The sequence below is a fragment of the Alcaligenes sp. PF14 genome (genome assembly GCF_037150615.1).
GTDB classification, from domain to species: domain Bacteria; phylum Pseudomonadota; class Gammaproteobacteria; order Burkholderiales; family Burkholderiaceae_B; genus Alcaligenes; species Alcaligenes phenolicus.
On record NZ_JBAGRS010000002.1, the window covers coordinates 461,374 to 656,837 of the forward strand.

At 55.7% G+C, this 195,464-nt stretch carries 190 protein-coding genes, 2 tRNA genes, 2 pseudogenes and 3 riboswitches (1 of these 197 running past the window's edge); of the genes and pseudogenes, 120 read left to right on the forward strand and 74 right to left on the reverse strand.

What is annotated here, in order from left to right; translation table 11 throughout:
• On the forward strand, positions 1 to 1,651 hold the 3' portion of the coding sequence (locus tag WFM49_RS06100; RefSeq protein ID WP_336972301.1) for an acyl-CoA dehydrogenase family protein. 62 nt of this gene lie to the left of the window's left edge; only the last 1,651 of its 1,713 coding nucleotides appear in the window; its start codon lies beyond the left edge, outside the window; its stop codon occupies positions 1,649 to 1,651.
• Between the two features lie 108 nt (positions 1,652 to 1,759).
• Here WFM49_RS06100 and WFM49_RS06105 read toward each other — a convergent pair whose 3' ends face one another.
• Positions 1,760 to 2,125, reverse strand: a complete 366-nt coding sequence (locus tag WFM49_RS06105) for a VOC family protein (protein ID WP_009454661.1) — start codon at positions 2,123 to 2,125, stop codon at positions 1,760 to 1,762.
• A gap of 71 nt (positions 2,126 to 2,196) precedes the next feature.
• Here WFM49_RS06105 and WFM49_RS06110 point away from each other — a divergent pair, with 71 nt between their 5' ends.
• From WFM49_RS06110 to hisI, 8 genes are all read left to right on the forward strand, one after another.
• Complete coding sequence (locus tag WFM49_RS06110; RefSeq protein WP_031232155.1) at positions 2,197 to 2,898, forward strand: helix-turn-helix transcriptional regulator; 702 nt, start codon at positions 2,197 to 2,199, stop codon at positions 2,896 to 2,898.
• 213 nt (positions 2,899 to 3,111) lie between these two features.
• Positions 3,112 to 4,329, forward strand: coding sequence for a zinc metallochaperone GTPase ZigA (zigA, locus tag WFM49_RS06115; protein ID WP_268378353.1), 1,218 nt, complete (start codon positions 3,112 to 3,114; stop codon positions 4,327 to 4,329).
• Between the two features lie 63 nt (positions 4,330 to 4,392).
• The gene (folE2, locus tag WFM49_RS06120) at positions 4,393 to 5,334 is read left to right on the forward strand and encodes a GTP cyclohydrolase FolE2 (protein WP_336972308.1); all 942 of its coding nucleotides are present in this window, start codon (positions 4,393 to 4,395) and stop codon (positions 5,332 to 5,334) included.
• Positions 5,331 to 5,591 carry a membrane protein insertion efficiency factor YidD gene (gene yidD, locus WFM49_RS06125; RefSeq protein WP_321292933.1) on the forward strand — a complete coding sequence of 87 codons (261 nt, stop codon included), beginning with the start codon at positions 5,331 to 5,333 and terminating at the stop codon, positions 5,589 to 5,591. The genes folE2 and yidD overlap by 4 nt, the downstream gene beginning before the upstream one ends.
• Positions 5,488 to 6,045, forward strand: coding sequence for a SufE family protein (locus WFM49_RS06130; protein ID WP_336972312.1), 558 nt, complete (start codon positions 5,488 to 5,490; stop codon positions 6,043 to 6,045). Before yidD ends, WFM49_RS06130 begins: the two co-directional genes overlap by 104 nt.
• On the forward strand, positions 6,042 to 7,436 hold the full coding sequence (locus WFM49_RS06135; RefSeq protein WP_336972314.1) for a dihydroorotase: 1,395 nt from the start codon (positions 6,042 to 6,044) through the stop codon (positions 7,434 to 7,436). The genes WFM49_RS06130 and WFM49_RS06135 overlap by 4 nt, the downstream gene beginning before the upstream one ends.
• A 25-nt stretch (positions 7,437 to 7,461) precedes the next feature.
• Entirely contained in the window at positions 7,462 to 7,920 is a 459-nt protein-coding gene (fur, locus tag WFM49_RS06140; protein WP_115635190.1) for a ferric iron uptake transcriptional regulator, read from the forward strand.
• Positions 7,921 to 7,948: 28 nt separating this feature from the next.
• A complete protein-coding gene (hisI, locus tag WFM49_RS06145) occupies positions 7,949 to 8,425 on the forward strand; it encodes a phosphoribosyl-AMP cyclohydrolase (RefSeq protein ID WP_250757090.1) in 477 nt (158 codons plus the stop codon).
• A 279-nt stretch (positions 8,426 to 8,704) separates the two neighbouring features.
• Here hisI and WFM49_RS06150 read toward each other — a convergent pair whose 3' ends face one another.
• The 8 genes from WFM49_RS06150 to WFM49_RS06185 form a co-directional block, all read right to left on the reverse strand.
• Complete coding sequence (locus WFM49_RS06150; protein WP_021446689.1) at positions 8,705 to 10,225, reverse strand: tripartite tricarboxylate transporter permease; 1,521 nt, start codon at positions 10,223 to 10,225, stop codon at positions 8,705 to 8,707.
• A 3-nt stretch (positions 10,226 to 10,228) separates the two neighbouring features.
• Positions 10,229 to 10,678, reverse strand: a complete 450-nt coding sequence (locus tag WFM49_RS06155; RefSeq protein WP_336972317.1) for a tripartite tricarboxylate transporter TctB family protein — start codon at positions 10,676 to 10,678, stop codon at positions 10,229 to 10,231.
• 147 nt (positions 10,679 to 10,825) lie between these two features.
• The gene (locus WFM49_RS06160; RefSeq protein WP_336972319.1) at positions 10,826 to 12,184 is read right to left on the reverse strand and encodes a sensor histidine kinase; all 1,359 of its coding nucleotides are present in this window, start codon (positions 12,182 to 12,184) and stop codon (positions 10,826 to 10,828) included.
• Positions 12,177 to 12,896, reverse strand: a complete 720-nt coding sequence (locus tag WFM49_RS06165) for a response regulator transcription factor (protein ID WP_035268013.1) — start codon at positions 12,894 to 12,896, stop codon at positions 12,177 to 12,179. Before WFM49_RS06165 ends, WFM49_RS06160 begins: the two co-directional genes overlap by 8 nt.
• 314 nt (positions 12,897 to 13,210) lie before the next feature.
• Positions 13,211 to 14,047, reverse strand: coding sequence for a bifunctional hydroxymethylpyrimidine kinase/phosphomethylpyrimidine kinase (thiD, locus tag WFM49_RS06170; protein WP_336972322.1), 837 nt, complete (start codon positions 14,045 to 14,047; stop codon positions 13,211 to 13,213).
• Complete coding sequence (locus WFM49_RS06175) at positions 14,044 to 14,517, reverse strand: NUDIX hydrolase (protein WP_009454635.1); 474 nt, start codon at positions 14,515 to 14,517, stop codon at positions 14,044 to 14,046. Before WFM49_RS06175 ends, thiD begins: the two co-directional genes overlap by 4 nt.
• A gap of 44 nt (positions 14,518 to 14,561) precedes the next feature.
• Positions 14,562 to 14,680: riboswitch (TPP riboswitch) on the reverse strand.
• Positions 14,681 to 14,725: 45 nt separating this feature from the next.
• Positions 14,726 to 15,115, reverse strand: a complete 390-nt coding sequence (locus tag WFM49_RS06180) for a tautomerase family protein (protein WP_009454633.1) — start codon at positions 15,113 to 15,115, stop codon at positions 14,726 to 14,728.
• 6 nt (positions 15,116 to 15,121) lie between these two features.
• On the reverse strand, positions 15,122 to 15,499 hold the full coding sequence (locus WFM49_RS06185; RefSeq protein ID WP_250757094.1) for a hypothetical protein: 378 nt from the start codon (positions 15,497 to 15,499) through the stop codon (positions 15,122 to 15,124).
• A gap of 592 nt (positions 15,500 to 16,091) precedes the next feature.
• Between WFM49_RS06185 and WFM49_RS06190 the strand changes: the two genes are divergently transcribed.
• Together WFM49_RS06190 and WFM49_RS06195 are read left to right on the forward strand one after the other, a co-directional pair.
• Positions 16,092 to 16,637 carry a cytochrome b gene (locus WFM49_RS06190; RefSeq protein ID WP_336972324.1) on the forward strand — a complete coding sequence of 182 codons (546 nt, stop codon included), beginning with the start codon at positions 16,092 to 16,094 and terminating at the stop codon, positions 16,635 to 16,637.
• 3 nt (positions 16,638 to 16,640) lie between these two features.
• Positions 16,641 to 17,573 carry an NAD(P)H-dependent flavin oxidoreductase gene (locus tag WFM49_RS06195; protein WP_009454630.1) on the forward strand — a complete coding sequence of 311 codons (933 nt, stop codon included), beginning with the start codon at positions 16,641 to 16,643 and terminating at the stop codon, positions 17,571 to 17,573.
• A 57-nt stretch (positions 17,574 to 17,630) separates the two neighbouring features.
• On the opposite strand, the gene WFM49_RS06200 is transcribed toward WFM49_RS06195, so the two are convergent.
• Positions 17,631 to 18,539, reverse strand: coding sequence for a LysR family transcriptional regulator (locus WFM49_RS06200; RefSeq protein ID WP_336972327.1), 909 nt, complete (start codon positions 18,537 to 18,539; stop codon positions 17,631 to 17,633).
• Positions 18,540 to 18,636: 97 nt separating this feature from the next.
• On the reverse strand, positions 18,637 to 19,425 hold the full coding sequence (locus WFM49_RS06205) for an AraC family transcriptional regulator (RefSeq protein ID WP_035267993.1): 789 nt from the start codon (positions 19,423 to 19,425) through the stop codon (positions 18,637 to 18,639).
• Between the two features lie 93 nt (positions 19,426 to 19,518).
• Between WFM49_RS06205 and WFM49_RS06210 the strand changes: the two genes are divergently transcribed.
• Together WFM49_RS06210 and WFM49_RS06215 are read left to right on the forward strand one after the other, a co-directional pair.
• On the forward strand, positions 19,519 to 19,773 hold the full coding sequence (locus WFM49_RS06210; protein ID WP_009454626.1) for a hypothetical protein: 255 nt from the start codon (positions 19,519 to 19,521) through the stop codon (positions 19,771 to 19,773).
• A 156-nt stretch (positions 19,774 to 19,929) separates the two neighbouring features.
• On the forward strand, positions 19,930 to 20,316 hold the full coding sequence (locus tag WFM49_RS06215) for a hypothetical protein (protein ID WP_336972331.1): 387 nt from the start codon (positions 19,930 to 19,932) through the stop codon (positions 20,314 to 20,316).
• A gap of 88 nt (positions 20,317 to 20,404) precedes the next feature.
• Here the strand turns inward: WFM49_RS06215 and WFM49_RS06220 are convergent, their stop codons facing one another.
• From WFM49_RS06220 to WFM49_RS06265, 10 genes are all read right to left on the reverse strand, one after another.
• On the reverse strand, positions 20,405 to 22,027 hold the full coding sequence (locus WFM49_RS06220; RefSeq protein WP_336972333.1) for a copper resistance CopC/CopD family protein: 1,623 nt from the start codon (positions 22,025 to 22,027) through the stop codon (positions 20,405 to 20,407).
• A gap of 47 nt (positions 22,028 to 22,074) precedes the next feature.
• Positions 22,075 to 22,611: a YcnI family copper-binding membrane protein gene (locus tag WFM49_RS06225; protein WP_336972335.1), complete on the reverse strand. Its 537-nt coding sequence runs from the start codon at positions 22,609 to 22,611 to the stop codon at positions 22,075 to 22,077.
• 51 nt (positions 22,612 to 22,662) lie between these two features.
• On the reverse strand, positions 22,663 to 23,088 hold the full coding sequence (locus tag WFM49_RS06230) for a DUF2946 family protein (RefSeq protein ID WP_336972337.1): 426 nt from the start codon (positions 23,086 to 23,088) through the stop codon (positions 22,663 to 22,665).
• Positions 23,089 to 23,261: 173 nt separating this feature from the next.
• A complete protein-coding gene (locus WFM49_RS06235; RefSeq protein WP_137430946.1) occupies positions 23,262 to 23,669 on the reverse strand; it encodes an NUDIX hydrolase in 408 nt (135 codons plus the stop codon).
• A gap of 110 nt (positions 23,670 to 23,779) precedes the next feature.
• A complete protein-coding gene (locus WFM49_RS06240) occupies positions 23,780 to 24,400 on the reverse strand; it encodes a glutathione S-transferase family protein (protein ID WP_009454614.1) in 621 nt (206 codons plus the stop codon).
• A 21-nt stretch (positions 24,401 to 24,421) separates the two neighbouring features.
• The gene (locus tag WFM49_RS06245; protein ID WP_009454612.1) at positions 24,422 to 25,024 is read right to left on the reverse strand and encodes an ATP-dependent Clp protease proteolytic subunit; all 603 of its coding nucleotides are present in this window, start codon (positions 25,022 to 25,024) and stop codon (positions 24,422 to 24,424) included.
• A gap of 455 nt (positions 25,025 to 25,479) precedes the next feature.
• The gene (locus WFM49_RS06250; RefSeq protein WP_336972341.1) at positions 25,480 to 26,967 is read right to left on the reverse strand and encodes a surface lipoprotein assembly modifier; all 1,488 of its coding nucleotides are present in this window, start codon (positions 26,965 to 26,967) and stop codon (positions 25,480 to 25,482) included.
• A gap of 118 nt (positions 26,968 to 27,085) precedes the next feature.
• Entirely contained in the window at positions 27,086 to 27,964 is an 879-nt protein-coding gene (locus tag WFM49_RS06255; RefSeq protein ID WP_060185905.1) for a Slam-dependent surface lipoprotein, read from the reverse strand.
• A gap of 63 nt (positions 27,965 to 28,027) precedes the next feature.
• Positions 28,028 to 31,195 (reverse strand): TonB-dependent receptor domain-containing protein, encoded by a 3,168-nt coding sequence (locus tag WFM49_RS06260; RefSeq protein ID WP_336972343.1) that lies wholly within the window; start codon positions 31,193 to 31,195, stop codon positions 28,028 to 28,030.
• Between the two features lie 315 nt (positions 31,196 to 31,510).
• On the reverse strand, positions 31,511 to 32,488 hold the full coding sequence (locus WFM49_RS06265) for a helix-turn-helix domain-containing protein (RefSeq protein ID WP_021446683.1): 978 nt from the start codon (positions 32,486 to 32,488) through the stop codon (positions 31,511 to 31,513).
• 175 nt (positions 32,489 to 32,663) lie between these two features.
• On the opposite strand from WFM49_RS06265, the gene WFM49_RS06270 reads away from it, so the two are divergent.
• From WFM49_RS06270 to WFM49_RS06315, 10 genes are all read left to right on the forward strand, one after another.
• Entirely contained in the window at positions 32,664 to 33,698 is a 1,035-nt protein-coding gene (locus WFM49_RS06270; protein ID WP_035267972.1) for a class I SAM-dependent methyltransferase, read from the forward strand.
• Positions 33,699 to 33,703: 5 nt separating this feature from the next.
• Positions 33,704 to 34,939 (forward strand): MFS transporter, encoded by a 1,236-nt coding sequence (locus WFM49_RS06275; RefSeq protein WP_009454604.1) that lies wholly within the window; start codon positions 33,704 to 33,706, stop codon positions 34,937 to 34,939.
• Between the two features lie 160 nt (positions 34,940 to 35,099).
• A complete protein-coding gene (gene moeB / locus WFM49_RS06280; protein WP_115635215.1) occupies positions 35,100 to 36,272 on the forward strand; it encodes a molybdopterin-synthase adenylyltransferase MoeB in 1,173 nt (390 codons plus the stop codon).
• Positions 36,273 to 36,291: 19 nt separating this feature from the next.
• On the forward strand, positions 36,292 to 36,699 hold the full coding sequence (locus WFM49_RS06285) for a Mov34/MPN/PAD-1 family protein (protein WP_009454601.1): 408 nt from the start codon (positions 36,292 to 36,294) through the stop codon (positions 36,697 to 36,699).
• A 74-nt stretch (positions 36,700 to 36,773) separates the two neighbouring features.
• Positions 36,774 to 37,046 (forward strand): MoaD/ThiS family protein, encoded by a 273-nt coding sequence (locus WFM49_RS06290; protein WP_336972346.1) that lies wholly within the window; start codon positions 36,774 to 36,776, stop codon positions 37,044 to 37,046.
• A gap of 83 nt (positions 37,047 to 37,129) precedes the next feature.
• Entirely contained in the window at positions 37,130 to 38,947 is a 1,818-nt protein-coding gene (locus WFM49_RS06295; protein ID WP_336972348.1) for a CoA transferase, read from the forward strand.
• On the forward strand, positions 38,944 to 40,605 hold the full coding sequence (locus tag WFM49_RS06300; protein WP_336972350.1) for a class I adenylate-forming enzyme family protein: 1,662 nt from the start codon (positions 38,944 to 38,946) through the stop codon (positions 40,603 to 40,605). The genes WFM49_RS06295 and WFM49_RS06300 overlap by 4 nt, the downstream gene beginning before the upstream one ends.
• Positions 40,602 to 41,795, forward strand: a complete 1,194-nt coding sequence (locus tag WFM49_RS06305) for an acyl-CoA dehydrogenase family protein (RefSeq protein ID WP_336972352.1) — start codon at positions 40,602 to 40,604, stop codon at positions 41,793 to 41,795. Before WFM49_RS06300 ends, WFM49_RS06305 begins: the two co-directional genes overlap by 4 nt.
• Positions 41,792 to 42,982, forward strand: a complete 1,191-nt coding sequence (locus WFM49_RS06310) for an MFS transporter (RefSeq protein WP_254499348.1) — start codon at positions 41,792 to 41,794, stop codon at positions 42,980 to 42,982. The genes WFM49_RS06305 and WFM49_RS06310 overlap by 4 nt, the downstream gene beginning before the upstream one ends.
• 4 nt (positions 42,983 to 42,986) lie before the next feature.
• Complete coding sequence (locus tag WFM49_RS06315) at positions 42,987 to 44,027, forward strand: hypothetical protein (protein WP_336972354.1); 1,041 nt, start codon at positions 42,987 to 42,989, stop codon at positions 44,025 to 44,027.
• A gap of 114 nt (positions 44,028 to 44,141) precedes the next feature.
• Here WFM49_RS06315 and WFM49_RS06320 read toward each other — a convergent pair whose 3' ends face one another.
• Entirely contained in the window at positions 44,142 to 44,516 is a 375-nt protein-coding gene (locus WFM49_RS06320; RefSeq protein WP_336972356.1) for a DsrE family protein, read from the reverse strand.
• Between the two features lie 21 nt (positions 44,517 to 44,537).
• Complete coding sequence (locus tag WFM49_RS06325) at positions 44,538 to 44,882, reverse strand: carboxymuconolactone decarboxylase family protein (protein ID WP_336972358.1); 345 nt, start codon at positions 44,880 to 44,882, stop codon at positions 44,538 to 44,540.
• Between the two features lie 119 nt (positions 44,883 to 45,001).
• Here WFM49_RS06325 and WFM49_RS06330 point away from each other — a divergent pair, with 119 nt between their 5' ends.
• The 4 genes from WFM49_RS06330 (at position 45,002) to WFM49_RS06345 (ending at position 46,525) form a co-directional block, all read left to right on the forward strand.
• Positions 45,002 to 45,313: an ArsR/SmtB family transcription factor gene (locus tag WFM49_RS06330; protein WP_009454586.1), complete on the forward strand. Its 312-nt coding sequence runs from the start codon at positions 45,002 to 45,004 to the stop codon at positions 45,311 to 45,313.
• A gap of 87 nt (positions 45,314 to 45,400) precedes the next feature.
• Positions 45,401 to 45,598, forward strand: a complete 198-nt coding sequence (locus WFM49_RS06335) for a YgaP family membrane protein (RefSeq protein WP_009454584.1) — start codon at positions 45,401 to 45,403, stop codon at positions 45,596 to 45,598.
• Positions 45,599 to 45,795: 197 nt separating this feature from the next.
• Positions 45,796 to 46,344: a zeta toxin family protein gene (locus WFM49_RS06340; RefSeq protein WP_336972363.1), complete on the forward strand. Its 549-nt coding sequence runs from the start codon at positions 45,796 to 45,798 to the stop codon at positions 46,342 to 46,344.
• The gene (locus WFM49_RS06345) at positions 46,337 to 46,525 is read left to right on the forward strand and encodes a hypothetical protein (protein WP_009454580.1); all 189 of its coding nucleotides are present in this window, start codon (positions 46,337 to 46,339) and stop codon (positions 46,523 to 46,525) included. The genes WFM49_RS06340 and WFM49_RS06345 overlap by 8 nt, the downstream gene beginning before the upstream one ends.
• Before the next feature lie 221 nt (positions 46,526 to 46,746).
• Here the strand turns inward: WFM49_RS06345 and WFM49_RS06350 are convergent, their stop codons facing one another.
• Positions 46,747 to 47,583 (reverse strand): AraC family transcriptional regulator, encoded by an 837-nt coding sequence (locus WFM49_RS06350; RefSeq protein WP_336972365.1) that lies wholly within the window; start codon positions 47,581 to 47,583, stop codon positions 46,747 to 46,749.
• Between the two features lie 285 nt (positions 47,584 to 47,868).
• Between WFM49_RS06350 and WFM49_RS06355 the strand changes: the two genes are divergently transcribed.
• Positions 47,869 to 49,539, forward strand: coding sequence for a 2-isopropylmalate synthase (locus WFM49_RS06355; protein WP_336972503.1), 1,671 nt, complete (start codon positions 47,869 to 47,871; stop codon positions 49,537 to 49,539).
• A gap of 195 nt (positions 49,540 to 49,734) precedes the next feature.
• Here the strand turns inward: WFM49_RS06355 and WFM49_RS06360 are convergent, their stop codons facing one another.
• The 3 genes from WFM49_RS06360 to WFM49_RS06370 form a co-directional block, all read right to left on the reverse strand.
• Positions 49,735 to 50,205, reverse strand: coding sequence for a MarR family winged helix-turn-helix transcriptional regulator (locus WFM49_RS06360; RefSeq protein WP_009454574.1), 471 nt, complete (start codon positions 50,203 to 50,205; stop codon positions 49,735 to 49,737).
• Positions 50,206 to 50,238: 33 nt separating this feature from the next.
• On the reverse strand, positions 50,239 to 51,114 hold the full coding sequence (locus WFM49_RS06365; protein WP_336972368.1) for an alpha/beta hydrolase family protein: 876 nt from the start codon (positions 51,112 to 51,114) through the stop codon (positions 50,239 to 50,241).
• Positions 51,115 to 51,221: 107 nt separating this feature from the next.
• Positions 51,222 to 52,094 (reverse strand): LysR family transcriptional regulator, encoded by an 873-nt coding sequence (locus WFM49_RS06370; RefSeq protein ID WP_060185892.1) that lies wholly within the window; start codon positions 52,092 to 52,094, stop codon positions 51,222 to 51,224.
• A gap of 143 nt (positions 52,095 to 52,237) precedes the next feature.
• Here WFM49_RS06370 and WFM49_RS06375 point away from each other — a divergent pair, with 143 nt between their 5' ends.
• From WFM49_RS06375 to WFM49_RS06430, 12 genes are all read left to right on the forward strand, one after another.
• A complete protein-coding gene (locus tag WFM49_RS06375) occupies positions 52,238 to 53,413 on the forward strand; it encodes a muconate/chloromuconate family cycloisomerase (RefSeq protein ID WP_026482747.1) in 1,176 nt (391 codons plus the stop codon).
• Positions 53,414 to 53,481: 68 nt separating this feature from the next.
• Complete coding sequence (catA, locus tag WFM49_RS06380) at positions 53,482 to 54,417, forward strand: catechol 1,2-dioxygenase (protein ID WP_009454566.1); 936 nt, start codon at positions 53,482 to 53,484, stop codon at positions 54,415 to 54,417.
• 125 nt (positions 54,418 to 54,542) lie between these two features.
• Positions 54,543 to 55,238 (forward strand): 3-oxoacid CoA-transferase subunit A, encoded by a 696-nt coding sequence (locus tag WFM49_RS06385; RefSeq protein WP_009454565.1) that lies wholly within the window; start codon positions 54,543 to 54,545, stop codon positions 55,236 to 55,238.
• Between the two features lie 26 nt (positions 55,239 to 55,264).
• Positions 55,265 to 55,933 (forward strand): 3-oxoacid CoA-transferase subunit B, encoded by a 669-nt coding sequence (locus WFM49_RS06390; protein WP_035268747.1) that lies wholly within the window; start codon positions 55,265 to 55,267, stop codon positions 55,931 to 55,933.
• The gene (pcaD, locus tag WFM49_RS06395; RefSeq protein WP_009454561.1) at positions 55,930 to 56,733 is read left to right on the forward strand and encodes a 3-oxoadipate enol-lactonase; all 804 of its coding nucleotides are present in this window, start codon (positions 55,930 to 55,932) and stop codon (positions 56,731 to 56,733) included. The genes WFM49_RS06390 and pcaD overlap by 4 nt, the downstream gene beginning before the upstream one ends.
• A 33-nt stretch (positions 56,734 to 56,766) precedes the next feature.
• The gene (catC, locus tag WFM49_RS06400) at positions 56,767 to 57,042 is read left to right on the forward strand and encodes a muconolactone Delta-isomerase (RefSeq protein WP_009454559.1); all 276 of its coding nucleotides are present in this window, start codon (positions 56,767 to 56,769) and stop codon (positions 57,040 to 57,042) included.
• Positions 57,043 to 57,309: 267 nt separating this feature from the next.
• On the forward strand, positions 57,310 to 58,473 hold the full coding sequence (locus WFM49_RS06405; protein WP_336972374.1) for a benzoate/H(+) symporter BenE family transporter: 1,164 nt from the start codon (positions 57,310 to 57,312) through the stop codon (positions 58,471 to 58,473).
• Between the two features lie 17 nt (positions 58,474 to 58,490).
• Positions 58,491 to 59,753, forward strand: a complete 1,263-nt coding sequence (locus WFM49_RS06410; protein ID WP_336972376.1) for a GTPase — start codon at positions 58,491 to 58,493, stop codon at positions 59,751 to 59,753.
• Positions 59,753 to 61,294, forward strand: coding sequence for a GTPase (locus tag WFM49_RS06415; RefSeq protein WP_336972378.1), 1,542 nt, complete (start codon positions 59,753 to 59,755; stop codon positions 61,292 to 61,294). The genes WFM49_RS06410 and WFM49_RS06415 overlap by 1 nt, the downstream gene beginning before the upstream one ends.
• 365 nt (positions 61,295 to 61,659) lie before the next feature.
• Positions 61,660 to 62,502, forward strand: coding sequence for a ZIP family metal transporter (locus WFM49_RS06420; RefSeq protein ID WP_371477530.1), 843 nt, complete (start codon positions 61,660 to 61,662; stop codon positions 62,500 to 62,502).
• 291 nt (positions 62,503 to 62,793) lie between these two features.
• Positions 62,794 to 63,408, forward strand: coding sequence for an ATP-binding cassette domain-containing protein (locus tag WFM49_RS06425; RefSeq protein WP_060186075.1), 615 nt, complete (start codon positions 62,794 to 62,796; stop codon positions 63,406 to 63,408).
• Between the two features lie 199 nt (positions 63,409 to 63,607).
• On the forward strand, positions 63,608 to 64,717 hold the full coding sequence (locus WFM49_RS06430; protein ID WP_009454546.1) for a class II histone deacetylase: 1,110 nt from the start codon (positions 63,608 to 63,610) through the stop codon (positions 64,715 to 64,717).
• 46 nt (positions 64,718 to 64,763) lie between these two features.
• On the opposite strand, the gene WFM49_RS06435 is transcribed toward WFM49_RS06430, so the two are convergent.
• The 7 genes from WFM49_RS06435 to WFM49_RS06465 form a co-directional block, all read right to left on the reverse strand.
• Positions 64,764 to 65,699 carry a helix-turn-helix domain-containing protein gene (locus WFM49_RS06435; protein ID WP_336972382.1) on the reverse strand — a complete coding sequence of 312 codons (936 nt, stop codon included), beginning with the start codon at positions 65,697 to 65,699 and terminating at the stop codon, positions 64,764 to 64,766.
• 232 nt (positions 65,700 to 65,931) lie between these two features.
• Positions 65,932 to 66,543 carry a superoxide dismutase gene (locus WFM49_RS06440; protein WP_336972385.1) on the reverse strand — a complete coding sequence of 204 codons (612 nt, stop codon included), beginning with the start codon at positions 66,541 to 66,543 and terminating at the stop codon, positions 65,932 to 65,934.
• Between the two features lie 53 nt (positions 66,544 to 66,596).
• Positions 66,597 to 67,076, reverse strand: a complete 480-nt coding sequence (locus WFM49_RS06445; RefSeq protein ID WP_021446677.1) for a hypothetical protein — start codon at positions 67,074 to 67,076, stop codon at positions 66,597 to 66,599.
• A gap of 302 nt (positions 67,077 to 67,378) precedes the next feature.
• Positions 67,379 to 68,812, reverse strand: a complete 1,434-nt coding sequence (locus WFM49_RS06450) for a hypothetical protein (RefSeq protein WP_254499339.1) — start codon at positions 68,810 to 68,812, stop codon at positions 67,379 to 67,381.
• 245 nt (positions 68,813 to 69,057) lie between these two features.
• The gene (locus WFM49_RS06455; protein ID WP_336972390.1) at positions 69,058 to 70,980 is read right to left on the reverse strand and encodes a PIG-L family deacetylase; all 1,923 of its coding nucleotides are present in this window, start codon (positions 70,978 to 70,980) and stop codon (positions 69,058 to 69,060) included.
• 167 nt (positions 70,981 to 71,147) lie between these two features.
• Positions 71,148 to 72,311, reverse strand: coding sequence for an NnrS family protein (locus WFM49_RS06460; protein WP_257113357.1), 1,164 nt, complete (start codon positions 72,309 to 72,311; stop codon positions 71,148 to 71,150).
• Positions 72,312 to 72,390: 79 nt separating this feature from the next.
• Positions 72,391 to 72,870: a MarR family winged helix-turn-helix transcriptional regulator gene (locus WFM49_RS06465; protein ID WP_336972394.1), complete on the reverse strand. Its 480-nt coding sequence runs from the start codon at positions 72,868 to 72,870 to the stop codon at positions 72,391 to 72,393.
• A gap of 414 nt (positions 72,871 to 73,284) precedes the next feature.
• On the opposite strand from WFM49_RS06465, the gene WFM49_RS06470 reads away from it, so the two are divergent.
• Positions 73,285 to 74,424, forward strand: a complete 1,140-nt coding sequence (locus WFM49_RS06470; RefSeq protein ID WP_009454531.1) for an FAD-dependent monooxygenase — start codon at positions 73,285 to 73,287, stop codon at positions 74,422 to 74,424.
• 268 nt (positions 74,425 to 74,692) lie between these two features.
• A complete protein-coding gene (locus WFM49_RS06475) occupies positions 74,693 to 76,009 on the forward strand; it encodes an MFS transporter (RefSeq protein WP_060185882.1) in 1,317 nt (438 codons plus the stop codon).
• 140 nt (positions 76,010 to 76,149) lie between these two features.
• Here WFM49_RS06475 and WFM49_RS06480 read toward each other — a convergent pair whose 3' ends face one another.
• Together WFM49_RS06480 and WFM49_RS06485 are read right to left on the reverse strand one after the other, a co-directional pair.
• Complete coding sequence (locus WFM49_RS06480; protein WP_009454527.1) at positions 76,150 to 76,419, reverse strand: hypothetical protein; 270 nt, start codon at positions 76,417 to 76,419, stop codon at positions 76,150 to 76,152.
• Positions 76,416 to 77,219 (reverse strand): YggS family pyridoxal phosphate-dependent enzyme, encoded by an 804-nt coding sequence (locus tag WFM49_RS06485; RefSeq protein WP_009454526.1) that lies wholly within the window; start codon positions 77,217 to 77,219, stop codon positions 76,416 to 76,418. The genes WFM49_RS06480 and WFM49_RS06485 overlap by 4 nt, the downstream gene beginning before the upstream one ends.
• Positions 77,220 to 77,296: 77 nt before the next feature.
• Between WFM49_RS06485 and WFM49_RS06490 the strand changes: the two genes are divergently transcribed.
• Positions 77,297 to 78,604 (forward strand): aminotransferase class I/II-fold pyridoxal phosphate-dependent enzyme, encoded by a 1,308-nt coding sequence (locus WFM49_RS06490; protein ID WP_021446672.1) that lies wholly within the window; start codon positions 77,297 to 77,299, stop codon positions 78,602 to 78,604.
• 101 nt (positions 78,605 to 78,705) lie between these two features.
• Here WFM49_RS06490 and WFM49_RS06495 read toward each other — a convergent pair whose 3' ends face one another.
• Positions 78,706 to 79,575 carry a DMT family transporter gene (locus tag WFM49_RS06495; protein ID WP_336972398.1) on the reverse strand — a complete coding sequence of 290 codons (870 nt, stop codon included), beginning with the start codon at positions 79,573 to 79,575 and terminating at the stop codon, positions 78,706 to 78,708.
• Between the two features lie 85 nt (positions 79,576 to 79,660).
• On the opposite strand from WFM49_RS06495, the gene WFM49_RS06500 reads away from it, so the two are divergent.
• From WFM49_RS06500 to WFM49_RS06510, 3 genes and pseudogenes are all read left to right on the forward strand, one after another.
• Positions 79,661 to 80,170 (forward strand): MarR family winged helix-turn-helix transcriptional regulator, encoded by a 510-nt coding sequence (locus tag WFM49_RS06500; protein WP_336972400.1) that lies wholly within the window; start codon positions 79,661 to 79,663, stop codon positions 80,168 to 80,170.
• 39 nt (positions 80,171 to 80,209) lie between these two features.
• Entirely contained in the window at positions 80,210 to 81,877 is a 1,668-nt protein-coding gene (locus WFM49_RS06505) for a VRR-NUC domain-containing protein (RefSeq protein ID WP_254499335.1), read from the forward strand.
• A gap of 797 nt (positions 81,878 to 82,674) precedes the next feature.
• Positions 82,675 to 84,051, forward strand: a pseudogene (locus WFM49_RS06510) (ATP-dependent DNA helicase); the annotation flags it as partial.
• Here WFM49_RS06510 and WFM49_RS06515 read toward each other — a convergent pair.
• The 11 genes from WFM49_RS06515 to WFM49_RS06565 form a co-directional block, all read right to left on the reverse strand.
• On the reverse strand, positions 83,996 to 85,357 hold the full coding sequence (locus WFM49_RS06515; RefSeq protein ID WP_031232121.1) for a D-amino acid dehydrogenase: 1,362 nt from the start codon (positions 85,355 to 85,357) through the stop codon (positions 83,996 to 83,998). The pseudogene WFM49_RS06510 and the gene WFM49_RS06515 overlap by 56 nt on opposite strands.
• A 48-nt stretch (positions 85,358 to 85,405) precedes the next feature.
• Positions 85,406 to 85,486: riboswitch (glycine riboswitch) on the reverse strand.
• A gap of 4 nt (positions 85,487 to 85,490) precedes the next feature.
• Positions 85,491 to 85,578, reverse strand: a riboswitch (glycine riboswitch).
• Positions 85,579 to 85,669: 91 nt separating this feature from the next.
• Positions 85,670 to 86,740, reverse strand: a complete 1,071-nt coding sequence (locus WFM49_RS06520; protein ID WP_336972406.1) for an ABC transporter ATP-binding protein — start codon at positions 86,738 to 86,740, stop codon at positions 85,670 to 85,672.
• Positions 86,737 to 88,503, reverse strand: a complete 1,767-nt coding sequence (locus WFM49_RS06525) for an ABC transporter permease (RefSeq protein ID WP_336972408.1) — start codon at positions 88,501 to 88,503, stop codon at positions 86,737 to 86,739. Before WFM49_RS06525 ends, WFM49_RS06520 begins: the two co-directional genes overlap by 4 nt.
• Positions 88,504 to 88,574: 71 nt before the next feature.
• Positions 88,575 to 89,660 (reverse strand): ABC transporter substrate-binding protein, encoded by a 1,086-nt coding sequence (locus WFM49_RS06530; RefSeq protein ID WP_080747931.1) that lies wholly within the window; start codon positions 89,658 to 89,660, stop codon positions 88,575 to 88,577.
• Between the two features lie 94 nt (positions 89,661 to 89,754).
• A complete protein-coding gene (locus WFM49_RS06535) occupies positions 89,755 to 92,292 on the reverse strand; it encodes a sensor histidine kinase (protein WP_336972410.1) in 2,538 nt (845 codons plus the stop codon).
• The gene (locus WFM49_RS06540) at positions 92,292 to 92,966 is read right to left on the reverse strand and encodes a response regulator transcription factor (protein ID WP_035267896.1); all 675 of its coding nucleotides are present in this window, start codon (positions 92,964 to 92,966) and stop codon (positions 92,292 to 92,294) included. Before WFM49_RS06540 ends, WFM49_RS06535 begins: the two co-directional genes overlap by 1 nt.
• An 81-nt stretch (positions 92,967 to 93,047) precedes the next feature.
• Positions 93,048 to 94,874 carry an L-aspartate oxidase gene (gene nadB / locus WFM49_RS06545; protein ID WP_336972413.1) on the reverse strand — a complete coding sequence of 609 codons (1,827 nt, stop codon included), beginning with the start codon at positions 94,872 to 94,874 and terminating at the stop codon, positions 93,048 to 93,050.
• A complete protein-coding gene (nadA, locus tag WFM49_RS06550; RefSeq protein ID WP_336972415.1) occupies positions 94,874 to 96,013 on the reverse strand; it encodes a quinolinate synthase NadA in 1,140 nt (379 codons plus the stop codon). Before nadA ends, nadB begins: the two co-directional genes overlap by 1 nt.
• A gap of 204 nt (positions 96,014 to 96,217) precedes the next feature.
• Positions 96,218 to 97,264, reverse strand: a complete 1,047-nt coding sequence (locus WFM49_RS06555; protein ID WP_021446668.1) for an NADP(H)-dependent aldo-keto reductase — start codon at positions 97,262 to 97,264, stop codon at positions 96,218 to 96,220.
• An 82-nt stretch (positions 97,265 to 97,346) separates the two neighbouring features.
• Positions 97,347 to 99,005 carry an amidohydrolase gene (locus WFM49_RS06560; protein WP_336972416.1) on the reverse strand — a complete coding sequence of 553 codons (1,659 nt, stop codon included), beginning with the start codon at positions 99,003 to 99,005 and terminating at the stop codon, positions 97,347 to 97,349.
• Positions 99,006 to 99,373: 368 nt separating this feature from the next.
• Positions 99,374 to 99,790 (reverse strand): YkgJ family cysteine cluster protein, encoded by a 417-nt coding sequence (locus tag WFM49_RS06565; protein ID WP_035267876.1) that lies wholly within the window; start codon positions 99,788 to 99,790, stop codon positions 99,374 to 99,376.
• A gap of 458 nt (positions 99,791 to 100,248) precedes the next feature.
• On the opposite strand from WFM49_RS06565, the gene WFM49_RS06570 reads away from it, so the two are divergent.
• Positions 100,249 to 100,325 (forward strand) — tRNA-Val (locus WFM49_RS06570).
• Between the two features lie 536 nt (positions 100,326 to 100,861).
• Here the strand turns inward: WFM49_RS06570 and trhA are convergent.
• Positions 100,862 to 101,482 (reverse strand): PAQR family membrane homeostasis protein TrhA, encoded by a 621-nt coding sequence (gene trhA / locus WFM49_RS06575; protein WP_009454498.1) that lies wholly within the window; start codon positions 101,480 to 101,482, stop codon positions 100,862 to 100,864.
• Between the two features lie 371 nt (positions 101,483 to 101,853).
• On the opposite strand from trhA, the gene WFM49_RS06580 reads away from it, so the two are divergent.
• Positions 101,854 to 102,027: a YegP family protein gene (locus WFM49_RS06580; protein WP_021446666.1), complete on the forward strand. Its 174-nt coding sequence runs from the start codon at positions 101,854 to 101,856 to the stop codon at positions 102,025 to 102,027.
• A gap of 147 nt (positions 102,028 to 102,174) precedes the next feature.
• Here WFM49_RS06580 and WFM49_RS06585 read toward each other — a convergent pair whose 3' ends face one another.
• Positions 102,175 to 102,579 (reverse strand): RidA family protein, encoded by a 405-nt coding sequence (locus WFM49_RS06585; RefSeq protein WP_336972419.1) that lies wholly within the window; start codon positions 102,577 to 102,579, stop codon positions 102,175 to 102,177.
• A gap of 287 nt (positions 102,580 to 102,866) precedes the next feature.
• Between WFM49_RS06585 and WFM49_RS06590 the strand changes: the two genes are divergently transcribed.
• The 7 genes from WFM49_RS06590 to WFM49_RS06620 all read left to right on the forward strand — a co-directional run bounded on the left by WFM49_RS06590 (position 102,867) and on the right by WFM49_RS06620 (position 107,859).
• Positions 102,867 to 103,352 (forward strand): hypothetical protein, encoded by a 486-nt coding sequence (locus WFM49_RS06590; protein WP_009454493.1) that lies wholly within the window; start codon positions 102,867 to 102,869, stop codon positions 103,350 to 103,352.
• Between the two features lie 176 nt (positions 103,353 to 103,528).
• Complete coding sequence (locus WFM49_RS06595) at positions 103,529 to 103,948, forward strand: GFA family protein (RefSeq protein WP_009454492.1); 420 nt, start codon at positions 103,529 to 103,531, stop codon at positions 103,946 to 103,948.
• 125 nt (positions 103,949 to 104,073) lie between these two features.
• Positions 104,074 to 104,613, forward strand: a complete 540-nt coding sequence (locus tag WFM49_RS06600) for a lipocalin family protein (protein ID WP_009454491.1) — start codon at positions 104,074 to 104,076, stop codon at positions 104,611 to 104,613.
• A gap of 170 nt (positions 104,614 to 104,783) precedes the next feature.
• Complete coding sequence (locus WFM49_RS06605; protein ID WP_009454490.1) at positions 104,784 to 105,593, forward strand: ABC transporter substrate-binding protein; 810 nt, start codon at positions 104,784 to 104,786, stop codon at positions 105,591 to 105,593.
• Between the two features lie 102 nt (positions 105,594 to 105,695).
• The gene (locus tag WFM49_RS06610; protein WP_009454488.1) at positions 105,696 to 106,430 is read left to right on the forward strand and encodes an amino acid ABC transporter permease; all 735 of its coding nucleotides are present in this window, start codon (positions 105,696 to 105,698) and stop codon (positions 106,428 to 106,430) included.
• Positions 106,430 to 107,128 (forward strand): amino acid ABC transporter permease, encoded by a 699-nt coding sequence (locus tag WFM49_RS06615; RefSeq protein WP_336972422.1) that lies wholly within the window; start codon positions 106,430 to 106,432, stop codon positions 107,126 to 107,128. The genes WFM49_RS06610 and WFM49_RS06615 overlap by 1 nt, the downstream gene beginning before the upstream one ends.
• The gene (locus WFM49_RS06620) at positions 107,125 to 107,859 is read left to right on the forward strand and encodes an amino acid ABC transporter ATP-binding protein (RefSeq protein WP_336972424.1); all 735 of its coding nucleotides are present in this window, start codon (positions 107,125 to 107,127) and stop codon (positions 107,857 to 107,859) included. Before WFM49_RS06615 ends, WFM49_RS06620 begins: the two co-directional genes overlap by 4 nt.
• Positions 107,860 to 108,081: 222 nt before the next feature.
• Here WFM49_RS06620 and WFM49_RS06625 read toward each other — a convergent pair whose 3' ends face one another.
• Positions 108,082 to 108,360 (reverse strand): hypothetical protein, encoded by a 279-nt coding sequence (locus tag WFM49_RS06625; protein WP_009454468.1) that lies wholly within the window; start codon positions 108,358 to 108,360, stop codon positions 108,082 to 108,084.
• 156 nt (positions 108,361 to 108,516) lie between these two features.
• Between WFM49_RS06625 and WFM49_RS06630 the strand changes: the two genes are divergently transcribed.
• Entirely contained in the window at positions 108,517 to 109,008 is a 492-nt protein-coding gene (locus WFM49_RS06630) for a hypothetical protein (RefSeq protein ID WP_250757179.1), read from the forward strand.
• Between the two features lie 47 nt (positions 109,009 to 109,055).
• A complete protein-coding gene (locus tag WFM49_RS06635) occupies positions 109,056 to 109,418 on the forward strand; it encodes a hypothetical protein (protein WP_021446664.1) in 363 nt (120 codons plus the stop codon).
• 76 nt (positions 109,419 to 109,494) lie between these two features.
• On the opposite strand, the gene WFM49_RS06640 is transcribed toward WFM49_RS06635, so the two are convergent.
• Positions 109,495 to 111,198, reverse strand: coding sequence for a sigma-54-dependent Fis family transcriptional regulator (locus tag WFM49_RS06640; RefSeq protein WP_009454454.1), 1,704 nt, complete (start codon positions 111,196 to 111,198; stop codon positions 109,495 to 109,497).
• 351 nt (positions 111,199 to 111,549) lie between these two features.
• Here WFM49_RS06640 and WFM49_RS06645 point away from each other — a divergent pair, with 351 nt between their 5' ends.
• From WFM49_RS06645 to WFM49_RS06670, 6 genes are all read left to right on the forward strand, one after another.
• Positions 111,550 to 111,822 carry a phenol hydroxylase subunit gene (locus WFM49_RS06645; protein WP_009454452.1) on the forward strand — a complete coding sequence of 91 codons (273 nt, stop codon included), beginning with the start codon at positions 111,550 to 111,552 and terminating at the stop codon, positions 111,820 to 111,822.
• Positions 111,823 to 111,845: 23 nt separating this feature from the next.
• A complete protein-coding gene (locus WFM49_RS06650) occupies positions 111,846 to 112,853 on the forward strand; it encodes an aromatic/alkene monooxygenase hydroxylase subunit beta (protein WP_009454450.1) in 1,008 nt (335 codons plus the stop codon).
• Complete coding sequence (locus tag WFM49_RS06655; protein ID WP_003800437.1) at positions 112,853 to 113,125, forward strand: MmoB/DmpM family protein; 273 nt, start codon at positions 112,853 to 112,855, stop codon at positions 113,123 to 113,125. Before WFM49_RS06650 ends, WFM49_RS06655 begins: the two co-directional genes overlap by 1 nt.
• Before the next feature lie 18 nt (positions 113,126 to 113,143).
• The gene (locus WFM49_RS06660; protein ID WP_021446663.1) at positions 113,144 to 114,649 is read left to right on the forward strand and encodes an aromatic/alkene/methane monooxygenase hydroxylase/oxygenase subunit alpha; all 1,506 of its coding nucleotides are present in this window, start codon (positions 113,144 to 113,146) and stop codon (positions 114,647 to 114,649) included.
• Positions 114,650 to 114,714: 65 nt separating this feature from the next.
• Complete coding sequence (locus WFM49_RS06665) at positions 114,715 to 115,077, forward strand: phenol hydroxylase subunit P4 (RefSeq protein WP_009454448.1); 363 nt, start codon at positions 114,715 to 114,717, stop codon at positions 115,075 to 115,077.
• A gap of 15 nt (positions 115,078 to 115,092) precedes the next feature.
• Positions 115,093 to 116,154, forward strand: coding sequence for an NADH:ubiquinone reductase (Na(+)-transporting) subunit F (locus tag WFM49_RS06670; RefSeq protein WP_083053607.1), 1,062 nt, complete (start codon positions 115,093 to 115,095; stop codon positions 116,152 to 116,154).
• A gap of 125 nt (positions 116,155 to 116,279) precedes the next feature.
• On the opposite strand, the gene WFM49_RS06675 is transcribed toward WFM49_RS06670, so the two are convergent.
• Positions 116,280 to 117,218 carry a LysR family transcriptional regulator gene (locus WFM49_RS06675; protein ID WP_336972433.1) on the reverse strand — a complete coding sequence of 313 codons (939 nt, stop codon included), beginning with the start codon at positions 117,216 to 117,218 and terminating at the stop codon, positions 116,280 to 116,282.
• Positions 117,219 to 117,671: 453 nt separating this feature from the next.
• Here WFM49_RS06675 and WFM49_RS06680 point away from each other — a divergent pair, with 453 nt between their 5' ends.
• The 7 genes from WFM49_RS06680 (at position 117,672) to WFM49_RS06710 (ending at position 125,403) form a co-directional block, all read left to right on the forward strand.
• A complete protein-coding gene (locus WFM49_RS06680; RefSeq protein WP_009454445.1) occupies positions 117,672 to 119,024 on the forward strand; it encodes a Rieske 2Fe-2S domain-containing protein in 1,353 nt (450 codons plus the stop codon).
• 3 nt (positions 119,025 to 119,027) lie between these two features.
• Complete coding sequence (benB, locus tag WFM49_RS06685) at positions 119,028 to 119,516, forward strand: benzoate 1,2-dioxygenase small subunit (RefSeq protein ID WP_336972435.1); 489 nt, start codon at positions 119,028 to 119,030, stop codon at positions 119,514 to 119,516.
• Between the two features lie 15 nt (positions 119,517 to 119,531).
• On the forward strand, positions 119,532 to 120,539 hold the full coding sequence (gene benC / locus WFM49_RS06690; RefSeq protein ID WP_336972437.1) for a benzoate 1,2-dioxygenase electron transfer component BenC: 1,008 nt from the start codon (positions 119,532 to 119,534) through the stop codon (positions 120,537 to 120,539).
• A 64-nt stretch (positions 120,540 to 120,603) separates the two neighbouring features.
• Positions 120,604 to 121,374 (forward strand): 1,6-dihydroxycyclohexa-2,4-diene-1-carboxylate dehydrogenase, encoded by a 771-nt coding sequence (locus WFM49_RS06695; RefSeq protein ID WP_254499327.1) that lies wholly within the window; start codon positions 120,604 to 120,606, stop codon positions 121,372 to 121,374.
• Positions 121,375 to 121,444: 70 nt separating this feature from the next.
• Entirely contained in the window at positions 121,445 to 122,779 is a 1,335-nt protein-coding gene (locus WFM49_RS06700; RefSeq protein WP_336972441.1) for an MFS transporter, read from the forward strand.
• A 114-nt stretch (positions 122,780 to 122,893) separates the two neighbouring features.
• Positions 122,894 to 123,514, forward strand: coding sequence for a LysE family translocator (locus WFM49_RS06705; RefSeq protein WP_031232112.1), 621 nt, complete (start codon positions 122,894 to 122,896; stop codon positions 123,512 to 123,514).
• A gap of 851 nt (positions 123,515 to 124,365) precedes the next feature.
• Positions 124,366 to 125,403, forward strand: a complete 1,038-nt coding sequence (locus WFM49_RS06710; protein ID WP_031232111.1) for a LacI family DNA-binding transcriptional regulator — start codon at positions 124,366 to 124,368, stop codon at positions 125,401 to 125,403.
• Here WFM49_RS06710 and WFM49_RS06715 read toward each other — a convergent pair.
• The 4 genes from WFM49_RS06715 to WFM49_RS06730 form a co-directional block, all read right to left on the reverse strand.
• Positions 125,400 to 126,104, reverse strand: coding sequence for a sulfite exporter TauE/SafE family protein (locus tag WFM49_RS06715; RefSeq protein WP_336972443.1), 705 nt, complete (start codon positions 126,102 to 126,104; stop codon positions 125,400 to 125,402). The two genes, WFM49_RS06710 and WFM49_RS06715, sit on opposite strands and share 4 nt — an antisense overlap.
• Complete coding sequence (locus WFM49_RS06720) at positions 126,101 to 127,519, reverse strand: amidohydrolase family protein (RefSeq protein WP_336972444.1); 1,419 nt, start codon at positions 127,517 to 127,519, stop codon at positions 126,101 to 126,103. The genes WFM49_RS06715 and WFM49_RS06720 overlap by 4 nt, the downstream gene beginning before the upstream one ends.
• Positions 127,520 to 127,530: 11 nt before the next feature.
• Positions 127,531 to 128,868, reverse strand: a complete 1,338-nt coding sequence (locus tag WFM49_RS06725) for a uracil-xanthine permease family protein (RefSeq protein WP_336972447.1) — start codon at positions 128,866 to 128,868, stop codon at positions 127,531 to 127,533.
• Between the two features lie 454 nt (positions 128,869 to 129,322).
• On the reverse strand, positions 129,323 to 129,652 hold the full coding sequence (locus tag WFM49_RS06730; RefSeq protein WP_026482692.1) for a DHCW motif cupin fold protein: 330 nt from the start codon (positions 129,650 to 129,652) through the stop codon (positions 129,323 to 129,325).
• A 196-nt stretch (positions 129,653 to 129,848) separates the two neighbouring features.
• On the opposite strand from WFM49_RS06730, the gene WFM49_RS06735 reads away from it, so the two are divergent.
• From WFM49_RS06735 to WFM49_RS06765, 7 genes are all read left to right on the forward strand, one after another.
• Complete coding sequence (locus tag WFM49_RS06735; protein ID WP_336972450.1) at positions 129,849 to 130,643, forward strand: hypothetical protein; 795 nt, start codon at positions 129,849 to 129,851, stop codon at positions 130,641 to 130,643.
• 146 nt (positions 130,644 to 130,789) lie between these two features.
• Entirely contained in the window at positions 130,790 to 131,395 is a 606-nt protein-coding gene (locus WFM49_RS06740; RefSeq protein ID WP_250757191.1) for a hypothetical protein, read from the forward strand.
• Positions 131,396 to 131,618: 223 nt separating this feature from the next.
• The gene (locus tag WFM49_RS06745) at positions 131,619 to 132,545 is read left to right on the forward strand and encodes an SPFH domain-containing protein (protein ID WP_009454414.1); all 927 of its coding nucleotides are present in this window, start codon (positions 131,619 to 131,621) and stop codon (positions 132,543 to 132,545) included.
• A gap of 14 nt (positions 132,546 to 132,559) precedes the next feature.
• Entirely contained in the window at positions 132,560 to 133,012 is a 453-nt protein-coding gene (locus WFM49_RS06750; protein WP_009454411.1) for an NfeD family protein, read from the forward strand.
• A 23-nt stretch (positions 133,013 to 133,035) separates the two neighbouring features.
• On the forward strand, positions 133,036 to 133,794 hold the full coding sequence (locus WFM49_RS06755) for a class I SAM-dependent methyltransferase (protein ID WP_009454410.1): 759 nt from the start codon (positions 133,036 to 133,038) through the stop codon (positions 133,792 to 133,794).
• A gap of 49 nt (positions 133,795 to 133,843) precedes the next feature.
• Positions 133,844 to 134,422 (forward strand): WG repeat-containing protein, encoded by a 579-nt coding sequence (locus tag WFM49_RS06760; protein WP_336972453.1) that lies wholly within the window; start codon positions 133,844 to 133,846, stop codon positions 134,420 to 134,422.
• A 45-nt stretch (positions 134,423 to 134,467) separates the two neighbouring features.
• Positions 134,468 to 134,707, forward strand: coding sequence for a putative hemolysin (locus tag WFM49_RS06765; protein WP_254499321.1), 240 nt, complete (start codon positions 134,468 to 134,470; stop codon positions 134,705 to 134,707).
• Positions 134,708 to 134,746: 39 nt separating this feature from the next.
• Here WFM49_RS06765 and WFM49_RS06770 read toward each other — a convergent pair whose 3' ends face one another.
• On the reverse strand, positions 134,747 to 135,040 hold the full coding sequence (locus WFM49_RS06770) for a hypothetical protein (protein WP_003800394.1): 294 nt from the start codon (positions 135,038 to 135,040) through the stop codon (positions 134,747 to 134,749).
• A gap of 258 nt (positions 135,041 to 135,298) precedes the next feature.
• On the opposite strand from WFM49_RS06770, the gene WFM49_RS06775 reads away from it, so the two are divergent.
• Entirely contained in the window at positions 135,299 to 136,237 is a 939-nt protein-coding gene (locus WFM49_RS06775) for a carbohydrate kinase family protein (RefSeq protein WP_336972455.1), read from the forward strand.
• A gap of 42 nt (positions 136,238 to 136,279) precedes the next feature.
• Positions 136,280 to 136,450, forward strand: coding sequence for a hypothetical protein (locus WFM49_RS06780; protein ID WP_021446650.1), 171 nt, complete (start codon positions 136,280 to 136,282; stop codon positions 136,448 to 136,450).
• Positions 136,451 to 136,703: 253 nt separating this feature from the next.
• Here WFM49_RS06780 and WFM49_RS06785 read toward each other — a convergent pair whose 3' ends face one another.
• Positions 136,704 to 136,880: a hypothetical protein gene (locus WFM49_RS06785; protein ID WP_250757196.1), complete on the reverse strand. Its 177-nt coding sequence runs from the start codon at positions 136,878 to 136,880 to the stop codon at positions 136,704 to 136,706.
• A gap of 161 nt (positions 136,881 to 137,041) precedes the next feature.
• Between WFM49_RS06785 and WFM49_RS06790 the strand changes: the two genes are divergently transcribed.
• The 12 genes from WFM49_RS06790 (at position 137,042) to WFM49_RS06845 (ending at position 148,428) form a co-directional block, all read left to right on the forward strand.
• Complete coding sequence (locus tag WFM49_RS06790) at positions 137,042 to 137,287, forward strand: putative hemolysin (protein ID WP_009454406.1); 246 nt, start codon at positions 137,042 to 137,044, stop codon at positions 137,285 to 137,287.
• 231 nt (positions 137,288 to 137,518) lie between these two features.
• Complete coding sequence (gene thrS, locus WFM49_RS06795; RefSeq protein WP_009454405.1) at positions 137,519 to 139,441, forward strand: threonine--tRNA ligase; 1,923 nt, start codon at positions 137,519 to 137,521, stop codon at positions 139,439 to 139,441.
• 46 nt (positions 139,442 to 139,487) lie between these two features.
• Entirely contained in the window at positions 139,488 to 140,012 is a 525-nt protein-coding gene (gene infC / locus WFM49_RS06800; protein ID WP_080584954.1) for a translation initiation factor IF-3, read from the forward strand.
• Between the two features lie 128 nt (positions 140,013 to 140,140).
• The gene (gene gshB / locus WFM49_RS06805; RefSeq protein ID WP_009454403.1) at positions 140,141 to 141,103 is read left to right on the forward strand and encodes a glutathione synthase; all 963 of its coding nucleotides are present in this window, start codon (positions 140,141 to 140,143) and stop codon (positions 141,101 to 141,103) included.
• Positions 141,100 to 141,507, forward strand: a complete 408-nt coding sequence (locus WFM49_RS06810) for a PTS sugar transporter subunit IIA (RefSeq protein ID WP_009454402.1) — start codon at positions 141,100 to 141,102, stop codon at positions 141,505 to 141,507. Before gshB ends, WFM49_RS06810 begins: the two co-directional genes overlap by 4 nt.
• Before the next feature lie 35 nt (positions 141,508 to 141,542).
• On the forward strand, positions 141,543 to 141,812 hold the full coding sequence (locus WFM49_RS06815) for an HPr family phosphocarrier protein (RefSeq protein ID WP_003800381.1): 270 nt from the start codon (positions 141,543 to 141,545) through the stop codon (positions 141,810 to 141,812).
• 60 nt (positions 141,813 to 141,872) lie between these two features.
• Complete coding sequence (gene ptsP, locus WFM49_RS06820) at positions 141,873 to 143,585, forward strand: phosphoenolpyruvate--protein phosphotransferase (protein ID WP_021446646.1); 1,713 nt, start codon at positions 141,873 to 141,875, stop codon at positions 143,583 to 143,585.
• Between the two features lie 318 nt (positions 143,586 to 143,903).
• Complete coding sequence (locus tag WFM49_RS06825; RefSeq protein WP_336972459.1) at positions 143,904 to 144,389, forward strand: hypothetical protein; 486 nt, start codon at positions 143,904 to 143,906, stop codon at positions 144,387 to 144,389.
• Between the two features lie 107 nt (positions 144,390 to 144,496).
• Positions 144,497 to 144,784 carry an accessory factor UbiK family protein gene (locus WFM49_RS06830; protein WP_009454398.1) on the forward strand — a complete coding sequence of 96 codons (288 nt, stop codon included), beginning with the start codon at positions 144,497 to 144,499 and terminating at the stop codon, positions 144,782 to 144,784.
• Between the two features lie 87 nt (positions 144,785 to 144,871).
• A complete protein-coding gene (locus tag WFM49_RS06835) occupies positions 144,872 to 146,026 on the forward strand; it encodes an MFS transporter (protein ID WP_336972509.1) in 1,155 nt (384 codons plus the stop codon).
• Between the two features lie 129 nt (positions 146,027 to 146,155).
• A complete protein-coding gene (locus tag WFM49_RS06840) occupies positions 146,156 to 146,797 on the forward strand; it encodes a pentapeptide repeat-containing protein (protein WP_336972461.1) in 642 nt (213 codons plus the stop codon).
• A gap of 107 nt (positions 146,798 to 146,904) precedes the next feature.
• Positions 146,905 to 148,428 carry a YifB family Mg chelatase-like AAA ATPase gene (locus WFM49_RS06845; protein WP_336972463.1) on the forward strand — a complete coding sequence of 508 codons (1,524 nt, stop codon included), beginning with the start codon at positions 146,905 to 146,907 and terminating at the stop codon, positions 148,426 to 148,428.
• Between the two features lie 109 nt (positions 148,429 to 148,537).
• Here the strand turns inward: WFM49_RS06845 and WFM49_RS06850 are convergent, their stop codons facing one another.
• Positions 148,538 to 149,317 (reverse strand): hypothetical protein, encoded by a 780-nt coding sequence (locus WFM49_RS06850; protein WP_009454394.1) that lies wholly within the window; start codon positions 149,315 to 149,317, stop codon positions 148,538 to 148,540.
• 74 nt (positions 149,318 to 149,391) lie between these two features.
• Positions 149,392 to 150,159: a hypothetical protein gene (locus WFM49_RS06855; RefSeq protein WP_009454393.1), complete on the reverse strand. Its 768-nt coding sequence runs from the start codon at positions 150,157 to 150,159 to the stop codon at positions 149,392 to 149,394.
• An 866-nt stretch (positions 150,160 to 151,025) separates the two neighbouring features.
• On the opposite strand from WFM49_RS06855, the gene rpmI reads away from it, so the two are divergent.
• The 7 genes from rpmI (at position 151,026) to WFM49_RS06890 (ending at position 156,871) form a co-directional block, all read left to right on the forward strand.
• Positions 151,026 to 151,223, forward strand: a complete 198-nt coding sequence (gene rpmI / locus WFM49_RS06860; RefSeq protein WP_003800367.1) for a 50S ribosomal protein L35 — start codon at positions 151,026 to 151,028, stop codon at positions 151,221 to 151,223.
• 16 nt (positions 151,224 to 151,239) lie between these two features.
• Positions 151,240 to 151,599: a 50S ribosomal protein L20 gene (rplT, locus tag WFM49_RS06865; RefSeq protein ID WP_009454390.1), complete on the forward strand. Its 360-nt coding sequence runs from the start codon at positions 151,240 to 151,242 to the stop codon at positions 151,597 to 151,599.
• Between the two features lie 70 nt (positions 151,600 to 151,669).
• Complete coding sequence (pheS, locus tag WFM49_RS06870; RefSeq protein WP_009454388.1) at positions 151,670 to 152,692, forward strand: phenylalanine--tRNA ligase subunit alpha; 1,023 nt, start codon at positions 151,670 to 151,672, stop codon at positions 152,690 to 152,692.
• A gap of 77 nt (positions 152,693 to 152,769) precedes the next feature.
• Positions 152,770 to 155,175 carry a phenylalanine--tRNA ligase subunit beta gene (gene pheT / locus WFM49_RS06875; RefSeq protein WP_250757202.1) on the forward strand — a complete coding sequence of 802 codons (2,406 nt, stop codon included), beginning with the start codon at positions 152,770 to 152,772 and terminating at the stop codon, positions 155,173 to 155,175.
• 9 nt (positions 155,176 to 155,184) lie between these two features.
• Positions 155,185 to 155,508, forward strand: coding sequence for an integration host factor subunit alpha (locus tag WFM49_RS06880; protein ID WP_009454385.1), 324 nt, complete (start codon positions 155,185 to 155,187; stop codon positions 155,506 to 155,508).
• 77 nt (positions 155,509 to 155,585) lie between these two features.
• Positions 155,586 to 155,990 carry a MerR family transcriptional regulator gene (locus WFM49_RS06885; RefSeq protein WP_021446644.1) on the forward strand — a complete coding sequence of 135 codons (405 nt, stop codon included), beginning with the start codon at positions 155,586 to 155,588 and terminating at the stop codon, positions 155,988 to 155,990.
• A 68-nt stretch (positions 155,991 to 156,058) separates the two neighbouring features.
• Positions 156,059 to 156,871 (forward strand): ferritin-like domain-containing protein, encoded by an 813-nt coding sequence (locus WFM49_RS06890; protein WP_021446643.1) that lies wholly within the window; start codon positions 156,059 to 156,061, stop codon positions 156,869 to 156,871.
• Here WFM49_RS06890 and WFM49_RS06895 read toward each other — a convergent pair.
• Positions 156,846 to 158,558 (reverse strand): anti-sigma factor domain-containing protein, encoded by a 1,713-nt coding sequence (locus WFM49_RS06895; protein ID WP_254499310.1) that lies wholly within the window; start codon positions 158,556 to 158,558, stop codon positions 156,846 to 156,848. The two genes, WFM49_RS06890 and WFM49_RS06895, sit on opposite strands and share 26 nt — an antisense overlap.
• A 69-nt stretch (positions 158,559 to 158,627) precedes the next feature.
• Between WFM49_RS06895 and WFM49_RS06900 the strand changes: the two genes are divergently transcribed.
• From WFM49_RS06900 to sufT, 9 genes are all read left to right on the forward strand, one after another.
• Entirely contained in the window at positions 158,628 to 158,870 is a 243-nt protein-coding gene (locus WFM49_RS06900) for a hypothetical protein (RefSeq protein WP_128831580.1), read from the forward strand.
• Between the two features lie 172 nt (positions 158,871 to 159,042).
• Positions 159,043 to 160,824 carry an ABCB family ABC transporter ATP-binding protein/permease gene (locus WFM49_RS06905; RefSeq protein WP_336972512.1) on the forward strand — a complete coding sequence of 594 codons (1,782 nt, stop codon included), beginning with the start codon at positions 159,043 to 159,045 and terminating at the stop codon, positions 160,822 to 160,824.
• A 60-nt stretch (positions 160,825 to 160,884) separates the two neighbouring features.
• Positions 160,885 to 161,379: an SUF system Fe-S cluster assembly regulator gene (locus WFM49_RS06910; RefSeq protein WP_003800349.1), complete on the forward strand. Its 495-nt coding sequence runs from the start codon at positions 160,885 to 160,887 to the stop codon at positions 161,377 to 161,379.
• Entirely contained in the window at positions 161,376 to 162,824 is a 1,449-nt protein-coding gene (sufB, locus tag WFM49_RS06915) for a Fe-S cluster assembly protein SufB (protein ID WP_009454374.1), read from the forward strand. Before WFM49_RS06910 ends, sufB begins: the two co-directional genes overlap by 4 nt.
• Before the next feature lie 13 nt (positions 162,825 to 162,837).
• Entirely contained in the window at positions 162,838 to 163,617 is a 780-nt protein-coding gene (sufC, locus tag WFM49_RS06920; protein ID WP_336972470.1) for a Fe-S cluster assembly ATPase SufC, read from the forward strand.
• Positions 163,614 to 164,921 carry a Fe-S cluster assembly protein SufD gene (gene sufD / locus WFM49_RS06925; protein WP_250757203.1) on the forward strand — a complete coding sequence of 436 codons (1,308 nt, stop codon included), beginning with the start codon at positions 163,614 to 163,616 and terminating at the stop codon, positions 164,919 to 164,921. The genes sufC and sufD overlap by 4 nt, the downstream gene beginning before the upstream one ends.
• The gene (locus WFM49_RS06930; RefSeq protein WP_009454368.1) at positions 164,918 to 166,165 is read left to right on the forward strand and encodes a cysteine desulfurase; all 1,248 of its coding nucleotides are present in this window, start codon (positions 164,918 to 164,920) and stop codon (positions 166,163 to 166,165) included. Before sufD ends, WFM49_RS06930 begins: the two co-directional genes overlap by 4 nt.
• Entirely contained in the window at positions 166,166 to 166,618 is a 453-nt protein-coding gene (gene sufU, locus WFM49_RS06935; RefSeq protein WP_009454366.1) for a Fe-S cluster assembly sulfur transfer protein SufU, read from the forward strand. It begins immediately after the preceding gene.
• A 15-nt stretch (positions 166,619 to 166,633) separates the two neighbouring features.
• Positions 166,634 to 167,194: a putative Fe-S cluster assembly protein SufT gene (sufT, locus tag WFM49_RS06940; RefSeq protein ID WP_009454364.1), complete on the forward strand. Its 561-nt coding sequence runs from the start codon at positions 166,634 to 166,636 to the stop codon at positions 167,192 to 167,194.
• A 15-nt stretch (positions 167,195 to 167,209) separates the two neighbouring features.
• Here sufT and WFM49_RS06945 read toward each other — a convergent pair whose 3' ends face one another.
• The 9 genes from WFM49_RS06945 to pgaA all read right to left on the reverse strand — a co-directional run bounded on the left by WFM49_RS06945 (position 167,210) and on the right by pgaA (position 177,969).
• Positions 167,210 to 167,974: a response regulator transcription factor gene (locus WFM49_RS06945; protein ID WP_009454362.1), complete on the reverse strand. Its 765-nt coding sequence runs from the start codon at positions 167,972 to 167,974 to the stop codon at positions 167,210 to 167,212.
• A gap of 389 nt (positions 167,975 to 168,363) precedes the next feature.
• On the reverse strand, positions 168,364 to 169,473 hold the full coding sequence (locus tag WFM49_RS06950; RefSeq protein WP_009454359.1) for a hypothetical protein: 1,110 nt from the start codon (positions 169,471 to 169,473) through the stop codon (positions 168,364 to 168,366).
• A gap of 89 nt (positions 169,474 to 169,562) precedes the next feature.
• Entirely contained in the window at positions 169,563 to 170,531 is a 969-nt protein-coding gene (locus WFM49_RS06955; protein ID WP_442893028.1) for a CsgG/HfaB family protein, read from the reverse strand.
• Positions 170,528 to 170,962, reverse strand: a complete 435-nt coding sequence (locus tag WFM49_RS06960; RefSeq protein WP_009454355.1) for a curli assembly protein CsgF — start codon at positions 170,960 to 170,962, stop codon at positions 170,528 to 170,530. Before WFM49_RS06960 ends, WFM49_RS06955 begins: the two co-directional genes overlap by 4 nt.
• A 15-nt stretch (positions 170,963 to 170,977) precedes the next feature.
• The gene (locus WFM49_RS06965) at positions 170,978 to 171,463 is read right to left on the reverse strand and encodes a curli production assembly/transport protein CsgE (protein WP_009454353.1); all 486 of its coding nucleotides are present in this window, start codon (positions 171,461 to 171,463) and stop codon (positions 170,978 to 170,980) included.
• A gap of 137 nt (positions 171,464 to 171,600) precedes the next feature.
• Complete coding sequence (gene pgaD / locus WFM49_RS06970; protein ID WP_009454351.1) at positions 171,601 to 172,134, reverse strand: poly-beta-1,6-N-acetyl-D-glucosamine biosynthesis protein PgaD; 534 nt, start codon at positions 172,132 to 172,134, stop codon at positions 171,601 to 171,603.
• Positions 172,131 to 173,459, reverse strand: a complete 1,329-nt coding sequence (gene pgaC / locus WFM49_RS06975) for a poly-beta-1,6-N-acetyl-D-glucosamine synthase (RefSeq protein WP_021446639.1) — start codon at positions 173,457 to 173,459, stop codon at positions 172,131 to 172,133. Before pgaC ends, pgaD begins: the two co-directional genes overlap by 4 nt.
• On the reverse strand, positions 173,452 to 175,473 hold the full coding sequence (gene pgaB / locus WFM49_RS06980; protein WP_021446638.1) for a poly-beta-1,6-N-acetyl-D-glucosamine N-deacetylase PgaB: 2,022 nt from the start codon (positions 175,471 to 175,473) through the stop codon (positions 173,452 to 173,454). The genes pgaC and pgaB overlap by 8 nt, the downstream gene beginning before the upstream one ends.
• Positions 175,474 to 175,485: 12 nt before the next feature.
• Positions 175,486 to 177,969, reverse strand: a complete 2,484-nt coding sequence (pgaA, locus tag WFM49_RS06985) for a poly-beta-1,6 N-acetyl-D-glucosamine export porin PgaA (protein WP_336972474.1) — start codon at positions 177,967 to 177,969, stop codon at positions 175,486 to 175,488.
• 932 nt (positions 177,970 to 178,901) lie between these two features.
• Here pgaA and WFM49_RS06990 point away from each other — a divergent pair.
• From WFM49_RS06990 to WFM49_RS07050, 13 genes are all read left to right on the forward strand, one after another.
• A complete protein-coding gene (locus WFM49_RS06990; RefSeq protein ID WP_254499300.1) occupies positions 178,902 to 179,069 on the forward strand; it encodes a hypothetical protein in 168 nt (55 codons plus the stop codon).
• A gap of 328 nt (positions 179,070 to 179,397) precedes the next feature.
• Complete coding sequence (locus tag WFM49_RS06995; protein ID WP_254499298.1) at positions 179,398 to 179,772, forward strand: DUF7079 family protein; 375 nt, start codon at positions 179,398 to 179,400, stop codon at positions 179,770 to 179,772.
• A 526-nt stretch (positions 179,773 to 180,298) separates the two neighbouring features.
• Positions 180,299 to 181,144, forward strand: a complete 846-nt coding sequence (locus tag WFM49_RS07000; RefSeq protein ID WP_009454338.1) for a MurR/RpiR family transcriptional regulator — start codon at positions 180,299 to 180,301, stop codon at positions 181,142 to 181,144.
• Positions 181,145 to 181,165: 21 nt separating this feature from the next.
• Entirely contained in the window at positions 181,166 to 182,413 is a 1,248-nt protein-coding gene (locus WFM49_RS07005; protein ID WP_021446636.1) for a diaminopropionate ammonia-lyase, read from the forward strand.
• Positions 182,410 to 183,654, forward strand: coding sequence for a Zn-dependent hydrolase (locus tag WFM49_RS07010; RefSeq protein WP_021446635.1), 1,245 nt, complete (start codon positions 182,410 to 182,412; stop codon positions 183,652 to 183,654). Before WFM49_RS07005 ends, WFM49_RS07010 begins: the two co-directional genes overlap by 4 nt.
• A gap of 77 nt (positions 183,655 to 183,731) precedes the next feature.
• Positions 183,732 to 185,330 carry an ABC transporter substrate-binding protein gene (locus WFM49_RS07015; RefSeq protein ID WP_336972478.1) on the forward strand — a complete coding sequence of 533 codons (1,599 nt, stop codon included), beginning with the start codon at positions 183,732 to 183,734 and terminating at the stop codon, positions 185,328 to 185,330.
• Positions 185,327 to 186,268, forward strand: coding sequence for an ABC transporter permease (locus WFM49_RS07020; RefSeq protein ID WP_009454334.1), 942 nt, complete (start codon positions 185,327 to 185,329; stop codon positions 186,266 to 186,268). Before WFM49_RS07015 ends, WFM49_RS07020 begins: the two co-directional genes overlap by 4 nt.
• Before the next feature lie 27 nt (positions 186,269 to 186,295).
• A complete protein-coding gene (locus WFM49_RS07025; protein WP_009454332.1) occupies positions 186,296 to 187,135 on the forward strand; it encodes an ABC transporter permease in 840 nt (279 codons plus the stop codon).
• A 24-nt stretch (positions 187,136 to 187,159) separates the two neighbouring features.
• Positions 187,160 to 188,803 carry a dipeptide ABC transporter ATP-binding protein gene (locus WFM49_RS07030; RefSeq protein ID WP_009454330.1) on the forward strand — a complete coding sequence of 548 codons (1,644 nt, stop codon included), beginning with the start codon at positions 187,160 to 187,162 and terminating at the stop codon, positions 188,801 to 188,803.
• A gap of 150 nt (positions 188,804 to 188,953) precedes the next feature.
• Positions 188,954 to 189,889: an N-carbamoyl-D-amino-acid hydrolase gene (locus tag WFM49_RS07035; RefSeq protein WP_009454329.1), complete on the forward strand. Its 936-nt coding sequence runs from the start codon at positions 188,954 to 188,956 to the stop codon at positions 189,887 to 189,889.
• Positions 189,880 to 191,061: a YgeY family selenium metabolism-linked hydrolase gene (locus WFM49_RS07040; protein WP_336972483.1), complete on the forward strand. Its 1,182-nt coding sequence runs from the start codon at positions 189,880 to 189,882 to the stop codon at positions 191,059 to 191,061. The genes WFM49_RS07035 and WFM49_RS07040 overlap by 10 nt, the downstream gene beginning before the upstream one ends.
• A gap of 19 nt (positions 191,062 to 191,080) precedes the next feature.
• A complete protein-coding gene (locus WFM49_RS07045; RefSeq protein WP_336972484.1) occupies positions 191,081 to 192,613 on the forward strand; it encodes a M81 family metallopeptidase in 1,533 nt (510 codons plus the stop codon).
• Positions 192,614 to 192,826: 213 nt separating this feature from the next.
• Positions 192,827 to 192,903 (forward strand) — tRNA-Pro (locus tag WFM49_RS07050).
• A 76-nt stretch (positions 192,904 to 192,979) separates the two neighbouring features.
• On the opposite strand, the gene WFM49_RS07055 is transcribed toward WFM49_RS07050, so the two are convergent.
• The 3 genes and pseudogenes from WFM49_RS07055 to WFM49_RS07065 all read right to left on the reverse strand — a co-directional run.
• Positions 192,980 to 194,131 carry a tyrosine-type recombinase/integrase gene (locus WFM49_RS07055; RefSeq protein ID WP_336972486.1) on the reverse strand — a complete coding sequence of 384 codons (1,152 nt, stop codon included), beginning with the start codon at positions 194,129 to 194,131 and terminating at the stop codon, positions 192,980 to 192,982.
• 317 nt (positions 194,132 to 194,448) lie between these two features.
• A complete protein-coding gene (locus WFM49_RS07060; RefSeq protein WP_336972488.1) occupies positions 194,449 to 194,781 on the reverse strand; it encodes a hypothetical protein in 333 nt (110 codons plus the stop codon).
• Positions 194,778 to 195,464, reverse strand: a pseudogene (locus tag WFM49_RS07065) (hypothetical protein); the annotation flags it as partial. The pseudogene WFM49_RS07065 and the gene WFM49_RS07060, both read right to left, overlap by 4 nt.

Below are 195,464 nucleotides of genomic sequence, written 5' to 3' on the forward strand. Positions count from 1 at the left end.
GGTTTTGAATCAGGCTTTGCCCGCCAGTGGTTTCAATGCTTTTACGGGTGATCAGGTTTTAACTGAGGCCATTCGCCGCGAAGCCCCGTGGGCCGAATTGCGTTGTCAGGCTTTGGGGGCGGTGGCTGGTGATGAAAATGTTCAGGAGTTGGCCCGTTTGGCGAACCGTCATATCCCTGAACTTAAAACGCATGATCGCTTCGGCAACCGGATTGATTGGCTGGAATTTCACCCCAGCTGGCATGAATTGATGACCCTGGCCTGGCAGCACGAGGTGCCGAATTTAAGCTGGCGTACGCAAGAGAAAAACGGCCACTTCGCTCGTGCGGTCTTGTCCTATCTGTGGAATCAGGTGGAGCATGGTACGGGTTGTCCGACTGGCATGGCGTATGCGGCGTATGCCGGTTTCGAGGCTGAACCTGCTTTGGCGATCTGGGCGGACAAGCTCAACGGGACGCGCTACGAATACAGTCGTCGCGAAGTGGGGGACAAGCCCTCGGTGGTCATTGGCTATGCGATGACAGAAAAGCAGGGCGGTTCAGATTTGCGCGAGACGCAGACTACTGCGCGCTTCTCCCATAGCGCGGATTATCACGGCGCTACGGCGCATTGGTATGAGCTGAGGGGGCATAAGTGGTTTTGCTCAGTGCCGCAGTCTGATGGCTTTTTTACGCTGGCTAAAGTCAATGGTGGTGTTACTTGTTTCTTTTTGCCCCGTACCTTGCCGGACGGCAGCTATAACCGCTTTTTTGTACAACGCCTGAAGGACAAGGCGGGCAATCGTTCCAACGCGTCCAGTGAAGTGGAGTATGCGGGCACGCTGGCAATTCGGGTTGGGGAAGAAGGGCGCGGTATTCGGGAAATTCTGTCGCACTCGCATTTGACACGTCTGGATTTTGCGATTGGCTCGGCGGGTTTGATGCGACAGGCGCTGACCTTGGCCCTGCGTCACACGACATCACGCAAGGCTTTTGGAACCTCCATTGCCGATCGGCCCATGATGAGCAATGTGCTGGCGGATATGGCGGTAGAAGTGGAAGCGGCAACCTTGATGTCCTTGCGCGTGGCCAAGGCCACTGACCTGATGCAAAGCAGTGACCACGAAAGGTTGCTGGCTCGGGTGGCCACGCCTGCGGCTAAGTACTTCAATTGCTCGCGCGCCCCCTCCATTGCGAATGAGGCTTTGCAATGTCACGGCGGCAATGGCTTTATTGAAGAAAACCCCATGGCCCGTGTGTATCGAGAGGCCCCCTTGAACAGCGTTTGGGAAGGTACGGCGAATATGATGTGCATGGATGTGCGGCGCGCCATGATCAGAGATCCGCTTACGGTGGAGGCGGTTTTCAATGAAATCAGACCCTTGGCCGGGCAAGACAAGCGATTCGATGCACTGGTACAGCACACTGAGCGTTTGGTTCGGGCGGCAATCGAGGATGAGTTCCTGGCCCGCCCCATGACCGAAGCCGTCGCCCGCGTCTTGCAGGCGGCCGAGCTGCTGCGCTATAGCTCTCAAGAAGTGGTGGATGTGTTTTTAAGTACGCGTAGCGGCGGGGAAGTGGGGGCTTGGGGAGCGCATTACGGTACTTTGGGAGTGATGGCATCTTCGTCAGTCGCGCAGAAAATTATGCGCAGAGCGATGGTGACAGATTGATTTGTGCTGTTTGTAGATCCTGGAGTGAGCAGGGGCTATCTGGATCAAGTCCGGGATAGCCCTTGTTCTTTGAAGTCCGACGGCTTTGCAAGTAATGCAGCGTCAGTCTTACGCTGCTGTGCAGACTCTTAATCGGTGTCCATCCGGGTCCAGTGCAACGAATGTGCGCCCAAAAACGGCTGTCATGGGCTCTTGCTCTATGGTGATACCCGCAGTCACCCAGTTTTGATACAGCTGATCAACAGCCGCATCATCGTCCACTAAAAAAGAAAGCTCGGAGCGATGCCCAGTTCCGGATGATACAAAGCTGGCTGCCTGGGTAGACCACAAACCCAGGGTCAGGTCCTTGTTCAGTTCAAACGCGACATAGGTGGGGAAGGATTCAGCGGGCGCTTTTTGAAGCAGCTTCTCATAGAAAAGGCTGCTGGCGGCGGGGTCTTGGACATAGAGCAGCAAAAGGTTTGGGTGATTCATGATCGCTCCAACAAGGTGATTGAGCAGATCATTATGGGTGACCATGCTGCCAAAAAATGGCAGTATCTGGCATGGCCCGAGCAGAACGACTTCTTTCCCTTTTACAAGTGCTACGCCGACACAAGCGCCCGGTGAGTGGTGCGCGGCTGGCCCAAGAGTTGGGTGTCAGCATTCGGACCTTGTATAGGGACATTGCTTCCTTGCAGGCGCAAGGTGCCGATATAGAAGGGGAGCCGGGAGTCGGTTATGTGCTGCGACCTAGTTTCATGCTGCCACCCTTGATGTTTTCTCAAGCAGAGCTGGAGGCCTTGATACTGGGTTTTCGCTGGGTAGAAAAGTTTGCGGACGAGCCGCTGACCAAAGCGGCTGGCGATGCCATGGCCAAGATCTCTGCGGTCTTGCCCGATAGCTTGAGAGACAGCCTGGACAGCACCGCTTTACGGGTTGGGCCTAGAGTGATTCAGGATGCTGAGCTTGTTGATCTCGGCATTGCGCGTACAGCGATTCGTTTGCAGCGCAAGCTGCGCATCACTTATATAGACGGGGCAGGCCAGGAGTCGGAGAGAGTGATCTGGCCTTTTTCCTTGGGCTACTTTCAGCACTTCCGGATTCTGGTGGGCTGGTGCGAATTGAAAGGGGACTTCCGGCATTTCCGGACGGACAGGATACAGCGCTTGGTCTGTCTGGAGGAGTCTTATCCCCGGCATCGGGCTGACTTGTTCAAGCAGTGGCGGGCAACACAAACAGAGCTACGCTACGTGCCTGACACCTGACACCTGACACCTGACACCTGACACCTGACACCTGACACCTGATTCCTGTGACCTTGCTTTGTGAAAACCGGTTTCTCTGTCCTGATCGTCAAGCCCTCCTTGCAAGAGGGTTTTTTCTTTGCCAATTATTGTTATGTTATAACATCTCAAAATTGACAGAAGTCCTCTGCAAGGAACTGCCCATTGATGCCTCAAGGAAGAAGAGAAATGACGATGAACCTCGATAACACGCCAGTCGATCCCGCAGCCCGCATTCCCGTAACGGTTTTGTCCGGTTTTCTGGGTGCGGGCAAGACGACTTTGCTGAACCACATCCTGAACAATCGCGAAGGCCGCCGCGTGGCCGTTATCGTGAACGATATGAGCGAGGTCAATATTGATGCCGCTTTGGTTCGTGACGGTGGTGCCGAGCTATCGCGCACCGATGAAAAGCTGGTGGAAATGAGCAACGGCTGTATTTGCTGCACCTTGCGCGAGGACTTGTTGTTGGAGGTGGACCGTCTGGCCAAGGAAGGGCGTTTTGATCAGTTGGTCATTGAATCCACCGGCATTTCAGAGCCACTGCCCGTGGCTGAAACGTTCACCTTTGAGGGCGAGGATGGCCGCTGCCTGGGTGAAGTCGCGCGCTTGGACACTATGGTCACGGTAGTGGACGCCTTTAACTTTCTGCACGATTACAGCTCGCAAGACAGCATCCAGTCCCGTGGCGAATCTTTGGGTGAAGAAGATGCGCGTACCGTTGTGGACCTGTTAATTGAGCAGATCGAGTTCTGTGATGTGCTGGTTCTGAACAAGATTGATTTGATCAGCGAGCCAGAACGCGAGCGCCTGATGGCCATTCTGAACAGTCTGAATCCCCGTGCTCGTATTGAAACAGCCGAGTTCGGCCAGGTGCCCTTGGACCGCGTTCTGAACACCGGTTTGTTCGATTTTGAAGAGGCTTCCAAGGCCCCAGGCTGGTTGCAGGAATTGCGTGGTACTCATACCCCGGAAACCGAAGAGTACGGCATAGGCAATTTTGTTTACCGCGCCCGCCGTCCATTCCACCCGCAGCGTTTCAAGGCACTGGTCGAAAGTGAATGGCCTGGGGTGGTGCGCTCCAAAGGCTTTTTCTGGTTGGCGAACTTCCCGACTCTGGCGGGCTCCTGGTCACAGGCTGGCGCGGTGGCTCGCTATCACGTGGCGGGTTACTGGTGGGCGTCCATGCCGCCTGAACGCTGGCCGGAGGATCCCGAAGCGGTAGCGCTGATCAAGGAAAAATGGGACGAACGAGTAGGGGATGCGCGTCAGGAGCTGGTTCTGATTGGTATGGATATGGACGAGGAAGCACTGCGCGCCCGTTTCGATGCCTGCCTGTTAAGCGATGAAGAAATGGCCAGCGGCCCCAGCACCTGGACAACGTGGACGAATCCGTTTGCAGACTGGCCTTGATAGCGTTGAGGTCTTGCCAGGTCTTTGCCAGCGTGAGCAAGGCCTTTTGATTGGATGTTGAGTATGACTGTTGTACTTCCCGACCCGGCTTTGAATGATTCCTCCCATGGCCTGACTCCACTTTCCTGGGTGGGTATGGAGGGAATCGACCTGCCCATTACCGTGCTTGAACGAGGCTATAAGCAGCAGTTGCATGCGCGGGTGGATGCTCAGGTTGATTTGCCCTTGGCACATGTAAAAGGGATACATATGTCCAGGCTGTACCGCTTGCTGAATGACTTGCCGCCAGAACAGTCCTTGTCACCGTTAGGGCTGCGGCGTCTTTTGCAAGGCATGGTGGATAGCCAGCAGGACTGTGGAACGCGCAGTGCACGACTGTGTTTTCGCTTTGATTTATTGGTGCGACGGCCTGCCTTGGTCACGCAGGGTCTGGCCGGCTGGAAATCCTATCCCGTCGTCCTGGAGGCCAGGCTTTCGGACGATATGTTTATTTGCAAGGTGCAGGTTCAGATAGCTTATTCGTCGACCTGTCCTTGTTCGGCTGCGCTGGCTCGGCAGTTGATTGAACAGGGCTTTATGCAGGCCTTTGGAAAGCAGCCTGTCTTGCATGCAGATGAGGTAGCTGCCTGGTTGCACAAGCACGCCAGTCTGGCCACTCCACATAGTCAGCGTAGTCAGGCTCTGGTTCACATCCAAGTATCGGAAGACAGTGGGGATTTTGGGTTTTTGACGCTGATTGATCGCATTGAAGAGTCATTGGCAACACCCTTGCAAACCGCCGTCAAACGAGCAGACGAGCAAGCCTTTGCCGCCTTGAATGGTCAGAACCTGATGTTTGTGGAAGACGCGGCGCGTCGTATAGCAGCGGCCTTGGGGGACTATCAGAATCCTGGTGTTCAGGTCCGACATCTGGAGAGTCTGCATCCCCATGATGCAGTGGCGTTCAAAACTCCTGTATCGGAAGGGATGCCTTTTCTGCGACTGAGCGGGGGCGCGGCGCCATGAATGTTCTAGTCCTGCTTGTTCGCGGCTATCAGCTTTTTATTAGCCCATTGCTGGGGCCACGTTGCCGCTTTTATCCAACTTGCTCCCAGTATGCGATTCAGGCTTTGCAGGCGCATGGCCCCCTCAAAGGAACTTGGCTGGCTGCACGGCGCCTTGTTCGTTGTCACCCTTGGCATCCGGGCGGGCATGACCCTGTTCCAGCTCTTGATGATCGGGGTAGGCAATCGCTCAAGCAAGCAGGAGAAGACCGTGGGTAAGGATGCAGCACCAGAAGAGTCCATAGTTCAAGCCCAGCAAGCCATTGTGGAGAGTTTCCAGTTCCTGGGGAACTGGATGGCCCGCTACGAATATTTGATTGATCTGGGGCGCTCCTTGCCGGACTTCCCGGACGAATGGCGTACCGAGACGAACCGTTTGCATGGCTGTCAGGCACAGGTCTGGATGGTGTCTGAATTGCGTGATCACAAGTTGTTTTTTCAGGCCCGTAGTGATTCCGCCATCGTCACCGGCTTGTTGGCTTTATTGATGCAGGTGTACTCGGGGCGTTTGCCGCAAGAAATCCTGTCTCATCCCCCTGACTTTTTACGGGCAATTGAACTGGAGCAGCACTTGTCACCGAATCGCGCTAATGGCCTGTTTCACATGATGGAGCGGATTCGTTTGACGGCACAAGACGCTCTGGATGTAGAAGCCGAAAAGGTAAAACCATGACGCCAGAAATCCCGAAGGCCTCTACCTCCCGGACTGCAGAAACCGCCAGGCAGCATAATTTGCGCCATGCCGATTTGCTGCTCTGTGGCGCTACGGTAATGACTCCTAATGGGGCCGAGCGTATCGACATCGCCTGTGCGCAAGGCCGGATTACGGCTCTTGGTGATTTGCTGCCCGGTTGGAGTGCAGACTGTGTGCTGGACCTTAATGGCTTGCATGTTTTGCCGGGGGTGATAGACAGTCAGGTGCATTTCCGAGAGCCGGGGCTGGAGCACAAAGAGAATCTGGAAGCGGGTACACGGGGCGCAGTCCTGGGCGGCGTGACGGCGGTTTTTGAAATGCCCAACACCTATCCCTTGACCTTGGGTGCTGCCGATTTGCAAGCCAAGCTGGATGCTGCTCAAGGCCGAAGCTGGTGTGATCACGCCTTTTATATCGGTGGTTCTGCCTTGAATGCCGATTCCTTGCAGGAACTGGAACAGCTCCCAGGTTGTGCAGGCATCAAGGTCTTTATGGGCAGCTCCTTTGGAGACCTATTAGCGGATGAGGACGACGTGCTGCGTCGCATCTTGCGTCATGGTCGCAGACGGCTGGCAGTACACGCCGAGGATGAGGCCAGACTGCGTGGACGCAAATATATCGCCCTGGATAGTGGCGACGTGCGCCAACACCCGGTTTGGCGTGATGTGGAAAGTGCCTTGAAGGCAAGCCAACGCATTGTTCGTCTGGCGGCAGAGGAGAAGCGCCGATTGCACGTGTTGCATGTGTCTACCGCAGAGGAAATGCAGTTTCTGGCCGCGCACAAAGATCGCGTAACGGTGGAAGTCACCCCACACCATCTCAGTCTGCAAGCTCCCGACTGTTATGAGCGTCTGGGCAGTCTGGCGCAAATGAATCCCCCGGTGCGCGGGCAGGTTCATCAAGACGCGCTGTGGCAGGCGATTCGTTCGGGCGTGGTGGATGTCATTGGCAGCGATCATGCACCTCATACCTTGCAGGAAAAGTCTCAAGCCTATCCCGCCTCACCCAGTGGCATGACTGGCGTGCAAACCTTGCTGCCCGTGATGTTGAACCATGTACACGCAGGCCGCCTGAGTTTGCAGCGACTGGTGGATTTGACCAGTGCCGGACCTGCCCGGATTTTTGGACTGGAAGGCAAGGGACGCATAGCCCTGGGTTTTGATGCGGATTTCAGTATTGTGGATTTGAAGGCACGCCGCCGCGTCCGCAATGACTGGATTGCCAGCGTCAGCGGCTGGTCTCCCTACGACGGCATGCCAGTTGTGGGCTGGCCGATTCACACCATTGTGCGCGGCCATTGTGTTGTTCGTGATGAAGTCCTGGAAGGGCAGGCGCAAGGCAGGCCGCTGCGTTTTCTGGAAGTCCCTTAACCGCCCGTTCAGCAAGGAGTACGTCGTGACGGATTCAAAAGAGCTTAAAGAGCGAGGCCTGAAGGTGACGACGGCTCGTATCCAGATTCTTGAGATATTCCAGGCCCCCGGCATTCGTCATTTGACGGCAGACGATGTGTATCGCCAACTGATCCGGCAAGGCAGTGAGATTGGCCTGGCGACTGTCTACCGGGTGCTGACCCAGCTGCAACAGGCAGGCTTGCTAAAGCAGGTTTATTTTGAATCCGGCCGGGCGCTGTATGAGCTGGACGATGGCGAACACCATGATCATCTGATTTGCACGGACTGCGGGCGTGTGCAGGAGTTTCATGATCAGACGATCGAGCAGCAGCAAAAAATGATTGCTCAGGAGCGGGGCTTTCAGGTTATGGAACATAGTCATGTGGTGTACGGACGCTGCCTGAATCCGGATTGTGAATATCGCCCGGAACCCATGATGACAAGGAGAAAACATGAAGGCTAAAGGACAAGACACAAGATCTGCTGACAATATGGCAGTACAAATAAACCGCCGAATCTCGGTAGAGCAGGTGGAGGAGGGCCACGAACTGGCCCCCAAATTTGACGAACAGGGCCTGATTGCCTGCATCACGACAGACGCTAACAATGGCGAGGTCTTGATGCTGGGTTACATGAACCGGGAAGCCCTGGAAAAGACCATACAGACCGGTGAAGCCCATTACTGGAGTCGCTCGCGTCAAATGCTCTGGCATAAAGGTGCCAGCAGTGGACTGGTGCAGACGGTAGAGGAAATGCGTATCGACGACGACCAGGATGCGGTGTGGTTACGTGTGCGGGTAGCCGGTTCCGGGGCCAGTTGCCACGTAGGCTATCACTCCTGTTTCTACAGACAGGTGCCGGTTGGTGTCGAGCATAGCAAGGGTCAGGATCTGGTCTTTGTGGAGTCCGCCAAGACCTTTGATCCCAAAGACGTGTATGGGGATGTGCCCAATCCCACTGTGCTTTAAAGGGTGCTTATGCAACGGTTCCCATCGAGGCGGTTCATGCGGCCTTGATTGCCGGTTTTGGCTGGGTCATGGTGTACGGTGCGCTGACTGCCTTTGCTTTGGCGGCCTTAAGTCATCTGGTGTTTGGTTCCGCCAGGAAGAGTGCACAGGCGTGTTGCAGTCCTGGATAGGGGCAGGCACAAAAAAAGCCGGGCAAATGAGCCCGGCTTTTTCTTATGGATGCTGCGGTAAAAGCATTGCGTTTAGCCGATCCCCCCATGACTAGTGGGTGTCAGAGTTTCAAGCCTTGGCCAGGGCTCCCAGCTTCTTCTGGCTATTCGAGCGCCAGAACGAGTAGCTCAGTCCCAGCATCAGCAAGATGCACGCAATAATAAAGACCATGCTGATCGGGCGCTCCAGGAAGATCATGGGGTCACCACGAGAAAGCAGCAGGGCGCGGCGGAAGTTTTCTTCTACCATCGGTCCCAAGACAAAGCCCAGCAGCAAGGGGGCCGCCTCAAAGCGCAGGCGCATGAAGAAGTAACCCAGCACCCCAAACAGCAGCACGATATTCACATCGAACAGGTTGTTGTTGGTGCTATAGACACCCACGCACACAAAGAACAGGGCCGCGGGGTACAGGTACTTGAAGGGCACGGACAGCAGGCGCACCCACATGCCGATCAAGGGCAGGTTCAACACCAGCAGCAGGATGTTGCCCACCCAGAAACTGGCGATCAGGCCCCAGAACATATCGGCGTGCTCGACCACCATTTGCGGGCCAGGCTGGATGCCGTGAATGATCAGCGCGCCCAGCATCAAGGCCATGACCGGGTCGCCGGGAATGCCCAGGCTCAGGGTAGGAATGAAGCTGGTCTGGGTAGAGGCACTGGTGGCGGCTTCGGGCGAAGCAATGCCCTCAATCGCACCACGTCCAAAGCGCTCGGGGTTCTTGGCAACTTTCTTTTCCGTGGCGTAGGCAATGAAAGACGCAATGGTCGGGCCGGTGCCGGGCAGAATCCCGAAAGCCGCACCAATCGCAGTACCGCGCACCAGAGCGCCTTTGGATTGCTTGATATCGCCTTTTTCCGGACGCAGGGAACGGGTGGAGACTTTACCAATGGCCTTGGTGTGGCCGCTATTGATCCGGTTGATGTTCTTGAGAAAGTCCGCAATACCGAACAGGCCCATGGCCAGCGCCACAATCTGCAAGCCGTCCTGCAACTCCGGAATATTGAAGTCAAAGCGCGATACACCACTGTTCACATCCGTACCGACCACGCCAAAGATCAAACCCATGACGACCATGGCCACGCCCTTGATGGCAGAACCTTTGGCCAGTGTGGCACCGGCCAGCAGGCCCAGCATCATCATGGAAAAGTATTCAGCCGGGCCGAATTTGAATGCAATATCGACCAGCGCGGGCGAGAACAGAATCATGGCCAGAATGCCGATGGTGGCCCCAAAAAAGGAGGACAACATCAACATGAACAGAGCCGATCCGGCTTTGCCGTTGCGGGCCATGGGGTTGCCGTCCAGACACGCCACTGCGTGCGAGGCGGTACCGGGCAGATTCAGCATGATGGAGGTAATGCCGCCACCGTACTGGGAGCCGTAGTAAATACCGGCCAGCATGATCAGGGCGGCGGTCGGAGTCATGGCGTAGGTCAGGGGCAGCAGGATGGAGATGGCTGCCAGCACACCCATGCCGGGCAGCACCCCGATCAGGTTCCCCATGAACACGCCAAACACGGCCCACATCAGGTTGTCCAGTTGAAAGGCAACGCTAAAGCCGTGCATCAGGTTAGATAGAATTTCCATGGCTTAGCCCCAAGTAAACAGGGGGAATTGCAGCTCCAGCCCCCAGGAGAAAATAACCACACCCAGCAGCGTCACGAAAATGGACAGCAGCAGGGCAGTGAGCCAGGAATGTTCCTTGTCGCCCATGGCAGAGATGAACACCAGGGCAAAGGTGGCGGGAACCAGTCCGCCGTAGCGACCCAAAATAATGAAGACGATGATGCCGCCCACAATGGCCAGCCAGCCACGCCATTGTGGCGGGCCGTAGTCTTCCTCCTGCTCATCGTCGTGTGCGGCGGTCTCTACAAACAGGTACAGGGCGCCCAGCACAATCATCACGATGCCCAGCAGAAACGGAAAGTAGCCCGGTCCCATGCGGGCCATGGTGCCCAAGGAGTATTTCTGTCCCATCAGGACGGTAAATACGCCTACTCCCACCATCAGGCCAGCTGAATAATATTTTTGTCTGCTCATGAATCTCCTCATTCCCCTAAAGCAAGCACGATTTTTATAAACCCTGAAAAAGAGCGATTAAAAATGAGGCTAGCTTAGCGGAGCAGGAGAGGGCTTAGGGTGACAGTTTCATTACCTTTTGGTCATGTTTGCATGGCTTGGTAAGGCTTAAACAGGCAGCACAATGGTGACTTTCAAGCCGGATGCTCCTTTGGAGAAAATCAGCTCACCCCGGTGCAATTCAATAATGGCGGCAACGCTGGTTAATCCCAATCCAAATCCTTCACTATCATTATTGAATCTATAAAAATACTTGCCTACGTTTTCATATTCGCTTTCTGGTAATCCCGGGCCATCATCTTCCACAATGATGGAGATTTTATTGTCAAAGCGTTTTTTTATTTCAACGCTGGCATGGGAATGGGCGTATTTAACAGCGTTATCCACCAGATTGGCTAAAGCACTGGCTAATAAATTGCTGTCGCCATTAATAATGACTCTGTCGATTTTCTTTTTCTGCAGCGTGACGCCTTTCTCTTCAGCGAAAAAGCTGTACAGGTCCAGAACGTCTTCGGCAATCACTTCCAGATTGCAGGCCTTGAAGTTCTGTCTTTGCACACCGGCATTCAGCTCGGCAATTTGTAGCAGCTTGCCCAGCAGCACGCTCAGGTTCTCTACTTCTTCAATCGCGTCTTGCTGTGCTTGCCGGACATGCGGGGGGACGCCAGGCAGGTTCTGGGTTTCACGCAGCTTGCCAACGATGCGGGTGAGCGGGGTGCGGATATTGTGGGCCACGGTATCGGAGATATGCCGCGCGCCTTGCATCAGGCTCTCGATCTTGTCCAGCATGCGGTTGATGTCGTGGTGGATCAGACCAAAGACGTCCTCGCTCTCGGAGGTGATGCGCTTGGAAATATCCCCCGCACCCACCTGTTCCGTCAGCAGGCGGATGCGGCCTACGCGGTATTTCAGCTCATTGCTAAAGACATAGGCGCCCAGAATTACCAGCATCAAGGCCAGGATCATGGAGGTGACGATGATGCGGCTAAGCATGGCGCGCAGCTCGATCAAGGTGCCCAGCTCGTGGCCGACCACCAGGGTTTCGCCGCCGGACAGTTTGGTGACGCGGACATTGCCTTCGGATAGCGCGTCGATATGCTTGATCTGCACTTCCACCACCTGTCGTTCTGGCAGGTTGTTCAAGCCGGGGATCTCGCTGATATTGCCCACCAGGGTGTGATTGAATTCGTCCAGCAGCAGATAGATTTCCTGGCCCGAATCAATCCGGTCCGAGAGGGTTAGCTCGATCATGCGCAGGATCTCTTCGCGCCCGCCGACTTCGTAGGCAATGCTAAGACGCTGTACGGCGACGTTGATTTGCCGCAGGTGCTCATCGCGCAAGGCTCCAAACACCTGAACGTAGAAGAAGCCGATTAAAAAGAGCGTGGTGAAGATGGCCAGGATGCTGTAGTTCAAGGTCAGCCGGAAGGAGGTGGACTCCCACAGGCGTTTGATGAAATCAATCATCGCAGCGCTTTAGCTTGAAACCGTCGATGCTGTCCTTGTCGCTAAGTACATAGCCACGGCCACGCACGGTATGGATCAGGGGCGTGGCGCCTTCCTTGTCCACCTTGCGCCGCAAACGACTGACCAGCACATCAATCACATTGGATTGCGGGTCGAAGTTGTAGCCCCAGACCACTTCCAGCAGCATGGTGCGGGTAACGATCTTGTGGCTGTTCATCAGCAGGTAGGACAGCAGCTTGATTTCGCGAGGCTGCAGCTCCAGCACCTCGTCGCCACGGGAGATTTTCTGGTTGCGGATATTCATGACCAGATCATCCACCTGCAGATTCTTGATTTCTGCATTGTCACTGCTGCGGCGTATCAGGGCATGCAAGCGGGCGGCCAACTCCTGAAAGGAAAAGGGCTTGATTAAATAATCATCGCCACCGGCTTTCAAACCATCAACTTTGTCGTCTACGCCGGATAAGGCACTTAATACCAGTACAGGGACTTTTTTACCTAAAGATCGCAAAGTAAAAAGAATGGACAGGCCATCGACATTATTGGGTAGCATGCGATCCAGGATAATCACATCCCATACGTCTTTCATGGCATTTTCCAAACCGGAAACGCCGTCATGACTGGTCACCACCGAATAGCCCAGCTCGGATAAGCCATTCACTAAATACCGGGCATTTTCCCGGTCGTCTTCAATCAGTAAGCAATTCCACATTTGGCTTCTCGGAGATTTATGAAGTGGCAGACTCATCCATTCCAGAAATGGATTGATCAAAAAGGCTGATCCCGACTATGAGGTGAACATGACAAAACGGTAATGTTTGATGTCAGGAAATATAAATATTGATTCATCCTGTTAACACCGTCATGTGCTCTGAATTATAGGAGTAATTAGTCAGCACATTACTCTAATAAAAATCTCAGGGCTGTCGGGCTGGAAATCCGGAAATGCGCCGGAAATTGTCTGGGATGTTTGTCCATTGGCTAAAAAATGCGGGTGGCGCTATGAGGCCCAATACAAGGTGGGCTCTATTCCTGGATTGGGGAGGTCGCCTTACTCTCTGCAGGTGACCACAAAGCATGGAAGTGATGGACCGGACCTTGCCCCAAGCCAATCCGCAATTGGTCAGCCGCGGCCAAAGCGCCATTCAAGTATTCCTTGGCCAAGCCTACCGCGGTCGGTACGCTGCGGCCCGGTAGCAGAGCAGCAATGGCGGAGGACAGCGAACAGCCCGTGCCATGCGTGTTGCGTGTCGGAATGCGTGGCGACTGAAAAACATGGCTTTGCCCTTGGCCTTGCAGCAAATCCACACTGTCCGGGCCGTCCAGATGGCCGCCCTTTAACAGCACCCACTCAGGGCCCAGCAAGCACAGTTCGCTTAAGGTGCTGTGCATCTCTTGCAGTGAGGCGGGTTCCGGTTTGTGCAGCAGATCGCCCGCTTCGGGCAAGTTGGGGGTAAGCAGGGTACACATGGGCAGCAGCCTGTCGCGCACGACGGACACGGCTTCGGGGCTGAGCAAACGATCCCCGCTTTTAGCGACCATGACCGGGTCCAGCACAATCGGGCAGTCCAGACCGTGATGGTGCAGGCGGTCTGCAATTGCTTCCGCAATCCCTGCATTGGCGATCATGCCGATCTTGATGGCATCCACGCGAACATCCTCAAACACCGCATCCAACTGGTCCGCCACAAAGTCCGGCTCCAGCGCCACAAAACGCCGCACACCCTGGGTGTTTTGCGCGACCACGGCGGTAATCACGCTCATGCCATAAGCGCCCAAGGCATACATGGCTTTCAGATCAGCCTGAATACCGGCACCGCTGGTCGGGTCCGTGCCCGCAATACTCAAGACATTGGGAATCATGCTTGGCCTGCTTGATCTTGAGTGGTAGCCAATGCCAGTGCCCGACGGGCAACTCGTACTACATCAAAGCTGTGTGCCACATCCAGACTGTCCAGTTCCGCATTGCTGAACCAGCGCGCGTCCAGAGCGTCATCGCCTGCTTGCGGCTCACCTTGCTGCCAGCGAAACAGCACGGCAATCAGAATGAAATGCGAATAGGCCAAAGGTCTGGCGCTGGGTTCGCGGTCAAATACATCCAGCGCATCAAAGAGCTGCATGGCCTGGCCTTGTACGCCGGTTTCTTCGGTCAGTTCCCGATGGGCCGCCGCCATGATGGTTTCGCCCGCGCGAATCTTGCCACCCGGAAAGGCCCAGCGTCCTGCATCGGGGCGATTGGCGCGGCGTATCAGCAAAATCCGGTCTTGATGGATGACGGCAGCCAGGGTGGCGGCAACCGGGCCGATGGGGGAGGGAGAGTGGTCAGAAGACAAGATAGCAACTCCTAGTCAAGGATAGCCATCCGGCAGCAAGCGGCGAGCAGGTACAGACCCGTCCCTTCGCCGGCATGACCCGGATCAGGTTCAACGGGTCACTGCGGTGCAATCTGCTCGGGCAGTTTCTCAGCCTGCTCGCCAGGCTCCCCTCGGTGAAAAGACCGTTTCTGTAAAAACGGTCTGGGCGAGTATACCTGTCTTTAGCCTATAACTCCCCCGTCAAAAACTGCGCCCGCCCACGCCCGAAGGACCAGTCTGCATCGCTGTTTTCTACCAGAGCGATGATCAGGTCATTGGGCGACACGCCACAGTTCTGTTCCAGCCGTTCTGCCAGCAAGCGGTAGAACTGGACTTTCTGACTCTCGCTGCGGGGGCGGGACACGATGTGCAGCAGTACCACCTTGTCGCTACGCGGATAGCCCAGGCCGGTGTCTTCCAGTATCAGCTCGCCGGGACGGTGCTGGGTCACGCACTGGTAGCGGTCGCTGGCGGGAACATCAAAGGCTTGCACCATAGCTTGATGCGCGGTGTCCAGCAGCAGGCGCAGCTCTTTGTCGTTGCGGCCTTGGATCAGATCAAATTTCAGTAATGGCATGATGGTTCATTCTTGATTGGTACTGCGGTCTGCAAGGCCGCTGGAACTGATAGCCATATCGTCGTAAATCAGACGTTCGGCTTCGATTAGCAAATTCGACAACTGTTGATAGGCGGCGACCCATCCATCTATGAGCTCGTTGCCTGTCATCCTCGCGATCAGCTCTTCGCGTATGGCCTGCAGCTGGCAAGTGCTCATCATTGGGTCATGCTCGGGCTGGATCTGTAGAGCGAGGTGATTGTTGGCGATCTGGCTGACCAAGGGGCTCATCGGTGGGGAGTCGCGCAGTATCAATTCATAAAAATAGGTGGTCAGGGCTTTGTCGCCGCTTGCCAGCAGCGGGGCAGCGGTCCTGATGATGTCGCGTTGAGCGTCCGTCACCATAAGATTCAAAAGCCGGGCAAGACGTGGCTTTTTTTACAGTGTTCAAGATAGACAGCTGGGCGAGTCATGGTTTCAGTCTCCTGGTTTGAGGGCGGGATAGCAGGGCTATCGATAGGGAAGATAGAAGACTGATTGGATCAAGTAAAATGATGAATAATGATTATATGAATCACTAATAATGATAAAAAAGCGATTCATGTAGGCGAGGCCTGGATGAGCCTGCGGTTTCTTGCGAACGATCAGCGGGTGTTACTTGTTGCCCTTGGATGGCTTGATGATGAAGGTTGCACGCCTGTCGCTTGGCGTTCTGAGAAGAACTTTCTGTTTATCAATCACTAAAAAAGATTTTATTAATCAGTATTCATCATTTTACTTGATCTGTTGCTGCGCCTATCGTCAGGGCTTCTAAACGACGGTTCTTGGCACAGCCAAGGCTCTGAGGCCACTGTGACACAGGCCCAGGCCTGCAGGCGACAAGGTGACTGCCGACACTGGCCGCTTGTACCTGTTGGGCAAGTGGCTCACGACGTATCACTCTCGGTATTGCACTGTAGAGGACTTGCCCCCCGGTGACCTTTTCAAGGAGCTAATCATGCAATTGCGAGACAACGGACTCAGGTTCTCGCCCATCACTATTGTGCTGCACTGGCTTGTAGCGGCCTTGCTGTTTTCCATTCTGGGCTTGGGGGTGGCCATGGCCCAAAGCCCCGGCGATGTGCGATTGGTGCAGCTGCAAAATCTGCTGGGGACGCTGTTGTTCCTGATTTCCATCTACCGCTTCTGGGCACGTGTGACCTCTTTTCACCCCTTGCCGCTGGGCTCGCCCAACCCGGTGGAAGTAATAGTGGCCCGCTCCGTGGCGACAGCCCTGGCCTTGGCGATGGTGCTGCTGCCCGTCGCCGTCTGGCTATCCCGTGCGGCGGCTGGCGTGGCGGTGGAGTTGCCCGGTGGCCTGGCGTTACCGACCGTGATCAGCCCGAATGAGCAGGTCAAAGCCGTGGTTGATGTGCTGTTCAATATTGGCGCCACAGCCTTTTTGGCAGGGCTGGCCTTGCACCTTTTCGGGGCATTCAAGAATCATTTTGTACTGAAGAATCTGGCCTTGCGTCGCATCTTGGGCAAACAGGTGGAGTTGTAAATCATGAGCGAAGCAAATCGAGACTTTGCGGGCAATGTCATTACGGATATGTGCGGAGTGCAGTACCCGATTTTTCTGGCGGGCATGGCTGCGATTTCCGGGCCGCAATTGGTGGCGGCGGTAGCGAACGCGGGTGGGATGGGTGTGCTGGGTGGCTTGCGTCTGGCTCCCTTGATGCTGCGTAAGTGGCTGCGGGAAACCAGGGCACTGACGGACCAGCCTTTCGGGGTGAATGTGGTGCCGCAGTTTGGTGGCCCGGAGGTGTTCGAGGCCCAGTTTCAAGTGATCTTGCAGGAGCGGCCTCGCATCCTGTCGCTGTTCTATGCCGAGGACTATTCCGCCGACATGATTCCCCGCGCCAAAGACGCCGGCATGATTGTGATGGTGCAAACCGGCACGGTGGCTCTGGCTCGTAAAGCGATTGCGCATGGGGCCGACATTATCGTGGCCCAAGGCAGTGAGGGTGGTGGCCATCTGAATCGCGGCACCATTGGCCTGATGTCTTTACTACCCGCGATTCTGGACTGTGCGCAAGGTCGTCCCGTACTGGCGGCAGGCGGGATTACGACCCGCCAGGATGTCAGGGCGGCCATGAGCCTGGGGGCTTCCGGCGTATTGGTGGGCACGGCCTTTCTGGCCAGCGAGGAGTCCAACGCGCATCCGCTCTACAAGCAAAAGATTCTGGAAGCCAGTACGGACGATACGGAATATCGCACTGGCTATTCCTTTGGCTGGACGTACGGCACGCCGCATCGGGTGATTCCCAACCGCGACAAGTGGAATGTGCTGCGTTTGGTTGGAGGCGGGGCACGGGCGATTGATAAGGACAGAATGGCCAGGAAACTGTCTTTGTATGCCGGTCAGGGCGTGGGCAAGATCCACAGCATTGTGCCTGCGGCAGAGCGGGTCGAGGAGCTGGCCTTGGGCTTGTACTGACGCTTTACTGCGGCATAGCCTGTGCGGAGCGGCTGGACAGACCCACAGGCTGATCGGTCAACTCAATAGTGCGGCTTCGCCTTGATCCAGTTTGGGTAATTGGGCGAACTGCGCTTGAGCCAGGGCCACAAAGCTGCGCAGGGCCGAGCCAGGATTGGCATCAGCACGACGGATAAACACGGTTTTTACCCGCGCAAGGTCAGGCGGCAGTTCGTGGCACTGCACGGGCAGGCGCAAGCTGCTGTTCTGGGCGACCGCTTTGGGCAGCAGGGTAATGCCCATGCCCGAGGCTACGCAGGACAGAATGCCGTCCAGTGTGCCCATTTCCATGATCTGGTTGGGCACCAGCCCAGCCTGATAAAACCAGTGTTCCAGCGTAGAGCGGTAAAAGCAGCCGGTTCTAAAGACCAGTACGGTTTGTTGGGGAATTTTTTCAATCAGGGCAGGCAGGGATTCCACCGCCTTGCTGCTGACCAGCACCAGTTCTTCTTCAAACACTTCTTCTTGAGTCAGGGCGGCGTTTTGATGAAAGCCACCGACAAACGCACCATCGAGCTGGTGGGTCTCAATGGCCTTGATCAGCTCGGCCGTGGTGCCGGTTTGCAAGGACAACTGAACCTGGGGATAGCGTTCGCGGTATTGGGTCAAAACCTGGGGCAGACGGATGGCGGCCGTGGTCTCCATGGAGCCCAGACGCAGCAGACCGCTGGGAGCGCCAGTGTCTTGCAGGGCGGCACGGCTTTCTTCGGTCAGTTGCAAGATACGGCGGGCGTAGGCCAGAAAGGTATGGCCAGCCGGAGTCAGCACCACACCACTTTTCTGGCGTATGAACAATGGCTGTTCCAGTTCGGCCTCCAGTTCTTTGATGCGCATGGTGACGTTCGATTGCACGGTGTGCACCTTCTGGGCAGCGGCAGTAAAGCTGCCATGCTCGGCAACCGCACAAAAAATCTGTAATTGACGCATTTCCATCTCGGCCATTCCATTTCTGAAAGTGATGTGTGGATTTCTAATCAATCACTTTATGGCATTCTTGATGAGTCGTAAAGCGCTTTGGGGGGGCTTACAGTTGATTGCGGTAGTTCGCCGGGGTGTGACCAAAGCTGCGTCTGAACAGGCTGATAAAGGCACTGGGGCTGGAATACCCCAGATCATAGGCAATGGTGGCGACAGGGGCACCGGCTGCCAGCATTTCCAGGGAGCGCATCAGGCGGGCGCGTTGACGCCAGGCGGTGAAGTTAAAGCCGGTTTCTGTCACGAAACGGCGGCTTAAAGTGCGCAGGCTGACCGCCGCCCAGTCGGCCCAATGTTCCATGCCCTGATTGTTGCTGGGGTCGGCAATCAGGGCGCGGGCAATGCGTTGTAAACGCGGGTCCTGGGGGAGCGGGAGCCCAAAAGGTTCGATGGGCAGACTGCGGATTTCATCCAGGATGACGGAGGCAATATGAGCCTGGGCTTGGGGCAAGGGCGCGGCGGGAATCAAATCCCAGGAGCAGGCGCGCAGCACGGCTTCACGCAGCAGGCCGGAAGTGCGCAAGGTGCAGGCCTGGGAAGGCAGATCGGCGCAGGCTGCTTCGTCTATATAGACGCTCCAGCCATGAAAAGGGCCGTGCGATTGGCCCGAGTGCAGGACGTGCGGCGGCAGCCAGACGGCATGGATGGCGGGTACTACCCAAACGGCGTCCTCCACTCCAACGGACAGCAGGCCGCGCAGGGAGCCGAACAACTGCCCGCGAGCGTGTTGATGGGGGCGGGAGGACAGCTCCGAGTCATGGTTGCCGGTGACGGCGAACAGGACGGGGTGCTCGGGAAAGTTCAGAAAATCATGCAAACCAATCTTGCGTTCAGGCATGGCGTAATTTTGTTATCTATTGACCGATATAGTGTACAACTGCCAAAACCTTTCTGCTTACACTGAAAACCTTGATGAATAAAGGAGTGACACATGCAAGCCCATGACATTCTTCCCGATCACGCCAGTGAAGTTCAGATTGATGGCACCACCATTCGTAAAGGCACGGTAGGCGCGTTTCTGGCTAATGCTGCCGCCTTGCGCCAGCCTGATGTCAGCGACGCTCAACGCCAGCGCGCCTTGAACGATATTGTGGCGGCCTTGCCGGCTCTGAAAGCACTAGGCTTGTTTGATGCCTTGGAGATTCGAGATCCTCAACTGCGCGATTTTGTGGAGTCCAGACTGTGATGAGAGGTGAAGGCGCAACGGTTCGACCGTATTTGTTGCGCGATACCGCTTGGCTGTATTTACCTAGCGGCTTGATGCATGCTTTCGGAAGCCCTCCGCATCTGGGCGTGCGCCGCTTCGATGTTGGCTGTCTTTACTGATGGCAAGGAGCCGCTTATGCAAGTTGATGACACGCAGTTTCCATTGGTGTTTCTAAGAGAACACAGCTCGCAGCAAACGCCGCAACAGGCGCAGGATCAATTGGAGGCCTTGTTGAATCGGGGCCAACGCTTTGTCTTGCTGACTGACAGGTTGGGCGGTGGGGACCATGCCCATGAGGAAAGCCACGAGGATCGCAAGCAACGCGCCTTGTTCTTCAAGCAGAACAAGCAGCGCTTGAAGGATTTGTGCGCTGGCATGGTGGTGATCAGCAAAGGGCGGGCCATTCCTGCCGCCGCACGCCTGGCACAGCAGACCTTGGGCCGGGTGCTGGGCCTGCAATTCAGCTTTGTAGGTGATGAAGGCGAAGCCAGGCTTGAGGCCAGTCGTTTACTGGCCCGTTAAATTGCGGGCGGCATGGCTGCCAGAAAGAGGGTATCCGATCAAAAGAGGGACCACAGGCCGTGTGACGCGGCCTGTTTTTGTGTGCGCTTTAGTTGGCTTGCAAATCCAGCGTGCTATCCAGGTGTATGCGTTCAAAGTCTGAAATCAGCACCTGGATACGAATATTCCAGCTGGCCAGATGCGGCAGCTCGACATTACTCACTTCCCATTGATCCTGCCGCGTGAGTTCCGCCGGAAAGGTAATGGACTCCACCCCGGCTTGCGGGTTGCTGAAAATCACCTCCACTTCTTGAGCCTTCAGAGGACTGAAATCCGGCTCGTATAAAGAGACGGTCAGAATGGCTGGGTGCTGGGTGGAGGCCGGGATGTACAACAGATCTGCCATACCGGCTTCGGTATGAATATGGCTGGAAACGCTGGGTGGAACTAGTTGGGCCAGGGCGCGCGGGGGCGGGGTGAAGCGCCATAATGCGGCCACGGCCAGGATCAGCACCGCCAACACATATTCCAGACGAACCACACGTCGCAGAGCCTGTCGGGCATCGCTACGCTGTTGCAAGACGGCTTGAGTCAGACGATAGCGGTTGTAGGCTCCCAAACCCAGCAAGAGCAGGACCAGAATCAGCTTGGCACTGAGCACTTGTCCATATTGGCTTTCCCAGAGCGAAGCGAGCTGATCGAATTGCACGTAGATCAGCGCGGCTCCGCTCAGGACCAGAACCAGCAGGACAGCGGGAATCCAGCGCGAGAACAGCGTCAGCAAGCGGGAGTCCTGAGCATGCTGAAGTGCATAAACCAAAGGCAGGAAGGAACCAATCCACAGTGTCAGCGCCACGACATGCAGCCAGACACTGGGCCGAGATAGCCAGACGGGATCTGCTGTGCTGGCATGTCCGCTGGACGCCAGGGAAGCTCCCAGAAGAATCAGCGCCAAAGCAGCCAGCCATTTCTGGCTAGCGGAGTGTGTCGCTTTCCAGGATAAGGCGGCACAGGCCAGAGCTAGCCAGCCCAGCAGCACCGCCAGGCCCATGGAGGTCGATGCAGCCGTTTGCCAGGCGGCCGTGCCGAACAGGGCGGACAGAGGCAAGTCCAGGGCATCGACACCCACCAAGCCCAGGTTCAGCAATAAGGCGACGGCCCCTAAAGTCAGCATGCGTGGCGCGATATGAGCTTGACTCGCTGATGTGTTGTTTGATGCTGGAGCCAGGGCGCGGTAGACCACCCAAGCTATCCCCGTAAACAGGCCCACATAGCCCAGAAGTCGGGCAAGCCAGATCAGTCCATTTCTGAGGGGATTGCTGTGGGTGCTGTCCACCAGATTTGAGCTGGGCGCTCCAATGGAAAACGTCAGCGTTCCGCCTACGGGATGACCGTCAGCAGAAATAACCCGCCAGCTCAGCCCATACGTGCCTTCGGTTTCCATGGGCGGCAAGGCCAGTTCCAGTCGCTGGTCTTGTGTCAGAACGTCCTCCAGCTCCTTGGAGGAACCATCGGGACGAATCAACTTCATCAGCAAGGGCGATACGGTCTCATTGAAGCTCAGGCTGGCTGTACTGGGAGCCTGGGCCAGCACCGTGCCGCTATCGGGTTTGCTGGCGACCAAGGAGGCATGGGCATACAGCACCGGCGCCCAGGCCAGCAACGGCAAGGCAAGCAGTAGCACGAGCAGTGGGTGGCAAGCTGCCTGCCGACGCAGGGTCTGCGTTTGCATAAGATCTCCTTCAGGCTGATGCCCAAAGGCATCAGCCGCCTGGGTGTTTAAGGCTTGGGCAAGAGTTGCAGCGCAGGAGCAGGGGCGTCGGAATGGTCAGCCGCTTCCTTGGTGCCCGGAGCTGCTTGATCAATCCAGCGCTCCACGCCTTGTTCGCATTCCTGAACAACCGGGAAGTAGAGCGTGCTATTGGGCTTGAGCTCATCGGCCAGGTAGCTGATGAACACGAACTCGTCATAGTGCTCGTCCTGCAAAGGGCCGCCAGCCCAGACCACTTCCTGAACACCGGAACTGACCTTGGCACCCCAACGCGTGTAAGCCTGCTTGTAGTCACCTTTTACTGTTTCCAGCGTCCAGCCTGCTTTGGGTTGTGGTTTGATACCGACCACACCTTCAGGAATACGGACACGGATTTTGGTGGTGGCAGAGCCTTTGCAGCCATGCGGTACAGACAGAACCGCCTTGTAGCTGCTGCCCACCGGGGCTTGCTTGGTTTGCAGGGAAACGTGTGCCACAGCGGAAGAGGCGAACAGCACGGCAGCCATGCCCAGAGTGGCACGGAAATACGTGGAAGAAATCGACATTGAAAACCTCGGCTAGATAAAAAAGAGAAACCGTCAAAGGACGGGAACATATCAAGCGAGGAATAAAGGCGGGGCGCGTGAACCTAAAGGAGGGCCTTGTGCAGGCAGCGGTGGCAGGGTTTGATTGCTCTGGGCTAACAAAACCGGCCGGTACCTGATCAGGCTGATCAGAACAGGCGCATCCAGGGTCGGCAACAAGGCGGGGGAGGCCGCGATACCAAAGGGGCAGTCCTGTTGATTGTGATGCGTATCGGAATCCGCCTGGCCATCCTGGCCGACCAGATCAATCCAGAGCGTATTGGCAGCATTGCCAGCCGTACAGAAGGTAATGGCAAAGCCATTGTCTTGTCCTGAGCGGGTAGGCATGTAGCCTGCCGGGACGATGGCGCGACAGACGTAGGCCAGCAGAGCCAGGCAAAACAGAAGTTGCCAAACTCGGATTTCGCGGGAAACGAAACGGGGACCCAGGGCGCGCATGCGGAAAAGTATATTACAAAAGTGGGGGCCGACTGATGAGGCATTCGCCAGTTATCTGGCACCAAACTACACGTGGATCTTGATCTTGATCTTGATCTGGCTGGTTTATCTTTGCCTTTGCTCCTGATCCTGCCGCCCACCTTGGTATCAGTGCTGCTTCTGACTTGGCAGTTTCACTCCCTACGTTTCTTGATTGCAGCCACCGCCACCTGGGTCGCCACCGTCAAGGGTTCTGGCAGTTGATCCAATGTAAACCAGTCCATGCCGCTGTGCTTCTCAGGCTCCTGCACCACGGCCTGGCCGGTGAAGGATTTGACCAAATAAACTGGCGCCACCCAGTGCTCGCCCTTGTCGGCATCAATCTGGTTCACATTGACCAGTAGCTCCAGAGTCTCCAGACGCAAACCCACTTCTTCCATAATCTCCCGTGTAACGGCTTGCTCCAGGGTTTCCAGCCAGTCCACTTTGCCGCCCGGTATCCCCCAGTGCTCAGCTTCTGGTGCACGCACACGCTTGAGCAGCAGGATTTTGTCGTTTTGCATAATGACTGCACCGCAGCCAACTCGTATGGTTTCGTCCATGTCTACATCTCTAGTTTTTAAAAGGGCGTCAAGTGGCCTCGAGCGTCAATGACACATAAAAAAGCCGCGAACATAGTGGGCGGCTTTGGTCAGCTAAGGCAAAGTACCGCTTAGGGGAAACCGGCACATTGCTTTATAAAGGCAGGCCGCGCGGCCAGGCGGTGGTAGTAGTCTTCGACTGCCTTGAGTACCGGGCGATCAAACGGCGTATTCAGCCAGCGGTGAATGGACAGGCCCAGAATGATATCGGCCAGGGTGAATTCCGTTCCGGCGGCATAGGCCTGGGTCTGCGCCAAGTGTCTTTCCAAAATTCCCATTACCTGGGTCCAGGCAGCCAAGGATGCCTGAACCTGTGCGGCGTCCTGATGCTTGGGCGATTGACGCACCAAACTCCAGAACGCATATGTCCAGGTCGGGTTCAGCTCGGAGGCCTGCCAGTCCAGCCACTGATCCACCTTGGCTCTTTGCCAGGCATCTTGCGGATACAAGGCCGTCGGTGCCTGGCGGTTGGCCAGATAACGCACAATGGTATGGGATTCCCACAGCACACGTTCCCCATCCAGCAGGACGGGGATTTTGGCGTTGGGGTTCAGCGCACGGAATTCGTCCGTGTTGACGTCCTTGAAGCCTATGCCCCAATCCTGCCGCTCAAATTCCAGATTCAGCTCCGCGCAGGTCCACATGACTTTGCGCACATTGATGGAGGATTCTCTGCCAAGAATAGTCAGCATGATGGGGCCCTCAAATGGTCATTACTTGCTGGCAGGCAGCAGTTCGTCACGGCGTTCGATAATGCGTGAGATCAGGCCATATTCAATGGCTTCCTCGGCACTCATCCATTTGTCGCGCTCGATATCGTCACGCACACGCTCGATAGGCTGGCCGGTTTCACGGGCAATTACCTGGGCGATACGTTCACGCGCTTTCATGATTTCCTGGGCTTGAATGGCCATATCGCTGGCCTGACCACCGGCGCCACCGCTGGGTTGGTGAATCAGAAAACGGGTTTGAGGCAGGCACACACGACGCTCGCGGGCGGCACCCAGGAACAGGTGGGTAGCAGCACTGCCCACCCAGCCGGTACCCACCATGGTGACGGGCGAGGAAATGAAGCGCACCACATCATGGATGGCATCGCCCGATTCCAGGTGACCACCCGGCGAGGACACGATCATGGTGATAGGGGCGGTGGATTCGGCATCCAGCGCCAGCAGCTTGCGCACGGTTTCCGAGGCGAGCTTATCCGTGATGGTGCCAAAGACCAGCACAGTACGGGCGCGGAAGGCTTTTTCTTCCAGAAAGGCGCTGTCTTGAGGGCTGGTATCAGAGCGGGTTTCTTTTTCTTGGCCAAGCATGGGGAAAGACTCCAAGGGATAAGTATTCTGTCTGCTAAGGAAAATCGATTGCTCGACTATATCCCGACTGATGGTCAACCGGGCTTTCACTTGGCAATTTTTGTGGTTTTTTTTGTCCGCGCTGGGGGCGCAATAGGGCGCAACGCAAGCAGACAAAGCAAATGCAGGGCGGTCTGCCCCGCAAGTTCATCATAGTCTCATGCTTGTTAAGTGTTTGATCCAGGGAATAAGACCTTATCGTCCTGTCTCCTGGAGCAGCATCACGGGAAGGGCTGATCTACACGCTGCCGCTGGGCCTTGAGACCTGCCACAGAACCCCGATACCTCATTGAAAACGCTTCCTTCAACAGTGGCACGACGCTCCCTGTCACTAAAAAAGATACCTGTCGCTTCAGGCGCTTGATGCTAAAAAGGGACGGCACCCGATCAGCCGCCGAGGTCGAAGAAGTCCTTGCTTAAAAACGCTTTTCCAGCTTCAGCGCGACTTCGGTTTGCTTGTATTTGAAAGCCCAGTCGATATTGCTGTTGTTGAAAGTGTGTTTCACATACAAATTGGGCGTAATGCCTTTGAACGCAAAGCGCGGCATGCCGACGTTCAAGATATAAATCTGCTGACGGTCCTTGCGCAGCCCGCCCAGGAACAAGTCCTCGGCATCGTGTCGGGTCTGCCGGTATAGTGCCGTGGCGTTGATATTGAAACCCGCATCAAAGGCCCTGTAAATTCCCAGGTTTGCCACATAGCTGCGGCTTTGCGCGGTTTGCTGAGACTGCAGATTACGGGTGTAATTCAGGCCCCCGTAGACCACGGTTTTTGCATCGATCAGATACGAGCCGTACAAGCCTATCTGGTTCTCTTTGACGCCTTCAAAGTACTGCCGTAAATCGCCTTTGTAGGACAGGCTCTTGTGCTGGGCATTCACGCCTACTTGTAGCCTGTCGCTCAGATTGTGCTTCCAGTCCACGCGCCCGCCCCAGGACTGATAGCTGGTGCGACGGTTGGTGTAATTGTTCTCGAACAAGGGCGTAATCGACAGATCGTTTTTAGCGTCCTGATAGTTGTAGCCCGCGTAAATAATGCTGGTGTTGTCGCTGTAATAAATGTCCTTGGGCTCGGCTTCCTTATGCTTGTCGTAAAGATTGCCGTAGCTCAGGCCGCGCAGTAGTAAGTTGTGGTTGCCGCTTAGCTGGAAACGCCGGTTCAAGGTCAGGTCGTAGACCATGGCGGTGGATTTGACCGGGTCCGGCATCTTGCGCACTGACGGAAAGCACCCAAAGAAATAGCAGGTAAAGAAGGTGTCTTGCTGGCCGTTTTCTTTGTTGATATTGCTGTTGTAGCCCAAGCCAATCGAGGCGGAACCGTGCCAGGCATTGCGGTCCTGCAAGGCACCCTGGAAGCCTTCAATTACGGGCCGTACTTCATCAGGAATACCGGCAGAGGAAATCTGGCTGAACAGCTCCTTGGCTTCGCTGGATTGATAGTCCTCGAACAGTACGCGGGCCAGCTCCAGCTTGGCGCGCATCATAGTGGGATCGCTTTCCTGAGCCTGGCGCAGCTTGCTGATCGCCAGGCTGTGATTGTCCTTGCTACGGGCCACCACTCCTTGAGCCATCAGCACCAGGGCAGGGTTGTGGCCGGGCAGCTCCTGATATTTTTCTACAAACTGATCCACCTTGGCCCACTGTTGCAGATTGATGGCGACATAAATGGCCGGTTCCAGATCGGTCAGTGTGGCATCGACGCTATAAGTTGTGCCGTTGATGGTGATCAGGGCCGATGGGTCCACATCAGGCGGGGTTTCTTCCACTAAATGGGAGCGTTCGCGTTCGTTCAGATTGCGGTCGATTTGATTCAGAAGTCGGCGCGTATCGTCGTCGTTGGCTTGCACCGCGCTGGATGCCATGGCCAGCAGCAGGCACAAAAGGGGAAGGGCTCGCCCATGCATGAATGAAAACCTTGCAAGAAAAAGGGGAGATGGACGCAGGGTCCGGAGAGAAAGGGGATCGAGCTTGTCGATCCCCTTTTTCTTATGGCAACACTAGCGTGTTGTCAGCTACCCGTTATTAGCGGGCACCGCCGAAGGCCATGTCTTTGGCACCGTTGGCTGGGTTGTAGTAAATACCTGCCAAGGCTTCTGCTTGGGAACCGTAGAATTGGCCTCGAATTTTCGAGGAGTCACTAAAGTCTTGTGCAAATTGGCCATTGGAAGCAATGGAGGTGCCGTTGAAGTTCACACCACCGACAGAGCCAGCCAATGTACCGCTACCGCCGCCATAGTTAGCTGTCAAAACGCCGCTAAATACACCACCTTGAGTGCCTGGATTGTATTTACGTACAGCTACAACGTTGTATTCAGCATTGACCAGAGCAGGCATGGCAGTGGTTGGGTTTTCGCCTGTGTAGAACACTGTGCGGTCTGCGCTGTTCATGTTCAAGTTGGTGCTGCTGCCTTGGCTAGGGTTGGCGACGCGCGGAGCCCATTCACCAAAATACACTTCTTGACCAGAAACTTTTGCCACGACCTCACCGCCGAAGTGTGGGTAGCCAGTCAGGGGGTCGTTCATTTGACGATAAGCGTAGATTTGAGTGCCGGCACCAGTACCGCTGCTAATCGTGTGACGCCAAGTTTCAGAGATTTTCGTGCCAGCAGGCATTTCAATGTAACCATGGCCGTCTGCATTGCTTAACACCTGGTTTGTTTGCCAAATGGGACCGCTCTTGAAGCTGACCACACCCGACTGATCGGCTGGGTTCGCAGTGTAAGGATCGGTGCCGGGCATGGAGATGCCTGCTTCGCCGATAGCCATCATCGTGGAGGGTTTGTCAGCAACGACAAAACCTTTGGAAGCGCCACCTGCAACGGGGGCGGCGAAGCTGCTGGCGGAGGCCAGCAGGAAAGCCGAAACAATAGCCAGTTTTTGTACATTCAGACTTGCTTTCATTACGAACTCCATTAAGTGAAGAAAAAGGGCGTTTTTACGAAAACGACCAAAAAACTGATTAACTTAAAAACGTGCTGTCATACCGATGCGCACTGTTCGCCCAGGGGCCGGAATAGAGGTGCGGGCCATGGGATCCAGGTAGTACTGATTGGTGAGATTGCTGATCGCCACGTCTACATTCAGGTTCTTCTGCACCTGATAGCTGGCGTAGGCATCAAAGACCAGGATCGGGTTCCAGTAGTTGGCTCGGTTATAGGCCCAGCCCATAGCTCCAAAGGCACCCTCGTCTTTGTTCTTGGCGGCACTGTGATAAACGGCGCGTGCACCCAGCAATAGCTTCTTTTCCAGGAGACGAGCACCTACATCCAGATTCAGTGAGTACTGGGGTTGCAGACTGGTTCTGGCAAAGGTGCGAGGGAAGCCACCATCTACGCAGCCAGGGACGTTGCGACCACCTGACGCTCCAGGAATGGGATTAAAAGTTTGTGCGTAGTCGTGGTCGCACAGTTGTTGTTTCAGGCGGTACGTGCCACCAAAGTTGGCAAAGTATTTGCCACTATCCACCCGAGCTTGCAGTTCAATGCCGGACATTTTTTTCTCGGCAAATTGCACGACATTGAAGTCCCAATCCCGGTCTATATAGTCTTTGATGCGGTTATTGAAGTAATTGATCCTGACGTCTGCATAGTCCAGGCTGGGAAAGTAGCCGCTCAGGTTGTGGGCATAACCAATTTCCCAGTTGTAGGCATGCTCCGGGCTAACTGCGACACCTGTGGAGCTTTTGCTGCTGCCAGCCATTGCCATGGAGGACTCAAACAGGCTAGGAAAGCGGACAAACTCGTTGTACCGCGCATAGATACGGATATCGTCTGTGACGAAAGCAGTCAGCCCAATATGGGGAACCCAAGCGTGATCTTTTTGCTTTTTGGGCTCTTCCCATTTATTCGGTATTTCAGACTCATCTTGATAAACTGGCTTTCGGTTGGCATTCGATGCAATATATTTATCCACTGTGCCTTTTTGGCCCTGGGCATCGGTGACCTTCTCACTTGTATCGATTTCGCCATTCGTGAAGGGGTTGTTTGCAGTAAAGCCGGCATGTGATTGGCCAGATGGCACAAAAACTGATTCGTCTGTGTAGCGATACCCGTTGACTTTCCCTCGTTGCAGTTGGTCACCCATAAACTCCTCAGGGGTTAAGAGGGGGCCATCAACAAAACTGGGGTCAAAGTCATACCAGGTTTGCCAGTCTTCTTTGTATTTTTCATAGGCTGGCGTCAAGCTTTGAATAATCTTGTTCTCATACGCGTTTGCCTCTTGATCCGTCATCAAACGCTGTACTTGATAGTTGTAGCCCTTCAGAGCGGGCCTAATAGCCCAATCCTTATGCTGCTGGCTACGCATCTCGGCCAGCTTGTCGTCATACGACCAATAGTCGCTGTAACGAGCGCCAGCATTCACTTGCAACCAGTCGATCGGGCGCCAATCAAAATTAAAACCAAAGTTCCATTGTTGGCGGGTGCCCGAACGCGGCCCCATATGGTTTACGCCCCAGTTCAGTTCAGTCAGGTGCGTGAGGTTTTCCGAAGCGTCATGCTGTTTGAGTTTTTCGCGCGTAAAGTCCGCTTGCAAGCTCAAGTCCAGGGTGGAGTGCAAAGTCATTTCATTGCTCAGGTTCAAACCTGTGCGACGGTGATCGGTAATTTGCAAGGCGCGAGGCACAATGTTGAAACGACCATCCGCATTGGATTCTTTATCGGGTGGAGTCGTAGGCACGTTGGCACACATGGGTAGATCTCTGCCAAGGACGTGGCAATCCGTATAGTCATCCCACGCGTGATCCCGACCATTCCACCCGTCGCCTTGAGTGCCATAGATAACGTCACCGTTCTGATGGCGAGCACTGTCACTTTGGGTAATCCAGGCGCCGGCTTTCAAGTTGATGAAACGGTTACCTTCGGGGTTCCAGGAGTAGTTCAGATTCCAGGTGTCTTGTTTGACCTTGCTATAGGGGTTCTCGTTTTGCAGAATCTTTTTCTCGCCCTGACCATCCAGCGCATGCACGGCCCAGACCACGTTCCAAGGCACACTCTCGCCAAAGGTATGGTTGCTGCGCATGTAGCTCATATCAATGGCTTGATCGTGAGGTAAGCGCAGCGTTCCCTTGAGCAGGGTGGTTTCCAGTTCGCTGGATGTGTTCAGGACCTCTTCACCGGGGCGGAAATATTTGGCGATGTAGCTGATGCTTGGGGATGAGAAGCCCGGCCTTTTATCGTTCTTGGCATCTTCCTGCCACGAGTCGTACTCGTATTTCTCGCTACCCTTTTTACCGCTGTAATAGTTGCCGCGACTGCGGTAGCTGTATGCAGCCAGCAGGTCAAAGTTCTCTTGCTTGGTTGCAATTGCCAGGCGGTAAGAGTGGTCTTCGAAGTTGAAGTTCTTGCCGCCATTGCCTTCTTTAGGCATACGCTCTGGCGAAACGGATCCCGGCAGAATGACGCCGTTAGTACCACCTTTATCAAATACTGCGCCAGGGATGTCTCTATAGTCTTTACCGAACACTCCGAACGAACGCTCATTCGGCTTGGTCGAATTCGTCGCTGTCTCCGCCTTCAACTCGATCCCGAAGCTCTCGCCCGGTTTGACAATATCCTCCACCTGCAGCGTGCGGATCTGCACCGATCCGCCAATCCCGCTGGCTCCCGACGTTGCCGACACGCCTTTTTCCACCAGAATGCTGCTGATCATATTGGGATCAACATAGTTGCGGTTGGCCACCCCGGCCGGTCCCAGCCAGACTGATGTTGCCTGTTCCGTGCCGTCAATCGTCAGGGGAATACGGCCTTCACCCTGGATACCGCGAATGTTCGGGTCCAGCGCGCCGCTATTGCGCGAGTCCCCCGCATACACACCGTTCAGGCCCTTGAACAAATCCCCCACGGAGCTGCCCTTGTACAGCTCGATCTCTTCCTTGCCGGCGTACACATTGGAGACGTCTTTCTCGAATACATCGGTTTTACCCGCCTCATCGCGGGTTTCACGTACGACGGTAATAGTGTCCAGACGAGTGGCTCTGTCCGTGTCTTCCTGGCTCTCGTCCTGACGGGAGGAGGGTGGGGCGCTGCCCACGCTTTGGGCCTGTGTCTGCCCGGCCCAGGAGGCCAGAATCAAGGCATACACCAGCGGCTTGAGCGCGTGTTTTTTTGTGTAGGGTGAAAGGGTAGCGGACATAAAACGAACCAGGGCTCCGTGCGAAAAATAACAATCTGTCGTGGGGAAATACTTCCCGTTTGCTGGCCAGGCTCACCCCTTGTCTCAAAAGGTGAGGAAAGGCACGGGGATATTATTCACATTAATGAGAATAGTTATCACTTAGATTGATATGCAGGACGGAGCAATTCCTATGCAGGACCGGAAATCCGCTGCAATTGCAGGAATTTGTCAAAGCAGAAGGGGAACTTTTCAGAGAGAGGGCCGCAGGGGGCGGCCCGAAAGAAGGGGGGCCTCTATGAATGCAGAGGCCGAAAACAGCGGAAATACAAAGGTTTAGGCGCGCTTGTTGCCAAAAATGGATTTGGGCGAGCGGCCAAAGTAGCGCGTAAAGGCGACGGAAAAATTATTGGGGTATTTGTAGCCGACTTGCCAGGCGGCCTGGGCCACTTGTTGGCCGGACTCCAGCAAGGTATAGGCTTTGCGCATACGCAGTTCAAGCAGCAGGCCGATGGGCGTGTTGTCGTACAGATAGCGAAAACCTTCTTTAAGTTTGTGCTCGTTAATGCCTACCGTCGTGGCCAGATACTCCACCGTGATTTGCTGGTCCAGTTGCGAGCTGAGCAAATCGCGTGCTCGCTCGACCCGTTGAATATCATCCACCGACAGCGGGGCGCTGTTGGGGGCGTCGGGTGGGGCCAGGCGATTGAACTGCTCGGCCAGCAAGCTGAGTGCATGGATTTGCAGGTTCAGCCTGTGGTGATGAATGGGCTGCTCCGGGGTGCACGGCTGCATATAGCGTGCCAGTGCCGCCGCATGGGCCATGGTGGCCTGGCTGCTGGCATGAAAGGACAGACGGTGCAGTCCCACGCAATCCATCAACTGGGTGGCGCGTTCCGGGCCCACGTATTTGTTCAAGGCCGCCTCGCTGATGACCAGCCGTAATTGCGATACGGATTGGTCCTCTTGATAGTGGCGTTCCCCCCGCAGGGATCGAAAAGCCGTCACCGTGGTATGGCCTGCCTTGAACAGCAGATCTGAGCTCTCCCGACCCTGATAGGCCGACTGTCCTTGCAGACCCACCGTCACCACAATGACACGGCCCGCGTGCGGGCCGTTGCTCTCTTCAACCAGCGATCGGCTGGGGTGATAGTGCAAGCGGCCCAACAAGAACCCTTGTTCCAGTTCCACGCATTCGGAATAGCAGTGGCCCAGTTCTTCGGGTAGTTGCAGCCGGACTCGGCCATCGCTCAGAGCGCGGCATGACCTGGGTTCATCCGTGGTTAAGCGATAGCCAAATTTGCGCGTGTTCATCATTTCTCCTGCTAAAAGCGCCTCGCATATGAATTGCTCCGTTCAGCATAGATCTTAATGCAAATAATTCTCATTAAATATATATCATTTCTAGCTGTGATGGCAGAGGGAAGGGCCATTGTGAAATTCACGGAGGTAAAAAACAGTGCTGGATCGATCGCTAGGAGAAGTCGTTTTGTCGGAGCAATTGCTGGAGTCGCATGCTCTGCAAGCCTGTTGGGACGCGCAATTGGCGGGTTTAAGTGCAGATGCCTTGAACCTGGCTTTGGGGTATGGCGTGTTTGCGCATCTGGATCAGTTTATCGCTGCGGAGGAACTTGCGCTTGTGCTCAAGTGGGACGCCGACAACACCGCCTACCTGCTGGAGTTGCTGTGGAGTCTGGAGCTGCTGGAGTGTCAGTGGACCTGTCCGCGACGCTATCGCAGCCTGCCGCAAACGGCGCGTTATCTGAATCCGGGTTCGGCGCAATATTGTGGCGATGCCTTGCTGTTTCGGCATGGCGTCTTGCGTCAGGTGGGCAATCAGCTCGATGAGCTGCTGCGTAATGGCAAATCGCCTCCAGCGGATCCGGCATTGATTCAGCAAGGCTGGGCAGCGGCGGCACGTTCACAAATTGCCCAGGAACAAACGGCGGTGACGGCCGAGGTGGCCTGTGAAATTTTTGGAGCCGTGCCGGAGTTCTGGCAGGCGCAACGTTTGCTGGATTTGGGCGGTGGGCCAGGACTGGTAGCCATCGCCTTGGCGCAACAGCAGCAGGACTTGAATGCCGTGGTGTTCGAGTACAAAGCGGCGGCTGCTGTCGCTCAGCAAAAAATTCTTGATGCGGGTCTGGAGGCCCGTGTCAGCACCTTGGCCGGTGATCTGCTGGTGGACGATTTCGGGGCGGATTATGACCTGATCTGGTGCTCTTCCGTGCTGCATTTTGTACCGGATATTCCTGCTTTGCTGGCCCGTCTGTATCGCGCGCTGCGCCCCGGTGGAGTGCTGGTGTGCTGTCACGCCGAAGTGCATACCGAGGTCAGCAAGGCCAAACGGATTTTGCATTACTACCTGCATATGCGCATGCAAGGCCGCCATGTGCTGCCGGAAGGGCAGTTGGCCCAGTTGCTGGAACAAGCCGGATTTGATGATGTTCAGCAGTTTGATGAGGTGCGCTTTCCGGTTGCGCCCGTCACTGCATTGATTGCGCGCAAGGCGTGCAAAGGGTGATGAGAATGAAGACGTGGAAAGCATGGGGGGCGCAACTGCTGTTTGGCTGGATGAATCTGGTGCTGGCCGTCCCCAGTATTTACCTGATGCTGGGTATGCCCCTGGTGATGCGACAGCATGGCTGGTCCGGCACCGAGATAGGCTTGTTCCAGCTGGCGGCCTTGCCCGCCATTTTCAAGCTGGTGCTGGCCATGCCGGTACAGCGTGTCCGCCTGGGTGGCGGACATTTTGTGCATTGGCTGTGGTTGATGGCGGTCTTGTTGTTGGCTTTGTATGTAGGCATAGGCCGCGAGAATCTGATTGATCAGCGGACCCTGCTGTTTGCCCTGACCTTTGCCATCAGCATTGTGGCGACCTGGATGGACATCCCCTTGAATGCCTTGGCGGTGCAATACCTGCCGCGTGACGAGCAGTTGCGTGCAGGCAGTATTCGTTCTGCCGCCTTGTTTCTGGGCGCGATCGTCGGGGCGGGGGTGATGGTGCTGGTGCAGGCCCGTTGGGGTTGGCAGGCACCGTTTGCCTTGATGGGCCTGGGGCTGGTGATTGGTTGTTTACCCTTTGTCTTTTTGCGTTCCAAAGCCGGTTTGCAAGCGGCTGAGACTGAGCAGGCACCGCCCGGTTTTGTTGCCGATTGGGTCAGCTTCTTCGGGCAGGAAGGGGCCCGGCAGTGGACCAGCCTGCTACTGACCAGCTTCCCCTTTATTGGCGCTGTCTGGTTCTACTTGAAACCCTTGATGCTGGACCAGGGCATGCCTTTGGAAGAGGTGGCCTGGACGGTCGGGATTGCCGGTGGCATTACCGGTGCCGTGTTCAGCCTGATTGGCGGACGTTTGGCGTCATTTCTGGGTGCCGCGCGTGCCATTCCGATTTATCTGCTGGCGGCCTTGCTGTCTCTGATTCTGTTGATGGTTTCCGTCTGGGCCAAGCTGGGGCCGGTGTGGCTGATCAGCAGCGCCCTGTTGATTGCGGCCAGCATGGGGGCTGTGTCGGCATTGCTTTTTGGGCTGACCATGTTCTTTACCCGTAGACAGCGCAATGCATCGGACTACGGTTTGCAGTCGACCATCTTCACCTTGGCCCGTATGGCCGTTCCCATTGTCGCCGGCATCGTGCTGGACCGTTTCGGTCAGGTTGTCATGCTGGGCGTGCTCACCTTGGGTGTTCTGTTCGCCTTTGTACTGGCTTGGCGCGTTCGCCACAGCGTCGGTGCCAGCACCGAAGTTTTGCTGCGTAGCCAGTAAGTCAGGGTCTGAAAACGCCAGCGTGTGCAGGTTGCGCTGGCGTTCATCGTTTTTGCTCCGTTTCGCATAGAAATTAGAACCCAAAGGCTATTGTGTCATTTTCGGTCATATTTGAGAATAAGTCTTGTTCGTATTCATATGTATTTAACCAGGAGTCATTATGACCTTGCCCCCATTAGTTGAGCCCGGTGAGCCTTTAAGCCGCGAAGAGGTTAACCGTTATAGCCGTCACCTCTTGATTCCCAATGTGGGCATGGAAGGCCAGCGCCGCATCAAAAATGCCAAAGTGCTGGTCATCGGGGCAGGGGGCCTGGGTTCGCCCACCTTGTTGTACTTGGCTGCAGCCGGGGTGGGCACACTGGGCATCATCGACTTTGACCGGGTGGACGAATCCAATTTGCAGCGCCAGATCATTCACACCGTAGACAGCATTGACGAGCTGAAAGTGGAAAGCGCCAAGCGTGCGATTCACAAGCTCAACCCCCATATCAAGGTAGAAACGTATACCGACAGATTGGAACCGGACATGGCGGTCGAGCTGTTCTCGCGCTACGACCTGATTCTGGACGGCACTGACAACTTTGCGACCCGCTATCTGGTCAATGATGCGTGCATGCTGGCCGATAAACCCTATGTCTGGGGTTCGATCTTCCGCTTTGAAGGCCAGGTCTCGGTGTTCTGGGAAAACGCGCCCGGTGGCATAGGTTTGAACTACCGCGACCTGTACCCCGAGCCCCCACCGCCCGAGCTGGCTCCGTCTTGCGCGCAGGGCGGTGTGTTTGGTGTCTTGTGCGCCTCGATTGCCTCCATCATGTCCACCGAAGCCATCAAGCTGATTACCGGCATTGGCGATCCTTTGATCGGCCGCCTGATCGCTTATGACGCACTGGATATGTGCTACCGCGAACTGCCCATCCGCCGCCTGCCCAATCGCAAGCCCGTGACCGAGCTGGGCGATTACCAAACTTTCTGCGGCCTGAATCCACCGGCTGATGCCATGGCCATTCCTGTGCCTGTCATGACTGTGCTGGAGCTGAAAGAACGGCTGGACCAAGAGCAGGCCCCTGTCCTGGTGGACGTGCGCGATCCCAATGAATGGGAAATCGTGAATATTCCTGGCGCGATTCTGATGCCCAAATCGCCCACCGTCGCCGCCGAGATTCTGGCTGCCTTTGGTCCGAATGCGGATCTGGTGATTTCGTGCCGCTCCGGCGCGCGTTCCAGGACCGTGTGCGAAGAGCTGATCAAGTTGAAGGCCCCCAAGGTGCGCAATCTGGAAGGCGGCGTGCTGGCTTGGGTGGAGCAGGTCGCTCCCGAATTGGCGTCTTACTAAGTTCGGGAGGAAGCACATTATGGCCTTGCAGATTCGTCGTTCTGCTCTGGAGCAAGTTCTGAATCATGCCAAGCAGGATCACCCCATCGAGGCATGCGGACTGATCGCCGCCAAGGAGGGTTCGCTGGTGGCCGAGCGTGTGCTGCCCATGCAAAACCGGGCGGCCTCGGAGGTGTTTTATCAGTTCGATTCGCGTGAGCAATTTCAGGTCTACCGCCGTCTGGATGAGGACGATCAGGAGTGTTGCGTGATCTATCACTCTCATACCGCCAGCCAGGCTTTCCCGAGCAAGGATGACATCGATTTTGCGGGCCATCCCGAACTGCATTACCTGATCGTGTCCACCTGGGATCAGGCCACCGTGCCGGTTCGATCCTTCCGGATTATCGACGGCGGTGTGACCGAAGAAACCATCGTGATTGTCTAGGGAACAGCGTCGCTCCCCTAAGGGGAGCGTGCGTCCCGGCTGTTGGAAACCACTATTTCAAAGGAGTTTTAAGCATGTCCGTTTCAGTCTCTATCCCGACCTTGCTGCGTCCACTGACGAACGGCGAGAAGAAAGTCCAGGCTCAGGGCGCTTCGGTAGGCGAAGTGATCGAGCATCTTGAAGGCCAGTTTCCCGGCATCAAGGCGCGCCTGATGAGCGGCGAAGACCTGCACCGTTTCGTGAATATTTACGTGAACGAAGAGGACATCCGTTTCAGTGATGGTCTGAAAACCGCCACTCGTGCTGGCGACAGCCTGACCGTACTGCCTGCCGTAGCAGGGGGCTAAGACCATCTGGTCTGGATTTTCATGGTGCAAGCGCTGGTTTCTGCAATCAGCGCTTGGCGTGCGCATCACTCTGGTTTGGAACTATGTCTGAATTACTACATGGCTGCGGATTGCGTTGGCAGATGGGCTCACAGCCCCCATATTGGCCGGGCTTGCCTGCTGCCTTGAGCCGTCAGGCTCGATTGCTGGGTTTATCTGAACAAGGACAATCCGCAGGCCATCAAGACGAAGCAGCATTCAGTCTGTATTCGCCTGATTTTGGAACGATTAGCACGCATCTGGAAACCGAGGCGGGCGGCATGACGCAAGCCGCGATCAGCGAGCTGAGCATGCAGGCTGCCAGCGGTATCTTGTCCGTGCATGGACGCTCCAGTGGGCTTTCGGGCACGCTGGGCCTGGATTATCTGGCCGTGCTCAGCTCAGCCATGACCCTGCAAGCGACCTTGGCGGCGGCCTTGGGCCAATTGCGCGGCGGGCGTTTTTCTACGGTGTCGGTTTCGCCCTTGGGCTGCGGCCTGCTCAGTATCGGGCAGTATCTGGCCGGGGCAACGGCGGCTCAAGATCCCGAACAGTTATTGGCGGGTAGTTACGATCCCGGCTTGCGGCCTCCCTTTGTTTCGCAAGACGGCGTGGTCTTTGAACTGGAAACCTTGGACCCGCGACCCTGGCGCGCTTTTTGGGAAGCAGTGGGCGTACCGGCCGATCTGGCTGGTCAGGCCTGGAAAGCGTTTTTGCTGCGCTATGCCAAGGCGGTGTGCCCTATGCCAGCGGCATGTTTAAGCAGTCTGCAAGCCCTGAACTTTGCCCGTTTGCAGGAACTGGCCTTGCAGACCGGCATGGCCATCTTGCCGGTACGTACACCGGCTCAACGCCAGAGCGATAGTGATTACGCGGCCTTGGCCGGTCTGTGGCAGCATCAGAGTCATGCCGCGCCCGGCTCATTGAGCACCTTGCCGTCCAAGGCCGATTTGCCCCTGCGTGGTTTGCGGGTGGTGGAGTCCTGCCGTCGGATTCAAGGGCCTATTGCCGGTCACTTGCTGGCGCTGCTGGGGGCGGAAGTGATTCGTCTGGAACCGCCCGGTGGTGATCCCTTGCGTGCCATGCCGCCGTGCGTGGATGGCTGCTCGGTGCGCTTTGATGCGCTCAATCAATTCAAGACGGTGCAGGAAGTGGACATCAAATCGGCTCAAGGCCGCCAGGCCATTTACGAATTGGTGAGCCAGTCTGATGTATTTCTGCATAACTGGGCACCCGGCAAGGCGGCCGAGCTGCAACTGGATGCCCAGGACTTGCACGCGGTGCGCCCGGATCTGGTCTACGCCTATGCGGGCGGTTGGGGTCAGGAGCAAGTGGACGCGCCGGGGACGGACTTCACGGTGCAAGCTTGGTCGGGTATTGCTCACACCATTTCTCAAACCTCGGATGCACAGGGCGGGTCGTTGTTTACGGTGCTGGATGTGCTGGGCGGGGTGATGGCCGCGCTGGGTATCAGTGCCGCCTTGCTGCGCCGGGGCCTGAGCGGGTCGGGCTTGCGGGTCGACAGCTCTTTGCTGGCCACGGCCGATCATCTGGCCCAGGCCGTTTCTCCCATCAGTAAAACCGGCGTGTCGGCGGTGTTCCAGACGGGCGAGGGCTTCATGGTCATCGACTGTCAGGATCAAACGCATCTGCATGCCCTGGCCGGGTGGTTGAATGTGTCGCCCGATGCCGTCTGGACGGTCTTGCCGGATCGTCTTCTGTCCCAGTCTGCCCGTAGCCTGGAAACGCAACTGGATGTGCTGGGCGTACCGGCCCGCCGCGTCCATAGCAATCTGGCGCAACTGCGTGCTGATCCACGCCTGGCGTCCCATTTCCATGACAAGGGCTATTCGTCTATTAATTCTCCCTGGAGGTTTTTATGAATCACGCTGGCATCATCGATCTGGTCCCTGCGTCATTGCGCCAACGCTGGATAGAGGACGGTACCTACCCGAACAAGCCGGTCTTTACGCTGTTTGCGGAAAAAGCTCAGGCTCATCCGGACAAACTGGCGGTGCTCTCGCCCGAAGGCAATATCAGTTATAGCGCCTTGATGGACGCGGCTCTGCGTCTGGCAGGCAGCTTGCGTCGTGCAGGGATTATGGCGGGCGACGTGGTGGCGTATCAGCTCAGCAACCATTGGGTGTGCTGCGCCATTGACCTGGCCGCCGCTGCTTTGGGGGCGATTGTGGCGCCTTTCCCACCCGGACGGGGCAAGCTGGATATTCAGTCGCTGGTGCGTCGTTGCGATGCACGGGCGGTGATTGTGCCGCATGAATATGCAGGCATTGATTTGTGCGAAGTGATCGAGTCCTTGCGGCCTACGCTGCTGTCCTTGCGTGTCCTGATTGTGCAAGGCCCATCGCGTCCGGGCTGGATGACTTTGGATTCCCTGTTCGAGGGCGAACCCCTGGCCTTGTCCGAGTTGCCCGAGGTGTCTCCTAATTCGCCAGTGCGTTTGCTGGTGTCCTCCGGCACGGAGTCCGAACCCAAGCTGGTGGCCTATTCGCATAATGCCCTGGTGGGCGGACGTGGCCGATTCCTGCAACGCATTTCCCCCAATGATGTGGAGTTCCGGGGCATGTATCTGGTGCCGCTGGGTTCTTCATTTGGCTCTACGGCCACCTTCGGTGTGCTGTGCTGGTTGGGAGGTTCTTTGGTGGTCTTGCCCAAGTTTGATGTGCCTAGTGCGATTGCCGCCATCAATGCCTTCAAACCCGGCTTTATTCTGGGCGTGCCCACCATGTTCCAGCGTATTGCGGCAGCGCCTGAGCTGGAGAAGGCCGATAAAGCCAGCTTGCGCGGCTTGATTGTGGGCGGTTCAGTCATTGACGAAGCTACGGTACGCCGTTGCGTGGAAGCGTTTGGGTGCGGCTTTATCAGCCTGTACGGCTCAGCCGATGGGGTGAACTGCCACAACACGCTGGACGATCCCATCGACGTGGTCTTGAGCAGTGTGGGGACCCCTAATCCGCAAGTGTGCGAGATCCGCCTGATTGACGATGAGGGTGCCGAAGTGCCGCAAGGCGAAGTAGGTGAAATTACCGCTCGTGGTCCCTTGAGCCCCATGCAATATGTGAACGCCCCGGAATTGGATGCCCAGTATCGGGACGAACAGGGTTGGGTGAAAACGGGCGATCTGGGTTACATCAATGCCCAAGGGCAGTTGGTACTGGCGGGTCGCAAGAAAGACATCATCATTCGTGGTGGCGCGAACATCAGCCCGGTGCAAATTGAAGGCTTGGTCATGGCTCACCCGGATGTAGTCACTGTGGCTTGCGTGCCGGTTCCCGACGCGGATCTGGGCCAGCGTATTTGCTTGTGCGTGACGGTGCGTGAAGGCGTGCCACGTTTCTCCCTGAAAGAGATTACCGACTTCTTGCGTGAGCAGGGGCTGGAAGTGAACAAGCTGCCGGAGTATCTGCGCTTTTACCGCAGCCTGCCGCTGACGCCTGCAGGCAAGATCGACAAGCGCGCCTTGGCTGCCGATGCGGCTGCATTGGGTTCTGGGGCCAAGACTGCAGCGGGGATAGCAGCATGAGCCACCTTGCCATCTCCAGCGCGGCCTTGAGCCGCAAGCTGCGGCAGTTTGTGGATACCGAGATCATCCCCAACGAGGGCATTCTGGCCCAGGGGGATAATCTGGCCCGCGAGCTGACTCTGGATCTGACACGCCGCGCTCAACAGGCGGGTTTGTTCGGCAGCTTCTACCCTATGCATCGTGGTGGTCGGATCGCCAGTTTGGTTGAGTACCTGCCTGTGGCCGAACAGGAAGGACGCTCTGAATATGGCCCTGGCATTTTCGGGGCAGATGCCACGCTGGATGCGTATATGTTGAGCCATCATGGCTCGGCCAGCGTCAAACAGCGCTTTCTGACGCCCTTGCTCAAGGGGGATGCGGTGTCCAGCTACGCCATGTCCGAGCCGGACAGCATTGGTTCGATTCCGGCCACCATGCAATGTCAGGCTCGCCTGAAAGACGGGCAATGGCATGTGAATGGCCGCAAGTGGTTTATTTGTCGGGCGCAACAGGCCAGCTTTGCGACCGTGGTGGCGCGCAGCGCGGACGGCCCCGTGAATGAGTCCTTGTCCATGGTGATCGTGCCCACGGATGCGGCAGGCTTTAAAGTTGTGCGCCCCTTGCCCTTGCTGGGGCGTTATCAGGGGCAGAACGAGCTGCTGTTCAACAATGTGACCGTGCCGGAGGACTATGTTCTGGGCAGCGCTGGGCAGGGCATTGCCCTGATGCAAAAGCGTCTGGCCCTGGGGCGTATTTTGCGATCCGTGCAATGGCTGGGCTTGGCGCAACGCAGTTTTGAAATCATGTGCGAGCGCATTCACTCGGAGCGCGGAGAACTGGCCCGTCTGGCGGACAAGCAACTGGTTCGGGCGCGGGTCTATCAGGTGTACCGGGCCATTACCTCGGCCCGTTGCTTGCTGCGTGAAGCGGCTGTCAAGTTCGACGCGGGTTTGCCCAATGCGGTGGAGGTGAATGTGGCCAAGCTGGCGTCGTCGGATGCGGTCAGCGCGGCAGCAGATTCCGCCATCCAGATCATGGGGGCCGAAGGGCTGGCCGATTGGAGCCCCTTGTCCGGCATCTATCGGGCAGCGCGTACCACGCATATTCTGGATGGGGCGGACGACGCCTTGATCAGTACCGTTGGAAAGCACTTGCTGCAAGCCCACTACGCCACTCAAGAGATGGCAGATATGAACAAGGCAGTCGCATGATGCTATCGACACGGGCAAGTCGTTCACCCTGGATGCTGGCCAGTTTGATGACTCTGGCGATGGGCATGCCCATGATGGTGTTCTATGCCATCGGCGTCCTGGGCCCGCAAATCATTCAGGATCTGGGCATCTCGCGCGAGCAACTGGGTTGGTTGACCACCAGCACTTTTGGGCTGGCTGCCTTGCTTTCGCCGTGGGCGGGGGCCTTGGTGCAGCGCATGGGCAATCGGCACGGTTTGTTTTTGCTGTTCCTGCTGGTGGCCATGTCCTTCAGCCTGATTGCGGTGTTGCCGGGTTTCTGGGGTGTGCTGACGGCCTTGCTCTTGTGCGGCCTGGCGCAGTCCTTGGCCAACCCGGTGACCAATCAGGCCATTGCCCAGTTGGTACCGGCAGAGCGCAAGGCGGGGCTGGTTGGTATCAAGCAGTCCGGCGTGCAGGCTTCGGCCTTGCTGGCCGGTCTGGTCCTACCCACCCTGGCCTACAAACTGGGGTGGCGGGGGGCGTTTGTGGTGTGGGTACCTGCCATGCTGTGCCTGTCCTACTTTGCCCTGCAGCTTTTGCCAGCCAGAGCCAGCACCGCAGCCGGCAGCATGTCCTGGCGCTTGCCCTGGCCCAGCCAACAACTTTGGCTGTTAATGGCCATTCAGCTGTGCGCGGGTCTGGTGCTGTCGTCCTTCATCACTTTTCTGGGCGTATTTGCGCAGCAACTGGGCGTGTCGCCGTACTGGATAGGGATGCTGGTCAGTGGCTTTGGGGTAATGGGGATTGTGTCCCGAGTGCTCTTGACGCCCATTGCTGCCCGCTTTGGGGATGAAACCTTGTTGCTGGGCATTCTGTTTGTCATCCCGATTGTGGCCTTGTTGCTGATGATGATGGCTGCACCGGACAGGCTCTGGCCCCTGGGAGCCGGGGTGTTGGCCATTGGCTTGACCCTGGTTGCCACCAATGCCATTGCCATGAGCATGTTGCTGCGGGATGCCCGTTTTGGGGCGCCGGCTCGTACCGCAGGGCTGTTGTCCGTCGGGTTTTTTGGCGGCTTTGCCTTTGGTCCGCCACTGTTTGGTGTGCTGCTGCGCTCGCCCGAAGGCTTTGCCGCTGCCTGGCCTTTCCTGATGGGTATTCTGGTATGCGCCAGCTTGTTGTGCCTGATTTTGTACCAGGTTCGTCGCATGGCGAAAGGGGAATGATGGAATGTCTGTAGAGGTATTGGGATCAGCCAGCATCGAGTCCATTTTTGCGAATATGGACCAGATTGCAGAGCAATGTGGGGAGCAGTTTCCCTTGTTCAGACAGTCCTCATCCGAGCAATGGACCTTGTCGCGACGTGGCTCCTGGTTGGGGGGCTTCTGGGCGGGCTTGTGGTGGCGACGCGCCTTGATCAGCGGTCAGGAGCAGGATAGGGAGCAGGCGCTGAACTGGTGTCAGAAGCTGCAAGTCTGGCTGGAAGAGCCCAGCATCAATCGAAGCTTTGTGTTCTGGTATGGCTCCGGCCTGGGCAGCATCTGGCATGGGGATAGAGAGGCCGAAGCCCATGTCGATCAGGCTGCACAAGCTCTGCTGAACAGCTTTGATGCCTCCAGTGGCTTCTGGCCCTTGGGTTCCGGGATGGGGGGCGGGGAGGCGGGCAATCACATGTTGAATGTGGATGCTCTGGCTCCTACGCTTTTAGTGCTGGATGCGCAGGGTGGGCCGGTGGCGCGTCAGTTTGGGCAATGGCATGTGGATGCCTGCCTGCGTTATCTGCAAAAACGCAGCGGAGCCTGGCGCGATACGGTCTTGCTACGCGGGAACGATGTGTTGGCCGAGCAGGGCGCTGAAACCTGGCAACGAGGGCAGGCCTGGGCCATGTTGGGAATGGCAAGCGCAACGCGCTTGTATGACAGAAAGTCCTATGCTCAAGCAGCCCTGAATGCTTGTCGATATTGGCATGAGCGCTGGGGGAGGTTTGCACATGGCTTTTTGACGCAGAAATCTCCGTTAAGCCCGGTAGACCGTTCGGCCTGGGCGATTGCTTCTTTGGCTATGTATGAGCTGTCGCAGATTCTGCCGGAACAAGAATGGCTGCAGGAGCAATCGCGCCTGTATCTGGATGCCTTGCTGACTCCCGAGTTAATTGAGACCGGCCGTTTTGTGGGGCATCTTTATAAAGTTGCGCCGGGGCAGACTGAACTGGTGGAATCGGCATGCGCCAGCTTCTTTTTGCTGGAGGCTTTGCTGGCGCATTCGGCTTGATGCGCTTACAGGTCGGTTGCTTGCTTTACTGAATATGGGCATGGCGTGTCGATAACAAACAGGCCAAAACACAGAAATGGTTTTGGCCTGCTTTGCATTTGAGGAAGCAGCGTATCAGGAAATCTGTAAAGACCCGGTCGCACCCATCAGCAAGTCGATCACATCCGGCGCGGAAATGATTTCAAAGCGTGGGTCCATCTGCTCGGCGCTCAGGCCGTTATGCAGCATGCAGGACTTGCACACGGCCATGCGTCCACCTTGTTCCAGATATTTCTTCAACAGCTCTGCTGCCGGTTCAAAGGGGGCGCCAATACTGATGGGGTCGGCGGCACCGGGTACACCCAGCGCGACTCCTTCAGCCATCAGAATCAGGCAGGCGCTATGTCCCTTCTGAACCGCATTGACAGCCATGGTCAGGGCCACAGTTACTTTGTCGGGATTGCCCTGGGCATGGAACAGCGTCGATACAAAAGCAGCGGGTTTAGGCATCACAATTCTCCTTGTTTCGGTTCAAGACTTGAATTCATTGAATGCGGCAACGGCATTGGCCGCGTACATCACGGATGGACCACCGCCCATATAGATCGCAACCCCCAAGGCTTCATGTACTTCTTCCAGACTGGCTCCCATCTGCGCCAAGGCCTTGCTATGAAAGCCTATGCAGCCCTCGCAATGGGTGGCTACGCCAATTGCCAAGGCTATCAATTCTTTGGTTTTGGCATCAAGGGCACCGCCTGTCATGGCGGCCTTGCCCAGATCTCCAAACCCTTTCATCACGTCGGCTTGGGTCTGACGTAGCTGCGCCAGATTGCTGGAAATGCCTTTGGTCAGTTGCTTGTAGCTAGTTTCACTCATGCATGACTCCTGTCGTATTAACAAAAGCAAAGGAATGCTGAAATTGTTGACTGCATTAATTCAGTATATGCTAAATTAAGATCTATCTAAATTAATGCGCAAGAAAAGCTGGATAAACCATGATCCAAAGCAAATCCGACATCGAGCTGTTGCAAGAGAGCGCTGATCAAGCGGCCGCTTTGTTGCAGGCGGTGGGCAATCCCAAACGCCTGGTGATTCTGTGTCTCTTGATTCAGCAAGGCGAGATGAGTGTGGGAGCACTGAACGAGATGGTGGCGCTAAGCCCCTCGGCCCTGTCGCAGCATTTGGCGCGCATGCGCCAGGAAGGTTTGGTCAGCTACCGGCGCGAGGCGCAAACCCTGTATTACCGCATTGAGGACCCGAATGTCGCCACCTTGATTGGCACCTTGAAAGATATTTTCTGTCCCTGAGCCTGATGGCATCAGGGGCGGGGCGCATCGCCTGCAGGCCATCGCCCGACCCGTTTTCCCCTTGCTTCTTTGTTAAAAGGATTCGCCATGAAAAGCAATGTAGGTGGTTTGGATCGTATTGCTCGTATCGTTGTGGGTGTGGTGCTGATTGCGCTGGCAGTCACGAACGTCATCGGCTGGTGGGGCTGGCTGGGCCTGATTCCTCTGATCACGGGGCTGGTCGGTTTTTGCCCGCTGTACCCCATGCTGGGCCTGAGCACCTGCCCGCTGAAAAAGCGTCAATAGATCAGTCGCTATGGCCTGGTAGCGGGGCATTCCCGCCTGCTCCTTGAAAAGGTTCCTTGTGCTCAAGGAGCCTTTTTATCGCCTGAAAACCCGCCTTGTCTCGCGGATGCGTGGCGGCCAAAGCAAGGCGCTTGGCTGGCCTTTTCGCCAATGTATGATACAAATCTGTTCAATGTGGACATTGTTTAGGTGTATTTATGTCTGGCAACAACGCTGACACGGGCAAGAGCAAAAAGATTCTGATCATTGCTGGCCCGAACGGGGCAGGCAAGACGACGTTTGCGCGCTCTTTCCTCCCGGCCGAGGCGGAGGTGCTGCGTTTTATCAATGCAGATCTGATTGCTGCAGGTTTGTCGCCTTTTGCGCCAGAAAGCGCAGCCATCAAAGCGGGACGTTTGATGCTGGACGAATTGAAAGAAGCGGTTCGCCTGGGCGAGAGCTTCGCGCTGGAAACAACCTTGTCTGGCCAAGGCTATGTGCGTCATATCGAAAAATGGCAGGCGCAGGGCTATCGCGTCAGCTTGTATTTTTTAAGTCTGCCCGATGCGGATATGGCGATCGCGCGGGTGGCAGAACGGGTACGTCAGGGTGGCCATAACATCCCTGAACCCGTCATTCGTCGCCGCTTTGCGGCTGGCATGAAGAACTTCCTGCATCATTATCGGGATACCGTGGATGATTGGGTTTTGTACGATAACGCAGGCAGTGCGCCAGTCCTGTTGGAGTGGGGAGAGAAAGATGAATAAAGAAGATATTTCCAAAGCAAAAAACCCGGACTTGCGGGCTTCGTTGGCCGCCTTGGAGCGTGCAGCGCAGTCGGCACGTTTTGTGGCCATGCAAACCAATACCTCGGTGGTCTTGGTAGAGAACGGCAAGATGATCAAGCTCTCGGCAGAGCAACTGCGGCAGGAAGTCTGCAAGAGTTGATGACGCTGGGCTGCGATCGCGGTCCTGGCCTGCTCGCGCTGTACTTTTGTTGTTGCTGAACAGCTGGTTTTGTGAAGTGCTCAAGAGGGCGATGGGTCTTGTAGACAGGCCTGAGATGGCCGCATGAATATCCGTATAGCGCATGGGATCAGCCAGAAAGCAGGCTGGCAGACTAAGTAGTTACTCCAATCTGCCAGACATCCTTGTCGTCAAGATTGGCTTCAGACCATGCCCGCATCATGCTCCCTATCAGGGTACTGGCTCAAAGTCGCCAAAAACTCCGAAGGCGGATAAGCAAAGGTCTTTTTAAAGGCTACTGAATAAGCGCTCAAACTTTCATAGCCACTTTCCAGCGCCGCCTGCGTGATGGACCTGCCTTGCAGCAGAAACTGGATCGAGGCCATCAAGCGCATCTGTTGCCGCCATTTCCCCAGATTCATCCCCGTGCTTTTCAGAAAGCGCCGATGCAAGGTTTTCGGCGTCAAGGCGTATTGCTGCGCCACCTCATCCATCGTTTTTTGCTGGGCTGGCGAGCGCACCAGGTCTTCGCAAATCCGTCGCATCAATTCCTCTTGCGGCCAGGGCAAATGAAAAGGCAGGGGATGCAGCATGCGCAACTCTTCTATCAATAGCTGTCCCAGTAAGGCGTCTCGTAACGGTGGGTTCTCTTGCGGAATCACCCGCACCAGTGCTGCAATCAATTCACGCACCAGTGGTGTGACATGGATCACGCAATCGTGGTCCGGTAATTGTGCGGCCAGAATTTCATCAATAAATAAACCATGCACATTCACGGCAGTGGTGGCATTGAGCTGATGCGGCACGCCGGGTCGCAACCAGACGGCGGTGGTCGGGGGCACCAGCCACTGGCCGGTGTCGGCCTGTACCAGCAGCACCCCTTCCGTGGCATACAAAAGATGCCCCCGGTGGTGGCGATGGCGGGGCACTTCATGGCCGGCAGGGTAATGCTCGATTACCCCGCTGACCAGCAAGGGCGAGGTATCGGAGTGAGACAAGTCCAGTGCTCGCCCACCGCGTTCAGGGGATGCGTAGCCCATATTCAGGAATGTCCAAAAAAATAAAACAAATGACTATTTTTTGATAGAAGGCCAAGTGTCTTGCAGTCTAAAGTGCTTTTATCGTTTTCATCAAGCACTTTGGGATTGAACCTGTCGTGACTCATTTGCACTTGCTATCGCTAGGCCTACTAGCCCTGACATCCGGTCGGGGTCCGTACGCCTGTGTGTGCGAATGGTCCTATCCTGGTTTCCCCAGACCCCGACTGTAGCCAGCTCCTTGGAGTAGGGAAGCCAGGTATGTCATTCCCTATATTCGAGGTTCCCATGCTGACTGATCCTTCCCACAAATACCGTCCCTTTCCTGTCGTCAATTTGCCCGATCGCCAGTGGCCGCAGCGCACCCTGAGCCAAGCGCCCGTGTGGCTGTCTACCGATTTGCGCGACGGCAACCAGGCCCTGTTCGAACCCATGAATCGCGACCGCAAATTGCGCCTGTTTCAGGAGCTGGTCCGCATTGGTTTCAAGGAAATCGAGGTGGGTTTTCCGTCTGCCTCGCAAACCGATTTTGATATCGTCCGGCAACTGATTGACGAGGGCATGATCCCGAACGACGTCACGCCTATGGTCATTACCCAACTGCGTGAGGATTTGATTGAAACCACGGTACGCAGCGTGGCGGGCGCGCGTCGTGTGATTGTGCATTTCTACAATGCGATTGCCCCCGCTTTCCGGGAAATCGTCTTCAAGATGGAGGTGCCGCAAATCATCGAGATGGTGCGTCACCATGTGGAGCTGTTCAAGCGCCTGACGGCCAAGCACCCGGAAACGGAGTGGGTGCTGCAGTACTCACCTGAAACGTTCTGCATGGCAGAGCTGGAGGTGTCGCTGGCTGTCTGCAATGCGGCTATTGATGCCTGGGACGCGGGCCCAGCGCGGCCCATGATTATCAATCTGCCCACCACGGTGGAAGTGACGACAGCGAACGTCTTTGCTGATCAGATTGAATGGATGGATCGCCATTTGAATAGGCGCGAACATATCGTTCTGTCGGTACACCCGCATAATGATCGCGGAACGGGCGTTGCTTGCGCTGAACAAGCCATGCTGGCCGGCGCACAGCGTGTCGAGGGGTGTCTGTTTGGCAATGGCGAGCGCAGTGGCAATCTGGATGTGGTGACCTTGGCCCTGAATCTGTATACCCAGGGTATCTCTCCGAATCTGGATTTCTCTGACATCTCGGCAGTAGCGCGTATCGCGGAAGAGGCCACGTCCTTGCCCATTCACCCACGTCACCCGTATGTGGGCGATCTGGTCTTTACCGCCTTTTCCGGTTCCCATCAGGACGCGATTGCCAAGGGCTTTGCGGTGCAGAAAGAAGATGCCCCCTGGCGTGTACCTTATCTGCCAGTCGACCCCAAGGATTTGGGCCGCACCTACGACAGTATCGTGCGTGTCAACAGCCAGTCCGGCAAAGGAGGCATCGCTTTTCTGCTGCAACGCGACTACGGCATTGTGATGCCGCGCCGCATGCAGGTGGAGTTCAGTGCCATTGTTCAGCAGATTGCCGATTCCAGCGAAACGGAGCTGAACAGCCAGCAGATTTGGGAACTGTTTGAGACCACCTATCTGCAAGCCAATCAGCGCCAGGGGAACAACAGCTACCGAGCACATCGCCTGTTCGATGAGGCACAAGGGCTGCAGGGCATAGAGCTGCAATGCGTCAATGCCAATGGCGAGACTGAAATCTATACCGGAACGGGCAACGGTCCGATTGCGGCGACAGTGACGGCCTTGAACCTGCCTTTGCGTATCGATAGTTACGAGGAGCGCAGCCTGGGTTCAGGAGCAGACGCTTGCGCGATGGCGATGGTGGAAGCGGTCATGCCCGGTGTGCCTGGTTCGAAATTTGGTGTGGGCAAGCACGCGAATATCATTACGGCCAGTGTGATGGCGGTGATGAATGCGGCGGCACGTTTTGAGGAGGTCGAGGCTTAAGCAGCCATCAAGCTGCGGTGGGCCGCGCCAGCTTCTGTGTGTAATACAACGGCGCGGGCCACCTTTGACGGGTAAGTGGCTCTGAGTCACGGGGCGACTCTGCTCGAAGAATACTTCACATAGCGAGCGGATAAAACCGCATTCACGTCCCTGGCTTACGAAAAACGGACACTCTTTACATTCAAGTAAATGCGATCAAGCAGGCAGTTCGTCTTTTTGATCAACATTCTTGTCTGTGGGCAGGTCTAGATTCACCACCTGGCTTAACCAGCGTGCCACCACCTTCAGTTCATCCTCCGTAAAGCCGTCGGATAGTTGCTGATTCAAGTCCTGCAAGGTTGATTTGGCCTTGATGCTGGCTTCTTCTCCGGCGGGAGTCAGCGTCAGGCAAATCTTGCGCGTATCTACATCGTCCGTCAGGCGTTGAATCAGGCCTGCTGCCTGCATGCGCTTGGACAATCCTGTAATTGCAGCCGGAGCCACTTGCAAGGCGCTGGCCGCTTCTCCCACCGTGACCGAGCCTTGAGAGCGAATCAGGAACAGCATGCCAACTTGGGCCGCGCTGATATCTGTCCATGCCGAGGGCTGCTTCTGAATCCAGCGCTGCAAAGCCTTGTGAGCATGGTTCAACAAAAAGACAAAACGTGGCTGTGATTTCTGGCTCATTGTGGCGATGGCTGAATAGATATCGGTTAGACGTCAGGAATTCGATGCGGGGCCGGATTCGCTTTGTGCGATCAGCCAGTCGACCACTATAGGCCAAAGTGCCTCGGCGTTGCGTTTACGAAAGAAGCCCATGTGACCAATATGCGCCAAACCCAGCTGCTTGTGCTCTATTTGATGCCTTTCTATACGGGCCTTGCCTAGTGGTTCCAACAGCCTGGAAATAGCTTGCGGATTGGCCCAGGGGTCATCATCGAAACCCAGAATCAGCAAGGGAATATCGACCTGGCTAGCGCGTTTTTTGGCATCCAGCTGTGGATCGTCATAAAAATAATGAGGCTTTTGCGTCCAGCGGCTCCATTGCTGCATGACGCCACGTGGAAGGTCCTCGCCAAAGCCCAAACGCCGGGTCGGCATATAGCCGTAAAGGCCGCACAGTACGGGAGTAAGTACCCGCATGATCAGCCCCACCCGAAAGCGCTCCATGGGCTTTTCAATTAAAGCGGTAACCCCCGCATGTGACGCAATCATCACGGCAGCTTTCACGGAGCGAGTCGCGGGGGAGATAGCAATCGCATGGCCGCCAACGCTATGACCAACAGCCAACATGGGCAAGCCGTTAAAACGATGGGCGACCCAGTCTGTGACGTAAACCGCATCCTCCAGCATCCACTCGGACATGGAAACATCGCATTGGCGTATATCCTTCTGACGAGATCGGCCTATACCCCGGTAGTCGTAGCTCAGAACAATGAATCCCAGGCTGTTCAGATGTTCTGCAAAAGGACGATAGAAATCCTGTGGGACGCCGGTGGCGGGGTGAATGATGATGGACGCTTTGGCATCCGGAGCTGGCCATAAGGTCGCGCTGATCGGGTCTTTTCCAGCCTGCTGAATCGTCACCTGTTGCATGCTTGTCTCTAATTTTAGTTAACGTGTTAATGATATTAGAGTGGCTTCAGAAGTGAGTCAATCCGGGCCCAAAGGGGAAAGGGGTTGTTAGTGACGACAGTCAGACCTTACATTTCAGCGACCAACCCCTTGATCGCCTCGATATACCAAGCCTGATCGTTCATCCTGTGCGTCAAGATAATCGGTGAAGTCGCCTGCGGTTCTTCGATCAAGCGGTAGTGCAGATCGTTGCGCAGACGAGCCGAGGTTGGGATCAAGCACAAGCCAGAATCGGCAGCCACCAATCCCAAGGCCGCTTGAATTTCCCCGGCCTCATAAACTTCAGCTGGGCGCACGCTGTGATCGTGCAGCAGGTGCAGAACGTGGTCCGCGAAGCTGGGTCTGGGCTCTTTGGGATACACAATCAGCTTTTGCCCTTGCACTTTTTTCAGGCTCAATGGCTTGTCTGAATTGGCCAGATCCGAGCTGGGGGGAATGGCCAGGGCCAACTGCTCTTCCCGCAACACCGTTCTTTGTACGGATGCATCATTCAGTCGTATTCGCCCAAAACCCACATCAATTCGCCCGGACTTCAAGGCCTCCAGCTGCTGCATGGAGGTCAGCTCCACCGTTTGCATATCCACTTCCGGATATTGATGGCGCAGCTTGCGCATCAAAGCGGGCAGGCCGCCGTACAGGGTCGATGCCACAAAGCCTATTGACAGAGTTTGTCGTTGGTGCAGTCCGATTTGCCGTGTCGTATGCACCAGTTGATCGACCCGGCTCAAGATCTGCAAGGCCTGCTCATAAAATACCCGTCCGGCTTCGGTCAGCCGCAAGGGGCGGTTATTGCGCAGCAACAGTGTGACGCCCAGCTCCTCTTCCAGCAATTGGATCTGTCGGCTAAGCGGGGGCTGGGCCATGTGCAGGCGCTCCGAAGCCCGAGTGAAGTTGCGGGTTTCGGCAACGGCCACAAAATATTTGAGCTGACGTAGATCCATAAGGGAAAACCATACCTAGGCTGAATTGATGGTGTTTAGTTTCTTGATTTTTAATATTTATATCAGAAACTATACTCTAAAGGTATAGAACTAGACCTATTTAGTCTTGGAAATAACGGGCCTGCTTCGTGTTCAATCAAGGCATGGAACACACGCGATCTTCTCAACTATTAGCAGCTCCAGCCCTGATCGAAAGGGTGGAGACTTTGCTGCTGGATCTGCCTACGATCCGTCCTCATCAATTGGCGATGACGACCATGCAAGGCCAGACTTTGATGCTGGTGCGCTTGTACTGTTCGGACGGTACGGTGGGTGTAGGCGAGGGCACGACCATTGGTGGTCTGGCCTACGGTGCCGAGTCGCCCGAAGGTATGAAGCTGGCCATCGACACCTACTTCACTCCCTTGCTGCTGGGCGCCAATGCCAGCGCCGTGCCGGCTTTGATGGCTCGCTTGAACACGGCGATTCAGGATAACCGTTTTGCCAAGAGTGCGGTAGAAACCGCGCTGTTTGATGCCCTGGGCAAGCGCACCGGTCTGCCGGTTTCGCACCTGCTGGGTGGCCGCATGCGCGACAGCCTGCCTGTTGCCTGGACACTGGCCTCGGGTGACACCGCCAAGGATATTGATGAAGCCGAGCGCATGCTGGCGCAGGCTCGTCACCGTATTTTTAAACTCAAGATTGGTCGCCGCCCGGTAAAGGACGATGTGGCGCACGTAGCGGCTATCAAGAAAGCGATGGGTGATCGCGCCGATGTTCGCGTGGATGTGAACATGGCCTGGAGCCCCTTGCAGGCCCAGTACGGTATGGCTGGCCTGGTCGATGCCGGGTGCTCGCTGGTGGAGCAGCCAGTGCGTCGTGCTGATGCTCTGGCCGATCTGAAAGGTCGTTTCCCGATTGCCTTGATGGCCGATGAATCCCTGACCGGCCCGGCCTCCGCCTTTGCACTGGCTCGTGATGGCGCCGCCGACGTGTTCGCGATCAAGATTGAACAGTCCGGTGGTTTGCGTGCAGGTTTGCAAGTAGCAGCGATTGCCGAAGCCGCTGGTATTGAATTGTATGGTGGCACCATGCTGGAAGGCGCGATCGGCACGATTGCCGCAGCCCATGTGTTTGCCACAGTGAACCAATTGCAGTGGGGCACGGAACTGTTCGGGCCCTTGCTCTTGACCGAGGAAATCCTGGCAGAGCCACTGAATTACAGCAATTTTGAATTACAGATACCTCAAGGGCCGGGTTTGGGTATCGTACTGGACGAGGATCGTGTCCAGTATTTCCGCCGCGACAGGACACAAGTCAGTGTTGGCTCGGCTGCCTAGGCGCAATAAGAAGCCAGTCGTAGCGGCTTTGCTTGGAACACTTTTTTCAGGATATTAGGAGACACAGAATGAGCGTTAAAATTTTTGACACCCCCGATGTACAAGACTTCCTGCGTTTGGCCTCTGGCCTGGATCAGCCCGGTGGCAATCCACGCGTCAAGCAGATCATGTACCGCATCATCAGCGATCTGTTCAAGACCATTGAAGATCTGGAAATCACCAACGACGAGTACTGGGCAGCCGTGGCTTACCTGAACCGTCTGGGTACGGCCAGCGAGGCTGGTTTGCTGTCTCCCGGTCTGGGCTTTGACCGTTTCCTGGACATGCGCATGGACGCCATGGACAAGGAACTGGGTCTGGACAACGGTACGCCACGCACCATTGAAGGTCCTTTGTACGTGTCGGGCGCTCCTGTGGCGCAAGGTTTTGTTCGCCTGGATGACGGTTCCGATACCGCTGGCGAAACCCTGATCATGCACGGCGTCGTGGCTGGTGCGGACGGCAAGCCTATTGCGGGTGCTCAGGTTGAAGTCTGGCATGCCAATACCAAAGGCTTTTACTCGCACTTTGACCCCACCGGCGAGCAACAGCCCTTCAATATGCGCCGCACCATCATTACCGATGAAAACGGTCGCTACAAGTTCCAGAGCATTGTGCCCAAGGGCTACGGCTGTCCTCCGGATGGTCCTACCCAAGGCCTGCTGAACGAGCTGGGCCGCCACGGTAACCGTCCTGCGCACATTCACTTCTTTGTGACGGCTCCTGGCCACCGCAAGCTGACCACGCAGATCAATATCGATGGCGACCCGCTGGTGTATGACGACTTCGCCTACGCTACTCGCGATGGTCTGGTGCCACCGCTGACCGAGCACACGGATCCTGCCCGCATCGCTGCCGAAAACCTGGATGGTCCTTTTGCAGAGATCGTGTTTGATATTTCCTTGACCCCCTTGGTCGATGGCAAGGACAACCAGATCGTGAATCGTCCACGTCTGGCTGCCTAAGTCTTGCTTCGGTCCAGGGCCTGTGTTTGCCAAGTCAAACCAGGCCTTGGACTGACTTGTTTTTGCTGTGCCTGACGTAAGGGCTGAGCCCATCCGTAGCGTCAGTGCTTTATACGGAGAACGGAGTGATCGATAAACAGGTAAGCAGTGTTGCACAGGCTTTGCATGATGTGCAGGACGGCGCCACGATTCTGGTCGGTGGTTTTGGAACGGCTGGCATACCCACAGAGTTGATCGACGGTCTGATCGAGCAAGGTGCTCGCGACCTGACTATCGTCAACAACAATGCGGGTAATGGCGATGTGGGGCTGGCGGCTTTGCTTAAAACAGGCCGGGTTCGCAAAATTATTTGCAGCTTCCCCCGTCAGGCTGATTCCTGGGTATTTGATGACTTGTATCGCAGCGGCAAGATCGAGCTGGAGTTGGTGCCTCAAGGCAATCTGGCCGAACGATTGCGCGCCGCCGGTGCGGGTATCGGTGGCTTTTTCTGCCCGACAGGCTATGGCACAGAACTGGCCAAGGGCAAGGAAACACGTTTGATCAATGGTCGCTGGCATGTCTATGAAGAGCCCATTCATGGAGATGTCGCCCTGATCAAGGCCGAGCGGGGGGACCGTTGGGGGAATTTGACCTACCGCATGGCGGCGCGCAACTTTGGTCCGGTCATGGCGACCGCAGCTCGTACCACCATTGCCAGTGTGTTTGAGCTGGCGGAACTGGGTCAACTGGACCCCGAAACCATTGTGACGCCCGGCATTCATGTGCGTCGCGTCGTGGTGGTGCCACGCAGTCGCACAGAAGCAGGTGGGTTCAAGGCATGAACGGACAGAGCATGAAGGGGGACAGCATGACGCTCAATTATCAGCGCCGCAGTAAAGACGAATTGGCGCAGCGCGTCGCCCAGGACATCCATGACGGCGCCTATGTGAATCTGGGTATTGGCATGCCAACTCTGGTAGCCAACCATTTGCCCGCTGGTGTGGAAGTGGTACTGCACAGCGAGAACGGTATCCTGGGCATGGGCCCGGCACCGGCCGCCGGGCAGGAAGATTACGATTTGATCAATGCGGGCAAGCAAGCGGTGACGCTGCTGCCCGGTGGCGCGTTTTTCCATCATGCCGACAGCTTTGGCATGATGCGTGGCGGCCATCTGGATATTTGTGTGCTGGGCGCTTTCCAAGTGTCGGCAACCGGCGATCTGGCCAACTGGAGCACGGGTGAGCCCGGCGCGATTCCCGCCGTAGGCGGTGCCATGGATCTGGCCATTGGCGCGAAACAGACCTGGGTCATGATGGATGTGCTGACCAAGCAAGGCGTCAGCAAGCTGGTTGAACAATGCAGCTACCCCTTGACCGGCCTGGCTTGCGTGAAGCGCGTATATACCGATTTGGCCACCCTGGCTTGCACGCCAGAAGGTTTGCAACTGATTGATCTGGTGCCTGGTTTGACGCATGAAGCGCTGGAAGAAATGATTGGTTTGCCCATTGCCGCGGCAAAGCAGGGAGAGGGCCAATGACGGTCAGCCCCAGCGCCTTGAATACCGAGCGGGGCATGTTCCGCGTCAGCGTGGAAGGTGATCCGCTGGCCCCGGCCCTGATTCTGAGCAACTCCCTGGGCACCACGCAAGAGATGTGGGACCCGCAGGTGGCAGGTTTCGCCCAGTCCTATCGTCTGATCCGTTATGACACCCGTGGTCATGGCGGCAGTCCGGTCACGCCTGGCCCATACCGCTTCAAGGATTTGGGGCGTGATGTGCTGGCGATTCTGGATGCGCTGGATATTGAGCGCGCTGCGTTTTGTGGTCTGTCCATGGGTGGTCACACCGGCTTGTGGTTGGGGGTGAATGCCCCGGAGCGTTTGAATGCGCTGATCGTGTGTAATAGCGCTGCCAAGATTGGTACCGCTCAAGCCTGGCAGGAACGCGCCGAAGCCTTGCGTCAAGGCGGCGCCGCTCAGATGCGTACTTTGGCGGATTCGGCGCCTTCGCGCTGGTTTGGTGAAGCCTTTATCCAGCAATCGCCGGAGCTGGTAAAAGCGATGCAGGATAGTTTGGCCAAGCTGGACCCGCTGGGTTACGCCGCCTGCTGCGATGCCTTGGCCGAGTCGGATCTGCGTGATCAGATCAGCCGTATTTCGGCACCGACCCTGCTGGTCGCTGGCCAATGGGACCCGGTCACCACGGTGGCCGATGCCCAGGCCATGCAAGCCAATATTCCTGGCTCCAAAGTGGCGGTCGTACCGGCCTCGCATCTGTCCAATCTGGAAGCGCCCGAAGCCTTCGAGCGTGCCGTACTGAATTTTTTAGCCCAGGCCTGAGTGCCCGAGCGCTTGTTTTTAGAAAGGAACACCATGCTTTATCTGGTTCACATGATTGTTGATATCCCTGACTCCCTGCCAGCCGAAGAGGCTGCCCGTATCAAGGCTGAAGAAAAAGCCTACTCGCAGGATCTGCAACGCTCGGGCAAGTGGCCGCATATCTGGCGCGTGGTGGGTCAGTACGCCAACTACAGCGTATTCGATGTAGAGAGCAATGAAGAGCTGCACAATCTGCTCAGTGCCTTGCCCTTGTTCCCTTACATGCAGATTTCCGTGACTCCCTTGGCGACGCACCCGTCGGCCATTTAAGTTTCAGGGGCAGTTAAAAGGGCCCCCACGCTCCGCCTTTGGCTTGCGCTCCGCCTCGCGGGCTGCATGCCGCTCGGATTCGCCAGGCACACAGCAGTCCGCAATGGACTACTGTGTGTCCCGGCTCATCCCCGAGGGAGCGCTTTTTACCGGGGGCGCCGAGCCTTAGGGCGGCCCGGCAGTAAAAAACTCAGGCTGCGATCCCAGCGCAGCCTGAGCACCGAGTAAAGTTGAGAATTCAAACAAAAAGACTGGGGAGACAAAACGATGGGATTGAAAAGTGGATCGGCGTCGGTCTGGGTGGCCGGATTTTTGTCGGTGTTGATCGCCTATGCCGGTCCTTTGCTGATCTTTATTCAGGCCGCACAAGTGGGCCGAATTGCAGACGCGGAGTTGATCTCCTGGATTTGGGCGATTTCCATAGGCGCTGGTTTGAGCGGTTTGCTCCTGAGCGCGTATTTGAAGCTGCCCATCATTACAGCCTGGTCCGCACCGGGAACGGCTTTGCTGCTGACTCTGTTTCCAGGCATCACCATGCCTGAAGTGGTGGGGGCGTATCTTAGCGCTGCCTTGATTATCGTCGTCATTGGTCTGACAGGCGGTTTTGAAAAGATTCTTTCCTTCATCCCCAAGGGCATTGCTGCGGGCATGATGGCCGGTATTTTGCTCCAGTTCGGTATGGCGGCGTTCAAGTCCAGCAGCGACATGCCCGCCATCGTATTGGTGATGTTGGCGGTGTACTTGCTGGGCAAGCGTTTTTTGTCGCGTTACGCGATTGTGCTGGTGGCCTTGTCCGGATTTGTGATGGCCATGGCCAGCGGGCAAGTGCATATGGAAGCGTTCCAGCTGGAGCTGGCCAGTCCGGTGTGGGTCAGCCCCGAATTCAATATCGCGACCTTGTTGAGCCTGACCTTGCCCTTGGTGCTGGTCAGTTTGACGGGGCAGTATCTGCCCGGCATGGCGGTCTTGCAGTTGGCGGGTTACCCCACGCCATCACGCCCCGTGTTGGCTGGCACCGGTTTGGCCTCGATGTTGGTGGCCTGTTTTGGGGGCATCACCATTGTGCTGTCGTCCATTACCGCCGCTTTGTGTACGGGCAAGGATGCCCATCCTGATCCCGACAAGCGCTATGTGGCTGGTATTGCCAATGGCGTGTTTTATCTATTGGGCGGCACCTTTGCCGGCTCGATTGTGTATTTATTTACGGCTTTGCCCGCCTCCTTGATTGCAGCCCTGGCGGGTCTGGCGTTGATAGGGGCCATTGTGGCCAATGTGCGGGTGATGGTCAGTGAAAGCGGCTATATCGAGCCGTCTGTCATCACATTTTTAACCACCGCATCAGGTATGAGCTTGTTTGGACTGGGCGCTGCATTTTGGGGCGTGGTGTTTGGCTTGGTGGCTTATCGCCTGCTTGGGTCCAAACATAAGTGAAACAAAAGGAAGAGACTATGAATCAGTTGGCACTATCCCTTGATCAAGTATTGGAGCCTGTGTTGGCCGTGTTGCCACAGCGCCGCTGGGATCTGGATCGTTTGCGCGTTCTCTTGCAATTGAACGTGCCGCCAACGGTGACCGTAGTCGGTAAATACAATCACGGCAAAAGTCGTCTGCTCAATGAGTTGATGGGCAGTGATGTTTTCAATGTGGCTGATCGCCGTGAAACTGTCGCATTGGCCGAGCATGTCCATGAAGGGGTGCGCTGGCTGGATGCGCCCGGTCTGTACGCAGACGTGGCCTTGCAGGACGATGCTCTGGCACGTGAAGCCATGGGTTTGCAGGCGGATATTCGTCTGTTCGTCCACGCGGCCAAAGAGGGCGAGCTGGACGCGCTGGAAAGCAATTTGCTGCAAGAGCTGGCCGCAGACCATCAGCGTTCGCAGCGTCAGAACCTGATGGTCATCAGCCAGATTGACCAGTTGGCCGATGACGAGCAGCAAGAAAAAGTCCTGGGCGCGATTGCGCAACAGTGTTCCGGCATGACACTGCACCCCGTGTCCAGCACCCGCTATCGCCAAGGCCGTGATGGTGGCAAGCAGCGCATGCTGGAGAAAAGCGGAATTCCCGCTTTGCAGGCTTCTTTGGAAGCGGCCTTGAAACGTGTGCCGCAAGCCCGCGAGTTCGAGCGTGAAGCCTTGTTGACCGAGCTGACGCAAGAACTGAACGCCTTGCAGCAAACGCAAGAGCAAAGCCTGCATAGCCTGCAGCAGACGCAAAAGCAGCAGCACATTGATTTTGTGGACGGTCTGCGCACGATTCTGGAAGGCATCGAGAAGGATCTGGAGCCGGTAGTCAATGCCCCCGGCGTGGATCATTCCCTGGTGCCGGATACCTTCGAGTTTGGTTTCAAGATGACGGCAGGCAAGCAAGAGCGTGCCCGTTTGCAGATTGCCTATTCACGTGCGTGTATTGCGATCAATGGGCATCTGGTGGAATACGGTGCCGTAGGCTTGCCAGCGGCCCAACGTACCTCGGTGCGCAGCATGGATACCGTCATGATTGCGGTGATGGGTGTGTCGGTGAAGTACCGAGATGATCTGCGTCGTATTTTCTGCGAGCAGGCGGGTCGCGACAAGCTGGTTCAGGATTTCACCCATTATTTTGAAGTCTCGGATGGCCGTGTTGCTTTGGAGAAGCAGATCGAGGCGACTGAAAATCAGCTTGAGCAAACGCGTCAGGCTTTGGAGGGTCTGTCCACATTGGAGCATGCGTAATGTCGGTGGAAAGCACGTTTATCAAGGCGGTTGCGCAGCTCAATCCTGCCAGTCAGGATATGCAGCCCGCTATTGCCAAGATGGAGCAGTGGCTGGCGGATTTGGGCCAGACGACCGTGGCGCAAGCCTTGTCCTGCACGGCTTTGGCCGAGCAGGGGGCATTGGCGCACAGTGCTCGACAACTGAATCAGCAGTTGCAGGAACAAAAAGAGGCCTGGGCGGCTTCCTGGTCTGCATTGGCACCCGCGCAGGAGTTGGCGGATCGTTTCCGCGATCGCATTATGTTGCTGGTGTTTGGCTCCTTTAATGCCGGTAAAAGCTCCTTGTGTAATTTCCTGGCGGACCGCTTTCGTCGTCAGGGTCATAGCGTGGATTTCTTCCGTCTGGCCGATGGGCAGATGCAGCCCATGCCTGAAGGTTTCCAGGAAGGGGCAACAGAAACCACGGTCGCCTTGCAAGGGGTGTGTCTGGGCGAGAAGCTGGTGTTGCTGGATACCCCCGGTTTGCACTCGGCCAATGCGCATAACGCTGCTTTGACACAGCAGTTTCTGGAAAGCACGGATGCGCTCTTGTGGCTGAGCAGCTCCAGCGCACCGGGGCAGGTTCAGGAACTGGGCGATTTGCTGGTGGAACTGCGCCGCAACAAACCCTTGTTGCCGGTAATCACCCGCAGCGATCGCATCGAGGAAGATGAGATCGACGACGAGATCGTCAAAGTGCTTTGCAACAAGACGGCCGATAACCGCCAGTTGCAGGAAGAGGACGTGATGACGCGGGCAGCGCAGGCGCTGAGCCATTGGGGTCTGAGCAATGAGTTGCTCAAACCGGCCGTTTCCCTGTCCGTGCATATGGCGCGCAGCCAGCAGGACGAAGAGCAGGGCTTGGAGCAAGCGGGTTTCGAGCGCTTGTATCTGGCAGTGCAGAACCTGCTGAAACCTGCCTTGGCATACAAGCAGCGTAAACCTGCCGAGCTGCAATTGCACCATATAGAAGAAGTGATTCTGAGTCCCTTGACGCAAACGCTGGAGCAGGCCGCTACCCAATTGCGTCAGCGTATTGAAGAGCAAACGCTGGTACTGCAAGGAGCCGTGCAAGCTCTGACAGAAGGCACCTGGCGGCGAGTGGTGCCCCAATTGCCCGAAGTACTGGAAAAACATGCCGCCCAGCAAGATGTTGCCGCTGTGCGTACCGAACTTGGCCAGAACTTGAGAGAGGCGTTTGCCGAGTTAAGCCAGACTATCCTGGCGAATTTCCAGTTGATGCAGCCTGACGTGCCGACACTGAATCTGCCTGCGCATATTGGCTATGAAGTGTTCCAGGAGCAGGGGGAAGGGCAAGCGCCGTTGATCGACTACAACCGTCTGTACATGAGCTTGAGTGATGGGGTGATGAATAGTGCCCAGGAGCTGGCGGAACAGGTCGTGGAGCAGGCTGAGCAAAGTCTGGAACAGCTCCAGCAAGAGCTGATTCAATTGGAAAATGCTGTGGCTGAACAGGCCCAGGCTTTGGAGGCAATCAAGCATCAATTGCATACTGCCTGAGCTAGTATTCATTCGGTTTTGCATCGCCATGCAAAGCGCAGATAACAGGCTGGATGGCTGTCAAACCCCAAGCTGATTTCATGGATTGTGGCTTATTTGTTGAAATGCTAATGAGAATTGTTAGCATTTCGATATTTATGTTTTAAATCGAAGATGAAGTCGCTATGATGGTTTGTACAGCATCCATGCCTTTGCAAGAGCCGTTTTACGGCTCTTTGCGTCTGTATCAGGCAAACCTGGATTGCGTAATTTTCTGGGGGCGCACGGCTATGAAACCGAAAACAAGCCACTACTTTTCACCCAATAAGGGAAGCTCGCCTAACTGGCGCCAACACCTGCGCCTGTGGGTTGGACTCATCATCTCCATGGGGGGCGTCTGGGCGCTCTGTCATCAGTTCTGGCTGTACGCACAAGATCACCCGGTGGTCTTGCAGGCCCTGGTGGGCGGCTCCATCGCGGCACTGGCCACAGCACTGGGCACCGTGCCCGTCATGTTTTCTCAAACCATGTCGCAGCGTACGCAAGATACGCTGTATGGCTTTGGGGCGGGGGTGATGCTGGCCGCTTGTGCTTTCTCGCTGGTTCTGCCGGGCCTGGAAGCGGCACAGAACCAGCAAGTGTTTGGCGGTGGTGCCTGGGGCGCGGGCTCCGCCGTGGGCCTGTCCATCTTGTTGGGGGCTGCAGCCTTGATGCTGCTTGATCGCATCCTGCCGCACGAACACTTCATCAAAGGGCGTGAAGGTCCTGGCAGTACGACGTCCACCAAGCTGCGCCGTACCTGGCTGTTTGTGATCGCCATTACGCTGCACAACTTCCCGGAAGGTCTGGCCATTGGCGTGGGCTATGTGGGCAATGAAGGGGTGCGTGCCAATGCGTTGGCTACGGGTATTGCCATTCAGGACGTGCCTGAAGGTTTGGTGGTGGCACTGGCCTTGCTGGCTGCCGGTTACAGCCGTACTTTCTCCGTCGTTTTGGGCATGGCCAGTGGCTTGGTTGAGCCGGTCGGGGCGGTGCTGGGTGCGGTGGCCGTCAGCAGCTCGCTGGTGCTTCTGCCTTTTGGTCTGGGCTTTGCAGCGGGTGCCATGCTGTTTGTCATCAGCCACGAGATCATTCCCGAATCGCACCGGCAAGGACATGAAACCTTTGCAACCGGCGGTTTGATGATCGGTTTTGTCTTGATGATGTTGCTGGATACGGCCTTGGGATAAGCAAGTCCACGCGGAGAAATAGCCTGAACAAGCTTGTCTTGTTTCAGGCTATTTTTTTGGTTTTGGCTGTAGACCCGCGCATGAATGCCTGGCAAGGCTGTGCCCGACAAGGTTTTTGCTCCATAGCTGCTGAACCCTGCATGGCCACAGCACAGCAAGCAGTCCAAACATCAGCCCATAAAGACCTATACTAAGGCCCCTGTTCGGGGCAGTCCCGTACTTGTTTTTTTATCCCGCCTCGTCAGAGCACCTTTTGTCTGCCCAGGCGCTTCTTTGGCAGTGATTTCCAGCATGTTACGCATAGACAATCTCAGTAAAAACTATGGCGACTACCCCGTTTTCAAGGGGCTGACTCATACATTTAAGCCTGGCTGCGTGGCGCTCTGTGAAGAAGACAGTACCGGCAAATCTACCTTGCTGAACATCATTGCAGGCTTGCTCGAGCCGGACACGGGGGAAGTGTGGATAGATGGGCAGTCGCTAATGAAAACACCCCGACAAGCCCGCGCTCGTATGGCTTATGTACCCGACAACTGCATGCTGTTTCCGTCCCAGACGGGCCGTGAACTGCTGGCGCAAATCGCCGCAGAAAAGAACACCCGCGTGGATGATAATGCGCTGGATTTCGCCTACCGATTAGGGTTGGAGCCACACTTGGATAAGCGCTTCGAGCAGATGTCGACAGGCACGCGCCGCAAGGTTTTTCTGACGGCGGCGGCTTTGGGTGACCCGGCTGTGATTCTTGCCGATGGCCCTAGCAATGGCCTGGATACGCAAGCTCGTGCTGCTTTGGCTGAACAATTCGAGATCTGGTCACAAGACCGTGTTGTGCTGTTCGCTAGCTACGATGCCGAATTGGTTGAGGCTTGTGGAGCAGAAGTAATCAATGTTGCCGAGTTAGTTTAGGTCTTGGGTGTGGCCGCCATCTATAAGTAAATCAGCTTTAAGAAAGAGGCAGAGAACGCTTTGGAAAAAGAGCGTCCTCTGCCTCTTTTGCCGTGAGTGTTCCCTGATCAGCCCATAAATTCGGCAATCCTACGGATTCTTTCCGCCGTTCAGATCCCTACTATGGTTCTGCCAAACAAACCAAAAGAAAGGAGACGACATGGCAACAGGATATATTTGGAACACTCTTTACGGCTGGGTAGATACGGGGACGGGCAGTCTTGCCTCGGCCAATCTGGGGGCCCGTTTACAACCGATCAGCCACCACTTGGCCCATCCCGATACGAAGCGCCGCTTTCACGAGCTGGTTTGCGCCTCCGGGCAAATTGATCATCTGACCAGCATCCAGGCCAAGCCTGCACGCGACAAGGATATTTTGCGTGTGCATACGGCAGAGCATCTGGAAAACATGAAGCGTGTCAGTGCCTTGCCAACCGGCGGCGACACCGGCGACGGCATCACCACCATGGGTAATGGCGGCCTTGAAATTGCCATGCTTTCTGCCGGTGGCGCCATTGAGATGGTCAAGAAAGTGGTCAGTCGTGAAGTCAGTAATGGCTACGCACTGGTAAACCCACCCGGCCACCACGCACCCCGTGCTGGTGCGATGGGTTTTTGCATTTTTAATAACACCTCGGTGGCCGCGGCGTACGCTCGCGAAGAACTGGGCCTGGATCGTGTCGCGATTCTGGATTGGGACGTGCATCACGGTAATGGTACGCAGGATATCTGGTGGAATGACCCTTCGGTTCTGACTATTTCCCTGCACCAGCATCTATGCTTCCCGGCCAATAGCGGTTTTACGACTGAGCGCGGCGAGGGCGAAGGCTTGGGCTACAACCTGAATATCCCATTGCCTCCTGGCGGTGGGAATGCCGCCTACCTCTATGCCATGGAAAAAGTGGTACTGCCTGCGCTGCGCGCCTATAAACCGCAGCTGATTATCGTGGGCTCGGGCTTTGATGCCAGCATGATGGACCCGCTGGCACGCATGATGGTGACGGCTTCCGGTTTCCGTCAGATGGCACGTCAAATTATCGACTGCGCCGAGGAAGTGTGTGAAGGTCGTATCGCTTTTGTGCAGGAAGGGGGGTACAGCCCGCATTACTTGCCATTCTGCGGTCAGGCTGTCATCGAGGAGCTGACCGGTGTACGTACGCTGGCTGATCCTTACGCGGACTTTCTGGGCGGGATGGGCGGCGATACGCTACTGGATGCGGAACGTGCTTGCGTGGACGAAGCCGCAGGCTTGTTGAGCGGTCTACGCTAATACGCCGTGATGTTCATGGTTTGAACGCTACCCCGGACCTTGTCGTTTAATGGCAGAGTCCGGGCACGGCAGCCAGGATAGCACCATGCGCATCCGGCACATACCAGTGATTCAGAGCCGCTTTAACAGCGGCTTCTGTGCGTCTGGTAATGCCCAGCTTGCGCAGCAAGGACGTGACATGCGAATGCACAGTGCGTTCGCTTAAAAACAGACTGGCCGCAATTTCCCGGTCGGTATAGCCCGTTACCAGCCAGCCCAGTACTTGCATTTCCTTGGCACTGAGCGCGGCGGGCAAGGGAGCGGGGACCAGTCGAACCAGAACATCCCCCTTGGGAAAACGCTGTGCTTGCAGTCGATAGCTTCGTTTGCCTTCCAACCAGAACGCTTGCAAGGTCGAGGTCTCCTGGCCCATGAAGGACAAGGCTTTAGCCAGTGCGGGGCTGAATTGGGAGGCATTGGAGAGCATGTCTTCACGCATGATCAGGCCGCCTGCCTGTGGCACCAAATGCAAGACGATGCCGTTTTGCGCGACCATGTTTTGCATGGCCTCTTCCAGCAGGATTTTTGCGCCCAGCGCCAGCGTGCGGACGTGACGATTGAAGCTGCCGGACTGTTGGGAAGAAAAGTGAATCATCCCCAGATAGGAATCCCCGCGCTGCAGTTCTACCGTCATGCCATCCTGAAATCCACCACGCAGCAGAGCATCGGTATAGATAGCAGTGCTGCGAAAAGGAGGATCCATGGTGTCCGAGCACTCGGAAATGGAGGGGGGTAGCAAATCGTGGGGAGAGGCTTGCGCCGTAAATCCGGGTGGATAGATTTGCGGAAAGCCCGTCCCCAAGGCAGAGGCACAGTTCAGGTTATAGCCTTCACAATGCAATTCCAGATGCGTACGGCTTTGTGGTGCACAGCCCAGAAGCTGCACCGCATCGAAGTGAAACAGGGAACGTAGGGATTGAATACGATCGTAGAGACTCAACATGTGGGGGCCTGGGGATGTGTGTGGTAAGGGTGCTAACAATCAACATAGCGTTTGGTGATGCAGTGCGCAATTGGGCCAAACCCAGGCGTGGATGCTGGACTGTGTAGGGATGTGCCCCTAAAGCCAAAACCCTCCGAAACTGGAGGGTTGCTTGAAAAGGCAACAAGCTAAAGTGCTTGTTGCTACCTGTCTCCGAGTAAGGCGACAGGGTTTGACGGGGCGTAAAACCGCTTTATTTAACGGCTTCCAGGTATCGTCTCAGCACTTCGGGCCAATTAATCACATTGAAAAAGGCCGCAATGTATTCAGGCCGACGATTCTGATACTTCAGGTAGTAGGCGTGTTCCCACACGTCCAGGCCCAGTATGGGCGTGTTGCCGTGCATCAGCGGGCTGTCCTGATTACCGGTGCTCTCTACCACCAGCTTCTTTTCCGGGGTGACACTGAGCCAAGCCCAGCCACTACCAAAACGTGAGATCGCCGCTTTGGTAAAGGCATCCTTGAATGACTCGAAACCGCCCAGATCCCGGTCTATGGGATAAGCCAGATCGTTGGGAAGGGTGCTATCGGCATCGGGCGTCATGACGGTCCAGAACAAGCTGTGGTTGGCATGACCGCCACCATTGTTGCGCACGACATTGCGCAGGGATTCAGGCAAGGTATCCAGCCCGGCTACCAGCTCATCAATAGGTGGGTAGGGCAAGTTGGCCGCTTCCAGTGCCGCATTCAGATTATTGATATAGGTCTGGTGATGTTTGCTGTAGTGAATCTCCATGGTCTGGGTGTCGATATGCGGCTCCAGAGCATGGTAGGCATAAGGCAGGGCAGGTAAGGTGTAAGACAAGACGCACTCCTCGATAAACCCCAGGCCGGTGGCGCCTGGGGGACAGAATGAAACTAATGAGAAAAAGAGCGTTCCTGCGGGCTGACCGCCCCTAAGAACAGGGCAGAGCAGGTAGGGACATGATGGGGGTAGCGTCGCGCATAGCGGGCCAGTTCGGCATAAGTGCGGCGGCTGTGTTGCCAGGCAGCCATGCGCCAGTCGTCCGCCAGACGGGTATTGGCAGCGGCGCAGCACAAGGTTTCATGAGCTGTGCACAGGTGCAGACCCTGTTCGTCACTTTGACCCAGTTGCTCGCAGGCATCGGCCAGATTCAAATGGGCAATGACCCAGGCGGCAATGGTGGCGTCGGCCCCTTCGCAAGAGCCAAACAGCAGCGGTTTCACATACGCACGAGCTTGCTGATAGTGCGTGATGGCATCGGTGTAATTGTGGGATTGAAAGGCCTGGTTGCCCTGTGTGATCAAATTGCGCCAGGAGGCCAGTTCGTCGCGTTGGGTAAGAGCGTGTTGGGACTGTTGGGCGAGTGTCTGCATGCATTGCTCCTGATAAAAGGTAGCGCATCAATAATGAAATTAATGATAATGATTTGCATTTATATTATCAAGGTAATCCCAAAAGCAAATCGTAAGCAGATCAAACGTCAGGCAAAAAAGGAGGGGGAGCACTTCTTAAAGCCAATATCAGTGCGGCTTTGCGGGCAGGGTGAGCGTGCTTAGGTGTATACCCGTAGCGTGAAGACTCTTGCCTCAGATCAAGGCCAGGATGGCCGCCAGGCAAGAAAAAAGGCTGAAAGCCCGGGAGCTTTCAGCCTTGATATCAGCTTGTCTGAATGGTCTTAACGACGTTTTACCGACAGCTCATATTCCATATCCTGGTCGTAACTGCCCAAGGACATGGCTTTGACTTCGTATTCGCCCGCTTCCAGCTGGACTTCCAGACGTGCGTTCATGTCGCCGCCGCTATCATCGTCTTCAGCAATGGTTTGACCGTCTTTACGCAGCACCAGGTAGGTATCGAAGATAGGCGAGGTCATGTCAATGACGTAGCTGCCAGGTTGACGTACGGTCAACTGGTAGCTGTCGCTGGTGATGCCTTGCAGCATCAGAGCCTGGCGAGGCTCACCCACACGGATGGTTCCGCCGCCGGCATTGGCAGGGACTTCATCAGCCGAGGCGGACAGGGCAAACAGACCAGCCTGGTTGGAGCCAGAAATCTTCACCTGGTGTTCGCCTGCAGCCAGTACGCCGCGGACGCGTTGTTGGCCGGCTTCATCACCGTATTGGTTGGCACTGGTGGAGTCTACTTCCATCGTGGCCTGGAAGCCCTGGGCGTCCATTTGCACGGTGACCAGTTTGGGTTCGGACAAGGTGAAGCTGTAGGTTTGGGTTTCACCCGTGAACAGGCCGGTTTTGCCATCGCCGTCCAGAGTCAGACTGTCGCCGTTTTTCAGCTCGATCTCGCCAGACATTTCTTCAGGTTTGATCTCCAGCGAGAAACCGCCCTGGAAGTTTTGTGCGCCCATGGCCGAGCTGGCCTGCACGATGTATTCGCCGGCTTTCAGGTACACCTGCAAGCGTGCATCGGTACCGCCACCGCTGTCATCGTCCGAGGCCAATTCCATGCCGCGACGATCCATCAACTTCAGATAGGCGTCCATGCTGTTTTGCTCGGCCTTCATGGCCAGGCTGTACAAGCCGTCCTTGTCGATATTCAAGCGGTAACGCTTCTGGCCGCCCAGTGCCCAGTCATGAATGGTCTGGTCTTGAGTCAAAGGCTCGCCGGTGTAGGCTTTCAGGGTATCGACGACGACCTGGAACGGACCGTAGGAACTGGTGTTGAAGCCGCTGACAACCACTTGGTAGGTGTCGTTGAAATCCGCCTTGAAGCCCAGTGTGGTGGCCTGGCCTTTGGTTTCGCTATCGGGGCAGTCTTCGCAGCGCTGGGTACGGGTGACCAGTTCGCCGTTGCGCAGCACGCTGATTTGCGGGCGCAGGGGACCGCTCACGCTGATCTTGATGATCTGGCCGGCTTCAGCCTTCACATCAAACAGGCTGCTGCGTACGCCATCGCTCAGGTTCAAGAAGCTCTTGCTGGTCAATTCGCCGGAGACGGATTGGCCCAATACCAGGGTTTGAGCAGCACCTATGCTGCTGGGGGCGCTGCTGACCGGGCCGCTGGCCGGTACGGGTACGTTTTTGGCGTAATAAATCGCGCCACCGGCGCCGATGACGACGCCCAACAGGGCTGCAAATAAGGTAGTTGGCTTCATGATCTCTGAAGAGTAGCTAAAAGAGTAAGGCACCGATAAGCCGGTGGCCGTTAGCGGGCGATTGTACTGGAGCTGAGAGAGCCAGCGCACACTGTTGCAACAAGATACTACGATATGGCCCTGGATTCCGGGTTTATGGTTGGGGCTTGGATCAATAACTGGATTCGTTTCCTGGCCCGGCTTTGTCTTGAAAGCCCGGCGCATGCCTGCGTACTTTGTTACGTTTTAAGCGGATGCTTCGCTCCTCAAGGCTGCACATAGTCTTGGCTGATGAAGGCAGGGGCCTCGCTAAAGGACTGTCCACCTCCTGGTGGTGGAGCCTGGGTCAATGCTACTTGCACCCATTTGCCGTGACGGCGTTCCAATAATCGATAGCGCTGCTCGGGACCAATCGGACGACTGGCCAGGTAAAGGGTGCCGTTTTGCTTGTACAGAACGGGCTGGGACGCGGATTGCTTGTCCACTTCCTGTTCCTGCCCTTGATCAAGTAGCACAATGGCACCACCCGGACTCTTTTGAATCGCCACAACAACCTGTTCTTTTTCGCCCAGGCTAAGAGCGGGCGTGCCTACGTAGTTCAAACCCAGATCTTGCGGATGAGACCAGCGTTGCTGGCTGTCTTGGCTCAGGCGCTGCAAGTGCTGGCTTTGGCGATCCCGCATATACAGCTCAATCTGACCGTGTGCATTCAGGATAGAAGCCAGTCCGCCGCTGATGGGAGGGACCGGAACCGCTTGCCAGGCCTGCCATGTCGAATCATTTTGCTGAGAGGTCTGGAAAAGCTGGCCTTGCAGATTGCTGGCAAATACATGGGCGCGTCCCTGTTTATCCAGGCTTAGAGTGGCGGGGTAGGCGGCCTGTTCCAGTGCAGGGAGAGCTTTCCAGGCACTCCAGCCGTAATCAGGCTGACGGGCGGCGCTCCAGTAAAAGCGGCCATCGGTACCCATGGCCAAAGCCTGGCTGTCACGGCGGCTGACCATCGGCGTGTGCAGTACGCGTGGGCCGGGTATTTTTTGCCAGGCCAACCAGTCATCCTCATCTGGGGCACGGCTGAACCAGACTTGCCCGCTTGCATCGCGTGCAAACAGGCCGGGGCTGCCGTCTGCATACTGGAAGGCGTTCAAGGCATCCGCTGTGCGTCCGCCCAGGGTGGTCCAGCGCTGTTCTTGCACATCCCATTGATTGATGGCGTCGTTTTGTTCACCCGAGACGAAAAAGCTGAGCCTGCCTTCCTTGTCACTTAACAGGCTGGCCGGATAGTCGGCACGGCTGGTGTAGTAACTACGTTGTACCCAGGCGGCGGCAGGACCAGCGGGTTCCTGGCACACAGCGGGGCCTTTGCAGGCGTGTTGATCATGCCAGGCGTAGCGCCGGAAAATCTCGGTTTTGCTGTGAATTTCATTCAAGGTCAGATTGCGGGCCTGTTCTTGAATCGGGTAGTCCACATAGCCAATTTGCGCGTAATTGCCGGGGGCGGCCAGCATGGCTTCCCGAACCAGTCGGGCGCTGGCGATATGGTCCGGGTGCCCGTGTCCGCTACAACGCCAGCACAGCTGGGTGTAAGGCACGGGATTGGTGTCATCCAGATAGCGAACGCTGGTAGGCCGATACAGTCGTATCAAGGCCGCCAGCGTTTGAACCAGCTGCTCGCGGTTCAATGTTTGTTGAGGACTATCCAGTGTTTGTACGGTTTGGCCGGGTACGGATTCTGCACGGCTCAAGGGAGTCAGGCTTCCCCAGCCGGGGCCCAGCCAAGGGTCTTGCAGACGCAAATGACTAAGCTGAATGCCCGGCCTGGCTCGCAAGGTAAATTGCGCGATCGAGGCACTGCCGACCATCAAGCGGGTTTGCTGCCATTCATTGACCAGCCCGGCCATATAGGCATAGGCGGCGCGCACACCTTGCTCGCGGCTGTACATATATTCCAGCCCGCCTTTGCGTTCACTGGCGGTCAGATACAGAACCTGCATGCAGCCACCTGCCTGGATATTGCTGGACAGGTCCGGGTTCATGAACAGCAGATCGTCATCCATATGGCCCACGACGACCAGATCCCGGCTGCCGTGACAAGCGTCGGCGGCCTGGGCAGAAAACGACAAGAGCAAAGCACACAGTCCGCCAAGCAGCCTGTGTTTCAGGGAAGGACCAGCCGAAAAGGCGAGATACATGAGGATGAGAGCGCGGAAAAAACAAGGATCAGAACGATCCGTCCCGCGTTGCTTGCAGAGGGTGCAAACAACGTGCCTGCTTAGTATAAGCAGGCACGGTCAGGCAGAAAATAAAGATAAACGGTGCCAGGGACTTTGCTTTTTAAAGTGTGGCGCCGACGCTGCGATCAGTTCAATCTGGGGCGAATCAACATGGGGGCAAACTGATGCAGGTAATTGAGCATGGCCAGAATCCAGCATAGGCCAGCCGCATGCAGCAAGGGCAGGCTCCAACTGCTTGGGATCAGGGCCAGCAAGCGCAAGACGCAGGCGGCAATCAGGAAACCGTAACCCAGCACCACTTTGGGTGTGGCACGCAAGGGGCGGCCTAAATGACCCAGGGCAGTACGGGTCAGCATGCCAATAATCATCACGCTGAAACCTGCCAGACCCACAATATGTACCGGCCAGGCTGCGCGCAGAATCCAGCCTGCTTCATATGCCGCAGCACTTAATAGACCCAGTGCCAGACCGGCATAGCCCAGGTACAGAATCCACAGTAGTGGCGTATTGCGGCTGGCCCAGGGTTTCCAGCGTACCCACTGGAAGCAGGCGATCAAGCCCAAAGCAGCCAGAACCAGGGCTAATGACAAACGCCAGGGGCTCAGCGACAAGGCAATGGCGATGGCACTCAAGCCCATTTGCCAATGGCCGCTACGAGTTTGAGCAGGCAGGCTCAGGCCCGGCAAGGCGCGCATGGCAAAGAAGGGGATGATGCGACGGGCAATCAGCAAGGTGATCAAGCCCATGGTCCAGAAGCCACTGTAGAAGTAGGGCATGGGGTCTTGCCCTTGCATCAGGCTGTACATGAACAGCGCATGGCTAAGACCCAAAGCCAGCATGGCGAGCGGAATACCGTAATTGCGCTTGTTGCGGGCGATCAGGATGACGCGCCCCAGTTCAGCTGCGGCAATGGCAAAAAAGAGGGCATCGAGCAGCAATGCCGCCATCATGCCATGGGGAAGTAGCAGGCTGAAGCGCGCCAGAATCCAGATCAGACACAAGGCCCCTAAAGAGGGGCCACGCAAGGTGGGTTGCCCCGTCCAGGTGGCGCTGGCAGTCAGCAAAAATCCCACGGCAATGGTGCCGATAAAGGCCCAGAGCATTTCATGGGCGTGCCAGTACAGGGAAGGGATGGCCGCATTGGCCAGCCATCCGGGCGTATAGAGCCAGAGCGCAATGCTGGCAGCGCCCCAAAGCGTGGCTAAAAGATAGAGGGGACGAAATCCCAGTTCCAGGAATGCGCGCCATTCTGGGCGGGTAGAGGCGGGGGAGGCAGTCAAAGGAGTCATGGCAGATCAGTTATAAGATGTATTTTAAATATATCTTAAAGGCCGAATAAAACATAGTCTCTTCAAGTGATGTTCAGCCTTATTCTTTGTCGCTCATATCCAGGGTGCTGTCTATCATCTTGCGCAGCAGATAGACGATGGCCACGCGTTCTGCGGGGTTCAGATTGCCCATGGTCAGTTCGCTGATGGTATGGGCGCGAGGGATGACACGATCGAGCAGGTCCAGCCCTTCCTGGGTCAGCTCCACAATGACCTTGCGTCTGTCGTCCTTGTCCGGTGCCAGTTCAATCAGGTTGCGTGATTTCAGGCGCTGAATAATGCCCCGTATGGTGGCCTGGTCGACCGCCGTCGCTTCGACCAGCTCGGTTTGCGAGCTGGGTCCATGGTCGCGCAGAGCGCAGAGCGTCACGAACTGAATCGCAGTTAGTTGGCTGTCGCCCACGTAATGCTGAAAGATGGCCGTATGCCGCTGGCCCGCCTTGCGCAGCAGGTGGCCGATTTGTTCGGTGACATCGTAGGACAAGGTTTGAGGCTCAGAAATGGGGGAGGTAGGCTGCATAGTCTTTCTGTCTTGTTGTGGAATGGGCAGGCCAGTTAAAGAACAACTGAGCAAGTATACCTTCCTGAGGACCGGTTCACGTCTGATCCAGATCAGTTATTTCGCGTTTAAAGCATCTGTTATTTCAGGGTGTGCACCGCAATAAATGAGTCTACACACTGTTAAATCGGAAAATTAAATAAATTTGAGGTATGGATATTCAAGGCTCGTTTTTGTTTTTGATTTTTTAATTAACTTCTTGATATTATTGTTTTAATAGCTTGTTTAAAGCTTCTTTATGGGCTGTTTAAATCTCCTTTGGATAGGTGTAAACCCTAGCTCAATCACCTGTTTTCATGCTTAAACTTAGTGTGTACACTACTAAAAAAACATGTGGTGAGCACTTTTGATGAGTGCCGTGATTTGGAGCTAACGATGGAAAAAACAGTCAAGATTGCGATTGTAGGGGCCGGTCTTGGCGGAGCCGCTGCGGCGACTCTGTTGCAGCAAGCTGGCTTTGAGGTAGAAGTATTTGAGCAGGCGCCAGAATTCTCGCGTTTGGGTGCCGGTATCCACGTGGGCCCCAACGTGATGAAGATTTTCCGCCGCATGGGTCTGGAAAAAGCGCTGGACGATATGGGTTCGCACCCGGATTTCTGGTTCAGTCGTGATGGCGAAACGGGTGACTACCTGTCCCGTATCCCTTTGGGTGAATTTGCCAAGAAAGAATACGGTGCGTCGTACATCACCGTGCACCGTGGCGATATGCACGCTTTGCAAATTGACAGCATCAAGCCGGGCACCGTGCACTTTGGCAAGCGGTTGCAAAATCTGGTGGACCGTGGTGACGACGTTTTGCTGGAATTTGCCGATGGCACCAGCGTAACGGCTGACATTGTGATTGGTGCCGATGGCATCCACTCCAAGATCCGTGAAACCCTGCTGGGTGTAGAAGACCCGATTTACAGCGGCTGGGTGGCACACCGTGCCCTGATCCGTGGCGAAAACCTGGCTCGCTTTGCCGACGAGTTCGAGGACTGTGTGAAATGGTGGACAGACGACCGTCACATGATGGTGTACTACACCACTGGCAAACGTGATGAATACTATTTTGTGACTGGCGTGCCACATCCTGCCTGGGATTTCCAGGGTGCGTACGTAGACAGCTCGCAAGAAGAGATGCTGGCCGCATTTGAAGGCTATCATTCCACGGTTCAGAATCTGATCAAATCGACTGAAAGCATTACCAAGTGGCCATTGCGTAACCGTAATCCGCTGCCTTTGTGGAGCCGTGGTCGTTTGGTCATGTTGGGCGATGCATGTCACCCCATGAAGCCTCACATGGCTCAAGGGGCTTGCATGGCGATTGAGGATGCCGCCATGTTGACGCGCTGCTTGCAAGAGACCGGCTTGTCGGATTTCCGTACGGCTTTCGATCTGTACGAGCTCAACCGCAAAGAGCGTGCGACTCGTGTTCAGTCTGTCTCCAACGCCAATACCTTCTTGCGTACGCAAGAGGATCCGGCCTGGGTTTACGGCTACGACCTGTACGGTCAGGACCTGAAGTCCAGCTAAGCAGTGCACGGTGCTGAGTCCGGGAGCGATCCGGGCTCAGCGCATCAATCTGATCGGGTCCCGCTGTGTCTGGCCTGCCTTTATAGATAAAGCAGGTATGTCCAGTCGGGAGTCACCGTTGATACATCATTCTTCATCTGTAAACGGTCTGCAGCCCAATGGGGGGAATGCGGACGCGTTCAGGGCCCTGCTGTGTTCTGTCAGGCGCTGTTCTTAGGCAGTTTTCTGGTTCACCAGGCATACCAATAATTATCTGGAGATATACAAGGTGCATTCATCTATCCAAAGTCCCACGGCTGTGCCTGCAGGTCGGGACGGAAACGGAGATCTCTATAAGAAGATCGTCTGGCGTCTGATCCCCTTTCTGTGCTTTTGTTATTTGGCTGCTTATCTGGACCGCATCAACGTGGGTTTTGCCAAGCTGCAGATGCTCGATCATTTGCAGTGGAGTGAAACGGCTTACGGTCTGGGTGCTGGCCTGTTCTTTCTGGGCTACATCCTGTTTGAGGTACCCAGCAACCTGATTCTGGAACGTGTGGGTGCCAAGCTGTGGATTGCCCGCATCATGATTACCTGGGGTCTGCTCTCTGGCCTGACCATGTTTGTCACCTCGCCGACGCAGTTCTACATTCTGCGTTTTGTGCTGGGTGCGGCAGAAGCCGGTTTCCTGCCAGGTGTGTTGTATTACCTGACCCTTTGGTTTCCTACTTACCGACGCGGCAAGATCATTGCCTTGTTCATGATTGGCCTGCCTTTGTCCAGCGTGATTGGTGGTCCTTTGTCCGGCTGGATTATTGGTCACTTTGATCACATGAACGGTTGGCGTGGTTGGCAGTGGCTGTTCCTTTTGGAGGCGATTCCTAGCGTGCTGCTCGGTTTCCTGACTTTCTGGGCCTTGCCAAACAACTATCAGTCTGCGAAATGGCTGAGTAATGATGAAAAATCTCGTCTGGCTGCTGACCTGGCTGCCGACGATGCCGAAGGCAAGGGTGTCAAGCACAGCTTTAAAGATGGTTTCTTCAACCTGAAGGTGTGGATGCTGGGCGGGATCGACTTCTCCATTCTATTGGGTACCTACTCCATCAGCTTCTGGATGCCGTCCTTTATTCGTGCGGCAGGTGTGCAGGATCCTTTCCAGATTGGCTTGATGACGGCGATTCCATCGCTGGCCGGTGTGGTGGGCATGCTGATGATTGGTGCCAGCTCGGACCGTTGCCGTGAACGCCGTTGGCACTTGATCGTGCCGCTGACTATCGGTGCGGTTGCGCTGGTTGCCAGTACCTTTGTGGCTCATCATGCCTGGTTGACCGTTCTGGCCTTCACCGTCGCTTCGGCTGTGATTATGGGTGCTGTGCCTGTGTTCTTCAGCTTGCCAGCGACGTTCCTGAAAGGCACTGCCGCAGCGACCGGTTTTGCTCTGGCATGTTCCTTGGCTAATATCGCCGGTCTGGTCAGCAACTCCCTGATTGGTTGGGTGACCGACCTGACAGGCTCGGGCAGCGCCGCTTTGTGGCTGTTTGCCGGTAGCTTGATGGTGAGCTGCTTGTTGGCATTCGCCTTGCCAGCCAAACAGGTGAACCGCTAAGTTGCTGTTTGCTCCTGTCGTCTGAAACACAAAAACATACCCGGCTGTTAGCCGGGTATGTTTTTTTATGGTTGCGGCGTCTTGGGTACGCCGCTTTGCCGAACCACGGTGTCAGGCTTGTGACCGAACACCAATCAGGTTCAGGCAGTAACTTTGCTGCCCTGTTGCAACCAGGCTTGCAAATCAACAGTTTCGTACAAAACCTGTGCGCTTAGAACACGTATGCCGTGCGGGCCGCTATCCAGAATGCGGTGTTCGCCTTTGGCTTGTTGCAGTTCCAGTTCGCTGTCAGGCAGCGTCATCAGGTGGCGGGCCACGGTAAACAGCTGCTCGGGTGGGCAGCACGGGCTGGACTCAAAGTGTCCGATTTCTTTACCGTTTTGGCGGATGATCAGGCGTAGTGGATTCATGATGTTGTTGCCGTATCGGAGACGGGCCAGTAAAAGTTATTGGGCGTGGCGCGTGCACCAAAAATGGCTTGTCCAACGCGCACAATCGTGGAGCCTTCGGAAATAGCGACTTCATAGTCACCCGACATACCCATGGACAGCTCACGGATGTTTTCCGCGTGGGCAATGTCATTGCGCAATTGATCGCGCAAATTGCGCAGCAGGGCAAAACAAGGCCGTACCCGTTCCGGGTCAGCGTCCATCAAGGCCAAGGTCATCAGGCCTTTGACTTTCAAAGCAGAAAACTGTGGTAATTCGCGGACAAAAGCATGGACTTCTTCCGGGGGTAAACCGAACTTGCTGTCCTCGTTGGAGGTGTTTACCTGGACGAAAACGTCCAGACTGCGGCCTTCAATTTGCAAGCGGCGGTCCAGGGCTTCTGCGGTCTTGAGCTTGTCCAGTGCATGAAATTCAGAAGCAAAGCGTGCAACAGACTTGGCTTTATTGCTTTGCAGGTGTCCAATAACAGCCCATTCCAAATCTGGCAGTTCTTCGCGCAGGGCTTCGTACTTGCCTTCGGCCTCTTGCACCTTGTTCTCGCCCAGCAATCGGCAACCAGCCTGGTAAGCCAGGCGGATGCGATCAATCCCGAAGGTTTTGCTGACGGTGAGCAAACGTACATCGCCAGCGGCACGCCCGTAGCGCACACAGGCGGCATCAATTCGTTGTTGTACCAGGGCAATGCGTTCCCGAAATGCCTCTACACTGGTGGAGGTGGGATAATGCTCGGTGTGAAGTAGATCAGGGGCGGATTCGGACATGGCGCACCAGTAAGGAAGAAAAAAAAGATAAACTCGACCCTGCGGGTCGCGCATAAACTATTATGTCATAGGTCAAAATGAATATCCAGGGAAGCAATGCGAAGGAACTTTTCGATGATATCCGACAGCAAGTGGCACTGGGGCGAATCGCTCCGGGCCAGATTTTGCCGCCGGTACGCGAACTGGCTCAAACACTGGGCTTGAACCGCAATACGGTTGCCCTGGCATACAAGCGCCTGGTCTCGGCCGGGGTGGCCGATGCACAAGGCCGTCGCGGTACAAGGATTCGTGAAGCGATCCGGGAGCTGGCGCGGGAAGGGCATGGGGCCAGCTCGGCCTTGCAGGATCTGGCCAGTGGCAATCCGGCGCCGGGCTATTTGCCTGCACCTACCCAATTGATAGCCGGGGTGCGCGGTCAAACCCAGGCTTTGTACGGCGCCGATCCGTTGGTGCCCGAATTGCGCGCCGTATGTCAGCAGGTGTTCCATAAAGACACCCCCCCCGATACCGATTACCACGTCAGTTACGGCGCAGTCGACGCGATCGAGCGCTTGCTGCAAGCCTTTTTGCTGGCGGGCGATAAGGTCGGGATCGAAGATCCCGGCTACCTGAACAGCATCAACTCCGTGCATACGCTGGGCTACAAGCCAGTGGGTATTGCTGTTGATAGTGAAGGGATTGTGCCGGCCTCGCTGGAGGCGGCTTTGGAAGATGGTCTGCGCGCCTTGATTCTGACCCCGCGCGCGCACAACCCTACGGGATGTTCCTTAAGCCGTGCCCGTGCCAAGCAGATCGAGCAAATTCTGAAGCAGTATCCCGAATTGTTGCTGATGATTGACGACCACTTCTGGATGCTGGCCAGCAGCCCTTATCGAAATGTGATTCCTGCCGACCATTTGCGCTGGGCCTTGATCCGTTCGGTGTCCAAAGGCCTGGGCCCGGATTTGCGCGTGGCTCTGGTCGCGTCAGACCTGCAAACCAGCGAGCGCTTGTCGCAACGTCTGGCTTCGGGGGCTCAATGGGTCAGCCATCTGTTGCAGCAAATGGTGGTTCATGGGCTGACCGATGCCGACATCAAGGCGCAGACTCGTGTTGCACAAGCCGCTTACGTACAGGCTCGCGCCGATCTGATGCAAGCCTTGAAAAAGCAGGGCATTCCTTTTTGGGATAGCGAGGAAGGCTTCAATCTGTGGATTCCGCTGGATCGGGAAGCCGAGCCGGTACTGGCAGGCTTGGCCGCACGTGGCTGGCTGGTTCGATCCGGCCAAGTCTTTGGGGTGAGCAATCCCGCTCAAGGCTTGCGTGTCAGTTTTGCGAATCTGAATGCCAAAGACGCTCAACGCTTTGCAAGCGATTTGGCTCAAGTTCTGCAAGAACGCTATTAGTCACTATCTTGCTGCTTCTAGCGGAGTAGCAAGATAGTGAACTCTCTTACGCGCCCATCCAGATAGTTAATAGGGGCGCTATTTTTATGGGCGCGAGATGCTTATTTGGCGGGACGATTGCTGATCCACTGCACCGCCAGCACACTGCCCATCACCAGAATAATGCCCAGCAGGCTGGAGCCTGTCATGGCCTGACCCAAAATCAGCCACCCCAGAATTACAGCGGTCAAAGGGCTAAGCAGACCCAGCGAAGACACGGCCACAGAGGGTAAAACGGCAATCCCGCGGAACCACAGGGTATAGGCCAGGAGTGCACCGACCAGACACAGGTAGAGATAGCCACCGATTTGCACGCCGCTCAAGGAACTGTCCAGCGGTGGGTCCAGCCAAAAGGCCAGAGGGGCCAGCATCAGTCCACCCAGCATCAACTGCCAGGCCGTGAAGGCCAGAATGGGCATGCCACTGCGCCAGCGATGCGACAGGTACGTGCCCAAGGCCATGCACAGGGCCCCGACAATGGCCGCGACCATGCCCCAGGTATCCCATTGGCTCTCTGGCGATAGCAGCAAAATACCCATGCCGATAATACCGATCACGCAGGCGACCAGGGCCATGGTGACCGGACGTTTGCCTTCCAAAGCCCAGGCCAGGCCAATCACCACCAAGGGTTGAGCCGCACCCACAACGGCAGCCAATCCACCCGGCAGACGGTAGGCCGCAACGAATAGCAAGGCTTGAAATGCCCCGATGTTCAAGGCTGCCAGAATCAGGGTCTTGCCCCAGTCGCCTGGGGCGGGCATGCGTCGGCTCCACAAGAGCAGCATCACGCCAGCGGGAAAGCAGCGCAAAAAGGCCGCGATAAAAGGGCGGTCGGGGGGCAGAATTTCTGTGGTCACAATGTAAGTGGAACCCCAGATGGCGGGGCCTAGTGCGGTCAAGGCCGTCACCAGCCAAAGAGAAAGTCGGTTCATGATGAAAGTATCTTGATGTCGAGATAAATGCCAGTGTAGGGATGATTTATCTTAATATCAAGATAAATATCGAAATCGAGAAATCATGAGCGAAGAACACGACGCGGTAGACCTGATCATTAATCAATGGCGCGAGCAGCGGCCAGACTTGCAGAACCTGGACGCCATGGCCTTGCTGGGCCGCATGACACGCTGCTTTCAACTGGTCCAAAAACAAATGAGCGAGAACTTCAGGCGTCACGGCCTGCAGCTGGGCGAATTTGATGTGCTGGCCAGTCTGCGCCGCTCCGGCCCGCCGTATACCTTGGCGCCTACCGCCTTGTTTTCCACCTTGATGGTTAGCTCCGGCACCATGACGCATCGCTTGCAGGGCCTGGAAAAGCAGGGCTTGATCGAACGCATTGCTGACCCGGAAGACGCCCGCCGTATTCTGGTGCGTTTGAGCCCTGCGGGTCTGGCCTGTGTGGATGCGGTCGTGGTGGATCATTTGGCCAATGAAGAAAATTTGTTGGAAGGGCTGGATGCCATGCAGCGCCAGAACCTGAATACCTTGTTACGGGACTGGATGCGCTTGTTGGAGTCGCGCCCGGCTTGAAGGAGTGCTAAAGTAGCTGGATATATACACAGCCTGCTTATGATTCCGCCCGAGCTTCCTCCTTTTTATTATCTGCACAATTTTCACCAGGTTTTGCAGTGGGTACAGCACGCCAGTTCCGACCTGCTGGAGCCTGAACACGTCCAATGTGGCCATCGTTTTGGACATGCTTCCCAGCCTGCGCAAGCCTTGCTGGTACGCTTGCTGATGCGTAAAGGCCCGGTGTTCCGTATCGACAAGCTGCGTTATGCCGAGATCGAAAATTTGGAAGAGGCCGTGCAAGAGCTGGCGGCTTGCGAGCTGATAGAAACCGATCCTGAACTGGATCTGGAAACGTTGTTTGCTGTCCATACCGTTCCCGAGCTGCGCCGCTTGTTCAGCGAGCTGCCAGCCACCGGGCGCAAGTCAGACTATCTGGAATGGATTGGCCAGACGCAGGGCGAACAGGCCCGGCCTTTTACGCAGTGGTGTGCAGATCCCGGCCTGCACGCTCCGACGCTTCGTCTCTCACCACAAGTCATGCATTGGGCACAGCGTTTGCAACTATTGTTCTTTGGTAATCATTACCAGGACTGGTCCGAGTTCGTGCTCAGCGATCTTGGCTTGTATAGATACGAAACTGTGATTCTGGATCAGTCTAGTCGGGCGTTTCGACATAATGAGGACGTGCGCCTGTATGAAGCCTTGTCCGAGCTGCGTGATGCGCAAGACGAGGCCGATCCAGATCTGTGGGCCCAACGCTTTGCCGCTGTTCAGGCTGTTGAGACCGACAGTGATTGGCTTCAACGACGCAAGGCGAAAACCCTGTTTCAGCTAGGCCAGCAAGCCGAGCGCCAACATTGGTGGCCGTTGGCCGAGCAAGCCTATGTGCAGACCAACTGGCCGGGCGCCCGTTACCGTCAATTGCGGGTGCTGGAGCGTCAGGACAAGCATCAAGGGGCTTGGCCCTTGTTTTGTCAGGCGTGGGAGCAGCCCGAAAATGAGAGTGAAACCCAGAAGCTGCTGCGTATGCTGCCCCGGCTGCGTCGAAAACTGGCGGTAGAAGCTCCGCCCAGCCCGCCATCCACTAAACCTACAAGCCGCACGCAACGTAGTGATCTGGTTTTGTTTGATGACGGCAATCGGGTCGAGTCCCAAGTGTTGGCCCATTGGGATAGTCCCTTGGCTCCGGTTTTTTACGTAGAAAACGCCTTGTTTCCGGCCTTATTGGGATTGTTGAGCTGGGATGCCATTTTCGCTCCCTTGCCCGGTGCATTTTTCCACCCTTATCAAGCCTGTCCGGCCGATTGGGGTAACCCGGACTTTGTGTCGCGCAGACAAAACTTGTTTGATCAATCCTTAAGTGTGCTGGACGGTGCAGACTATAAAACCGTGATCTGGCAACGCTGGCAGCAAAAGCGCGGCATACAGTGCCCCTTGCTGATCTGGCCCGCCTTGGATGAATCCTTGATCGAACAGGCCTTGCATTGCATCCCCGCCCAGCATTTGCAGCTGGTGTTCAAGCGTATCTTGCAGGATTGGCGGGACAACCGTTCCGGTTTGCCGGATTTGGTGCGCTTCATGCCGGCTCAGCAAAGCTATGAATTGATTGAGGTAAAAGGCCCCGGAGACCGCTTGCAAGACAACCAGCGGCGTTGGTTAAGTTATTTCGAGCAACATGCCATCCCTGCGCGTGTTTGCTATGTGACCCGGCCTGAATCACCATGAAAGCCTGGACGGTAGGTGTACGAGCCTTATGCGAATTTACTGCACGTAGCGGGGATCTGGACCTGCGCTTTACGCCTGCGGCCACAGCACAGGAAGGTATCCTTGGCCACCAGCAGCTAAAGCTGCGTCGCCCCGAGCACTATGAAGTCGAGGTGCCCCTGTCGTACGAGATGGAAGGACTGCTGGTGCGTGGTCGAGCCGATGGGTTTGATCCTGTCAGCAACTGCCTGGAGGAGCTGAAAACCTATCGTGGGGCCTTTGATGCTATCCCCGAGCACCATAGACGTCTGCATCAGGCACAAGCCAAGGTCTATGCCGCCATCTTGTGCCAGGAGCGTGATTTGCCGGGGATGACGGTTAGCGTGGTGTATTACCACGTGGACAAGCACAAAGAGACCAGCATCTCCGAGTATATGGAGCGCGCAGCGCTGTGGGCCTTTTTCGAGGAGCAATGCCGCGCTTATGTAGAGTGGGGGCGGCAGGAGCAAAAACACAGGCTGGCGCGCGATCAAGCTTGTACAGCGTTGCAGTTTCCCTATGAACAATTTCGTGCCGGTCAGCGACAGCTAGCCGTGGCCGCGTTCCGGGCCCAACGTGACGCACAGTGCCTCTTAGCCCAAGCGCCCACCGGTATTGGCAAAACCTTGGCCGTCGTATTTCCAGGCCTGAAGGCCATGCCCGAGGCGGGTTTGGACAAGCTGTTTTATCTGACGGCCAAGAACTCCGGTCGGCAAATGGCGCTGGACGCCTTGCAGCGCTTAAGCCCGGAAGGCGAGGGTGCGTGGCGGGTGCTGGAAATGGTGGCCCGTGACAAGCAGTGCCCCCATCCGGATAAGGCCTGTCATGGTCAGTCCTGTCCTTTGGCCGAAGGTTTTTACGACCGTCTTCCGGCTGCCCGTCAGCAAGCTCTGGAGCAACCCATGCTGACTAGCCAGCGCTTGCAACAAGTGGCTAGCGAGCATCAGGTCTGCCCCTATTATTTGAGCCAGGAAATGCTGCGTTGGGCAGACGCTATTGTGGGCGACTACAACTACTTTTTCGACACGCATGCGGTGCTGTATAGCCAGACCCTGGCCCAGCAATGGCGCAGCGCGGTTCTGGTGGATGAGGCTCACAATCTGGTTGAACGTGCCCGTTCCATGTATTCCGCGTCTTTCTCGCAAGTGCAGTTGCGCATGGCGCGTAAAGCCTCGCCTTCGGCCTTGAAGCGTCATTTCGCCCCTTTGACTCGCTTGATGGAGAACTTGATACCTGAGGAAGGCGGTGACCAATGGGGGCTGGAAAAGATCCCGGAGGATTTGCTGGAGCAGTGCGACTATCTGGCGGCCCGTTTAGGCGCTTATGTGGCCGAGAATCCCATGCCGCAAGACAGCCCCTTGCTGCAGTTCTATTTCGAGCTGCTGTACTTTGTGGACCTGGCCGGACAGTTCGGCTCGCATTCCTTATTCGATATTTTGGCGCAGCGCGATGGCGTGCTCCTGAACTTGCGCAATATCGTGCCTGCTCCGTTTCTGGCCGAACGCTATGGCGACGCGCATGGTGTGGTGCTGTTCTCCGGCACCGTGAACCCTTCGCAGTTTTATCGTGATGTCTTGGGTCTGCCGCCCAGCACAGCAGAGTTGAACGTGGCATCTCCTTATCGGGCCGAGCAGTTACGGGTACGCCAGTATGCCGGTCTGTCCACGCGCTATGCCGACCGGGCCCAGAGCCTGAGCGGCGTTTGCGATATTGTCGGGCAGGCGTATCAGGAGCAGCCGGGCAACTATCTCTTGTTTTTGAGTAGCTTTGATTATCTGCAGCAGGTCAGTCAGGCCTTGCAGGAGCGCTGGCCGGATATGCCGCTTTGGCATCAGCAACCGGGCATGAGCGATCTGCAAAGAACGCAGTTTCTGGACCGCTTTACGCTGGATGGGAAGGGAGTGGGTTTAGCGGTGCTGGGTGGGGCGTTTTCAGAAGGGGTGGATTTACCCGGTAAACGCTTGATCGGTGCTTTTATTGCCACCCTGGGTTTGCCGCAGTTCAATCCGGCCAATGAGTCCGTCAAACAAGTCATGGCCCGGCTCTTTGGGGAGCGGCGGGCCTATGACTATACCTATCTGTATCCGGGACTACGCAAGATTACACAGGCCGCGGGTCGTGTGATTCGCGATGAACAGGATCAAGGCTTTGTGTATCTGCTGGACGAGCGCTATGGGCAGCGGCGGGTGCAGCAGTTGCTGCCGGACTGGTGGCAAATTGAGCAGGTGCGGACTGACGCTCGTTCTGGGCAATCACTTCGGTAATGATTTGTGCGGTGGCGGCCGACAGCGTCCAGCCCAGGTGACCGTGGCCGGTGTTGTAGTAGACGCCTGGGCGGCTGCCTGCTTTTACGCGCGGCATCATGTCCGGCATCATGGGGCGCAAGCCAGCCCACGGTACAACACGGTCGGTAGCCGCGTCGTGGAAGTTGCGACGGGTCCAGTTGGTCAGCGGGGCGATACGGTCGGCGCGAATGTCCTTGTTGGCGCCGTTGTATTCCGCCGTACCGGCCACACGCAGGCGGTCCTTGCCCAGACGGCTGGTCACAATCTTGGCTTCTTCGTCCAGCAAACTGACCCAAGGGGCGGCATGTTGGGCTTCCGGCGTATCCAGGTACACGGAAATCGAATAGCCTTTGACCGGGTAGATGTTGATGTAGTCGCCCAGCATATGGGCCAAGTGACGGCTACCCACGCCAGCGCAAACTACCAAGGAATCCACAGACAGTGTATGGGTGTGGGCTTCAGCGCCTTCACCGGTACGCAACTGGATGCGGTGTGGTGGGCCGCAATCAATACCCAGGACTTCCGTATCTTGCAGGAACTTCACGCCGCGCTTGGCGCAGGCATCGGCCAGACCGCGTGTGTATTTATGAATATCGCCTGTGGCGTCCGAAGGCGTAAAGAAACCGCCGTAGTAGGTGCCTTGCAGAGCAGGTTCGATCTGGTGGATTTCTTCGTTGGTAACCGTGCGGCGTTCCAAGCCGCCTTTGTGCAGCAGTTGGCTGACTTTCTTGCCAGATTCAAAGCCGCCGGGGGTGTGGTAGATGTGCAGAATGCCGCGCTGTTCCAGGTCGAAATCAATGTTTTCGTCCTTGGCCCACTGGTACAGATTCTCGCGGGCGCTGATGGCCAGCTTGACGGTGTCCACGGTGTTGCGCTCGTAACCGGAAATCGCGCCCACAAATTGCGCCATCCAGCTGTATTTATGCCAGCTTGGTTTGGGGTTGAACAGCAGTGGGGCGTCTTTGCGCATCATCCACTTCAAGCCCTTGAGAATGGTGCTGCGGCTGTTCCAGACTTCGGCGTTGCACGCAGACAGCTGTCCACCGTTCGCGAAGGAGGTTTCCATCGCGGGGTAGCGCAGACGGTCAATAACGGTAACTTGATAGCCTTTCAGGCTGAGGGCGTAGGCGGTGGTGATTCCGGAAATACCGGCGCCAATGACGGCAATATGCGACATAACAGGCTCCTGACAGGTGAATTACCACCGAGTAGTGGCAATACCCCATCTGTCCTGTGACCTGAGAGTTTATCCAACCTGTGTGTCTGGTTGGGCTCCTTCGGTGGGCGTCAAACGCCGCTCTCCAGAGTGTCGGGCTGGTACGATCCTTTTGCCTGAGAGATTCCGGGGTGGTTGCTCCGTCGGCGCCTGACTGAACAGGTCTCTTTCATACCGCCTGTAGTGACGCGACTACAGTAGCTGTGCTTACAAAATTTTGCAATCAGGGTAAACCGGGAGCCGCTGGGGGCAACTCCCGGTTTGGGCTGGGGATCAGGAGGGGTAAATCCACAGTTTGGAGGGTGGCAATTGCAGGTGATGCACACCACTGGGCAGGGGCTCGGGCCCGAAAGCACGCAAGGTGCCGGCAGACGGGTCGGTCATGCGGAAAACATGCTCCCACTTGTCGCCCAGGTACATGCTGGTGGACAGTTGTAGTTGCAGCGTATCGGGGCCGGGTTGTGCATTCAACTGCACTTGTTCGACACGAATCACGGCGGTGGCTTGCTGGCCAGCGTTCAGGGGAGCGGCGGCATGGCCCCACAATTCCCAGCCGGGCCCACTTAGGCGAATTTGCTGGTCACGTTGTTCCGTCACCTTGCCTTGCAGACGGTTGTTCGAGCCCATGAACTCGGCGGTGTACAGCGTCTTGGGATTGCTGTAGACCTCTTGCGGGCTACCTTGCTGCTCGATTTCACCACCGTTCAGCAGCAAGATTCGGTCCGAAATCGCCATGGCTTCCGCCTGGTCATGGGTCACCATCAAAGCCGACAAACCCATCTGCACAATCAGCTCGCGCAGGAAGACGCGGGCTTCTTCGCGCAGCTTGGCATCCAGGTTGGACAGCGGCTCGTCCAGCAAGATCACAGGCGGGTTATAGACCAGAGCACGCGCAATGGCGACACGTTGTTGTTGCCCGCCAGACAGCTGGCTGGGGTAGCGTTCGCCCAGACCTTTCAAGCCCAGCTGATCCAGAATGGCGTCCACTTTCTGGCGGCTTTCCGCTTTGGGTGTCTTGCGCAGCGTCAAGGAGTAAGCGACGTTCTCCTGCACCGTCATGTGTGGCCACAAGGCGTAGGACTGGAACACCAGGCCCAGATTGCGGGCTTCAGCGGGCAGGTCGATACGGGCCTGCGAGTCGTACAGCACGTCATTATTGATGGCGATGCGGCCCTGGGATGGTTGTTCCAGCCCGGCAACGGCGCGCAGCAAGGTGGTTTTGCCGCTGCCCGAGGCACCCAGCAGGGAAACCACTTCGCCTTTGTTCAGGCTCATGGAGACCCCTTTCAAAACGGGGTTGCGGTCGTAGGCCAGGTGGATATTGTCTACAGTCAGCTCGGTCATCGTAGTTTCACTCCGAAGCGCAATGCGATGGTCAGGCCAATGACCACCAGAACGATATTAATAAAAGACAGGGCAGCCACAATGTCGATGGCACCGGTGGCCCACAGGGACACCAGCATGGAGCCAATGGTTTCCGTACCGGGTGTCAGCAGGTACACGCCGGTGGAGTATTCCCGCTCGAAAATCAGGAACATCAGCAACCAGGAGCCAATCAGGCCGAATTTTGCCAAAGGCAGGGTGATCTGGCGTGTGACCTGACCGGGGCGGGCACCCGTACTGCGGGCCGCTTCTTCCAGTTCAGGACCTACTTGCAGCAGAGTAGAGGAGATCAGGCGCAAGCCATACGCCATCCAAACCACGCTATAGGCCAGCCACACACTGAAGATGGTGCTGCGCAGGGCACGCATGGGACCGACGACCGAGCCTCGCAGCCATTCCGCCATGGGCAATACCGACAACCAGCCGTTTTCCAGGGACTGGTCCAGCCACATGGGCACGAACAGGAACATCCACAAGAAGGCCAGACCGGCCAGCAGACCGGGCACCGCACGTGGCACCAGTACGCTGTAGTCCAGGAAGCGGGTGATACCGTCTGGCTTGCGGTGCATGGCCAAACCGATAAGGGTGTAGCAGGTCACTGCCAAGGCACCCCCAAACACACCAATCGCGATCGAGTTCAGAATGGCGCGCAGCAGGTTGGCTTGCCCAAAGACTTGTCTGAATGCATCCAGAGAAAGCACGTCCATCAGCGACACCCCAATGCCCCAGTTGGACACAAAGGCACGCAGCACCACGCCGACAACCGGCACGATCACGGTAAAGAACAGCCACAGTGCAACCAGGGTTGCGGCAGCCCAGCGCCAGCGGCCCAGTGGCAGCGAGCGAGCTTGGGAAGCCTTGCCCTTGACGGTTACAAAGCGGTTGGCGGTACGCATCAGACGGCGTTGCAGCATCACCAGAGGAATGGTCATGGCGATCAGAATTACGGCAACCGCGGCCATCAGGTGATAGGACGGGATGCCTAGCTTGTTGGTCAGCTTGTACAAGTAGGTGGCCAGGACCAGGTGGCCCTCGGGATCACCCAGCACCAGAACCAGACCAAACACTTCCAGGCCCAGGAAAAACAGCAGCACGCAGGCATAGAGAATGGCCGGGCGAACCATGGGCAGGCTGACCGAGCGCATTACTTGCCAAGGGCTGGCACCGGCACTACGGGCGGCTTCTTCCACGTCCGAACCCATGCTGCGCAGGGCGGAGGAAATGTACAGGTAGGCGTGTGGAACGTGGGTCAGACCGGCAATGATGACAATGCTGGTGAAGGAATAAATGTTCCAGGGCACAAAACCGATCAGGTCCAGCGTCCAGGTGGAGAAAAATCCGACAGGCCCGGCGGCAACAATGTAGCCAAAGCCCAGCACCATGGGAGAGACAAAAATGGGGACCAGAATCAGCGGTTCAATCCAGGTACGACCGGGCAAATCGGTACGCACCATCAGGAAAGCAAGAATGCCACCTAAAGGAATCGAGATACCGGCCAGGCCAAAGGCCATGATGAAACCGCTACCCAGGGCTTTGTAAAAGTCCGGGTCGTCGAAAATAAAACGGAAGGCATCCAGCCCCAGAGACTTGTCAGCCGCGAAGAAAGGGGCGGATAGCAGGCTTTGGATGATGATCAGGCTAAGCGGCACATAAATGGCCAATGCCGTTATTAGAACAACGACATGGCGCGGCCAGGCCTGCCACCGAAGGCGTAAGGCTTGCATGATAAGGATTCCAGGCGGAAAAGAGGCGGGGTGGCGGCAAGGGCCACCACCCGATTCAAAGACGAAGCGTCTTACTTATTGGCGGCAGCGCGCCATTGCTTGATGAAGTCCAGACGTTCCTTTTGTTTCAGGAAGTCCAGCAGGGACGAATCCACCGGGATGGGGGTCAGTTCCACACCCGCCAGTTTCTTGGTCAGGCCGTCCACGTCGTTATCGCCTTCCACGTCAGAGCGAATCGAAGCCAGTTCCGATTTGTTGGCCAGGATGTCCTGACCGTCTTTGGATAGCATGTAGTCCAAAAAGACACGGGCGGCATTGGGGTTTTGTGCCTTGTTGCTGATGAAGGCCACGCGCGACAGAACCAGGGTGTAGTCCGAGGGGTACACAATGCCGATGGCTTTATCCTTGGCGGCGCGGGTTTCCGCATACGAACCGAGCAAGTTGTAGCCAATCAGGTTTTCACCCGAGCTGACGCGCTCCATCATGGTGCCGGTGGACGATTGCAGAACCAGATTGGCCGAGCCTACGCCCTTGATGAAATCCCAGTAGCTGTCGCCTTTCTTGCTGTCCTGAGCGGCCAGCATATAGCCCACAGCGGATTTCTCGATGTCGTAGGTGGTGACCTTGTTGCGGAAACGGTCCTTGTCGCTTTCGACCAGCTTGGCCAGTTCGGCGTGGGTCTTGGGCACTTCCTCGGGCTTGATCAAACGGTTGTTGTAGATGAACACCGTAGGCTCGTAGGTGGTGCCAAACGCCTTGTTTTCCCAAACGGCCCAGCTGGGCAGGGAGGGGATTTCAGGGGAGGCGTAGCTGGCGGCGTAGTCCGTGGCCAGGCGCATGGCCGAATCCATGGACGAACTCCAGACCACGTCACCACTATTGCTGCCCGAGGCTTGTTCGCTGATGTAGCGGTTGTACAGCTCGGTGCTGTTCATGTCGTGGTATTCGACTTTGATCTTGGGGTTGGCCGCTTCAAAGGCGGAAATCAGCGGAGCGGCTGCCTTGGTATCGGTCGTTGAGTAGACGATGACCTTGCCTTCTTTTTCGGCGGCTTGCGCTTGATCGCCTTGTGCCCAGGCCGCTTGACCGGCAAGCATGCTGGCACTGAGTGACAGGGCTAGCAGGCTAAGGCGGCTAGGGATGGTGAATGCTGACATTCGAGTCTCCTTGGTTTGGAGTCCCGTCATGATGCGGGACTTTTTTTAGGATCAATGTCATTCCATTGTGTTGACACTAGCTGTCAGCATCCTGTCACTGCTGATAGGGAACATCCCCTAGTCCGGTGGGCGTGTCCGTAACCAGACGCCGCCAGTTTTGTAGAAAGCGCTGGCGTCGAGTGGGGTCCAGACCCACCAGCAAGGAAGGGTTCAGGATAAGTGGTTGAACGATTCCAATTGATTGATTTGAAAAGGGTTTTGTAAACCAGCTGCCGGTTTCAATGGCATTGAGCGGGCCTAATCCAGCCGGACCCGCAATGGTTTGCTGTCCACGGGGCGAGAGCAAATAATCGATAAAAGTGGCGGCCAAATCCGGTCGACGAGCCTGTTTGTGAATCAGGGCGCTGCGGGTAAACACCGAGACGTAATCGCTGGGAACGACGATGGCAATGTCCGAACCGGCTTTTTGACGGGCTCGGGCATAAGAGCCCAGCACGTTGTAGGCCACATCCAGCGTGCCATTGTCCAGATCGTCCAGAATGGCGCCGGTATTGGCATACAAGCGGGTGCCGACACGCCCCAGGGCATTGGCCATCCCCCAGAAGGTGGAGGAGGTGCGTTCGTCGTAGAGCGCAAACAGATAGCCCACGCCACTGATCTGGATGTCGTAGGTGCCGACGCGTCCCATCAAGCTGCCGCTATTGCGCTCCAGCAGTCGGAGCAGGGCCTCGCGGGAGGCGGGTAAATCGGGCGGTAAACGGGACGGGGCGTAGGCGATGACAGCCGGTTCCAGTGTGAAGCCGAACACCTCATTGCGCCAGCGTGCCCAGTTGGGCATGGCATTGGTCAGGCTGGACGAGTAGGGGCGAGCGTAGCCATCGTTAGCCAGCTTCACCTGCAAGTCCGAGGCCGAGCTGATCAGCAAATCCGTGTCAGGCAGGCTGCCTTCAGTGGTATGCCGATACAGGGCCGTGGAGTCCATTTCATGGTAGAGAATGCTGACCTGAGGCTGGATTTGCTGGAAGTCGTGGACCAGCACTTCAAACAGCTCCGTATCGGTAGGACCCGCGATCACCAGCAAAGGCTGATCGTCTGTTTTTTGCTTGGGAGCAAGCGCCGGGTACTCATGACTGCGTATACCCATATCAGGCCGTGCGATTTTGTCCTGCGCATAAGTGGTATCGGGGTTTGCAAGCAGCCCCGTCAATGCCAAGGCCAGAACCGCCAGCGTCTGTGGCAGGGTGTTTGCAGGTTTGGGACCTTGGATCAGCGCCGGGATTTCGATGCGGACCGTCAGCCCTTGCGGCGAGTGATCACGCAAGAGCAGGGTTCCCTGATGCGCTTGCACTACTGTGCGCACGATCGACAGCCCCAAGCCCGAGCCTGGTCTGCCTTGACTGCTGGGGCCGCGCTGAAAGCGCTCCAGCAAGCGGGTTTTGTCCTCGTCGCTGATGCCGGGGCCCAGGTCAGAAACATCAAATACCACCAAGCCACTGGGCCGGGTATAGATGCGTACCGAAATGTGCTCCTCGCTGTAGAGCATGGCGTTGTCGATCACGTTGCGCAGCATTTCTCGCAGTGAAACGTGGTCGCCCAAGACCTGGGCACGCCGCGCCGAAGGAGTAATGTGGACTTGCAGCCGGTGAGCCCGATCCGGGTCTACACGCCCTTGGATTTCCTGAATCAGTGGGGGCACGTCCAAGGGGCGCATGGTGCTGCGATCCAGACGATGGCTGACCGTGGCATCCATCAGCAATTGGTTCAGCAAATGGGTAGCATGGGTGGTGTTGTTCAGAATCCGTTGCAGACGCGGGCGTACGGCCTCCGAGCCGGGCTGATCCATGGCTAGCTGGGTTTGCAGGTGCACGGCCGCCAAAGGCGTGCGAATCTGATGGGCCGCATCGGCGACCAGATTGTTCAGGGTGCCTACCGCGGTTTGCAGACGCTGCATGAAGGCATTCAGAGTGTCGACCAGGCGGCGAATTTCCTTGGGTACTGGCGTATCTATGGGCTGCAGGTTGTCGTGAGAGCGCTCCCTAAGCGCGGTCTCCAATTCTGCCAAGGGGGCGAAGGCACGGCGTATTCCCAGACTGGTAATCATCAGTGCCAGCAAAATCAGGCCCGTTAGCGACAAGGTACTGCGGCCCAGTAGCTCGTCGGCCAGCGCCTGCCGGGTTCCCAAGGTTTCGGCCACGCGTATGGTGATCCAGCCCCGGCCTAGCGAGTGCTCGCCCGTCAGCAAGCGCCCGATCGTGGCGACCCGCACGGGCGTGTCGTGATAGCTGATCGTGTCATAACGGGGTTCAGAACTGTTGGCGGGTGGGAGGGTCTCTCCCAAGTCCGGGTAGCCGGAAATCAGCCCACTGGTGGAGCGCACACTGTAAAAAATGTGCTCCTGTTCGGGCAGCATGGCCATGGCCGAGTAGGGCAGTTCCAGGGAGAGCTCGCCTTCATCAATTTGAATGGCGTTGGCAATGGTCAGGGCGGCGGCTTTCAGAAGCCGGTCATAAGCGGAATCGGCAGCGCGCTGGGCGTATTGGCGTGACGCCAGACCCAGGGCCAAAAGGGCGGCGGCCAATAGACACACCGCCAGCGCCAGCACACGCTGCTGGATGGATAGGGCGCGGCGCATTAGCTGACATCGCCCAGGCTAGCCATGTAGCCGGTGCCACGCACCGTGTCGATGCGAATGGCAATATCGCTAAGCTTGCGCCGCAGACGGGAGACATGCAGCTCTACGGCATTGGGACTGGAGTCTTCATCAAAGTTGAATAGCTGCATCATCAGCCGTTCTTTGGTGACGACTTGCCCGGCACGACTCAGGAGCAATTCCAGCAGGCAGAATTCGCGCTGACCAAACTCCACGGTTTGATCCCGGCTATTGATGCGCCGCGCTGCGATATCAATACTGACGTGTCCCAACTGCCAGATTTCTGCTTGCGTGGTAGCGGGGCGACGCATCAGGGCGCGCAGCCGTGCTTCCAGCTCGCGCAGATCAAACGGTTTGACCAGATAATCGTCCGCCCCCAGGTCCAGCATGGAAACACGGTCCTCGATTTCTGATCGAGCCGTCATTACCAGTACGGGCAAGCTGGGCGTTTGCCGACGTAGATGCCGCAAAATACTGAAGCCGTCCTGATCGGGCAGCATGATGTCCAAGAGTAGGACGTCCCAATTATCCATTTCAAGATAGCGCAGGGCCTGCTCGCCATTCATGACCCACTCCACGCTATGACCGCCCGCGCTGAGCCGGCTGGCGATGGCCTCTCCCAAATCCTCATTGTCCTCGACCATGAGTAATCGCATATTGCCTCCATCGGATGGGCTCCTGCATGTTGAGGTGCCTCTTGATTTGATTTTTTATTCTATCCCATGGAGGGCAGGCACCTAATCGACCCTGAAATGCGCCCCCAGGCTGTGTGGACGAGCCAAGGCAGCCTGGGTTAGCAGCCAGGCTGTGTCCAGTTGCAGGCTTAGACTGGCTTGTTCTTGGGTGCAGGGGAGTTGGCGGATCTGTTCGCGCCAATCTCCAAGGGTGCGCAGGGCGTAGGTCAGGCCCTGGCGATTGCGCAACAGGCCGACATGCTCTTGCATCAAGTTGCGCAAGGCGGGCAGGGAGGGGGGATTGTTTGTGGATGGGCTGCGGTTTTTACTGTTGCCGTTGCCGTTGCCGTTGCCGTTGCCGTTGCCGTTGCCGTTGCTATAGCTATTGTTTTTGCCATAGTGACGTCCTTTGTCGTTGATTATGTTTTCCATTGCATTGGCTGCCGCCGCAGTCATAAGGGAATGTCTTGGGTTTGGGGTCGAGCGCGAACTAGCGTTCAAACTCAAACCCCAATTCGGGCCGACACTAGCCTGGGAACTGGAACTGGAACTGGAACTGGAACTGGAACTGGAACTGGAACTGGAACTGGAACTGGAACTGGAGTTTGGATTGGAGTTCTTGTATGAACATGAGCGTGACATCGAACTTGTATTTGCAATGTCTGTCTCAGGGATCAAAGCTGAACGCTGGTTTCTCTTGCTTCCAGCAATCGCCTCGGCAGCCGCCCGCCCCATGACGACACACTCCAGCAAGGAGTTGCTGGCCAATCGATTTGCCCCATGCAAACCTGTGCAGGCCGCTTCACCCACGGCGTACAAACCAGCTACCGTCGTGCGGCCTGACAAGTCTGTTTCAACCCCCCCGCAGCTGTAGTGCGCGGCAGGCGCTACCGGCACCCAATCCTGACGTAAATCCAAACCCCGACGCAAACCTTCTTCCAATGCTTTCGGGAAATGCTGCTGCAAAGTGTCCGCACCAAGATGGCGTACATCCAGCCAGACATGGCTGCTACCTTCTTGCCGCATCTGTGCGGCAATCGCACGCGACACAATATCGCGTGGAGCCAGTTCCGCTCTGGCGTCGTAATCCGGCATGAAGCGGCGACCTTGCTTGTCCAGCAGATGTCCACCCTCACCACGCAAGGCTTCGGTTAGCAAGAAGGTGGGACCCTCCGCATGCAAGCAGGTCGGATGAAACTGCACAAACTCCAGATCGCGTATCGCCGCACCAGCGCGCCAGGCCAGGGCAATGCCTTCTCCCAAGGCGCTGTCGGGATTGGTGCTGTGCGCGTACAGGCTACCTAGCCCACCAGTTGCCAACACGACATGATCCGCCAACATAGTTTCGTAGCGACGAGTGTGCTTGTCGTAGATATCCACGCCAGCCACCGCGCCTTGCTCATTGTGGCGCAGGTCTAATGCCAGGCAGTCTGTACGCTGCTGGATATGAGAGGCTTGAGTCAATTGGGGCAGGAGAGCCTGCATGATGGCATAACCACTGGCATCGGCCGCGTGTACGATGCGTCGCTGGCTGTGCCCACCCTCGCGAGTCAGGTGCAATTGGCCATCTTCCGTTCTGTCCAGAGGAACCTGCTTTTTCAGTAGCCAATGCACCGCTTCTGGCGCGGCTTGCAAAATCCCGCGCACCGCTTCTTTATCCGAGTGCCGAGCACCCGCTTCCAGCGTGTCTTCAATGTGTTGTTCCAGACTGTCCTGGGCACTGAGTACGGCGGCCAGACCTCCCAAGGCCATCGGGCTGGCCCCACAGGGAGCGGGGGCGCTGCTGAGCAGAGTCACTTTCATGGTGGAGGGCAAGGATAGAGCCAGACTGGTGCCAGCCAGCCCCGCACCGATGATTAACACCTCCGTCTGTGTCGAGCCTGATTGCATCAAGCAGCTCCTACATGCTGGAACTGCTGACTGTGCTCGGCCAGGTCAGCACTAACGCGCAAATTGTTCTGCTGAGCGGCAGCAAAATCCATCATGCGTTGCAAAGAACGTCGGGCGCCTTCACGCAGGTCAGGATCTACTTGAATGCCAGGGCCTGGTTGACTTAATCGTTGATGCAGTGCTTCCAGACTGTTCAAGGCCATCCAGGGGCAAAAGGCGCAGCTTTTGCAGGTAGCACTTTCGCCCGCGGTAGGGGCGGCCAAAAAGGTTTTACTCGGCGCTTGCTGGCGCATGGCATGCAAGATTCCTTGATCGGTGGCGACGATAAAGGTGTCGGCAGAACGATTGATGGCAGCGCGCAGTAGCTGCGTTGTCGAACCAACCACATCTGCCAGCGCAACAACAGAAGCGGGTGATTCGGGATGCACCAGCACCTGGGCATCGGGGTGCTCGCTCATCAAGGCTTTCAAGCCATCGGCCTTGAATTCGTCATGGACCAGACAGGAGCCTTGCCAAAGCAGCATGTCTGCGCCGGTTTGTTTTTGGATATAAGAGCCCAAATGACGATCCGGTGCCCACAGAATTTTTTTCCCTTGGGCATGTAAATGCCGCACGATGTCCAGGGCGATGGAGGACGTCACCACCCAATCCGCCTGGGCTTTGACAGCCGCGCTGGTATTGGCATACACCACCACTTCCCGATCCGGATGCGCAGCACAGAATTGCTTGAAATCTTCGGGGGCACAACCTAGATCCAGAGAACACGTCGCCTCGTCATGCACGGCCAGTACGCGCTTTTCAGGGCTCAGAATTTTGGCGGATTCAGCCATAAAGCCCACGCCGGCTACCAAGACCGTGCTGGCTTCATGTTCCTGCCCAAAGCGCGCCATTTCTAGAGAGTCACCCACGCAGCCCCCGGTTTCCAAGGCCAGATCCTGAACATCCGGGTCTGTGTAGTAGTGGGCCACCAGTACGGCGTCTTGCTCTTTCAACTGCTTGGCCAGAGCTTGCTTCAAAGCGGCCTTATCGCTTTGCAGATTGAGTTTGGAAGGAACTTCATGCCAGGTAATCTGACGGCTCAAAGTGTCCTTGGCGTCGGGCTGACAGACATCCACGGGGAAATGCTGAATCATGTTCATCCTTGATGCTCATTTTGAGCATAAATAGAATAAAAAAATGGGGAATATGAATTTCTGATTCGAAAGAAGCGCGTCTCTATTGTTATGCTTTTTTTGAGCATAAATAAAAAAACAGCACACTGCAAGCACAAGAGCAGGGTAGGGAAAGAAAAAAGAGGGGTGCCCCGCCTTGGACGCCTGTGCCCAAGGCGGGGTGAAAGCCAATTAAGGCGCAGGGTTCGGGGTGTGGTGATGAATAGCGTTGATCTTGGCGATTAACTCATCACTTAATTGAACATCTGCACTGGCGATGTTCTCGCGCAGTTGTTCCAGCGTAGTCGCACCGATCAGGTTGCTGCTGGTAAAGGCTTGCTGGTTTACCCAGGCCAAGGCCAATTGGGTAGGCGTCAAACCGTATTCGCGAGCCAGTTCGTTGTAGGCCAACGCGGCCTCACGAGCGCGGGGAGCATCGTAGCGCGTGAAACGGTCGTACAGCGTCAGCCGTCCTTTCTCGGGACGAGCTCCGTTGTCATATTTGCCCGTCAACACACCCATCGCCAAAGGTGAATAGGCCAGCAGACCCAGGCCTTCATAACGGCAGAATTCGGACAGCCCTTCTTCAAACACGCGGTTCAGCAGGTTGTAGGGGTTCTGGATCGTGGCAATCAAAGGCAGAGAGCGGGAGCGCGACAGCTCCAGAAATCGCGAAACACCCCAAGGCGTTTCATTGGAGACACCTATGTGACGTATCTTGCCTTGACGCACAAAGTCATCCAGTACCGACAAGGTTTCCTCGATTGGGATAGTGTCTTCTTCTTTCCACGGGTAGCTGCGCTGCCCAAATGTCACCGTGCTGCGATCCGGCCAGTGCAGTTGATACAGGTCCAGATAGTCTGTTTGCAGTCGACGCAGGCTGTCATGCAGGGCTTGTTCCAGATTCTTGCGATCCAGGCTGGTACCGCCATTGCGGATATGACCAGGGCGTTTGGGGTCACGTTGGGGGCCAGCAATTTTGCTGGCCAGAACAATGTCCTTGCGGCGGCCGGTTTTAGCCAGCCAGGTGCCGATATATTGCTCGGTCAAACCTTGCGTAGCCGCCATAGGGGGCACAGGGTACATCTCGGCGGTATCCACCAGATTCACACCCAGTTCCAAAGCAAGGTCCAGTTGAGCGTGCGCATCGGCCTCGCTGTTCTGTTCCCCGTATGTCATGGTGCCCAAGCCAATCAGGCTGACATCCAGGTCTGTATTGCCCAGCTTGCGGTATTTCATTTGCTTCGACTCCCGAAAGCGCAGGGCCGGGCGGCCCTACAAACCGTGCATGGTAGCGTATTTAGCCAGCCTGCCGGGCAGCTTATTGTGCAGCTGTGTACACCAGACGACCTTGGAAAATAGTCATCAACACCTTGGTGCCGCTGATTTCGCTAGGCTCAATCTTGAATAAGTCCCGATCCAGCACAATCAGATCAGCAGATTTCCCTGTTTCCAAAGACCCCGTTTCTGTTTCGCGGCCCAAAGCCTTGGCACCGTTTTGCGTAAAAATCTGCAGTGCTTCGGTCAGATTCAAGGCTTGTTCAGCGCCCAGTTGCTCACCCTGCCGCTGCCCGAAGGGATTGGCGCGCGTCATCAGAGACTCAATCGCGGGCCAAGGGTTGTTGTCCTTCACACCAGAGGGCCAGTCCGAGCCGGCAATAATGGTGGCGTCATGATCCAACAACATACGGGCCTGGAACATGTTCCTGCTGCGCTCACCCACTACCGAGCTGATGGCGTCAGTCAAACCGGAGGGGTACCAGATATAGGGAGAAAAGTCGGCGGCTACATTCAGAGCCTTGAAGCGCGGTTTGTCCTGATCGTCTACAAACTCCGAGTGTGCAAGCTCGTGCATCAAACCTTGAGGACCATTGGCGTTGCGTGCTTTTTCAATAGCGTTCAACGCCACGCGAATAGCCCGATCACCCGCGGTATGCATCTTCAAACCATAACCGGCTGCATCCAGGTGAGAGACGACGCGATCCAGTTCATTTTCAGGAACGACCAAGGCCCCCAAGGACAGAGGATCATCCTGGTGAGTATCCGCGTAGGGCTCCAGCATGGCGGCTGTATGTGCCGCGGTAGGAACCCCGTCGGTATAGATCTTGACGTAGTTGGTCTTCAGGTCAGGGAGGGCATACTGCTTGCTGATGCGGTCAATTTCAGCAAAATCAAAAACATGCTTGCTGTTCTTGCCCGAGATACGGATGGCGGTGGCGATATGGGCATTCAAACCCTCTTGCTTGGCCAGGTTGTAATACGAGCGCACAACAGCCTCGCTGGCATCGGCATCCTTTAAACCCGTAATCCCGAACTGGTTGGACTCCTGGATGGCATAGCGCGCTGCTTTCAGATATTGATCATCCGTCCAATCCGGTACAAAAGAACGGATATAGCTATTGGCCTCGACTAAAACCCCGTTGGGTTCGCGGCTATCAAGCTCGTGCTTGACGGTCATGCCGCTAGGAGGCGTAAAGTTGGCATCAATCTGCAAGAGGCCCAAAGCCTTGGAGTTGACCCAGGCGTTGTGACCCGTGTCGTCGGTCAACACAATAGCCTTGTCGCCAGAGACGGCATCCAGCCATGCGCGCGGCGAAGCAATTTTGTGAGTCTTGAAGAAATCACTGTCCCATTGGCCTCCCTGAATCCACAGCGTTTCGTTACGCGCCACGCAGGCTTTCAAGGTGTTTGCCAATACATCCGGCGTTACCGTGAAAGGGAAGTTGCACTGGAACAGATGCTTCAAGCCACCCCATACAGGATGGGAGTGTGCTTCATTGATACCGGGCATAGCCATTTTCCCGCCAAGATCAATCAGCTGAGTCTTGTCCCCACGTCTGGATTGCAGTTGCTCTGTACTGCCCACGGCTTCAATTTTTCCATCACGTATCGCAATGGCTTCAACCCAAGCCTGTTCCGGGTTTTGCGTATAAATACGCCCATTCACGACTAGCAGGTCGGCCGCAGGTGAGGCTGCCAATATTATTGGGCTGATAGTACTGATCCCAGCCAGGCATGCCAATGAGGCAACTGCTAAACGTGAACGACTAAAAGGCATGTCTCTTTGCTCCAGTATTGTTATGACTATGTTTGAGGTGTTGGATATAGCTTTCTTGTGTTTTTGAGAGTTCAAAAAAGCGATAGCCAACACCTCAAGGCTACAGCTCTGGAGCAGGGGTTTCTATAGGTAAAAACACAATGAGAGATCTACGAATATGCCCAAAGTTATTCAAGCAATAAAATACCTCTGAACGTGTGAAAGAAGCTTTATGTGTCAATTGGTAGCCAACAAAAAAGCCTTCACGCATCAGCAGTGAAGGCTTTCCGAGAGAGGCTCAGCTACGGGTATCAGGCCGCCTCATCATGCTCCGGCAGGGCGGGTGGAGCAGGCAGCGGGCGGTTAGGCAGTAAAGGCAAACCGTGTTTGCTGCGCAAACGCTGGCAATCCACATTTGGGCTGCCATCCAGTTCCCAGATTTGGTAGTCACGACAGGGAGTAGGGCGATCCGGATAAATAGCGCAATGAATCCCAGGCTGGCCCAAGGTGCCACGCAAGGCAATACAACGACCTTCCCCTTGCTCGGTTCCTTTCATACAGGCGCGCAACGGCCCAACCTTGGTGGTCAACTCGACCGGTACCGTACCGCCAGTCTCGCCACTTAACTCACCACTATAGAAAGACACCCGAAAGTGCGAACAGCACACGCCGCAGCTTAAACAGGGGTTTTCATCAAAAATCTCGTCATTGGGTGGCGTATAAAGCACCGCTTCCAGCGTAGTTTCCTGAACGCCGGGTAAATCCAGTAGTGGAGTCGGGGTGGGCGGGAGAGAAGAGCAAGTCATGTGCGTAGGTGTCCCGTAGCAGCCGCAGATCTGTTTCGGACGAGATTGATGATCTGCAGGCGTAAAGCAATTATTTTATTTTTGCCCGAAGAACTTGAATAGAAAAATCGTGCGACAGTGGGCCAGCTTGATGCTGGCTGGAGACAGATTGTGTGTATCTGTATGTTTCATGGCTCTGCCTTGCCAGGAAGCACATAAATTTATGGAAATTCGTCAGTTTTTGTTTAATTCTTATAAAACAATGGATTACAAGATTTCTCGGTCTTGGGGAGCAATTTTTCCAGCTAAGACATATAAAAAAGATCATATTTTTTATAGAAAAACGCAAAATAGTGTTGACAGCCCCATAGGGAAGATCTATTATTTCATTTCTTCACCGCAGGCGGTTAGCTCAGTTGGTTAGAGCGCTACGTTGACATCGTAGAGGTCGCTGGTTCGAATCCAGTACTGCCTACCAGAATACATGCACACAGCTCCAAGCTGTGCCAAGAAAAGCCCCAAAGATCAATGCTTTGGGGCTTTTTTGTTTTCTACAACTATAGCCTGCACTATTAATGCCTATATTGAATCCAGCGCGCGTCTAAGCTCTCTAGGCTCAGGGCTGACCCCAACGGCCCGTAAATGGCGATTACAGATAAACCAGATTTCGTCCCTGTCGTTAGCCAAAATAAAGAAGGCATCCGATGTCTCTGACGGGTTGAACATCCCCAGGGCACGGTAAGCAGTCTGCATATTGAATCCGCTTTGAAGCGGGGAGGGCTTGGGCCCATCCTTCAGCTCTTGAACACGAAGATATAGTCCCGTCTCTAGTGTGATCATGCAAGCCTCGCTTCTAGTTGCGTTGCTTTATTCTAGGAGCAGGAAAAGATCTTCGCCACAGGTCCGTACCTTTAGGTGTAATAAGACTTCATCAGATATAACAGAGCTTATGGCAGTCGACAAAAAAACCTCGGTAGAGGCTTTTTTGTGTGTTCGCGCCCGGGGTGTTTTGTCTTACATGACAACATACTGGGAGATGGCCAGAAAATGCGCAGCGCTGCCGGCCAGTACAAATAAATGCCAAATGCCGTGCCAATGTCGGAAGCGTTCGTCAAACACAAAGAACACGATCCCGGCGGTATAAATTGCTCCCCCAGCCGCCAGCCAGGAAAAACCTTCCGAGCCCAGGTTGTCTGCCAGCGGGCCCAGTGCCAGCAATACAATCCATCCCATAACGGCATAGATCACCAGCGATAGTATGCGTGCCGGCGAACGTGGTCGGATATCTTGAAGAATGCCAATCAGTGCCAAACCCCAGACCACGCCGAACAGACTCCATCCCCAAGGGCCTCGCAGCGTTACCAGGCAGAAGGGCGTGTAGCTGCCAGCAATCAACAGGTAGATGGAAAAGTGATCCAGCTTGCGGAAGACGTTTTTGGCCCGTCCCTTGAAGCAGTGGTACAGGGTGGAAATCAGGTACAGCAGGATAAGGGTGGCGCCGTAAATGGCCGTGCTGGTGATGCGCCAGGGGTCCCCGGTAAAGCTCGCCATGACAATTAGCCAGGATACGCCGCCTACAGCCAGAACTGCACCGATCAGATGTGACCAGGCATTGAAACGTTCACCGTAATACATGATGCTTTATTCTCTCCGAACATTCGGCACGCCGATTGCAAGACCGTCGACGTGGTCGGAAAAGCTTAGCGCATAAATCAAGCTCTCGTATTGATCTCTGTTAGGTCAATGCGGGACATTCGTTCGCCGCTTTGGATGAGGAATGCCGGTCGAAGTGTCCACTACACAAAACCTGATGAGTTGCACTTTTTTACTTGCTTGGGTTCTTGCCTGACTTGATGTCATATCTCTTGCGTTGTCAGTAAAAGAGGTGTGGTTTGATGGAAATTCAGTCACTTGTTGGCCTGCCACGTAAACCCCAATACCTGCTGACCAACTCCAGTTTTAGGATACGTTTGCGCGACGTGCGCTCATACCTAAAGAGGGTCATCATGAAATTTGTGCTTTACAAGGACAAAAGTGGTGAATGGCGGTGGCGATTCAAGGCCGCGAATGGGAACATTATTTGCGTTAGCTCCGAGGGCTACAGCAGTAAGCAGAGCGCACAACACAGTATTGAGTCTGTGAAAAAAGGGATGGCTGATGCTCCGGTTGTCGAGGAGTAAGCAGAGACTTTCCTTAAGTTTTTACGCACAGCTTGTAGACTTATGAATAAAAAAGCTCCCCAGCGAAAAGGGAGCCCAAAGACCTCGTCAAGATCCGAGGTCTTTTTTTATGTCGACTCCGTACGGGAGGCGACTCAACAGCAGCGATCAATCCAGCATCGCTTCAGCCTCAATCTCGATCAGCCACTCAGGCTTGGCCAATCCACTGATCAAGATCCAGGAAGAGGGTGGTGGATTGACGGGAAATCGTTTCAGCAGCGCAGCGGCTATTTCGTCCTGCTCTTGTGGTGAGCTTGCATCTTCCCGGATAAAAATCCGCAGCATGATTACCTGATTAATCTTGCCGCCAGCCTCGGCCAGGACCAGTTCAATATTGTCCAAGGCGGCTTCTGTTTGCTCGCGCATACCGCCAGCTACGGTTTGCTCCTGAGCATTTACGCCTACTTGGCCAGACAGCATGACACGGCGGTTGCCAGTGACCACCAGGCCCTGGCTGAAACCGTATTGCAGGGAATTGAATACGGTGGAGGGATTAATAGCGCTTTTTGTCATCTTGATAAATTCATTAAAAGTTGAGTGGGTGTATTTACACACCACACTCCTACTTTGGGGCGTTACGCTGGAAAGCAAGGGCTTGTCTTTGAGGAGGTTTTTTGTGGGTTTGATAAGGGAGTGTTGAGCCTGGTTTCCAACGGAAAAAGGTAGGAAAAATTCTTCAAAATTAATTAAGTTTTATGTAAAGTGTCCATCGTCTGGCTTTATGCTTTTTTGTCCGTGATAGGCCGACCCTTCCTGCTATACTCGCCGCTTATTTTTTTTGGTAATAAAGGAAGCGGGAAATGAAGAAGATCGTATTTATAGCTGCCCTGTCAGTGGGCTTGGCGGGATGTGAAACGATGAACTCCATGACTAAAGGCATTGATGATGCGTTTGCCAGTGTCAATGAAGCGATGGGGGCGGGCCCGATTGCTGACACTCCGGCACAGATTTGTTCAGAGATGCGTTCCAATCATGCGCGTGCTGTGAACAAGTACAGTGGGAAAACCGTTGAGGTAACTGGCAAATTGGTGGCCATGGAGCAAAACACATTGGCTGAGGCCATGAGTGGCATGAACTCAAAAGTATGGGGCAGTGCCAAACAGTTTGACGTTCGAGTCAGCAGTGGGCCTATCGTCTTTTCTTCCTTGATCAACCGCCGCACCGAGCAACTGAATGTGTTCAATATGGGTGACACGGTGACCATTAAAGGCCGTATCAGGACGATTGGCAAAGGGAAGTCTTGCACCATTAGCCTTGAAGAAAACATGAGCATCAAGCAGCAGTAAATGAGTAAGGGTCCGTTATGGCGGACTGCACGAATAAGCCCGCTTTGTAGCGGGCAATGTTGTTTCTGGGGCCCAGGTTTTGTTGCACCTGGCCTTGGGAAAGCCTCATATCGAATTTCCATTACGGGACGATTCAGCCGTTAGAATTGCTTATCCATCTACCTACAGAGGCTCGTATGGCAAACAATAAATCCACGATTCACGGCAACTGTCTGTGCGGTGCCGTCTCGATCAGTTTTCAGCAGCAAAAACCTTCGATCAGCGCTTGCCATTGCGGCATCTGCCGCAGCTGGTCCGGTGGCCCCTTCTTGTCGCTGGAGTCCCATGAGGCCCCAGTAATTGAAGGCGCGGAGCATGTGCGTTCCTATGCTTCTTCGGAGTGGGCGGAGCGCAGTTTCTGTGATGTATGCGGTACGCACTTGTTTTACAAGCTCAAGGCCGGTGGTTTCCATGCTGTTTCTGCTGGCTTGTTCAAGGACAGCGCGAGCTGGCCGTTCGAGCTGCAGGTCTTTATTGATGACAAGCCTGACAACTACGCATTCGCTAACAAAACGCGAGAGATGACGGGCGAAGAGGTGGTTAAGCTGTTTTCGTGATGCTATGGCTGGCCAGATGCATATGCAGGGGCCAGGGCAGTGCTTGCTGAAAACTGGACTGGTCGAACTATCAAAGGACGATTCCATAAACTCGATCTTGGGTCATCTATAAGGAGAACTCCGTGATGAAAAGAATTTTTTTCCTGTCGCTGTCTACGTTATTGGTCGCTTGCGCTTCTTCCAATGCCGATCTGGCGACCCAGGAAGATGTAGACCTGGGTAAGTACATGGGCACCTGGTACGAGCAGGCGCGTCTACCCAATAACTTTCAGCGTGAATGTGCCGGAGATGTGCAAGCTAATTACGTGATGGAAGCGGACAAGACGATTACCGTTACCAATCGTTGTCAGGGTACGGACGGTGAGGTGAAGGAAGCCATCGGGCAGGGGCGCTTGTCGACGAGTGTGGAGCCTGTTGATCCGGCGATACTAGAAGTGCGTTTTGCTCCGAAATGGCTGTCCTGGTTCCCTATGGTGTGGGGTGACTACTGGATCATGAAGCTGGAAGGGGACTACCAGTATTCTTTGGTCGGTACGCCGGATCGAAAATATCTCTGGGTCTTGTCCCGACAAAAACAGGCTGATCCGCAGCTTGTCAGTGACTTGCTGGATTACGCGGCATCCCAAGGCTTTGCGGTCCAAAAGGTGATTTCCACCAAGCAGTAGCGTGCATTCGATGATCGAGGCTTTTGCGCCTGCATAAAACAGCATATCCTCTTAGCGTTTTTAGTTATAAGCATGGGGAAATTAGATCGTTTTGAAGAGCTTGCGGCTGTGGTCGAATGGCACGACGGTATGTATCGGACGTGCCATTTTTTTATCGGAATGTTTTTACTATGAAGTCGTTTTTAAGCATTGCCGCGACCCTTACCCTGGCGTTGGTGGCTGGAGTGGCCCAGGCTGATCGTCTGGATGACATCAAGAAAACGGGTGTCTTGAAAGTAGCGTCTTTCGACAGCAATCCACCTTTTGGTTTTGTGGATCAGAAGTCCCGCCAGATCACCGGTCTGGATGTGGATTTTGCTCAGGCTCTGGCTGACAAGCTGGGCGTGAAGCTGGAAGTCTTGCCAACCAACCCGGCCAATCGTGTGCCGCTGTTGACGTCCAATAAAGTAGATCTGGTTTTGGCCAACTTCACCATCACGGAAGAGCGCGCCAAACAGGTAGATTTCAGCATTCCGTACTTTGCATCGGGCCAGCAGTTCCTGGCTAAAAAAGGCGTCTTGTCCTCGCCCGAGCAGTTGAACTCGCTGCGTATTGGTGTGGATAAAGGAACGGTCAATGAGATCGTTCTGCGTGAAAAATACCCCCAGGCCAAGCTGCTTGCCTATGACGATACGCCCTTCGCCTTCACCGCTTTGCGTAACGGTAACGTGCAGGCCATCACTCAGGATGGTCCCAAGCTGATTGGTTTGCTGGCCAATGTGCCGGACAAGGAAAACTATGAAATCCCGGCCTTCAGCATTTCCGAGGACTTGATCGGCATTGGTATCCCCAAAGGCGAGACAGCACTGAAGTCTTTTGTGGATGAAACTTTGCTGGAGCTGGAAAGCCAGGGCAAGGCACAAGCCATTTATGACGTCTGGTTTGGCCCTCAGTCCAAAACACCGCTGGAGCGCTTGTACCGCATCGGTCAGCAACAGTAAGTCATCACTTGCTTGCAAGCCAGCCTTGAATGTTCAGGCTGGCCTTTTCCTGTTTGTGTTTTTAACAGCGGGATCACTTGATCCTGCTTTTTGGTGTTTGCTATGCCGTCTTCTGATTTCTGGCTGGCACCCCACTATGTGGGTTGGTTGCTGCAAGGGTTCTGGGTCACGATCCAGCTCTCTTTAGTCGTCTCCTTCGCTGCAACTGTTTTGGGTTTTCTGGTTTGTATTGCCAGGCTCTCGCCGTTTGCCTGGCTGGCCTGGCCGGTACGTGCTTACCTGAGTCTGTTCCGTAATACGCCCTTGTTGGTGCAACTGTTTTTCTGGTATTTCGGTGCCTCGGCGTTGATGCCGCCGGAGCTGGTTCAATGGTTGAACACCCAGCATGTCTTGCAACTGGTCTTGTTCGATGTGCATTGGCCCAGTTTCGAGATGCTGGCCGCTTTTGCAGGTTTGACGATCTACACCACGGCTTTTGTTGCAGAAGAATTTCGTTCTGGTGTGCGGGCAGTTCGCAAAGGGCAGTGGGCCGCAGCAGCCTCCTTGGGCATGTCTTCCATGCAGGTCTGGCGCTATGTGGTGATGCCGCAGGCCTTGCGCAATACCTTTCCCTCGCTGATCGGGCAGTACATGAATGTCATCAAGAACACCTCGTTGACCATGGCCATTGGCTTGGCAGAGCTGTCTTATGCGTCTCGTCAGGTGGAGACTGAAACTTTCAAGACCTTCCAGTCCTTTGGGATTGCAACGCTGTTGTATGTCTTGCTGGTCATGCTGGTTGAAGTGGGTGGGCAGTGGTTACAACGCCACCGTCTGCAAGTGCGAGGTGGGCTGTAATGGACTTCGACGTAATTCATGACAATTTGCTGTACTTCCTGGTGGGGGCGTATCCGCATGGCCCTTTGGGCGGTGCTGCGTTAACGCTCTTGCTAAGCGTGCTTTCAGCAGGCTTGTCGGCCGTTCTGGGCCTGGCTTTTGGTATAGCCCTGGTCTTGACGCGTGGTGTGGCGCATACCGCTTTGCTGCTGTTTCTGGGCTTTTTCCGCGCCATCCCCGTCATCATGCTGATTTTCTGGGTGTATTTTCTGCTGCCCATTCTGTTCAAAGTGGATGTGCCAGGTTTGCTTACTGTCGTCTGCGCCTTGTCCTTGATCGGTGGCGCGTATCTGGCGCACTCCGTATTTGCGGGCATCAGCAGCTTGCCGGCGGGGCAATGGCAAGCGGGCAAGGCCCTGGGCCTGAAAACTGCCCAAATCATGAAGTCCATCATCCTTCCGCAAGCTTTGCCGGTGATGCTGCCTTCTTTTATTAATCAGTGGGTTGCCTTGATCAAGGATACGTCGCTGGCCTACGTTATTGGCGTGGCGGAACTGTCTTTTGTGGCCACCCAGGTCAGCAACCGGGTTATGGTGCACCCCACTGAAATCTTCTTGTTTGTCGGGCTGATGTACTACGTGATCTGCGCAACGCTGGAGTTGATTGCGAATCGTGTGGCTCGACGTTATGACAAACATCTGCGACTGGATGGCAAATGATCCGTATCGATAGTGTTTCCAAGTGGTATGGCACGTTTCAGGTGCTCAAGAACTGCACGGCCCAGGTGGACCGTCAGGAAGTCGTGGTGGTGTGCGGGCCTTCGGGCTCGGGCAAGTCCACCTTGTTGAAAACCGTCAATGGTCTGGAACCGTTTCAGCAGGGCACGATTATTGTGGATGGGATTTCTGTCGGTGATCCGGCAACGAATCTGCCCGACTTGCGCAGTCGGGTCGGGATGGTTTTTCAGAACTTCGAGCTGTTTCCACATCTGAACGTCTTGGCCAATCTGACCTTGGCGCAGCGTAAAGTGCTGGGCAGGGAGCGGGACGAAGCGAATGATCGGGCCTTGCTGTACCTGGACAGGGTGGGCCTGAAAGCGCTGGCGGATCGTTATCCAGCCAGTTTGTCGGGCGGGCAGCAACAACGTGTCGCCATTGCGCGGGCCTTGTGCATGGATCCGGTCTGCATGTTGTTTGACGAGCCTACTTCGGCTCTGGATCCTGAAATGGTCAACGAGGTGCTGGACGTAATGGTTAGTTTGGCGGAAGAGGGGATGACCATGATGTGCGTGACCCATGAGATGGGCTTTGCCCGCAAGGTGGCGGATCGGATGGTTTTCATGGATCAGGGTCAGATTCTGGAAGATGTGCCCACGGATGTGTTCTTTGGTCATCTGGATGGCAGGCCGCAGCGGGTGCAAACCTTTTTGTCCAAGGAGTTGCGGCTGTAGCTTGTTTCTTTGTACGGCAGCTAGTTTGATGTTGCCAAGCCAAGCCAAGCCAAGCCAAGCCAAGCCAAGCCAAGCTGCGCGTAGCAGAAGCTGGAGTCCGCATCCATAAAAAAAGCCCGCCTGTTTAAAAATGGGCGAGCTTCTTTTATGGGCGAGCAAACCAGGCTTGATGAAACTGGGCTACTGACATGCTTGCCCGGCCTGGAGAGTGTCGCTATGTGCTCAGGATGACTGAGTGGCTGTGTCGAACGATTGCAGCAGAGCTTCTGATGCCAGTACGGCACGGCGTGCCTGCTCGTGCTGATCATGCAGGGCCAGGTAACGTGCTTCGGCCTCATCGCCTCGCGCTACATCCCCGTTGTATGACTGCGCTACGTAGTTTGCGTACCAGATGGACTCGGCTACGGTCATACCCACAAACACGTCATTGTCGTCCTGATCTTGGGACAGGGCACGGATACCAGATAAATACGCCCGTTCACGGGGCTGAAATTCCAACATAAGACTCCTTAGATAAGCCCCCATTGTAGTAGGTGGGGTGAATCATGCCAGTGTTGGGCGTAGCACGGTGTTCGGTTGATGTTTGGCTGCTGGAGTATAAATAGTCTTGGGATTGGGGGTAATCAAGTGTTATTTTGAAAATGTCGAGGATAAACAGTGCATAAGTTATTTTCTAATTTGGTTTTGGGCCTGACCTTTGCCTCTGTACCAGCCTTCGCTTCAAGTATGCAAGAGAGTGCTCAACTAGGACGGATACACATACAGGCGGACCAGGTTGACGTGTTGAGCACGCATGAGCTGAAAGCTTCGGGTGATGTGACAGTAACCGGCAAGGAGAGCGTCATACATGCTCAGGAGGCTGTTATTCGTAGACGGGGCCCTGTGATTGAAGTGCTGGCACAAGAGTTGGTGCAGTTTGAGCCAAGCTCTAGGCCTTCTTCTGAGTTCAATCCGCTTAGCTTGCAAGATGCTCGTGCGGCAGGCGGGGAAATGCGGTTGCAAAAAGAAGGGTACGTGCCAGTGAGAGTGCAGGGTTTAAGTGCCATGTGGTGGAACGATTCAAACCAGACATGTATCACTGTTAAAACTAGCCAAGGGCGCTACAGTGATGTTAAAAAAGTGGGGGCCGAGGCATGCAGCGGGAGTTAGGTCTGGTCTGGCTTGGTTAAGGATGTATGCGGCTGTAAGGAGAGGGCATGGGCATTAAGTGGGAGTCGTCGTTTCATCAAGTGGCCTCTGTGCTGGCAACAGCTCTCTCTTCGCTCGTATTTATTCTGGCCCTGATCTTTTTAATTGATGGGTTGGCCAATCCACAAGTCCAGTATGGGGCAATCAATTATATATTTGCCAGTATCGGTGTCGGTTTTTCTTGGCTGATCTTTGTGGTGAACAGGTATTACGGCAGGGTTTGTCGATCCTTATCGATGGGTGCAAGGCGTGACGCCCGGCTTCTGGGCTGGTCCTTAAGTATCCTCTATGCCGTTTTGATTGGTTTGTTCATGCTGGGGGCCTTCGGCATAGGTGCCAGGTTGCTGCAAGGTCAGCATATTTTTGGTTAAGTGCCAAAACTGGGAAATTGTTGCAGAGGCAAGGTTTGGTCGGGCTTAGCCGATAGCCTGGGCAGCGCTGGTGTCCCTATGTCGGTATCGCTACCTTCTTCAGCCTGTATGCCAAAGCAGGGCGTGTCAGCCCCAGTCGTCGCGCAGCTTCTGAAATATTCCCGTTCGTTTTCTTCAGCGTCAGCTGGATGATCTGTTCTTCCAGGTCGTCCAGGTTGAAGGGCGTTTCCAGCAGGTTCTCCAGATATTGCGTCTGGTTTGCGCTGAAACAGGACTCTTTCGCCATAAAGCCTTGCGTATTCAAACTGCTCAAATACTGCAAGGCACTTTTCTGTTGCGGGAACAGGTGGTGAGTTTCGATTTCGTGATTGTGCTCGGTCAGGATGACGCCACGTTCGATCATGTTTTCAAATTCGCGGATATTGCCTGGCCAGTCGTATTGCATCAGTAATTCACGGCTGCGGTCGCTCACTCCCAGCACGTGCTTTTTGTACATGCTGGAGTATTTGTTCAGAAAGTATTCGGTCAGCAGTGGAATGTCTTCTTTACGCTCGCGCAGCGGCGGAATGTGAATGGGAAAGACATTCAGGCGGTAGTACAGGTCGGCACGGAAGGTGCCTTTCTGTACGGCTTCGGCCAAATCCTCGTTAGTGGCCGCCACCACGCGCACGTCGATATGGCGAGTGTTCTCATCACCCACGCGTTCCAGTTCCTGTTCTTGCAATACACGCAGCAGGGCGGCTTGGGACCGTGGCGATAGCTCCACGATTTCATCCAGAAAGATGGTGCCGCTCTGGGCACGCTCAAAGCGTCCGGGGCGGGATTTATGTGCGCCGGTATAAGCGCCTTTCTCGACACCAAACAGCTCTGACTCAATCAGTTCCGGGGGAATGGATGCACAGTTCACTGCAACAAAGGGTTGATCAGCCCGGTCGCTGGCGGCGTGCAGGCCGCGTGCGAAAGCTTCTTTCCCTACACCGGTTTCCCCCAGCAGCAGCACGGAGACTTTGCTTTGCGCCGCCTTTTCCAGCAGATGACAGGCGGCCTGGTAAGCGGCGGACTGACCAATGGAGTTGGGCAAGGTGAAGTTGGCACTGGAGTGCTTGAACTCCTGTTCGCGCAACTTCACCAGCTCACATCGCAAGGCAAACAGTTCGTCCTGGACTGGATCGGGCAGCATGAAACGGTCAATCTCGGGGTCATCATCTTCCCATTCCTCGGCTGGCTTGCCCACGATCTTGCAGTGGCTATGGCCCATGGCGCCGCATTGGGTTTCTTTGTAAATGATGCTCTTGCCCATATAGAAGCTGGTGTAGCCGCTGGCATAGCCCAGCAAGCTCCAACAGACCGGCTCGCTGGACTGGCCATGTTCTTTCTGGTGATTGCTGACTTCATAGGAGTCAAACCAGTCAAATTCGCCGTAGTACTGGCCTGCGTCGCGGTCAAAGGTCAGGGCGGTAGGGACGACTTTGACCATGCCGCGGATGGTGTGCATTTGCGGGCCAGCCAAAAAGGTCTCTTTCAGTGACAGGTCCGGGCGCACTTTTTGTGAGACCTCGGCATCTTTCATGCCCGCGTGGTAGCCAAAGCGCATCAGAAAGTATTTGGCGCGCTCGCTGCCCAAAGAGGCAATCAGCTCCTTGCGTAGCTGGCCAAAACCGCTGGCGTGCAGCAAGAGCATGCGCTGCTCGCCAAACCATATTTTGCCTTCCCGCGCATCAAAACGAATGGCGTCGATCAGGTCCTGACTTAATGGCAGTGTGAGTTCAGTAGCCCCCATGGCTGTCTCCATCCTGTGATTTCTTATTGTGGTTTTGAGTGTTCTAAAACCAGTATGCCGCCTGTCTTTCCAGTGACTCAAGGAAAACATAATAGTGTCCAGAGGACGGATAAAAGGGATTTTCCTAAGGTTTTACCCTAACTCAGCATTTGATGAAAACGGCGCTAAGCACTTGATCAAATGATCAATTTTCCTGCCGCCACCCCTTCGCAGGCCGCATTCCTTCTAGGCCGGGTTTCAGCTATCTCTTTAATCCTAAAGGGTTAAATCCTTCAAATTTAAAGTTGGCACGCGGTTTGCTATGAACAGGCTGTGGACACTCATGCAACAGCTTGATCAGGAGGAGAACAGATGTCAGACACGAGCTTGCCCACTTTGACAAAGTACGTACGCGTACGCAGTCCGGCCAACGCCCGTTTTGTGGAGTTTGATTTTGCCATCGGCCAGCCGGACCTGTTTGTGGAACTGGTCATGCCCCCGGCGGCGTTTGAGCAGTTTTGTCTGCAAAACAATGTCCAGCCCATGAGCGATGAGCAAATGCGGGTCAATGACGAGAACGAAGAGAAATGGCGTTTTGGTTATGACACTTTGGTCGGCAACAGTCGTCAGGCTGAAGCCCAGTAGGTTTTATTCAGGAGAACAAGAGGATGACATTAGAAATTAAAACGGCCAGTTTGCAGCCCGTGCGGCAAACCTTTGCCAACGTGGCCCGCCGCTTTGGCGAAAAACCGGCCACGCGCTACCAGGAAGCCACATACGACGCCCAGGCGACGGCCAACTTCCATTACCGACCCCTGTGGATGCCGGACAAGACCCTGAACGACCCCACACACACCGCCATTCAAATGAAGGACTGGTATGTGTTCCGTGACCCTCGTCAGTTCTACTACGGTGCTTACGTGCAAAACCGTGCCCGCATGCAGGAATCGGCTGAAACCAATTACGGCTTTTTTGAAAAGCGGGAACTGGCTCAGTATCTGAGCGAGGACGTCAAAGCCAAGGTCACCCGCTTGCTGCTGCCTTTGCGTCACATCGAGCAAACCGCCAACCTGAATTTCATGTCCGGCTCGGCTTACGGGTATGGCACCACCATTACCCAAGCCTGTCTCTATGCCGGGATGGACTCGCTGGGTATGGCGCAATACGTCTCCCGTATTGGGCTGCTGATTGATGGCAATAGCGCCGATTCCCTGAGCCAAGCCAAAGAGGCCTGGATGCAGGATGCGGCCTGGCAAGGTCTGCGCGCCTTGTGCGAAAAAACGCTGGTCCAGAAAGATTGGTTTGAACTGCTGTTGGTGCAGTCCTTGCTGATCAATACCGTGGTGCATCAAGTGGTGTATCAGGGTCTGGTCGCGGATCTGGCCAAGGAAGGCGGCCGCGATCTGGATATGCTGCTGGAGTTCATGCTGGAGTGCCATAAAGACCTGTCCAACTGGAGCGATAGCGTCTTCAAGATCGCGGCGGCTGAAAGTGAGGAAAACAAGCAGCAACTGCAAAGCTGGCTGAATCAGTGGCTGCCACAAGTGCAAGCCGCCTTCATGCCGTACATCCAGGCTGCCTTTGCCGACCAGGCGGATCAGGTCTGGGAGCAAGCGCAGGAAACCATTGCCAAACGCGTCACGAAAGCAGGCTTGAGCCTGGGTGGAGAAGCCTGATGACATCCAAGGTTTATATCGGTCTGCAAGACAACGACATGTCGCGCTACATCGTCGAGGCAATCGAAGAGGACAACCCGGACGCCACGGTGATTTATCAGCCAGCCATGATTCGCATTGAGTGCGTGGGCCAGCTGACCGTCAAGCGCGAGACCGTGGAAGAAAAGTATGGGCAGCAGTGGGACATGCAGGAGCTGCATCTGAATCTGATCACCTTGGGTGGCAACGTGGATGAAGATGAAGACCGCTTGTTTTTGCACTGGAACAGCTAAATCAGAAAAGGGGGCAACATGGCCACGAAAAAACTAAATATCAAAGACAAATATCGCTATCTGACTCGTGATCTGGACTGGGAATTCAGCTACCAGGATCGCAAGGACGCCTTCCCCTACGAGGAGTTTGAGGGCATCAAGATTACCGATTGGTCCAAATGGGAAGATCCGTTCCGTCTGACAATGGACGCGTACTGGAAATACCAGGCCGAAAAAGAAAAGAAGCTGTACGCCATTTTTGATGCCTTCGCGCAGAACAATGGCCAGATGAATATTTCCGACCCGCGTTACTTGAACGCGATCAAGGTGTTTCTGACCGCGGTGACCCCGCTGGAATACCAGGCTTACCAGGGCTACTCCCATGTGGGACGTCAATTCAGCGGCATCGGCGCACGTATTGCGTGTCAGATGCAGTCGATTGACGAGCTGCGTCACGTCCAGACGCAGGTTCACGCCATGAGCCATTACAACAAGTTTTTCAATGGCTTCCAGGACTGGAGCCATATGCACGACCGGGTCTGGTACCTGTCGGTGCCCAAGTCCTTTTTTGAAGATGCCCGCGCTGCCGGCCCCTTCGAGTTCCTGCTGGCAATCAGCTTCTCCTTCGAGTACGTGCTGACCAACCTGCTGTTCGTGCCCTTCATGTCGGGTGCAGCCTACAACGGCGACATGGCCACGGTGACTTTCGGTTTCAGCTCGCAGTCTGACGAAGCACGCCACATGACACTGGGCCTGGAAGTGATCAAGTTCCTGCTGGAGCAGCACGAGGACAACGTGCCTATCGTTCAGCAGTGGATCGACAAATGGTTCTGGCGCGGCACCCGCCTGCTGTCCGTGGTCGGCATGATGATGGATTACATGCTGCCCAACAAGGTCATGTCCTGGAAAGAAGCTTGGGAGGTCTATTTCGAACAGGCTGGTGGTGCACTGTTCAAGGATCTGGCCCGCTACGGCATCCGCATGCCCAAGTACAGCGAAGTGATCGAAAAAGAGAAAGAGCACATCTCGCACCAGGCCTGGTGGATCTTCTACAACTTCGGTCACGCTGCCGGTTTCCACACCTGGATCCCCAGCGACGAGGAGCTGGATTGGTTGAGCGCCAAGTACCCCGATACCTTCGACAAATACTACCGCCCACGCTGGGAAATGGCCAAGAAGATGGAAGCCGAAGGCAAGCGCTTTTACTCAAGCGGACTGCCGCAGCTGTGTCAGGTATGTCAGGTGCCCATGACCTTTACCGACATGGAAAAACCCGACGAAATCACCTACCGCCAAAGCCAGTACAAGGGCGAGCGCTATCACACCTGCTCGGACGGTTGCCGCGACATTTTCGAGCACGAGCCTGAAAAGTACATCCAGGCCTGGCTGCCAGTGAACCAGATCCTGCAAGGTGGCTGCGGTGGTCCCGAGCTGGAGAAAATCCTGAGCGACTACTACCAGTTGAACGTAGGTGTCGACAATATGGACTTCAAGGGTTCGGTGGACGAAGCGCGCTGGAACGAATGGAAAGGAGTGACGGCCTAGTCACACGAGAAAAAAAGCAGTGCCTTGGTGGGCACTGCCACTACCTATAAAAATTGGAGATCAATATGGCAGTTACTGCAATTACCCCGGACTACCAAGGCTATGCGCGCGACCAGCAGTCGCACTATGGCGACAGCATGTTGCTGTATATCGGCTGGGACGAGCACCTTTTGTTCTGCTCGGCCAAGGCCTTTCTGGTTCAGCCCGAGATGACCGTGTCCCAGATGATCCAGCAACTGTTGCCTGCCGGTTTTGCCCAGCACCCTGACTTCGAGCAGATCGAATGGAGCAAGGTGCAATGGAATTTGAACGGCGAGGCGGTTGAACTGAATCCTGACGACACCCTGGGTTCCAAGGGCTTTGATCACAAATCCTTGTTGCGTTTCAAGACCCCGGGCCTGAATGGCTACAAGGGTACGGGCGTATAAGAGGCGGAGGCAGCAATGACGTATCAGGTAACCGTAGAACCCACAGGTGATGTGGTAGAGGTGGAAGATGGACAAACCTTGTTGGACGCTGCGTTGCGACAAGGGGTTTGGTTGCCTTTTGCCTGTGGACATGGCACGTGTGGCACCTGCAAGGTGCAGGTGCTGGAAGGCTATGCAGACGCAGGCGATGCGTCCAGCTTTGCCTTGATGGATTCGGAGCGGGACGAAGGCAAGCTGCTGGCTTGCTGCTGTCTGCCCGAATCCGATATGGTCATCGAGGCCGACGTGGATGTGGACCCGGATTTCCAGGGCCTGCCTGTCGAGGATTATCAGGGCAAGGTCGTCCTGATTGAAGACTTGTCGCCCACGATCAAGCACATCCGTCTGGAGCTGGATCGTCCGATGGCGTTTCAGGCCGGGCAGTACATCAACCTGCATGTGCCGTCCATCGACAGCACCCGTGCTTTCTCCATTGCGAATCCGCCGTCCATGAGCGGCATTATTGATTTGCATGTACGTAAGGTAGAAGGGGGCGCAGGTACGACGTGGCTACACGAGGAACTGGAAGTGGGGCAGTCTCTGGATGTGTCTGGCCCTTATGGTCAGTTCTTTGTGCGCAAGTCCGACCCGCAAGGCGCCATTTTTATCGCGGGTGGCTCGGGCCTGTCCAGCCCCGAATCCATGATTATGGACTTGCTGGAAGAGGGCGATACCCGTCCTATTTATCTGTTCCAGGGTGCGCGCAATAAAGCCGAGCTGTATCATGCGGATCATTTCTATCAACTAGCTGAAAAGCACGACAATTTCCACTACATTCCGGCCTTGAATGCGCCTTTGCCGGATGATGCCTGGGAAGGCTTTGTGGGCTTTGTGCATGAAGCCGTGGGGCAGTTCTTTGAGCAGCGTTGCTCGGGTAACAAGGCCTACTTGTGTGGCCCGCCCCCCATGATTGAAGCGGCCATTTCCACCCTGATGCAAAGCCGGCTCTTCGAGCGCGATATTCACATGGAACAATTCCTGACAGCCGCAGATGGTGCTACTGGCAAGGTGCGTTCGGCGTTGTTCAAGCGCATCTAAGCGGTTTTAACTGACTGCCGAGTAGACCTTTTTTCAGTGAAAAGGTCTGCGGCTGGTGGTCGTGAACGCCGCATCTATCTGGCCTTGCAAGAAGCGTTAACGACGCTTTGCAGGGCCTTTTTGTATTAGACGGGTGGCAGCCCGTTACTCAAGGCGCTGTGTCCCGGAATCAGCCAGGGCGGTTTCTCCGCATACATTTCCTCAATAAAGGCATGCATCTGGGCGATGTACCAGGAGTTGTCGTTTTTCCTGTGGCTGAAAATAATCGGCGACGTTACTTTCTCGTCGTCAATCAGCCGGTAGACCAGATCACTGCGTATCTGTGCGGCTGAAGGAATCAGGCACAAGCCCACGCCGCCGGCGACCAGTCCCATGGCCGTCTGCAACTCCAGTACTTCATGCACTTCGGTGGGAAAGATGGCGTTGTCATGCAGGATATTCAGCACATGATCGGCAAAGCTGGGGCGTGGGGACTTGGGATACACAATAAAGGCGTGATCGGCGATGACCTGCAAGGACACCGGCCCCCGATCCTTGGCCAAGTCAATTTTCGGCGGAATCGCCAGCACCAGGCGCTCTTCACGCAAGACAGTACGGTACACCGCGCTGTCATGAATACGCACACGTCCAAAGGCAATATCAATGCGTCCGGCGCGCAAGGCGGCGATCTGCTGGCTGCTGGTGAGTTCCAGAAAGTGAAAGCGGATATCCGGGTAGGCGTGGCGGAACTTCTGAATCAGGATAGGCAGACCGCCGTACAAGGTGGAGGCCACAAAGCCAATCGACAATTGCGGGCGCTGGTTCAGGCCGACTTCAGTGGTCGCCGCTTTCATGACCTCCACACGATTGAGCAATTGCAGGGATTGCTCGTAAAAAATGCGGCCCGCTTCGGTTAGCTGCAGGGGGCGGCTCTCCCGTGACAGCAGCAAAACATTGAGCTCTTGTTCCAGCAACTGAATCTGTCTGCTGAGTGCAGGTTGGGCAATGTGCAACTGCTCGGCAGCGCGAGTGAAATTGCGCGCTTTGGCGACCGCAACAAAGTAGCGGATTTGTTTCAAGTCCATATGCTTTGCCCGTGGTCCAGGTCCAGAAAATCCGGACCAATATATCACCTATCTCGACCATCCAAGCTTCAAGCATATACCTGACAAGCTCTAGGGTTAACGATAGGTTTTGTTTTTCATGCCCTGCAAGCTGCTGATTTTATTGGTAAAAAAACAAACTATAGCATTTTGCTATAGAGCGGGACCGATATTGTATTGGAAGCCTGCTGGAGCAAAGACTGTAATGAACGTCATGCAGAACAGCCCCGAATTTCCTTGCGAAAGTGGGTTGGGCAATATCGGCCCGACGGTGTCCCTATCGGGTTTGAGTCAGGCTCAAGGCTAAGCCAGCAATACGCTGCCACGAGTCAGTCCGGTCTCAATCCGGAGCGATTTTTCTTTTCTATCACGCGTACTTGCTATGCCTTCATGGGCATGGGCAGGGACGGCTGCAACTCTCATAAAGGCCACATTATGTCAGTCCTTATGGATAAAACTAAAGATATCAGGCACTTGCTTGATACCGCCCTGGAAGAAAACCAAGAAACAGGCGTGTATCGCTGCCGTCGTGACATCTTCACGAATCCGGATCTGTTCGAGCTGGAGATGAAGCATATTTTTGAAGGCAATTGGGTCTACCTGGCGCATGAAAGCCAACTGCCCAATGTGAATGATTACTTCACTACGTATATCGGTCGTCAGCCCGTGTTTTTGACGCGTGGTAAAGACGGTGGCTTGAATGCCTTTATCAATGCCTGTGCTCACCGCGGCGCCATGTTGTGCCGCCGCAAGCATGGCAATAAGGGCAGCTTTACCTGTCCTTTCCATGGCTGGACTTTCAATAACGCGGGCAAGTTGCTCAAGGTCAAGGACGAGAAAAACACCCAGTATCCCGAGCAGTTCAATACCGAAGGCTCGCACGACTTGAAGCGTGTCGCGCGCTTTGAGAACTATCGCGGCTTCCTGTTTGGCAGCCTGAACCCGGATGTGGTGTCTCTGGACGAGTATCTGGGTGAAACCAAAGTCATCATCGATCAGATCGTGGATCAAGCCCCTGAAGGTCTGGAAGTGCTGCGTGGCAATTCTTCCTATATCTACGATGGCAACTGGAAACTGCAGATGGAAAACGGCGCGGATGGCTACCACGTCAGCAGCGTGCACTGGAATTACTCCGCTACCATGGGTCGCCGCAAAGAGGGCGGCACGCAAGCGGTGGATGCGAACGGCTGGAGCAAGAGCCTGGGTGGCGTGTATGGCTTTGATTACGGTCATATCTTGCTGTGGACCAAAACCATGAATCCAAGCGTGCGTCCGGTCTACGAGCATCGCGAGGAGCTGAAGCAGCGTTTGGGCGAGGACCGTGCCGAGTTCATCGTGAATCAGACCCGCAATCTGTGCTTGTACCCGAATGTGTATCTGATGGATCAGTTCTCTACCCAGATTCGGGTAACGCGTCCCATCAGTGTGGACAAGACTGAAGTCACGATTTACTGCTTTGGTCCCAAAGGGGAAAGCGCTGAGCAGCGTGCCATCCGTATCCGTCAATACGAAGACTTTTTCAATGTGTCCGGCATGGGAACGGCAGACGATCTGGAGGAGTTCCGTGCCTGTCAGGAAGGCTATGCGGGTATTGCGGCGCCCTGGAATGATTTGAGCCGAGGTGCGCCTTTGTGGGTGCACGGGCCGGACGAGAATGCCAAAGCCATGGGCATGAAGCCCTTGATCAGTGGCGGGCGTAGTGAAGATGAAGGCTTGTTTGTCTGCCAGCACGAGTACTGGGCCAAGACCATGAGCCAGGCGTTAAAAGCAGAAAACGGGGAGGCCTAAGCCATGAACGCAACGTATCACTCTATTTGCGCTTTCCTGTATCGCGAAGCCCGCTTGCTGGATGACCGTCAGTGGGATGAATGGCTGGAATGCTATAGCCCCAACGCCCAGTACTGGATGCCTTGCTGGGATGATGATGATCAGTTGACCGAAGATCCGCATAGCGAGATTTCCTTGATCTTCTATCCCAACCGTAACGGCCTGGAAGATCGGGTGTTTCGCATCAAGACCGAGCGCTCCGGTGCCTCCACACCCGAGCCGCGTACCGCTCACATGCTCAGCAATATCGAGATTCTGGCCGAGCGCGATGGGCAGGTGGACGTCCGCTACAACTTTTTGACGCTTAACCATCGCTACCGGGTGACGGATCAGTTCTTCGGCACGATTTACCTGACCTTGTCGCCTCAGGATAAGGGCTGGTTGATCGAGCAAAAAAAGGTAGTGCTCAAGAACGACTACATCCGTCAAGTGATTGATGTGTATCACATTTAAAGCCGGGGGTTAGTCGTGAACAGCTATCGTATTGCGCTGAATTTTGAGGACGGTGTCACCCGTTTCGTGGATTGTGGTGAACATGAAAAAGTGCTGGATGCCGCGTATCGCCATCAGATTAATCTACCCATGGATTGCTCGGACGGCGTGTGCGGCACCTGTAAATGTCAGGCCGAAAGTGGTCAGTATGAGCAGGGCGATGACTACATCGAGGATGCCCTGACGCAAGAAGAAGCGGACAAGGGTTTGGTTCTGACCTGCCAGATGATTCCCAAGTCTGACTGCGTGATTGCTGTGCCGATTTCATCGGGCGTGTGCAAGACGGCCGTGGCCAAGTGGCAGGGGCAAGTGTCGGAATGCCGTCAGTATGAGGACGCGGCGTACGAGCTGAAGATTGATGCGGCCGATGAAGCTTTGCCTTTTCTGCCTGGGCAGTACGTGAACATTACGGTGCCCGGCGGGCAGGCGCATCGTTCCTATTCCTTCAGCTCTGCACCGGGCGAGTCGCGCTTGAGCTTCTTGATCAAGCAGGTTCCGGGTGGTTTGATGAGCTCCTGGCTGGCGGCGCAGCCGCTCGGTCAGCAGGTGGAAATGACAGGGCCTTTGGGCAGTTTTTATCTACGGCAGGTGACGCGCCCCTTGCTGTTCCTGGCCGGTGGCACGGGCCTGGCGCCGTTCTTGTCCATGCTGGAAGTGCTGGTCAAGCAAGGCTGTACGCAGCCTGTGCATCTGGTCTATGGCGTCACCCGTGATCAGGATCTGGTGATGCTGGCAGAGTTGGAGTCCTTTACCCAGCGTTTGCCCGGCTTTAGCTACACCACCTGCGTGGTGGACCCGCAATCCACCCACGAGCGCAAAGGCTACGTGACCCAGCATCTGGATCCGGCGCATTGGCATGAAGGGCAGGTGGATGTGTACCTGTGCGGGCCGCCACCCATGGTGGATGCCGTCAGCCAGTTCATTGATGTGCAAGCCCATGCTCCCGCGAATTTCTACTACGAAAAATTCGTCACCAGCCAGTAAATGCATTCAAGCAACGCCCCTTTGTGGGGCGTCCTGTGCTGGATGACTCCTACAAGGAAAGATCATGACTGCGCCTCTGCGTTTTCATCAAAAAGTGGCCATTGTGACGGGCGCGGCCCAAGGCATTGGCCGTCGTGTTGCCGAGCGCTTGCAGGCTGAAGGAGCCTGGGTACTGGCCGTAGACCGATCCGAGCTGGTGCGGGAACTGGCCAGCGAGGCGGTCCTGACACTGGAAGTGGATCTGGAAACCGTTGAAGGTGCTCAGGCTGCGGCCCAGGCGGCGCTGGATAAATGGGGACGTATTGATATTTTGATCAATAACGTCGGGGGAACGATCTGGACGCGCCCTTACGAGCACTACACACCGGCACAGATCGAGGCCGAGATACGCCGTTCCCTGTTTCCAACCCTGTGGTCCTGTCATGCCGTTTTACCCAGCATGCAGGAGCAGGGTAGTGGTGCCATTGTAAACGTGTCCTCGATTGCCACTCGCAGCATTAACCGCGTGCCGTATGCAGCGGCTAAAGGGGGCGTCAATGCCTTGACCGCCTCATTGGCTTTTGAGAATGCCCAGCGCGGCATTCGGGTTAATGCTGTCTCGCCTGGCGGGACCGAGGCTCCGCCACGGCGTATTCCCCGCAATACCCAGAGTCACGATGATCCCCAAGAAGCCATCTGGTATCAGCAAATTGTGGATCAGACCGTGGCTAGTAGTTTGATGAAGCGTTACGGCAGCCTGGATGAACAGGCCGCCAGCATTTTGTTTTTGGCCTCCGACGAGGCTTCGTATATCACCGGCACTGTCTTGCCAGTAGGAGGCGGCGACCAGGGCTGATCAATCGATGCACGCGGCTGGTAGAGCGAAGGGCATCAAGACAAAAAACTCCATTTGGGGGAGACAAATCATGAAAACACTAGACGTTAATGAAGTGATTGAGCAGGCGCGCTTCGGGCGCTTTCACTGGATGGTGATGAGCCTGTGCGCCTTGTTGTTGATATTCGATGGCTATGACTTGTTTATTTACGGTGTGGTTTTGCCGGTGCTGATGGACGAGTGGAATTTGACGCCGGTGCAAGCCGGGGCCTTGGGTAGTTACGCCTTGTTCGGCATGATGTTTGGCGCGTTTGTATTTGGGCCGCTGGCAGACAAGATTGGCCGTAAAAAAGGCGTGATGATCTGCTTTGCCTTGTTCAGCCTGGCTACCTTCCTGAATGGCTTTGCGAGCTCACCGACCGAGTTTGGTGTCTACCGCTTTCTGGCCGGCTTGGGCTGTGGCGGATTGATGCCCAACGCTGTGGCTTTGATGAACGAGTATTCGCCCAAGCGTTCGCGCAGCACCTTGGTCGCCATCATGTTCAGCGGCTATTCATTGGGTGGCTTGTTGTCGGCAGCGATTGGCATCTACATGCTGCCGCGCTTTGGCTGGCAGTCCATGTTTTTCTGTGCAGCCATTCCGTTGTTGTTGCTGCCTTTTATTGTCTGGAAGCTGCCGGAGTCACTGGTGTTTTTGATGCGCCAAGGGCAAGAGGAAAAAGCACGCCGCATTGTGCAGACCTTGGCCCCTGAAATGGTTGTATCACCAGAGATCGTCTTGACCTTGCATGAGCAGAAAAAGACGGGAGTGCCCATGCTGGATCTGGTCAAGGAAGGGCGCTTGCTTGGCACCTTGATGATTTGGGTGGCGTTTTTCTGCTGCCTCTTGATGGTCTATGCCCTGGGTTCCTGGTTGCCAAAATTGATGGCCAACGCGGGCTATAGCCTGGGTTCCAGCCTGTCCTTCCTGGTGGCCTTGAACCTGGGCGGCATGTTTGGTGCGATTCTGGGTGGTTGGTTGGGGGATCGTTTTAGCTTGCCTAAAGTGGTGGCCTGGTTCTTTCTGGTGTCGGCCGTGTCCATTACCTTGCTGGGTTTCAAGAGCCCGACTCTGGTGCTGTACGTGTTGATCGTGATTGCCGGTGCCACCACCATTGGCACGCAGATCCTGCTGTACGCCAATACGGCGCAGTTCTATCCCTTGTCCATGCGTTCCTCGGGCTTGGGCTGGGCGTCGGGAGTGGGGCGGATCGGTGCGATTGCCGGGCCTTTCCTGGGCGGCACGCTGATGGCGGCCAAGTTGCCCTTGCAGATGAACTTCATGGCCTTTGCCGTGCCGGGTGTCGTGGCAATGCTGGCTTTCCTGATGTTTATGGTGTCTTTGCGTTCATCGCCCAAAGTGGCGCTGAATGCCGTGGCCGGTTGAGAGAGCTGAATTTTAAAGCTGGCTGGAGTAAAGTTCATACACACTGTTTTCAATAGACGAATGCCAGCCTTTCAAATTGATTGGCTGGCATTATCTATGGAGCCTGCCGGAATCATGACCGCTAGTAGTCTTTTGCTGTTTCTGCCCGCCTGTTTTGCCCTGAATATGGCCTTCGGACCTAATAATCTGCTGTCCATGACGGTAGGGGCCAAGCAGGGGGTGTCGACTGCCATGGTAGCGGCCATGGGGCGTCTGGTCGCCTTTGCCATCATGATTGTGGTGGCGGCCTTGGGGATGGGAACCTTGTTGATGGTTTCGGAGACGGCCTTTACCGTGGTCAAGCTTGCGGGAGCGGCGTATCTGATCTGGTTGGGTATCAAGGTGCTGCGTGCCAGTAGCAAAACATCAGCAGAGCAAACCGAGGTAAGCAAAAAAGATATCTGGGGCCTGGTGCGCCAGGAGTTCTTTGTGGCTATCGGCAATCCTAAAGCCATTCTGATCTTCACCGCCTTCTTCCCGCAGTTTGTAGATATGAACAACTATTGGGTTAGCTTCATGACACAGGGTGTGATTTTCCTACTGCTGGAAGTGATCGCGATTGCGGCGTATGCCTATGTAGGCACTCGTTTGTCCGGCGTGATGCAAAATGCGCGTGGTCTGCGTTGGGTGAACCGCATTAGCGGCAGCATGATGATAGGTTTTGGCGTGATCCTGGCCATGGCTCGACGCTCCTGATGTAAGCCCCGATCTGGGGGAACAAGTTGGAAAATAAAAGGCTCTCCTTGCGAGAGCCTTTTTGATGTTTCTATTTGTACAGGGTAAACACTGAATATGCTATTTAGTGCTTGAAGTTTGTAAATTTTTTGTTAGGATAAAAATTCGTTCTAGGCTTTCTCGATTAAATAAACAGCAGGAGGTTTGGATATGAATGACACGCCCATGAACTGGCCCAGTGATTTTCCGAGCAAACACGATTCAATATAAAACCTCAAAAAAAACGGAGACCGTTAACTAGCCAGGCCGCCCTATGGGCGGCTTTTTCATTGGCGCCTTACTGTTATGATTTTTAGATCTATATGTCTTGAGATTGAGCTGCCCGTTTATTGATAAGATTCAAATTCTGAATTGCTCAGGATTAGAAAGTTTCACTGGGCTACCTTAAATTGGGTTTTATTGCATTTTAATGCATGGAATGGCTTGGAAAAATACGGAGCAGGAAAAGAATGAATGACATCAAGGCCTTGTTTGCTTTGTGTTTTTCCCTGCTTCCTGCTGCTTGTTCCTGTATCGCCGTCACTTATCCTGGCGATCCCGAAGGAGCCACTGCCGTTTGCAATGGCAGTGCCTATGGCGAGACGCCACTGACAATTAACAGTCTGCTGGAGGGGGCGTCGAAATGTTAGTGTCCCCTTGAGTAGGTATTAACTTGTAATATGGCTCCTGAACGAGCTTGGCCAAACACTCTAGCTAAGATTCTTTGTTTTTAAATTTGGCTGATCTTGGCTGATTCACTGTTTTGCTCTGCGTAAACAAGCTCCCAGCGCTATGCTATTTTCCTCTCTCTCCCTTTTCTGATTGATCCAGCCTTGCCACGTTCCTCTGCTACCCCCCCTCGTCGTATCACCATCCGCGATGTCGCCAAGGCGGCAGGGGTGTCTTTGACTACGGTTTCACACGCCTTGAATGACAGAGGGGTGGTGGACCCGTTAACGCGTGCCAAGGTCAAACAGATCGCGGCTGATATGGGCTATAGGCCCAATGTACGAGCGCAGCGCTTGCGCTCGGGGGCGGCCAACAGCATTGCCCTGGTATCGTCCATGCCTTTTGCCGTGTCGGGTGGCGTTTCGCGTCTGGGCTTCATGATGGAAGTGGCGGGCATTGCGGCCGAGGCGGCCATGCGGCGCGGCCTGGCTCTGGTGTTCGTGCCGCCCTTGGAAAATGCCCAGGCCTTTCTGGAAGGTCTGGATATTGATGGGGCGATTCTGTTGGAGCCCATGACGGATGATCCCAATGTGCGCTTGTTGCAAGAGCGTGGCGTGGCCTTGGTGTCGATTGGGCGTCAAGGCGGTAGCGTAGACAGCATTCCCTTTATTGATCTGCAATCGACCGCAACCGCGCATTTGTTATTGAATCACTTGTGGGAGCAAGGACGGCGACGTATCGCTCTGGTGCAAAGCAGTGCCGCACGTGACTCTTACGCCAGCCATAAAAAAGCCTACGAGAATTTCGCTGCAGCGCACGCCATGCCAGTGCGCTATATGCAGGTAGAGGAAAGCTTGGGTGAAGCCGGTGGATTTGATGCCTGCGCCCGGCTTTTAACACAGTATCCTGATACGGATGCCTTATGTGTGCCTGTGGATGCCTTTGCAGTGGGCGCCTTGGCGGCTGTGCAGCAGGCCGGTTTGCGTGTCCCGCAGGATGTAATGATCGCCACCCGTTACGATGGCTTGCGTGCCCGTACCGCAGAACCGGCGTTGACAGCTGTGGATCTTCATCTGGAACAAGTGGCCACCCTGGCGGTAGAACTGCTGTTCGAGCATCTATCGGGTGATAAGAGCCGCCTGTCGGCTTTGGGCCCAAAGCCGGAACTTCGGGCCCGTGCCTCTACACAGCTGGACGATTAAGTCAGCATGACGGCCAGACCGGAGACGGTCGCAAACACCAGAACTCCAATGCGCAAACGGCGTTGATCCAGCTTGTGATGTACCAGGCTGCTCAAGCCCATCCCCAGCAGCAATGCGGGCAGGCACAGCACGGCGTAGCTCAGGTGGGACCACTTTAGCGCGCCGGAGATACCCAGCACGGCCAGCGAAATCACTTCCCCCACCAGAAAGCACAAGGCGACTGTCGAGCGCAAGGTGGCGACAGGGGCGTGCTGGTACACCAGAGCCAAAGGCGGGCCACCAATGCCGGTGGCGGTTTCAGTGATGCCGGTGACCAGACCTGTGGCAATAAAGGCCTTCTTGCCGGGCGTGAAGCTGGGAGCCAGCACCGACGCCAGTACAGCCAGCAAGGTACTGATACCGACAAACTGGTTTAACCAGTAAGTCGACAGCACCAGCAAAATCCCCAAACCGGCAAAAGTCCCTGCAAAACGTCCGACGGTGATCCAGCCCGCGCCGCTGCGGTCGATCGCTCCACGTTCACGCCAGGCAACATAGGCGTTCAGCGGCAGCATCAGAAACAGGAGCGCTCCTGGTATGGCCTCGGGATGAACCAAAGCCAGTACCGGGACTACGATCAGGGCAAAACCCATCCCGCTGGCACCCTGAATAAAGGCACCCGCCAGCACGGCGGCAAAAGCAATCAGCAAACCCACTGTCATGCCAAGGCCTTTTCCTGCTCGGCGTGACGAGCCAGGTGCTCGGTGGATGGGGCATGCAGCTTGCGGATATCCGATTGCGCGACCGCATGGCGAGCCAGCTCACGCACTTCTTCCAGCAAGGGCAGGGGATCCCAATCCACAGGCTGGCCTTCCCACAGACGCAGCTTGCCTTGGACAACGACAGCCCGAATCTGATCGCGAGCAGCAATCCGAACCAGTTCCCAAGGCAGATCCCAGGAGGGCGTCATCTCGGGCACTTGCAGATCGACCACGAGGAAGTCGGCTTGGGCGCCCACCCGAATCTGCCCGGTTTGAGCTCCCAGGCCTATGACTTCGGCCCCCCCTCGGGTCGCCATATCCAGCCAGGTCCAACCCGCACCGCAAGAGGAGTCGCCCACCATCATGCCGAAGGCAAAGCGTTGTGCCGCCTCGCCATAATCCATCATGCGAAAGGCATCGCTGCGAGTGCCGTCCGTCCCCATGCCCAAACGTATGCCTTGAACGCGCATGGCTTCGGCAGGAGCGACGGCATTGCCTTTCCAGGCGCTGGCAACCGGGTTGTAGGAAACGGCAGCGTTCAAATCAGCCATCAGCCGGATTTCGCTGGGGGTAACCAAGGTGGCATGGGCCAGCAAGGAAGCCGAACCTAGGGCACCAATATGGGCAAGATGCTCGATCGGGCGACGACCATGGGCATTCAAGGAACGCTCCACCGCGACCAAATGCTCGTTGGCATGGGTCTGGAACACACGGCCCGCTTCTTCGCTCATGGAATAGATACGATGCAACATCGCATCACTGGCGGCTTCGGGAATAGAGATAGCCAGTGAAGGGCTAATCAAGACATGGTGTTCCCATTGCTGAAGGTGGGCCTGGGCGCGAGCCACAATAGGCTCGGCGTCCAATAGTACCGCGCCGTGCTTGTCGTTGCAGATCAGGCCCAGAACGCAGCGTATACCTACGTCTGTGGTGGCTTGCACAATCGCGTCCAGATCCTCGGACGATCGCGTGCCAGCGTCGCAAACCGTCGTGAACCCGCCCCGCAAGGCTTCCAGTGCCGACAGCTTGCTGGAGGCATACAGATGGCGAGCGTTCAAGGTGCTTTCCAGCGGCACCCAGACTCGGCGGAAAATCTCCGAGGGCTCGCCATACACCAGCGACTTCCCATATGACTGGGTGACGTGATGGTGTGCATCCACAAAACCGGGCATCAACAAATGACCGGGCAAGCTCAGACGTGGCAGCCCAGGGTGACGGGCGGCAATCTCTTCTACCCTGCCAATATCGCTGAAGTGACCTTCTTCAATCAGGACAGCGTGTCCGCTGACAGGTCCTTGCGGCAGCAAAAGGTGTTCGGGTTCCAGAATGCGGGCCTGAGCCAGGTCGTGGGATTGAAATAAAGATGCGTGATTCATGGCACAGCTCATCAAGAATGTTGAAGGGGAGCGGGTTTGGGCGAGCGCTGGCCGAGGTGAATGAACAGGTAGTTCAAAACAGCCGCCGTCAGCGCACCCATAGCAACGCCGTTGGACAAGAGCAATCGCACTTGGGAGGGAAGTTGGTCGTAAATGCCGGGAACGACGATGGGCAGCAAACCGATCGCCAGAGCCGTGGCAACCACATACATGGCGGCATGGCCGCGCAGGTCTACCTTGCGCAACATGTCTATGCCCATGGTGCCGACGATGGCAAAGACCACCAGCCCAGTTGCGCCAATGACAGAGGCAGGAATGACGCTGATCAGCGCGGAGAGCGGCGAGAACACGCCAAACAGAATCAGGAACAGTCCACCGACGGCCGTGACATAGCGGGAGCGCACTTGGGTCGCGCGAATGATGCCGATGTTTTCACCACTGGTAATGATTAGCGAGGTCCCGAAAATACCGCCCAGCAAAGAAGCCAGCCCGTCGCCACGGATCGTATTGGGCACTTGTGCCTGTTGTTCGGCCTCGTTTTCCTTGCCCAGGACCTCATTCAAGGCAATGGTCTGGCCAGTGGCTTCCACCATGGAAATCAAGGTGAACAACAGCAGCGGCAAAGCGGCGATCAGATCAAAGTTGGGCGGGCCAAAGGGGAAAGGCGATGGCAGGGCCAGCAGTGGGCCACTGCCCACGCCGCTCAAGCTGATGTCGCCCATCAAGGCAGCGGACAAGGCACCCACAATCAAGCCTAGCAAGATAGCCAGCTGGCGGCACATGCCCTTGAGCAAACGGGCAAACAGCACCGTAGATGCAATGGTGATCAGGGCCAAGAGCAAATTGTCGGTATTACCGAAATTGGCCGAGCCGGATGTGCCGGCAATCAATTTGCCGGATATCTGCGCCAGGTTGATGGCAACCAGCAAGAGCATGATGCCGATGACCAGCGACGGGAAGTAACACAAAAAACGTTTGAAGATGGGGACGATCAGAAAGTACAGCAGGGCAGACAGAATCACCGCACCGGAGGCAGTGGGCAGATCGGTCTGTTGAGCGATCAAAATGAACAAAATAATGGGCGCGCCACCGGGCAACATCACAAAAGGCAGTTTGGCGCCTATACCGCCTGGACCGAAGGATTGGATCAAGGTGCCTATGCCACAGACCAGAAAGGTGGCGCTCAGTAGCTGAGTGGTCAGGACAGCATCAAAGCCCAGGGCCTTGCTCATCAAGAACACGGCGGCGATAGGGGAGGCGGCCATGACCAGTACGTGTTGCAGCCCGAAGGCAATCATGCGCTGAGGGGAATACAGCTCATCCACTTGCGCAGTGGGGGTGTCTTTCATCAGTGTCTCCTGTGCTGCATTGTCAGGTGCTAAAGATCCTGCTGCAGTCCTTTAGGTTTTTATCGAATTTATGAGTAAAACGATTTGGTTTTGATTTTATGTTCAACCAAAACGTTTTGGTAGTGTATTTATGCTTGGCTGAAAAGTCGATGCGCAAATCAAATAAGGATTATTTCTGCAGGCTGAACTAGCCTGTTGGAGGCAGAGGCAGAGGCAGAGGCAGAGGCAGAGGCAGAGCGGGGCATTGGGCAGCCTGCCTGGCGATCTTATGCAGATGCAGGGCGCGGCATGGCGAGGGCCATCGTTACGGGGAGTGAGGCGATCGCTGGTTTAAAAAGCGGGAGGGGCAAACTATGAGGCGTAGATGACAAAAATGAACGTCAGCACAGAGGGATTGTTTACCCTTTAGATAGCCAGTTCCGACCATCTAAAGGGTGTTTTTACGTAACAGGCTTTAATCCACGATGTAGAGTTTGGCGCCCGTCTGAGTGGAGGAACGGTGCGGCTCGGCATTGTCAGCCACATGGTAAGACTGTCCCGGTTCCAGGGTGAAGCGGCGGCCGTCTTCCAGTTCGGTATCCAGCCGGCCTTCCAGACACAGCAACATATGGCCCTTTACGCACCAGTGGTCGGCCAGATAGCCGGGGCTGTATTCCACCATGCGTACGCGAATGGGGCCAAATTGCTGGGTGCGCCACAGGGCCATACCTGTTTCGCCTTTGTGTTCTGTAGGAGTAATGTCGGACCAGTTAACGGTGCAAAAGGGTAGGTTCTGAATATCCATGCTTGCGGCTCGTGAGGAGGAATGACGTTTATAGTAGGCCTCTTTGCGAGGCTTGGTTTGTTGCCTTACTGATTCTTCCTGATACAGGCAATTTCAATTTAGAAATTTGCTGACGTCACAAACGCAGAGAGATCAGGAATACTCGCGCTCAACAGGGGCTTGTCATGGCACTTGTACTGACAAAAAGGGGAAGCGCATGAGTCTGTCTCAATCAACATTATTCGCACGGCACCGTGGACGGTGGGGCGTGCTGGCCGTTGCCTTGTTGCTATCAGCTTGCAGCAGTGTGCCTCAACAATCGGCACAGCGTGAGGCGGTCTCAGCGGCAGCCCCACAAACGGCCTCGACTTTGGGTACGCAATGGGGAGAAGGGCGTGAGTCACGGGCCTATTCGGTTCAGGCTCAGCGCGTCGAGCCTCTGCGTGATGAACTGCAATTAGCCTATTCCGATGAACGCAGTATTCGCCAGGTTTTGGGTCAAAACCTGGATGCCCAGCGCAGTATTTTGCTGGATCAAGGCAAGGTGGAATTGTCTGTGCATGATGGGCGTGACGCGCCTTTGACAATTTTCAGCAGCATCGGGCAGAAAAACTATCAGCTGGCGGGCAAAGCAGGGGAACGTTACGTTCTGGTCTATACCAATCGCAGCGCTACGCCTTATGAAATCATCACCACGGTAGATGGTCTGGATGTCTTGTCGGGCAAACCGGGCAGCCGCAGCTATAACGGCTATCTCTTGCAGGCCGGGGCCGTCTTGCGTATCGAGGGCTTTCGTAAAAGTGCTGACGAAGTGGCCGCTTTTCGTTTCTCGGGCAAGGACCGGGCTTACGCGGCGAACACTCTGGCGGGTGACAAACGCAATATCGGTGTGATCGGTACGGTGCTTTACGAAGTACGCCCGGTGACTCCGACTCAAGCTACCGTGCCGTCGCCCAATCCTTTTCCTGCTGACAAAGGCAATGGGCAATACGCGCCTGCGCCGCGTTATTAAGACTTGACCGTTTCCTTCGGCAAAAGAGCAGTCGGATTTTGACGAAGGGACGAAAGATATTCACGCAGATATCAGGGCTCTTAGCGGGAAATTACGCGCTTGGAGCCCTGCAATGACTCTGTTAAGGTGTGCCAGGATTAGCCACTTTGCAAGGACAGCGCGTGCCGCCAGAGTTGATCCATCCAGAGCATTTTGTCCACGTACGCATCATCATTGGCATGGTGCTGGGTATCAGCATTTCCAGACTGATCGTAGGCGTCTCTGAATTCATCCAACACCCCAAAGCCAAGCGTATCTATCCCATTCACTTGGGGTGGGTGCTGTATCTGTTCCTGACGATTATCCATTTTTGGTGGTATGAATTCAGTCTGGTGAAAGTGCAGGTCTGGTCCTTTCAGCTGTATTTTTTCCTGATTTTGTATACCTGTGTGTTTGCCATCATGGCGTCCTTGCTGTTTCCGTCCAATATGGAGGAATACCGTGGTTTCGAGGATTATTTCCAGACCCGGCGGCGCTCGCTTTACGGCTTTTTTGTGCTGATTCAGCTTATGGACCTGGTCGATACAGCCATTAAAGGAAAAGAGTATTTCTTGTCGCTGGGTGTGGAATACCCCTTGCAGCAAGCCGTGTTCATTGTCATGGGCCTGATCGCCATGCTGGTGCCCAGCAAGCGCTATCAGGCGGCCTTGGTGGTGCTGACGATAGTCTATAAAGGGCTGTGGATTTTCCGTTTGTACGATATTTTGAATTGAGTCAGCCGCTCGTTTTTTCGGGTTCTATCTGTCCTTAAAGGCACAACGGTTTTCTCCGGCTGCGCCCCTTTCGTCTAGCTTGTCCGCATTTCTCTTTAGCTCCTGCCCGGTCAAATGGGACATGGATAGGCTATGGAGCGGTCAAACATCCGCTTTAGCAGATCTGTTATTAAGGCTGGGCTAGAATCGCTTTTTTAGTTGTGTTCTTGGAGATGGTGACGACATGAGTGGCTCCTTTACTTTTGTGGTGATGTTGGCGTTCTTGGCTGTGGTCGTGGTGATGGCTGGGGTCAAAGTTGTGCCTCAGGGCCAGCAATGGACGGTCGAGCGCTTTGGTCGCTACACCCGCACCCTGACGCCGGGCTTGTCCTTGCTGGTCCCTTTTATGGACCGCGTGGGCCGCAAGCTCAAAATGATGGAATCCGTGCTGGATGTTCCCTCGCAAAATGTGATTTCCCGCGACAACGTGGCCGTGACGGCTGACGGTGTCGTGTTTTATCGTATCGACAATGCTGCCCAGGCTGCCTATGAAATTGATCACCTGGAAATGGCGATTGTGAACCTGACTACCACCAACCTGCGTTCGGTCCTGGGTTCGATGGAACTGGATCACATGCTGTCCAATCGCGAAGTGATTAACGATCGCCTGCTGGCAGCGGTGGATGCAGCGACGACACCTTGGGGGGTGAAAGTTACCCGCGTGGAAATCCGTGATTTGAATATGGCTCCCGAGTTACAGGAAGCCATGAATCTGCAGATGACGGCTGAGCGTCATCGTCGTGCTGCCGTGACCAAGGCCAGCGGCCAGAAAGAAGCCGAAGTGCTGCAAGCCGAAGGGGAGAAGCAAGCGGCTGTGTTGCGTGCCGAGGGTGAAAAGCAATCCGCTATCTTGCGTGCTGAAGCGCGTGAGCGTGAAGCCGAGGCCGAAGCCCGTGCAACCCGCGAAGTGTCCGAAGCCATCAAGAGCGGTGATGTACAAGCCCTGCAATACTTTGTGGGCCTGAAGTATGTGGAAGCCTTGCGCGATGTGGGTACGGGCCCCAATAGCAAGCTGGTGCTGATGCCTTTGGAGGCCAGCGGCATTACCGGTGCGGTGGCAGGTGTGACCGAGCTGCTCAAGACCACCGGCAGCAAGTTGGGACAAGGCTAAGCGGTTAGCTGGAGGTGCTGATCTTGTCATTCATTTTTGATTCCTTTTGGTACTGGCTGGTGTCTGGCGTCGTGCTGATCGCTGCCGAGGTCGTCATCTCTGGCGTCTATCTGCTGTGGCTGGGCTTGGGGGCTTTGACGGTGGGCTTGTTTGCCGCCGCCTGGCCGGATGCTCCCTCCTGGTTGCAATGGCTGATTCTGGCCGTGGCCATGTTGGGGTGGGTGGTCGTTGGTGTGCGTTGGCAACGGCGCAGCCGGGCCAATCAGCCTGATATTTTGAATACCGGCTTGAGCGCCTATGTGGGGGCTCGCGCGCAGGTCAGCGAAAGTTTTGTGAACGGCCGGGGGCGTATTCGGCTTAACGATAGTTATTACAGTGCCACAGCGACCCAAAATCTGGAGCAGGGCACTGCGGTTGTGGTCTTGGCGGTGGAAGGCGCTGAAATGCGTGTTCAGGCTGTTGAGTAAGAGAAATAGTAGGGTATGGAACAATGATGAACAATCGCTATGGCAAGCTGGCTTCTTTGGTATATCACCTGGACAAGCCGGTAGGACGCTCTTTCGGTGATGTGGAGTACTACCTGGAGCGCTTGCAGGGCACAAGTGGGCCCATTCTGGAGCCCGCAGTAGGTACAGGGCGCATTCTGATTCCCTTGCTGCAGGCGGGGCTGGATGTGAATGGCTTTGACCTGTCTCAGGAAATGCTGGATTATTGCCAGCGTGAACTGGAATTGAGATCCCTGAAGACCACGCTTCAGTTGGCAGGTTTTACGGATTTCATCGCAGATCGTCCTTTGGAGGCGATTGTGGTGCCAGCTGGCTCTTTTCAGCTTCTGGATTCGTTTGAGCAGGGCATTGCTGCGTTAAGCCGTTTTCACGCCAGCTTGAAACCAGGTGGGCGGTTGTTGCTGGATCTGGACCCGGTGGCGGCGATTGTGAGTGTGCAGTCTGGTATGCGGACCTGGTCAGCTCCTCCGCATGGACTGATTACCCTGAATGCCACCGCCCTGGAAAAAGACTACTGCGCCCAGGTGACTCGCGAAATGCATCGCTACGAGCTGTGGGAGCATGGTGTCTTGTTGGAAACCCAGCTGGAACAGTTCTCGCTGCGGTGGTGGGGCGTTCAGGAACTGAGAATGGCACTGGAGCAGTTGGGGTTTGGCGAGATCGTCATTTCTGGCGGGTATCAGTATGGCAAGACGCCTCAGGATACTGACGGGATTATTTCGTTTGAAGCGCGCAAGTTGTAAGACTGGGACTGGGCTTGGAGCCAGTAATCGTATCAGTGTGGTGGCTAAGGTGGAAACCGTACGCGATATGAGCAATGGCATAGGTTCATGCGTGGATACTGGTACCGCAACCGCAACCGCAACCGCAACCGCAACCGCAACCGCAACCGCAACCGCAACCGCAACCGCAACCGCAACCGCAACCGCAATTGCAGGATTGCAAGCTGCTGGGCTTGGATCCGGACGACGGATTCTTTCAGCCCTATCTGCTTTTATATTGGTTCTACTACCTGTATTCAGCCCCATCGCACAAGGGCAAAGCCTGATACAGGATGAACAAGGCTGGGTTTATGTGAATGAAAGGGGCGAAGCAGTTCTGCGTCCCTTTATTTACGACAACGGCCCTGATTACTTTGAAGAAGGTCTGGCCCGTTTCGTCGCCAAGGGGAAGATGGGCTTTCACGACCAGTCACTGAAAATCTGGATTCCGGCCCGTTACGATTTTGCCTTTCCTTTTGTGGATGGCAAAGCCAAGGTCGGCATGGATTGCAAGCTCATTCCACACGGTGAACACCATTCAGTTCACTGCCAGCACTGGGAAAATATTTCCAATCCTTTGACAGCACCAAAAGATCAGCCCGAAAACTAGTCCGTGCACAGTACACAGCAGTACAGAATTTATCCGGAGAACACGATGAAGAAATGGGGAATCCTGGGACTGGTCGGCGTCTTGTCTGCTTGCGCCAATCAAGCCTCGACACAGCCACCCGTGGGTATTGCCAATCCGGCCTCGGCTTATTGCGTGGAGAAGGGCGGGCGTTTGGATATCGTCAACACACCAGCAGGGCAAGTGGGCATGTGCACCTTGCCGGATGGCACGGTGATCGAGGAGTGGGAGCTGATGCGCCGTGACCACCCTTCGGCAAAGTCCTGATGCCAGATCATAAAAGCCAGCTATTTGCTGGCTTTTATATTAGCGTTCGATACGGACCTCAAAGTAGGCTTCGGACTCGCCCAGATCACGAAAGCCATCACTCATGGCGCGCGTGGCGGCGGCAATCCATTTTTTGGCCAGGGCAATGTCTTCCCCGGACAATTCCGTCTCTGCCGTTTCTTCGGCCAGTTGCCACGCTCGATAGGCCTGGACCACGGCCTCCGGGCCTTGCATGACTTTTTCTAAGCTGCGGCGAAAACGCTCCTCAGCCTCGCGGCGGCCGCGTTCGGTGATATCGGAAGGAGCGTCGTGCAAAGTGATGGTATAGGACATGATGCTTCTTTTTGCTGTATGAATGAACAGTAATTTAGCATGTCTTTTTATCTTGAGCCAGATTTTTGTGATGTCTGTTGCATCAACTATTAGTCGGATTATTCTGCGCCCCCAAACAGGCTGAAAAGATGTGTGCGTTTGTTCGACTTTGCACGACTGGCCCAGCTCTGATTTTCCACCATAGACTATCGGCTTGCGCCCGTGGGTATACTGCTCCAAGCAGATTCATGCTCTCTTTTTTCATGGCCGAGGTTCAGGGTGCAGCTTGTAGCGATTGGCAGTATTACCGTTGATATTGTGGTCTCAGGCATGCCAGCCGAGCTGGCGCGTGGTGACAAACAGGAAGTGGGCTCGATCGACTTGTATCCAGGTGGTGGGGCGCTTAATGCGACAGCGAGCTTCATGGAGCAAGGCGAGTCGGTTCGGCTACTGGGGGCGCTGGGTCGAGACGGCCTGGGTGAGCGTTTGCGTTCACATATCGAGCAGTTGGGAGTGGACGTCAGCAGTATGCAGATCTGTCCTGATCAGCCCACCGGTAAAGCCATCGTCCTGGTCGAGCCGTCCGGCAGTGCTTCGGTGCTGGCACGACGTGGGGCAAATGCCTGCCTGCGTGTCCAGGCTCAAGACTTGCAAGCAGACCTGATTTATGTGGCTCCCTTGGCCTTGCAGCCTATGGAAAGCGTGGCGCAGGCCTTGGCGGAAAAAAGGGAGACCTCGGCCTGCCTGGTGGTAAATCCCAGTGTGGCGTGTTTGCAGCATCAAGGCCAGGGATTCAAGCAGGTCTACGCACGCGCAGATGTGCTGGGCTTGAATGCGGTGGAGGCCCAAATGCTGGCAGGCGTTCAGGACGCCGATATTCAGCTGGAATTATCGATTCAGGAAGCGTGCGAACTGGCTGCGCGTCTGCAGCATCACCCTCAACAAGCCTTGTTGATCACCTTGGGTGTGCAGGGGGCGGTGTTGGCTTTTAATGGTCAGCAGTATGTGGAGCCTGCGTGCAAGGTGGAGGTGTGCTCAACGGTGGGGGCAGGGGATGCCTTTCTATCCAGCTTTGCCCTGGCCTGGAAACGGGGTTTGGAACCGACAGAAGCCTTGAAGCTGGCCAGCCAGGCAGCGGCGGCACGATTAGGACAGTGGGCGGCCAATACCTTTCCGCCCATGTTTGGACAAGACGCAGCGCAAGCCCTGACTTTGTAAATACCAAAAGCACAGCAAAATAAATAACAAAGGGGAGAGGATATGGCAGCCACTATCATTATTATTGGCTTGTATCTGCTGGTGACAGTCCTGCTGGGGGTCACACTCTGTTATACCCGTCCCAAGACGTGGAAACGAGATACGGCTTTATTAATGATTACCCCCTTGGCTGTCCCTGTGGTTTACGCCATTTTCACAATGCTCAATGGATAGGGGGCAGGCACAAAACGTCTCTTCCTGGCATTTTGTTGCATGTTATGCGCTTTTGCGAAGATTTTTGCCGCAAAAGTAAGCTTATGTAGTCTAATCCTAGTCTTTGTGTTGTCTCTGTGTCGGATCTTGACAATCGTTGACTTCATGTTTTGAAGGTGGCCCGCTACCATATTCTCAAGCTTGTTTTAGTTGGGACTTTGGGATGTATGCCATGATTAATGCCTCGAATCTGATCGATTATGTACCTATGGTATTAATGCTGGCTGGCTGCGGTATTTTGGGCTTTATTTTGTTGTCTTTTTGGCTGCATCGCTCTTGATCTACACCCAGCCTTGTCGTGCTTTGCAATAAAGCACCGATATTTACGCTTGATTTCAGCAGCTTCTTTTACCTGACGTGTTGCTTTTGCTGCACGCTTGCCTTCGTACACTTTTCATATCAAACAAGTGTAGTAAGCTACTTCCACGATCTGTTTCGCGACCAGCGCTTGAGGGTTTTAACCCTGCGCTAACAGCAGACGCGGCCTGGACAGTCTTCATCTCGAATGATTTGTCAGGCATCAGCAAACATCAGGTCAAGGAGAAGGAAATCATGTTTTTCCGCTTAGTTTCTGCCTGTGCAGGTTCTTTGATGTTGTCGGCATGCGCCAGCTCCCCCCAAACGGCCACCAAACCAGTCGGGCAGGCCAATCTGGCTTCCAGTTTTTGTCAGCGCATGGGCGGGCAAACCATTGTTCATGAAAGTGGACGTGGTGCCTATGGAACCTGCTTGATGAAAGATGGTTCGGAATCCGAAGAATGGGCCTTTTACCGTAGCTGGTATCCCCGGATGGACTGAATTCTTTGCCAAATGTGGTTTTTGTGGCGATACAACGCCGCGATAGCGGGCGAAGGTGATAAACTTATCCAATCAAATGTGTTATTTGGGAAGCAGAATCTTATGAACTCAACGCGAACTACCCGTCGGCAAATCTAGCCGTGGCCGCGTAGCGTTTCGTTTGCTTTCCAAGAACGTTCAATTCAAAAGCGCGGCTTTTTCAAGGCCGCGTTTTTTATTTCAGGAAGTGTTATGGTCCGAATCACACTGCCCGATGGCTCCCAGCGAGAGTTTCAGGGCCCGGTTTCCGTCAGCGAAGTGGCGAACTCGATTGGTACTGGCTTGGGCCGCGCCGCCCTGGCTGGCCGTGTCGGCACGCCCGGCACCGAGTCGCGTCTGGTGGACACCTCGTATGTGATCGACCAGGACAGCAATTTGGCCATCATTACCGCCAAGGACGCTGACGGTCTGGATTTGATTCGTCACTCCACTGCTCACTTGCTGGCTTACGCGGTCAAGAGCTTGTTTCCGGATGCCCAAGTTACCATCGGCCCGGTGATTGACAACGGCTTTTATTACGACTTTTCCTACAAGCGTGCCTTTACGCCCGAGGATCTGGAAGCCATTGAAAAGAAAATGGCGGAACTGGCCAAGAAAGACGAAGTGGTTACCCGCGAAGAGTGGTTGCGCGACGATGCCGTCGAGTTCTTCAAGAGCATTGGCGAGGACTACAAGGCAGAGATCATTGCCTCCATTCCGTCCAACGAGCCGATCAGCCTGTATCGCGAAGGCGATTTCATTGACTTGTGTCGTGGCCCTCACGTGCCATCTACTGGCAAGCTGAAAGTATTCAAGCTGATGAAAGTAGCCGGGGCTTACTGGCGTGGCGACAGCAATAACGAAATGCTGCAACGCATTTACGGGACTGCCTGGGCGACCAAGGAAGATCAACAAGCTTATCTGACCATGCTGGAAGAGGCCGAGCGCCGCGACCACCGCAAACTGGGCCGTGAGCTGGATCTGTTCCACTTCCAGGAAGAGGCCCCTGGTCTGATTTTCTGGCATCCCAAAGGTTGGGTGATCTGGCAACAGGTCGAACAATACATTCGCCGTGTCTATCAGGACAATGGCTACCAGGAAGTGAAAGCACCGCAAATTCTGGATTTGTCGTTGTGGAAGAAAACTGGCCACTGGGACAACTACGCTGAAAACATGTTCACGACTGAGTCGGAGAATCGTGTTTATGGCTTGAAGCCCATGAACTGCCCCGGTCACGTGCAAATCTTCAATTCCGGTCTGCATTCCTACCGTGAACTGCCTATCCGCTACGGCGAGTTCGGTCAGTGCCATCGTAACGAACCCTCGGGTGCCTTGCACGGCATGATGCGCGTACGCGGCTTTACCCAAGACGATGGCCATATTTTCTGTACCGAAGACCAACTGCAAGACGAGTGCGCTGCCTTTACTGCTCAGTTGCAAGCCGTCTACGCGGACTTTGGCTTTACCGAAATTCTGTACAAAGTGGCTACTCGCCCAGAAAAGCGCATCGGTGACGATGCGGTCTGGGACAAGGCTGAACAAGCCCTGATCGAAAGCTTGCGCCGTACCGGCTGCGAGTTCGAGATCTCGGAAGGCGAGGGTGCTTTCTACGGTCCGAAGATTGAGTACACGCTGAAAGACGCCATTGGTCGTCATTGGCAGTGTGGCACCATCCAGGTGGACTTTTCCATGCCAGCCCGTTTGGGCGCCGAGTATGTGGATGCCCAGGATCAGCGTCGTGTGCCTGTCATGTTGCACCGTGCTATTTTGGGTTCCTTCGAGCGCTTTATCGGCATGCTGATTGAAAACCACGCCGGTGCCTTGCCTGCCTGGTTGGCTCCGGAGCATGTGGTGGTATGCTGCATTTCCGAAAGTTCAGCCGATTATGCTCAATCCGTGGCGCAAAACCTGAAGAAAATGGGATTCCGTGCCTCCTCTGATTTGCGTGGTGAAAAAATCACTCGTAAAATCCGTGAGCACAGTATGCAAAAAGTGCCCTATATTCTGGTCGTGGGTGAGAAAGAGCGTGAAAACGGCGCAGTCGCCGTGCGTGCGCGTGGTGGCGTGGACTTGGGCGTCATGCCAATAGCCGATTTTTCAGCACGATTGAAGCAAGAGATCGATAGCCGTCAGTAAAACAGGAACGCTATCGTTTTTATCGACATTTTTAGGAGTTTTCGACATCGCAACCGAGAAAAAACATCGCATCAATGGTGAAATTCGTATTCCAGAGGTGCGACTCATTGGAGTCGAGGGTGAGCAGCTAGGTATCGTCAAGGTGCCTGACGCCTTGGCAATGGCAGAACAGCATGATGTGGATCTGGTGGAAATCGCCCCTGCGGCGGTACCACCGGTGTGCCGTTTGATGGATTACGGCAAATTCCGCTATCAGGAACAGAAACGCCAACAAGAAGCCAAGGCCAAGCAAAAAATCATTCAGATCAAGGAAGTCAAATTCCGTCCCGGTACGGATGAAGGCGACTACCAGGTCAAGCTGCGTAATGTGAAGCGTTTTATTGATGATGGCGACAAGGTCAAAGTGACCTTGCGTTTCCGTGGTCGTGAAATGGCTCACCAGGAACTGGGTATGCGCGTACTGGAACGGATTCGCGACGAAGTCAGCGAAATCTGTCAGGTTGAAGCCATGCCCAAGCTGGAAGGCCGTCAAATGGTCATGGTCTTGGCGCCTCGCAAGAAAGCGTCCTGATACTCTTGCACGATACTGCCTGGATCCGCCCAGGAGCATTATGCGTCGCTCGACTCGCTCCCAAGTAGCGGGTCGGGCACAATCGCCTTTGCAGCCCGGCTGCAAAGGCGTTTTTCTCTAGGTGTCATATGCACGTTTTATTCATCATTGATCCCTTGCCCAGCCTGTCGGCTTACAAGGATTCCTCCGTTGCCATGATGCGTGCATTTCTGGCGCGTGGTCATCGCGTCAGCGTGACCTTGCAGTCTGATTTGTACATTTCCCAAAGTCGGGTTCGTACGCGCAGTCAGGCTGTCAGTATTGCTGCAGATGCCGATTTGCGTGCGCCTTCGTGGTGGACACATCCCGAGCCTGCCACCGAGCAGGAATTGAATGTCTTTGATGCAGTCATCATGCGTAAAGACCCGCCTTTCGATATGGAATACTCCTATTCCACGCACTTGCTCAGCTTTGCGCAGGAGCAGGGGGCCAAGGTATTCAATTCAGGCGAGGCTATTCGCAATCACCCTGAAAAACTCGCTATTACCGAATTTCCGGAATTTACCCCACCCACCTTGGTCACCCGTGACATGGCCCGCTTGCGCGCCTTTCACCAGGAATACAAGGATGTGATCGTCAAGCCGCTGGATGGCATGGGCGGCATGGGTATTTTCCGTCTGCAAGATCCCGAACCCAACCTGGGTGCGATTCTGGAAACGCTGACAGCCAATGGTACGCAAACCATTATGGCGCAGCGCTACATCCCTGAAATCGTCAAGGGTGACAAGCGCATCCTGATCATTGACGGCGAACCTGTACCTTACGCCCTGGCTCGCATTCCCCTGGCCGGCGAGACACGCGGCAATCTGGCCGCAGGCGGTCGCGGGGTTGCTCAGCCCTTGTCCGAACACGACTGGCACATTGCCCGTACCCTGGGCCCTGTGCTGGCCGCACGTGGCTTGCTGCTGATTGGTTTGGATGTGATTGGTGACTACGTCACGGAAATCAATGTGACCAGCCCAACCTGTTTCGTTGAAATTACTGAACAGACCGGCTTTGATGTTGCACAGCGTTTTGCCGAGGCCGTCGAAAAAGCGACGGGACGCGCGTGATTCGCCTTGCCTTGATCATGCACGAGCCCCTGGCCAGCGCGTTTGCCAGCTGTGCCGAGCACGTCCTGGGCGAAAAGCCAGATCTGTTTGTCTTTGACATTCAGGCCGACGAATGCACGGATACGGCGGTGGACCGCTTGCTGGGGCAGTTGCAAACGCAAGCGCCGGACTCGCCCGCCACACTGATACTGTGTGATCTTTACGGTGCCACCCCCTTTAACGTGGCACGTCGAGTCCAGCAAGCTTTGCAAGATCAAGGGCAGGGCGCTTATTTATTGACCGGCACCAATATGTGCATGGTGTTGAAAGCCTTGACCGAGCGACGTGACAATCCCGAGCAGTTCGCTCAGGATGTCATGGCAGGCGCATTGCGTGGCATTGTTCACGCCGACTGCCATTGCTAATTTGAATTTTCACTTTCATTTTTCCAGTTGCCCCTATGCCTAGCGTATCCATCACGATCAGTAATAAATTAGGTCTTCATGCACGGGCAGCAGCCAAGCTTACCCAGTTGGCCGGCCGTTATAGCAGTGAGATTTTTATCGCGCGTGGCTCTCAGCGCGTGAATGCAAAAAGTATCATGGGTGTCATGATGCTGGCCGCCGGAATGGGGGTCACTGTGGTTGTCGATGCCCAGGGTGACGATGCCGATCAGGCCCTCAATGATATTCAGGCGTTGTTTGACGCCAAGTTTGGTGAAAACGAATAAGGAAGAAATCTGGTCATGAATAGTGCTGCAGCTCGAACCCCGGCGTCTGATTTGTCCGCGATGTTTACCGCTCAAGGTCAAGCAGTCGGTAAGGGGTACGCCATTGCCAAGGCCGTGGTAATGAGCGCAGCAGCACTGGAAGTCCCTCATTACCGGATTGCCGCCGAAGACGTCGATTCTGAAAGCCAGCGCCTGCTTAGCGCCATGGCCAGTACTCGTGACGAACTTCGTGCCATGGTGGACCAGCTGCCTGTGGATGCACCACGCGAGCTAGCTCCTATCTTGACGGTGCACAGTCTGCTCCTGGACGATCCCATGCTGACGCAGCAAACCTGCGCCATCATTGCCGAGCGTCACTACAACGCAGAATGGGCTCTGACCTCGCAAGGTCAGATGCTGGTTGAGCAGTTCTCCCAAATGGAAGACGAATACCTGCGCGAGCGTGGTGCTGATGTGCGCCAGGTTATCGAGCGCGTATTGCGCGTTCTGGCAGGCAAGCCTGCTTTGCTGCCTGGTTTTTCAGCCGCTCAGGAAGAGCCGCTGATTGTGGTAGCACGCGATATTTCCCCGGCAGATATGCTGCGCTTGCGCGGTGGTCATTTCGCCGGTTTTCTGACGGATTTGGGTGGGCCCACCTCGCATACAGCGATTGTAGCTCGCAGCTTGAGTGTTCCTGCTGTAGTGGGTTTGGGCAGCTTTCGCAGTCTGATACGCGATGGCGACTTTCTGATTGTGGACGGCTTCTCGGGTGCGGTAATTGTGAATCCGTCGGAGCAAGTGTTGGCCGAATACCGGGAGCGTCAGGAAGCTTATCGTCGCGAACGGGCTGAACTGGAAGAGTTGCTGGATGCGCCAGCGATGACGCTGGATGGGATTAACGTCCGCCTGGAAGCCAATATCGAGCTTCCCGAGGAGGCGGAGCTGGCTTTGAAAGCGGGCGCCGATGGCATTGGCTTGTTCCGCAGCGAGTTTTTGTTCATGGGACGCACGGATTTGCCTTCCGAGCAGGAACAGTACGAAGCGTACTCCCGTGTAGTAAAAGCCATGAAGGGCAAGGTCGTCACTATCCGTACACTGGATATTGGGGCCGATAAAACCCTGGATGGAGATGCCACGGTAGCGACTAACCCGGCCTTGGGCTTGCGTGCAATTCGCTACTGTCTGGACAGGCCCGAGATGTTTGCCACCCAGCTACGCGCCTTGTTGCGTGCCAGCTTGCATGGACAAATCCGTATTTTGATCCCCATGATTTCCTCCATGAACGAGGTGCATGCCAGTCGTCAGGCTATTGAGTCGGCAGCTCGGGAACTGGAAAAATCCGGTACCCCATTCGCACGCAACTATTTATTGGGGGCTATGGTGGAAGTGCCCGCCATAGCCATTGCCATTGAGCCCTTTGTACAGGAACTGGATTTTCTGTCCATCGGCACCAATGACTTGATTCAATATGTTCTGGCTGTAGACCGGGGCGATGCCGAGGTTGCCAGCCTGTACGACCCCATGCACCCCGCCGTCTTGCGTTTGATTGCACACACGATCAATGCGGCTGATCGTGCTGGCAAACCGGTGGCGGTCTGTGGGGAAATGGCGGGGGATGCTTCGGTGACTCGCATGTTGCTGGGGCTGGGCCTGAAAGAATTTTCCATGCATCCGCAGCAACTGCTGGATGTGAAAAAAGAAGTGCGCCTATCGCATTCCAATGCCTTGCGCGTGAAAGTGGCCAGTGCCTTGAACCGTGCCGAGCGCATCGATCTGGCTACCTTAGCCGCCTAAGTAATTGAAAACAGGCCAATTTAGTTGGCAAATATGTAACAAAGCCCAGCTGTAGTCCTACGAGGGATTCCATTTGTAACAACGTATCTGGACCTATTCGCTCTCTAGATGCTTGTTGTTAAAGGGTTTGTCATGAAGCTTGAGCTATATCGTCAGAATAATTGAAATCAGGATTTACACTAATAGATTGGTCTGTGTGCTCAGCACCGATAGAATGGCTTCTAGGGGAGTTGTAACAGACCCAAGGCCGAGCCGGAAGTCGCACCAGGCATCGGCCCATTCTATCTAGCGACCTTGGAATAGTAGGAAGGAAATCTTATGAAACTGACTCGTGCTCATTTTGCTGTCATGGCCGCTGCTGCTTCGATGACTCTTTTGGCTGCGTGTTCCAAAGAGGACGACAAAGCCGCTACGAGCGCGCCACCTGCTCCTGTCGCTGCTCCACAATCGACAGCACCTGCCACTCCACCCGCACCAGAGGCTGACAAGTCCCTGGAGCAAAAAACGGAAGAACTGAAGCAGGACGCCGCTAAAGTTGCTGACGACGTCAAAAAAGAAGCAGAGGAACAGAAAGAGAACGCCAAGGAAAATACCCACTCCTTGAAGGAAGATGCCAAGGCTGCTGGCGATAAAGTCGCTGAAAAAGCTGGTGAAGCCAAGGATGCAGTAGCCGATGCTGCCAGCCGTACGGGCGATGCCATTAAAGACGGCGCTGCCAAGGCTGACAAAGCCATCCAGGACAAGCTGGGTAATGGTGTTGACTCCTCGCCATCTGCCGTGCCTTCGGAACAAGCCAAACCTTAAGGCTTGAATAATTCGGCTGATTGTCTGGCCAAATGCAAAAAGCGGGTGCCTTTGGCACCCGCTTTTTCTATACTGCTGGTAGTGTCAATATTTTAAGGAGAGGGACCGTGATTAATCGTAGCGAATGGCTGGAAGATCTGCAAAAAAACGTCTCGGAGCTGATCGCCAAAAGTCCGGCTGCCGATATTGAGCGCAATGTAAAAGCCTTTATGGGTCAGGCCTTCAACCGTATGGACCTGGTTACTCGTGAAGAGTTTGATACCTACAAGCTGATGCTGGAACGCGCACTGGCTCGTGTGGCGGCTCTGGAAACACGTTTGCAAGCCTTGGAAGGGCGGCAAACTCCTGTTCCTCAAGATGGTGACACCTCTGCTCAAGAGGGCAGCCAAGGCTGATCACTTCATTTGAATACAGTCACCAGGCCTGGGGGTAAACAATCGGCCAGCCCCTTTTTTATTGCTGTTTTTCTGGTCTTGACCGGGGTGTGCGCCGCACAACATGTGTGGAAAGTACCCCCGGCCTTGCCTTTTATGCAGCGCGAACTGGGCATGGATCTGGTGCAGGCAGGTTTTCTGCTGGCCAGCGTGCAAATGGCCGGGATGTTGCTGGGGCTATGCATAGGCCTGATCTCCGAGAAAATTGGTCTGCGTCGCTGCATTTTGACGGGGCTGGGTATTTTGAGTCTGGCCTCGTTAATCGGCTCCTTGTTTGAACATAGCGCTCTGGTTTTGTTGGGGCGGATGATAGAAGGCTGCGGCTTTCTGATGGTGGTACTGCCCATTCCCGCCTTGATCAAACGTATTACTGATGCGGCGCGGTTGAGCCGAGTCATGGGTTTGTGGGGCTGTTACATGCCCGCGGGGGCGGTCTTGATGCTGTGGGCTGGCGCTGCCTGGTTGGCAGTTGGCTCCTGGCGTACCTTGTGGGTGGTTCTCGGTGTATTGACAGCCATCTTCATGATTTTGACCTTCCTTCTGGTGCCACCGGATTCTCAGACTCAAACCAGAAGTGCGGCGCAGCATACCTCTGCTCATCGCTGGACCAGACTGCTGCGCACGACTTTAAGCTCCGGCCGGGTTTGGTTGCTGGCTTTGGCCTTTGGTGTGTACGCGGCGCAATGGGCGGCAGTCGTGGGCTTCATGCCCACTATTTACAATCAGGCGCAGATAGCAGTCGGCACCGCCGGTTTGCTGACAGCCTTGATTGCTGCTGGGAATGTCGTGGGTAATCTGGGGGCAGGGCGCTGTTTGCACGCCGGTATCCCACCTCATAGGCTGCTGCAGGCAGGCTACTTGGGTATGATCGCATGTGCCATCGTTGCGTTCGGGCTGACACAAAGCTTGGTGGTTCAGTTTGTCGCCATCCTGTTGTTTTCGATTGTGGGCGGCTTGATTCCAGCTACCTTGTTCTTCCTGTCGGTCACGGCAGCACCTTCGCCTGAGACCACCTCGACCTCGGTGGGCTGGGTACAGCAATGTTCTTCACTGGGTCAGTTTGTGGGCCCCCCTGTTGTGGCGTCGGTTGTACATGCGTTGGGTGGATGGCAGTGGGCTTGGGTCGCGACGGTTAGTTTTGCCGTTTTGGGTTTGATCATTGCCTGGCGCTTGTCGCATTTGGGTCTGCCCAATGGCCGTTAGGCCTTGCTCAGATCAGCGTCGGATTAGATGAAAGAGATCATGAAAGAGCCAGCTCAATAAAGCTGGCTCAGTTTTTTTGGAAGGGAAAGCAGTATGCTCGTTAGTAATGTCCCGATCACAAGAGATGAGTTGGCTGATCTTTTGGCCGTCTCCCATGAGTCTTTGAGTTTCGAGAACTGCAGTTTTGATGATGAGGATCTGTCGGGTCTGGAGCTGGATGGTTCGCAGTTTTCGGGCTGCAGCTTTTTGAATGCCCGATTGATACGGGCACATTTGCAAGACACGATCTGGCAGCGTTGCAAGTTGGGTCAAGCAGATTTCAGTTTGGCGGATCTCAGTTCGGCGCGTTTTAGTGTTTGTGATCTGCACTTGAGCAAGTGGGTGCGCACCCAGATCGCTTCCTTGCAGATCGAGGATTCCAAGCTAAGCGGTGCTGTTTTCAACGAAACCCGTGGTTTGGACCTGAGCCTGCGCGAGTGCAAGCTGGTGGGTGCAACTTTGCGCGCCATTAATTTCCGTAAGCAAAATCTGGTGCAACTGGATTTCTCCGATGCGGACTTGGGCGGCTGCAATTTTCAGGATGCCGTATTTGAAGGCGGCAGCTTGAGGGGCGCCAGCTTGAGAGGGGTGAACTTCAAGGGAGCAGACCTGCGCAGTGTGGAACTGGGCAGCATCACCTTGTACGACTTGAATAACTCTTTCCAAGGCGCATGTTTGTCCGTAGAGCAGGCCGTCCAGCTGGTCAGTTCCATGGGTGTGCAGGTTCAGTAAGACCCTGGGGCCGTACAAGTACGCAGTGATGTTTTAAGGCAGGCATCTGGAGCTTATTTTTCCCGACGGGCAGACTGAATGTTTGCCTTGGAAAGGGAGAAGGGCATATGTCCTTGGCCGTGTTGAACAGTTGTGCCTTGTCGGGCCTGGATTTTATCGACGTGCGTGTCGAGGCGCATGTCGCTCCAGGATTACCCGCCTTCCATATTGTTGGTTTGCCCGATGCCGGTATTCGCGAAAGCCGGGAGCGCATACGGGCCGCCTTGCAGGCCAGTGGCTTTGACTTTCCTGCAGCCCGACTGACTATCAATCTGGCGCCTGCTGATTTGCCCAAGGATTCGGGGCGCTTTGATTTACCCGTGGCTTTGGCGATTTTATTGGCCAGCGGCCAGCTGAGCCGCCCGGATGACAAGCAGCGTGAGCAAGCGATCACCGGTCTGGAGCGCTATGTCATGGCCGGGGAGTTGTCTTTGACAGGGGCCGTGGTTCCTGTGCAGAGTGCGCTAACGATTGCCCTGGGTATGGCGCGTCGGCATCCGGAGCTTTGTTTGCTTTTGCCTGCGCAGAGTGCAGAAATGGCGGCCCATGTTCCTGACCTGCAGGTCTACGGGGTTGCCAGTTTGGCAGAGGCGGCGAGGTATCTGCGAGGGGACAAGGAGCCGGAACCCGCATTGGCCAGGCCGTGGTCAGAAGAGTGGAATGATGGCCAACAACTTTGCTTGTCGGACGTGCTGGGGCAGCCTTTGGCTTGCCGTGCTTTGGAAGTGGCCGCTGCGGGTGGCCATAGCCTTTTGTTGAATGGCTCGCCGGGTGTGGGCAAGACCATGCTGGCTCAACGTCTGCCGGGTCTATTGCCAGACCTGGAGCGATACGCTCAGCTGGAAGTAGCCGCCTTGTATTCCTTTGTGCAGGAACAGGATTTTTTCAGCAGGCGACCCCCTTTTCGTGCCCCACACCATAGTGTGTCTACTCCTGCCTTGATTGGAGGTGGTAGCCGCCCAAGACCGGGGGAGGTTTCGCTGGCTCATCATGGCGTACTGTTTCTGGATGAGTTGCCTGAGTTCAGTCGGCGTTCACTGGAGGCGTTGCGCGAACCGCTGGAGCAGGGCTGCGTGCATATTTCTCGTGCCCAGAAGCAAGCGGTTTTTCCGGCGCAGTTTCAGTTTGTGGCTGCCATGAACCCATGTCCCTGTGGCTGGGCGGCGAGCCGTCATCGGGCGTGTCGGTGTTCTCCTGCTCAACGGGAGCTGTATCGGCAGCGCTTGTCGGGACCGATGCTGGACAGGATTGATCTTTTGGTGACCTTAAGCGAGTCCGAGCCGGAGCGTGATCAAGCAGCACAGGCGTCCAGTCAGGTCAGGCTGCGGGTACAGGAGGCGATCGAGAGGCAGTTGGCACGTCAGGCGGTACGAAATGCTCGTCTGTCAGTGGCAGGTTTGAAAGAGCATGGGGGCTTGTCTGCGGAGGCCTTGCAGCTACTGGCCAGCGCACGCAAGCGCTGGCATTGGTCAGAGCGAGTGCAGGGTAGAGTCTTGCGGGTAGCGCGGACAATTGCGGACCTGGCCGGAGTAAAGCAGATTGCCAGACCTCATATCGCGGAAGCATTGCAGTTCCGGCCTGAATTGCCTTGAATCGAGGTAAGAAGAAGGCGGGTGTCGCTAGGTGTGGCAGGATTGGGCTGACTGTAGGCTGAGGGCGACAGGCGCCATGACTTCCATGGTTGGCCTGTGCATTGCTTGATTAAATTTTCAGGCTGCGTATGAAACTGCGCGCCTCTGTGGGGGAAGGGGGGGAGGGCTTATCGCTGTTATCGGCTACCAGCACAATATTGGTGTTGATGTTCTCACCCAGCTTTTCGATAACTTGTTGCCTGATGTGGCCGTAATTGGTCTCGGAGAGTAGAGCCTTTAAATAAAACACATTAATGTTTCCAATCAGATTTTTGATTGCGAATTTCTGTGTGAATAATTCGTCGCTGACTGCCTGGCTGGTTTGGAAGAAAATATTGCACAGTGCGATTTCCGACCCTGTATGGGCAATACTGATTTGCAAGTTGACGCTATAAGTCTCTTTTTGGGGCGGTTTGATCACCTTGGTAGCCGCAGAGATCTGGGCATGTGATTTCGCGTTATAGAGGATGAAGGCAGGATCATCTTCAGAGAGTTGACTAAACAGATCAACACTTGCCGTGGCGCTATCGATTTGCGCTTGGTTGAGCCGTTTGAAAAAACTCTGCTCCAGTATTTGCAGCACGGTGATGCTTGCGGTACCGGCTGAGATTTTCAGCGTGCTGGTTCCCTGCTCGCTCAGGTTCCAGAACAGATTGCCTACTGTATTCTTGAAAAAACTCAGCCAGCCTGCGGGGTCAACAAAGCGGGAGCCCAGTTTTTTATCGGCGCCCATCTGGGCCAAAAGGTTGGAATGGATAAAGTCTTCATAGCTCAGCGTATTGGTGTCTTCCGTGGTGGCAGAAATCAGATTGCCTGACACCACATAGGTTTGCTCAGTAGAAAAAGCCATCTTGATTCTCCTTTGTTGAATCCAGTGTCTGCAAGCGCACTGCCCGGCTTTACAGGCCGGGCTTGATTCAGTGCTTAAATATCCAGATCCAGCACAAAGTTCACGGCGTTATCGCCGAGCTTGTCGATGACTGCCTGGCGTACTTTCGAGTACACCGATTCATTGAGCACAATCAGGTTGGCTGCGCGGTAGAGCCAAGCGGTGGATTTGCTCCATTTCCAGAACAGGAAGCTGCCGGATTGGATGTCGGTCCGTGCATTGATGGCGGTCAGCACCATGCTGACGGTGCCGTGCTGGTCCTGGCCAGCAGGCAGAATCTGGAATTTGCCGCGGTCTTCTTTGGTGCTGCTGTGGTCAAACAGCTTCATGGGTTTTTGATTGGCAGGCTTGTTCAAGGCGCCGAATGTTTCCTGGGCGATTTTGTATAGCGGATTATTGACGTTGTTAACCACTGTCAGTATCACCTCCAGTACGACCTGGTCCATGGTGACGTCCGTATTCTTGGGTTGGAAGCGTTCAAAGAAGCTACTGCTGCTACCCCAGCCCAGGTTGGTCAGCCCATCCGAGTAAAACTTGAACCATTTTTCGCGATCATTTTCGTTGGGGTATTTCTTGTCAGCGGCCAGTTGCATCAACAAGGTGCTGTTTTGCACGTCGGCGCGGGATTGTTCGGTCAGTCCGCTGACAAAGCAAGGGATGCTGGCTTTGGCAACGACGGCACCATCTTCGTCGGCACTGCTGGTCGCTCGTGCGGTTACACGGTTGCCGCCGGCCGGGGCGTCGGGAATGTCCAGGGCGTTAATCCATGCCAATACCTGCTTGTGGTCAGTAATCGTGCTCATGGTAATACTCCGAAATTAAAAAGGGTTTTTACTGCATCAAAAAGTCTTTTTCGATTTTCCTTTTGAGATAATCGATTTTTAAAAGACCTTAATTTTTAATTTGGTTTTATTTTTGGTTATTTATTAGTTAAGTCGATTGCAAAATTATTGTCAAAGACGTTTCCGAAATATATGAAAAGGTTGCAAGCGTTACCAGTTATGAGTTGGCTTGCAATATGTGATCTTACTTGAATTGCTTTGGCTGCCTATGGTGTGCTGGCTGCTTTGGTTTTCAAGATAATTGATTTTTTATTTAATCGACGATTATTTTTTTGTTTGGTTGTATTTTGATTTTATTAACAGTCTGTGCGTTATTTATTTATATTTAAAGTTCGTTTTTAGGTATGGAATGGATTTTTGGAAAATAGATACCACGCATGCGATGCATGCAATAAACAGCTGCGCAGCGACTGTTTGATCAAAGGTCGAACGGTGGTGATGGTGGGGAAGTACTGACAACAAGGTGTTGTAAAGCGTGGGCTGATCCATGCCTTGGGATCACCCGTAGTAATGAGGGCTTGTGAAATGCTTAGAGGCGGGTGGAGTCTTCCGCAAGGATTGAGCGGATCGCGTGTGCTGACGCGCATCCGGCTGGGTCATTGTTTCTGGTTTTCCTTTATGGCCTGCCGACAACGGCCCCCCTACAAAAAATCCCTTTGATATCTGGACAATCCTTCAGGGATCACCCTATAATCAAGAGCTTTTCCCCTGTTTGGATCTGTTCTGGCAGCGGACAAAGAAAAAAATAAGTGCCTGTTTTGGGTCATACAAGTGTCCGCCAGCTTCCTAGGCGACCACCCGCAGACACAAATTAGTCGAGTAATTTCATGCCTAAAATGAAAACCAAAAAAAGCGCCTCCAAGCGCTTTGTGGTTCGTGGTAGCGGTTCCATCAAGCGGGGCCAAGCGTTCAAGCGTCACATTCTGACCAAGAAGACGACCAAGAACAAACGTCAGTTGCGCGGTGCCGTCGAGGTTCATAAAGCCGACGTCGCTTCCGTAAAAGCAATGATGCCTTTCGCTTGATTAGGGAGAATCAAACATGTCACGAGTAAAACGCGGTGTTAACGCACGCGCACGCCACAAGAAAGTAATTGCCCAGGCCAAAGGTTTTCGCGGCCGTCGCGGTAATGTATTCCGTATAGCCAAACAGGCTGTCATGAAGGCAGGTCAGTATGCCTACCGTGACCGCCGTAACAAGAAACGCGTATTCCGCTCGCTGTGGATTACCCGTATCAACGCAGCTTGCCGCGAACTGGATATGAGCTACAGCCAGTTTATCGCCGGCCTGAACAAAGCCTCCATCGCTTTGGACCGTAAGGTTCTGGCTGACTTGGCTGTTAAAGACAAGGCAGGTTTTGCTGCTGTTGTTGCACAGGCTAAGAACGCTCTGGCTGCTTAAGCGGTATCTGACTGTATAGTTCACAAACGGGGCCTTTGGGGCTCCGTTTGTTTTTGGAAAGTAACACGCCATGACTTCCTCCCACGACGATCTGATTGCCCAGGCTCGGGCCTTATTTGAGCAGTCTCAGGACGCCGCTTCGCTGGAAAACGCTAAAGCTCGATTTTTGGGCAAACAAGGTGCCATCACTGCCTTGATGAAAGGCCTTGCCCAGATGGAGCCGGAGCAGAAAAAAGCAGCCGGTGCCAGCATCAACGTGCTCAAGCGCGAAATTGAAGATCTGCTGAACGATCGTCGTGCTGCCCTGGCGGCAGAACAATTGAACCAGCGACTGGCTCAAGAACAAATTGATGTGACGTTGCCCGGCCGTGGTCGTGGCACCGGTGGTATCCACCCGGTGATCCAGACCTGGCAGCGTGTTGAAGCCATTTTCCGCTCTATCGGTTTCGATGTGGCTGACGGCCCTGAAATCGAAAATGACTGGACAAATTTTACCGCTCTGAATAATCCAGAGAATCACCCCGCTCGTTCGATGCAAGACACGTTCTATATCGATATGAACGACGAGCAGGGTTTGCCCTATTTGCTGCGTACGCACACCAGTCCCATGCAGGTGCGTTATGCACGCATGAATAAGGCCCCTATCAAGGTTATTGCTCCCGGCCGCACCTATCGTGTCGATAGTGATGCCACCCACTCGCCCATGTTCCACCAGGTGGAAGGGCTGTGGATTGCCGAGGATATTTCCTTTGCCGATCTGAAAGGCGTTTACACGAACTTTCTGCGCGCCTTCTTTGAAAGCGACGATCTGGTCGTGCGCTTTCGACCTTCTTTCTTCCCCTTTACCGAGCCATCCGCCGAGATTGACATGATGTTCTCCTCCGGCCCCAACAAGGGCCGTTGGCTGGAGATCTCCGGCTCCGGGCAGGTTCACCCGCAAGTGGTGCGCAATTTCGGTTTGGACCCAGAGCGTTACATCGGTTTCGCCTTTGGTTCCGGACTGGAGCGCCTGACTATGTTGCGCTATGGTGTTAACGATTTGCGCCAGTTCTTTGAAGGCGATCTGCGCTTTCTGAAGCAGTTCAATCGTTGATTCCTACTTCGCGCCGCTGGGCCTTTTAGGCCCGGTCGGTTCCGGTATACGCCGTTTTACGTCTCCATCTTTGCATCATGTTATTTTCCGAATCGTGGCTGCGCCGCTTTGTGAATCCCAAACTGGGAACTGAAGAACTGGGTCATCAACTGACGATGGCTGGCCTGGAGGTTGAAGAAATTCAAGCCGCCGCGCCAGCGTTCGAGAATGTTGTCGTCGGCTTTATTGCCGAGATTGCCCCTCATCCCGACGCTGACCGCCTGCGCGTATGCCAGGTCGATGACGGCTCGGGCAAGCTGCTGCAGATTGTGTGCGGTGCACCCAATGCGGCTCAAGGCATCAAGATCCCGGTCGCACGTGTGGGTGCAGAGCTGCCCGGTGGCATGAAAATCGGCCCGGTCAAAATGCGTGGCGTGGAGTCCGCCGGCATGTTGTGCTCGGGTCGCGAACTGGGTCTGTCGCAAGATCACGATGGTTTGCTGGTACTGGATGCTGATGCGCCCGTGGGCCAGAGCCTGCGCGAACTGCTGGATCTGGACGACCAGATTATCGAATTGAAATTGACGCCTAACCGTGCGGACTGCCTGTCCGTGCTGGGCGTGGCACGCGAAGTAGCCGCCCTGACTGGCGAGCCACTGACACTGCCAGACTTCACTCCTGTTCCTGTCACGATTGAGGATCGTGTTTCCGTTACCGTGAAAGACGCTGATTTGTGCGGCCGTTTTGCCGGGCGTGTGATTCGTGGCGTCAATGCGCGTGCCAAAACCCCGGACTGGATGAAAACTCGTCTGGAGCGCAGTGGCCAGCGTTCAATCTCCGCATTGGTGGACATTTCCAATTACGTCATGCTGGAACTGGGCCGTCCTACGCACGTGTTCGATTTGCAGCACGTACAGGCTGGTCTGGAAGTGCGTTGGGCACGTAAAGGCGAGACGCTGGAGCTGCTGAGCGGTTTGAATGTCGAGCTGGATACCGATGTGGGTGTGATTGCGGTTAACGATGTGCCGCAAAGCATGGCCGGTATCATGGGCGGCGAACAAAGCGCTGTCACACTGGATACGACGGATGTGTATCTGGAAGGCGCTTTCTGGTGGCCAGAAGCCATCATGGGCCGTGCCCGTCGCTACAAGTTTTCTTCCGACGCCAGCCACCGTTTCGAGCGTGGCGTGGACTTCGACTCCATTACCCAGCATTTGGAACGCACCACAGCGCTGATCCTGGAAATCTGCGGCGGCCAAGCGGGACCTATGGATGACCAGGTTGTGGCCTTGCCCGAGCGCAAGCCCGTTGCCATGCGCCTGGAGCGTTGCCGCCGTGTTCTGGGTATTCCTCTGGATCAAAAGCAGGTGGAGAGCATCTTCACCTTGTTGGGCCTGGACTTCTCGGTGGCTGACGAAGTCTTTACGGTCAATCCTCCCAGCTTCCGTTTTGATTTGACGATTGAAGAAGACCTGATCGAGGAAGTTGCCCGTATCTACGGTTTTGAAAATATTCCTGATCTGCCTCCGGTCGCTGCTGCACAAATGCGTGTGCCAGTCGAGTCCTTGCGTGGTCCGCACGCCTTGCGCGCTATATTGGCCGCCCAGGACTACCAGGAAGTGATCAACTTCTCCTTTGTGCAAGAGTCTTGGGAAAAAGATATTAACGGACAGGCTGACCCTATCCGTTTGTTGAACCCCATTGCCAGCCAGTTGGCGGTGATGCGTACCAGCCTGATTCCTGGTCTGCTGGCCAATATTGAACGCAACGCCAACCGCCGTCAGTCGCGCGTGCGTGTGTTCGAGTTTGGCCGCGTCTTCATGCGCGATGCCTCTCAAGAAAATGGTCCGTTGACCGTGGCCGGTATCCATCAGCCCAACCGCATTGCGGCCGCAGCCTGGGGCCCTGTTGTGACCGAGCAGTGGGGACAGCCCGATCGTCTTGTCGACTTCTTTGACGTCAAGCGCGATCTGGAAACTTTGCTGGGTCAACGTGCTGCTCAAGTCCGTTTCGAGCCTGAAGCTCACCCGGCCTTGCACCCAGGCCGTAGCGCCAGTGTGAAACTGGATGGTAAAACCATAGGCTGGATCGGTGAAATCCATCCTCAGTGGTTGAGCGAATTTGGTTTGAATCAAGCGCCGGTCGTCTTTGAGGTGGACGTTGATGCCATCTCTCACGACGAAGTGGTACACGCTCAGGAAGTATCCAAGCAACCCGTTGTGCAACGAGATCTAGCGGTTTGGCTGGATAAGGACGTATCCTATCAAGCTGTGCTGGATACACTGAACCAGGTGCGCAGCACGGCACCGCAAGCGGCTATCGTCAAAGATATTCAGTTGTTTGACGTCTGGCGCGACAAGAACGATGCATCGGAAAAGAGTCTGGCGATTCGATTCTGGCTGCAAGACAGCGCAAGCACGCTGGACGATGAACGCGTCGAGCAATGCCTGGATGCATTGTTGGCGGCACTGGTGTCTGCGCATGGCGCACGGGCACGAGCATAAGGAGACACAATGAACGTAGAGCGTACTCTGACCAAGGCGGATCTGGCCGAACTCTTGTTTGAACGTGTTGGCTTGAATAAACGCGAAGCCAAAGATATTGTGGATACTTTCTTTGCCGAAATCCGCGACTCCCTGGCCGATGGTGTCGAGGTCAAGTTGTCCGGTTTCGGTAATTTCCAGGTTCGGGACAAACCCCCGCGTCCTGGTCGCAACCCCAAAACGGGTGAAGTCATCCCGATTTCGGCGCGACGCGTGGTGACATTCCACGCCAGTCAGAAGCTCAAAAGTGTAGTCGAAGGGGCGCCAGTGGCGCCCGAGGATGACCAGGACTGAAGCCTGGTACGTTTGCGTACAGTTTTGCCTGACTGAACGTGTAAAATCACTCCTATTGTCGATGAGCATCAGTGGCTATGAGCACAAACGAAAAGACGGCGACCTTGCCACCTATCCCTGCCAAGCGGTATTTCACCATCGGTGAAGTCAGCGAGCTTTGCTTGGTCAAGCCCCACGTCCTGCGTTATTGGGAGCAGGAGTTTACGCAGTTAAAGCCCGTCAAGCGACGCGGTAACCGACGTTATTACCAGCACCATGAGGTGCTGCTGATACGCCGGATTCGCGGTTTGCTGTACGACGAAGGCTTTACGATCAGTGGTGCGCGCAATCGTCTGGGCGATGGTCCGGATATGCCTTTTGACCAGGAAGCCGCTGTGCGTCTGACCGGTCAGGAAATGCAGGCCTTGCGCACCAACTTGGGTCAGATCCAGGCAATGCTGGATCAAGCCTTGGCAATCACGGATCCTGGCTCGGCTCAGTAATCCGGGGTTGCTAAGCAGGAACGAAGGTCGGCCTTGGTGCCGGCCTTTTTTCATGGAAGGGATTAGCAGTGAACTTACGTAGTCAGGCTCTAAAGGCTTTGTTAGTACAAGAGCCGGCTGCCAAGCTGGCAGCAGTACGAGCAATTGCCCATGGCTTGCCCGTAGGGGCAGATGAGCATTTGGAAGAGCCGCCCGGCGTACCGGGACGGCCCGAGGGTTTGCGTTTTGTGAGCCCTCAGCATGTTCCCAAGCGGTCCGTGCGTACGATCCAGGGGCGAGCAGCCTTATTGCATTCCTTGGCGCATATTGAGTTCAATGCCATCAATCTGGCCTTGGATGTCTTGTGGCGTTATCCCGGTTTGCCCGACGCATTCTATGCGGGCTGGTTACAGGTGGCGGTGGAGGAGGCTTTGCATTTTGAGCTGCTGAGCGATCATCTTCAAACGATGGGTGTCCGCTATGGGGATTTGCCTGTCCATGACGGCTTGTGGGAGATGGCAGAGCGAACACGCTTTGATCTGCTGGCGCGTATGGCTTTGGTGCCGCGTACTCTGGAAGCACGGGGGCTGGATGCCTGCCCCCTGGTGCATAAGAAGTTGCTGGATGCTGGCGATGAAAAAGCCGCCGCGATTATTGCCATCATTTTGCGCGATGAGGTCGGGCATGTAGCGTTGGGAAATTACTGGTATCGCAAAGTCTGCCGGGAACAAGGCTTGCCTGATTTTGCTACGTATGGCGAGTTGGCGCAGCGCTATCGCGCACCGCGTTTGCGCGGCCCCTTTAATCGCGAAGCCCGCCTGGAGGCGGGCTTCACTGTCGAGGAAATCGACGAGCTGGAACGGCTGGATGCCGCTTTTAAGAGCGGGTTGCCGACGAGCTAGCTTCCGTGTTGGGCTTGGGCAGGTTATCCAGCTGCCCAAAGCTTACGATGCGGCCAATATACAGAACGGGGCCTTCCGGTGCACCACTATTGGAACCGCCTTCGGTTTCCAGTGTCATCTCAAAAATCTGCTCATCTTCTACGGTGCCAATCAAGGCCGCAGGAACGGTGATGGGGCGATTGGGATCAATCAAACCCAATGAACGAATTTGTGTGCCGCGTGGGGTGTGTGTCCATAGCTGCACCGACTGCGTTGCTTTGACTTCAGTGCTGACCTTGGGCACCAGCAGGACATTGCCTTGTGGGTCTACTGTTGCAATCCAGGCCGGAGTAGAGGATTGGCCAGGGGCCTGCAGGATAGCCGCCTGACGTGGCTTCATCTCAATAACATTGACAGGGGGTTCCGAGTTCATGTTCATGAGCAGGGCAATCACCAGGCCCAGAATCACGACCGCAGCCAAGCCGCCCCACAAAACAGGCATGGGCATGGCAAAGCCACGGGACTTGCGTTCGCCATCAACAGGTTCGGGTTTGCGTTTTTTCTCTACGGTGACTGACTCAGGCTCGCTTTTGATGGGCTTTTTCTTGTCGGCGACCTTGGCTGGTGCTGTGGGCGCTGCTTCGGCTGTGACAGCAGCTGCTTTGGTGGCTGGGTCGGACTCTGCACGCAGCAAGGTGGGGAAGGGCGGTGTGTGATCGTCAGCCTTGTCGTTCGAGCTGTTGGCGGACCAGCGAGGTTCAGTGCGAGTGGCAGCTTCCGCTTTAGTGCTTTGGTCTGCCGAAATACTGATCTTGATACTAGGTTCCTGGCGCACTGCTTTGATAGCTGGAGCGCTTGTGCTGGCGTTGCCAGTGCTTTCCGATTTGGGAGCTTCAGCAGCCGGACTGCTTGTGCTCCCAGCCTGACGACGTGCGGCAGGTGGAGGCAAGCCCAAGGTATGGTGAATGTGAGCCAGACTAGTGGGGGCAGGCACTGTTGGGGTCAGGCAGTCCACTAGCTCCAGCCACGCTTGCTCCCAAGCCAATGCCAGACGCGCTGCCTGATCATTTTGCTGCATCAGGGTGTGGGCTTGGGCCAATTCATGCTGGCTGAGCAGCCCCAAGGTATATTCGCCAATCATCACTGCATGGCGTGGATCGTTGGCGTTGCCCTCATTAATCAGGGGAGTGAGCTGTTGCAAGCCATGCTGGACCACAGCACGCAATTGTGCGGGGGAGCGGTTCAACTGAGGGCCCAACTGTTCGTAACTATTGCCGTGCAGATAGGCATGGATCATGGCGCGTTGGCTGGTGCCATCCAGCTTGCCCATGGCAGGGATGAAACGCTGTCCGGCTTGCGGCTTGATGGCAGGCAGGGCGTAATTGTTATCGCCGCTTTGCGCGCGTTGACGCAGGCGAGCCAGTAGCCTGAACCGCAGAATGCTGTAAATCCAGGCGCGCCCTTCGCCTAAATCGGGGTCATAGCCGGCAGCGTTTTTCCATAACAAAACAAAGCTATCGCGCAGAACCTCTTCGGCATCAATGCGGCGGCCCAACACGGCCTGGCCCAAAGCCAGCATCAAGGGGGCTTCCTGGTCGTACAGCACATCCAGCGCCTGGCTGTCCTGTGCGGCTAACTGGTCCAGGGAAGAAGAGTACGAAAAAGAAGAAGACGGCATGGATGGATTTTGCACGGTAAAGGGATTCATGAGCCAGATGTCTGGTATCGGGCGCTATTTTTACTGTGTCTGCGCCAGTTTCAGACAAGCAGGTATTGTATGCCTTTCGTTGAAGGCTTGAAGGTAACAAAGTGCTGGATTGCCAGCATTTTCTTTGCAGTGACAAGCCTTGAATTTCCTGATTTTCAGCACTGGATGCTTGCTGGTCAGGTCCCTTATTCGTGTGACTGTGGTTTGCAGGTCAATAATCAGCCAAACAAGCATGCCGTCGGCAGGGTCTTGGCAAGGATAAGCAGTTCAAAAGGCTATACTTATTCGTTATGTGCTACCTGGCAGTTTTGATAATTACCCAGGCGTAGAACCTCATTTCTGTATTCGCATCAAGGACATGGCAGGGCCTGCCTGCCAGTGGAAAGCGTAGTCTGCTTGTCCTGCCTTGATTTCAGCGTTGTGCTGCAACTTATTTTTAAGCTGTCCGCGGTTTTTCGGCTTTGTGCTGTTGAACACGGACCTATTGCGTGTGCCTCCTCGTCCTGAAGTGCTTGATGGTGTCTCCGGTGGTCTGAGCACCCTGAAATCCTTATTTCCTTACGTTTGGCGATTCAAGACTCGCGTGGTCTTGGCTTTGTCCTGTTTGCTGCTGGCAAAAGTCGCCACCGTGATGATGCCGATCTACCTGAAGCAGGTAATCGATGCGTTGAGCCTGCCCGCTACGGCTTTGATGCTGCCGGTGGCCGCCTTGTTGGGATATGGCGCCGTACGTCTGGCCTCCAGCGCTTTTGGTGAAATACGGGATGCCCTGTTTGCGCGAGTCACGCAAGGGTCGGTGCGGCTGATTGCGAACCACGTCTTTCGGCACCTGCTGGATCTGTCCTTGCGCTTTCATACTGAACGCCAGACAGGTGGCTTGAGCCGGGATATTGAACGGGGCACCAAAGGCGTTAGCTTTCTGCTGAATTTCCTGGTCTTCAATATTTTGCCAACCTTGCTGGAAATAGCTCTGGTCTGTGGCATCTTGCTCTGGCGATACGACTGGGCCTTCGCGGCGGTGACCTTGGGGACGATTGCGGCCTATATTGTGTTCACCTTGCTGGTGACTGAGCGGCGCATGCGTTATCGGCGAGCCATGAACGACTTGGACAGTCGTGCCAACTCTCGCGCGATTGATGCCTTGCTCAATTACGAGACAGTCAAATACTTCGGTAACGAGGATTACGAGATCAATCGCTACGATCAGAATATGGGCCAGTGGGTCCAGGCTGCCGTGCGTAATCAGGTATCGCTGAACCTGCTCAATATTGGTCAGGCTTCGATTATCAGTGTTGGGGTGACGGCCTTGCTGTTCATGTCGGCGCAAGGTGTGCTGGCCGGAACCATGACGGTGGGTGACGTTGTGCTGGTGTCTGCCTTCCTGACTCAGCTTTATGCGCCTTTGAACTTTCTGGGTTTTGTTTACCGCGAAATCAAGAATTCACTGGCTGATATGGAGCGCCTGTTCTCCTTGCTGCGTCGCAAGCAAGAGGTGAAAGATGCGCCGGATGCCCAGGTCTTGTCCTGTGAGCAGGCGGGTGTGCGTTTCGAGAACGTCGGCTTTGCCTATGACAGCCGTCGCAAAGTCATTCAAAACCTGAGTTTCGAGATTCCCGCCGGCAAGACGGTAGCGGTGGTGGGTTCTTCGGGCGCAGGTAAATCCACCTTGTCGCGTCTTTTGTTTCGTTTCTATGATGTGACGGAAGGTCGCATCCTGTTCAATGAGCGCGAGCTGCGCGAATGGACGCAAGAGAGCTTGCGTCGTCATATCGGTATCGTTCCCCAGGATACGGTCCTGTTCAACGATACGATTTTGCACAATATTGCGTATGGCCGTCCTGAGGCCAGTAAAGAGCAGATCGTGGCAGCAGCACGGGCCGCCAGTATCCACGACTTCATCGAAAGCCTGCCCGATGGTTATGAGACCATCGTGGGTGAACGCGGCTTGAAGTTGTCCGGGGGCGAAAAGCAGCGCGTGGCCATTGCCCGCACCTTGCTGAAGAACCCACCGGTGCTGATTCTGGACGAAGCCACCAGTGCGCTGGACACGCGCACGGAACGGGCGATTCAGGCGGAGTTGAACGAGATTGCCCGCGACCGCACTACCTTGATCATTGCTCACCGTCTATCCACGATTACGGACGCGGATTTGATTCTGGTTCTGGAGCGCGGACAGATCGTGGAGCAGGGCACGCACAGCGAGCTTTTAGCCCTGGATGGCTCCTATGCCCGTATGTGGAATATCCAGCAAAGTCTGGAGGGATAATTTGACCATATAGTACCAAAGTGGTACTATATGGTTCTACGACCTGTTCAGAGAGAAGGAATGCTGCGAATCAGTAAAATCATTGATTACGGCACTTTGGTGCTGACACACATGGCTGGGGATCCAGACCGTGTGTTCAGTGCGTCTGACTTGGCCGCCATCCTGGGTTTGGGCCAACCGACTGTCAGCAAGGTGCTTAAACTGCTGGGCCAGCACGAGCTGGTCATCAGCAGCAGAGGCGCACGCGGAGGGTATGTGTTGGGCCGCCCCGCCAAACAGATAAGTGTAGCGCAGATTATTGATGCACTGGAAGATCAGCCCTTTGGCTTGACTGAATGTGTAGCTACTCCTGGAGCCTGTTCCGTGGAGTCAGATTGCCATATACGCAGTAATTGGCAGCGTATCAACGATATTGTCCGACGCACCTTGGAAGAGGTCAGTGTTGCAGACATGATACGCGTGCCCGTTAACGAATTTCCCCTGACACACAAGCCGGGTCCCGAATTGAAAAACAGAAACAAGGCGAACACCTCCAACGTGGAGTTAACCGAATGAGTACCGTCAACGAACATCTGGACACCTTCCTCGATCGTGATTACGAGGCAGGCTTTGTCACCGACATCGAGTCTGAAACCATACCGAAAGGTCTGAACGAAGACGTCATCCGTTTCCTGTCCGCGAAAAAACGCGAACCGGAGTTCATGCTGGAATGGCGCCTGGCTGCTTACCGCCAGTGGCTGACCATGAAGTATCCCAAGTGGTCGATTGTGGAATATCCACCTATCGACTTCCAGGACATCAGCTACTACTCCGCGCCCAAGAGCAAGGCCGACGGCCCCAAGAGCCTGGACGAGGTGGATCCTGAATTGCTGCGCACCTATGAAAAACTGGGTGTGCCTTTGCACGAGCGCGCGCGTCTGGCCGGTGTGGCAGTTGACGCCGTGTTTGACTCAGTCTCGGTGGCCACCACCTTCCGCAAAGAGCTGGAAGAAGTGGGCGTGATCTTCTGTTCCTTTTCCGAGGCCGTGCGTGAATATCCGGAACTGGTGAAAAAGTATCTGGGTACGGTTGTCCCTCCTAGCGACAACTTCTATGCCGCCCTGAACTCGGCCGTATTCTCCGATGGCTCTTTTGTGTTCATCCCCAAAGGCGTACGCTGCCCGATGGAGCTGTCCACCTATTTCCGCATCAATGCCCGCGACACTGGTCAGTTCGAGCGCACCTTGATCATTGCGGAAGAGGGCGCTTCGGTCAGCTATCTGGAAGGCTGTACGGCGCCGATGCGCGATGAAAACCAGTTGCACGCAGCGGTCGTGGAACTGGTCGCCTTGGACGACGCCAAGATCAAGTACTCCACCGTGCAAAACTGGTACCCCGGCGATAAAGACGGCGTAGGCGGTATTTACAACTTCGTCACCAAGCGTGGCGAATGCCGTGGCGCACGTTCGCACATCTCCTGGACGCAGGTTGAAACTGGCTCGGCCATCACCTGGAAATACCCCAGCGTGGTGCTGCGCGGCGATGATTCCCAAGGCGAGTTCTACTCGGTCGCCCTGAGCAACCACCGCCAGCAAGCCGATACCGGCACCAAAATGATTCATATGGGTCGCAATACCCGCAGCACGATTATCTCCAAGGGGATTTCGGCGGGCCAAGGTATCAATACCTATCGCGGCCTGGTTCGTATTACCCCCAAGGCAGAAAACGCCCGCAATTACACCCAGTGTGATTCGCTGCTGATCGGCAAGCGCTGTGCTGCACACACCTTCCCAACCATGGAAGTGCAGAACCCCAGCGCCAGTGTGGAACATGAAGCAACCGCTTCGCGCATTGGCGAGGACCAGCTCTTTTACGCCATGCAGCGCGGCCTGACTGCCGAAGATGCCGTCTCCATGATCGTGAACGGCTTTTGTAAAGAAGTGATTAAAGAATTGCCCATGGAGTTTGCGGTCGAAGCACAGAATTTGCTCGGCGTCAGCTTGGAAGGCAGTGTAGGTTAAGGAGAATAATGAAATGCTGACGATTAAAGATTTGCGCGCTTCGGTTGAAGATAAACCTATCCTTAAAGGTCTGAACCTGGAAATCAAACCCGGTGAAGTCCACGCCATCATGGGCCCGAACGGCTCGGGCAAGAGCACCTTGTCCCAGGTTCTGGCCGGTCGTGAAGACTACACCGTGGAAGGCGGTTCGGTTGACTGGCTGGGTCAAGATCTGCTGGAAATGAAGATTGAAGACCGCGCCCGTTCCGGTCTGTTCCTGGCATTCCAGTACCCCATCGAAATTCCCGGTGTGTCCAACGCCTACTTCCTGCGTGCTTCCGTGAACGCCGTGCGCCGTCATCAGGGCTTGCCTGAGCTGGACGCCATGGACTTCCTCAAGCGTGTCAAAGAGGAAATGAAGACGGTTGGCATGCGCGAAGAGTTTCTGTACCGCTCCGTGAACGAAGGTTTTTCCGGCGGCGAAAAGAAACGCAACGAAGTTCTGCAAATGAGCCTGCTGGAACCCAAGCTGGCCATCCTGGACGAAACCGACTCCGGTCTGGATATTGACGCTTTGCGTGTGGTGGCTGACGGCGTGAACCGTCTGCGTTCCCCCGAGCGTTCCTTGCTGGTGATTACTCACTACCAACGTCTGCTGGACTACATCGTGCCTGACTTTGTGCACGTATTGGCCGGCGGCAAGATCATTCGTTCCGGTGGCCGTGAATTGGCTCTGGAACTGGAAGAGCGTGGCTACGGTTGGGTGCTGGAGCAAGCAACTGCCGAACAAAAAGCCAAGGGAGCTGCGGTATGAGTCTGCCGGATTGGGTCAACAGCTTTGCCGCTCAGGCTGCACAAGCACCTGGAGCCGGCCTGCCATGGCTAAGCGCCGTGCGTCAGCGCGCGCTGGATCGTTTCGCTCAAGAGGGCTGGCCAACCACGCGTATTGAAGCCTGGCATCACACTTCCTTGGCTTTGCTGGAACAGCAAAGCTTTGCTCCTCAGAAATCGGCTTCGGCCGCGGAATTGGTGGCGTCAGTGCGCCAGCAAGAAGACGGGTACTTCCTGGTCTTTGTGGATGGTCACTACGATGCGGCTTTGTCGCACCTGAATGAGTTGCCAGCAGGCGTGCGTTTGGCCTCGCTCAGTACCTGTCTGGAGCAAGATGCAGATTGGTTGCAGCAGGCTTACGGGGATGAGTCCCTGGGCGCCTCGACCGCGGCCTTGAACCTGGCTTTGGCCCAGGATGGCGCGGCCTTGCACATCGCTGCGGGCAAGCACCTGGAGCAGCCTGTTCATCTGGTTTTTGTGCGCACCCAAGGTGGCAGCGCCAGCTTCACGCGTAACCTGATTTCTCTGGAATCCGGTGCCAGTGCAACGGTGGTTGAACACTATGTAGGTCAGGAAGGAACGGATGCTTCCTTGAGCAGCGTCGTGACTCGCCTGAACGTGGCGCCTGATGCCAAGCTGACACACATGAAGTTGCAGCAGGAAGCCTTGCAAGACTTCCACCTGGCCGCAATCGATGTGCAGCAAGGTCGTGGCTCGGTATTCAATTCGCACTCCCTGTCCTTCGGTGCCCGTATAGCCCGTAACGATATTGCTACTGTTTTCAACGGCGAGCGCTGCGAAACCTTGTTCAATGGTTTGTATTTTGTGGATGGCCGCCGTCACGTGGACCACAACACCATCATTGATCACGCTCAGCCTAACTGCCAAAGCCGTGAGTTCTACCGTGGCATTTTGGCCGACACCGCCCGCGGTGTGTTCAGTGGTCGCGTATTGGTAGGCAAGGGCGCGGATGGTACGGATTCGGTACAGCGTTCGGACAGCTTGCTCTTGTCCAAGATGGCACGTGCAGACTCCCGCCCTGAGTTGGAAATCTACGCCGACGACGTCAAGTGTGCACACGGTGCCACTGTGGGTCAGCTGGATGCAGATAGCCTGTTCTACCTGCGCTCGCGTGGCATGACCATGGAAGATGCACGCAATATGCTGATTTACGCATTTGCCGCTCAGTCTCTGGAGCGCATTGCGTCCGAGAGCCTGCGTAGCCGTGCCACAGTCGGTATTAATGCTTTGTTGCCTGGCGGTCTTGCCCTTGGAGATCTTGCATGAATGCGCCTATGCCCGTAACTGCTGCTGGTTTGCTGAATCACCGCGAGGATTTTCCTATCCTGGCTCGCCCCATCCGGGGCCAACGCCTGTCCTATCTGGACAATGGCGCGACGACGCAAAAGCCGCGCTCGGTCATTGAAGCCGAGGCGCGATTCTATGAGCAGTCCAATGCCAACATCCACCGTGGTGTGCATTGGCTGTCTCAGCATGCTACTGAGCTGTACGATCAGGCCAGAAGTACAGTGCGGGCATTTCTGAATGCCGCGCGCGACGAAGAAATTGTGTTTACGCGTGGCACCACAGAATCCATCAACCTGGTGGCCTATAGCTGGGGCATGGACAACCTGAAAGCAGGCGACGAGATTCTGCTGACCGGCCTGGAGCATCACTCCAATATCGTGCCTTGGCAATTGGTTGCCCAGCGTACCGGTGCCGTTATTCGCGTGGTGCCTGTGCTGGATAACGGTGAGCTGGACCAGGAAGCCTTCAAGCAACTGCTCAACGAGAGAACCCGCCTGCTGGCTGTGGGCCATGTGTCCAATGCCTTGGGCACGATCAACCCCATCGCTGAAATGACCCGTCAGGCGCATGCCGTCGGCGCCAAGGTGCTGGTGGATGGTGCCCAATCCGTTCCCCACGGTGTGGTGGACGTACAAGCCCTGGATGCGGATTTTTACACGTTTTCGGCCCATAAACTGTACGGTCCTACCGGCATGGGCGCCTTGTACGTGCGCTACGAGATTCTGGACAGCATGTCGCCCTGGATGGGCGGCGGTGACATGATCACCACCGTCAGTTTCGAGCAAAGTAATTACGCCCCTGTGCCACAGCGCTTTGAGGCAGGTACGCCCAATATCGCTGGTGCCATTACCATGGCTGCCGCTATCGATTATTTGATGGGTATAGGCATGCAGCGTATTGCCGACCATGAAGCGCTGTTGCTGGACTACGCCACCGAAGCCTTGCTGGCCATGCCTGGCATTCGCATTATTGGTACGGCCGCACACAAGGCAGGCATTGTGTCCTTCCTGGTCGACGGTATTCACCCGCATGATCTGGGCACGATTCTGGACATGGACGGCGTTGCTGTGCGTGCCGGTCACCACTGTGCCATGCCCTTGATGACGCGCTTTGGCATTCCCGGTACGGCTCGTGCCTCCTTTGCCTTGTACAACGATTACGCTGATATTGATGCTTTGCTGGGCAGCCTGCGCAAAGCTCAAAAACTATTTGGAGTTGGCTAAATGAGCCAGGATTTCAACGGGCTGCGCGAGCTCTACCAAGAGGTCATTTTTGACCATAACCGTAGCCCGCGTAACTTTGAAGTAATAGAAAACGCCAGTCATTTTGCCAATGGCCACAATCCGCTGTGTGGGGATCAACTGGCTGTGTACGCCGTGGTTGAAGACGGCATTGTGCAGAAAGTCAGCTTTGTGGGGCATGGCTGCGCTATTTCCAAGGCTTCGGCATCCTTAATGACCGAAGCCGTAAAAGGCCTGAGTCTGGCCGAGTTTGAGTCTCTATTTCAAGATATGCACGCCATGTTGACAGAGGCCCATCCCGATCGAGATCTGGGCAAGCTGGAAGTGTTATCTGGTGTGCGTGAATTCCCCGCACGGGTTAAATGTGCCACTCTGGCCTGGCATACCCTGCATAACGCCATCAATCAGGCCAAAGAAACCGCGCAAACCGAATAAAGGCGCAAACAAGCCATGAGCTACTTTGAACGACATGATGTGCTGGTCAGCCGGGATTGTCCGGCTGTCAGTATCCCTTACGGTGCTCCCGTTACGATCGAGGCGGGTTGTACAGCAACGATTACCCAGAAGCTGGGTGGCAGCTATACCGTGATGGTAGAGGGCAACCTGTACCGAATTGAAGGTGTCGATGCCGATGCGCTGGGTTTTGAGGCCCAGGACAAGCCCGAGGTTTTTGTACCCGAGCTGCCCCTGAGCGAAAAAACCATTGAAGACGCCGCCTGGATTGTGCTGGCTAGCGTTTATGATCCGGAGATTCCGGTCGATATCGTTAATCTGGGCTTGGTGTACGCTTGTCACGTGAAGCAGACTGGTCCAGAAGCGTTCTCCATCACCATGGAAATGACGCTGACGGCTCCGGGTTGCGGTATGGGCACCATGATTGCCGATGAGGCCCGCTACAAGCTGGAGACTATCCAGGGCGTAGAGAAGGCCGTAGTGGATCTGGTTTGGGATCCACCGTGGAGCCGGGAACGTATGAGTGAATCAGCTCGCTTGCAACTAGGAATGCTGTAATAGAAAAGCCTGCGGTTAGCAGGCTTTTTCGATGTGGGTGTTGGGCATCCCTAGCCTGGCTCCTTTGGAGACCGCGTGATAGACGGCCTCGTTACGGTTGTGTACGTTCATCCGCATATACAGGGTTTCAGCATGCGCCTTGGCTGTAGCCGATGAAATATTCAACTGCCGGGCCACGCCCTTGATGGTCATGCCGCGTGCCAATAACACCAGCACTTCATACTGGCGCGGTGTCAGGCCCAGCAGCCGCGCTTCGTCAAGATGGTCTGTCTCAGGATCGGCGGGTGGCCAGCGTATGGGCTCGTAGGAGGTAATCAGCTTGTCGGAATGAGCTTGGGACGGCGATGGACTCGATGGCTGGGTTACAGTCGTGGTCATTGCCATCGTTTGACGCTGGGGCGCAGGCGATGGAAAACAGGAGCCGCCGGCCAACACCAGATTGATCGAAGCCGCCATTAATTCCGGTGTGGCGGTCTTGAGCAAATGTCCCATAACGCCGGCAGGCATGTCTTGAAGCGCAGGCAAGGCGTAGTGGGAGTCGGCTATCAGGAGTACGGCGCTGGGTTGCAGGCTGCGGTACGCATCAGCCAGCAGCTTCAAACAGGCCTTGGCCGATGGCACCGACAATAGCAGCAGCTCACAACATCGTGTCTGCAGACCGGTTTCCATAGATTCGTAGTCCATGCTGAGCAGTTCCGCGCTGGGCAGGGTGTCTGCCAGCAGCCGTACGATACCCAACCTGTATAAGGTGTGTGGCTCTACGATGATAATTGTTGTCATTTTATGTCTCCCTCGCTGCGTCATGGGCTCTATGTCATTACGTTGAATAAGCCTTTTGTTGGTTCGATTGCATGTGTCATTGTCTTTGGTAGTTATGGGTATTTTCTTTTTTCATTCCTATTGGCAGCCTAATTTTCAGATGGCTAGCCGCATTCAGAACGGGCGAATCATGTGAAATTGTTAAACATTGTTTGTTTTGGTTAAATTTTGATGTTTTAAACGCCATACCGTGCCCAAAAGCGCGGATCAGGTATCTGGAAAGCCTTATAAACTCGGGTTACTCCTATGCTCCATAATCCCTAAACCGCTTACATATCAATAGCTTGAGTGTTGTCAGCGGCGCCTACTATATAACATATTGCCGCTGACATTTGGCTTACGTCAGCCGGTTAATGTTGGTTGACATACGCATTGTTGAAATTACCCGTCTGGGTGACGGTACTGTTGTGGTTCAGGCCGCTTTGCACCACTTGGGCACGGTTGCCCCAACCGTTCTGCATAACCGACGAATCCAGGTTGAAACCGACCTGGGTAACCACGGCCTTGTTATAGCCGCCGCTCTGGCTGATGTAGGAATCGTTGCCGATGCCTGCTTGGGAGTTATAGGCGTCATTGCCCAGGCCACTTTGGATGATGTTGCTGTCGTTGCTGTAGCCGGTCTGTTCAGTAACGGCTTTGTTATGCGAGCCGATCTGGACAATACTGGCGTGCAGGCGATCCGAATTGCCCCACCACGTGCCGGTTTGGCTGATAGTGGCATCATTTTTGTGGCCACCGCCCTGGACGATGGAGGCGTTCGAGTTGGAGACATTCCACTGATCGATCACGCCTTTGTCGTACTTGCCCCTGTCGGTGATGCTGGCGGTCGAGCTCATGCTTTTGTATTGATTGATGTACGCATCTCCTTTGTACCCCGATTGGGTAATGAAGGCGTTGACATGGCTGCTGTTGTCTTGCTCAATGACTGAGTCGTTGCGCGCGCCGCTGTCGTTGATGACAGCCAGTGCGTCACGGGTTCGGTATTGATTGACATAGGCATCGCCCGCTTGTCCCGTTTGGTTTACCCAGGCCTGGTCACCAGTGCTGCGGACTTGTTCCACAACCGCCTTGTTGTCCGAGCGTAATTGCTTGATGCCGATTTGCGATCCGTTGGCCTGCCATTGGCTGGCAAAGGCGTCGTTGCGGTTGCGTGACTGGGTGATGGTGATCGTGGAGTTGCCGCCGCTGCGGCTTTGTTCCACCACGGCCTTGTTGTCGTTGCCGTTGATGACCTTCACGGTGGTGCGAACCGTACCGTTATCCCACTGGTTGATGTAATCGTCGTTGCGGTCTCCCTTCACGTCGATGGTCGCGTTGGCGTTGGCGTTGTGGTTTTGAAGAACTACGCCTTTGTTGAAATTGCCGGTCTGCGTCACGGTGGCGTTGTCAGCCAGCGCCAGTGTGGGCAGGGCCAGCGCGGTGCCCAGGGCAATAGCTAATGTGGACAGTTTGCCGTTCATATACTTCTCCTCAGTGCATGTCGAAGACCGTTGTTAGGAAAGAGAGCGGTGGCCGGTCTTCTCGGAACCACCGCGCTGTCTGCTCGTGTTCAACTGCCGGTGACTGGAGCGGTCTGCACCTCATCGCTTGTGGCCTCATTGGCTTGCGTGGCCTTAGGAGCGGCCACAGCGGTCTGGGTGCGCATGCTGCGATAGGTTTCGTTTTGCTTCATGTAGTTCTGCACGATGGGGTTGTTACGGTCGGCCTCGTTTTGCAGTCGCCATTGGCCTTCCTTCATGCCTTGCACGATCAGATGCACCACCGCCGATTCAATGGCCTCTTTGACCGAGAGCTGGGCCGGTTCGTTGTTAGTTACGCCAGCCTCGATTTCCAGCAGGTCTTTGAAGTTCACGAACTTGTAGACGCTGGGCCGGACTTCGTAGGAAAAGATGGTCTTGGTCGTGGACACGCTTTGCAAAATGTTGCCGGTGCGCACGTCGATGGCCCGCAGGTTGACCGTGACTTGGTCCACCCGATACTGGGTAGACAGGCCTACGCCCAGAAAGCGTGCGCCCGCGCCGCCCGTGCGCACATTGCTTTCATAGGAGATGATGCCTCCGTCCATCATGATTTCGGCCGGGGCTAGCGGCGGGATGTTAATGGCGGTGCGCTGGCCGTTTTCTTGCGATCCGTCCAGGGCGCGCACGATGCGCCGCTCGGTCAGCAGTTCCTGCAGGCTTTCGCGCTCGACCGGAGTGAACCAGCGCGAGTCACGCAAGGCTTTGACCAGCAGGGCGGCGGCTCCCTGGGTGACTGAGGTGGAAAAGGAACTGTCCGGATTGGGCTTGTATTGGCCGGTCTGGTCACGAAACCCGTAGACGGCCACGGTCAGGCGCTGGGCGGGCGCGGGGAGCTCCAGCAGATCGTGTGTGGCTGGCGAGGCGGGCGTCAGGTAGGCAGAGCCTTTGACTTCGGCCGGGGTGGAGGGGACGGCGCAGGCAGCCAGGGCCCAGGTCAGGGCCAGCACGCTTAACAGGCGTGTTGGGCGCGCGTTCAGGACGGTCACTGTGCTCATCATGGTTGCATCACTCGGAAAGTAGTGGAAGCGCCGGTGATCCGGTCCGTAGTGGTGATCGTCAGTGCTCCGCCGCCGATATCGACGACGCTGACAGTAAAGCTGCCGGTCTCGAAGGTCCCGGGTACAAATTTGCCGTTGCTGTCCACAAACTGCGAGGACGCGGCCGAGGCCAGGCGACTGAGTACCGAGCGCTCCAACTGATCGTTGAAGTCCTGGAAGGGCGTGCGCTGCTCAAAGGATGAGCCCAGGTCTTCGGCGTCGGGGTCCGTGTGCTTGTTGGTGACCTGGGCCGAGTTCAGTAGCCATTGCCCATTGAGCGGGCTGCCGCCGAAATTGGGATTGACGGGGGTATATATCAGTTCGGTTGCGTGGACGGGAGCAAATAGCGCACCGGTCAGCACAACAGAGGCAAGGGGCAGGAAGGTCTTCACGTTATGTCTCTCTTGTTAAAGTTCGTCCGGAGCAAGGTCCGGGTTGTTGGTGAGTACGCGTTCGATCTCGCTTTTATTGACGTTTTCCAGAACAAGATCCACAGCCCGCTCACTGGCTTTCTTTGTGCCGGAACGTGCGGGCGTGAGAAAAGCGTGATACATGCGCTGGCGGCGGTATTCGACCCAAATTTCGCTGCCCCAGCGGGCCGACGGGCGCTCCACCACCGTCAGGGTGAAGGGACTGGCCCCGGTCAGCTCGCGCCAGCGATTGCTGAAGTAGCGGTAAAAGTCTTGTCCTTGCACCGTTACGGTGCGGTTGATGACGATGCCCGCGAGCGGATCGTCAAACAGGTTCTTGCGAACTACTTCAGCCTGCCGGATGGCTTCCATGAAGTTGGCCGGTTTGGGCTTGCTGGTATCTCTGCCTGGTTGCGCAGCGGCGCTGCTCATGACACACAGCATTGCCAGGAGCACGGCCCCTTGTTGGTATGGTTTTGTCATTGCAGCACCTGTTGTTCCTTCGCCTTACGGCTTGATACATCGGCGTTACTGACTATGGTAGAGACGGCCATCTGCAATTACATGAGCCGCATTTCCTAGGCTGTTTGCCCTTGCACAGGGCTGTTTTTGCGTCGGTGCTACTGATTCGGCGTAGGCTGTTTGGGGTAGGCGCGCGGACGAAAGATCAGCGGTGTCAGTGGTTCTCCGTCGTGTGGGCCGGTTGCCTGCTGCATGGGTAGCGGATTGGCTGCTTCTACATGCTGTACCGCGCCGTCCTGGGCGTTGTAGAGCACGACGATGCGGCTGTGGCGCACGGTATCGATCTGCTCGTGATCAAAGTGCGGCAGGGGGGGCTGCTTGACGCGATGCGAGCGGCTGCGTTGGCGGTACAGGGCCTGGCGCAGGTGGCGCTGCTGGCGCTGCTGGCGTCGCCAGCGTGACCAGGCCAACAGCAGCAGGCCGTTGGTCAGCAGAACCGCCCCGTAGAACAGAAAGGTGGTCAGGGTTGGGAAGATCGGATCTATCTGTTCGTAGCCAGCTTTGTCCATGGTGTGACCGATCAATAGGAGCAAGCCTTTGGCGATCAGGTAACTGAAGACGAACCAGCCGGCGATGGTCAGTAGACGGTCTATCCAGCGAGTGATGGGATGGCGTTGGGTCGTGATGATCATGACAGCTCCTTGATACCCCGGTCGGGGCTGCTCCAGCGGGCGCGTTTGCGACGCAGGCGCAGCATGACCATGGGGAAACTCCACAGCGTGGTTAAAAAATTGATCAACCAGTAGGCAAATGGGTACCAGATGATCCAGAACATCGTCAGGGGCAGATCGGGCTCGTAGCGACGGTCGATCCAGATACTGACGGCGAACTGCAGCAGGCACATGCCGGCCAGCACCATACCGGTGAACGAGGGCGGGAACAGGCCGTCGATCTGGGTGGCGGCAGGCAAGTGGAGCATTTGTCCAAGCAACCAGATCAGCATCGCTACGCCCAGGGCGAAACTCCATAAGGTCGAACACAGGTATTCCAGGGTCAGGGGCCACATGCCGCGGTTTTCCCAGCGCAGCACCTGCGGGGTGTATTTCAGGAAGGTTTCCGCACCGCCCTGAGCCCAGCGCAAACGCTGCTTGAACAGGCCTTTCAGTGTTTCGGGCATCAGCACCCAGCACAGGGCGCGCGGCTCATAGAACACCTGCCAGCCGGCCAGCTGCAACTTCCAGGTCACATCGATGTCCTCGGTGATCATGTCCAGACTCCAGTAGTCCACTTCGTCCAAGGCCTGGCGACGAAAGCCTGCGATCACGCCGGAAATCGTGAAGATTTTTCCGTAGACGCGCTGCGTGCGCTTGATTAGCCCGATGATCGAGGAGAACTCGCCAACCTGGATGCGGCCGATCAGGGTGGAGCGCGTGCGGATGCGCGGATTACCGGTGGTGGCACCGACTTCCGGGTTACGCAGCATGGGGGCGACCAGGTAATTGACGCCTTCCGGGTCCAGGTAAGCATCCCCGTCTATACACACGAAGTAATCGCCGCTGGCGCTCAGGGCTCCCATGCGCAGGGCCAGTGCCTTGCCCTGGTTCTGGGCCAGGTGGATGACGCGCAGCTTGTCGTACTCCTCGCTCAGATCATTGAGCACTTGGGCGGTGCGGTCGCTGGAGCCGTCGTTGATGGCGATGACTTCGATGTTGGGATAGACCTGGTTCAGCGCGGACAGGATGGTAGAGCGGGCGTTGGCCTGTTCGTTAAAGCAGGGGATCAGGATGCTGACCAGCGGCATGCCTTCCAGTTCGGGTGGGGCGTGTGGTTTATAGGTCCAGCGGCGTTCATGCTGGAACCAGAAGATCAAGCCGCCGCCTATCCATATGCCCGACATGAACAGCGGGTACATGAAGATGAAGTAGAGCAGTAGGTGGCTGGTCAGGGCGACGGTGATTCCCAGGGGAATTCCGACGATCAGGCACAGGGCCAATAGGGCGATCAGTCGTTCAATCATTTTTTGTTGGATACCATTCAATCGTGATTTCCGGACGAATCACGTTCATCTTGGGCTGATTGTTGACAAAGTCGTCGGGGTAATAGCCGACATGTCGCGCCCCTCTTGCCGTCAGTGCATTGAGCCAGCCGGCCACTAGATGGGAGTCCAGCGGACGGGATGGTTGACCTTGGCCGGGCCAATCGACCGATTGCACTTCGAACACGGTGCGGCGCAGGCCTTCTGGGTGGCTGGCCACCTTATCGACCAGCTCGTTCAGCCAGGTCACGGCATGCTGATCGAGGATGTCTTCCATGCGGGGCATGGCCATCACGGCAGTCCAGTCATAGGCTTGCAGAAAATCGTTCAGGTTCTGAGCAAACCACTGTTCGCTCTGGGGCTTCAGAACCGGTAGAGCGTACATATTGCGGGCCGTACTGATCTGCGGGCCGCGCTGCTTGCGTACCCGATCAGCTAGTTCCCGGGTCAAGTCGATCAGGGCTTGTGATTTAAAGCGCGTCCAGCGCTCAAACTGCTCGGGATTGGCTCGTATCGTTCTGATGTCCCTGCCAAAGCCGGCGTTTTCGTAGGCGTCCAGGGCGGCGGGCGAGGCATCTTCAAAGTCGGTCAGCGTGGCATCGTCATGGAATACGACACCAAAGAAGATGGCGCTGCGTCCCAGGTCTTCGTACAGATCGCCCATGATCTGGCGAGTGCGAGGGTCAAAGGGGGACAGGCGGCGGTAGCCTTGTGTGGGCAGGGAAGGTGGGCTGCCGTCGGCATGCCATTGCAGCACGCGTTGCGCCGGCTCGGACGTCTCGATGGCCAGCACGGGCATCCATGCAAAGACATTGACGTGGGCGCGCGAACTTAATTGCCAGGCCGTGCGATTGAACAGGTCGGCGCGCATGGGCAGGTGGCGGTTGGGGAAGTAGACCGCGCGCACCAGGCCATCGCCTGTGGGGTCGGCGAAGGCTTGCAGATAGACACTACGTGGTTTCAGGTCTGCGATGCGTTGCACCAGGGCGCTCAAGTTGCGTTCCATCTGCGCCGGATCGGGGTCGTACACATAATCCAGATCCACATGCACCACGCGCTCGGCCTGACGGTCTTCACGGGCGGTGATAAAGCCTGCAAAGGTGCTGATGTCCGGGTCGTTATCCACCAGATAGCGGGGCATATTCATCGGGTCGTGGACATTGGCCACGCCGTCGGTCAGCGTCAGGGCCATCTGATAGCCTTCTTGCTCCAGAATTTGCAGGCCCAGGCCGCTGATCCGGCCATAGGGCCAGACCCAGACGCGCGGCGGCTTACCGGCGTGCTGTTTGACGCGGGCACTGATGGCGCGCACATCCTCGCGAAAGCGGGCGGTGTACTCGGCATCGGTCTCGTAGCGTTTCTGATCGGTCAGGTAGCGATGTGCGGCAGCCACTGGCTGGATATTGCCTTGTGGGTTGGCGATGGCACCGTAATGCATGTTTTGGGTGTGCGCGCCGATTTCCACCAAACCGGATTTGGCCATTTCGTCGATTTGTGCCCAGTGCAAAAAGCGCGAACGTTCGGTGGGAAGACCGCCAAAGTCCACTTTTTCGTTGTCGGGGGTGTCCAACCATTTGCCGACCGGGGCCAGCAGCGCAGGCCAGTGATAGGCTTTTAGCAGCGGGAACACGCGGGTATAGAAACTTTGATACCCGTCGTCAAATGACAGCAGCACTGCCTTTTCAGGCAGAGGCTCCACACCTTGGCGGGCGCGCATAATCTGCTCTACGCTGACGGGCACATAGTTGTTTTCCTGTAGCCAGGAAAACTGCTGGCGCAGGTGCTCGGTACTGACGCTCAGGTACGCCTGGTTAGGATCGTGGTCCTCCACGTCGTGGTAGGCGATGATGAGTAGCTCGTCATTGCGCCAGGGCTGCTCTTGTTGTTCGAGGCGACGCTGCTCGGGCGGTACATACAGGGCCGGCGGGCTGGCGCTGCAGGCGGATAAAAGGGCGCTGAAGGCCACTATCAGAAGGGTCAGGATTCGTGTGCTCATTGTCGTGGCCGCTTAGAATTTGATCTTGAGTTCAACCATGCCGCTGTACTGCTGTTCGCGCTGGCCGTCATAGGGGCGGGACAGGGCCTGCAGGCGCAGGCCGACTTCCAGATTGCGGTCGTGCTGGTAGTTCAGTTCGTAGGCGACGGAACCTACGGTGCCATTGCCATAGCCGCTTTGGTGATGTAAGCCCACACCCAGTGTGAGGGCTTGGGTCAGGCGCTCGTCATAGTGTTGGTAAAGCAGGTGCTCCAGACGTAGGGCAGGCACAGCCATGTATTCGCGCCGTGGGCTGTAGTAGGGTCTGTCTTCGTCTTTGTTGCCGGAAGCCCATAGTTCCAGCTGGGCGTCGGCCTTGATGCGCGGGCTGGTGTAGATGCGTTGGTTACCTGTGATCTGCAGACTCTGACGTACGTTGTTGTCAGAGAATTTTGTCCCGGTATAGGCGGCTTGCACCCATTGTTCGGGGCCGTTTTTCCAGCGCAGCCGTACTTGTCCCTGGTTGGCCGTGATGCCTGCGGCCAGGGCGCGATTCGGAATATCCAGGGTGCGATAGTCCAGGGTGCCGCCGATGCTCCAGTGATCGCTCAGCTCGTGATCAAGCTGCAGGCTGGCTCCCATCTTGTTGCCCTGACCCCAGTTCTGGTTGTTGATTGTCAACTGTGATTGCCAGTCGCGGCCGCGGTACTCCAGGCCGGCTCCCTGCCAGTTCACGTTGTGACCAAGCTCGTCGCTGGTATCAAGGTGACCGGCCAGGGCGGTGGCGCGCCAGTTGTAGTTGATGGGGGCGCTGTACCATTGCGCCTCGGTGCGAATGCCGTCATTGCCCGAGATATCGCCGCCGTTGCTGGTTTCAAAACCGCTGCGCAGGATCAATTCATTCTTGCGGTAGGACTGCCAGTCTTTTTCCAGTTCCGCGACCCGCATATTGGTGGGGTAGTGCGCTTTGGCATACGCCAATAGTTCTTCGGCCTGGCGGTATTCGTGCAGATCCAGGGCGGTCTGGGCCTGGCTGATGATGACGTCTTCTTGGCGCGGCGCGTAGGTTTCGGCGATCTTCAGATTGCGTTCCGCCGCCCGTGGCATGCCCGACATGCGCTGGGCATCGGCCAGCGGCACGCGTAGGTTGACGTTACTCGGTGCCTGTGCGCTGGCCTTGCCCAGATTTTCGCGCGCCTCCTTGAGCAAACCCGTATAGGTATAGAGCGAGTTTTTCAAAATCAAGGCGTCGGTATAGCCTGGATTGGGCTGGGGGATTGGATTCCCGCGTAGCCACCGAGTGGCGGGCATGTCTTTTTCCATGCGCTCGGCCAATGCCAGTGCCTGATCTTCGCGGCCAGACTCCAGCAAGGAAAAGGCCAATCCGGTTTGATAGCGTGTGCGTGTTTTTGCGTCCAGCGAGGGTTCGGCCAACGCCCGCTCGTAGCTGGATACGGCTTGTTCGGGGTGACGGGCGCGCAGTTGCAGGGCTCCTAGCGAGGCATAGGCATAGCCTGGATATTGGGCCGCCCGTTCGGGAGCAATGTCTACTGTAGAGGGTGCGTCTTCGCGTGTGTCCATCGCAATCAGACGGTCACCACGGATGCGGCGGGCGAAAGCGGGGTTACCCAGAAAGCTGGCGCTGTCAGCCAGTTTGTCTTGCAACGCGATGGCTCGATTGGCGACCAGAAAACGTTCGGGTAGTGTGCGTGTGGGCTGGGGCGACAGCCGTGTCAATTCAGCGGCATAGTCGGCTTGACGGTCAGCCAGGTCTGCGTTCGAGAAGATGTCGGGATGTTGTGTTTGCCATTCCATCGCCTGGCGGTGCAGTCCAGCGGCATGCAGGGACTGGTCATAATCCCGGATAACATCGGTTTTGTCTGGCTGGGCAGCCAGAGCATCCTGGCTGACGCGCAGGGCTTCGTAGTTCTGGCCGGCAGCGCGGTAGATGTAGCTGCGCGTCAGCAGGTACATGGTGTTTTGGCGTGTGGCCGGCTGCAGTTGCTGGGCGCAGCTCAAGGCCTGGGCAGTCAGTCCGGCATCGGCCAGGCTCATGCACAGGCCCATGGTGAAGGCGGCTTGTTGTGGAAAGCGCCGCATTCCTTCCCGATACAGGTTTTGGGCCGGTGTCCATTGGCGCGCATCTTTGTAGGCGCGTGCTGTCAGCAGCAATACATCGGCCGGCAAGGGCAGGTTGGTCGGCCAGCTTTGGTACAGGCGGATGACCTCTTGCGGCTGGCCTGCCCAGGCATGAATGCGCATCAGATCAAGCTGGACACGTGTCTCTTGCGGATGCTGTTGCCGGTACTGCTGCAAGCCGGCAATGGCGGATTGGTATTGGCCTTGGCGTGCCTGTTTGATCCAATCCTCGTAGGAGGCGGCATACAGGCTGGTGCTACACGCGGTCAGTACCAGCAGGGTAAAGGAATCCAGCCAGAACCGGCGCAGAAACGAGGTTCTGGCTGGGAAGAGACCGACGTTTTGCAGAGCTTGTCTTTTTATTGATCGCCTGGACACTTCTCTTCCCCTTGTTGTTTGTGTGTACGTCCTGCCACTGTTCGTTACTGAGCGAACAGAAGGGTCTTAAGGGGTATCCTAGGAGTCTGGGCCTCTGGCGGTAATTGGCCTTTTGATGTAAACCACCAGGTTTTTTGTAGTAAGCCACTCGGCCTAAGCTAGATGCTTCTTAAGAAAAAGCTTGCACAACAGAGCAAACAGGGTCGGGGCTTGATTCTTTCGGGGCGTAGCGCACTTGCATGGGGTGCAATGGGTCGAAGGTTCTAATCCTTCCGTTCCGACCATATTTATCAAGGGCTTACAGCATTATTGCTGTAAGCCCTTGTTCATTGCTGTGGGGATTCTGTGGGGACTCGTTTTTCACCGATCACCCCGTCTTCTCAGAAGCGTAACCGCCGGCGCTTTTTCGGCATTGTGGGCAAGCTTCTCAACTTCGTTCAGCAATTTGGACAAATCAGCGGCTGAATAGTCGGTTGTGATTGACCCATTCGTGGGATCTAGCAGAACTTGCCTGTTTGCCAAATGCATTCGCGCAGCACGCAGCCGTCGCCCAAATGTGTGCTTTAAGTCATGTACTCGCACTGCGCTGAAACCGGCATTGGCTGGACATTGGTACAAATCCTCTCACGGTTGGGCCGCTCGTCACTTGGCAGCCCACCAGAGGCATTCATTTCGCTATGGGTTCACCCTTGTATGGAAAAACACATACGGCTCGTGCCTTGAAAGGGTAGGGGCTACTGCTGCAACCATACCAAAGTGCGTGTACGTCCAGACATCTGGCCTTGCGAGGGGGGGGCATGGTTATGGGGCCGGTTGGTTCAATGCCTGTTATGCTGGATGAGGTGACAGGTTATCCGTGATGATTCCTGTGGCCGAGATTAAACCGAGCGAACGCAAAATAAACGCAAGTTGACCAAACCGGAGAGATTTCCATGGGCACCAAAATTGTTACAGAAGCCGACCGTAAGCGTACTCCCCCTCCTGCCCCCCCCAAGGGCGTGAACCTCAGCACGAAATTCCGGGGGCAACGTGTTAGCCAGGAGCGCGGTGCGCATACCCGCAGCAAGAAAAATCCCGGCAAACGTGCACATTCGGGTTAATTTCTGGAGACAGCTTGGTACCTGGCAAGGCTTCAACGGCGGATGCTGGAAGAATTAAGCATTTCCACACGCAAAAATGCCCGCCTGTTGAAAAATTGAACTGCACCCCAAAAGTTTGATACCCATCCAAGCTTTGGGGTGTTTTATATGGCGATGTACACAGAAGCATTCAAGCTAGAAGTTGCACAGACATATTGATCAACGCAGATAGGGGCGTGATCCTTAGCTGCCCAGTATCGTCTGGACCACCGGACGGTGTGTCGCTGGATGTTATGGTAGTTCCCTTCATTATCAAAGGGGGAAATGGCTGGAGAGAAGGAGTTACATCTTGAGTGATCAGCCAAGCGATAAGGCGTTGTGTGAAGCCTTGTCGGAATTGTTTGTAGATAGGCCGGTTAATTACCAGGCTATTGCGAACGTGGCCAAGTACTTTTCGGTCCACCATGTAGAAAGGGCTTTGTTCGAGTGGGTGGCGCCGGTTTGCTATTCCAACGCGCTTGCCCCCATCCCTTCAATCTGGACCGGGTTTGAACCCGACCAACTCTGGCGCGATATTGTGGCGCATCGCCAGGCTCGTGCCGGTGCCGGTCTGTTCAGACGGGTGCGCTGGCATGCCCAGCAGCGTTTCCTGCGCTATTACTTTGCCAAGGAGTGGCGTGAGCTGTCTCAGTACTTGTCATCGGGTAATCCCCCCCATTTCTAACGATCGTTAAAAATGGGGGCGTGATGCGACAAGCCTTGCAAGAGGCATCCGCGTATCGATGTGAACTGTTGGCGCTTGATGTTGAGGATGCCATGCTGGCTTGCCAGATGTATGCGCTCTGGTCCCGGAGTGTGGCCAGAAGTCTGTCCTTGGCCGATATTCTGATTGCGCGTTGTTTGTCTTTGTTGCCAGCGCAATAGGCCCACTTGACGGGGTTTTTCTGGCTTCTGCAAGCGGCCTTGGTTCTGAAATTTGTCTTACCAAAGCCCATGATGAAATTTAAATTTCATCATGGGCTTTATGCTTTCATTGCCAGGAAACAGAAATTTTTCCCAATAAGGGTTTATCCCTTATTTTTCTCTGTGGGCCTTATTTGAAGCCACTCTTGGTGGACGTGAGATCATGATCTTCTTTCTTTTTTTCTGCTCCCAAGGGTAAATACGGAGCCAAATCATTACATCCATAATTGAAATTAAAATTTTATTAAGTATTATATGAAAAACAAATTTCAATTTTAGGTTGTGTCATGGTCATCAAAGATTCGATCCTGGATATTCTCGATGTCCTGCCCAGCGCGGAGCGGCGGTTGGCCGATGTGGTCCTGTCTCATATGGGGCAGCTGGCGACTTACTCCGCCCAGGAACTGGCCGAGAAAGCAGGTGTATCGGCGGCTACCGCGGTGCGCTTTTTCCGGCGTCTGGGTTTTAACGGCTTTAACGAATTCCGGGTCACGGCCCGCGAGCAAATGGGTGACGGCGCTCCCTTCAAGCGTCTGCACTCCATGTCCAGCAGCGGTATTCAGGCCGATATGACGCCGTTTATCAATGCAGACGTACAGAACATTTCCACCACCTTCCAGAACATTACTGAACAGCATCTGGACAACTTCACCCAAGCCGCCCTGAAAGCACGACGCATCTGGGTGTTTGGTTTCCGCAATGGCCAGATCCTGGCGTGCTACGCCCACTCTTTACTGCAGCAGCTGCGCCCGGATGTGCATCTGGCGGTGGGCACGGTGGCCCATCTGACCGAGCAACTGGCCGATGTGGAAGCAGGGGATCTGGCCCTGGTGATGGATTTTCGTCGCCGCTCGGTGCTCTTGCCTTCCTTGGTGGAGCATCTGCGGGGCGAGTCGGTACAGATGGCTTTTTTGACGGATGGCCTGGAAAGCTCCTTGCTGCGTTCGCAAGACATCGCATTCACGGTGGCAACACGCGGGGAGTACTTGTTTGACTCGCATACCGGCACGCTCAGCCTGATCAATTACTTGGTCAGCCGGGTGGCACTGCAGGCCGAGACGCAGGTTGCCCGTAAGTTGCAGAAGATTGAATCCATCCATCGCAGTTTTCAGGACTTGAAGTCCAATAATTAAACCCATAGAAGTGGAGCAGACATGAACAAACATGCCGTTCGGGAGCAAGGCGCGGTGCAACTGTATCTGAACCCTCGTTGCGTTCAGGATAGCCAGGAATATGACGCCTCCTTGCAATCGATTTTGTCGGTGGCCGCCTACGAGCAGGCTCAGGCCAGCATCGTGCAGTGGCCCGGTTACGCGCCTACTCCTTTGCGTCATTTGCCCGGCCTGGCCGCGCAGATGAAGGTGGGCGGGGTGTATTACAAGGATGAGGCCGGTCGTTTTGGTTTGGGCAGCTTCAAGGCTTTGGGCGGTGCTTATGCCGTCAATCGTTTGCTGTTGCGTCAGTTGCAAGCTCATACCGGCAATGCCAGCCTGACGCTGGATGATCTGAAGAGTCCTGCCTACAAGGACTTTATTGCTGGTTTGACCGTGACCTGCGCGACCGATGGCAATCATGGCCGCTCGGTGGCTTGGGGGGCGAAGAATGCCGGTTGTCAGTGCGTGATCTATATCCATGAGCATGTCAGTACTGGTCGTGAGCAGGCCATTGCCTCTTACGGGGCAAAGGTAGTACGCGTGCCCGGCAATTACGATGATTCGGTGCGCCAAGCTGCTGAAGATGCCAAAGAGCATGGCTATTTTGTGGTGTCCGATACGTCCTACCCGGGCTATATGGATGTGCCCAAGGATGTGATGCAGGGCTACACCGTGATGGTGCAGGAAGCGCTGGATCAGATTGCTTCGGGCAAGCCGGTGACTCACGTCTTTATTCAGGGTGGTGTGGGTGGTTTGGCGGCGGCCGTATGCGCCCATATGTGGGAGCGTCTGGGTGCGCAGCGCCCTCGCTTGATTGTGGTGGAACCCAACAAGGCCGATTGCCTGTTCCAAAGTGCTGTTCAAGGTAAGCCCGTCACGGTCACCGGCGATTTGAATACGGTGATGGCCGGTCTGGCTTGCGGCGAAATTTCCTTGCTGGCCTGGGAAATTCTGGATCCCGGCACCTATGCCTATATGACGCTGGAAGACGATGCCGCCTTGCAAACCATGCGCCGTCTGGCCCGTGCCGATAAAGGTGATGCGCCGATTGTGGCGGGTGAGTCTGCCGTGGCCGGTGTGGCGGCTTGCATGGCTGCGTGCGAGCAAGCGGACTGGCGTCAGGCATTGGGTATTGATGAAAACAGCCAAATCCTATTTTTTGCCAGCGAAGGTGATACCGATGCAGAGCTGTATCAGCGCATTGTCGGTATGAGCGCCAAAGAAGTGCTGGCTCAGGAGCCAGTATGAACAGCGCAGCCAGCACTTGTTTAGCCATTAATGGCGAACGCCTGCTGCAGCGTATTGCGCAGTTGGCGCAGATTGGTGCAATCGACGGGGGCGGCGTCTGCCGCCTTGCCCTGACGGATGAGGACAAGGCGGGCCGCGATCAGGTGGTCAGCTGGATGCGTGATCTGGGCATGCGTGTGGAGATCGATCAGATCGGTAACATTATCGGGACACGCGCTGGCCGTCTGGATGTGGCGCCGGTCATGACGGGTTCGCACATTGATACCGTGCGTACTGGCGGACGCTACGACGGCAATCTGGGTGTGCTGGCTGGACTGGAAGTGGTGGCCAGCTTGAATGATGCCGATGTGCAACTGGATCGTCCCTTGCAAGTGGTGGCCTTTACCAATGAGGAAGGAGCGCGCTTTGCTCCGGACATGATGGGCAGTCTGGTGTTTCAAGGTGGCTTGTCCTTGCAGGAAGCACTGGACACCGTGGGCATTGATGGCAGCACCGTGCGCGAGAATCTGGAGCGTATTGGCTACGCCGGTTCCGTGCCTTGCGGCCAACCTGATGTGCATGCCTATATGGAACTGCATATTGAGCAGGGCCCGGTTCTGGAGCATGAAAGCATTGATATTGGTGCCGTGACTGGCGTGCAAGGGATTTGCTGGCTGGAGTTTGAGGTGCATGGTGTCTCCAACCATGCGGGCACCACGCCCATGCACCTGCGTCATGATGCCGGTGTCGTGGCGCAGCAAATTGGTAGTTTTGTACGCCAGTTGACTGAGCGTTACGGCCCGCCGCAACTGGGCACAGTAGGGCGCTGCGAGCTGTTTCCGAATCTGGTCAATGTGATCCCCAGCAAAGCCGTATTTACCGTGGATTTGCGCAATGTGGACAAGGCCAGCCTGGATCAGGCCGAACAGGAAGTGCTGGATTTCGCCCGGCAGGCGGCCGAGCGTGAGGGTGTGCAGATCAAGCATCGCCATTTGGCCCGCTTTGATCCTGTGCAGTTTGATGAACGCTTGATCAGCAAGGTCGAGCAACACGCCAAGGATCTGGGCTGCTCGGTCAAGCGCATGCCCAGCGGTGCCGGGCACGATGCGCAGATGCTGGCGCGCTCTTGCCCCACAGGCATGATTTTTGTACCGAGTGTACGTGGTTTGAGCCACAACCCGGCAGAGTTTACCCACGATAAAGACCTGATAGCGGGATGTTCGATTCTGCTATCGACCTTGGTGGAGCTGGCCCGTGAATAAGCAGTAAATCCCTGATGACGGGACCGCCGCCACAAGAGCAAAGGCGGACCGCTTTTAACTACCTGGAGAGACAAAACATGAGCAACCTGCTTAAGGACCGCTTGCGTCCTGCCAAATCGTTAGCCGCCGTCTGGGCTACCCTTGCCATTACCGCTATTGCCCCCGTGGCGGTCAGTGCTCAAACCACGCTGACCGCCGTAATGGAAGCGCCCTTGCGTTCCCTGGACCCAGTCATTACCACCTCCTACATTGTGCGTAACTACGGCTATATGGTGTACGACACCTTGCTGGCAGAAGATGCGCAGGGGCAGGTCAAACCCCAGATGCTGGAAGGCTGGAAAGTGTCCGAGGACGGCCAGACCTACACCATGACCTTGCGTGACAACCTGCGCTGGCATGATGGCTCGCCCGTCACGGCTGAAGATGCGGTCGAGTCCATCAAGCGCTGGATTCAGTTGGACAAGATGGGCCAGATCATGACGGAGTTCCTGACCAAGATGGAGGTCGTGGATGATCGCTCTTTTGTGATGCAGTTCTCCTTCCCGACCGACATCGCGTTGCGCGCCATGGGCAAACCCAGTTCCTTGCCCTTGTTTGTCATGCCCAAGGATGTGGCACGCACGCCGGTCAGTCAGGCGATTACTTCTACGGTGGGTTCGGGACCATTCCGATTTGTGGAGAAGGAATATCGCCCAGGTGTGCAGGCTGTGTTCGAGAAAAACCCGGACTACGTGCCCCGCAATGAGCCTGCCAGCGGGTTGGCCGGTGGCAAACAGGTCAAGGTAGATCGTGTGCGTTGGGTGGCCATGCCCGATGCCATGACCGGGGTGAACGCGCTGCGCAGTGGCGAGATTGATGTGATCGATCAGGTTCAGCTGGACCTCTTGCCCCTGCTGCAAAACGAGTCGGACATTGTGCTGAATGCTTCCACGGCTCGGGGCGCGCAGACCGAGATGCGTTTTAACTTCCTGCAGCCGCCATTCAATAACAAGCAAGTACGTCAGGCCGCCATGATGGCGCTGAACCAGAAGCCCTTGATGCAGGCACAAGTGGGCAACCCGGAATACTTTGAAACGTGTGGGGCGGTGTTTGGCTGCCACAGCGTATTCCCGTCACAAGCCGGTTCTGAAGCCTACTTCAAGGGTGATGCCGCCGGTGCGAAAAAGCTGCTGGAGCAGGCCGGCTACAAGGGCGAGCCCGTGGTCTTGCTGCATCCCACCGACTTCCTGACTTCGCCCGTGGTGCCTGTGATTGCCCAGCAACTGCGCAATGCCGGGTTCACCGTCAACGTGGAAGCCATGGACTGGCAAACCGTGCAGACTCGCCGCACGTCCAAGCGTCCCGTGCAAGAGGGCGGCTGGAGCATCATCACCACCTATTCGGGTCTGGTGGACGTGAGCAACCCGCTGAGCTTCATGGCGGTGGCCTCCAACGGCGACAAGGCCTGGTTTGGCTGGCCGGATGTTCCTGCCATTGAAAAGACACGCATGGAATTTGCCCGCGCCAGTGGCGAGTCCGAGCTGGTGCGTTTGGCCACGGACTTGCAAAAACACATCATGGATGAAGGTGTGATCGTCCCTCTGGGTGAGTTCAAGATGGTCAGCGCCGTGCGCAAGAACCTGAATGGCTTTCTGCAAACGCCGGTTCCGGTCTTCTGGAATGTGGAGAAGCGATGATTGGGCTTATTTTCAAGCGCGTACTGGCCACCATCCCGGTATTGCTGATTGTGGCGCTGGTGATCTTTGTGGTCCTGCGCATGACACATGGCGATGCCGCTGTACTGGTGGCGGGTGATAACGCGACGGATGCACAGATCGCGGAAATCCGTCATCAGATGGGGCTGGACCAGCCAGTGCCGGTGCAGTTTGTGCAATGGCTGGGCAGCATGGTGCAAGGGGACTTTGGCACGTCCCTGATCTCCAGCCGCCCGGTCAAGGATCTGGTGCTGGATCGTCTGGGGCCTACGGTTTCGCTGACCTTGTTGACCCTGGCCTACACCCTGGCCATTTCCATTCCATTGGGGGTGTGCTCGGCCTGGTATCGGGGCAAGTCGCTGGATCGCTTTGTGATGGCAGGGTCGGTGGCGGGCTTTTCCGTGCCGGTATTCATCGTGGCTTATTTGTTGATTCTGCTGTTCTCGCTGGAGCTGCGCTGGTTGCCGGTACAGGGCTACAAGCCCCTGAGTGAAGGTCTTTGGGAGCACTTGCGGCATTTGATTCTGCCTGCGGTATCCCTGGGTACGGTGTACATCGCCCTGATTACCCGCATTGTGCGCACCAGTGTGATCGATACCTTGAACGAGGACTACATCCGTACCGCCCGTGCCAAGGGCCTTAACGAGCGTCGTGTTCTGACACGTCACGCCCTGGGCAATGCGGCGGTTCCCATCCTGACGATCATCGGCATCAGCATCACCATGCTGATCGGCGGGGTGGTGGTAACGGAATCGGTCTTCAACATTCCAGGGCTGGGACGTTTGGTGCTGGATGCGGTGCTGTCGCGCGACTTTACGGTGATTCAGAGCCTGATCGTGCTGTTTTCGCTGGTGTATGTAGGGGTGAATCTGCTGATTGATATCTCCTACATGCTGGTCGATCCCCGTATCGATTATTGAGCCCTCGCTTTTTACAGGTAGAACAATATGCAAAAGCTCAACAAATTGAAGAAAGTGGTCGCCAGCAATTCGGCCCGTGCCGCCTTGCTGTTCCTGATCCTGATGGCCGCCATGGCGATCTTTGCCCCGTTTCTGGGTACGCAAGATCCTACCCAACTGGACCCTAGCGTGCGTCTGCAACCGCCTTCCGAGCAGTTCTGGCTGGGGACGGATGCACTGGGTCGGGATTTGTATTCCCGCGTGGTGTATGGGGCGCAAGTGTCCTTCATGGTGGGGTTCGGTGTCCTGGCCATCAGCGTGTTCTTTGGCGTGATTCTGGGTTCGCTGGCGGGTTACTTCCGCCGTCTGGATGCCGTCATCATGCGAGTGATGGATGGTGTCATGGCCATCCCTGGCATCTTGCTGGCCATTGCGCTGGTGTCGGTGTCCGGAGCCAGCCTGACCACGGTACTGATCGCCATTGCCATCCCGGAGATCCCACGCATGACACGGTTGGTGCGGGGCGTGATCCTTAGCGTGCGTTCCGAGCCCTATGTGGAAGCGGCCATGACGGTAGGGACCTCGGCCTACGTGATCTTGTCGCGCCATATGTTCCCCAATACTTTCGCACCCTTGATTGTGCAGGGCACTTATGTGTTTGCCTCGGCGGTGTTGTTGGAAGCGATCTTGAGTTTCCTGGGGGCTGGCATCCCTCCCGAGATGGCCTCCTGGGGCAACATCATTGCCGAAGGTCGCCTGTACTTTCAGCTGATTCCCGGCATCGTGCTGTACCCCGGCATTGTGCTGTCCATCACCATTCTCAGTATCAACGTCCTGGGCGACGCCTTGCGCGATGCTCTGGATCCCAAGCTGGTCACACGGCTGTAAATGACGAGGGCAGGAGACATAACAATGAATACCTCTACGACCAAGCCCCACTGTGTTTTGTCGGTGAAGGACTTGTGCATCGAAACTAAAGCGACTAATCCCCGCCAGTTGGTGAACAAGCTCAGCTTTGATGTGTATGCAGGCGAGACCCTGTGCATTGTGGGCGAGTCCGGCTCGGGCAAATCCTTGAGTTCCTTTGCCATCATGGGCTTGTTGCCGCCCGATACCTTGCGTGTCAGCCAAGGCAGTATCGAGCTGATGGGCGAGAACCTGCTGACCATGAACAAGGAGCATTTGCTGTCCTTGCGGGCTTCGGCCATGTCCATGGTGTTTCAGGAGCCCATGACAGCCCTGAATCCGGTGCAGCGGGTGGGTGAACAGATCGACGAAGTGATCCGTATCCACGAGAAGAACAGCTCCCGACAGGAGCGTCGCCAACGTGTGATCAATATGCTGGAGCGTGTGCGTTTGCCGGAGCCGGAAAAACTCTTCATGGCCTATCCGCATGAGCTGTCCGGCGGTCAGCGCCAGCGCATCATGATTGCCATGGCCTTGATCTTGCAGCCACGTTTGTTGATTGCGGATGAGCCTACCACGGCGTTGGACGTGACCACGCAAAAGCAGATTCTAAGCCTGATCAAGGAACTGCAAAGCGAATGCGGCACCTCGGTCATTTTCGTGACGCACGACTTTGGTGTGGTGGCCGATATTGCTGACCGGATTCTGGTGATGAAGCGTGGCGATAGTGTGGAGATGGGGACGTGTCAGCAGATTCTGTCCAATCCCAAAGAAGCCTATACCCGCTCCCTGATTGCGTCCGTTCCCAATGTGCATCCGCCTGCAAAAGAGGAAGTGCAAAACGAGATCGTGTTGAGCGCCCGTGGTTTGGGCAAGGTCTATGGCTCGGATTGCTGGTTCTCCAAAGGTCGCAAGATGCATGCGCTTAGCGATATCAATCTGGATATACGCCGTGATGAAGTGCTGGGTGTCGTGGGGGAGTCCGGCTCGGGCAAGTCCACCTTGGCGCGCTGCATTATTGGCCTGGTTGAGGCAAGTTCAGGGCAGATCACGCTGAACGGTGAAACTTTACCCGCCGCCTGCAAGGATCGCAGCCTGGCGCAGCGGCGCAAAGTGCAAATCGTGTTTCAGGATCCGTATCGCTCGCTGAATCCCCGCGTAACGATTGGCCAATCTTTGACAGAGGGCATGCACAACATCGGCGTCGATCCCAAAGTCGCTATCGAGCGCGTGACCGAGGTCTTGTCCATTGTGGGGCTGGATGCGGATGTGCTGGAGCGCTATCCGCATCAATTTTCGGGTGGTCAGCGGCAACGGCTTTGTCTGGCCCGCGCCATTGTGATGGAGCCGGATGTCCTGATTGCGGACGAATCCGTGTCCGCGCTGGATGTGCTGGTGCAAGAGCAAGTGCTCAAGTTGCTGGTCGATATCAAGCGCAAAACTGGTGTGGCCATCCTGTTTATTACGCACGATTTAAGGGTGGCGGCCCAGATTTCCGATCGCATTGTGGTGATGCAAAAAGGCCGGATTGTGGAGGCCGGGGACCCAGGCCGTGTCATTAGCCAGCCTAGTCAGGCTTACACCCGTGAACTGGTGGAATCCGCACCCGGTGTGCATTGGGATTTTCAGAATTTTTGTGCTTATGCCTGATTGATGCGCGTGTCAGCGCAACTGGGGGCTGAGCCTTGTGCGCAGCCCGGCGCGCAGTCTGTTTTCGATTTCTGGCCCTTGATTGAGAGGGGCCGGGCGTTCCGAATCCCGCCCAGGGCGGATCTTAATTGTTGATGGAGTTCATATTTCATGTCCAGGTTCGTCAATGTAGCTGCGGCCCAATTGGGTCCCATCGCACGCAATGAAACAAAAAAACAGGTGGTGGACCGCTTGCTGGCCCATTTGCATCAAGCCAAGAAAATGGATGTTGATGTGGTGGTGTTTCCCGAGCTGGCACTGACCACGTTTTTCCCGCGCTGGTTCAGCGAGGATATTTCCGATTTTGATTGTTTTTACGAAACCCAGATGCCGGGGCCGGACACCCAGCCCTTGTTTGATGCCGCTGCCAAATTGCAGATAGGTTTCTACCTGGGCTATGCCGAGCTGGTCATTGAAAACGGCGTAAAGCGTCGCTTTAACGTATCCATTCTGGTCGATAAAACCGGCACGATTGTGGGCAAGTATCGCAAGGTGCATTTGCCCGGTCACGGCCAGGACGAGCCCTGGCGTGCTTTCCAGCATCTGGAGAAATATTACTTTGAACCCGGCCACGAGTTCGGTGTGTGGTCGGCCTTTGGGGGCGTGATGGGCATGGCTTTGTGCAACGACCGCCGCTGGTCAGAAACCTACCGCGTCATGGGTTTGAAGGGCGTGGAAATGGTCATGCTGGGCTACAACACGCCGGTTCACAACCCGCCCGCCCCGGAGCACGACGATCTGTCCATGTTCCACAACCATCTGGTGATGCAGGCCGGGGCCTATCAGAACGGCACCTGGGTGGTGGGCGTGGCCAAGGCGGGTAGCGAAGAGGGCATCGAGATGATTGGCGGCAGCGCCATCATTGCGCCGTCTGGGGAGATTGTTGCGGCTTGCTCGACCAAGGGTGACGAGCTGGCCATTGCCCGCTGCGATCTGGATCTGTGCCATTCCTACAAAAGCACGACCTTCAACTTTGAGCGTCATCGTCGACCAGAGGCTTATGGTTTGATCAGCTCGCAACGTGGAGCGGTAGTGCCATGGGCGTGAGCGAACGCAAGCAAATGGATCTGGCCTGGGACGCGGTCAGCCTGACACAGGCTTTTGTGCGCATCCCCAGCCTGTCCGGACAAGAGCAGGCCATGGCGGACTTTGTGCAGCAAGTCATGCGGGACTTGGGCTTTGATCAAATCAGTGTTGATGAAAAAGGTTCGGTGCTGGGTTTTGTCGGCCCGGCCCAGGCTCCGCTGGCGCTGTTGTTCGATGCCCATATGGATGTGGTGCCGATCGCCGGAACCTGGACGGTGGAGCCTTTTGGAGCCGAAATCAAGGACGGCCGCATGTATGGGCGCGGCACCAGTGACATGAAGGCAGGCTTGGCCGCTGCTCTGTGTGGCGCGGCGGCAGCGGCTCGTAACGGCGCCTTGAAACAGCGTATTGCCGTGTCTGCCAGCGTGATGGAGGAGGTGATCGAAGGCTATGCCTTGTCTCACGCTCTGGAACAATGCACGCCAGCCGCCGTGGTGATTTGTGAGCCATCACGTTTGCGCATCATGGTGGGTCAGAAAGGGCGGCAGGAGATCCTGTTGCGTCTGCAAGGCCGTCCTGCCCATGCAGCCTTGCCGCACCTGGGAGTTAATCCGGTTCAGGCCGCAGCCAGGGCGATTTCGGCCCTACAGACGCTGGAACTGCCGCAGGATGCGCAGGTGGGGCAGGCTTTGCTGGTGCCGACCGACATTATTTCTGACCCGCATCCGTCCATTTCGCTGATTCCTTCTTCCGTTACCGTCCGTTTTGATCGTCGCACCCTGGTGGGAGAAAGCAGTGAATCGGTGCTCAAGCAAATGGAGCAATGCTTGCAAGCCGCAGGGGTGGAGGGCTTTTCGCTGGAACTGGTGGACAGTCAGGTACAAACCTATACAGGTCAGCAGGCCAGTCCGGGGCGGGACTTGCCCGCCTGGCGATTGGATGAGTCGGCTCCTTTGGCGCAAGCCATGGTGCAAGCCGTCCAGCAAGCTGGGCGTGTGGTGGAAATGGATACCTGGTGGTTTTGCACCAATGGCTCCGAGTCTGCGGGGCGGCGTGGCATTCCGACCATCGGTCTGGGACCGGGCGAGGAAGCACAGGCGCATACGGCGGATGAGTCGGTGGCTATCGATGATGTTCTGGGGGCCAAGGACATTTACGAACAGCTTTGCCTTCAACTGGCGGGACAAGCGTAATAGCAATCGGAGACAAGTGATGCGTATTGCAGTAGCGGGTTTTCAGCATGAGACCAATACCTTTGGCCCGGCCATGGCAACGATGGCGGACTTTGAGCATGGGGGCGGCTGGCCGGGAATGTGCCGGGCAGAGGCGATTGAACCTGCCTTGCGTGGTGCCAACATCCCGGCAGCCGGGTTTATGGCTGCCGCCTCACAAGCCGGGGTCGAGTGCGTCCCGCTATTGTGGGCCGCGGCCAGTCCTTCCGCTCCCGTCGAAGCCATGACGTATGAGGCGATCGTGGCGGAGATTCTGTACCGCCTGGAGCAAGTTCTGCCCGTGGATGCGGTGTATCTGGACTTGCACGGCGCCATGGTGGCCGAGCATCGGGACGATGGGGAAGGGCATTTGCTGGTTCTGGTGCGCGAGATGGTGGGGCCGGACGTGCCGGTGGTCGCCAGTCTGGACTTGCACGCCAATGTCAGCGACACCATGCTGGCGCAGGCCGATATGCTGGTGGCGTACAAAACTTACCCGCATGTGGATATGGCGCAAACGGGTGAGCGTACTTTTCAGGCGCTGATGCGATGTCTGCAAAGCGGTCGTCGCCCGGAATTGGCCTGGCATCGACTGCCCTTCCTGATCCCGGCGATCTGGCAAAGCACCGAGATGGAACCGGCTGCCAGCCTGTACCGTCACTTGTCATCGCTGGAAGAAATAGAAGGCGAGGGGAGCGTGTCCTTCGCCATGGGCTTTCCTGCTGCTGACGTGCCCGAATGCGGAGCGGTTTTGTGGGCCTATGCGCAGACGCAGGAAGAAGCCGATAGCCGTTTGGCAGGCTTTCTGGACGAGGTGCTTGATAAAGCCCAAGGCTTTCAAGGCAAGCTGTACGAACCGGACGAAGCTGTGCAATGGGCGCTGAGTCATCCCGGCAAAGGCCCGGTGATTATTGCCGATGCACACGATAACCCCGGCGGCGGTGCTAGCTCCGATACTTGTGGGCTCTTGCGTGCCTTGCTGAAAGCCAAGGTATCCGATGCGGCTTTAGGCTTGATCGTGGATCCGGAAAGCGCTGCTCTGGTCCACCAGGCAGGGGCTGGTAAAAGCATCGAGCTGTCCCTGGGGGGTAAATCCGGTGTTCCCGGTGATACGCCCTTGCATGCACGCTTCTATATCGAGTCCGTATCTGATGGTCAGTTCTCCGCCACCGGTCCGTATTACGCAGGCTGTGCCATGAACCTGGGGCCTAGTGCCTGTTTGCGCATAGAGGGTGTGCGTATCGTTCTGGCCTCCTACAAGTCGCAAATGGCAGATCAAAGCATGTTCCGTTTTGTGGGGATAGAGCCGGAGCAAATGAAGATACTGGTCTTGAAAAGCGCTGTACATTTCAGGGCGGACTTTGGCTGTATCAGTGACCGTATCATTGTCGGAGCCGCCCCGGGAGGCGTTTCCATGCGCACCACAGACTTGCCATGGGAACGCTTGCCGGCAGAGCGCCTGCTGTATCCCGGTGGCCCCAGCCTGTCTCAATGGCGAATCATGCAATCAGAAGGGCGGGCCTGTTCACAATAGCTTTGCATTTTTTACCTAAGTAGGTATACTCCTGCCTTCACGGTTTTGATGCGGATTAGCTCGGTAAAATGAGCTTTGAAAATCAGACCGCCTGTTCAGACAAGTGTGGATTTCAATCGACACCGGGATTAACTATCAATAATCTCGAATCGAAAGAAAAAATCTAAAAAACACTTGCAAGAAAGGAAGAACAGGGTTATAGTTTAATTCTTTCGGGGCGTAGCGCAGCCTGGTAGCGCACTTGCATGGGGTGCAAGGGGTCGAAGGTTCAAATCCTTCCGTTCCGACCATATTTATCAAGGGCTTACAGCTTAATTGTTGTAAGCCCTTGTTCGTTGCTGTGGGGATTTTGTGGGGATTCATTTTTCACCGATCACCCCGTCTTCTCAGTAGCGTGATCACCGGCGCCTCTTCGGCATTGTGGGCAAGCTTCTCAACTTCGGCCAGCAGCTTGGACAAATCAGCGGCTGAATAATGGGTTGTGATTGATCCATTCGTATGGCCCAGCAAAACCTGCCTATCTTCCAAATGCGTTCCCGCAGCACGCAACCGTCTGCCGAATGTGTGTTTCAGATCATGCACTCGTACAGTGCTGAAACCGACATTCGCAGGGCGTTTATATAAATCCTCCCATTTTTGAGCTGCACGCCGTCTGGCTGCGCGCCATCCCGAGGCATTCATGCGTGCCATCGGGCCACCCTTGTACGGAAAGACCCATACGGGATCCTGCCTACGTTGGCTTGAAATAATGGAACGGGCGACACTATTCAAAACGACCAGCCTGTCCTCGCCATTCTTGACGCCCGACGTCTCAAATCGACCCCCAAAATCAGCCGGTATAAGGAATACGCTTATGCCAAGCTCCGGCACAGGTATTTCCCAGTCCCACTGCAACTTGCAAACCTCTTGCTCCCGGCATCCGGTATTCACTTTAAAGAGCGCCATCGCTCTAAGGTGTGGCGCCAGCTCCGAGAAAAGCAGATCCTGCTCTCTCCAGTCGAGTGGGTAGGGTGTACGCGCCGTTTTCTTCTCGTCCAACATTTCAATTAGCGGTACGCTGTCAAGCCAAGGGCGGTTTTGCTCGTCTCGCCATTTCCTGGCGCACAAGTTCAAGACACGAACAGCGCGTTGGAGAGCGATATTGATCGTTCTGTTGCTGGCCGTTTCACGACGATCCTCAATGTATGCCTCAAAGCTTGAGTGCTTGATTTCATTGATGGGCATGTCACCAATGTACTTGTCGAGTTGCCCAAGGTAGGTGGCTGTGTGCCAAGCAGACGGCTGATCAGCGTACTCATTCAAGTACCGTGTGGCAGCCTGCCTGAAGGTTGGATAGCTCCGGGCCCCGTACACCACCTGCTTGCGAATTTCCTCAAGTTTATAGATTAGGAACGTCTGGGCTTCTGCGTGGTCGCTCGTGCCTGTGCTGCAGCGAAGGCGTCCATATCCCGCGATCTGCTTGTCAACGTGCCATACGCCACCACGCTTGAAGAGCCCTGGGATGCTTTTCTTTGCCATGTCTTTTGTGTTTCTTCCAATGAGTTTGTGCTGTTTTTGCCCTTGGATTGCTTGTATTGGTCTGCCCAACGATCAAGCTCAAGGCGGTCGAATGCTATACCACGAGCGCCGATAGGTATCTCAGTGATGAAAGGGCGAACGTCGCGGTCGAATACGGCGCGGCACATGCCAAGATATGCGTGTGCCTTGCCAGCGCGCAGAAAACGGGCTGTCTGCATCTTTTGGCCTCTTTGGGATTGGGTGTTAAAAACCCGGCTCTAAGCCGGGCAGGTTCCATTCTTTAGCTGTCACAGCGAGTAGGGCCGTGATTGATTCGTTCACTGGTCTGGCTCCTTACCTATTTCGGCAACTGCCTTGACGATGGCGAAGCGGGTGGACGCAACGTAATCCTCCGAAGACAGCATCCCCATCGTCACGATGCATGTTCCCCACTCGTCGAACACTTCAATTTCGTGGTCGGCGACCTTAATTGTCAGTCTGAGTTTGACCGCCAGGCGCAGGGCCTCACCATCATCAGCAAGTGGATTCCAGCGGATAGGCTGTGCGAGTGGACCGTATGTAGGCTGTCCAGGGTTATGCCATTCCTTGCTGAATCGCAGTTCGATCCCCACAGCTTTGGCGGCGAACATCAGCATTTCTTGTTCGGTCATGCCTGCTCCTTACGGGCTGCGTCGATAATGGTCTTAACGTGCTTACGCATGGCATCCCGGCCCTGTTCGGGCATAGGCTCCCACGGGTAATCCATGCATTCAGCTAAGGCTTTGGCAGCAGCTTCAATTCCAGCATCCGCCTTGCCAGCGTCCTGCTGGGCGGGGGTGATGTTTACCCGGCCTTGCCGGTGAAAATCGCGTAGCACATGCTGGATCAGCGCATGGACTGCCATTGGAGAGCCGAACTCGACATAGCCTTGTGCGTTTTCACGGCCTCCAACGTGGGCAATGCGCTGGCCCAGGGTCATGCCTTGCGTCTGAGTGGCCGGCAACTCTCCGGAATTTCCGGATGGTTGGGGCTGGGCTATGCTGGCGGCCAGCGCATCGCCCATTGCGCCGTAGTCCGTCGTATCCCAAATTGCGCCAATGCCTCCGCACTCCGAGCAGCCATTTCCGAGCGCGCAGCCGAACACTTTGCTTCGCGGGCCGGTGTCGTGGCCTTCGTTCAGTTCGTGACACCCTGAGCATGAGCGCCACATGCCGCCGCCCTCTGCCGCTGTTTCTGAGACACCCTGCAACTCGATGGGCAACCCATCAGCACCGCTTACAGGTTGCTGCGCCCGCAAGGTGTCAATCTCCTTTCGCAGCGCTTCAATCTCTGCATCCCTTGCTGGGATACCTGC

Coding starts and splice junctions, on each gene's coding strand:
- yidD (WP_321292933.1), top strand. CDS start 5,331: ATGAATGTTCTAGTCCTGCTTGTTCGCGGCTATCAGCTTTTTATTAGC.
- WFM49_RS06285 (WP_009454601.1), top strand. CDS start 36,292: ATGGCCTTGCAGATTCGTCGTTCTGCTCTGGAGCAAGTTCTGAATCAT.
- pheT (WP_250757202.1), top strand. CDS start 152,770: ATGTTATTTTCCGAATCGTGGCTGCGCCGCTTTGTGAATCCCAAACTG.
- pgaC (WP_021446639.1), bottom strand. CDS start 173,459: ATGATTGAACGACTGATCGCCCTATTGGCCCTGTGCCTGATCGTCGGA.
- WFM49_RS06725 (WP_336972447.1), bottom strand. CDS start 128,868: ATGAAAGACACCCCCACTGCGCAAGTGGATGAGCTGTATTCCCCTCAG.
- WFM49_RS06265 (WP_021446683.1), bottom strand. CDS start 32,488: ATGAACACGCGCAAATTTGGCTATCGCTTAACCACGGATGAACCCAGG.
- WFM49_RS06665 (WP_009454448.1), top strand. CDS start 114,715: ATGGCAGTTACTGCAATTACCCCGGACTACCAAGGCTATGCGCGCGAC.
- WFM49_RS06515 (WP_031232121.1), bottom strand. CDS start 85,357: ATGTCGCATATTGCCGTCATTGGCGCCGGTATTTCCGGAATCACCACC.
- WFM49_RS06150 (WP_021446689.1), bottom strand. CDS start 10,225: ATGGAAATTCTATCTAACCTGATGCACGGCTTTAGCGTTGCCTTTCAA.
- WFM49_RS06790 (WP_009454406.1), top strand. CDS start 137,042: ATGTTTTTCCGCTTAGTTTCTGCCTGTGCAGGTTCTTTGATGTTGTCG.
- WFM49_RS06290 (WP_336972346.1), top strand. CDS start 36,774: ATGTCCGTTTCAGTCTCTATCCCGACCTTGCTGCGTCCACTGACGAAC.
- pcaD (WP_009454561.1), top strand. CDS start 55,930: ATGACGGTCAGCCCCAGCGCCTTGAATACCGAGCGGGGCATGTTCCGC.
- WFM49_RS06855 (WP_009454393.1), bottom strand. CDS start 150,159: ATGAGCACGATTACTGACCACAAGCAGGTATTGGCATGGATTAACGCC.
- WFM49_RS06190 (WP_336972324.1), top strand. CDS start 16,092: ATGCAATTGCGAGACAACGGACTCAGGTTCTCGCCCATCACTATTGTG.
- WFM49_RS06880 (WP_009454385.1), top strand. CDS start 155,185: ATGAACGTAGAGCGTACTCTGACCAAGGCGGATCTGGCCGAACTCTTG.
- WFM49_RS06240 (WP_009454614.1), bottom strand. CDS start 24,400: ATGCTGACTATTCTTGGCAGAGAATCCTCCATCAATGTGCGCAAAGTC.
- sufT (WP_009454364.1), top strand. CDS start 166,634: ATGAGCTACTTTGAACGACATGATGTGCTGGTCAGCCGGGATTGTCCG.
- WFM49_RS06205 (WP_035267993.1), bottom strand. CDS start 19,425: ATGCCTGAACGCAAGATTGGTTTGCATGATTTTCTGAACTTTCCCGAG.
- WFM49_RS06660 (WP_021446663.1), top strand. CDS start 113,144: ATGGCCACGAAAAAACTAAATATCAAAGACAAATATCGCTATCTGACT.
- WFM49_RS06930 (WP_009454368.1), top strand. CDS start 164,918: ATGAATGCGCCTATGCCCGTAACTGCTGCTGGTTTGCTGAATCACCGC.
- WFM49_RS06715 (WP_336972443.1), bottom strand. CDS start 126,104: ATGACAGTGGGTTTGCTGATTGCTTTTGCCGCCGTGCTGGCGGGTGCC.
- sufC (WP_336972470.1), top strand. CDS start 162,838: ATGCTGACGATTAAAGATTTGCGCGCTTCGGTTGAAGATAAACCTATC.
- WFM49_RS06215 (WP_336972331.1), top strand. CDS start 19,930: ATGCAAGTTGATGACACGCAGTTTCCATTGGTGTTTCTAAGAGAACAC.
- WFM49_RS06300 (WP_336972350.1), top strand. CDS start 38,944: ATGAATCACGCTGGCATCATCGATCTGGTCCCTGCGTCATTGCGCCAA.
- WFM49_RS06610 (WP_009454488.1), top strand. CDS start 105,696: ATGCCGTCTTCTGATTTCTGGCTGGCACCCCACTATGTGGGTTGGTTG.
- WFM49_RS06640 (WP_009454454.1), bottom strand. CDS start 111,198: ATGGGGGCTACTGAACTCACACTGCCATTAAGTCAGGACCTGATCGAC.
- WFM49_RS06345 (WP_009454580.1), top strand. CDS start 46,337: ATGAATAAAGAAGATATTTCCAAAGCAAAAAACCCGGACTTGCGGGCT.
- WFM49_RS06945 (WP_009454362.1), bottom strand. CDS start 167,974: ATGACAACAATTATCATCGTAGAGCCACACACCTTATACAGGTTGGGT.
- WFM49_RS07025 (WP_009454332.1), top strand. CDS start 186,296: ATGCAAAAGCTCAACAAATTGAAGAAAGTGGTCGCCAGCAATTCGGCC.
- WFM49_RS06465 (WP_336972394.1), bottom strand. CDS start 72,870: ATGCAGCCTACCTCCCCCATTTCTGAGCCTCAAACCTTGTCCTACGAT.
- WFM49_RS06910 (WP_003800349.1), top strand. CDS start 160,885: ATGCTGCGAATCAGTAAAATCATTGATTACGGCACTTTGGTGCTGACA.
- WFM49_RS06200 (WP_336972327.1), bottom strand. CDS start 18,539: ATGCGTCAATTACAGATTTTTTGTGCGGTTGCCGAGCATGGCAGCTTT.
- WFM49_RS07000 (WP_009454338.1), top strand. CDS start 180,299: ATGGTCATCAAAGATTCGATCCTGGATATTCTCGATGTCCTGCCCAGC.
- WFM49_RS06950 (WP_009454359.1), bottom strand. CDS start 169,473: ATGAACGGCAAACTGTCCACATTAGCTATTGCCCTGGGCACCGCGCTG.
- WFM49_RS06605 (WP_009454490.1), top strand. CDS start 104,784: ATGAAGTCGTTTTTAAGCATTGCCGCGACCCTTACCCTGGCGTTGGTG.
- WFM49_RS06220 (WP_336972333.1), bottom strand. CDS start 22,027: ATGCAAACGCAGACCCTGCGTCGGCAGGCAGCTTGCCACCCACTGCTC.
- WFM49_RS06230 (WP_336972337.1), bottom strand. CDS start 23,088: ATGCGCGCCCTGGGTCCCCGTTTCGTTTCCCGCGAAATCCGAGTTTGG.
- thiD (WP_336972322.1), bottom strand. CDS start 14,047: ATGATTCCCAATGTCTTGAGTATTGCGGGCACGGACCCGACCAGCGGT.
- WFM49_RS06350 (WP_336972365.1), bottom strand. CDS start 47,583: ATGGGCTACGCATCCCCTGAACGCGGTGGGCGAGCACTGGACTTGTCT.
- WFM49_RS06755 (WP_009454410.1), top strand. CDS start 133,036: ATGATGAACAATCGCTATGGCAAGCTGGCTTCTTTGGTATATCACCTG.
- WFM49_RS06705 (WP_031232112.1), top strand. CDS start 122,894: ATGACCGCTAGTAGTCTTTTGCTGTTTCTGCCCGCCTGTTTTGCCCTG.
- WFM49_RS06650 (WP_009454450.1), top strand. CDS start 111,846: ATGACATTAGAAATTAAAACGGCCAGTTTGCAGCCCGTGCGGCAAACC.
- WFM49_RS06735 (WP_336972450.1), top strand. CDS start 129,849: ATGAGTCTGTCTCAATCAACATTATTCGCACGGCACCGTGGACGGTGG.
- WFM49_RS06730 (WP_026482692.1), bottom strand. CDS start 129,652: ATGGATATTCAGAACCTACCCTTTTGCACCGTTAACTGGTCCGACATT.
- nadB (WP_336972413.1), bottom strand. CDS start 94,874: ATGCAATCAGGCTCGACACAGACGGAGGTGTTAATCATCGGTGCGGGG.
- WFM49_RS06355 (WP_336972503.1), top strand. CDS start 47,869: ATGCTGACTGATCCTTCCCACAAATACCGTCCCTTTCCTGTCGTCAAT.
- WFM49_RS07015 (WP_336972478.1), top strand. CDS start 183,732: ATGAGCAACCTGCTTAAGGACCGCTTGCGTCCTGCCAAATCGTTAGCC.
- WFM49_RS07030 (WP_009454330.1), top strand. CDS start 187,160: ATGAATACCTCTACGACCAAGCCCCACTGTGTTTTGTCGGTGAAGGAC.
- WFM49_RS06655 (WP_003800437.1), top strand. CDS start 112,853: ATGACATCCAAGGTTTATATCGGTCTGCAAGACAACGACATGTCGCGC.
- trhA (WP_009454498.1), bottom strand. CDS start 101,482: ATGTATTACGGTGAACGTTTCAATGCCTGGTCACATCTGATCGGTGCA.
- sufB (WP_009454374.1), top strand. CDS start 161,376: ATGAGTACCGTCAACGAACATCTGGACACCTTCCTCGATCGTGATTAC.
- WFM49_RS07020 (WP_009454334.1), top strand. CDS start 185,327: ATGATTGGGCTTATTTTCAAGCGCGTACTGGCCACCATCCCGGTATTG.
- zigA (WP_268378353.1), top strand. CDS start 3,112: ATGAACCTCGATAACACGCCAGTCGATCCCGCAGCCCGCATTCCCGTA.
- WFM49_RS06295 (WP_336972348.1), top strand. CDS start 37,130: ATGTCTGAATTACTACATGGCTGCGGATTGCGTTGGCAGATGGGCTCA.
- WFM49_RS06780 (WP_021446650.1), top strand. CDS start 136,280: ATGGCAGCCACTATCATTATTATTGGCTTGTATCTGCTGGTGACAGTC.
- WFM49_RS06420 (WP_371477530.1), top strand. CDS start 61,660: ATGGGGGGCGTCTGGGCGCTCTGTCATCAGTTCTGGCTGTACGCACAA.
- WFM49_RS06155 (WP_336972317.1), bottom strand. CDS start 10,678: ATGAGCAGACAAAAATATTATTCAGCTGGCCTGATGGTGGGAGTAGGC.
- WFM49_RS06405 (WP_336972374.1), top strand. CDS start 57,310: ATGGGATTGAAAAGTGGATCGGCGTCGGTCTGGGTGGCCGGATTTTTG.
- WFM49_RS06955 (WP_442893028.1), bottom strand. CDS start 170,531: ATGATGAGCACAGTGACCGTCCTGAACGCGCGCCCAACACGCCTGTTA.
- WFM49_RS06595 (WP_009454492.1), top strand. CDS start 103,529: ATGGCAAACAATAAATCCACGATTCACGGCAACTGTCTGTGCGGTGCC.
- WFM49_RS06620 (WP_336972424.1), top strand. CDS start 107,125: ATGATCCGTATCGATAGTGTTTCCAAGTGGTATGGCACGTTTCAGGTG.
- WFM49_RS06410 (WP_336972376.1), top strand. CDS start 58,491: ATGAATCAGTTGGCACTATCCCTTGATCAAGTATTGGAGCCTGTGTTG.
- WFM49_RS06555 (WP_021446668.1), bottom strand. CDS start 97,264: ATGAAATACCGCAAGCTGGGCAATACAGACCTGGATGTCAGCCTGATT.
- WFM49_RS06670 (WP_083053607.1), top strand. CDS start 115,093: ATGACGTATCAGGTAACCGTAGAACCCACAGGTGATGTGGTAGAGGTG.
- WFM49_RS06335 (WP_009454584.1), top strand. CDS start 45,401: ATGAAAAGCAATGTAGGTGGTTTGGATCGTATTGCTCGTATCGTTGTG.
- WFM49_RS06245 (WP_009454612.1), bottom strand. CDS start 25,024: ATGCTTGGCCAAGAAAAAGAAACCCGCTCTGATACCAGCCCTCAAGAC.
- WFM49_RS06965 (WP_009454353.1), bottom strand. CDS start 171,463: ATGACAAAACCATACCAACAAGGGGCCGTGCTCCTGGCAATGCTGTGT.
- WFM49_RS06765 (WP_254499321.1), top strand. CDS start 134,468: ATGAAGAAATGGGGAATCCTGGGACTGGTCGGCGTCTTGTCTGCTTGC.
- WFM49_RS06110 (WP_031232155.1), top strand. CDS start 2,197: ATGGCCCGAGCAGAACGACTTCTTTCCCTTTTACAAGTGCTACGCCGA.
- WFM49_RS06815 (WP_003800381.1), top strand. CDS start 141,543: ATGCCTAGCGTATCCATCACGATCAGTAATAAATTAGGTCTTCATGCA.
- WFM49_RS06535 (WP_336972410.1), bottom strand. CDS start 92,292: ATGCGCCGCGCCCTATCCATCCAGCAGCGTGTGCTGGCGCTGGCGGTG.
- thrS (WP_009454405.1), top strand. CDS start 137,519: ATGGTCCGAATCACACTGCCCGATGGCTCCCAGCGAGAGTTTCAGGGC.
- WFM49_RS06165 (WP_035268013.1), bottom strand. CDS start 12,896: ATGTGGAATTGCTTACTGATTGAAGACGACCGGGAAAATGCCCGGTAT.
- WFM49_RS06430 (WP_009454546.1), top strand. CDS start 63,608: ATGGCAACAGGATATATTTGGAACACTCTTTACGGCTGGGTAGATACG.
- WFM49_RS06825 (WP_336972459.1), top strand. CDS start 143,904: ATGAAACTGACTCGTGCTCATTTTGCTGTCATGGCCGCTGCTGCTTCG.
- sufD (WP_250757203.1), top strand. CDS start 163,614: ATGAGTCTGCCGGATTGGGTCAACAGCTTTGCCGCTCAGGCTGCACAA.
- WFM49_RS06185 (WP_250757094.1), bottom strand. CDS start 15,499: ATGGTGACGGACGCTCAACGCGACATCATCAGGACCGCTGCCCCGCTG.
- WFM49_RS06635 (WP_021446664.1), top strand. CDS start 109,056: ATGGGCATTAAGTGGGAGTCGTCGTTTCATCAAGTGGCCTCTGTGCTG.
- WFM49_RS06470 (WP_009454531.1), top strand. CDS start 73,285: ATGGAAAAAACAGTCAAGATTGCGATTGTAGGGGCCGGTCTTGGCGGA.
- WFM49_RS06310 (WP_254499348.1), top strand. CDS start 41,792: ATGATGCTATCGACACGGGCAAGTCGTTCACCCTGGATGCTGGCCAGT.
- nadA (WP_336972415.1), bottom strand. CDS start 96,013: ATGAACATGATTCAGCATTTCCCCGTGGATGTCTGTCAGCCCGACGCC.
- WFM49_RS06990 (WP_254499300.1), top strand. CDS start 178,902: ATGGGCACCAAAATTGTTACAGAAGCCGACCGTAAGCGTACTCCCCCT.
- WFM49_RS06585 (WP_336972419.1), bottom strand. CDS start 102,579: ATGACAAAAAGCGCTATTAATCCCTCCACCGTATTCAATTCCCTGCAA.
- WFM49_RS06340 (WP_336972363.1), top strand. CDS start 45,796: ATGTCTGGCAACAACGCTGACACGGGCAAGAGCAAAAAGATTCTGATC.
- catC (WP_009454559.1), top strand. CDS start 56,767: ATGCTTTATCTGGTTCACATGATTGTTGATATCCCTGACTCCCTGCCA.
- WFM49_RS06770 (WP_003800394.1), bottom strand. CDS start 135,040: ATGTCCTATACCATCACTTTGCACGACGCTCCTTCCGATATCACCGAA.
- WFM49_RS06700 (WP_336972441.1), top strand. CDS start 121,445: ATGAAAACACTAGACGTTAATGAAGTGATTGAGCAGGCGCGCTTCGGG.
- WFM49_RS06900 (WP_128831580.1), top strand. CDS start 158,628: ATGCCTTTCGTTGAAGGCTTGAAGGTAACAAAGTGCTGGATTGCCAGC.
- WFM49_RS06675 (WP_336972433.1), bottom strand. CDS start 117,218: ATGGACTTGAAACAAATCCGCTACTTTGTTGCGGTCGCCAAAGCGCGC.
- WFM49_RS06505 (WP_254499335.1), top strand. CDS start 80,210: ATGATTCCGCCCGAGCTTCCTCCTTTTTATTATCTGCACAATTTTCAC.
- WFM49_RS06180 (WP_009454633.1), bottom strand. CDS start 15,115: ATGCCATTACTGAAATTTGATCTGATCCAAGGCCGCAACGACAAAGAG.
- WFM49_RS06745 (WP_009454414.1), top strand. CDS start 131,619: ATGAGTGGCTCCTTTACTTTTGTGGTGATGTTGGCGTTCTTGGCTGTG.
- WFM49_RS06365 (WP_336972368.1), bottom strand. CDS start 51,114: ATGCAACAGGTGACGATTCAGCAGGCTGGAAAAGACCCGATCAGCGCG.
- WFM49_RS06255 (WP_060185905.1), bottom strand. CDS start 27,964: ATGAAAGCAAGTCTGAATGTACAAAAACTGGCTATTGTTTCGGCTTTC.
- pheS (WP_009454388.1), top strand. CDS start 151,670: ATGACTTCCTCCCACGACGATCTGATTGCCCAGGCTCGGGCCTTATTT.
- WFM49_RS06645 (WP_009454452.1), top strand. CDS start 111,550: ATGTCAGACACGAGCTTGCCCACTTTGACAAAGTACGTACGCGTACGC.
- rplT (WP_009454390.1), top strand. CDS start 151,240: ATGTCACGAGTAAAACGCGGTGTTAACGCACGCGCACGCCACAAGAAA.
- benB (WP_336972435.1), top strand. CDS start 119,028: ATGAACGCAACGTATCACTCTATTTGCGCTTTCCTGTATCGCGAAGCC.
- WFM49_RS06435 (WP_336972382.1), bottom strand. CDS start 65,699: ATGTTGAGTCTCTACGATCGTATTCAATCCCTACGTTCCCTGTTTCAC.
- WFM49_RS06850 (WP_009454394.1), bottom strand. CDS start 149,317: ATGGCTTTTTCTACTGAGCAAACCTATGTGGTGTCAGGCAATCTGATT.
- WFM49_RS06425 (WP_060186075.1), top strand. CDS start 62,794: ATGTTACGCATAGACAATCTCAGTAAAAACTATGGCGACTACCCCGTT.
- WFM49_RS06325 (WP_336972358.1), bottom strand. CDS start 44,882: ATGAGTGAAACTAGCTACAAGCAACTGACCAAAGGCATTTCCAGCAAT.
- WFM49_RS06390 (WP_035268747.1), top strand. CDS start 55,265: ATGACGCTCAATTATCAGCGCCGCAGTAAAGACGAATTGGCGCAGCGC.
- folE2 (WP_336972308.1), top strand. CDS start 4,393: ATGACTGTTGTACTTCCCGACCCGGCTTTGAATGATTCCTCCCATGGC.
- sufU (WP_009454366.1), top strand. CDS start 166,166: ATGAGCCAGGATTTCAACGGGCTGCGCGAGCTCTACCAAGAGGTCATT.
- WFM49_RS06375 (WP_026482747.1), top strand. CDS start 52,238: ATGGAACACACGCGATCTTCTCAACTATTAGCAGCTCCAGCCCTGATC.
- WFM49_RS06445 (WP_021446677.1), bottom strand. CDS start 67,076: ATGCAGACACTCGCCCAACAGTCCCAACACGCTCTTACCCAACGCGAC.
- WFM49_RS06625 (WP_009454468.1), bottom strand. CDS start 108,360: ATGTTGGAATTTCAGCCCCGTGAACGGGCGTATTTATCTGGTATCCGT.
- WFM49_RS06105 (WP_009454661.1), bottom strand. CDS start 2,125: ATGAATCACCCAAACCTTTTGCTGCTCTATGTCCAAGACCCCGCCGCC.
- WFM49_RS06895 (WP_254499310.1), bottom strand. CDS start 158,558: ATGAATCCCTTTACCGTGCAAAATCCATCCATGCCGTCTTCTTCTTTT.
- WFM49_RS06210 (WP_009454626.1), top strand. CDS start 19,519: ATGCAAGCCCATGACATTCTTCCCGATCACGCCAGTGAAGTTCAGATT.
- WFM49_RS06330 (WP_009454586.1), top strand. CDS start 45,002: ATGATCCAAAGCAAATCCGACATCGAGCTGTTGCAAGAGAGCGCTGAT.
- WFM49_RS06135 (WP_336972314.1), top strand. CDS start 6,042: ATGACGCCAGAAATCCCGAAGGCCTCTACCTCCCGGACTGCAGAAACC.
- catA (WP_009454566.1), top strand. CDS start 53,482: ATGAGCGTTAAAATTTTTGACACCCCCGATGTACAAGACTTCCTGCGT.
- WFM49_RS06485 (WP_009454526.1), bottom strand. CDS start 77,219: ATGTCCGAATCCGCCCCTGATCTACTTCACACCGAGCATTATCCCACC.
- WFM49_RS07010 (WP_021446635.1), top strand. CDS start 182,410: ATGAACAGCGCAGCCAGCACTTGTTTAGCCATTAATGGCGAACGCCTG.
- WFM49_RS07060 (WP_336972488.1), bottom strand. CDS start 194,781: ATGACCGAACAAGAAATGCTGATGTTCGCCGCCAAAGCTGTGGGGATC.
- WFM49_RS06320 (WP_336972356.1), bottom strand. CDS start 44,516: ATGCCTAAACCCGCTGCTTTTGTATCGACGCTGTTCCATGCCCAGGGC.
- WFM49_RS06450 (WP_254499339.1), bottom strand. CDS start 68,812: ATGAAGCCAACTACCTTATTTGCAGCCCTGTTGGGCGTCGTCATCGGC.
- WFM49_RS06520 (WP_336972406.1), bottom strand. CDS start 86,740: ATGACCGAGCTGACTGTAGACAATATCCACCTGGCCTACGACCGCAAC.
- gshB (WP_009454403.1), top strand. CDS start 140,141: ATGCACGTTTTATTCATCATTGATCCCTTGCCCAGCCTGTCGGCTTAC.
- WFM49_RS06540 (WP_035267896.1), bottom strand. CDS start 92,966: ATGCGATTACTCATGGTCGAGGACAATGAGGATTTGGGAGAGGCCATC.
- WFM49_RS06305 (WP_336972352.1), top strand. CDS start 40,602: ATGAGCCACCTTGCCATCTCCAGCGCGGCCTTGAGCCGCAAGCTGCGG.
- hisI (WP_250757090.1), top strand. CDS start 7,949: ATGGCAGTACAAATAAACCGCCGAATCTCGGTAGAGCAGGTGGAGGAG.
- WFM49_RS06360 (WP_009454574.1), bottom strand. CDS start 50,205: ATGAGCCAGAAATCACAGCCACGTTTTGTCTTTTTGTTGAACCATGCT.
- WFM49_RS06455 (WP_336972390.1), bottom strand. CDS start 70,980: ATGTATCTCGCCTTTTCGGCTGGTCCTTCCCTGAAACACAGGCTGCTT.
- pgaB (WP_021446638.1), bottom strand. CDS start 175,473: ATGAGCACACGAATCCTGACCCTTCTGATAGTGGCCTTCAGCGCCCTT.
- WFM49_RS06590 (WP_009454493.1), top strand. CDS start 102,867: ATGAAGAAGATCGTATTTATAGCTGCCCTGTCAGTGGGCTTGGCGGGA.
- WFM49_RS06885 (WP_021446644.1), top strand. CDS start 155,586: ATGAGCACAAACGAAAAGACGGCGACCTTGCCACCTATCCCTGCCAAG.
- WFM49_RS06315 (WP_336972354.1), top strand. CDS start 42,987: ATGTCTGTAGAGGTATTGGGATCAGCCAGCATCGAGTCCATTTTTGCG.
- WFM49_RS06615 (WP_336972422.1), top strand. CDS start 106,430: ATGGACTTCGACGTAATTCATGACAATTTGCTGTACTTCCTGGTGGGG.
- WFM49_RS06480 (WP_009454527.1), bottom strand. CDS start 76,419: ATGAATCCACTACGCCTGATCATCCGCCAAAACGGTAAAGAAATCGGA.
- WFM49_RS06250 (WP_336972341.1), bottom strand. CDS start 26,967: ATGCATGGGCGAGCCCTTCCCCTTTTGTGCCTGCTGCTGGCCATGGCA.
- WFM49_RS06195 (WP_009454630.1), top strand. CDS start 16,641: ATGAGCGAAGCAAATCGAGACTTTGCGGGCAATGTCATTACGGATATG.
- rpmI (WP_003800367.1), top strand. CDS start 151,026: ATGCCTAAAATGAAAACCAAAAAAAGCGCCTCCAAGCGCTTTGTGGTT.
- WFM49_RS06490 (WP_021446672.1), top strand. CDS start 77,297: ATGAATATCCAGGGAAGCAATGCGAAGGAACTTTTCGATGATATCCGA.
- WFM49_RS06275 (WP_009454604.1), top strand. CDS start 33,704: ATGAAGACGTGGAAAGCATGGGGGGCGCAACTGCTGTTTGGCTGGATG.
- WFM49_RS06235 (WP_137430946.1), bottom strand. CDS start 23,669: ATGGACGAAACCATACGAGTTGGCTGCGGTGCAGTCATTATGCAAAAC.
- WFM49_RS06720 (WP_336972444.1), bottom strand. CDS start 127,519: ATGAATCACGCATCTTTATTTCAATCCCACGACCTGGCTCAGGCCCGC.
- WFM49_RS06580 (WP_021446666.1), top strand. CDS start 101,854: ATGAAATTTGTGCTTTACAAGGACAAAAGTGGTGAATGGCGGTGGCGA.
- WFM49_RS07035 (WP_009454329.1), top strand. CDS start 188,954: ATGTCCAGGTTCGTCAATGTAGCTGCGGCCCAATTGGGTCCCATCGCA.
- WFM49_RS06530 (WP_080747931.1), bottom strand. CDS start 89,660: ATGTCAGCATTCACCATCCCTAGCCGCCTTAGCCTGCTAGCCCTGTCA.
- ptsP (WP_021446646.1), top strand. CDS start 141,873: ATGTTTACCGCTCAAGGTCAAGCAGTCGGTAAGGGGTACGCCATTGCC.
- WFM49_RS06370 (WP_060185892.1), bottom strand. CDS start 52,094: ATGGATCTACGTCAGCTCAAATATTTTGTGGCCGTTGCCGAAACCCGC.
- WFM49_RS06415 (WP_336972378.1), top strand. CDS start 59,753: ATGTCGGTGGAAAGCACGTTTATCAAGGCGGTTGCGCAGCTCAATCCT.
- WFM49_RS06680 (WP_009454445.1), top strand. CDS start 117,672: ATGTCAGTCCTTATGGATAAAACTAAAGATATCAGGCACTTGCTTGAT.
- WFM49_RS07040 (WP_336972483.1), top strand. CDS start 189,880: ATGGGCGTGAGCGAACGCAAGCAAATGGATCTGGCCTGGGACGCGGTC.
- pgaD (WP_009454351.1), bottom strand. CDS start 172,134: ATGATCATCACGACCCAACGCCATCCCATCACTCGCTGGATAGACCGT.
- WFM49_RS06460 (WP_257113357.1), bottom strand. CDS start 72,311: ATGACTCCTTTGACTGCCTCCCCCGCCTCTACCCGCCCAGAATGGCGC.
- WFM49_RS06225 (WP_336972335.1), bottom strand. CDS start 22,611: ATGTCGATTTCTTCCACGTATTTCCGTGCCACTCTGGGCATGGCTGCC.
- WFM49_RS06260 (WP_336972343.1), bottom strand. CDS start 31,195: ATGTCCGCTACCCTTTCACCCTACACAAAAAAACACGCGCTCAAGCCG.
- WFM49_RS06600 (WP_009454491.1), top strand. CDS start 104,074: ATGAAAAGAATTTTTTTCCTGTCGCTGTCTACGTTATTGGTCGCTTGC.
- WFM49_RS06495 (WP_336972398.1), bottom strand. CDS start 79,575: ATGAACCGACTTTCTCTTTGGCTGGTGACGGCCTTGACCGCACTAGGC.
- WFM49_RS06695 (WP_254499327.1), top strand. CDS start 120,604: ATGACTGCGCCTCTGCGTTTTCATCAAAAAGTGGCCATTGTGACGGGC.
- WFM49_RS07005 (WP_021446636.1), top strand. CDS start 181,166: ATGAACAAACATGCCGTTCGGGAGCAAGGCGCGGTGCAACTGTATCTG.
- WFM49_RS06500 (WP_336972400.1), top strand. CDS start 79,661: ATGAGCGAAGAACACGACGCGGTAGACCTGATCATTAATCAATGGCGC.
- moeB (WP_115635215.1), top strand. CDS start 35,100: ATGACCTTGCCCCCATTAGTTGAGCCCGGTGAGCCTTTAAGCCGCGAA.
- WFM49_RS06525 (WP_336972408.1), bottom strand. CDS start 88,503: ATGCAAGCCTTACGCCTTCGGTGGCAGGCCTGGCCGCGCCATGTCGTT.
- WFM49_RS07045 (WP_336972484.1), top strand. CDS start 191,081: ATGCGTATTGCAGTAGCGGGTTTTCAGCATGAGACCAATACCTTTGGC.
- WFM49_RS06160 (WP_336972319.1), bottom strand. CDS start 12,184: ATGATTGATTTCATCAAACGCCTGTGGGAGTCCACCTCCTTCCGGCTG.
- WFM49_RS06845 (WP_336972463.1), top strand. CDS start 146,905: ATGTCCTTGGCCGTGTTGAACAGTTGTGCCTTGTCGGGCCTGGATTTT.
- WFM49_RS07055 (WP_336972486.1), bottom strand. CDS start 194,131: ATGGCAAAGAAAAGCATCCCAGGGCTCTTCAAGCGTGGTGGCGTATGG.